Annotated in this window: 197 protein-coding genes, 3 tRNA genes and 1 pseudogene (2 of these 201 running past the window's edge); 106 read left to right on the top strand and 95 right to left on the bottom strand. The window is 65.4% G+C overall.

From position 1 onward, the window contains the following. Both NDB2M1_RS20895 and NDB2M1_RS20890 read left to right on the top strand, forming a co-directional pair. Positions 1-2,027 carry the end of an NAD-glutamate dehydrogenase gene (locus tag NDB2M1_RS20895; protein WP_072384621.1) on the top strand. It extends 2,716 nt beyond the left edge of the window, so 2,027 of the gene's 4,743 nt are visible here — the last part of the coding sequence; the start codon falls outside the window, past its left edge; its stop codon occupies positions 2,025-2,027. An 88-nt stretch (positions 2,028-2,115) separates the two neighbouring features. After that, complete coding sequence (locus tag NDB2M1_RS20890; RefSeq protein ID WP_072384620.1) at positions 2,116-3,354, top strand: NAD(P)/FAD-dependent oxidoreductase; 1,239 nt, start codon at positions 2,116-2,118, stop codon at positions 3,352-3,354. On the opposite strand, the gene queG is transcribed toward NDB2M1_RS20890, so the two are convergent. Further along, on the bottom strand, positions 3,338-4,405 hold the full coding sequence (queG, locus tag NDB2M1_RS20885) for a tRNA epoxyqueuosine(34) reductase QueG (protein WP_072384619.1): 1,068 nt from the start codon (positions 4,403-4,405) through the stop codon (positions 3,338-3,340). The genes NDB2M1_RS20890 and queG overlap by 17 nt on opposite strands. A 46-nt stretch (positions 4,406-4,451) precedes the next feature. On the opposite strand from queG, the gene NDB2M1_RS20880 reads away from it, so the two are divergent. The 5 genes from NDB2M1_RS20880 to NDB2M1_RS20860 all read left to right on the top strand — a co-directional run bounded on the left by NDB2M1_RS20880 (position 4,452) and on the right by NDB2M1_RS20860 (position 9,839). After that, complete coding sequence (locus NDB2M1_RS20880; protein WP_072384618.1) at positions 4,452-5,474, top strand: ABC transporter ATP-binding protein; 1,023 nt, start codon at positions 4,452-4,454, stop codon at positions 5,472-5,474. Next, positions 5,474-6,712 carry an ABC transporter permease gene (locus tag NDB2M1_RS20875; protein WP_072384617.1) on the top strand — a complete coding sequence of 413 codons (1,239 nt, stop codon included), beginning with the start codon at positions 5,474-5,476 and terminating at the stop codon, positions 6,710-6,712. The genes NDB2M1_RS20880 and NDB2M1_RS20875 overlap by 1 nt, the downstream gene beginning before the upstream one ends. 91 nt (positions 6,713-6,803) lie before the next feature. Beyond that, entirely contained in the window at positions 6,804-8,138 is a 1,335-nt protein-coding gene (locus NDB2M1_RS20870) for a cytochrome P450 (RefSeq protein WP_072384616.1), read from the top strand. A gap of 190 nt (positions 8,139-8,328) precedes the next feature. After that, positions 8,329-8,817, top strand: a complete 489-nt coding sequence (msrB, locus tag NDB2M1_RS20865; RefSeq protein ID WP_083555008.1) for a peptide-methionine (R)-S-oxide reductase MsrB — start codon at positions 8,329-8,331, stop codon at positions 8,815-8,817. A 44-nt stretch (positions 8,818-8,861) separates the two neighbouring features. Further along, entirely contained in the window at positions 8,862-9,839 is a 978-nt protein-coding gene (locus NDB2M1_RS20860) for an esterase-like activity of phytase family protein (RefSeq protein ID WP_072384615.1), read from the top strand. Positions 9,840-9,887: 48 nt separating this feature from the next. Here NDB2M1_RS20860 and rpmB read toward each other — a convergent pair whose 3' ends face one another. Beyond that, positions 9,888-10,172, bottom strand: coding sequence for a 50S ribosomal protein L28 (gene rpmB, locus NDB2M1_RS20855; protein ID WP_054121497.1), 285 nt, complete (start codon positions 10,170-10,172; stop codon positions 9,888-9,890). Between the two features lie 124 nt (positions 10,173-10,296). Here rpmB and tadA point away from each other — a divergent pair, with 124 nt between their 5' ends. Then, positions 10,297-10,752: a tRNA adenosine(34) deaminase TadA gene (tadA, locus tag NDB2M1_RS20850; RefSeq protein WP_072384614.1), complete on the top strand. Its 456-nt coding sequence runs from the start codon at positions 10,297-10,299 to the stop codon at positions 10,750-10,752. Between the two features lie 4 nt (positions 10,753-10,756). Here tadA and NDB2M1_RS20845 read toward each other — a convergent pair whose 3' ends face one another. The 6 genes from NDB2M1_RS20845 to NDB2M1_RS20820 form a co-directional block, all read right to left on the bottom strand. Next, entirely contained in the window at positions 10,757-11,143 is a 387-nt protein-coding gene (locus tag NDB2M1_RS20845) for a VOC family protein (protein ID WP_072384613.1), read from the bottom strand. A gap of 41 nt (positions 11,144-11,184) precedes the next feature. Further along, complete coding sequence (locus NDB2M1_RS20840; RefSeq protein WP_072384612.1) at positions 11,185-11,868, bottom strand: ribonuclease T2; 684 nt, start codon at positions 11,866-11,868, stop codon at positions 11,185-11,187. After that, positions 11,868-12,296, bottom strand: a complete 429-nt coding sequence (locus NDB2M1_RS20835) for a hypothetical protein (RefSeq protein WP_143146860.1) — start codon at positions 12,294-12,296, stop codon at positions 11,868-11,870. Before NDB2M1_RS20835 ends, NDB2M1_RS20840 begins: the two co-directional genes overlap by 1 nt. Positions 12,297-12,362: 66 nt before the next feature. Beyond that, positions 12,363-13,226 (bottom strand): carboxylating nicotinate-nucleotide diphosphorylase, encoded by an 864-nt coding sequence (gene nadC, locus NDB2M1_RS20830; protein ID WP_054121439.1) that lies wholly within the window; start codon positions 13,224-13,226, stop codon positions 12,363-12,365. A 39-nt stretch (positions 13,227-13,265) separates the two neighbouring features. Further along, positions 13,266-14,063: a LytR/AlgR family response regulator transcription factor gene (locus NDB2M1_RS20825; protein WP_072384610.1), complete on the bottom strand. Its 798-nt coding sequence runs from the start codon at positions 14,061-14,063 to the stop codon at positions 13,266-13,268. Positions 14,064-14,066: 3 nt separating this feature from the next. Continuing rightward, positions 14,067-15,227, bottom strand: coding sequence for a sensor histidine kinase (locus NDB2M1_RS20820; RefSeq protein WP_072384723.1), 1,161 nt, complete (start codon positions 15,225-15,227; stop codon positions 14,067-14,069). A 95-nt stretch (positions 15,228-15,322) separates the two neighbouring features. On the opposite strand from NDB2M1_RS20820, the gene NDB2M1_RS20815 reads away from it, so the two are divergent. Beyond that, the gene (locus NDB2M1_RS20815; protein WP_054121441.1) at positions 15,323-15,946 is read left to right on the top strand and encodes an HD domain-containing protein; all 624 of its coding nucleotides are present in this window, start codon (positions 15,323-15,325) and stop codon (positions 15,944-15,946) included. Here the strand turns inward: NDB2M1_RS20815 and NDB2M1_RS20810 are convergent. From NDB2M1_RS20810 to NDB2M1_RS20770, 9 genes are all read right to left on the bottom strand, one after another. Then, entirely contained in the window at positions 15,943-16,851 is a 909-nt protein-coding gene (locus tag NDB2M1_RS20810; RefSeq protein WP_072384609.1) for a PDZ domain-containing protein, read from the bottom strand. The two genes, NDB2M1_RS20815 and NDB2M1_RS20810, sit on opposite strands and share 4 nt — an antisense overlap. Next, positions 16,851-17,639, bottom strand: coding sequence for a DsbA family protein (locus tag NDB2M1_RS20805; protein ID WP_072384608.1), 789 nt, complete (start codon positions 17,637-17,639; stop codon positions 16,851-16,853). Before NDB2M1_RS20805 ends, NDB2M1_RS20810 begins: the two co-directional genes overlap by 1 nt. Before the next feature lie 32 nt (positions 17,640-17,671). Beyond that, complete coding sequence (locus tag NDB2M1_RS20800) at positions 17,672-19,018, bottom strand: M48 family metalloprotease (protein ID WP_231624949.1); 1,347 nt, start codon at positions 19,016-19,018, stop codon at positions 17,672-17,674. A gap of 36 nt (positions 19,019-19,054) precedes the next feature. Beyond that, on the bottom strand, positions 19,055-20,032 hold the full coding sequence (locus NDB2M1_RS20795; protein ID WP_072384607.1) for an alpha/beta hydrolase: 978 nt from the start codon (positions 20,030-20,032) through the stop codon (positions 19,055-19,057). A 43-nt stretch (positions 20,033-20,075) separates the two neighbouring features. Then, positions 20,076-21,467 carry a PAS domain-containing protein gene (locus tag NDB2M1_RS20790; RefSeq protein WP_143146858.1) on the bottom strand — a complete coding sequence of 464 codons (1,392 nt, stop codon included), beginning with the start codon at positions 21,465-21,467 and terminating at the stop codon, positions 20,076-20,078. 104 nt (positions 21,468-21,571) lie between these two features. After that, positions 21,572-22,456: an HpcH/HpaI aldolase/citrate lyase family protein gene (locus NDB2M1_RS20785; protein ID WP_253185980.1), complete on the bottom strand. Its 885-nt coding sequence runs from the start codon at positions 22,454-22,456 to the stop codon at positions 21,572-21,574. Between the two features lie 67 nt (positions 22,457-22,523). Further along, positions 22,524-23,000 carry a DUF2141 domain-containing protein gene (locus NDB2M1_RS20780; protein WP_231624942.1) on the bottom strand — a complete coding sequence of 159 codons (477 nt, stop codon included), beginning with the start codon at positions 22,998-23,000 and terminating at the stop codon, positions 22,524-22,526. Next, the gene (locus NDB2M1_RS20775) at positions 22,997-23,707 is read right to left on the bottom strand and encodes a sterol desaturase family protein (protein WP_072384606.1); all 711 of its coding nucleotides are present in this window, start codon (positions 23,705-23,707) and stop codon (positions 22,997-22,999) included. The genes NDB2M1_RS20780 and NDB2M1_RS20775 overlap by 4 nt, the downstream gene beginning before the upstream one ends. A 118-nt stretch (positions 23,708-23,825) precedes the next feature. Next, positions 23,826-25,346 (bottom strand): DEAD/DEAH box helicase, encoded by a 1,521-nt coding sequence (locus NDB2M1_RS20770; protein ID WP_072384719.1) that lies wholly within the window; start codon positions 25,344-25,346, stop codon positions 23,826-23,828. A gap of 286 nt (positions 25,347-25,632) precedes the next feature. Here NDB2M1_RS20770 and NDB2M1_RS20765 point away from each other — a divergent pair, with 286 nt between their 5' ends. Beyond that, positions 25,633-26,958, top strand: a complete 1,326-nt coding sequence (locus tag NDB2M1_RS20765; RefSeq protein ID WP_054121503.1) for a M20/M25/M40 family metallo-hydrolase — start codon at positions 25,633-25,635, stop codon at positions 26,956-26,958. After that, complete coding sequence (locus NDB2M1_RS20760) at positions 26,955-27,143, top strand: DUF1289 domain-containing protein (protein ID WP_072384605.1); 189 nt, start codon at positions 26,955-26,957, stop codon at positions 27,141-27,143. Before NDB2M1_RS20765 ends, NDB2M1_RS20760 begins: the two co-directional genes overlap by 4 nt. Here the strand turns inward: NDB2M1_RS20760 and NDB2M1_RS20755 are convergent. Beyond that, on the bottom strand, positions 27,116-28,501 hold the full coding sequence (locus NDB2M1_RS20755) for an alginate export family protein (protein ID WP_253185978.1): 1,386 nt from the start codon (positions 28,499-28,501) through the stop codon (positions 27,116-27,118). The two genes, NDB2M1_RS20760 and NDB2M1_RS20755, sit on opposite strands and share 28 nt — an antisense overlap. A 391-nt stretch (positions 28,502-28,892) precedes the next feature. Here NDB2M1_RS20755 and NDB2M1_RS20750 point away from each other — a divergent pair, with 391 nt between their 5' ends. Next, entirely contained in the window at positions 28,893-29,465 is a 573-nt protein-coding gene (locus NDB2M1_RS20750) for a TMEM165/GDT1 family protein (protein WP_072384718.1), read from the top strand. Here the strand turns inward: NDB2M1_RS20750 and NDB2M1_RS20745 are convergent. Further along, the gene (locus NDB2M1_RS20745) at positions 29,462-29,956 is read right to left on the bottom strand and encodes an MmcB family DNA repair protein (RefSeq protein ID WP_072384603.1); all 495 of its coding nucleotides are present in this window, start codon (positions 29,954-29,956) and stop codon (positions 29,462-29,464) included. The two genes, NDB2M1_RS20750 and NDB2M1_RS20745, sit on opposite strands and share 4 nt — an antisense overlap. Positions 29,957-30,004: 48 nt before the next feature. Further along, positions 30,005-30,385: a hypothetical protein gene (locus tag NDB2M1_RS20740; protein WP_253185977.1), complete on the bottom strand. Its 381-nt coding sequence runs from the start codon at positions 30,383-30,385 to the stop codon at positions 30,005-30,007. A 92-nt stretch (positions 30,386-30,477) separates the two neighbouring features. On the opposite strand from NDB2M1_RS20740, the gene NDB2M1_RS20735 reads away from it, so the two are divergent. Further along, positions 30,478-30,554, top strand: a tRNA-Arg gene (locus NDB2M1_RS20735). Positions 30,555-30,581: 27 nt separating this feature from the next. Here the strand turns inward: NDB2M1_RS20735 and NDB2M1_RS20730 are convergent. From NDB2M1_RS20730 to NDB2M1_RS20705, 6 genes are all read right to left on the bottom strand, one after another. Next, positions 30,582-31,142, bottom strand: coding sequence for a VOC family protein (locus tag NDB2M1_RS20730; protein ID WP_072384602.1), 561 nt, complete (start codon positions 31,140-31,142; stop codon positions 30,582-30,584). Positions 31,143-31,248: 106 nt separating this feature from the next. Next, the gene (locus NDB2M1_RS20725; protein ID WP_072384601.1) at positions 31,249-32,736 is read right to left on the bottom strand and encodes a phosphomannomutase; all 1,488 of its coding nucleotides are present in this window, start codon (positions 32,734-32,736) and stop codon (positions 31,249-31,251) included. Positions 32,737-32,882: 146 nt separating this feature from the next. Further along, complete coding sequence (locus NDB2M1_RS20720; protein WP_253185975.1) at positions 32,883-33,359, bottom strand: GNAT family N-acetyltransferase; 477 nt, start codon at positions 33,357-33,359, stop codon at positions 32,883-32,885. A gap of 61 nt (positions 33,360-33,420) precedes the next feature. Beyond that, positions 33,421-35,145 (bottom strand): gamma-glutamyltransferase, encoded by a 1,725-nt coding sequence (gene ggt, locus NDB2M1_RS20715; protein WP_072384599.1) that lies wholly within the window; start codon positions 35,143-35,145, stop codon positions 33,421-33,423. Between the two features lie 107 nt (positions 35,146-35,252). Next, a complete protein-coding gene (locus NDB2M1_RS20710; protein ID WP_072384598.1) occupies positions 35,253-37,880 on the bottom strand; it encodes a TonB-dependent receptor plug domain-containing protein in 2,628 nt (875 codons plus the stop codon). A gap of 240 nt (positions 37,881-38,120) precedes the next feature. Then, a complete protein-coding gene (locus NDB2M1_RS20705; RefSeq protein WP_072384597.1) occupies positions 38,121-39,527 on the bottom strand; it encodes an HlyD family type I secretion periplasmic adaptor subunit in 1,407 nt (468 codons plus the stop codon). A 232-nt stretch (positions 39,528-39,759) separates the two neighbouring features. Here NDB2M1_RS20705 and NDB2M1_RS20700 point away from each other — a divergent pair, with 232 nt between their 5' ends. The 8 genes from NDB2M1_RS20700 (at position 39,760) to NDB2M1_RS20550 (ending at position 68,060) form a co-directional block, all read left to right on the top strand. Beyond that, the gene (locus NDB2M1_RS20700) at positions 39,760-41,922 is read left to right on the top strand and encodes an ATP-binding cassette domain-containing protein (RefSeq protein WP_171955463.1); all 2,163 of its coding nucleotides are present in this window, start codon (positions 39,760-39,762) and stop codon (positions 41,920-41,922) included. A gap of 92 nt (positions 41,923-42,014) precedes the next feature. Beyond that, positions 42,015-42,743, top strand: coding sequence for a hypothetical protein (locus NDB2M1_RS20695; protein ID WP_072384595.1), 729 nt, complete (start codon positions 42,015-42,017; stop codon positions 42,741-42,743). Positions 42,744-42,781: 38 nt separating this feature from the next. Beyond that, a complete protein-coding gene (locus NDB2M1_RS20690; RefSeq protein WP_143146856.1) occupies positions 42,782-44,422 on the top strand; it encodes a hypothetical protein in 1,641 nt (546 codons plus the stop codon). Further along, the gene (locus NDB2M1_RS20685) at positions 44,422-44,781 is read left to right on the top strand and encodes a PilZ domain-containing protein (RefSeq protein ID WP_072384593.1); all 360 of its coding nucleotides are present in this window, start codon (positions 44,422-44,424) and stop codon (positions 44,779-44,781) included. Before NDB2M1_RS20690 ends, NDB2M1_RS20685 begins: the two co-directional genes overlap by 1 nt. Before the next feature lie 49 nt (positions 44,782-44,830). Then, positions 44,831-46,741 (top strand): TolC family outer membrane protein, encoded by a 1,911-nt coding sequence (locus tag NDB2M1_RS20680; protein ID WP_083555006.1) that lies wholly within the window; start codon positions 44,831-44,833, stop codon positions 46,739-46,741. A 95-nt stretch (positions 46,742-46,836) separates the two neighbouring features. After that, the gene (locus tag NDB2M1_RS22950) at positions 46,837-66,765 is read left to right on the top strand and encodes a hypothetical protein (RefSeq protein ID WP_083555005.1); all 19,929 of its coding nucleotides are present in this window, start codon (positions 46,837-46,839) and stop codon (positions 66,763-66,765) included. A gap of 111 nt (positions 66,766-66,876) precedes the next feature. Further along, entirely contained in the window at positions 66,877-67,482 is a 606-nt protein-coding gene (locus NDB2M1_RS20555) for a pyridoxamine 5'-phosphate oxidase family protein (protein WP_072384591.1), read from the top strand. A gap of 293 nt (positions 67,483-67,775) precedes the next feature. After that, a complete protein-coding gene (locus NDB2M1_RS20550) occupies positions 67,776-68,060 on the top strand; it encodes a hypothetical protein (protein WP_072384590.1) in 285 nt (94 codons plus the stop codon). On the opposite strand, the gene NDB2M1_RS20545 is transcribed toward NDB2M1_RS20550, so the two are convergent. From NDB2M1_RS20545 to NDB2M1_RS20525, 5 genes are all read right to left on the bottom strand, one after another. After that, on the bottom strand, positions 68,057-70,330 hold the full coding sequence (locus tag NDB2M1_RS20545; RefSeq protein ID WP_072384589.1) for a molybdopterin-dependent oxidoreductase: 2,274 nt from the start codon (positions 70,328-70,330) through the stop codon (positions 68,057-68,059). The genes NDB2M1_RS20550 and NDB2M1_RS20545 overlap by 4 nt on opposite strands. After that, complete coding sequence (locus NDB2M1_RS20540; protein ID WP_054121464.1) at positions 70,327-70,920, bottom strand: TetR/AcrR family transcriptional regulator; 594 nt, start codon at positions 70,918-70,920, stop codon at positions 70,327-70,329. The genes NDB2M1_RS20545 and NDB2M1_RS20540 overlap by 4 nt, the downstream gene beginning before the upstream one ends. Positions 70,921-71,029: 109 nt before the next feature. Continuing rightward, the gene (locus NDB2M1_RS20535) at positions 71,030-71,371 is read right to left on the bottom strand and encodes a DUF779 domain-containing protein (protein WP_072384588.1); all 342 of its coding nucleotides are present in this window, start codon (positions 71,369-71,371) and stop codon (positions 71,030-71,032) included. A gap of 4 nt (positions 71,372-71,375) precedes the next feature. Next, a complete protein-coding gene (gene adh / locus NDB2M1_RS20530) occupies positions 71,376-72,881 on the bottom strand; it encodes an aldehyde dehydrogenase (RefSeq protein WP_072384587.1) in 1,506 nt (501 codons plus the stop codon). Positions 72,882-73,248: 367 nt separating this feature from the next. Further along, positions 73,249-73,323 (bottom strand) — tRNA-Gly (locus NDB2M1_RS20525). Between the two features lie 192 nt (positions 73,324-73,515). Here NDB2M1_RS20525 and NDB2M1_RS20520 point away from each other — a divergent pair. Together NDB2M1_RS20520 and NDB2M1_RS20515 are read left to right on the top strand one after the other, a co-directional pair. Further along, on the top strand, positions 73,516-74,424 hold the full coding sequence (locus NDB2M1_RS20520; RefSeq protein WP_072384586.1) for a tetratricopeptide repeat protein: 909 nt from the start codon (positions 73,516-73,518) through the stop codon (positions 74,422-74,424). A gap of 4 nt (positions 74,425-74,428) precedes the next feature. Next, on the top strand, positions 74,429-75,055 hold the full coding sequence (locus tag NDB2M1_RS20515) for an LON peptidase substrate-binding domain-containing protein (RefSeq protein WP_171955462.1): 627 nt from the start codon (positions 74,429-74,431) through the stop codon (positions 75,053-75,055). 1 nt (position 75,056) lies between these two features. Here NDB2M1_RS20515 and NDB2M1_RS20510 read toward each other — a convergent pair whose 3' ends face one another. From NDB2M1_RS20510 to NDB2M1_RS20480, 7 genes are all read right to left on the bottom strand, one after another. Further along, entirely contained in the window at positions 75,057-75,677 is a 621-nt protein-coding gene (locus NDB2M1_RS20510; protein ID WP_072384585.1) for a MarC family protein, read from the bottom strand. Between the two features lie 4 nt (positions 75,678-75,681). Next, positions 75,682-76,434, bottom strand: a complete 753-nt coding sequence (locus NDB2M1_RS20505) for a hypothetical protein (RefSeq protein WP_072384584.1) — start codon at positions 76,432-76,434, stop codon at positions 75,682-75,684. A gap of 46 nt (positions 76,435-76,480) precedes the next feature. Beyond that, positions 76,481-77,374 carry a bifunctional methylenetetrahydrofolate dehydrogenase/methenyltetrahydrofolate cyclohydrolase FolD gene (folD, locus tag NDB2M1_RS20500; RefSeq protein WP_072384583.1) on the bottom strand — a complete coding sequence of 298 codons (894 nt, stop codon included), beginning with the start codon at positions 77,372-77,374 and terminating at the stop codon, positions 76,481-76,483. 24 nt (positions 77,375-77,398) lie between these two features. Next, entirely contained in the window at positions 77,399-77,698 is a 300-nt protein-coding gene (locus tag NDB2M1_RS20495) for a YggT family protein (RefSeq protein WP_054121471.1), read from the bottom strand. A 153-nt stretch (positions 77,699-77,851) separates the two neighbouring features. Next, the gene (locus tag NDB2M1_RS20490) at positions 77,852-78,325 is read right to left on the bottom strand and encodes a hypothetical protein (protein ID WP_072384582.1); all 474 of its coding nucleotides are present in this window, start codon (positions 78,323-78,325) and stop codon (positions 77,852-77,854) included. Between the two features lie 37 nt (positions 78,326-78,362). Beyond that, positions 78,363-79,301 (bottom strand): acetylglutamate kinase, encoded by a 939-nt coding sequence (gene argB / locus NDB2M1_RS20485; RefSeq protein ID WP_072384581.1) that lies wholly within the window; start codon positions 79,299-79,301, stop codon positions 78,363-78,365. Between the two features lie 44 nt (positions 79,302-79,345). Then, the gene (locus tag NDB2M1_RS20480) at positions 79,346-80,041 is read right to left on the bottom strand and encodes a queuosine precursor transporter (RefSeq protein ID WP_072384580.1); all 696 of its coding nucleotides are present in this window, start codon (positions 80,039-80,041) and stop codon (positions 79,346-79,348) included. Positions 80,042-80,128: 87 nt separating this feature from the next. Between NDB2M1_RS20480 and NDB2M1_RS20475 the strand changes: the two genes are divergently transcribed. Together NDB2M1_RS20475 and NDB2M1_RS20470 are read left to right on the top strand one after the other, a co-directional pair. Next, complete coding sequence (locus NDB2M1_RS20475) at positions 80,129-81,379, top strand: NupC/NupG family nucleoside CNT transporter (protein ID WP_072384579.1); 1,251 nt, start codon at positions 80,129-80,131, stop codon at positions 81,377-81,379. Continuing rightward, a complete protein-coding gene (locus NDB2M1_RS20470) occupies positions 81,376-82,020 on the top strand; it encodes an immunity protein Imm33 domain-containing protein (protein WP_072384578.1) in 645 nt (214 codons plus the stop codon). The genes NDB2M1_RS20475 and NDB2M1_RS20470 overlap by 4 nt, the downstream gene beginning before the upstream one ends. Here NDB2M1_RS20470 and NDB2M1_RS20465 read toward each other — a convergent pair. Together NDB2M1_RS20465 and mutS are read right to left on the bottom strand one after the other, a co-directional pair. After that, complete coding sequence (locus NDB2M1_RS20465) at positions 82,002-82,997, bottom strand: hypothetical protein (RefSeq protein ID WP_072384577.1); 996 nt, start codon at positions 82,995-82,997, stop codon at positions 82,002-82,004. The genes NDB2M1_RS20470 and NDB2M1_RS20465 overlap by 19 nt on opposite strands. Before the next feature lie 112 nt (positions 82,998-83,109). Then, positions 83,110-85,680, bottom strand: a complete 2,571-nt coding sequence (gene mutS, locus NDB2M1_RS20460) for a DNA mismatch repair protein MutS (protein ID WP_072384576.1) — start codon at positions 85,678-85,680, stop codon at positions 83,110-83,112. 221 nt (positions 85,681-85,901) lie between these two features. Between mutS and NDB2M1_RS20455 the strand changes: the two genes are divergently transcribed. From NDB2M1_RS20455 to NDB2M1_RS20440, 4 genes are all read left to right on the top strand, one after another. Continuing rightward, on the top strand, positions 85,902-87,539 hold the full coding sequence (locus tag NDB2M1_RS20455; protein ID WP_072384575.1) for a hypothetical protein: 1,638 nt from the start codon (positions 85,902-85,904) through the stop codon (positions 87,537-87,539). 93 nt (positions 87,540-87,632) lie between these two features. Beyond that, positions 87,633-89,894: an NADP-dependent malic enzyme gene (locus tag NDB2M1_RS20450; protein WP_072384574.1), complete on the top strand. Its 2,262-nt coding sequence runs from the start codon at positions 87,633-87,635 to the stop codon at positions 89,892-89,894. A 67-nt stretch (positions 89,895-89,961) separates the two neighbouring features. Further along, entirely contained in the window at positions 89,962-90,225 is a 264-nt protein-coding gene (locus tag NDB2M1_RS20445; protein WP_072384573.1) for a CopG family ribbon-helix-helix protein, read from the top strand. Positions 90,226-90,227: 2 nt separating this feature from the next. After that, a complete protein-coding gene (locus NDB2M1_RS20440; protein ID WP_072384572.1) occupies positions 90,228-90,527 on the top strand; it encodes a type II toxin-antitoxin system RelE/ParE family toxin in 300 nt (99 codons plus the stop codon). A 298-nt stretch (positions 90,528-90,825) separates the two neighbouring features. Here NDB2M1_RS20440 and thiS read toward each other — a convergent pair whose 3' ends face one another. Both thiS and NDB2M1_RS20430 read right to left on the bottom strand, forming a co-directional pair. Continuing rightward, entirely contained in the window at positions 90,826-91,806 is a 981-nt protein-coding gene (gene thiS, locus NDB2M1_RS20435; RefSeq protein ID WP_072384571.1) for a sulfur carrier protein ThiS, read from the bottom strand. Between the two features lie 39 nt (positions 91,807-91,845). Beyond that, complete coding sequence (locus NDB2M1_RS20430; protein WP_054121483.1) at positions 91,846-92,232, bottom strand: MerC domain-containing protein; 387 nt, start codon at positions 92,230-92,232, stop codon at positions 91,846-91,848. A gap of 133 nt (positions 92,233-92,365) precedes the next feature. Here NDB2M1_RS20430 and NDB2M1_RS20425 point away from each other — a divergent pair, with 133 nt between their 5' ends. From NDB2M1_RS20425 to rpsI, 3 genes are all read left to right on the top strand, one after another. Beyond that, positions 92,366-93,436 carry a COX15/CtaA family protein gene (locus NDB2M1_RS20425; RefSeq protein WP_253185973.1) on the top strand — a complete coding sequence of 357 codons (1,071 nt, stop codon included), beginning with the start codon at positions 92,366-92,368 and terminating at the stop codon, positions 93,434-93,436. A gap of 185 nt (positions 93,437-93,621) precedes the next feature. Then, positions 93,622-94,101: a 50S ribosomal protein L13 gene (rplM, locus tag NDB2M1_RS20420; protein ID WP_072384569.1), complete on the top strand. Its 480-nt coding sequence runs from the start codon at positions 93,622-93,624 to the stop codon at positions 94,099-94,101. 3 nt (positions 94,102-94,104) lie between these two features. Next, positions 94,105-94,638 carry a 30S ribosomal protein S9 gene (gene rpsI, locus NDB2M1_RS20415; RefSeq protein ID WP_072384568.1) on the top strand — a complete coding sequence of 178 codons (534 nt, stop codon included), beginning with the start codon at positions 94,105-94,107 and terminating at the stop codon, positions 94,636-94,638. Positions 94,639-94,924: 286 nt separating this feature from the next. Here rpsI and NDB2M1_RS20410 read toward each other — a convergent pair whose 3' ends face one another. Then, positions 94,925-95,260 carry a DUF1244 domain-containing protein gene (locus NDB2M1_RS20410; protein WP_054120771.1) on the bottom strand — a complete coding sequence of 112 codons (336 nt, stop codon included), beginning with the start codon at positions 95,258-95,260 and terminating at the stop codon, positions 94,925-94,927. Positions 95,261-95,323: 63 nt separating this feature from the next. Between NDB2M1_RS20410 and pyk the strand changes: the two genes are divergently transcribed. Further along, positions 95,324-96,784 carry a pyruvate kinase gene (gene pyk, locus NDB2M1_RS20405; RefSeq protein ID WP_072384567.1) on the top strand — a complete coding sequence of 487 codons (1,461 nt, stop codon included), beginning with the start codon at positions 95,324-95,326 and terminating at the stop codon, positions 96,782-96,784. A 7-nt stretch (positions 96,785-96,791) separates the two neighbouring features. Here the strand turns inward: pyk and NDB2M1_RS20400 are convergent, their stop codons facing one another. Continuing rightward, complete coding sequence (locus tag NDB2M1_RS20400; protein WP_072384566.1) at positions 96,792-97,472, bottom strand: YggS family pyridoxal phosphate-dependent enzyme; 681 nt, start codon at positions 97,470-97,472, stop codon at positions 96,792-96,794. Positions 97,473-97,494: 22 nt separating this feature from the next. On the opposite strand from NDB2M1_RS20400, the gene NDB2M1_RS20395 reads away from it, so the two are divergent. The 3 genes from NDB2M1_RS20395 to NDB2M1_RS20385 all read left to right on the top strand — a co-directional run bounded on the left by NDB2M1_RS20395 (position 97,495) and on the right by NDB2M1_RS20385 (position 101,119). Further along, positions 97,495-98,016: a thiamine phosphate synthase gene (locus NDB2M1_RS20395; protein WP_054120774.1), complete on the top strand. Its 522-nt coding sequence runs from the start codon at positions 97,495-97,497 to the stop codon at positions 98,014-98,016. A gap of 110 nt (positions 98,017-98,126) precedes the next feature. Beyond that, complete coding sequence (locus NDB2M1_RS20390) at positions 98,127-100,532, top strand: FtsK/SpoIIIE family DNA translocase (RefSeq protein WP_072384565.1); 2,406 nt, start codon at positions 98,127-98,129, stop codon at positions 100,530-100,532. Between the two features lie 152 nt (positions 100,533-100,684). Beyond that, complete coding sequence (locus NDB2M1_RS20385; RefSeq protein WP_143146855.1) at positions 100,685-101,119, top strand: hypothetical protein; 435 nt, start codon at positions 100,685-100,687, stop codon at positions 101,117-101,119. Here NDB2M1_RS20385 and NDB2M1_RS20380 read toward each other — a convergent pair. Continuing rightward, positions 101,079-101,543 (bottom strand): Lrp/AsnC family transcriptional regulator, encoded by a 465-nt coding sequence (locus NDB2M1_RS20380; RefSeq protein WP_072384563.1) that lies wholly within the window; start codon positions 101,541-101,543, stop codon positions 101,079-101,081. The two genes, NDB2M1_RS20385 and NDB2M1_RS20380, sit on opposite strands and share 41 nt — an antisense overlap. 135 nt (positions 101,544-101,678) lie before the next feature. Between NDB2M1_RS20380 and ald the strand changes: the two genes are divergently transcribed. Together ald and NDB2M1_RS20370 are read left to right on the top strand one after the other, a co-directional pair. Next, positions 101,679-102,794, top strand: a complete 1,116-nt coding sequence (gene ald, locus NDB2M1_RS20375) for an alanine dehydrogenase (RefSeq protein WP_072384562.1) — start codon at positions 101,679-101,681, stop codon at positions 102,792-102,794. Between the two features lie 53 nt (positions 102,795-102,847). Beyond that, positions 102,848-104,557, top strand: coding sequence for a sensor domain-containing diguanylate cyclase (locus NDB2M1_RS20370; RefSeq protein WP_072384561.1), 1,710 nt, complete (start codon positions 102,848-102,850; stop codon positions 104,555-104,557). Here the strand turns inward: NDB2M1_RS20370 and NDB2M1_RS20365 are convergent. Together NDB2M1_RS20365 and NDB2M1_RS20360 are read right to left on the bottom strand one after the other, a co-directional pair. Next, positions 104,554-104,940 (bottom strand): acyl-CoA thioesterase, encoded by a 387-nt coding sequence (locus NDB2M1_RS20365; RefSeq protein WP_072384560.1) that lies wholly within the window; start codon positions 104,938-104,940, stop codon positions 104,554-104,556. The genes NDB2M1_RS20370 and NDB2M1_RS20365 overlap by 4 nt on opposite strands. 2 nt (positions 104,941-104,942) lie before the next feature. Then, entirely contained in the window at positions 104,943-107,006 is a 2,064-nt protein-coding gene (locus tag NDB2M1_RS20360; RefSeq protein WP_072384559.1) for a S9 family peptidase, read from the bottom strand. A gap of 71 nt (positions 107,007-107,077) precedes the next feature. Between NDB2M1_RS20360 and NDB2M1_RS20355 the strand changes: the two genes are divergently transcribed. The 6 genes from NDB2M1_RS20355 to NDB2M1_RS20330 all read left to right on the top strand — a co-directional run bounded on the left by NDB2M1_RS20355 (position 107,078) and on the right by NDB2M1_RS20330 (position 112,665). Beyond that, the gene (locus tag NDB2M1_RS20355; protein ID WP_072384715.1) at positions 107,078-108,877 is read left to right on the top strand and encodes an aminopeptidase P family protein; all 1,800 of its coding nucleotides are present in this window, start codon (positions 107,078-107,080) and stop codon (positions 108,875-108,877) included. A gap of 56 nt (positions 108,878-108,933) precedes the next feature. Beyond that, entirely contained in the window at positions 108,934-109,308 is a 375-nt protein-coding gene (locus NDB2M1_RS20350; protein ID WP_072384558.1) for a VOC family protein, read from the top strand. A gap of 5 nt (positions 109,309-109,313) precedes the next feature. Next, positions 109,314-109,709: a cupin domain-containing protein gene (locus NDB2M1_RS20345; protein WP_072384557.1), complete on the top strand. Its 396-nt coding sequence runs from the start codon at positions 109,314-109,316 to the stop codon at positions 109,707-109,709. A 128-nt stretch (positions 109,710-109,837) separates the two neighbouring features. After that, positions 109,838-110,506 (top strand): EF-hand domain-containing protein, encoded by a 669-nt coding sequence (locus NDB2M1_RS20340; RefSeq protein WP_072384556.1) that lies wholly within the window; start codon positions 109,838-109,840, stop codon positions 110,504-110,506. Between the two features lie 10 nt (positions 110,507-110,516). Further along, entirely contained in the window at positions 110,517-111,251 is a 735-nt protein-coding gene (locus NDB2M1_RS20335; RefSeq protein ID WP_072384714.1) for a response regulator, read from the top strand. Further along, positions 111,244-112,665: a sensor histidine kinase gene (locus NDB2M1_RS20330; RefSeq protein ID WP_072384555.1), complete on the top strand. Its 1,422-nt coding sequence runs from the start codon at positions 111,244-111,246 to the stop codon at positions 112,663-112,665. The genes NDB2M1_RS20335 and NDB2M1_RS20330 overlap by 8 nt, the downstream gene beginning before the upstream one ends. On the opposite strand, the gene NDB2M1_RS20325 is transcribed toward NDB2M1_RS20330, so the two are convergent. Both NDB2M1_RS20325 and NDB2M1_RS20320 read right to left on the bottom strand, forming a co-directional pair. Continuing rightward, complete coding sequence (locus NDB2M1_RS20325) at positions 112,658-115,321, bottom strand: M1 family metallopeptidase (RefSeq protein ID WP_072384554.1); 2,664 nt, start codon at positions 115,319-115,321, stop codon at positions 112,658-112,660. The two genes, NDB2M1_RS20330 and NDB2M1_RS20325, sit on opposite strands and share 8 nt — an antisense overlap. A gap of 125 nt (positions 115,322-115,446) precedes the next feature. Further along, positions 115,447-117,021: a helicase HerA-like domain-containing protein gene (locus NDB2M1_RS20320; protein ID WP_072384553.1), complete on the bottom strand. Its 1,575-nt coding sequence runs from the start codon at positions 117,019-117,021 to the stop codon at positions 115,447-115,449. A 123-nt stretch (positions 117,022-117,144) separates the two neighbouring features. Here NDB2M1_RS20320 and pabB point away from each other — a divergent pair, with 123 nt between their 5' ends. From pabB to arfB, 4 genes are read left to right on the top strand one after another with little or no spacing between them, the layout of a single operon-like run. Further along, positions 117,145-118,950 (top strand): aminodeoxychorismate synthase component I, encoded by a 1,806-nt coding sequence (gene pabB / locus NDB2M1_RS20315; RefSeq protein ID WP_072384552.1) that lies wholly within the window; start codon positions 117,145-117,147, stop codon positions 118,948-118,950. After that, positions 118,947-120,122 (top strand): pyridoxal phosphate-dependent aminotransferase, encoded by a 1,176-nt coding sequence (locus tag NDB2M1_RS20310; protein ID WP_072384551.1) that lies wholly within the window; start codon positions 118,947-118,949, stop codon positions 120,120-120,122. The genes pabB and NDB2M1_RS20310 overlap by 4 nt, the downstream gene beginning before the upstream one ends. Further along, complete coding sequence (locus NDB2M1_RS20305) at positions 120,119-120,787, top strand: RluA family pseudouridine synthase (RefSeq protein ID WP_072384550.1); 669 nt, start codon at positions 120,119-120,121, stop codon at positions 120,785-120,787. The genes NDB2M1_RS20310 and NDB2M1_RS20305 overlap by 4 nt, the downstream gene beginning before the upstream one ends. Next, on the top strand, positions 120,766-121,182 hold the full coding sequence (gene arfB / locus NDB2M1_RS20300; protein ID WP_072384549.1) for an alternative ribosome rescue aminoacyl-tRNA hydrolase ArfB: 417 nt from the start codon (positions 120,766-120,768) through the stop codon (positions 121,180-121,182). Before NDB2M1_RS20305 ends, arfB begins: the two co-directional genes overlap by 22 nt. On the opposite strand, the gene NDB2M1_RS20295 is transcribed toward arfB, so the two are convergent. Next, the gene (locus NDB2M1_RS20295) at positions 121,179-121,445 is read right to left on the bottom strand and encodes a hypothetical protein (protein WP_072384548.1); all 267 of its coding nucleotides are present in this window, start codon (positions 121,443-121,445) and stop codon (positions 121,179-121,181) included. The genes arfB and NDB2M1_RS20295 overlap by 4 nt on opposite strands. Continuing rightward, positions 121,445-121,759 carry a hypothetical protein gene (locus tag NDB2M1_RS20290; RefSeq protein ID WP_143146853.1) on the bottom strand — a complete coding sequence of 105 codons (315 nt, stop codon included), beginning with the start codon at positions 121,757-121,759 and terminating at the stop codon, positions 121,445-121,447. Before NDB2M1_RS20290 ends, NDB2M1_RS20295 begins: the two co-directional genes overlap by 1 nt. A gap of 193 nt (positions 121,760-121,952) precedes the next feature. On the opposite strand from NDB2M1_RS20290, the gene NDB2M1_RS20285 reads away from it, so the two are divergent. From NDB2M1_RS20285 to recQ, 8 genes are all read left to right on the top strand, one after another. Then, positions 121,953-122,948 (top strand): ArsR/SmtB family transcription factor, encoded by a 996-nt coding sequence (locus NDB2M1_RS20285; RefSeq protein ID WP_072384547.1) that lies wholly within the window; start codon positions 121,953-121,955, stop codon positions 122,946-122,948. Then, complete coding sequence (metF, locus tag NDB2M1_RS20280) at positions 122,945-123,886, top strand: methylenetetrahydrofolate reductase [NAD(P)H] (protein WP_072384546.1); 942 nt, start codon at positions 122,945-122,947, stop codon at positions 123,884-123,886. Before NDB2M1_RS20285 ends, metF begins: the two co-directional genes overlap by 4 nt. Continuing rightward, a complete protein-coding gene (locus NDB2M1_RS20275; protein WP_072384545.1) occupies positions 123,883-124,941 on the top strand; it encodes a homocysteine S-methyltransferase family protein in 1,059 nt (352 codons plus the stop codon). Before metF ends, NDB2M1_RS20275 begins: the two co-directional genes overlap by 4 nt. A 115-nt stretch (positions 124,942-125,056) precedes the next feature. Then, complete coding sequence (gene metH / locus NDB2M1_RS20270) at positions 125,057-127,687, top strand: methionine synthase (RefSeq protein ID WP_072384544.1); 2,631 nt, start codon at positions 125,057-125,059, stop codon at positions 127,685-127,687. Positions 127,688-127,788: 101 nt separating this feature from the next. Continuing rightward, a complete protein-coding gene (locus NDB2M1_RS20265) occupies positions 127,789-128,985 on the top strand; it encodes a cation:proton antiporter (protein ID WP_072384543.1) in 1,197 nt (398 codons plus the stop codon). Next, complete coding sequence (locus tag NDB2M1_RS20260; RefSeq protein WP_253185972.1) at positions 128,982-130,190, top strand: serine hydrolase domain-containing protein; 1,209 nt, start codon at positions 128,982-128,984, stop codon at positions 130,188-130,190. Before NDB2M1_RS20265 ends, NDB2M1_RS20260 begins: the two co-directional genes overlap by 4 nt. Before the next feature lie 25 nt (positions 130,191-130,215). Further along, positions 130,216-130,674, top strand: a complete 459-nt coding sequence (locus NDB2M1_RS20255; RefSeq protein ID WP_072384542.1) for a DUF3592 domain-containing protein — start codon at positions 130,216-130,218, stop codon at positions 130,672-130,674. 75 nt (positions 130,675-130,749) lie between these two features. Next, positions 130,750-132,543: a DNA helicase RecQ gene (gene recQ / locus NDB2M1_RS20250; RefSeq protein WP_072384541.1), complete on the top strand. Its 1,794-nt coding sequence runs from the start codon at positions 130,750-130,752 to the stop codon at positions 132,541-132,543. 6 nt (positions 132,544-132,549) lie between these two features. Here the strand turns inward: recQ and NDB2M1_RS20245 are convergent, their stop codons facing one another. Beyond that, positions 132,550-133,281, bottom strand: a complete 732-nt coding sequence (locus NDB2M1_RS20245) for an SDR family NAD(P)-dependent oxidoreductase (protein WP_171955461.1) — start codon at positions 133,279-133,281, stop codon at positions 132,550-132,552. A gap of 146 nt (positions 133,282-133,427) precedes the next feature. Between NDB2M1_RS20245 and NDB2M1_RS20240 the strand changes: the two genes are divergently transcribed. From NDB2M1_RS20240 to NDB2M1_RS20230, 3 genes are read left to right on the top strand one after another with little or no spacing between them, the layout of a single operon-like run. Beyond that, a complete protein-coding gene (locus NDB2M1_RS20240) occupies positions 133,428-134,633 on the top strand; it encodes a toxic anion resistance protein (RefSeq protein ID WP_072384540.1) in 1,206 nt (401 codons plus the stop codon). Between the two features lie 7 nt (positions 134,634-134,640). Further along, on the top strand, positions 134,641-135,411 hold the full coding sequence (locus NDB2M1_RS20235; RefSeq protein ID WP_072384539.1) for a hypothetical protein: 771 nt from the start codon (positions 134,641-134,643) through the stop codon (positions 135,409-135,411). Beyond that, positions 135,411-135,716 (top strand): polyhydroxyalkanoic acid system family protein, encoded by a 306-nt coding sequence (locus tag NDB2M1_RS20230; protein ID WP_054120804.1) that lies wholly within the window; start codon positions 135,411-135,413, stop codon positions 135,714-135,716. Before NDB2M1_RS20235 ends, NDB2M1_RS20230 begins: the two co-directional genes overlap by 1 nt. A 146-nt stretch (positions 135,717-135,862) precedes the next feature. On the opposite strand, the gene NDB2M1_RS20225 is transcribed toward NDB2M1_RS20230, so the two are convergent. Further along, positions 135,863-137,620 (bottom strand): fatty acyl-AMP ligase, encoded by a 1,758-nt coding sequence (locus NDB2M1_RS20225; RefSeq protein ID WP_054120805.1) that lies wholly within the window; start codon positions 137,618-137,620, stop codon positions 135,863-135,865. A 117-nt stretch (positions 137,621-137,737) separates the two neighbouring features. On the opposite strand from NDB2M1_RS20225, the gene NDB2M1_RS20220 reads away from it, so the two are divergent. Together NDB2M1_RS20220 and NDB2M1_RS20215 are read left to right on the top strand one after the other, a co-directional pair. After that, positions 137,738-138,334: a regulatory protein RecX gene (locus NDB2M1_RS20220; protein ID WP_072384538.1), complete on the top strand. Its 597-nt coding sequence runs from the start codon at positions 137,738-137,740 to the stop codon at positions 138,332-138,334. Then, the gene (locus NDB2M1_RS20215) at positions 138,285-138,827 is read left to right on the top strand and encodes a DUF192 domain-containing protein (RefSeq protein WP_231624885.1); all 543 of its coding nucleotides are present in this window, start codon (positions 138,285-138,287) and stop codon (positions 138,825-138,827) included. Before NDB2M1_RS20220 ends, NDB2M1_RS20215 begins: the two co-directional genes overlap by 50 nt. A gap of 1 nt (position 138,828) precedes the next feature. Here the strand turns inward: NDB2M1_RS20215 and NDB2M1_RS20210 are convergent, their stop codons facing one another. Beyond that, positions 138,829-139,884, bottom strand: a complete 1,056-nt coding sequence (locus NDB2M1_RS20210) for a medium chain dehydrogenase/reductase family protein (RefSeq protein ID WP_083555004.1) — start codon at positions 139,882-139,884, stop codon at positions 138,829-138,831. Between the two features lie 124 nt (positions 139,885-140,008). Here NDB2M1_RS20210 and NDB2M1_RS20205 point away from each other — a divergent pair, with 124 nt between their 5' ends. Then, positions 140,009-140,422, top strand: coding sequence for an NADH:ubiquinone oxidoreductase subunit NDUFA12 (locus NDB2M1_RS20205; RefSeq protein WP_054120808.1), 414 nt, complete (start codon positions 140,009-140,011; stop codon positions 140,420-140,422). After that, a pseudogene (locus tag NDB2M1_RS20200) lies at positions 140,422-140,832 on the top strand (DUF2155 domain-containing protein); the annotation flags it as partial. The gene NDB2M1_RS20205 and the pseudogene NDB2M1_RS20200, both read left to right, overlap by 1 nt. 35 nt (positions 140,833-140,867) lie before the next feature. Here the strand turns inward: NDB2M1_RS20200 and aat are convergent. Next, positions 140,868-141,647: a leucyl/phenylalanyl-tRNA--protein transferase gene (aat, locus tag NDB2M1_RS20195; protein ID WP_072384535.1), complete on the bottom strand. Its 780-nt coding sequence runs from the start codon at positions 141,645-141,647 to the stop codon at positions 140,868-140,870. A 64-nt stretch (positions 141,648-141,711) separates the two neighbouring features. Between aat and NDB2M1_RS20190 the strand changes: the two genes are divergently transcribed. From NDB2M1_RS20190 to nusG, 4 genes are all read left to right on the top strand, one after another. Next, a tRNA-Trp gene (locus NDB2M1_RS20190) sits at positions 141,712-141,787 on the top strand. A 105-nt stretch (positions 141,788-141,892) separates the two neighbouring features. Then, positions 141,893-142,939 carry an NAD(P)-dependent alcohol dehydrogenase gene (locus NDB2M1_RS20185; protein ID WP_072384711.1) on the top strand — a complete coding sequence of 349 codons (1,047 nt, stop codon included), beginning with the start codon at positions 141,893-141,895 and terminating at the stop codon, positions 142,937-142,939. Positions 142,940-143,167: 228 nt separating this feature from the next. After that, positions 143,168-143,362 (top strand): preprotein translocase subunit SecE, encoded by a 195-nt coding sequence (secE, locus tag NDB2M1_RS20180; protein WP_054122555.1) that lies wholly within the window; start codon positions 143,168-143,170, stop codon positions 143,360-143,362. A 28-nt stretch (positions 143,363-143,390) separates the two neighbouring features. Further along, positions 143,391-143,927 (top strand): transcription termination/antitermination protein NusG, encoded by a 537-nt coding sequence (gene nusG, locus NDB2M1_RS20175; RefSeq protein ID WP_054122556.1) that lies wholly within the window; start codon positions 143,391-143,393, stop codon positions 143,925-143,927. Here nusG and NDB2M1_RS20170 read toward each other — a convergent pair. Beyond that, positions 143,920-144,252, bottom strand: coding sequence for a hypothetical protein (locus tag NDB2M1_RS20170; protein WP_072384534.1), 333 nt, complete (start codon positions 144,250-144,252; stop codon positions 143,920-143,922). The two genes, nusG and NDB2M1_RS20170, sit on opposite strands and share 8 nt — an antisense overlap. A 12-nt stretch (positions 144,253-144,264) precedes the next feature. Then, positions 144,265-144,420: a hypothetical protein gene (locus NDB2M1_RS22945; protein ID WP_216234071.1), complete on the bottom strand. Its 156-nt coding sequence runs from the start codon at positions 144,418-144,420 to the stop codon at positions 144,265-144,267. 588 nt (positions 144,421-145,008) lie between these two features. Here NDB2M1_RS22945 and NDB2M1_RS21855 point away from each other — a divergent pair. Next, on the top strand, positions 145,009-145,947 hold the full coding sequence (locus NDB2M1_RS21855; RefSeq protein WP_143146851.1) for a winged helix-turn-helix domain-containing protein: 939 nt from the start codon (positions 145,009-145,011) through the stop codon (positions 145,945-145,947). An 84-nt stretch (positions 145,948-146,031) separates the two neighbouring features. On the opposite strand, the gene NDB2M1_RS20160 is transcribed toward NDB2M1_RS21855, so the two are convergent. Continuing rightward, positions 146,032-148,800: a DUF3857 domain-containing protein gene (locus NDB2M1_RS20160; RefSeq protein ID WP_171955460.1), complete on the bottom strand. Its 2,769-nt coding sequence runs from the start codon at positions 148,798-148,800 to the stop codon at positions 146,032-146,034. Between the two features lie 286 nt (positions 148,801-149,086). Between NDB2M1_RS20160 and rplK the strand changes: the two genes are divergently transcribed. Together rplK and rplA are read left to right on the top strand one after the other, a co-directional pair. After that, positions 149,087-149,515, top strand: a complete 429-nt coding sequence (gene rplK / locus NDB2M1_RS20155; protein ID WP_054122559.1) for a 50S ribosomal protein L11 — start codon at positions 149,087-149,089, stop codon at positions 149,513-149,515. Positions 149,516-149,519: 4 nt separating this feature from the next. Continuing rightward, positions 149,520-150,218, top strand: a complete 699-nt coding sequence (gene rplA, locus NDB2M1_RS20150) for a 50S ribosomal protein L1 (protein WP_054122560.1) — start codon at positions 149,520-149,522, stop codon at positions 150,216-150,218. Positions 150,219-150,285: 67 nt separating this feature from the next. Here the strand turns inward: rplA and NDB2M1_RS20145 are convergent, their stop codons facing one another. The 4 genes from NDB2M1_RS20145 to NDB2M1_RS20130 form a co-directional block, all read right to left on the bottom strand. After that, the gene (locus NDB2M1_RS20145) at positions 150,286-151,239 is read right to left on the bottom strand and encodes an NAD-dependent epimerase/dehydratase family protein (protein ID WP_072384531.1); all 954 of its coding nucleotides are present in this window, start codon (positions 151,237-151,239) and stop codon (positions 150,286-150,288) included. Further along, positions 151,239-151,712, bottom strand: a complete 474-nt coding sequence (locus NDB2M1_RS20140; protein ID WP_253185971.1) for a hypothetical protein — start codon at positions 151,710-151,712, stop codon at positions 151,239-151,241. The genes NDB2M1_RS20145 and NDB2M1_RS20140 overlap by 1 nt, the downstream gene beginning before the upstream one ends. 185 nt (positions 151,713-151,897) lie before the next feature. After that, on the bottom strand, positions 151,898-152,659 hold the full coding sequence (locus tag NDB2M1_RS20135; protein ID WP_072384529.1) for a competence/damage-inducible protein A: 762 nt from the start codon (positions 152,657-152,659) through the stop codon (positions 151,898-151,900). A 90-nt stretch (positions 152,660-152,749) separates the two neighbouring features. Beyond that, a complete protein-coding gene (locus NDB2M1_RS20130; protein WP_072384528.1) occupies positions 152,750-154,228 on the bottom strand; it encodes a DUF2306 domain-containing protein in 1,479 nt (492 codons plus the stop codon). Between the two features lie 197 nt (positions 154,229-154,425). On the opposite strand from NDB2M1_RS20130, the gene NDB2M1_RS20125 reads away from it, so the two are divergent. Continuing rightward, positions 154,426-154,965 carry a MarR family winged helix-turn-helix transcriptional regulator gene (locus NDB2M1_RS20125; protein ID WP_072384710.1) on the top strand — a complete coding sequence of 180 codons (540 nt, stop codon included), beginning with the start codon at positions 154,426-154,428 and terminating at the stop codon, positions 154,963-154,965. 298 nt (positions 154,966-155,263) lie between these two features. Here the strand turns inward: NDB2M1_RS20125 and NDB2M1_RS20120 are convergent, their stop codons facing one another. Then, entirely contained in the window at positions 155,264-156,790 is a 1,527-nt protein-coding gene (locus NDB2M1_RS20120) for a flavin-containing monooxygenase (protein WP_072384527.1), read from the bottom strand. Between the two features lie 122 nt (positions 156,791-156,912). Here NDB2M1_RS20120 and NDB2M1_RS20115 point away from each other — a divergent pair, with 122 nt between their 5' ends. Beyond that, positions 156,913-157,896, top strand: a complete 984-nt coding sequence (locus NDB2M1_RS20115; RefSeq protein ID WP_072384526.1) for a magnesium and cobalt transport protein CorA — start codon at positions 156,913-156,915, stop codon at positions 157,894-157,896. Here the strand turns inward: NDB2M1_RS20115 and ung are convergent. After that, the gene (gene ung / locus NDB2M1_RS20110) at positions 157,893-158,582 is read right to left on the bottom strand and encodes a uracil-DNA glycosylase (protein WP_072384525.1); all 690 of its coding nucleotides are present in this window, start codon (positions 158,580-158,582) and stop codon (positions 157,893-157,895) included. The genes NDB2M1_RS20115 and ung overlap by 4 nt on opposite strands. 101 nt (positions 158,583-158,683) lie before the next feature. Here ung and NDB2M1_RS20105 point away from each other — a divergent pair, with 101 nt between their 5' ends. The 15 genes from NDB2M1_RS20105 (at position 158,684) to NDB2M1_RS22255 (ending at position 173,613) form a co-directional block, all read left to right on the top strand. After that, positions 158,684-160,000 (top strand): UDP-glucose dehydrogenase family protein, encoded by a 1,317-nt coding sequence (locus tag NDB2M1_RS20105; RefSeq protein WP_072384524.1) that lies wholly within the window; start codon positions 158,684-158,686, stop codon positions 159,998-160,000. Between the two features lie 62 nt (positions 160,001-160,062). After that, a complete protein-coding gene (locus tag NDB2M1_RS20100) occupies positions 160,063-160,680 on the top strand; it encodes a ribonuclease D (RefSeq protein WP_072384523.1) in 618 nt (205 codons plus the stop codon). Between the two features lie 36 nt (positions 160,681-160,716). Next, positions 160,717-161,361, top strand: a complete 645-nt coding sequence (locus NDB2M1_RS20095) for an LPS export ABC transporter periplasmic protein LptC (protein ID WP_072384522.1) — start codon at positions 160,717-160,719, stop codon at positions 161,359-161,361. A 10-nt stretch (positions 161,362-161,371) separates the two neighbouring features. Further along, positions 161,372-161,959, top strand: a complete 588-nt coding sequence (locus NDB2M1_RS20090; protein ID WP_072384521.1) for an LptA/OstA family protein — start codon at positions 161,372-161,374, stop codon at positions 161,957-161,959. A gap of 454 nt (positions 161,960-162,413) precedes the next feature. Then, complete coding sequence (locus tag NDB2M1_RS20085) at positions 162,414-163,457, top strand: Gfo/Idh/MocA family protein (RefSeq protein ID WP_072384520.1); 1,044 nt, start codon at positions 162,414-162,416, stop codon at positions 163,455-163,457. 47 nt (positions 163,458-163,504) lie between these two features. Next, complete coding sequence (locus NDB2M1_RS20080) at positions 163,505-164,077, top strand: SIS domain-containing protein (protein ID WP_072384519.1); 573 nt, start codon at positions 163,505-163,507, stop codon at positions 164,075-164,077. A gap of 9 nt (positions 164,078-164,086) precedes the next feature. Next, complete coding sequence (locus NDB2M1_RS20075) at positions 164,087-164,902, top strand: hypothetical protein (RefSeq protein ID WP_072384518.1); 816 nt, start codon at positions 164,087-164,089, stop codon at positions 164,900-164,902. Then, positions 164,899-165,687 (top strand): inositol monophosphatase family protein, encoded by a 789-nt coding sequence (locus NDB2M1_RS20070; RefSeq protein ID WP_171955459.1) that lies wholly within the window; start codon positions 164,899-164,901, stop codon positions 165,685-165,687. Before NDB2M1_RS20075 ends, NDB2M1_RS20070 begins: the two co-directional genes overlap by 4 nt. 6 nt (positions 165,688-165,693) lie before the next feature. Next, positions 165,694-166,362 (top strand): acylneuraminate cytidylyltransferase family protein, encoded by a 669-nt coding sequence (locus NDB2M1_RS20065; protein ID WP_072384516.1) that lies wholly within the window; start codon positions 165,694-165,696, stop codon positions 166,360-166,362. 10 nt (positions 166,363-166,372) lie between these two features. Further along, the gene (locus tag NDB2M1_RS20060; RefSeq protein WP_072384515.1) at positions 166,373-167,308 is read left to right on the top strand and encodes a phosphoglycerate dehydrogenase; all 936 of its coding nucleotides are present in this window, start codon (positions 166,373-166,375) and stop codon (positions 167,306-167,308) included. A 1-nt stretch (position 167,309) separates the two neighbouring features. Continuing rightward, positions 167,310-168,302 carry an alginate O-acetyltransferase AlgX-related protein gene (locus NDB2M1_RS22755; RefSeq protein WP_171955458.1) on the top strand — a complete coding sequence of 331 codons (993 nt, stop codon included), beginning with the start codon at positions 167,310-167,312 and terminating at the stop codon, positions 168,300-168,302. 70 nt (positions 168,303-168,372) lie between these two features. Continuing rightward, the gene (locus NDB2M1_RS20050; RefSeq protein WP_072384513.1) at positions 168,373-169,842 is read left to right on the top strand and encodes an oligosaccharide flippase family protein; all 1,470 of its coding nucleotides are present in this window, start codon (positions 168,373-168,375) and stop codon (positions 169,840-169,842) included. A gap of 37 nt (positions 169,843-169,879) precedes the next feature. Further along, positions 169,880-170,740, top strand: a complete 861-nt coding sequence (locus tag NDB2M1_RS20045; RefSeq protein WP_072384512.1) for a hypothetical protein — start codon at positions 169,880-169,882, stop codon at positions 170,738-170,740. Between the two features lie 31 nt (positions 170,741-170,771). Next, positions 170,772-172,160, top strand: a complete 1,389-nt coding sequence (locus NDB2M1_RS20040) for a hypothetical protein (protein ID WP_143146849.1) — start codon at positions 170,772-170,774, stop codon at positions 172,158-172,160. 160 nt (positions 172,161-172,320) lie between these two features. After that, complete coding sequence (locus NDB2M1_RS22255) at positions 172,321-173,613, top strand: hypothetical protein (RefSeq protein WP_143146848.1); 1,293 nt, start codon at positions 172,321-172,323, stop codon at positions 173,611-173,613. 53 nt (positions 173,614-173,666) lie between these two features. On the opposite strand, the gene NDB2M1_RS20030 is transcribed toward NDB2M1_RS22255, so the two are convergent. Then, complete coding sequence (locus NDB2M1_RS20030; RefSeq protein WP_072384509.1) at positions 173,667-174,443, bottom strand: WecB/TagA/CpsF family glycosyltransferase; 777 nt, start codon at positions 174,441-174,443, stop codon at positions 173,667-173,669. A 290-nt stretch (positions 174,444-174,733) separates the two neighbouring features. Between NDB2M1_RS20030 and gmd the strand changes: the two genes are divergently transcribed. Together gmd and NDB2M1_RS20020 are read left to right on the top strand one after the other, a co-directional pair. Further along, positions 174,734-175,807: a GDP-mannose 4,6-dehydratase gene (gmd, locus tag NDB2M1_RS20025; RefSeq protein WP_143146847.1), complete on the top strand. Its 1,074-nt coding sequence runs from the start codon at positions 174,734-174,736 to the stop codon at positions 175,805-175,807. A gap of 33 nt (positions 175,808-175,840) precedes the next feature. Next, a complete protein-coding gene (locus NDB2M1_RS20020; RefSeq protein ID WP_072384508.1) occupies positions 175,841-176,797 on the top strand; it encodes a GDP-L-fucose synthase in 957 nt (318 codons plus the stop codon). A 185-nt stretch (positions 176,798-176,982) separates the two neighbouring features. Here the strand turns inward: NDB2M1_RS20020 and NDB2M1_RS20015 are convergent, their stop codons facing one another. The 12 genes from NDB2M1_RS20015 to NDB2M1_RS19960 form a co-directional block, all read right to left on the bottom strand. Beyond that, a complete protein-coding gene (locus NDB2M1_RS20015; RefSeq protein ID WP_143146846.1) occupies positions 176,983-179,337 on the bottom strand; it encodes a hypothetical protein in 2,355 nt (784 codons plus the stop codon). Positions 179,338-179,421: 84 nt separating this feature from the next. After that, positions 179,422-179,733 (bottom strand): hypothetical protein, encoded by a 312-nt coding sequence (locus NDB2M1_RS20010; RefSeq protein WP_072384506.1) that lies wholly within the window; start codon positions 179,731-179,733, stop codon positions 179,422-179,424. 472 nt (positions 179,734-180,205) lie between these two features. After that, complete coding sequence (locus NDB2M1_RS20005) at positions 180,206-181,027, bottom strand: hypothetical protein (protein WP_171955457.1); 822 nt, start codon at positions 181,025-181,027, stop codon at positions 180,206-180,208. A 369-nt stretch (positions 181,028-181,396) separates the two neighbouring features. Further along, entirely contained in the window at positions 181,397-183,637 is a 2,241-nt protein-coding gene (locus NDB2M1_RS20000; RefSeq protein WP_253185969.1) for a GumC family protein, read from the bottom strand. A 13-nt stretch (positions 183,638-183,650) separates the two neighbouring features. After that, positions 183,651-184,346 carry a polysaccharide biosynthesis/export family protein gene (locus NDB2M1_RS19995; protein ID WP_253185968.1) on the bottom strand — a complete coding sequence of 232 codons (696 nt, stop codon included), beginning with the start codon at positions 184,344-184,346 and terminating at the stop codon, positions 183,651-183,653. A 103-nt stretch (positions 184,347-184,449) separates the two neighbouring features. Continuing rightward, complete coding sequence (locus NDB2M1_RS19990; RefSeq protein ID WP_171955456.1) at positions 184,450-185,769, bottom strand: O-antigen ligase family protein; 1,320 nt, start codon at positions 185,767-185,769, stop codon at positions 184,450-184,452. A gap of 319 nt (positions 185,770-186,088) precedes the next feature. Next, positions 186,089-186,355, bottom strand: a complete 267-nt coding sequence (locus tag NDB2M1_RS19985; RefSeq protein WP_072384503.1) for a hypothetical protein — start codon at positions 186,353-186,355, stop codon at positions 186,089-186,091. Between the two features lie 198 nt (positions 186,356-186,553). Next, positions 186,554-187,987, bottom strand: a complete 1,434-nt coding sequence (locus NDB2M1_RS23240; RefSeq protein ID WP_253185967.1) for a sugar transferase — start codon at positions 187,985-187,987, stop codon at positions 186,554-186,556. A gap of 196 nt (positions 187,988-188,183) precedes the next feature. Further along, complete coding sequence (gene holA / locus NDB2M1_RS19975) at positions 188,184-189,221, bottom strand: DNA polymerase III subunit delta (protein ID WP_072384501.1); 1,038 nt, start codon at positions 189,219-189,221, stop codon at positions 188,184-188,186. An 8-nt stretch (positions 189,222-189,229) separates the two neighbouring features. Then, positions 189,230-189,658 (bottom strand): LPS assembly lipoprotein LptE, encoded by a 429-nt coding sequence (gene lptE / locus NDB2M1_RS19970; protein WP_083554996.1) that lies wholly within the window; start codon positions 189,656-189,658, stop codon positions 189,230-189,232. A gap of 58 nt (positions 189,659-189,716) precedes the next feature. Next, positions 189,717-192,254, bottom strand: a complete 2,538-nt coding sequence (leuS, locus tag NDB2M1_RS19965) for a leucine--tRNA ligase (RefSeq protein ID WP_072384499.1) — start codon at positions 192,252-192,254, stop codon at positions 189,717-189,719. Between the two features lie 65 nt (positions 192,255-192,319). Next, positions 192,320-192,733, bottom strand: coding sequence for a DUF3576 domain-containing protein (locus NDB2M1_RS19960; RefSeq protein WP_072384706.1), 414 nt, complete (start codon positions 192,731-192,733; stop codon positions 192,320-192,322). 425 nt (positions 192,734-193,158) lie between these two features. Here NDB2M1_RS19960 and NDB2M1_RS19955 point away from each other — a divergent pair, with 425 nt between their 5' ends. Both NDB2M1_RS19955 and phbB read left to right on the top strand, forming a co-directional pair. Beyond that, a complete protein-coding gene (locus NDB2M1_RS19955; RefSeq protein ID WP_072384498.1) occupies positions 193,159-193,971 on the top strand; it encodes a hypothetical protein in 813 nt (270 codons plus the stop codon). Between the two features lie 112 nt (positions 193,972-194,083). After that, on the top strand, positions 194,084-194,806 hold the full coding sequence (gene phbB, locus NDB2M1_RS19950) for an acetoacetyl-CoA reductase (protein WP_072384705.1): 723 nt from the start codon (positions 194,084-194,086) through the stop codon (positions 194,804-194,806). 46 nt (positions 194,807-194,852) lie between these two features. Here phbB and NDB2M1_RS19945 read toward each other — a convergent pair whose 3' ends face one another. Next, a complete protein-coding gene (locus NDB2M1_RS19945) occupies positions 194,853-195,638 on the bottom strand; it encodes a helix-turn-helix domain-containing protein (protein ID WP_072384497.1) in 786 nt (261 codons plus the stop codon). Between the two features lie 61 nt (positions 195,639-195,699). Here NDB2M1_RS19945 and NDB2M1_RS19940 point away from each other — a divergent pair, with 61 nt between their 5' ends. Together NDB2M1_RS19940 and NDB2M1_RS19935 are read left to right on the top strand one after the other, a co-directional pair. Then, positions 195,700-195,957, top strand: coding sequence for a ribbon-helix-helix domain-containing protein (locus tag NDB2M1_RS19940; RefSeq protein WP_072384496.1), 258 nt, complete (start codon positions 195,700-195,702; stop codon positions 195,955-195,957). Positions 195,958-196,040: 83 nt separating this feature from the next. Continuing rightward, a complete protein-coding gene (locus NDB2M1_RS19935; RefSeq protein WP_072384495.1) occupies positions 196,041-196,316 on the top strand; it encodes a hypothetical protein in 276 nt (91 codons plus the stop codon). Positions 196,317-196,324: 8 nt separating this feature from the next. On the opposite strand, the gene chrA is transcribed toward NDB2M1_RS19935, so the two are convergent. Beyond that, positions 196,325-197,632: a chromate efflux transporter gene (gene chrA / locus NDB2M1_RS19930; RefSeq protein ID WP_072384494.1), complete on the bottom strand. Its 1,308-nt coding sequence runs from the start codon at positions 197,630-197,632 to the stop codon at positions 196,325-196,327. Beyond that, complete coding sequence (gene murA / locus NDB2M1_RS19925; protein WP_072384493.1) at positions 197,632-198,915, bottom strand: UDP-N-acetylglucosamine 1-carboxyvinyltransferase; 1,284 nt, start codon at positions 198,913-198,915, stop codon at positions 197,632-197,634. Before murA ends, chrA begins: the two co-directional genes overlap by 1 nt. 126 nt (positions 198,916-199,041) lie before the next feature. On the opposite strand from murA, the gene galU reads away from it, so the two are divergent. Then, entirely contained in the window at positions 199,042-199,941 is a 900-nt protein-coding gene (gene galU, locus NDB2M1_RS19920; protein ID WP_072384492.1) for a UTP--glucose-1-phosphate uridylyltransferase GalU, read from the top strand. A 9-nt stretch (positions 199,942-199,950) separates the two neighbouring features. Here the strand turns inward: galU and NDB2M1_RS19915 are convergent, their stop codons facing one another. From NDB2M1_RS19915 to NDB2M1_RS19890, 6 genes are all read right to left on the bottom strand, one after another. Next, positions 199,951-201,252 (bottom strand): cytochrome P450, encoded by a 1,302-nt coding sequence (locus NDB2M1_RS19915; RefSeq protein ID WP_072384491.1) that lies wholly within the window; start codon positions 201,250-201,252, stop codon positions 199,951-199,953. 23 nt (positions 201,253-201,275) lie between these two features. Further along, positions 201,276-202,814: an acyl-CoA synthetase gene (locus NDB2M1_RS19910; RefSeq protein ID WP_072384490.1), complete on the bottom strand. Its 1,539-nt coding sequence runs from the start codon at positions 202,812-202,814 to the stop codon at positions 201,276-201,278. A gap of 185 nt (positions 202,815-202,999) precedes the next feature. Continuing rightward, the gene (locus NDB2M1_RS19905; RefSeq protein WP_083555027.1) at positions 203,000-203,647 is read right to left on the bottom strand and encodes a M23 family metallopeptidase; all 648 of its coding nucleotides are present in this window, start codon (positions 203,645-203,647) and stop codon (positions 203,000-203,002) included. A 264-nt stretch (positions 203,648-203,911) separates the two neighbouring features. Beyond that, positions 203,912-204,667 carry a ferritin-like domain-containing protein gene (locus NDB2M1_RS19900; protein ID WP_231625121.1) on the bottom strand — a complete coding sequence of 252 codons (756 nt, stop codon included), beginning with the start codon at positions 204,665-204,667 and terminating at the stop codon, positions 203,912-203,914. Positions 204,668-204,713: 46 nt separating this feature from the next. Beyond that, complete coding sequence (locus tag NDB2M1_RS19895) at positions 204,714-205,187, bottom strand: peroxiredoxin (protein ID WP_054123644.1); 474 nt, start codon at positions 205,185-205,187, stop codon at positions 204,714-204,716. Then, positions 205,184-207,913, bottom strand: a complete 2,730-nt coding sequence (locus NDB2M1_RS19890) for a bifunctional [glutamine synthetase] adenylyltransferase/[glutamine synthetase]-adenylyl-L-tyrosine phosphorylase (protein WP_072384487.1) — start codon at positions 207,911-207,913, stop codon at positions 205,184-205,186. Before NDB2M1_RS19890 ends, NDB2M1_RS19895 begins: the two co-directional genes overlap by 4 nt. 128 nt (positions 207,914-208,041) lie before the next feature. Between NDB2M1_RS19890 and NDB2M1_RS19885 the strand changes: the two genes are divergently transcribed. The 5 genes from NDB2M1_RS19885 to NDB2M1_RS19865 are packed head-to-tail and all read left to right on the top strand — an operon-like array spanning position 208,042 to position 214,671. After that, positions 208,042-209,718 carry a M28 family metallopeptidase gene (locus tag NDB2M1_RS19885; RefSeq protein ID WP_072384486.1) on the top strand — a complete coding sequence of 559 codons (1,677 nt, stop codon included), beginning with the start codon at positions 208,042-208,044 and terminating at the stop codon, positions 209,716-209,718. 4 nt (positions 209,719-209,722) lie between these two features. Beyond that, positions 209,723-210,709 (top strand): agmatine deiminase family protein, encoded by a 987-nt coding sequence (locus tag NDB2M1_RS19880; RefSeq protein ID WP_072384485.1) that lies wholly within the window; start codon positions 209,723-209,725, stop codon positions 210,707-210,709. Between the two features lie 39 nt (positions 210,710-210,748). Then, positions 210,749-211,870 (top strand): non-hydrolyzing UDP-N-acetylglucosamine 2-epimerase, encoded by a 1,122-nt coding sequence (gene wecB / locus NDB2M1_RS19875; RefSeq protein WP_072384484.1) that lies wholly within the window; start codon positions 210,749-210,751, stop codon positions 211,868-211,870. After that, positions 211,860-213,179: a UDP-N-acetyl-D-mannosamine dehydrogenase gene (gene wecC / locus NDB2M1_RS19870; RefSeq protein ID WP_072384483.1), complete on the top strand. Its 1,320-nt coding sequence runs from the start codon at positions 211,860-211,862 to the stop codon at positions 213,177-213,179. The genes wecB and wecC overlap by 11 nt, the downstream gene beginning before the upstream one ends. A 40-nt stretch (positions 213,180-213,219) precedes the next feature. Further along, positions 213,220-214,671 carry a hypothetical protein gene (locus NDB2M1_RS19865; RefSeq protein ID WP_143146845.1) on the top strand — a complete coding sequence of 484 codons (1,452 nt, stop codon included), beginning with the start codon at positions 213,220-213,222 and terminating at the stop codon, positions 214,669-214,671. On the opposite strand, the gene NDB2M1_RS19860 is transcribed toward NDB2M1_RS19865, so the two are convergent. The 3 genes from NDB2M1_RS19860 to NDB2M1_RS19850 are packed head-to-tail and all read right to left on the bottom strand — an operon-like array spanning position 214,612 to position 216,487. Next, positions 214,612-215,592 carry a sterol desaturase family protein gene (locus tag NDB2M1_RS19860; protein ID WP_083555026.1) on the bottom strand — a complete coding sequence of 327 codons (981 nt, stop codon included), beginning with the start codon at positions 215,590-215,592 and terminating at the stop codon, positions 214,612-214,614. The genes NDB2M1_RS19865 and NDB2M1_RS19860 overlap by 60 nt on opposite strands. A gap of 5 nt (positions 215,593-215,597) precedes the next feature. Further along, positions 215,598-216,056: a hypothetical protein gene (locus NDB2M1_RS19855; RefSeq protein WP_072384481.1), complete on the bottom strand. Its 459-nt coding sequence runs from the start codon at positions 216,054-216,056 to the stop codon at positions 215,598-215,600. After that, positions 216,053-216,487, bottom strand: a complete 435-nt coding sequence (locus tag NDB2M1_RS19850; protein WP_054123651.1) for a protein tyrosine phosphatase family protein — start codon at positions 216,485-216,487, stop codon at positions 216,053-216,055. Before NDB2M1_RS19850 ends, NDB2M1_RS19855 begins: the two co-directional genes overlap by 4 nt. A 313-nt stretch (positions 216,488-216,800) precedes the next feature. Here NDB2M1_RS19850 and NDB2M1_RS23370 point away from each other — a divergent pair, with 313 nt between their 5' ends. The 7 genes from NDB2M1_RS23370 (at position 216,801) to NDB2M1_RS19815 (ending at position 223,599) form a co-directional block, all read left to right on the top strand. Continuing rightward, the gene (locus tag NDB2M1_RS23370) at positions 216,801-217,580 is read left to right on the top strand and encodes a cold-shock protein (protein WP_054123652.1); all 780 of its coding nucleotides are present in this window, start codon (positions 216,801-216,803) and stop codon (positions 217,578-217,580) included. Between the two features lie 142 nt (positions 217,581-217,722). After that, positions 217,723-218,916, top strand: a complete 1,194-nt coding sequence (locus NDB2M1_RS19840) for an aspartate aminotransferase family protein (protein WP_072384480.1) — start codon at positions 217,723-217,725, stop codon at positions 218,914-218,916. Next, a complete protein-coding gene (gene argF, locus NDB2M1_RS19835) occupies positions 218,913-219,839 on the top strand; it encodes an ornithine carbamoyltransferase (RefSeq protein WP_054123654.1) in 927 nt (308 codons plus the stop codon). The genes NDB2M1_RS19840 and argF overlap by 4 nt, the downstream gene beginning before the upstream one ends. A 2-nt stretch (positions 219,840-219,841) precedes the next feature. After that, positions 219,842-220,750 (top strand): Hsp33 family molecular chaperone HslO, encoded by a 909-nt coding sequence (locus NDB2M1_RS19830; protein WP_054123655.1) that lies wholly within the window; start codon positions 219,842-219,844, stop codon positions 220,748-220,750. A 51-nt stretch (positions 220,751-220,801) separates the two neighbouring features. Further along, the gene (locus tag NDB2M1_RS23225) at positions 220,802-221,314 is read left to right on the top strand and encodes a DUF3617 domain-containing protein (protein WP_253185965.1); all 513 of its coding nucleotides are present in this window, start codon (positions 220,802-220,804) and stop codon (positions 221,312-221,314) included. A gap of 49 nt (positions 221,315-221,363) precedes the next feature. Beyond that, on the top strand, positions 221,364-222,068 hold the full coding sequence (gene queC, locus NDB2M1_RS19820; protein ID WP_072384479.1) for a 7-cyano-7-deazaguanine synthase QueC: 705 nt from the start codon (positions 221,364-221,366) through the stop codon (positions 222,066-222,068). After that, positions 222,058-223,599, top strand: coding sequence for an MFS transporter (locus tag NDB2M1_RS19815; protein WP_072384702.1), 1,542 nt, complete (start codon positions 222,058-222,060; stop codon positions 223,597-223,599). The genes queC and NDB2M1_RS19815 overlap by 11 nt, the downstream gene beginning before the upstream one ends. Before the next feature lie 137 nt (positions 223,600-223,736). Here the strand turns inward: NDB2M1_RS19815 and NDB2M1_RS19810 are convergent, their stop codons facing one another. From NDB2M1_RS19810 to NDB2M1_RS19785, 6 genes are all read right to left on the bottom strand, one after another. Continuing rightward, on the bottom strand, positions 223,737-224,843 hold the full coding sequence (locus tag NDB2M1_RS19810) for an OmpA family protein (RefSeq protein ID WP_072384478.1): 1,107 nt from the start codon (positions 224,841-224,843) through the stop codon (positions 223,737-223,739). Between the two features lie 198 nt (positions 224,844-225,041). Further along, positions 225,042-225,497 carry a DUF2793 domain-containing protein gene (locus NDB2M1_RS19805; protein WP_253185964.1) on the bottom strand — a complete coding sequence of 152 codons (456 nt, stop codon included), beginning with the start codon at positions 225,495-225,497 and terminating at the stop codon, positions 225,042-225,044. Between the two features lie 20 nt (positions 225,498-225,517). After that, entirely contained in the window at positions 225,518-227,734 is a 2,217-nt protein-coding gene (locus NDB2M1_RS19800; RefSeq protein WP_072384477.1) for a GTA baseplate fiber-binding domain-containing protein, read from the bottom strand. Positions 227,735-227,739: 5 nt separating this feature from the next. Beyond that, positions 227,740-228,123, bottom strand: a complete 384-nt coding sequence (locus NDB2M1_RS19795) for a peptidoglycan endopeptidase (RefSeq protein WP_253185963.1) — start codon at positions 228,121-228,123, stop codon at positions 227,740-227,742. 23 nt (positions 228,124-228,146) lie between these two features. Then, positions 228,147-228,977: a DUF2163 domain-containing protein gene (locus NDB2M1_RS19790; RefSeq protein WP_072384475.1), complete on the bottom strand. Its 831-nt coding sequence runs from the start codon at positions 228,975-228,977 to the stop codon at positions 228,147-228,149. Position 228,978: 1 nt separating this feature from the next. Then, positions 228,979-230,686 carry the 3' portion of a DUF2460 domain-containing protein gene (locus NDB2M1_RS19785; RefSeq protein WP_072384474.1) on the bottom strand. 647 nt of this gene lie beyond the right edge of the window, so only the last 1,708 of its 2,355 coding nucleotides appear in the window; the start codon falls outside the window, past its right edge — the gene reads right to left on this strand; the stop codon is at positions 228,979-228,981.

Here is a 230,686-nt window from a genome sequence, read left to right as displayed (position 1 = left end):
GCGGCGGCTCCAAGGGCTATGACCACAAGGCCATGGGCATCACCGCCAAGGGCGCCTGGCTTTCGGTGCAGCGGCATTTCCGCGAGCTCGGCGTTGATGTGCAGACGCAGCCGATCACCGTGGCGGGCTGTGGCGACATGTCGGGCGACGTGTTCGGCAATGGCATGCTGCTGTCGAAGGCGCTCAAGGTCGTCGCGGCCTTCGATCACCGGCATGTTTTCCTTGATCCCACGCCCGATCCGGCGGCGAGCTGGGCAGAACGCGCGCGACTTTTCGCACTGCCGCGGTCGAGCTGGGATGACTACGACAAGGCGCTGATCTCGCCGGGCGGCGGCGTGTTCCCCCGCTCGATGAAGCAGATCCAGCTGACGGACGAAGTGCGCACGCTGCTGGGCGTCGAGGACGCCGAGCTTGAGCCCGAAGCGCTGATCACCGCGATTCTCAAGGCGCCGGTCGACCTGCTCTGGTTCGGCGGCATCGGGACCTATGTGAAGGCCTCGAGCGAAAACAACGTCGCCGTGGGCGATCCCGCCAACGATGCCCTGCGCATCAATGGGGAGGACGTGCGCGCGCGGGTGATCGGGGAAGGCGCCAATCTCGGCACCACGCAGGCCGGCCGCATCGAGTATTCGCTGGTTGGCGCCCCAGGACGAAATGGCGGCCGCGGCGGGCGGATCAACACCGACTTCATCGACAACTCGGCGGGCGTCGATTGTTCGGACAACGAAGTCAACATCAAGATCGCGCTCGCTTCGGCCAAGCGTGCCGGGCGGCTCGACGAGGATGGCCGCGTCGCGCTGCTGACCGCGATGACCGACGATGTTGCGGCGCTCGTGCTGGAAGACAACCGCCTGCAGGCCCTCGCGCTGTCCATTGCCGAACGCGGTGGGGCTGGTGCGGCGCCAGCCTATGCGCGGCTGGTCGATGTGCTCGAGGAGAATGGCGACCTTGATCGCAAGACCGAGGGGCTCGCCAGCAGCGAGGATATGCTGCGCCGTGCAGCAGCGGGCCACGGCTTTACCCGGCCCGAACTCGCGGTGCTGCTCTCCAGCGCCAAGCTGGTGCTGCAGCGTGCACTGGAGGAAAGCCCGGTGGTCGATGATCCGGTGCTGGAGGCCGATCTTTTCGCCGCCTTCCCGCCGCAGATGCGCGAGACCTTTGCCGAGGATATCCGCACCCACCGCCTGCGCCGCGAACTGATCGCGACCAAGCTGGCCAACCGGATCGTCAACGATCTCGGGCCGGTGCATCCCTTCGAGCTGGTGGAGGAGGAAGGCGTCAGTCTCGCGCAAGTGGCGGCGGCCTTCGTTGCGGCGGCGCGGCTGCTCGATCTCAGGGGTATCTGGACCCTGCTCGACGGGCCGGATGGTGACTTGATGCCGGAACAGGTGCGGCTCTCGCTCTATGCCCGCGTTGCCGAAGTGTTGCGCGGCCACATCGCCGATGTTCTGCGCGCCGGGCGCGGGACGTTCGAGCCGGGCAAGCTGATCGCCGAACTGTCGCCGGGTGTCTCGCAGCTTTCGGCCGCAACCGGCGAACTGCTGCAGGGCGAGGCCAAGGTGCAGGCGCGGCGCATGCTTGCCGAACTGACCGATGCGGGCGTCCCCACTCATGTGGCAGAGCGCATCGCACACCTCGTCGACATGGACGGGGCCATCGGGCTGGCGCACCTTGCGGCGGTGCGCGGGATCGATCCTTCTGCGCTGACGACGGCGTTCGCCACACTGGGCACGGCGCTCGGACTCGACTGGGCGCAGCAGGCGGCCAGCCGCATGAGCCCCTCCGATCCATGGGAGCGGCTGCTGGTGGCCGGCCTCGCGCGCGATTTCCAGCAGATGCGGCTCGATTTCCTCGCCCGTGCCGCCGGGCAGGATCCGGCGGCTGCAGTCGCGCAGTGGCTGGAGGCGCAGGCCGCTCCGGTGCGCAATTTCCGCGCGTTGACGGGCCGGGCGCAGGGTGCTGGCGGGGTTGCTCCCGCCATGCTGGCGCAGCTGGCAAGCCAGGCGAGGACCTTGCTGGCTCGCTAGGAGGCTTTGCCGCGCCGGACATAATCACCGGCATAGTTGACGCGCCGCGACTTTTCGCCAAATCCGCGCTCACACAAGGAGAGTGGATATGAGCGGGACGGACCTTTCGGCGGATGTGGTGATTGTCGGCGCGGGCCATGGCGGCGCGCAGGCGGCGATCGCGCTGCGGCAGAACGGGTTTGCCGGCACGGTCATGGTGGTGGGGCGCGAGCCGGAGCTGCCATACGAGCGCCCGCCGCTCTCGAAGGAATACCTTGCGCGCGACAAGACGTTCGACCGCATCATGATCCGTCCGGAAGCGTTCTGGGCGGACAAGGCGGTGACGATGCTGCTCGGCACCGAAGTCACCGCGATCGATGCGGCGGCGCATGTCGCAACCCTGAGCGATGGACGCACTCTCCAGTATGGCCACCTGATCTGGGCAGCGGGCGGCGACCCGCGCAAGTTGACCTGCGCGGGAGCCGATCTGGTGGGTGTCCACGCGGTCCGCACGCGGGAGGATGTCGACCGGCTGATGGGCGAGCTCGATGCCGGGGCGAAGCGCGCCGTGGTGATCGGCGGCGGCTATATCGGGCTGGAAGCAGCGGCGGTGCTGACCAAGCTCGATTGCCACGTGACCCTGCTCGAGGCCCTGCCGCGCGTGCTGGCGCGCGTTGCGGGCGAGGCGCTTTCCGCGTTCTACGAGGCCGACCACCGCGCGCATGGCGTGGACCTGCGCACCGGCGTCGCGGTCGATTGTCTGGTGGGTGAGGGTGGCAAGGTGACCGGCGTGAAGCTCGCCGATGGCACGGTGCTCCCGGCTGATCTCGTGATCGTCGGCATCGGCATCATCCCTTGCGTCGAACCGCTGCGCGCGGCGGGCGCCGAAGGAGCGAACGGTGTGATGGTCGATGGCCAGTGCCGCACGTCGCTGCCTGATGTCTTCGCGATCGGCGATTGCGCCGCGCATGCCAACGCCTTTGCTGATGGTGCGGTCATCCGGCTGGAGTCGGTTCAGAACGCCAACGACATGGCAACCGTCGCCGCCAAGACGATCTGCGGGGTGGAGGCCGCTTACCACGCCGTACCGTGGTTCTGGTCGAACCAGTATGATCTCAAGCTCCAGACGGTCGGCCTTTCGACCGGTCACGATGCGGTCGTCACGCGCGGTGATCCGGCTACGCGCAGCTTCTCGGTGATCTATCTGAAAGCGGGCAAGGTCGTGGCGCTCGACTGCGTCAACATGGTCAAGGACTATGTGCAGGGCCGCAAGCTGGTGGAGACCGGCGCGGTGATCGCACCCGAGAAGCTGGCCGACGCGGGCACCCCGCTCAAGGAACTGGCATAGCCCCTGCGAGGCGGTCCAAGGCCCAGCTCGCGGCATCGGCCACGGCTGGATCCGGATCGGTGAGCAGGCGCTGCACCGGGGCCATCAATTTGGGATCGCTGCCGTTGCCCGCAGCATAGAGGCAGTTGCGCACAAACCGGTCGCGCCCGATGCGCTTGATGGGCGAACCTGCGAACAACGCACGGAAGGCCGCGTCGTCCAGCGTGAGCAGTTCGGCAAGGCGCGGTGCGGCGAGTTCGGCGCGGGGAAGGAACGCTTTGTTCGTCGCAGCCGTGCCAGCAAAACTGTTCCACGGGCAGACCGCCAGGCAATCGTCGCAGCCATAGATCCGGTTGCCCAGCGCGGCGCGAAACTCGTGCGGGATCTGCCCCTTGTGCTCGATGGTGAGGTAGGAAATGCAGCGCCGCGCATCGAGGCGATAGGGCGCCGGGAAGGCCCCGGTCGGGCAGGCCGTCTGGCAAGCTGTGCAGCTGCCGCAGCGGTCCGCATGTGGCGCGTCGGGATCCAGCGGGAGCGTGGTGTAGATCGCGCCGAGGAACAGCCATGAGCCATGGCTGCGGCTGACGAGATTGGTGTGCTTGCCCTGCCAGCCGATCCCCGCCGCTTCGCCCAGCGGCTTTTCCATAACCGGGGCGGTATCGACGAAGACTTTGACTTCGCTGCCGGGCACTTCGCTCACGATCCACCTCGCGAGGGCCTTCAGCGCGCGCTTCACCACATCGTGATAGTCGGCGCCTTGCGCATAGACCGAAATGCGCGCGCGGTCTTTTGCAGCCGCCAGCGCGAGCGGATCAGCGGCGGGGGCATAGCTCATCCCCAGCGCGATCACGCTCTGCGCTGCGGGCCAGAGCGATTGCGGACCCTTGCGGTGATCGAAGCGGGTCTCCATCCACTCCATAGAGCCGTGGTTCCCCTCCGCCAGCCACTGCTCCAGCCGTTCGGCGCGCAGCGGATTGTCAGCGGCGGGGGCGATCCCGCAGGCGGCGAAACCCAGCTTGGAGGCTTCGTCCTTGATGCGCGAGACGAGAGTGGTTTCCGCGCCGTTAACCAAACTTGCTGCCCCCCTCGTTCATGCCTTACGGTTAACGGCAGATCGCATGAAGATCGAACCCTTTGCCTCCTTTACCGGGACGCCCGTGCTGGACAACGCTCCATCTGCCGATCTGGCAATCGAGGCGCGCGGCCTCGTGAAGCGCTTCGACGGCTTTACCGCCGTCGATGGCGTCGACATTTCCGTGCCGCGCGGCGCGATCTACGGCATTCTCGGGCCCAACGGCGCGGGCAAGACGACGACCTTGCGCATGCTGCTCGGCATCATCGATCCCGATTCGGGCTATCGCCGCGTGCTGGGCCACGAACGCCCGACCGAAGTCGCGCGCCGCATCGGCTATCTGCCCGAAGAGCGCGGGCTCTATCCGGCGATGAAGGCGGTCGAGGCCATCGCTTTCCTCGCCGCACTGCGCGGGGTCCCGCTCAAGGAAGGGCGCCGCCGCGGGCAGGAACTGCTCGAGCAGCACGGCCTCGGCTATGCGGCGGACCGGCAGATCCGCCAGCTTTCCAAGGGCATGGCGCAGCAGGTCCAGTTGCTCGGCACCTTGGTGCACAATCCCGATCTCGTGGTGTTCGACGAGCCGTTTTCCGGCCTCGACGCGCTCAACCAGGGCAAGCTTGAGCGGATGATCCGCAGCCTGGCCGAACGCGGGACGACAGTGATTTTCTCCACCCACGTCATCGCCCATGCCGAGCGCTTGTGCGACCAGATCGCCATCATCGCCGGCGGCAAGGTGCCGTTCGCGGGTCCAGTCGACGCGGCGCGCGATCGCCTGCGCCCGCAAGTCCGCCTCGAAACCCGCGCGCAGGACGGGCCGTGGCGGGCCGCCATCCCCGCCGATGCGCGCCACGAAGGCCGCTTCTGGTTCTTCACCCTGCCCGAAAGTGGGGTCGAGCCGCTGCTGCGCGCGCTGATCGAAGGCGATGCCGGCATTCTCTCGCTCTCGATCGAGCGCCCCGGCCTTCATGATGCGTTCGTTTCGATTGCGGGCGAAGCTGCGGCCCGCGCGCTGGAGGAATCGGCACAGGAAGAGGCCGAGAAAGCCAATCAGAAGAAGGGCCGCCGCTGATGCTTCGCAATCATTTTGCCGCCGCGTGGGTGATCATGCGCCGCGATTTCAGCGCGGTGATCTTCTCCAAGACCTTCATCTTCTTCCTCATCGGCCCGCTGTTTCCGGTGTTCATCGGCGCGATGGCGGCGGCGGTCGGCTCGCAGGTTTCGCGTGACATCGACAATCCGGTGATCGGCATCGCCATGCCCGCGCATCAGGGGGACGCGATGGTTGCGGCGCGCGGCAGCCTTGCGCCGAAGATGTCGGGCTTTGTGCCGGAATACACTGTGCTGGCGCGGCTGGAGCCGGGCGAGGCGTTTGACGCCCGCACTGTGCTTGCCAGCAAGGGCGTGAAGGGTGCCCCGCAACTCGCCGCCGTGGTGACGGGCACGCTCGACAAGCCGGTGCTGACCGGCAGCTCGGAACGGGTCGACCAATGGCGCGGACAGATCGCGCTGATTGCGGCAGAGGCCGGTGCGCCGGGGCCGCGGACGTTCCCTGAAGTGAAGGAAGACAAGATCGCGACGACTGCCGCCAAGCAGCATGTCGATCTCGCGGTGACGGCGCAGGCCGGGCAGGTGCTGCTGTTCCTGCTGACGATGCTGCTGGCGGGCATGGTGCTCTCCAACCTCGTCGAGGAAAAGGCCAACAAGATCATCGAAGTGCTGGCCGCTTCGATCCCGATGGATGCGCTGTTCCTCGGCAAGCTCTTCGCCATGCTCGCGGTCAGCCTTGTCGGCATCGCGGTGTGGGGCTCGGTCTATGGCATGCTGATGCTGGCGGGCATGAAGTCGATCCCGCTGCTGGCGACACCGGCTGTCGGCTGGCCGCTGTTCTGCGTGCTCGGCTTCCTCTATTTCGCGATGGCCTACCTGCTGCTCGGATCGCTGTTCCTTTCGATCGGCGGCATGGCGACCACGGTGCGCGAAGTGCAGACGCTTTCCATGCCGGTCACGATGATGCAGCTCATGGTGTTCTTCTTTGCGAGCTATGCGCTGGCGCGGCCGGGCACGTGGATCGAGGTTGCGAGCCTTGTCTTCCCGGTCAGCTCGCCCTTCGCGATGCTGGCGCAGGCGGCGCAATCGCCGGTGCTCTGGCCGCATGTTATCGCGCTGGTCTGGCAGGCGGTGTGGGTCGGCGTGATCATCCGCGTGGGTGCACAGCTGTTCCGCCGGACAGTCATGAAGTCGGGCCCGGCGCGCGGGCGCAAGAGCCGGGTGGGGGGCTGGTTGCGGAGATCAACCAAGGCTGCCTAAAGCTTATTGACAGCCATGTAGGTTGCAAGGATAGTATCCACCGAGTGACAAGGGCGGCCGCCCGGAGCTGCCCGCACCCGGAAGGATTGCCATGGCCACCCAGCTCGCCCCCGAAGCGCCGTTCACCTATCGCACCTCACCAACCGCCAACGAAGCGTTCGAGGAATGGCTGGCCGCCAATCCGCAGGCGCGGCCGCACCACACCCACAAGTGGGACGTCAGCCGTTCGGACATCTACGTCGAGGACCGCTGGGGCCCGATCTTCGCTGAAATGCGGCGCGAGGCGCCGATCAACAAGGTGACCGGCACGCCTTACGGCGACTATTGGAACATCGTGACCCACAAGGCGATCCAGCACGTCGAATCGCTGCCTGAGCTGTTCTCCTCTTCGTGGGAGCATGGCGGCATCACGATCGGTGATCCGCCGGAGGATATTGACCCGGCCAAGCTTGCCGAGCGCCAGCTGCCGATGTTCATTGCGATGGACCGCCCCGAACACACCGGCCAGCGGCGCACCGTCGCACCTGCCTTCACCCCTGCCGAGATCGCGCGGATGGAAGCGGAAATCCGCCACCGCACCGGCGAAGTGCTCGACAGCCTGCCGTGGGGCGAGAAATTCGACTGGGTCGACAAGGTTTCGATCGAGCTGACCACCGGCATGCTCGCGATCCTGTTCGGCTTCCCGTGGCAGGACCGCCGCCTCCTGACCTTCTGGTCGGACTGGGCGGGCGATGTCGAGTTGACGCTGGCGCAGGACCTTGCCGATACGCGCTTCGGCCTTCTCCAGGAAATGGCGCACTATTTCAGCCGCCTGTGGATGGAGCGGATGGGCAAGGCGCCGAGCCCGGACCTCATCTCGATGATGATCCACTCGCCCGCTATGTCGAAGATGAGCCCGCAGGAGTTCATGGGCAATCTCGTGCTGCTGATCGTCGGCGGCAACGACACCACGCGCAACACGATGTCGGGCATCGTGCATGCGCTCGACCAGTTTCCGGATCAGCGCGCGCTGCTGGAAGGCGATCCCTCGCTCATTCCGAACGCGGTGCAGGAATGCCTGCGCTTCGTGACGCCGCTGGCGCACATGCGCCGCACGTGCACGGCGGACAACGAGCTGTTCGGCCAGCAGATCAAGGCCGGCGACAAGGTCGTGATGTGGTACCTTTCGGCCAACCGCGACGAGACGGTGTTCGAGAACCCGGACAAGCTGATTGTCGACCGCCCCAATGCGCGCCGCCATCTCGCGTTCGGCCACGGCATCCACCGCTGCGTCGGTGCGCGTCTGGCCGAACTGCAACTGCGCGTGCTGCTGGAGGAAATGCACGAGCGCAAGATGCGCGCGCGTGTGGCGGGCGAGGTGAAGCGCGTGCGCGCCAACTTCGTCCATGGTTTCCGCAAGATGGAAGTCGTCCTCGAAAAACGCTGAACGGCTCCTATCGGATCGGGTCAGATTCCGTTCAGGTAGCGAGGCTTAGGAGAGGGGCGTCCCGCCGGTGGGTTACCCCGCCCCCCTCCCCGGCCCACGGCGGGACTCCTTCTCACCTGAATGGCCCACTTGATCTGCTGCCTGTCGCATCGGATGTAACGCCTTGAGCCATCCCGCCGAACCGGACGCCATGAAACCTTCGCGTCGCAATTTCCTCGCTTTCCTCACCGCCACTGCCGCCATGACAGCGGCGGCCTGCGGTGCGCCCGCTGCGGCCACCCGCAAGGGCACCTTCCCGCTGCACCACACCGAAGCGGAATGGCGCAAGCTCCTCACCCCCGCGCAGTACTACATCCTGCGCGAGGAGGGGACCGAGCGGCCGTTCACTTCCGCGCTGCTCAAGGAGCACCGCAAGGGTACCTTCGTGTGTGCGGCGGACGGCACTGCAGTGTTCGCCTCCTCGACCAAGTTCGACAGCGGCACCGGCTGGCCCAGCTTCTGGACACCGATCAAGGGCGGCATCGGCACATCGACCGACACCTCGTTCGGCATGACCCGCACCGAAGTGCATTGCTCGCGCTGCGGTGGTCACCTTGGTCACGTGTTCGATGATGGCCCGCCGCCGACCGGCAAGCGCTACTGCATCAATGGCGATGCGCTGAAGTTCGTGCCCGCCTGATAGAGCCTGTTCACGCGCCGCCTGCTGTGGCAAGCGCGCCGGCAATGCGCGCGCTTAAATTGGTCCTGCTGATCCTCGCGCTCGTGCCAGTGACCTGGCTGTCCGCGCTGAATCCCCCTCGCCCGCGTGATCCGGCGATCCAACTCGTGGATCTGATGCCCTCGCTGCAGGGTTCATTGCCGCAGATGGGTGCGCTGCGGCTTGCCGGCGCATGGCAAATCGTCGGGCAGCACCGCAGGCTCGGCACATTGTCCGGCCTTGCCCAGACGAGCAGCGGGTTCGTCGCCGTGGGAGACCGCGGCAACGTTCTATGGTTCACCCGGCCTGACCGGCCCGGACCCTGGCTTGCCCGATTCGACCGGCTGATCCGCCTCGATTGGCGCAAGCACCGCTTTCCGACCGATGCCGAGGCTGTTGCGGTCGACCCTGCCAGCGGTGATCTGACCGTCGCGTATGAAGATCTGCCGGGGCTTGAGGTCTATAGCCACGATCTGGTGCGGCGCCGGTCTATCCCCCTGCCGGTACTGGCCGAATGGCCGGACAACCAGGGGCCGGAGGCGATGGCGAGGTTGGCCGACGGGCGCACGCTGATCGTGGGCGAGACCTATTCCGGCTGGCTTGACCGCACGCGCCATCCCGGCCTGATCTTTCGCGCCGCGCCGCAGCCTTACGAAGAGCCTGCGCGGTTCGAACTGGTCATGCCGCCGGGTTACCGGCCCTGCGAGCTCGCACAGATGCCGGACGGGCGGCTGCTGGTGCTTGGACGGCATTTCGGGTTGACCGGCTTTCGCTCGGTGATCGCCGCATTCACGCCGCAACAATTGCGGCCGGGCGCGAAAGTTACCCCGCACGTGATCGCGCGGATCGATGATCCACGAATCCGCGACAACTATGAAGGCATGACCGTGACGCGCGAGGCCGATGGCAGCCATGTGGTCTGGCTGGTCTCGGACAGCAACGAAATGGTCTGGGCGCAGCGAACACTTCTGCTCAAGCTGCGAATCGGGCCGGAAGCCCGCTAGGCTCCGGCCCGTTCAGCGCAGGCAGCAGCGTGCCGCCCGGCAAGTCGATCAGGCAGCGACAGCCTTGACCAGCTCGCGCTTCACCTTGAGCGCGCGCGGGCTGAGCTTGGCGTCAGCCGCCTTGAGCAGCCAGTTGTCGAGACCGCCGTTGTGCTCCACCGAGCGCAGGCCATGGGTCGAGACGCGGAACTTGAAGCTGCGATCAAGCTTTTCCGACATGAGCGTGACGTTCTGCAGGTTGGGCAGGAACAGACGCTTGGTCTTGTTGTTGGCGTGGCTCACGTTGTGGCCGACCTGGCGGCCCTTACCGGTCAGTTCGCAGATACGCGACATGGCTGAAAACTCGCTTGAATTTGAACGATCATGGATCGGGAAGGGCGCGCTCTTGCCGATCCGGGGCGCAAAGTCAAGGATTCGCACGTTGCATGCGAGGCCCCAGCCGCGCTAGCCCCATGGCATGACCCGTTGGCCTCTTCCCGAACCCATGCGTAGGGCGCTGGAAACCGCGGCACGCGCTGCCGAGGCGGGTGAAGTGCCCATCGGGGCGGTGATCGTCAAGGACGGCGTGGTGATCGCCGCCGCCCACAATTCGCCGCGCGAGGATCATGATCCCACCGCCCACGCCGAAGTCATGGCGATTCGTGCGGCAGCCTCTGCGCTGGGGCATGAGCGGCTGACTGGTTGCGACTTGTGGGTCACTCTGGAGCCCTGCGCCATGTGTGCGGGTGCGATCGTCCACGCGCGGCTGGCGCGGGTCTACTACGCCGCGAGCGATCCCAAGGGAGGGGCAGTGGAGCATGGCGCGAAGGTGTTCGACGCGCCCGGCTGCCTGCACCGCCCCGAAGTCTATTCCGGCATTGGCGAGAGCGAGGCGGCAGAACTGCTGCGCGATTTTTTCAAGGCGCGGCGCTGAAGGCTCAATCGACCGGCGGGGTGCCCGGCGGATACCACGAGACTTCGACGCGCAGGCCATCGGGATCGGGCAGGAAAACGGCCACGGTGCCGCCCGGAAAGCGCTGCAGCCGCGCGACATGGCCTGCCGCCTCCATCTGCGCCGCCAAGGCTTCGACCATATCCACCGAGGGTGCAGTGAAGCCGAAGTGGTTGAGGCCCGCGCCATAGCGCTCATAGTCGCGAGTTTCGGGATGCGCCGCGCCGAACTGGATGTGGAGGCCGCCGTCGTTCGCCCAGATACTCGGCTTCTTCTGCACAAAGCCGAGTTTGGGCAGCAACAAGCCATAGAACGCAGCGCTGACCTCGGGATCGCGCGAGAGGATCGTAAGGTGATCGAGCCTTAGCGACATAGGAACCTCCTCACACTGATTCGGATATGCCGGTACTTCGGTTACCGGCCGCGCCAGATCTTGATCGGCGTGCTGTCGTCAGCACCGCGCTCTGTGCAGACAGCGGGCTTGAAGTCCTTCCCGTAGCAGATGTGGACTTCGTCCAGCCAGCCGCGCGGATTGGCCTTCACGCGGATCGCGCTGGCGGGAATGGCGCGGAAAGCAGTGCGCAGATCGCCCGCGGTGAGGCCCGGGCGGTGCGAGAGGCGGACCATGTCGGGGAAGCGCACGCTGCGCAGCAGGTCGGCGCTCGACCTGAAGTAACTGTCCGGCGTGGCCGTCATGCAAGCGCCATGCTTGGCCCACTCATGCGCGATGAGATCGGGCGAAGGTGTCATGCAGAGGTTGCGGCGTACCGTCTCGGCGGAGAGCGGGGTGGCGGGGCACCACTGCGGCCAGTTGCCCGGCGAAGACTCCGGCCAGAGTCCGTGAAGAATGAACCCGAAATGCCCCAGCTTGCCGCCGCACTGGAATGCAGCGCGGGGATCGCGCGCGCGGGTGCGGCAATACTCGGGCGACCAGCTGAGCGCGAGCGTATAGCCCGCGACAGGCAGGACGCGGCGCGGGCCATCAGGCGCGGGCAGGGCAGGAGCGGAGACTTGCGGCGGAATGCTGCATTGCGGAACCTCAGCCAGCGCCGATGCCGGGAGTGCAAGCCCCAGCGCTGCGAGCGCCAACTTGCGCATCAGTTGAACGCAGTCAGGTCGACTATCCCGTGCTGCCCCCGGCTCTTCAGCCATTCGGCAGCATCGCGGCGGAACAGGTACGCAATGGCGATGAGCTGCAGGACGAAGACCAGCGACACGATCAGAGAGTAGCCAAGGTTGGACTGCCCCTGCGCAATCAGCAGCGGTACGGTGCCGATCACGCCGAGCACGGTGATGACCACCAGCACCCACTTCGTGATATTGCTCGCGCGGCGGGCGATCAGGTACCAGAAGAGAAACGTCATGCCATAGCTCATAGCCAGAACGATCAGCATTCCGGCAGTGCCCAATGCCTCGCTGCGGTCTGGCCCGACCAGCCCGGCGAAATTGAGCATCTGAAGCACCACCGTGATTGCGGTTGCACCCAGATAGAATTGTTCGAAGCGGATGATCGATGGCGGCCTCAAAGCGGTGTCCCCCTTTTGCATCGGCGAGACTACCATGTGGCGGCCAGCGGGCAACCGGATCAGCGTTCAGATCGGCGTGAAGTCGAGCCCGATATCGGCAGCAGGCGCGCTCTGCGTCAGGCGGCCGACCGAGACGTAGTCCACGCCCGAGGCGGCGATTGCGCCGATGGTTTCCAGTCGAACACCGCCTGAGGCCTCGCAGGGCGCCCGGCCTGCAACCAGCGCGACGGCCTCGCGCAGCGTGTCCGGCCCCATGTTGTCGAGCAGCAGGCGGGTGGCGCCGGCCTGCAGCGCGGGTTCGATCTGGTCGATGTGGTCGACCTCGCAGATCACCTCGCGCACCCCGGCGGCCAGCGCACGGCGCACGGCTTCGGCCACACCCCCTGCGACAAGGACGTGGTTGTCCTTGATCATCGCCGCGTCCCACAGACCCATGCGGTGGTTCACCCCGCCGCCGGTGCGTACGGCGTACTTTTCCAGATGGCGCAGTCCGGGGATGGTCTTGCGGGTATCGAGCAGCTTTGCGCTGGTCTCGCCCATTGCATCGACATACTGGCGCGTGAGCGTGGCGACGCCCGAAAGGTGCTGCACGGTGTTGAGCGCGCTGCGTTCCGCTGTGAGCATCGCGCGGGCCGATCCGGTGAGGCGCATCAGTGCCGATCCGGGCTCAACGCGCGCGCCTTCTGCAACCAGCACTTCGATTTCCATCGTCGGATCGAGCGCACGGAAGAACGCGGCGGCAATCGGCAGCCCACAGACGGTGATCGCGTCGCGGCTATCCATCACCCCGGCAAAGCGCGCGTCCGCCGGGATCACGCTTTCGCTCGTCACGTCATGCCCGCCGCCGGGGAGGCCCTGCCCGAGATCCTCGGCAAGCGTGGCAGCAACAAAGGCCTCGAGATCGAAGCCGGGGATGGAGAAGTCGGTCATGGCAGCGGGACTAGCCATGGCCGGTCCCGCTGCCAACCATCAATGCACGAAGCGTGCTACCACATCGCGGTAGGAGCGGGAGACTTTCACTTCCGAGCCGCTGTCGAGCACGAGGAAGCATTCGCCATTGGTGTGCGGCTTGACCTGTCGTACGCGGTCGAGGTTGACGATCTTCGAGCGGTGGACGCGCTGGAACACGCGCGGATCGAGGCGGCGTTCGAGGTCCTTCATCGTTTCGCGCAGGATCAAAGAATTGTCGCCGGTGTAGATGCACATGTAGTCGCCCGCCGCCTCGATCCGCTCGATGGTGTCGACATCGACGCGGAAGATCTGGCCGCGATCCTTGATGTTGATGAGCTTCTCGAACCGCCCGACGGCGGGCTCGCTATCCTCCGGAATGCCTTCCATCGCATCGGGCGCGACCTCGGCGAGCACGGTTTTCAGCTTCTCGGCCTCTTCCAGCCCGCGCTTTTCGGCAAGACGGGTGCGCGCGCGGTCAAGCGCGTCGGCGAGGCGGGCGGGCTCGACGGGCTTGAGGAGATAGTCGACCGCATTGGCCTCGAAGGCGCGGATCGCATGCTCGGAATAGGCGGTAACGAAGACGAACAGCGGCGGATCGATCTCGATCACCCCGCTGACCACGCTGAACCCGTCAAACCCCGGCATCTGGATATCGCAGAACACGAGATCGGGCTTCTCGGTCTTGATCTTGCGGATCGCCTCGCGCCCGTTGGAGCAGGTGTCGATCACCTCGACATCGGGGAAGGCCTCGAGCCTTAGCTGAAGGCCCTGAATGGCGAGCTTCTCATCATCGACGAGGATCGTGCGAATGGTCATGCGCTACCTTTGCTGAGAGGCGAGTTGCGGGGCAGCCTGTCGACTGGAGGGCGCTTCCTCGCGCGCTTCGAAGGGTAGCTCGATCACCACCATGAAGCCTCCACCCGGCCGCTCGCCGATTTCGAACCGCTGGTTCTCGCCATAGGCCTGCGCGAGCCGGTCCCGGATATTGGCGAGGCCGACGCGCGTGGAGTCCGAGGGAGAACTGGTCACGCCGAACAATGTCGAAGGGTCGGTGCCCGGTTGCAACCCCGGGCCGGTGTCGGACACGGTGACCCGCAGCACCGGGCCGACGAGTTGCGCCGCTATGGTGATCGTTGCCCCTTCCTCGAGCGGGCTGACGGCGTACTTGATCGCGTTTTCCACCAAAGGCTGCAGCAGCAGCGACGGCATCAGCGCTGGCGATGCCTCCTCGTCGATGCGGAATTCGGTAGCGAGCCGCTCCTCGAAGCGCATCCGCTCGATGTCGAGGTAGAGCTTTAGCGTCTCCACTTCCTGCGCCACGGTGACGCGCCCGGTGGGTTCGTTGATCAGCGTATAGCGCAGGAACGAGGAGAGGCGGCTGAGCATCGCATTGGCAGGTTCGGTCTGCTTGAGCAGCACCAGTGTGGAGATCGAGTTCAGCGTGTTGAACAGGAAGTGCGGATTGAGCTGGTAGCGCAGCATGGCGAGCTGCGCCGATGTCGCTTGCGCTTCGAGCCGCATGAGCTGGTCGTTCTGTTCTTCGACCTGCACATAGAAATTGATCGCGTAGTAAAGTGCCGACCACGCGCCGAGCAGCGTGAGATCGAGGTAGAACACGCCGAGAAACAGCTGCGCGAAGCCGGAATTGCCTTCGGTCCGGTAGAGGCTGATCACCCATGAATCGATGAAGGCATAGAGGCCGACGGCGATGGCGAGGACGACGGCGGTGATCCCCCAGGTGATCAGCGGGGTGCGGTTGATCAGCGCGCGGTAGATCACCGAGAGGATGAGGCTGATCGAGAAGCCGGTGATCGTGGCGATCAGCACGATGATCAGGAATGACCAGGGCTGCCCGTTGGCGATGCTGGAGAGCGCGCGCAGCAGCATCGCGCCGCCCCAGCCGAGCATCTGCAGACGCCAGAAGGCGCGGTTCTTGTTGCCGAAGAACGGCGTGGGGCGCAGCGGCAGCTTCATTGCCATGGGGGCTGTGTACCCCACAGTTTCGCGCAGCGCCACAGGCGGGCTTTTCGAGGTGGTGCAAAGGGGATAGTCTGCCCGGCAAAAGGGAGAGAACCATGGATCATCACGGCGATTCCGCAGAGCGCGCGCAGTTCCATTCGATGGAGGAAGGCACGCAGGAAGACTGGGCGATCATCGCGCGCGACTATGTCGGCTTTGCTGCCGGCCTGCCGGACCGCGTGCTTGCGCACCTGAAGCTGCTCGACGGCGATTTCGGGGGCTTCCCGATCGACCGCCTGACCCACAGCCTGCAGACCGCCACCCGCGCGCACCGCGATGGCCGCCCAGAGAGCTATGTCGTGATGGCGCTGCTCCATGACATCGGCGACACGCTCGGCTCCTATAACCATCCCGAAGTCGCCGCCGCGATCCTCCAGCCGTTCGTGAGCGAGGAAGAGCTGTGGATCTGCCGCAACCACGGCGCGTTCCAGGGGTATTACTACTTCCACTACCTCGGCATCGACCGCAATGTGCGCGAGAAGCATCGCGGCAATCCGTACTTCGATGCCTGCGCGGAATTCTGCGCGAAGTATGATCAGGCCGCGTTCGACCCGGACTACGACACGCTGCCGCTGGAATTCTTCGAGCCGATGGTGCGCCGCGTGATGGCCCGGCCGCGCAACGAAACGGCGATCACCGCGATGGAAACGACCGCCGCGAAGACCGAGGTTCCGGCCTAAGGCTCGCGCCGGAAGCGGAGCGCCCAGTTCGTATCGGGCTGGGCGCGCATCACTGCGATTTCGGCGGCCATTTCCTTCATGCGGGTGCTCGCCTTGCCGTGGCTGGCGCCGGGGATCACCAGCAGGCCGCGCGGCTGGATCAGGCGGATCATGCGCAGAGCTGCTTCTGGCGGATAACCGGCATTGGCCATGATCCACACCGAAAGCCGGTCCGCCTCGCGCTCGGTGCGGCGGACGGCATTGGTGCTGCGCTTGCCCGGGCCGAGCAGCGTCTCGTGATCGAGCGCAGCGTGGGCCAGTTCGTGTGCGAGCACCGCCGCGATCATTGCCTCGTCGCCGCCCAGCTGATCGAGCGCCTCGCGGCCGATACGGACCTGGCTGCGCGTGGCGCCGGCATTGTTCTTCCCGTCGTCGAGGATGAAGCGCACCGCGCAAGAGGGTGCGGCCATGACGGTCACAACCCGTCCGCCGCCAAGCATCAGCGAGACCTTGCCAGCGCGCGCCGCAGCCTGTTCAAGCCGTGTTTGCAGCGCCCAGACGCGGTCCCAGCTGCCCTTGCGCGGTGCGGGTCCGACTGGCACGCCATCGACGGCGGTCACCACTGCGTTTACTGCGAGGCCCGCCGCTTCCGCCGGACTGCCTGCCGCAACGGCCGCGACCGCGATATCGCCGGAGAGGCCGTAAGCAGCGCGCGCCAATTCAGGATCGGCGAATGTCTGGGCGTCGCCGAGCAGCAGGCCAATCCCCGGTGCGGCCCGCGCGCAGAAACCCGCATTGGCGTGGCTCAGTCGCCAGCCGATCGTCTGGACCTGCGCATCGTCCTGCTGGAGATCGTCGACCGGCTGCGCGGACGCCGGGGTCCCCAGTGCCAGTGCGGCCACAGCAAACGCCAGCCGCGCCAACATCAGCCTTTGCGGGCTGCGTTGACCGCCGCCTGCAGCGCTTCTCGCCCGACCGCCCCGCTGAGCAGCTTGCCGCCCACGCTCCACGCCGGAGTGCCGTTGATGCCGAGCTGGCGCGCGAAGCCGATATTGCGCTCCAGTTCCTGCTTCACGCTGGGCTGCTGGGTGAAGGCCGTGGCGGAAGCAGCATCGACCCCCGCTGCATTCGCGGCGGCAGCGATGCTGGTGCTGTTTGGTCGTTCGCCAGAGAACATGGCCTTGTGGAAGGCGGCGTACTTGCCCTGTGCGGCGGCGGCGAGGCCCATGCGGGCGGCGGGCTCGCTCTCGGGCCCGATGATCGGAAGCTCGCGGATCACCACGCGCAGGTCCGGATTGTCCTTCACCAGCGCTTCGACATCGGCGACGCTGCTGCGGCAATAAGTACAGGAAAAGTCGGTGAATTCTACCAGCGTTACCTTGCCTCGCGGGTTGCCCAGAATGGCGCCGGGGAAGGGCGTCTCAAGGGCGCCGCGCAAGGGGGCCAGCCGCGCTTCGGTCTCGCGCGCCTGCAGCTTGTCCATCGCTTCCGGCAGGATTTCGGGATGTTCGAGGATGTAGCTGCGCACCAGTGCCTCGATCGCGCCGCGTTTGCGCGCGTCAATTCCCGCTTCGGCGAGCTGGCCGTCGAGCTTGGCGTCAGCGGCGGCGGCTTGCTGTTCCTCGCTGGCACGGCCATGCATGGCCCACCAGCCCCCGGCAGCACCGGCTGCGCCGACCACCAGCGCCAGAGCAAGAAACGGACTGAAACGCATGCCTTGAACTCCTGACGGGCCGCCTGCTGCGCCTACCGCGACTTGCGCGTCCGCTCAATCATCGCGCGCGCCGACATTGCGATGTCTTGCGCACGCAGCCAATCGGGCGAGCCCTTTGGCAGCGCGGCTTCGGCCGCCTCGGCGCTGCGCAGCGCTTCAGGCAGCTGCAACTGGCCGAGCTGCTGTTCCGCACTGGCGAGCCGTGCGCGCGGAATATCACCCTGCGCTTCGTAGACGACGCCGAGTTGATACCACGCGAAGGGATTGTCGCGGTCGCGCCCCACGGCGGTCTTCAGCACGCGCTCGGCCTCGGGAAAATTTGCCTTGTTCTCGGTCGCCAGCAGCGCATGGCCGAGCGTGGTGGCGATGAGCGGGGCGTTGCGGGTGAGTTCGGTCGCGCGGCGTAGCGGGGCGATGGCATCGGCCGGCTTGCCCGATTCGAGCAGGACCTGCCCCTTGAGTTCAAGCGCATAGGGATCGTTCGGATCGAGCTTGAGCAGCGCGTCGGTCTCGGCCAGCGCTTTGTCCATGAGCGCTTCCTTGTGGTAGGCATAGGCGCGCGCGAGGTGTGCGGGCGCGTCCTGCATCCAATCGGGATAGGCGGCAAGCGTGGCGGAAGGCTCGGCGAGATAGCCGACAAGCTTGGCCTTCACCCGCAGGAACCGCGCCTGCAGCGCCGCATCGCCCGGCTTGTTCCACGACGGGTCCTGCGAGAACGAATCCTGCAGCGTGGTGAGGCGATCCGCGGTCAGCGGGTGGGTGGAATAGAACTCGGCGTCCGCATTGCGCTTGAAGCCATAGCGGAACTCGAGGTTCTGCAGCTTCTTGAAGAAGTCGATCGAGCCCTTGCCCGAGATGCCCGCCTTCGACAGGAAGCCGACGCTGGCGGCATCCGCCGAGGATTCCTGCGCGCGGCTGAAGGCGAGGTACTTGCCGAGCGCGGCCTGCTGCCCGGCCATCAGAATGCCGATACCCGCATCGCCCGAACCCGCCGCTGCCGCTGCGGCGCCCAGCAGCAGGCTGAGCAGCGTGATCCCGGTGGCGGGCTTGCCGCCCTCGTCACCGCGGATCACGTGTCCGCCGGTGATATGGCCCAGTTCGTGCGCGAACACGCCCTGGACTTCCTGCGCGTTGTCCGCCGCGCTGATCAGGCCGGAGTGGATGTAAACCGCCTGCCCGCCCGCCACGAAGGCGTTGATCGAAGGGTCGTTGAGCAGCACCAGATCGATCGCGCGCGGGTTGAACCCGGCGGCTGCGACGATCGGCGCGGCCATGTCCTGAAAGAAGGCTTCAGTCTCCGCATCGCGCAAGACCGATTGCGCTGAGGCTGGCGTGGGCGCGAGGAACAGCGCGATGCCGGCTGCGACGGCTTGTCCGATGCGGCGAGGTAAGGATCGGGTCACGGTGGCCGGAGCTTATCTGCCGCTCGCCTGAACCGCCGGTGAAGCGGTCACCTTGGCGAGGAACGGCAGCACGGCATCGAAGGCCCGCGAATCGCGCGAGAAGGGCCGTGCGAACATCATGATGAGGCCTTCATGCGTCACGCCGTCCAGCAGCACGGCGCGGGTCGGCGCTCCAGCGCGGGTCATCGTGCGGGCAAGCTCGACTGAATTGCGCGGTCGCACGCGGGTATCGGCGATGCCGTGGACGAGCAGCAGCGGCGGCCCACCGGCGCGGGCGTGGACCACCGGCTGGGTCTCCTCGGGATTCGGCGCCTTGCCGAAGCTCAGCCGGGTCGCCTCGCTCTCGAACGGGTAGAAATCATAGGGGCCTGCCAGACCGACCACCCCGCGCAAGGCGTTGGCGGAAAGGCCCTGCGCCGCCAGCCAGCGCTGGTCGAGCCCGAGCATGACGGCGTTGTAGGCGCCGGCGGAATGGCCCATCAGCACCACGCGCTGCGGATCGCCGCCGAGCTTTCCGGCATGATCGGCCACCCACCGCAGCGCCGCAGCGCCGTCCTCCAGCATCCCCGGATACTGCGCCTTGGGATAGAGCCGGTAGCCCGCCAGCACCACGGCATAGCCCTGCGGCGCGAGCGCCCGGGCGATGAAGCGGTAGTCATGCGGATCGCCCGAACGCCAGCCGCCGCCGTGGATGAACACCACGATGGGCAGTGGCCACATCGCGGTCTCGGCATCGGCGGGGGGAAACATCTCCAGCTTCTGCGCCGGATCGCTGCCATAGCGCACGGCTGCCACTTCGCGGATCGCGCCGTCGCCGCCGTGCAGCAACCGGTCGGCGCCATCGAGCATGGCCACCGCCTCGGTCGCAAGTGCCTGCTGATAGAGGAAAAAACCGCCCACGCCGAGCAGCGCCAGCACAGCCAGGGTCCATGTCAGCCAGCGGCGGCGCGGTTTGCGGGTCGTGCCGTGAAGGATCGAAGCGTCAGCCATGGTGCATGGCTAGACGGTTTTGCAGTGGCGGGGAAGCGGCCCTTCAGCCCAGCAGACGGCGCGCCGCACGTTCCAGCATCGGCTGGTCGTCGGCGATCTCGCCCAGCAGCACGGCGGGGCCGCTGGCGAGGCGGCGCACCATGACGAGTGCAAATTCCGCGCCTTCCGGCTCCAGCGCATAGAGCGGCTTGTGATCGAGCGCGCGCAACCCCTCGATCAACGGCGCGCGCGGCTTCGGCGCGGTCTTGCCGGTCTCCTCGCGGCGCAGCTTGCGTTCCAGCGCGACGACGCCCTTCAGCCCGCCGGGGGCCGATGCGAGGTAGGCCCCGAGTTCGCCAATGCCCAGCGCCAGGCGCTGCGCGTGGGTCAACGCGGTGGTGTATTCGGCAATGCGCGTCTTGTCGTAGTCCGCGCCGAACACCAGCTTGACGAGCGGTGTCAACGGCGCGCGGGCCTGCATGGTCAGGCCGGCGTCCGAAAGCATCTCGGCATAGTCCTCGGGCGCATCCTCGGCAGCAAGCGCGAAATCCCAAGCCCGGCCAATGGCAGCATAGAGCGCGCCGCGGGTGCGGTCCTCGCTGGCATGGGCGATGTGCGCCAGGTCGCGAGCGGAAGCGAGCCAGTCGGCAAGGCAGGCAGGGACAGGGTCTTCGAGCCCGTAAGCATCTCCGGGCAGAGCGGCCTCTTCCGGGATGATCTCGGCCCCGATTTCGGCAAGATCGAGCGGGTGGCTGTCTGCATCGGGGCCATCCGCCCAGCCGCCCAGCGGTACGGCGGACGCACGGCGCGGGGCCAGCGTCGCGCTGCTCGGGCGCTGGTCGAGCGCCTGGTCGACTTCGAGCAGCAGGGCATCGGTGGTCTGCTGGTCGGCCAGTTCCTTCCAGTTGATGACCCCGTAGAGGTAGTCGATCGTCTCGTTGTCGGTCGAGAACGGCAGCAGGATGCCGCGGTAGAGGATCGTCTTGCCGCGCTGGTTGACGAATTCGGCCTCGAATCCGATCGGTGCCTGATTGGCGATGATCTGCAGGTAGTGGTCGGTGATGCGCGAGAGCAGCGAGCGGCCGGGAATGTCGCTCAGGCGGCGAAGCGGGCTGCCGGCTTCGCATTCATCGGCGAGCACCTGACCAAGGAACGGGATGGCCGGGTCCTCGATGCCATTGTCGAAGTGCAGCAGCACCGAATGGTCGGCAAAATCGGGCATCTGCCCGTCAAGCAGCGTCTGCACCGGCGGAAACTGGCCCTGATCGAGCAGGCTCGCCCAGAAATTGTAGGCGCGCACCTGCATGCGGCGCTCGTCCTGCCCGATGGGCGGCGGCGGCGGCGCGACAGCACCCCGCTCGTCGATTGATTCCTCGTAACCGGTATAGTCGGCGGCATAGTCGAGGGGCTCCTGCCCCTCCCGACCTTCCGTGGAAATGCCGCGATACGTATCCATGAACCAGTCCCCGTGGTCGTGCGATGGGACCGGTCATGGCGCAACATGGTAAAGATGTGTTTAAGTTGCGCCGCGTCTCTGCGCGCAATCGTTCGATAAGGGAGTCAGCGTGCGGCGATGGCCGCCGCCTTGGCCAGCAGCTTCACCGCCATGTCGCGGTGGAGCAGCTCTGCCATCTTGCCGCCGACCTTGAGCGCGCCCTTGCCCGCGTTCGCCGGGTCGGCAAACGCCGCCACGATGGCTCGTGCCTCGGCGACTTCCGTCTCGCCCGGCGCGAAGACGCGATTGGCGGTTTCGACTTGCGAGGGATGGATCAGCGTCTTGCCATCGAACCCCAGTTCGCGCGCCTGCGTACATTCCGCTTCGAGCCGCGCAGGATCGTCGATCGCGTTGCAGACACCGTCGAGCAGGACGAGGCCATATGCCCGCGCCGCCATCAGCGCCTGCACCATCACCGGCACGAATCCGGTGCGGCCCGGCATTTGCGCCATGCCCGTTTCCTTGGCGAGATCGTTGAGCCCCAGCACGAAGCCCGCCAGTCGCGAAATCCGCGCCGACTGCGCAATCCGCTCCAGCGCAAGCACGGCCTGCGGCGTCTCGATCATCACCCATAGCTGCACGGCAGGATCATAGCCTGCGCCGTCCATCGCGACCGACAGCGCGACGACGTCGGCGGCATCATCCACCTTCGGCGCCAGCACGGCGTGGAGCGGTGTCTGGGCGAGCGCCGCCAGATCGGCCTTGCCCCAAGGCGAACCCAGCGGATTGATCCGCGCGATCATCTGCCGGTGTCCGAAGCCGCCTGCGGTCAGTTCCTCGACCAGCGCGGCGCGGGCCTCGTCCTTCATCTCGGGCGCGACAGCATCTTCGAGATCGAGCGCGACGGCATCGCACGGCAGCGCGCGTGCCTTGTCGACAGCGCGGCGGTTGCTCGCCGGCATGTAGAGCAGCGAGCGCAGCGGCTGCGCTCCGGTCAGGGCATCAGGCACACACTTCTCCGACAAAGCATGAGGCTTTCAGCCCATTCCCGATGCCGCGCCGCCGCGCAAGCAAATGTTACAGGATATAGCGAACCTTGATTGCGGTCTTCAGCTGCGCCGGACCGACCTGGAACGACGCCGCGCCGAATCGGGGTGGGCCGAATTGCAGCGGCGCATCGCGCGAGAAGCCGAAACCTTCGCGCGGGAGCATCATCATCTTGTCCATCCGGCCATTGCCATTCTCGTCATGGAACAGCGCAATGGCATAGCGGCCCTGCGGCACGTCCCGGAACTCTACGGTCTCTCCGTTCGCCGCCGGTACGGTGAGGTGCCGCGCGTGCGGGTCCTTCTGGCAATCGGGGAAGGTTTTGGGATTGGCGGTCATGCAGGCCATGATCTGCCCGCGATTCGAACGCAGCCCGTCGATCTCGACGAGGATCGAGCTTGCTTCGGACGCATTCGCTGCGCCCAGAATCTGCGGCAACGGCATAGCCGCCATCGCAGCCGGTGCAGCGATCACCGCCACGCCAAGCGGAAGTCCCTTGCGCATCATGGCGCGGACAGACCCTTGTCGGTCCCGCAGACGTGATCCCAGAACCGGAAATAAAGGCCGTAATTGCATCGATAGAGCTCGTGATGACGATGGTGATGACTCGCTGTTATCACCCATTGCCCTACAGTTGAGTGAACAAGTGCCTTGGGAAACATTTCCCAACCCATATGATTTGTGACTCCCATCACGGTCATCACCATCAATACGAGCCCCAGCACGCCGGCGTGGATCGGCACCAAGAAGACCAGCGCGGGAATGAACAGGCCGACAATCGCGGCCTCCACGGGATGGAAATTCATCGCTGCCCAAGCTGTAGGCGGGCGGCTGGCATGGTGGATCGCATGCACCGCGCGGAACACGCGGGGGCGGTGCATCAGCCGGTGCGTCCAGTAGAACCACGTATCGTGGAGCGCGAGGTAGACCAACAGCGAGAGCGGCAACCACCACAGCGGCCAGGCGTTCACATCGGTGTAGACCCGCGTCCAGCCATGGTGCTGCCAGCCCCAGGCGATGATGCCCGCCGGCACACCATAGATCGCGGCGGAAGCGAGGCTCCAGGCGATCTCGCTGCGCATCTGGCGGTCAAGGCCATCGTAATGGCCGGGGCGCACCAGCTTGGTCAGCCAAGCGAAGAGCCCGCTTACCGCGAGATAGCGCGCGGCGACGATCACCGTCATGATCGCTGCGGTCAGCCACAGCTCGCTCATGCGGGGATCGCTCCGGTAGCGTGGGGAGAGGAAGTCAGGAACACGGCGCTCTCTATGCCAAGGCGGTGCGCCAGTGGACAGACGGCCGTTGGGTCAGTCCACAGGCGCCGCACGCCGGTCAGACGACGCGGCGGACCTTGGTGCGGTGCTGGCCCATGCCCCCGTTGCCGCCGGGACCGCGTCCCGGTCCCTGCGGACGAAACGGCTTCTTCTGGCCTTCGCGCCGCTCGCCCTGCGGTGCTTCGGTGCGCTCGGCGCGGACGGGATTGCCGACCGGGCCGCGATCATTGTTCGCGCGAGCAGGATTGGCGTCGCGCGGGCGGCCATCACGGCCCTGCGCGCGGCCACCCGGCGAACGGTCGTCGCGACGACGCTCCCCACGCGGCGCACCGCGATCGCCGAAGCGCCCGCGCTGATCGCGCTCGTCGCGCCGTGCGTGGCGCTCGGCTTCGTCGGGCTTGCGGCTGACGGCGGGAAGCTTCGCGGCTTCGGCCTGGAAGCCCTCGGGCAGCGGCAGCGGGGTGAGCTTCACCTGCGTGAGCTTCTCGATATCGCGCAGGTAGGGCTTCTCGTCCGGCGCGCAGAAGCTGATCGCCTCGCCATCCGCGCCCGCACGCGCGGTGCGGCCGATGCGGTGGACGTACTGCTCCGCCACGTTGGGCAGCTCGAAGTTGAACACGTGGCTCACCCCGCTCACGTCGATCCCGCGCGCGGCGATGTCGGTGGCGACGAGGATCGGGCACGAGCCCTGCCGGAACGCATCCAGCGCGGCGGTGCGTTGCGCCTGGCTCTTGTTGCCATGGATCGCGCGGGCGCTGATCGAGGCAGCGGAGAGGTGACGCACCACGCGGTCCGCGCCGTGCTTGGTGCGGGTGAACACCAGCGCGCGGTCGAGCGTCTTGTCCGCCAGCAGCGCGCGGATGCGCAGCGTGAGGAGCGCCTGCTTTTCGGCCTGGTTGACGAAGGTGACATACTGCTCGACACGCTCGGCGGTCGTCGCCTGCGGGGTCACTTCGACGCGTACTGGGTTGTTGATGAATTGCTTGCCGAGATCGGCAATCGCCTTGGGCATCGTCGCCGAGAAGAACAGGCTCTGGCGCTGCTTGGGCAAGAGGTTGGCCACGCGCTTGAGCGCATGGATGAAGCCGAGGTCCATCATCTGGTCGGCTTCGTCGAGCACGAAGATCTCGACCCGGCCCAGCGTGAGCGCGCGCTGGTCGATCAGGTCGAGCAGGCGGCCCGGCGTGGCGACGAGGATGTCGCAGCCCGGCACGAGGCGGCGGGCCTGCTTGCCCACCGGCACGCCGCCGAACACGCAATCGACCGTCAGGCGCAGGTTCTTGGCATAGGCGGCGATGTTCTCGGCGATCTGCGCGGCGAGTTCACGCGTCGGCGAAAGCACCAGCATGCGGCACGAGGCGGGCTTGCGCGGCTGCGGATTGGCGGCGAGGCGGTGGAGCGAAGGCAGCGCGAAGGCTGCGGTCTTGCCTGTGCCGGTCTGCGCGATGCCAAGAAGGTCGCGCCCCTCAAGCAGCGCGGGGATGGACTGGCGCTGGATCGGCGTCGGGTCGGTGTAGCCCTTGCTGGCAAGCGCGTGGAGGATCGGCTCGGCAAGGCCGAGATCGCTGAAATAAGACATGGGAATCCAATCGTTGAATGGCGCGCGCGGCTTCATGCGGCGCGCAGGCAAAGGGTCGTCCATGCGACCCATGCGTGAAGGGGAAGCCAAGCGAAGCAGCTGTTCGACCGGGGCGGGTTCACGCCCTGAACGGCGCAACCTCACGCTAGCCCGGGCCTGCGGCGGAACGTCCGCTCGCCAGTCCTGCTGAAAGTGCGCCTATATGCAATTGCGCGTGAAAGCAAGGAAATTACGCGAAGTGCCAGCGGGCTTCCCAAGCAAGGGGCTGTGGTTCTATCACCTCCCGATGCAAAACCGCCTCGCCTCTGCGTTCCTCGCCGCCTCGCTTCTGCTTCCTGCCAGCGCACTTGCCGCGCCCGCGCTCACCACGCCGGAAAAGCGCATGGTCGCGGCGGTCGAAGCGAACGAACCTCGCGATCTCGCCTTGCTCGAAAAGCTGGTGAACCAGAACTCTGGCTCGCGCAATCTCGCCGGGGTCAAGGCTGTGGCAGACATGCTGCGTCCCGAATTCGAGGCGCTGGGCTTCACGGTGAAGTGGCTGCCGATGGAGCAGACGGGCCGCGCGGGGCACCTTGTCGCCACGCATAGCGGTAAGCCGGGCACAAAACGCCTTCTGCTGATCGGTCACCTCGATACGGTGTTCGAAGCGGATTCGCCGTTCCAGAAGTTCACCCGCAATGGCGCATTTGCCACCGGCCCCGGTGTTGCCGACGACAAGGGCGGCGTGGTCGCCATGCTCGCCGCATTGCGGGCAATGGCAGCGGCCGGCACGCTCAGGAACGCCAACGTGGTTGCGTACCTGACGGGCGACGAGGAAGACGCCGGCGACCCGCAGTCCGCCGCCCGCGCCGACCTTATCGCCGAAGGCAAGAAGGCAGACATCGCGCTCGATTTCGAGGGCCTCGCCCGCGATGTGGGGCCGGACGGCAAGCTGATCGACATGGGCTCGATCGCCCGCCGCTCGGCATATAGCTGGACGATCGAGGTCACCGCGAAGTCCGGCCATTCGAGCGGCGTGTTCGGCGCCGATGGCGATGGCGCGATCTACGCCTTGTCGCGCATGCTGGCGGCGATCCGCGCCGAAGTGCCCGAACCCAATCTGACGCTCAACGTTGGCATGATCGCGGGCGGGGCCGAAGCCGCGCTGGCCGCCGACCAGGCGCACGCCAGCGCGACCGGCAAGACCAACATCATCCCGGCCAAGGCCATCGCGCGCGGCGACTTGCGCACGCTTTCGCCCGAACAGAACACCCGCGCGCAGGAAAAGATGGCGGCCATCGTCGCGCGCGCTTTCCCCGGTGCTACGGCCAGGATCACGTTCGAGGACGGTTACCCGCCGATGGCGCCGACCGATGCCAACCGCGCGCTGCTGGCCCGGCTCAACGACGTGAACGCCGCGCTCGGCCTGCCCGCGATGCCGCCGCTCGATCCGCTCAAGCGCGGCGCGGGCGATATCAGCTTCGTCGCCGCCGATGTGCCCGGCCTCGTCGGCCTGGGCCCGGCCAGCAGGGGCGACCACACGCCCAACGAGACGGTGGACCTCTCCAGCCTCAATCTGCAGGCCAAGCGCGCCGCACTGCTGATGAGCCGTCTGGCCGCCGAGAAGCGATGAGCGGCGAGCCGGTCAGCCCCTGCACTGGCACTTGTACGCTCGATCCGCTTCCCCGCCTGTGCCGCGGGTGCGCGCGCACGATCGAGGAGATCATGGCCTGGCCCACCGCCAAAGCAGCCGAGAAGCACGCGATCCTTGCTCGCCTCGCCGAGCGTGGTCAAAGCGTCAGTGTCAGGTCGAAGTAGCCGTAGATACTGTCGCCGCTGGTCGGCGCATTGGGCGCATTGCGCAGGAAGCCCTGCTTGAACAGCACCGCGCCGCCGGTCTCTGCCTGCAGCACCTCGGGCACCAGCCAGTGCCGCAGCCGCGCTTCGGCCTGATGTCCGGCAAAGCGTCCCGATGCGCCCCTCGCATCGCGCACGCCTGTGGTCGCAAAGCTGTCACGCGGGTTCTCCAGCCACATCGCGCGGTACGAGACCATCACATCGGTGCGCTTGTCCGGCACCGCTTCCAGTCGCACACCCGGTGAGATGATGTTGGTCCGCTGCAAGGCGCCATAAAGCGCGGTCGGCCCGAAATCGAAGCGGCGGGCGCCGTAGAGCGTGTCGAAGCGCCCGTAGTGCCCGGCCCTGCCGCCATCCCCGCTCGCCGTATCGAACAGCGCCGCCACACGCGGCTTCCATCCGCCTTTCAGGGTGTAGCCGGCCTCGGCGTGGAGGAACCAGGCGGAGACATCGAGGTCGGTCACATCGGCCGCGCCTGCGCTGCGCCGCGCCGTGCCGAACTGCCAGGCGCCCTCGACGTCGTGGTCCCATTTGCCCGTCGCCGGCCGCGCGAAGGCCCGCGCGCCCAAAGTCCACAACCGGCGGTTGCGCGTCGGCCGGTTGTCGCCGTCCTGCTCGGCCAGCCGGTAGCCATAGGTCTCCAGCACGCCGCCGAGCACATGCGGCAGAGTGGCATGCACGCCGAAGAACTGCACCCGCGTTGTCTCGAGATCGAACTTGACCGCGTTGTCCCTGAGGCTCGGTAAATCGTCGGGCCTGCGGATCTGCGGCATTGTCCAGAACGCCTGCAGCCGCGTGCCGCCGTGCGTTGTCCATTCGAGGTCAGCGCCGGTGAAGCCGTTGGTGGTCTGGCGAAACCGGTTGCGGGCAACCAGACGGCGCGAGCCGATGTCCATGGTCTGGCGGCCTAAAGTCAGCAGGCCTTTCCCGCCCTTTGCGCCCTTGCGCCAATCCCCCAACTCGATCTTCGCAAAGGCCTGCACGAGCTCTACGGTGTTGACGTCCGATGTCGTAATGCTGGAATTCGGCCCCTCGCCATAGGCGCGCGCATCCCAAAGTTCGCCGCCGAAGCGAACCGGGCCAGCATCGTATTCCACCGCCACCGTTGTGCGGAGCGAGAACATCGCGTCCGCTGAGGCAGGGCTCGGGCGGAACTGCCCGTCGATCCCCTCGACCCGCGCGCGGACAGTAGCGCTGATCGCAAGATCGTCCGGCGCGCCCAAGGCCTCCGCAAGCGGCCCCTGTTTCGCCATCGCGGGCGTGGAGAATGCCAGCCCGGCGCAGGCCGCGCTCAGGGCAAGGGTCGCTCTTCTGGTCAAAGTCGTTTCCACCGTTCAGGGCGCACCGCCTCCCGCAGCCGGGTCGGATCATTGGTGCTATGCATTGTTGAATACAGCAATTACGCGGGCGGTCCAGTGATGACGCGCGTGAAGCGCCTTGCAGAGTGGTCCGTTGCGGACTAGTGCCCGCGCCGTCACTTGGGGAGTAGCCGCTGCGCGTCCTTGCGCAGTCCCCTGCCGGACTTCTCTGGCGCGTCAACATGCTTGGCCGAGAGGCCATGGCGCAGGCGGCAGCGAAGGACCTTCGAGGTTGCAGCTGCCGGGCGAGACCAATGGCACCTGTTCTCCCCGTCCGGTCGGGCGGGGGAGTACGGTGCCGTTGTCTCGAATGCTCGCCCGGCCTTGGAACCTGCCCATGCTCGAAGCCCAGATTGCCGCCACGCTCACCTCCACCGCGATAGTCGCCCTCGCAGAAATCGGCGACAAGACGCAGCTTCTCGCCATCGTGCTCGCCGCGCGGTTCAAGCGGCCCGCGCCGATCGTCCTCGGCATTCTCGTGGCCACGCTTGCCAACCATTTCCTTGCCGCGCTGGTCGGATCGCTGGCAGCGGGCTGGTTCGACGGACCTGCCTTCCGCTATGCCGTCGCTATCGGCTTCATCGCCATGGCCGCTTGGACCCTGGTACCCGACAAGTTCGACGACGACGAAGCGCCTGCGGTCTCGCGCGGCGGCGCATTCCTGACGACCCTGATCGCCTTCTTCCTCGTCGAGATGGGCGACAAGACGCAGGTCGCCACCATCGCGCTCGGAGCCCGTTTCCATGATGCCGTCGCGGTCACCATGGGCACCACTCTCGGTATGATGCTGGCCAATGTGCCCGCGGTGTTGCTCGGCGGAGAGATCGTCAAACGCGTGCCGCTCGGCGTAGTGCGCCTGATTGCGGCACTTTTCTTTGCGGTGCTCGGTATAGTCCTGCTGCTGGCGACGGCCGGCTGGCTCTAGGCCTCGTCGCCCCACCCGGCGCACTGGGGATCGCCAGCCACCACCAGGCGCCGCAGCGCCGCACGGGCAAGCCGCTCGGTCTCTGCCTTGCGGCGCGAAGGGGCGAGCGGCAGGCTGGGGGCGGGGCGCAGGATCTCCGCGTCATAGCCATCGGCCACGATCAGACCGCAGAGATCCGGCCTGAAAGCTGGCGTTTCAAGGCAGGCGCGGTCAAGGTGCGGGGCAAGGCCCCAGTAGAACCGGTCGCAATATTCCAGATAGTCCGGCCACTTCGCATCGCCGAGCAGATCGTTCCGCGCGACCTTGATCTCCACGATCACGATCCGGCCCTTGCCGTCGATCCCCATCAGATCGGCCCGGCGGCCTGAACGGAGCGGCATTTCCGGCAGGCACCAGATGCCGTTGCGCGCGAACAACCGCCCGATCCCGCGCGCGACGGCGAGCGCTTCGCGTTCAGCGGTGGCGGCGGCAGGGATGGCCGAATCGAGCATGGCCGCAGTTTAAGAACAAAAATGGAACAATGAAAGCGCGCTTTGGCGCTAGCGTTCGATTCCCAGCGGCGGGATCAGCGCCAGCAGCCCCGCGCGTGCCGTATGAAACTCCTGCCAGAGCGCCAGAGCTGCCGCACCTGCCGGCGCTCCGCTGCCATGCAATGCCAGCAAGGCAGCAAGGCCCGGCTCGAGAATCGCGGCGAGATCGTCCACGCCCTGCTCGGCAAGCCGCATCCGCCACCCCCCCGTATCGCGCATGATCGCAGGGAAGTTCCGCACCTCCGGCGAGCGATATTCGGGCGCAATTCCGGCGAGCTCGCCGATGGCCGCCGCAGCCTCGTGCACCGCCGTCCATTTCACCGCCATCTGGCTCGCCGCCGGACGAGCGCCCGTGCGATTCGCATCATGAGAGGGGGGACGGCTGGCCATGCGCGGGGGAATAACCCCGCGGCGCCTACCAAATCCCTAAACGACAAACCTCTGGCAAGCAGCGCGCGGCGCTGCTAGGCGGTGCATCCCACGCACCCGTAGCTCAGCTGGATAGAGCGCTGCCCTCCGAAGGCAGAGGTCACAGGTTCGAATCCTGTCGGGTGCGCCAGAGGCCCCCCACACACCACCCACATTTTCACTTCGGCAGCAGCGGTGCGCGGCTATAGGTCTTGATCGCACCGCTTTCGATCGTGGCAGGCGTGTTCGCGTCGCGGGCTTCGTGGGCGCGTTTCCATACGCCGAACAGGCCCATGATGTGAGGCGGATCGCCGTGGATCTCGGTGAAGCCGTCGTTGAGCGAGCGCGTGTCGAAATAGGCGGCGTTCACCTGATCGGCATAGAGCTCGGTCGCCAGCGGATAGCCCATGTCGAGCCAGCGTTGGCGTTCGGCGGCAAAGTCGGAGACGAGGTAGGCTATGTGGTGGAAGCCTTCCTCGCCGGCCTTGTACATGTCGCGATAGATCGATGGCTGGTCATCGTGCTGCTCGATGAACTGGATCATCATGTCGCCGAGATAGCCGAAGGCATAGGAGACATCGGCCTCGACCGCGGTGCCGCGATAGGTGAATTCCTCGCAGCGGTGGTGGCGGGCCATAAAGAAGGGCCCGGCGCCGAAGGCCTTCGCCCACTTCTCCGCTGCAGCGTCGATGCTCTCCACATAATAGGCCTGCTGGAACAGCGGATAGGAGCGGGTCATGCGGGTCTCTCCTTCTGGTCGCAAGCCACGACGCCGGGCAGCGCGCGAAGAACTTGCCGACCGATCGGGCCCAAGTCACTTAGCGTTTGTCGTAAGGGAGCTGTTACTATGCCAAACCGAGCGCCGCCTTTACGCTGCCCAGCGCATCGCGGTTGAGTGCCACTGCGCGGTCCTCGCTGTCCGCTTCGGTATAGCAGCGCAGTTCGGGCGCATTCCCCGATCCGCGCAAGTGAACGATCTCGCCGCTGCTGAACGTGGCACGCACCCCGTCGGTATCGTCGATTACCCTCGCTTCGCCTGTAAAGGCTCCGAACAGCTTCGTCTGCAGCACCAGCTGTTCCCCGCGCGAACCGGCCTTCAGCATCGCGAACAGCTGCTCGCCGAGCGTCGGCGGGAATTCCTTGAGCCGGTCGCTGAAGGTGAAGCGCTGCGGCAGGCTGGCCAGCTGCTGCGAAACGCTTCCCCCCGGCGCAGTCAGCACGAGCAGGATCGGCAGCACGGCATCGCGCGTCTCCAGCGCGGTCGTCGTCGTGCCGCCCGCTCCGGGGATGTCCGAACCGAGCAGGAAACCGCCGTTCGCCTCGTAGCCGCACACCACGTCAGAGGGCGCGGCATGCTCCTCGCGCATGGCTGCGATCACATAGGGTGAGCCGATGCGCGTACGGCGGCAGCGCGGGAACAGACCGGAAAGCTCCAGCGCGGTGTTGCTGCTGACCGGGGTGACGACCGCCGTCGCCCCGACCCGGGCCGCCGAGAGAATGCCGAGCACGTCGCCGCGCATCCAGACCCCGTTCTCGTCGGCGAGCAGCGGGCGATCCGAATCGCCATCGGTGGAAATGATCGCGTCGTACGTCGCCGCGCTTGCCCAGTCACGCGCGAGCACCACATCCTCGTCGCGGATGGCTTCGGTATCGACCGGGATGAAGCTTTCCGAGCGCCCGAGCAGCTCGATCTCTGCGCCCAGTTCGCGGACGATCCGTGCCAGGATGTCGCGCCCGACGGCGGAGTGCTGGTAGACCCCGATGCGCTTTCCGCCGAGCGAGCCGGCGCCAAAATGATCGATGTAGCGCTGGACGTAGGCGGTCTCGACATCGGTAACCGATGGCAGGACTTCCGCCTCGCTCAGCATGCCGTCCGCCGTGAAGGCGCCATCCGGCAGGGGGACCAGCTGGGATGACATGCCGGCCTCGTCGGACTTCAGCACTTCACCCGTCGGCCGGTAGAACTTGATGCCGTTGCGGTCGGAGGGGATGTGGCTGCCGGTCACCATCAGGCAGGGGATGCCTTGCGCGAAGCTGTAGAGCGCCAGCGCCGGCGTCGGCACATAGCCGCAGAATATCGGCACGCCGCCTTCGTCGCGCACCGCCCGTGCGCAGGCCGCGAGAATGCGCGGTGTGCTGGGGCGCAGGTCTCCGGCCAGCGCCACGCGCCCGCCGGGCTGAAACTCGCCAAGCGTGGCAAGGTAGGAAAGAAATCCGCGTGTATAGCCGTAGCAGACGCGGTCGGTCATCGCGACCACGGTGCCGCGCGCACCGCTTGTCCCGAAAGCGACACCGCTTTCGACCATGAGATCCTTCACCGTCATCTGCGCCATGGAGATTGTCCCGATCCGCGTGCCTGCACCGGATCGGCGCTATCGGCTGCGCGCTGCTCTTCGCCCGCCGCGCGGCAAGGTTCAAGACCGAAGTCGCGCGGTCTGTCGCAGCCCTGCGCCGCGACATCGTCCCCGAGCGGGATGCGCTACAGCGGCTTGGCCATGCGAATGATCGGCACTGTCACACCCTCGCGGGAGGTGGCTTCGACCGCTTCGATCTCTGCATAGCCGCATGCCGCATAGAGCGGCCGCCCGGCCAGCGTCGCCATCAGTTCGACCTTGCTGAAGCCTGCGGTGCGTGCGGCATCCTCGCACAGCGCCATGATGAGCTTGCCGATGCCGCGCCGGGCATGTGCGGGATCGACGTACATCGCGCGGATCTTGGCGGCGTCGTTTGCCGGATCGAGCGGCAGTGGCTCGCGCGCAACGATGGAGTCGTCCCCGCCGAACAGCGTTGCGCGCCAGCCCCACCCGCCGCAGCCGACAAGTTCGCCCTGATCCAGGATCATGAAGTAGGTACCGTCCTTCACCAGCTGGGTATCGAGCCCCATGATCTGGTGGCTGGCGGTGACTTGCTCGGGCGTGAGGAAGCCGCGTTGCAGCTCCTCGATTGCCCGCGTCATCAGCGCGCGGAGGCGAGGAAGGTCCTCCTCCGTTGCAAGCGCGTGGGTGAACGCCATCCGGTCAATACCCGGCAACGCTGCCCACCGGCAGGCGCGGATCGATCGCGCCGTAGAGCCGGTCGCGGCCGACCGGAGGTTGGCCCAGCGCGGGAGAGCCGACGAGGATTGCGGCGATCTGGTTCCAGTAGCGCATCTGCTCCAGCTTGTGCCCCTTTGCGTCAAGGGCAGCACGCGTCTCGGCACTGAGGGCATTGGGTTCCCAAAAGATCACGTCGGGCAGCCACTGCGCGTGAATGCGCGAGGCATCGGTAGCCTCGGTCACCGTCATCCCATGGTCGATCACGTTGAGCATGACCTGCAGCACGCCGGTCGGGATATGGCTGCCCCCGGGGGTGCCGACGACCATGACGAGCTTGCCGTCCTTGGTGACGATCGTCGGCGTCATCGACGAGAGGGGCCGTTTGCCTGGCGCGATGGCATTGTTGGTGCCCTCGACAAGGCCATACATGTTGGGCTCGCCGGGCTTCGCAGAGAAATCATCCATCTCGTCGTTGAGCAGGATGCCGGTGCCGTCTGCCGTCACCCGCGCGCCGAACCAGTCGTTGAGCGTATAGGTAAGGGAGACCGCGTTGCCTGCCGCGTCGACGATCGAGAAATGCGTGGTGCTTGCGCCTTCATGCCCCACACCTGGCACGCCGAGCGATACGGACGGGGTTGCCTTGTCCGCACTGATGCCGCTGCGCAGGCTGGCTGCGTAATCGGGCGAGATCAGCTTGGCGACATCGGCCTTCACGAAGCCCGGATCGCCAAGGCTGACGTTGCGATCGTGGAACGCGCGGCGCAGTGCTTCGGTCAGGTAGTGGATGTTCTGCGCCGAATGCCAGCCCAGTTCGCCCATCGGATAGGCGGAAAGGATGTTCAGCGTCTCGCACACCACGACGCCGCCCGAGCTTGGCGGCGGGGCGGAGATCACGTGATAGCCGCGGTAGTCGCATTCGAGCGGGGCACGTTCCACCGCGCGATAGGCGGCGAAATCGGCCTTAGTGAGGATGCCGCCATGCGCCTTGCTCGAAGCGGCGATCTTCTCGGCGATCTCGCCCTTGTAGAACGCGTCGGCGCCCTTGTCGGCGATCAGCTGAAGCATGCGGCCGAGATCGGCCTGCACGAAGCGGTGGCCCTTTTCCCAAGGTTTGCCGGCATCGAGGAAAATCGCCGCGCTCGCCGGGTCCTTGGCGAAATCCTCGGCGCCTTCGGCGAGGAACGTCGCATCGCCCTGATCCATCACGAAGCCGTCGCGGGCGAGGCTGATCGCTGAGGCCATGAGTCGGGCGCGCGGCAGAGTGCCGAACTTTTCGCGTGCGAGTTCCAGCCCGGCGACCGTGCCGGGGACTGCGACGGCCTTGTGGCCGCGCGTCGACAGCAGCGGGATCACCCTGCCCGCCTTGTCCTGATACATCGTCGCCGTCGCAGCGGCCGGCGCGGTTTCGCGGAAGTCGATGAACGTGGTGCGCCCGTCGGCAAAACGCACCGTCATGAAACCGCCCCCGCCGATGTTGCCTGCCTCGGGGAAGGTCACTGCCAATGCATAAGCGACCGCGATGGCCGCATCGACTGCATTGCCGCCGTCCTTGAGCACCTCGACTCCGGCATCGCTTGCGAGCCGGTGCGCGGAGACGACCATGCCGTGCTCGGCTCCCAGCGGCACTTGCGAGGCGGCCTGCAGGCTTGTCGCGGAAACAAGCGAAAGCGCCGCAAAGGCGGCGATGGCGGTGTTGCGAAGGGTCATGGGCTGGTCGTCCTCTCGGACGCACCTCTGCCCTCGCGAAGGTCAAAAGAAAAGGGCGGGGAAGCCGAAACTTCCCCGCCCGATCTGTTTGGCCAGACTGGCCGAACTCAGTACTTGACGCGGATGCGGGCGTACCAGAAGCCGCCGTTGAAGCCGAAAGGTCCGCCGTTACGGGCATAGACCTGACCGTCAGCCGCACCGCCGGTGATCGGGTAGATCGTGAGCGAGCGGTTATCCAGCTTGTCCGGGAAGGTGTTGAACAGGTTGTTCGCACCCACGCTCAGCGCCAGGTCCTTCGACATGTTGTAGGTCACGTCGAGGTCCGCGGTTGCCTTGGAACCGAAGGTCTGGCCGAAGCCATAGTCCGTCGCGTTGATCCACGAGCCGAAGTAGCTGCCGCGAACCGTGATCGCGATCTTCTCGCGCGAGTAGCCGACCGTCAGACGGGCGACATCGTGCGGGGCGAGATTGCGGATGTTGCCGATCTGCGCAGCGCTGATCACGTTGGCGTTGGCCCGCAGCACCTTGTTGTTGTTGTGGTTGTAGGCCAGCGACACGTTGATGTCGCCGTCAAGCGCCTTGGTGTTGTAGGTCGCGACAACGTCGACGCCCTGCGTGCGGGTGGTGAGACCATTGGTGAAGTAGCTCACCTGACCGCCGACGCCCACCGCCGCGAGAACGGGGAACTGGGCGATGTCAGCCGCGGTGATCGAGCCATCCGGATGCGCCGCGTCGACGGTCGGGAACGGCTGCGAGATGAAGATGCGGTCGCGCACCTTGATGTTGTAGTAGTCGACCGTCAGCGTCAGGTGCGAATTGGGCTGCGCGGTGAAGCCGACGCCGAAGTTGGTCGACTTTTCCGGAGTCAGCGGACGAGCACCGAAGATCTGCGAGATCGCGCTGCCGACCGGGAAGGTGCCGGTCTGGATCGAGACGCCCTGATTGAAGTTCGTCGTCAGCGTCGAGTTGTTCTGCTGACCCGGCGACGGCGCGTGGAAGCCCGTGCCGACCGTGCCGCGGATCGCGAAGCCCGGGATGAATTCATAGCGCGTGTTGATCTTGCCGACGGTGGCCGAACCGAAGGTGTTGTAGTGCTCGTAACGGCCGGCAATGCCAACGGTCCAGTTCGAGGTGATGTCGGTTTCAGCACCGAGGTAGAGAGCGATGTTGCGCTGGCTCCACGAACCGGCCTGCTGCGGGCTCACGCCGCCGTAGCCCGAAGCGCCGCCCTGGGCGTAGGCTTGGAAGTCCGACGCGGTGAGCTGGTAGGTTTCCTTGCGGTACTCAAAGCCACCCGAAATCACGATCGGCTTCGCGAAACCGACTTCGAGCGGATAGGTCACGTCGAGGTTGACGTTGGTTTCCTTCTGCGCCTGACGGCCGAAGTCGAAGCTCGTCTGCGTCGCGACGTTGTACGGCGCGGTCGCAAAGCCCGGGGTCGGGGTGAACGCGGTGTTCAGCGAGTTGTACATCGACAGATCGAGCGTGTTGCGGCTGCTCGATGCAGACAGGTCGTAGTCAAGCTTGCCGAAGTTGCCCTTGAAGCCGACAGTGCCCCACAGTTCCTGCACGATACCCACGAACACCGGGGTGAAGCCCGCCGGGTAGAGATTGCGGAAATAGGGATCCTGCGTGGTCGCGCAGCCCAGCGCGTCCGGACCCGGGGTCGGGTTGTAGTTCAGGAACGAGCGGCCGCACAGCACCTGATCGCCAGCTGCCGGATTGTAGTTGGCGGGCGACTTGAGCACCGAGCCGGTCCTGTCGAGCACGGCAGCGGTCGAGGCGCGGTAGTTGAAGCTCTGCTCGGCCTTGCTGCGGGCAGCGTTGCCTACCACGTAGAACTTCGCGCTGTCGGACAGTTCCAATGCGGAGTTGAACAGGATCTTCCAGCCGCGCGTGGGCGAGTTGCCCCAGATCTGCGCAGGCAGCGGGTAGTACGGCAGCTGGCCGACATCGCCGGGGTTCTGTGCGGCGAACGCGAGCGCAGTCGGACGGGTCTTGCCGCGGCTGGTGCGGCCGTCGTCGTTGTACTCACCCGAAATGTTGATCCACGCCCGGTCGGAGAGCTTGATGCCCGCGTTTGCCGCGATCTGGTAGCTCTTGCCGTCTCCGTTCTGGTAGAACTGGCCGTAACGGCCCTGAACTTCGAGACCTTCCTTGTTGTCGCGGATGACGTAGTTCATCACGCCGGCGATCGCGTCCGAACCGTACTGGGCGGTCGCGCCGTCACGCAGGACCTGGAGGTTCTTGAGGGCAATCGCGGGGATCGAGCTGATGTCGGCGCCCTGCGCACCGTAGCTGAGGCCGGTATCACCACCCGAGTAGACCTGCACCAGCGCCGAACGGTTGAGGCGCTTGCCGTTGATCATGACGAGGGTTTCGTCGGCCGAGAGGCCGCGCAGCGAGGGCGAGCGGACGAACGTCGAGGCGTCCGAGATCGAGTTCGACTGGACCGAGAACGAGGGGACGAGGTTGCGGATGACATCGACAAGGTTTGCCGATGCCTGGGTCGCGATATCCTTGGTTCCGATGATGTCGATCGGCGAGGCCGAGCTGGTGACGGTGCGGTCGGTACGGCGGGTACCGATGACCACGATGCTCTCCGCAGGCGCGGCGTCATCGGCCGGCGCAGCGGTTTCCTGCGCGAACGCGGCCTGAGGAGCGGCCACGCCGCCAAAGGCTGCGGCAGACGCCAGAAGTGCGCCGCGCAGCGCGAGGTTGGAAAGATTTCGCACGGATTGAATACCCCCTGATATGAGCAGCCAGGCATGAAGAGCCCCCCGGTCTGCCTCCGGTTGATGGCGCTGTGGATATTCTTTCGATTGAAAGTGTAAACAGATTTGGAGTGCAAAGCTGATGCCGCAGACGCGAAATCAGACACAGTGTGACATTTTTGCTATTGTCAGTGCGGCCCGGCCACAGACGTTTTTGCTAGGGTTTTAACGCCTTAGTCGTGATCAGGACGAGAGATCCGGCTACTCGCGCAGGGCCTCCTGCGAAATGCGGATCAGCGGGCCGAGTACGTAGTTCAGGATCGTCTGGCGGCCCGAACGGATCGCCACCTCGCCGGTCATGCCCGGGATCACCGGCATGCCTGCACCGAAGGTGGCGCGACCTGCGTCAAGCCGCACGCGGTAGTAAAGCCCGCCGCGCGGGTCTTGGATCGCATCGGGCGAAACATCGACGACCTTGGCCTCCAGCGAGCCGTAGACGGTGGAATCATAGGCCGAGATCTTGATCCGTGCGGGCAGGCCCGGCCAGATGTTGCTGCGGTCCTTAGGGGCGATGCGCGCCTCGATGATGACTTGGCTGGCGGCAGGGACAATCTCTGCCACCGGCTCCCCGCCGCGGATCACGCCGCCCGCGGTGCGGACATTGAGCCGGTTGATCACGCCGTCGACCGGTGCGCGGATTTCTTCGCGCGCGACGCGGTCCTGCACGGCGCCGAACTGCTCGTCGGCCTTGGCAAGTTCGAGCCGGAGCTGCGCTGCCTGCGCGCGGATCTGCTCCATGTCGCTCGCCCAGATTTCCCCTCGCCGTGCTGCAGATTCACCCAGCCCGGCGGAGGATTGCGGGATCTGGTTGGCGACATCGGCGATGCGCGTGCGCAGCGACAGGAGCGCCGCGCGCTTGTCGAGCACATCGCGCTCGGAGACAGCGTCTTCGGCATAGGCGCGTTCAAGCTTGGAGAGTTGCTCCATCGCCAGCCGCTCCTCATTGCGCAGATTGGCTAGGCGGGCCTGCAGCGAGCCGACTTCGGCCGATTTCGCCCGCGCCTGCTCGTTGATCACGCCGACCTGACTCATCCGCTGCGCCCGGCGCGAGGCAAACAGGCCGGCTTCGCTCGCCGCGATCTCGGGCGCCTGCGCGGCGAGTTCGAGCGGGGGCGTGAAGCTGCCCGCACCCGATATCTCCGCATCGAGCCGCGCCAGCATGATCCGCTTGGCGACAAGATCGGTTCGCGCGCTTTCGATGGCGGCGCCGGTCGAGGCATTGCTGATACGCATCAGCACTTGTCCGCGCCGGACCCGCTGGCCTTCGGAGACAAGGATTTCCTTCACAATCCCGCCTTCGAGGTGCTGGACCAGCTGGTTCTGGGTGGAAGGCAGCACACGTCCGGCGCCGCGCGTCACCTTGTCCACGGTGAACAGCGCCATCCACAGCACGACCAAGCCGAACGTGATCGCGAGGGCCTTGAGCAGTCGCGACGAACCACCGAGCCCAATGCGCGCGCTCCATGGCATAGCTGCGCCGATGGGCTGGCTGGCCAGTGCAAGCCTGCCGCCGAGAACTGCCTCGGCTTCTCCGGCGCGCAGATCGTCGAACAGGCTCGCGCCGCCGAGCGAGGTGATCAGCGACTGGCGAAGGCGCGCAAAGCGCATGGCAGAACCTCGGTCAAAGGAAGAGTGTTGCCCGGGATTTACCAATCATTATGCTTGTTTCACCTTGCCTTTGGCCTACGCGCAGTTCCGTAGGTCCGGCTTCAGACGGCGTTTTCCATAAACTGGCACTCCCGGCTCGAAAGCAGGGTAACCGCCAATGATCGAACCATCCTCCGCGTCGCCTGATGCCCGCCGTTCAGGCCGCTTTGGCCGTCTCTTCCGCAGCAGGCCGGTGCCAACGCAGACAGGCGGAGAAGCTCAGCCCACGATCACGCCCTTGCCGATGCTCGCTGCGCTCGAAGCGCTTGCCGCCGCGCGGGGGATCCAACACGACCCCGCCGCGCTAAGCGCCGCACTGCCGATGGCGCAGGAAACACTCGCCGCCAAGCTCGCGCCGTTCGCTCTGGCGCGGATCGGGCTGGAAGCGCATTGGCACCCCATCGGCCAGCGCGCGCCCGAACCGGTAGCCCTGCCGCTTGTCGTGCCCCTGGCGAGCGGCGGTGCGGTTCTGATCACCAAGTGCGCCGCAGATCAGGTTGTCGTGCTGGATGCTGCGGGCGAGCAGTCCGTGCCCTTCGCTGCCCTGCGCCCTCTGCTTGCGGGCGAAGCACTGCACAGCGGCCCGGTCGACCCGGTGAACGGCGCCAGCGACGCCCATGAACGCGACCTCATCCGCCGCAACCCGAAGATGTGGCTGCTCGGTGCCTATCTCGCCGAGCGCCGACCGCTCGGTCAGATGCTGCTGGCCAGCGCCTTGCTCAATCTCTGCGCCCTCGCAATCCCGCTCTACATGCGCGCGATCTACGACCGCGTGGTGCCCAATCTCGCGATCGAAAGCCTCTGGGCGCTGTCCATCGGCGTTGTCCTTGTCCTTGTGTTCGAGCTGCTGCTCAAGAAGCTCAAGGCACGCTTCGTGGAGGCTGTAGCCACCCGTGTCGGACAGGCAGTCCAGCATCGTGCCGTCGTCGCGGCGCTGCGCGCCCGTGCGCCGACGGCGGGCATGAGCTTCGGTGCGATGCTCACCGGCCTGCGCGATCTGGAGCAACTCTCGCTGCTCGTGCCCAACGCCATCGCCACCTTGTGCGTCGATCTGCCGTTTGTCGTCCTGCTGTTTACGCTGATCGCAGCCATCGGCGGGTTCACCGTGATTGGGCCTGTGATCGGTGCGCTCGGCCTCATCCTGTTCGGCATGGTCAGCAACTATGCGCTGAAACTCGCCAGCCGCCGCGCCTCGAAGCTCTTGCAGGCGCGCAGCGACCTGACGGCCGAACTCACCAGCGGCTGGACTACGATCAAGGCCAATCATGCCGAGGGCCTGTTCGAGGGACGCTGGGATGTCATTTCCGACCACCTCGCCATCGGCAGCAAGCAAGTGCGGCACTGGTCCGAACTGCCAGCCTCCGCTGCCGGTCTGCTGGTGCAGCTGGTCACCGTGATGGTCGTCGTGATCGGGGTGCTGCAGATCAAGGCGGGGCTGATGACGACCGGCGCGCTGATCGCGGTCGTGTTGCTGACAGGCCGTGCGATGGTTCCGGTCGCCGCGACCGTGAGCATGTTCGCACGCGCTTATCAGAGCCTCGCGCAGTTTCAGGCGCTTGCCGGGTTGCTCCAGACCGAGCCGGAGCGCGATGTCTCCGATCCCGCCGTCAGCCTTGCCCCGGTCCGCGGCGCGCTGGCTGTCGCAGGCCTTGGGCATACCTTCAAGGGCAGCGGTGCGCCGAGCCTGTCGGGTCTTTCGTTCCAGATCAGCGAGGGCGAGCGTGTCGCGCTGATCGGCAAGTCCGGCTCGGGCAAGTCGACCCTGCTGCAATTGCTCGCCGGGCTGATCCCCGCCGTGGAAGGGCTGATCACGCTCGATGGCCACGCGCTTGATCGCTTCGCGATTCCCCAGCTGCGCCGGAACGTGATCTACAGCGCGCAAGACGCGATGATCTTCGAAGGCACCGTGTGGCACAACATCCTGCTTGGCATGGCCGAGCCGGACGCCGCCTTAGTCGAACGCGCGATCCGCTGCTCGGGCCTCGACGGCTTCATTGCCCGCACGGCGGAAGGCTACATGCGTCAGGTCGGCCCGCGCGGTTCGGCGCTCTCGGGCGGCCAGCGGCAGTCGCTGCTGCTTGCCCGTGCGCTGGTGCGCGATCCCAAGGTGCTGCTGCTCGATGAACCGACCGCCTCGCTCGACGTCGCCAGCGAACAGGCGGTCATTGCCGGCCTCGCCGAGGCGACGCGCGGCAAGACGCTGATCGTCGCGACCCACCGGCTTGCCCTGCTCGAAATCGTGGACCGGGTGATCTGGCTCGAAAATGGCCGCGTCGTGGCGGATCGCCCGACGGCTGAAGTACTGGCCCAACTCACAGGCCAGAATGGTAAACGGGCCCCTAGGGAAGCGGCCTGATCGGCCCGGCCCGGACCCCTTAAACACGATGGCTTATGGCCGGTTAAGCATGGCGCCAAGCGGTATCGCAGCGCGCCCGACAGGAGCATGACGTGGCAGGGGCATCCGCCGACGGCGAAGTCAATCACTGGCCGGCTTTCGTGGACGTGCTCACCACCGTGATCATGGTGGTGACCTTCCTGCTCGTGATCATGAGCGCGGCGGTCATGCAGCTTTCGCAGCGCGTGATCGCCAATTTCAAGCAGCAGATGGCCCAGCAGGAAGCGCAGCAGCACAGGGCGGGCAAGAAGGGCACGCCGGTGGCCTGCGCCCCTGGCGCAGTTCCGGTCGTCTCTCCGGTCAACGCCGATGCGGGCACGTCGGTCGCCGAACTCGGCGCCGTGCTGCGTTCTCCCACCGCCATCGACGGGGCGGAGCGCCTCTCGATCCGCACCCGCGAAACGCCCGATACGCTGAAGCTGCAGGTCAAGGCGCAGGAGCAGCCTGACGATGTCAAGGGCATCGAAGTCAAGACCGCCGATACCCTGCTCCAGATCGCCTTCGCACCCAATGCCGCGACTTATGACGAGGCAAATTCGGCGCGTGTCATCAGCTTCCTCAAGGGCAAGGCGCGCCCCGGCACCAAGTACGAGATCTGGTCCTTCGCGCCGCAGACCCGCTCGGTGTCCGAAGCGCAGCGCATCGCGTTCTACCGCGCAGCGATGACGCGCAACCTGCTCCTGCGCGCCGGGCTCGCGCCGACCGACCTCACCACCCAGATCCGCGTCACCGACGCGGCATCGCCCGATGGGCACATGGTGCGCGTAGTGATCAAGCCATGACCGCCGCCAGCAGCCGTCCCTCCTCCGGACCCTCCGCCATGGAAAAGAAGCTCCGCGCCGAACTGATCAAGATGACCGTCATCATGGCGGTCCTGATCGGGCTCGGCATCTATGCCCACGAATTCGTGATCGACGGCATCAAGGCCAAGATGGCGCTCAACCTGTCGATCTTCGCGATCTTCGCCGTGGCGGCGGGGATTGCCTTCCGCAACGTGCTCTCGCTGCGCAACGAGGTTGTCGCGCTCCATGCGCTGCAGGTCGATTACGGCGAACGTGCCAAGCGCCCGCGCGATCCTTATGCAAAGCCCGCCATCGTGTTCCGCGAACCGGAATTGCTGGGCCAGGGTTACCGCCTGATCGCCGAGGAACTGGGCAAGCAGGACCATCTCGAGATCGGTGCAGACACTGTCCAGACGCTGCTCCACGATGTCGACCAGCGCATCAATGACCGCAAGTCGACCATCCTCTACTTCTCCGGCCTGATGGTCTTCCTCGGCCTGCTCGGCGCGTTCATGGGCCTGATGAAGACGGTCCATTCGGTGTCCGACCTGATCGGTGCGATGGACCTTTCGGGTTCCGCCGGAGCGGACAGCTTCGGCAAGATGATCGAGGGCATGAAGGCGCCGCTCAACGGCATGTCGGTTGGCTTCTCGTCCTCGCTGTTCGGCCTCATGACCTCGATGGTGCTCGGCGCGCTCGAGCGCTGCATGACGAGCGCAATGAAGACGCTGCGCAATGAGTTCGAACACTGGCTGTCGAACCTCGCGCAGCTTGAATCCGGGCAAGGCGAGGCCGCATACAGCCCCTCGCGCGATTTCGGCTCGGTCCGCCGCGCGATCGAAGCAGGCGCGGCGGAGCTTGCCGAATTGCGCGCCGCGATCATCGGTCTTGCCCGCGACGCTGAGTCGGCCAGGCAGGAAATCACCGGGCTCACCGGTGCGGTCGGCACCCTCGGGGATGTCGTCGCGGGGCTCGCCGATCCGCGCCAGATGCTGCGGCCGGTGGCTGATGCGGTCGCCGAACTGGCGCACAACCAGTCCGACATGCTCGCCCAACTGCGCGCGCTGCATGAGGGTGCCGCAGCGGACCGCGCCCATATCCGCGCCACGCTTGCCGCACTTGGCGCGCTGGCGGAGCGCTCAGCAGTGCTCGATGGCGACGAGATCCACCGTCAGCTCGACAGCCTGATCACGCTGGCGGGTGAAGCGCAGCATCTGCCGCGCCTGTCTGCTGCGCCGCGCGAGGTTGCGCAGCCTTCGGTGCTGGGCCGGATCGCTGCATGGTTCGGCCTCACGCCGCGCAGCGCAGCGCGACGCCACCTGACGGAGGCAAGGCGCCTGCGATACGAAATGCAGGGCAGTCTCGCCGCCAACCGCCGCGCCATGCGTGACGTGGCGAGCCGGATCGACCGGCGGCTGGAGCGCCTTGCGGTCGCCTCTGCGCACCACCGCGATGCGATCACCCGCCTCGACATGCGCAGCGCAGAGCATCGCGCCGCCTTCGAGACGTTTGTCGCGGCGATGACCGCCGAACCTGCCGCCGATACCATCCAGCTCGGCGATGCCCGCACCGAAATGGAGCGCCTCCGCCGACGCCTCGGCATGCGCTTCGAGGAACCCGTGGCGCAGCCGCCAGCGGACGATGAAGCCACGCCCAACCCTCAGCGCGGAGCCCTCTGATGCCGCTGCATTTCCACCCGTTCGGCCGCCGCCCCGTCTTCTCGCGCGCCGACGAGCGCCACGAGTGCCGGATCGACGGTGAAATTGTGCTGACCGAAAAGATGGTCAGCTACGAAGGCCGCCTGATCAACCTCTCGCGCGGCGGCGCAATGTTTCGCCCGCGCCTGGCCTACCTGATGAACCGCCGCGGCGATGCGGTGCAGGTGCAGATCGCGGGGCTTGCGCTCGTCGGCGAGATCGTTGCGACCACCCCGCTCGGCTTCGGCATCCGCTTCGAACGGCCCCTCGCGGACAGCGAGCTGGACCATCTGCTCGCCCACACCGCAGCGGCAGCCGCAACCGCAGCCGACGCCGCCTGACGCGCGGACAAGGGCTATCCCCTAGGGTCTGCTTGCGCCGCAATTAACCATGTTGGCTGCACACCGGGGCGGGATCGAAAAGATCAAGAAGGAAGCCCAGGTGCCGCATTCCCTTGCCCGACTGCCGCTCACGGCGTTCGCCACTGGCGCGGTGCTGGCTGGGTTCGCGGCGCGCGCTGCAGAGCCTGCTCCTTCCCCGGCCGCTGCAGTGCCCCCGCCACTGTTGGCCTATGTTCTCGACGGCCTCGAGGGTCCTGATCTCGTTACCGTGTCAGGAGCAGGTCTTGGTCATGGCATCGTTACAGCGCCGCCTCCTTCGCCGCCCCCCACCCCGCCAATGCTGCCGGCTGTGATCCGGCTGGCCTCGGCCGAACCCCTGTTTCCGGCACCCTTCGCACCGGCGATCCTTGCCGATGTCGTGCCCCCGCTCCCGCAGGCCGAACTCGCCGCTTTACCCGCGCCGGTCCCGCTGCAAGGGCCGATGCCCGACGGCTCCACCCTGAACGCGCGCCTGACGGCCGAAAGCGAGCTTCCTCCGCTCGATCCGGCACAGCCTGCCGTGGCCGAGGCGCCGCCAAGCCGGCGCGTGGTGCTCTCGAAGCTCGACGGCCCAGGCCCGCTCCCGGCCCCGCCCCCCCCCGCCGATCCCGAGCCGGAGGAACCCGACCCGGCCCCGGACCCGCCGTCGCCCGGTACGGAAGGCACCGAATCCCTCACCGACGCGATCATCGCCTCGCTCAAAGGGAATCCGGAAATCCAGATATCGCTCGCCCAGCAGGACGACGCCCGCTTTGCCGTAAACGAGGCGCGCGCGGGCTACCTGCCGCGCATCGACGTAACGGGTGCGTGGGGCCGCGAATTCGCGCGCAACATTCCGCAAGCTGCCACCCAGCGCTTCCGCAGCGAGGCGACCGTCTCGCTCAACCAGAACTTGTGGGACTTCGGCGTCACCATCAACGACATAAAGCGCGCCCGTGCCAGCTACCGCTCCGCGCAATGGGGCACGCGCGAGCGGATCGAGGCGATCTCCTATGATATCGCCAATGCCTATCTCGGTGTGCTGCTGCAGCAGAACCTCGTCGCGCTGGCCGAGGGCGAGATCGCTTCAGTGAAGAAGATCCTGCGCATCGTCACCGTGCAGAAGGACCTCGGCCTCACCACCGCTGCCGATGTCGAACGCGCGCAGACGCGGCTCGACAACGTGCGCTCGCAGCTGCTCGACCGGCAAAGCGCCCTCGAACAGGCGCGCAATGCCTACAAGCGCCTGACCGATCACATGCCGCTGCGCGCTGCCGAAGTGCCCGCTGCCGGCTCTGCGCTCCCTGAAAGCGCCGATGTCGCGGTCGATCTGATCGACACGCGCAGTCCCCGCCTTGCGCAGGCCGTTGAAGACCGCCGCTCGCTCGACAAGCAGTACGACAGCCAGGCCGATACCGCGTTGCCGCGTCTCGGCCTCACCATCGCCAGCGACTACCGGCAGGATGTGCTCGGCGCGACCGGGCGCGCCATCGATGCGCGCGCGATGGTGACGTTCTCCTACCGGCTCTACAACGGCGGCGCCGCTACGGCGACCAAGCACCGCATCGCCGCGCGCCTGCGCCAGGCCGATTATGAGCTCGATCGCCGCCGCCGCGAGGTCGAGCAGGATATCCGCGTCGATTACGCCAGCCTTGGCGCCGCGCGCGAGAAGATCGCCACGATCGAGGCGGAAATCGCCTCCGCCCAGAAAGTGGCCGATCTCTACAAGCAGCAGTTCCGCGGCGGGCGGCGCACGGTGTTCGATCTGCTCGATGCCGAACAGCTGCTGTTCGCCGCCAAGGCCAAGCAGACGGCCAATCAGATCGCGCTGCGCGCCGCCGAGTACCGCGTGCTGCAGAAGCTTGGCGGGTTGTTCGATCTCGTCAGCGGCGGCCAGCCGCTCCCGGATCTCGTCCAGCCCGCGCCCGGCAGCGAGGACTGATGCCCCGCGCAGCCTACGTGAAACCCCGGAGGCTCCTCCGGTCCAAGCTCTAAGTCTGCGGGCGCTAGAACCCGCCACCCACCCATCGAGGTCCTATGGTCAAGATCGTTCGCGCCAAATCGGGTTCCGTCGGCAAGCTTAAGGGCGGCAAAGGCTCTCCCCACCTTGCGCCCGAAGCCGATGGCGCGCAGGCGGCGGTTGCCAAGCAGGACTACGGCGCGGCCAAGGTCGTGCAGCTCGATGCCGACGACAAGGCGCGGCTGGGCATCAAGTACGCGCCGTTCAAGGTCGAAATCGCGGACGTCGATGTGGTGCTCGTCTTTGCCGACGGATCGCGCATCATCATCCCCGGCATGGCGCTCGCCGCCTTCTCCGGACGCAAACCGATCATTGTCTTCGCCGACAAGGAATTTTCGGCGGACCAGACCGTTGGCATGGTCGGCGAGATCAACCCGCAGAACCCCGATCTCGAACTCCACCTCAGCAGCGCGGATTCGAGCAAGCCGACCGAGGCCAAGCAGCCCGCCGGCGCGGTCCAGCCCGAGGACTCCGCGCAGGCGCAGGCCGAAGCCGCCGCCAAGCAGGAAAAGCAGCACAAGTCCGACCTGACCGGCAAGGCGCTGACCGAGAAGATCAGCGATTCCCTGCCGCAAACCGCGAGTTCGCCGGGCGTCATATCTCCCCGCTCCGCGACGCCTGCGCCCGATGATGCGCTGGGCCCGGCCGGCATCGGCAAGCTCGTCCCCAAGCTCACGTTCGAGTTGTTCAACTCGGAGGGTGTCACCCGCAGCACCGAGAACGGCGAGACGGTGATCAAGGGCAACACCGGCGGCCCCGGTTCATCCCAGGATGCCTCGTTCGCTGCCCAGTCCGCGCCCGAAAGCGTGGAGGGCACCTCGGGCGACGACGTGATCTACGCCGATGATCCTGCGCGAGCGCCGCAGGGCAATTCCATGCGCGTGCTCCACGTTGTCGCCGAAGTGCCCGCCAAGGGTCTCGAACTGCTGCAGGTGCTGATCCCATCGCTCCCGGCGGGTTATGGGATCGTCAACGGCACGCTGACCGACAAGGGCTGGCTCGTCACCATCGATCAGGGCAAGATCGAGAAGCTGACCACGACCACCGACGCCACCGGCAAGACTGTACCCGTCCCCGCCAGCCAATCGCACTTCGCGTTCGATCTGGAAGTGACCTACAAGCTGCCGTCCACCGCCGCGACCGCCGCCGAGAACGGTTTCAAGGACGAGTTCTATTTCCCGGTGCTGCTCGGCCTCTCCGCAGACGGCAAGACGTCCACGTATTCGGTCTCGGTCTCGACCCACTTCGGCATCAAGGACGTGCTCGATCAGGCCGGGATGACGGTGAAGGACCCGGTCACCGGCGAGCCGATCTACGTGCTCTTCGCCAACCCGCCCGGCACCAACATCGCGGCCGGCTCGGGCGACGATCGCATCCATGCCGGTGCGGGCGCCGACAAGATCGACGGCGGCAACGGCTTCGACGTGGTCAGTTATCGCCTTTCCGGCGAAAGCGTCGATGCAAGCCTCGCCACCGGCACAGGCAAGGGCGGTGCAGCGGAAGGCGACACCTACGCCAATGTCGAAGGTCTTGTCGGCTCGGATTTCAATGACCGCCTGACCGGCGATGCCAATGACAACACGCTGATCGGCGGCAAGGGCGCCGACGTACTCGATGGCGGGGCAGGCTTCGATACGGTGGACTACAGCGGTGCATTCGCGGGTGCGCCTGCGGGCGCCAAGGGCATCGAAGTGTTCCTCGACGGCACCCCCTCGCGCGGGGGGGAGGCCGAGGGCGATACGCTGTTCAACATCGAACACGTGATCGCGACGGACCGCAACGACACGATCCACGGCAGCGCGGCGAGCGAGTGGATCGAAGGCGGTGCGGGCGACGACCTGTTCACCGGCAGCGCCGGGGCCGACCGCTTCGACGGCGGAACTGGCATCGACACGCTCGACTACAGCGGCTCGGCCAGCGGCGTCGACGCGCGGCTCGACGGGACTGCAGGCAAAGGTGGCGATTCGGAGGGCGATACGGCCTTCGGTAACGAAAACCTGATCGGCTCGGCCTTCGACGATGCGCTAACCGGCGATGGCGGGGACAATACGATTACGGGCGGTGCGGGGGCTGACCGGATCGACGGCGCAGGCGGGATCGATACGGTCGATTTCAGCGCCAGTGCGGTCGGCGTCGAAGTCTATCTCGATGGCCGGATCAGCCGCGGCGGCGATGCCGAAGGCGACACTTACGCCAATATCGAGGTGCTCAAGGGCAGCGCCTTTGACGACAAACTCGTCGGCGGCCGAGGCGATGAAACGCTCTCCGGCGGTGTGGGCGATGACGTGCTGGAAGGCGGCTTCGGCGCCGACGTGCTCAATGGCGGCGCCGGTTTCGATATCGCGAGCTACGCGGGCTCCAGCGCCGGCGTGCGTGTCTCGCTCGACGGTTCGCTGCGCGATGGCGGCGACGCCGTAGGTGACCGCTTTGTCAGCATCGAAGGGCTCGAAGGCTCAGGCTTCGGCGATACCCTTGTCGGCTCGGCGGGTGACGATGTGCTGCGCGGCCTTGCCGGGGACGATGTGCTCATCGGCCTGGGCGGGGCCGATGCCATCGACGGCGGCGAAGGTTTCGACACCGTCGACTACAGCGCCTCGCGCGCGGGCGTGACGGTGCGGCTGGATGGCACGCTCTCCGAAGGCGGCGATGCCGACGGCGACCGGCTGACCAATGTCGAGAAAGTGGTCGGCTCGGCGCGCGACGACGTGCTGATCGGCGGCAATGCGGACGACACGCTTGTCGGCGGCGATGGCAACGACCGGCTTTCGGGCGGAGGCGGAGCGGATACTCTGCTTGGCGGCGCGGGCTTTGATACGGCTGACTATTCAAGCTCAAGTGCGGGCGTTTCAGTCGCGCTTGACGGTGCTCCGGGCACTGGCGGCGATGCGGCAGGTGACATCCTGCGCGGGATCGAGGCGCTTTCCGGCTCGGCTTTCGCCGACCGCCTCGGCGGCGATGCAGGAGACAATACGCTATCGGGCAATGGCGGCGATGACACGCTTCTCGGTGATCTCGGCGCGGATACGCTGACCGGGGGCGACGGCTTCGACACGGCCGACTATTCCGCTGCGGGCGGCGCCGTCGCCGTACGGCTCGATGGCAATGCCTCCTCCGGTGATATCGCCGAGGGCGACCGGCTTTCCGGCGTAGAACGCGTGATCGGCGGCGCTTATGCCGATACCCTGATCGGCGACAGCGGCGACAACACCCTGGATGGCGGCGCAGGTGATGATGTGCTGCGCGGCGGACTCGGTGCCGATACGCTGATCGGCGGCAGCGGCACGGACACAGCCGACTATAGTGACTCCACCTCAGCCGTTCAGGTCAGTCTGGCCGCGAACACCGGCAGCGGGGGAAGTGCGGCGGGCGACACCTTCAGCAGCATCGAGAACCTGACTGGCTCTGCCTACGCCGATCGTCTGATCGGCGATGCCGGGGCCAACCGCCTCTCTGGCGGCGCTGGCGACGACGTGCTCGCGGGTGGCGGCGGGGCGGACCTGCTCCAGGGCGGCGAAGGGTTCGATACCGCGGACTACAGCGCATCGGAAGCAGCGGTTACTGTCGCGCTTGACGGTTCGGCTGGCAGCGGCGGCGATGCCGAGGGCGATAAGCTCGAAGGCATCGAGGCGCTCACCGGCTCGTCGTTTACGGACCGCCTGTCCGGCAACGACAGTGCGAACACGCTCAGCGGCGGCGCGGGTGACGATGTCCTCGCAGGCCTCGGTGGCGCCGACCGGCTGATCGGCGGCGACGGGTTTGACACGGCCGACTACAGCGCCAGCGCGACGGGTGTGGTCGTGGGTAACGACGGCTCGGTCGGGCTCGGCGGCGATGCGCAGGGCGATACGCTGACCGGGATCGAGCGGATCGTCGGCTCCGGTTTCGATGATCGCCTTAACGGGGGCGCCGGGGCCGATACGCTCGATGGCGGTGCGGGGAACGACCGGCTCGATGGCGGCGCGGGTGCGGACATGCTGATCGGCGGGCTCGGCAGCGATATCATCGATTATGGGCGCTCCCAAACCGGGGTAAACGCCGGGCTCGATGGCGGCGCCAACACCGGCGGCGATGCCGAGGGCGACCTCTACAGCGGCATCGAAGGCATTTCCGGCTCCGCGTTCGCCGACGTGCTGCGCGGCTCGACCGATGCCGACATGCTGCTCGGCCAGGGCGGCAACGACATTCTTTACGGCAGCGCCGGGGCCGATGTTCTTGATGGCGGCGCCGGTGTGGACGTGGTCGACTACAGCGCCAGCACTGTGGGCGTGCGCGTCGATCTCGCGCTCGGCAGCGCCAGTGGCGGCGATGCCGATGGTGACACGCTGACCGGAATCGAAGGTGTGATCGGCACAGCCTTTGCCGATACGCTCGACGGTTCAGCCGGCAATGACACGCTGATCGGCGGCGCGGGCGACGACGTGATCGAAGGGCGCGGCGGCGCCGATATCTTAGATGGCGGCGCAGGCTTCGATACCGCGAGCTATGAGGACAGCCGCAGCGGAATTTCGCTCCGGCTCGATGGCTCGGCGGGCGAGGGCGGCGATGCCGAGGGCGATTCGGTCACGGGCTTCGAGCGCATTCTCGGCTCTGCCTATGATGACGCAATCACCGGTGTCGGTGCGGCAGAAACGCTCGAGGGCGGCGGCGGCGACGATCGCCTGTCCGGCGCGGGCGGCGATGACACACTGCGCGGCGATGCGGGCGACGACATCCTGAACGGCGGCGCCGGGGCGGACGTGCTCGATGGCGGCAGTGGCTTCGATACGGCCGACTACGGCGACTCTTCCACCGCCGTCACCGTCGATCTCGGCGCCGGCACCGGCGCGGGCAGAGATGCAGAAGGTGACCGCTTGTCCGGCATCGAAAGCGTGCTGGGGTCCGCCTTCGACGACCAACTCACCGGCAGCGCCCGGGCTGACCGCCTCGTCGGCGGCGATGGCAACGACGGGCTGGTCGGCGCGGCGGGCGATGACACGCTGCTCGGCGGCATGGGCGACGATGTGATCGACGGCGGCACGGGCGCCGACGTCATCGATGGCGGGGCCGGCTATGACCGGGCCGACTACAGCCTCTCCGGCTCCGGCGTCAGCGTCTATCTCGATGGCACGACCGGCTTCGGCGGCACCGCCACCGGCGATACGCTGACGGGAATCGAGGAAGTGACCGGCAGCGGCTTCGACGACCGGCTGGTCGGAGCGGGCGCGGACGAAACCTTGCGCGGCGGCGGCGGCGATGATGAGCTCGCCGGGCGCGGTGGGGCCGACGTGCTGGACGGCGGCGCTGGGCTCGATACCGCCGATTACAGCACCTCGGCCTCCGGCGTGACGGTCGATCTGGCTGCAGGTACCGGCAGCGGCGGCGATGCGCAGGGCGATACGCTGATCTCCATCGAGCGACTGGTCGGCTCTTCCGGCGCTGACCGCCTCTACGGTGCGGCGAGCGACGACACGATGGAAGGCGGCGCCGGGGACGATCTGCTCGCAGGCCGCGACGGGGCTGACGTCCTCCTCGGCGGCGCGGGCAATGATATCCTCGACGGCGGTGCGGGCGCGGACGTGCTCGATGGCGGCGCCGGGTTCGACACGGTCGACTACTCGGGCTCGAGCGAAGCCGTCGTTGCCGGGCTTGGCGGCAGCATCGGCATTGGTGGCGACGCAGCGGGCGACACACTCGCCGGGATTGAACGCCTTGTCGGTTCCGCCTTCGACGACCGCCTGCTCGGCAGCCTCAACGATGACACGCTCGAAGGCGGCGCGGGCAATGACACCCTGATCGGCGGCGAAGGCAACGATACCCTGCGCGGCGGCGCGGGGGACGACGTTCTCGACGGCGGCGCCGGTGCGGACCGCATCGAAGGCGGCGACGGCATCGATACCGTCGACTACGGCACGTCTGCCCAAGCCGTTACCGTGCGGCTTGACGGTTCGGTCAGCGCGGGTGGCAGCGCCGAGGGCGACCAGCTCATCGGGATCGAGAACCTGACCGGTTCGGCCTACGACGACACGCTCGTCGGTGCGGATGCCGCTGAAACGATTTCCGGCGGCGCGGGTGACGATACGATCATCGGCGGCGCGGGCGATGACCGACTGCTCGGCGGCAGCGGCGACGACGTGATCACCGGCGGGTTCGGCGCGGACGTGATCGACGGCGGCTCCGGGTTGAACACCGCGAGCTATGCCGGTGCGGCGTCGGGCGTCACCATCGATCTCTCCGGCGCGCTCGGCACCGGGGGCGAGGCTGCCGGGGATTCGCTGAGCAATATCCAGCGCCTGATCGGCTCGGCCTATGCCGACAGTCTCGGCGGCGGCGCGGGCAGCGAGACGATCCTCGCTGGTGCGGGCGATGACATTCTGCGCGGCAGTGCCGGGGCCGATGTGCTCGACGGCGGCTCCGGCACCGACGTGGCTGACTACAGCGCGAGCGACGGTGCGGTCACCGTCACGCTCGACGGCTCCATCGGCGTCGGCGGCGATGCCGCGGGCGACCAGCTCGTGAGCATCGAAGGCGTGATCGGCTCCTCGCTCGACGACCGCCTGACCGGCAGCAGCGCCGTCAACCTGCTCGACGGCGGGGCGGGCAACGACGTCCTTGTCGGTGGCGGCGGTGATGACGTGCTGCGCGGCGGGGCTGGCAATGACCGGCTCGATGGTGGCGCCGGGGCTGACCTCCTCGACGGCGGCGACGGCTCGGATACCGTCGACTACTCGGATTCGACCTCGGGCGTTTCGGTCTCGGTCGATGGCTCGGTCTCCACCGGCGGTTCGGCGGAAGGCGACCGCCTGCTCAATATCGAGAACCTGATCGGCTCGGCCTACGACGATATCCTGCGCGGCACGGCGGCGGACGACATCCTGACCGGCGGCGCAGGCGATGACGTGCTCTCCGGGCGCGGCAGCGCAGACCAGCTCTTCGGCGGGGCCGGTTTCGACACGGCGGACTACAGCGATGCTGTCTCCGGTGTCGCCGTCTCGCTCTCTACCGGACGCGGCACGGCGGGCGATGCGGCGGGCGACCGGCTTGACAGCATCGAGCGACTTGTCGGTTCGACTTTCGCCGACCAGCTGACCGGCTCGTCGCAGGCCGATACGCTCGAAGGCGGCGCGGGCAACGACGTCCTCGTCGGCCTTGGCGGGGATGACGTGATCCTCGGCGGCGCGGGCGATGACGTGATCGACGGGGGCGCCGGTGCGGATGTTATCGATGGCGGCGCCGGGCACGATACGGTCGACTATTCGGCCTCGCTCGCCGGGGTCATCGTCACTCTCGCCGGGGGCGCCAGCGCCAGCGGACTTGCCGAAGGCGACGTGCTCACCAGCATCGAGGAAGTGATCGGTTCGGCCGAGGCGGACGTGTTTTCAGGCGCCGGTGCCGACGAAACCCTGCGCGGCGAAGGCGGCGACGACATCTTGCGCGGCGGCGGCGGTGCGGACGTACTCGACGGCGGCGCGGGCTTCGATACGGCAGACTATTCGCGCGCATCAGCAGGTATCACGCTCAGCCTTGTGACCGGCGGAACCGGCGGGGAGGCCACAGGCGACAGCTTCGTCTCCATCGAGATCGTCGAAGGCAGCGAGTTCGACGACAGCATTGCGGGCACTGCCGCAGACGACGTGCTGCGCGGGCGCGGCGGCAACGACCTGCTCGACGGCGGCGCTGGAGCCGACGTGCTCGACGGCGGCGCCGGCAACGATGTGCTGCGCGGCGGCGCCGGTGCGGACATGCTGCTCGGCGGCGCGGGTTCGGACACCGCCGATTACTCGACCTCCTCCGCGGGCATCGCGATCAACCTGGACGGCTCGCTATCCGCAGGCGGCGATGCCCAGGGCGATATACTGTCCTCTATCGAGAACGCCGTCGGTTCGGCCTTCGACGACATGATCGTCGGCACCTCGCAGGGCGAGCGGCTCGAAGGTGGGGCAGGCAACGATTTGCTTGGGGGCGGAGGTGGCAGCGATACGCTGCTAGGCGGCATGGGCGACGACATCCTGACCGGCGGCGTCGGGGCAGACCTGCTCGACGGAGGGGACGGCTTCGACACCGCGAGCTATGCCGACTCCGCTGCCGGGGTGACCGTGCGCCTCGATGGCGGCCCGGCAAGCGGCGGCGATGCCGAGGGCGACGTGCTCACCGGCATCGAAGGCGTGATCGGCTCGGCGCAGAATGACACGATCATCGGTGGTGCTGCGGACGACCGGCTCGACGGCGGCGCGGGCGACGACGTGCTGATGGGCGGGGCGGGCGACGATACCCTGCTCGGCGGCAGCGGTGATGACCTGCTCGTCGGCGGGCTCGGCGCGGACATCCTTGACGGCGGAAGCGGCCTCAACACCGCGAGCTATGCGGATGCGGCTGCGGGCGTCGCGGTCGACCTCTCCGGCGCGGCGGGCACAGGCGGCGAGGCGACCGGTGACCAGCTTGTCGGCATTTCGCGCCTGATCGGCTCAGCCTTTGGCGACAGGCTCGGTGGCGGCGCAGGTTCTGAAACGATCCTCGGCGGCGCGGGCGACGATACCCTGCTCGGCAGCGCCGGGAACGACGTGCTCGACGGCGGCAGCGGCTTCGATACGGTAAGCTACGCCGCGTCCGGCGCGGCAGTCACCGCCTATCTCGACGGGCGCGGCGGCAGCGGCGGCGATGCGGCGGGCGATGTGCTCATCGATATCGAAGGCCTCATCGGCTCGGCCTTCGACGACCAGCTCACCGGAAGCGACAACGCCGATCGCATCGAAGGCGGTGCGGGCAACGACACGATATACGGCGGCGGCGGCAACGACACTTTGCTGGGCGGTGCCGGCAACGACGTGATCGTCGGCGGTGACGGCGCCGATGCGATCGATGGCGGCCTTGGCATCGATACCGCCAGCTATGCCGGTTCCACCAGCGGCGTCACCATCGCGCTCGACGGCAGCGGAGGCGCGGACGGTGCGGCGGGCGATACGCTCATCGGCATCGAAGTGCTGATCGGCTCTGTCTACGACGACCGCTTGGGAGGCGGCGCGGGCAGCGAAACCATCCGCGCGGGCGATGGTGACGATACGCTCGTCGGCAGCCTCGGCGCGGACACGCTGATTGGCGGCGATGGAATCGACACGGCTGACTATTCAGGCTCGACAAGCGCGGTGAATGCCGGGCTCGACGGGCGTATCGGCACTGGAGGCTTTGCCGAGGGTGACACGCTTTCGAGTATCGAACGCCTCGTCGGCTCGGCCTTCGGCGACAGGCTTGCGGGTGGCATCGGCAGCGAGACACTCGACGGCGGCGCGGGGGATGACACGCTCACCGGGTCGATCGGCGCGGATGTGCTGATCGGCGGTGCCGATTTCGACACGGCGGACTATTCGGCATCCGGCAGCGGCGTGACCATCGCCACGGATGGCAGTCTGGGCAGCAGCGGCGATGCGGCAGGCGATACGCTCGGCGGCATTGAGCGCGTGGTCGGCTCGGCCTTTGCCGATACGCTCGGCGGCAGCGCGGGCGCCGATACCCTCGAAGGCGGCGCGGGCGATGACGTGATCTCCGGCGGTGCGGGAGACGACACGCTGCTGGGCGGATCCGGTGACGACGCGATCACCGGCGGCGAGGGCGCGGATGTGATCGACGGCGGCACGGGGTTCGACAGGCTGAGCTACGCGGCGTCGGCAGCGGCGATCCAGCTCAACCTCGCTACCGGCCTTGGCTCCGGCGGCGATGCGGCGGGCGATCGGGTCAGCGGCATCGAGCAGGTCGAAGGTTCGGACTTCAACGACACCATCACCGGCAGCGCGGCGGACGAAGTCCTGCTGGGCGGTGCGGGGAGCGACACTCTGTCCGGCGGCGCGGGGAACGATACCCTGTCCGGCGGCAGCGGCGACGACGTACTCGCGGGCGGTGCGGGCGCCGATGTGCTCGATGGCGGGACCGGCTTCGACACTGCCGACTACAGCGCCAGCGCCGCGGCGGTGCAGATCACGCTCGATGGTTCGACCGCCACCGGTGGCGATGCCGAAGGCGACAGCCTCATCGGTGTCGAGCGCGTGATCGGCTCGGCCTACGCCGATACGATCATCGGCGGTTCGGCGGCGGAAACGCTGGAAGGCAGCGCCGGGAACGACACGCTTTCAGGCGGCGGCGGCGGGGATACCCTGCTCGGCGGCGCGGGAGACGACGTGCTGCGCGGCGGCGCGGGGGCGGACGTGGTCGATGGCGGCACCGGCTTCGACACGGCGGACTACAGCACGTCCGACGCGGCGGTGCAGATCGTGCTCGACGGTTCTGCAGCCACCGGCGGCGATGCCCAGGGCGATGTGCTCACCGGGATTGAGCGGGTCAATGGCTCGGCCTTCGACGATACGCTGACCGGCAGCGGGGGCGCGGAAACGCTGTCCGGCGGCGCGGGGGATGACGTTCTGCGCGGCCTTGCGGGCAACGATACGCTGCTGGGCGGTTCAGGTGACGATACGCTGGACGGCGGCGCCGGGGCGGACATCATCGATGGCGGCAGCGGGTTCGATACTGTGACCTATGCGGCCTCGTCCGCCGGCGTCACCGCCTCGCTCGGCGGCAGCGTCGGCAGCGGCGGCGATGCTGCGGGCGATACGATCACCAATGTCGAGGTGCTGCGCGGCTCTGCCTTTGCCGATACGCTGATCGGCCGGGTCGGCGCGGATACGCTCTATGGTGATGCGGGCGACGACACGCTTGTCGGCACGGCGGGTTCAGACACGCTCGATGGCGGTGACGGCTTCGATACGGCGGACTATTCCGCATCGGCCGCCGGGGTCACCGTCAATCTCGATGGCACAGTGTCCGGCGGCGGTGATGCGGCCGGCGACACGCTGACTTCGATCGAGCGCGTGATCGGCTCGGCCCAAGCCGATACGCTGCGCGGTGCGGATGGCAACGACACGCTGGAAGGCGGAGCGGGCAACGATACGCTGATCGGCGGCGCGGGCGCGGATAGGCTACTCGGCCAGTCGGGCGATGATACGCTCGTCGGCGACCTCGGCGCGGACGTGCTCGATGGCGGCCTCGGCCTCGACACGGTCGACTACTCAGCGTCTGCGAGCGGCGTGAACGCCGGGCTCGACGGCGGCGCAAACTCCGGCGGCGATGCGGCGGGCGATGTGATCGCCAACGCCGAAGTGCTGATCGGCAGCGCGTTCGGTGACACGCTGCGCGGCGGCACAGGCGCGGATACGTTGCTCGGCGGGGGCGGGGACGACGTGCTCAAGGGGGGGGCCGGAACCGATGTGCTCGATGGCGGCACGGGCTTCGACATGGCCGATTATTCGGCAAGCAGCGCGGGGGTTACTGTCAACCTAGCAACCGGGACCGGCACCGGCGGCGATGCGCAGGGCGATGTGCTCACGGGCATCGAAATGGTCATCGGTTCCGCACTGGCTGACCGCCTGACTGGTTCGACCGGCGCCGACGTGCTCCTTGGCGGCGGCGGCAACGATGTGCTGATCGGCGGGCTCGGCGAGGATATGCTGGGCGGCGGTGCAGGCGACGACACTCTGATCGGCGGTGCGGGCAACGACTCGCTCGATGGCGGCGCGGGCGTCGACACCGCGGACTATTCTGGCTCGATCCAGGCGGTGCGCGTTGCACTTGACGGCAGCACAGGTTCGGGCGGCGATGCCGAAGGCGATGTGCTGACGGGCATCGAGATCGTGATCGGCTCGGCGCTCGGCGATACGCTGATCGGCGCCAGTGCTGATGAAACACTCCAGGGCGGCGCCGGTGACGACACGCTGATCGGCGGCGCAGGTGCGGATACGCTCGTCGGTGGCGACGGGTTCGATACCGCCGATTATTCCGCTGCGGGCGCGGCGATTGCGGTTACGCTCGATGGCAGCGCCGGGACTGCAGGCGATGCGACCGGCGACCGGCTCACGACCATCGAACGGCTGATCGGCTCGGCCTACGACGATACGCTCGGCGGTTCGGTAGGCGATGATGCCATTCTCGGCGGCGCCGGAGCGGATACCATCAGCGGCGGCGCGGGCAACGATGTGCTGCAGGGCGGGACGGGTGACGATACCCTGATCGGCGGCGCCGGCGCGGACGTGCTCGACGGGGGTGCAGGCTTTGATACCGCCAGCTACGCTGCCTCGGCCAGCGCCGTCACCGTCACGCTCGGCGGTGCTGCGGGAAGTCGGGGCGATGCAGCGGGCGATATGCTCACCAGCATCGAGCAGCTGATCGGCTCAGCCTTCGACGACCGCCTTACCGGCTCGGCAGCCAACGAGACCTTCCGTGCCGGAGCCGGGAACGACGTGGTGACCGGCGGCGACGGCGACGACCAGCTCTTTGGCGAGGCGGGCGATGATACGCTGATCGGCGGCGCAGGCGCGGATCTGCTCGATGGCGGGGCAGGCATCGATACCGTGTCCTATGCGACCTCGCTCAGCGCGGTGACCATCAATCTCGATGGCACGGTCTCGGTCGGCGGTGATGCCGATGGCGATGTCATCCTCAACGTCGAGCGTGTGATCGGGTCGGGCTTCAACGACGTGTTCAATGGTTCCACCGGCGCCGACCAGATCGACGGCGGCGCGGGCGACGACCTGTTCAATGCCAGCGCCGGGGCGGATGTGCTCACCGGCGGCGCCGGGTTCGACACCGTGGACTACAGCGCCGGCACGGTTGCTGTCACCGTGCGCATGGACGGCACCGCCTCCTCCGGCGGCCTCGCCGAGGGCGATGTGCTTTCCGGCATCGAACAGGTCATCGGCACGGCTTACGGCGATACGATCATCGGATCATCTGCCGCCGATACGATCCTGGGGCAGGACGGGAATGACACGCTGTCCGGCGGCGCAGGGGCGGACACGCTCGTCGGCGGCAACGGCGACGACACCCTTATCGGCGGCGCCGGAGCGGACGTGCTCGATGGCGGCGCAGGGTTCGACACGGCGGACTATTCGGGCGCGGCTTCTGTCGTCGCGGTGCGCATGGACGGGGTCTCCGGCACGCTCGGCGATGGCCTCGGCGATGTTCTCACCGGGATCGAGCGCCTCGTCGGTTCGGCCTATGCCGACAGCCTGCTCGGCTCGGCTGGAGCGGACGTGATCGAAGGCGGTGCTGGTGACGATCAGGTCCAGGGCGTGGCGGGCGACGACACGCTGTCCGGCGGCAGCGGCAACGATGTGATCGAAGGCGGCCTCGGCGCGGACCGCATCGACGGCGGCGCCGGGATCGACATTGCCGATTATTCGAACTCGGCCTCCAGCGTGACCATCGCCACCGACGGCAGCACCGGCAGCGGCGGCGATGCGGCAGGCGACGTGCTCACCGGCATCGAGACGATCCGCGGTTCGGCCTATGCCGACATACTCGGCGGCAGCGCGGGCGCGGATACGCTGCTTGGCCAGTCGGGCGACGACGTGCTGGCAGGCCTTGGCGGCGCGGACGTGCTTTCCGGCGGCGAGGGCTTCGACACCGCCGACTATTCGGCCTCGGCCAGCGCCGTCACCGTCGATCTCGCGGCAGGGACCGGCAGCGCGGGCGATGCAGCGGGCGACACGCTCACCAGCATCGAGCGCGTCGTGGGCTCGGCCTTCGCAGATCGCCTCACCGGCTCGGCCAATGCCGACGTTCTTGAAGGCGGTGCGGGCAACGACCGGCTCGATGGCGGGGCAGGTGCCGACACGCTGCTCGGCGGCGCGGGCGACGATACCCTGATCGGCGGCACCGGCAGCGACGTTCTCGACGGCGGCACCGGCTTCGATACCGCCGACTATACCGCCAGTACGCAGGGCGTAACGGTCTACAACAATGGCATCGATCCCGGCTCGGGCGGCGCGGCCACCGGCGACGTGCTGATCGGCATCGAACGCGTGCTGGGCTCGGCCTTCGCCGATACCCTGGTGGGTGGCAGCGCTGCCGAAACGCTGATCGGCAATGATGGCAACGACGTGATCGAAGGCGGTGCCGGGGCTGACGTGATCGACGGCGGCACGGGCTTCGACACCGCCTCCTACGAGCACGCGACGGCGGCGGTCACCGTCAGCCTTGCAGCGGGCGGCGGCAATGGCAGCGGCAGCGCAGGCGAAGCGGCGGGCGACGTGCTGACCGGGATCGAGCGCCTGCTCGGCTCGGACTACAACGACACCCTGATCGGCGGCGCGGCGGCCGATACGCTCGAAGGCGGGGCAGGCGATGACCTGCTGGTGGCTGGTGCGGGCATCGACACGATGATCGGCGGCGCCGGCAACGACACCGCCGACTATTCCGCAGCCGGAGCGGGGATCACCATTGCGCTCGATGGCAGCGCGGGCATTGGCGACATCGCCGCGGGCGACCGGCTTACCGGCATCGAAGGCGTGATCGGCTCGGCCTTTGCAGACACGATCACCGGCGCTTTCTCCAACGACACCCTCAGCGGCGGCGGCGGCAACGACGTGCTTTCGGGCGGCAGCGGCGCGGATACCCTCCTCGGCGGCGCGGGCGAAGATCTCCTCTCCGGCGACAGCGGCGCCGACGTGCTGGATGGCGGCACCGGCACCGATACCGTGACTTACGCAGGGTCGGTCGGCGGCGTCACAGTCGATCTCGCGGCGGGAACGGCCACCGGCGGCGATGCGGCGGGCGATACGTTCGTGTCGATCGAGCGCTTCACCGGGTCGCGCGGCAGCGACACCTTCGTTGGCGGCAGCGGCGATGACTGGTTCGACGGCTTCGACGGCAACGACACCCTCTCCGGCGGTGCTGGCAACGACACCCTGCTCGGCGGCATCGGCGACGATACGATCGCGGGCGGCGCCGGGGCCGATTCCATCGACGGCGGCGCGGGCTATGACAGCGCCGACTATTCGGCCTCCGCCGCCGGGGTCACCATCCGCACCGGGGGCACCTCCAGTGGCGGTGACGCGCAGGGCGATACGCTCGCCAATATCGAGCGTGTGGTCGGCTCGGCTTTCGCCGACCGCTTCGAGGGGCGCAATGCGGACGAGGAATTCGTCGGCGGCGCGGGCGATGACGTGTTCATCGCGTCGGGCGGCGCGGACATCTACCGGGGCGATGCCGGCAACGACGTGGTCGACTATTCCACCTCCGCCAGCAGCGGCATGGTGATCTACATGGATGGCGGCTTCGGCACGACCGGCGATGCGGCGGGTGACCGGTTGTTCGATATCGAGACCGTGATCGGCTCCGCGCAGAACGACACGATCTACGCCGCAGCCACCGGTTCGACCATCCTTGCGGGGGGCGGCAGCGATACCCTCTACGGCGCCGACGGCGCGGATGTGCTCGATGGCGGCGCGGGAGACGACGTGATCGTGACCGGCCTCGGCGCAGACATCGTCACCGGCGGATCGGGCATCGACACCGTCGACTACCGCAACTCGAACGCGGCGGTCACCGTCACCAACAACGGTTCGGCCGGCTCCGGCGGCTGGGCGGCGGGCGACGTGCTCTCCGGGATCGAGGTGATCTACGGCTCGACCAACTACGGCGATACACTCCGCGGCGGGATCACGTCTTCCACCGCGCTTTATGGCTGGGGCGGCAACGATACCTTCGTATCGTTTGGCCAGGCCGACAGCATCGACGGAGGCACCGGCACCGACACGGTCGACTACTCGGCCAGCCTCGCTGGCGTTACCGTCCGCCTTGACGGCACCGCCTCCAGCGGCGGCGACGCCGAGGGCGATGCGATCATCGGCGTCGAACGCGTGATCGGCTCCGCGCTGGCGGATACGCTGATCGGCGCGGGCTTCAACGAGACCTTGCTCGGCGGCGACGGTGACGACACCCTGATCGGCGGCGCCGGGGCGGACGTGCTCGATGGCGGCGCTGGTTTCGACACGGCGGACTATTCCACCGCAGGCGGCGTCATCGTACGCATGGACGGCACCCCCGGCAGCGCGGGCGAGGCCAATGGCGACGTGCTGATCAATGTCGAACGCGTGATCGGCTCGGGACTTTCCGATGTGATCTACGGTTCGGCCAATGCCGATACGATCTTCGGCGGCGCGGGCGATGATGTGCTCGCGCCCGGGCTCGGTGCGGATACGCTCGATGGCGGCGCGGGAACGGATACGGTCGACTATACGAGCTCCGCCAGCGCGCTCACCGTCAACCTCACCAATGCCGCGCTCTCCACCGGCCTCGCGCAGGGCGATACCTTCACCAACATCGAAGTGTGGTCGCTCTCCGCCTTCAATGACACCTTCATCGGCTCAGCCGCCGCCGAGACCGTTTACGGCAACGACGGCAACGACACGATCGATGGCGGCGCGGGGAACGACACGCTCTATGGCGGCAACGGCAACGACATCCTGATCGGCGGCGCGGGTGCGGATACCATCGACGGCGGCACGGGCACCGATACGGTCGACTATTCCGCTTCGGGCGCCGGCATCTCGATCAATCTCGGTACGGGAACCAACAACACCGGCGGCGATGCGGAAGGCGATTTCTTCGTTCCCGGCACTGTCGAAAATGCGCTTGGCTCTGCTTTCGACGATACGATCACCGGCAGTTCCGGCACGAACAACCTGCGCGGCGGCGGGGGCAACGACGTGATCCTCGGCGGCGCCGGGGCCGACGCGATGGACGGCGGCGCCGGGATCGACACGGTCAGCTATCTCGGCGCGAATGTGGGCGTCACCGTCAATCTCCTCACCGGCGCGGCGAGCGGCGGCGATGCGGCGGGCGATACCCTGACCGGCTTCGAGAACATCCAGGGCGGCAATGGCGCCGATACCCTCACCGGCGATGCCAATGCCAACACCATCTTGGGCAGCTTCGGCAATGACGTGATCCAGGGCGGTGCCGGTGCGGACACGCTCTATGGCGAGGACGGCGACGATACCATCGACGGCGGCGCCGGTGCCGACGTGCTCAGCGGCGGGGCGGGGGCCAACACGCTGAGCTATGCCTCCGCCGCATCTGCTGTCGCGGCCAGCCTCGCCACTGGCACCGGCACGCTGGGTGATGCGCAGGGCGATACGTTTTCAGGCTTCGTCAACCTCACCGGCTCTGGCTTCAACGACACCCTCGTCGGCAGCCTCGGCGGCAACACCATCCGCGGCGGCGCCGGGGATGATTTGATCGACGGTGGAGCCGGCAGTGACACCTTGTTCGGCGATACGGGCAACGACACCTTCCTCGGCGGCAACGGCTTCGACTACATGGACGGTGGCTCCGGCACTGATACGGTCGATTACTCTGCCGCCGGGAGCTCGGTCAGTGCCGATCTCAACGGCGGCAGCGGCACGGCAGGCGATGCGCTGGGCGACAGCTACGTCAGCATCGAGAACCTTACCGGCTCGGCATTCAACGACACGCTGCAAGGCAGCAGCGGCAACAACGTGCTTTCCGGCGGTGACGGCAACGACTTCCTCATCGGCCTCGGCGGCAACGACACGATCCTCGGCGGCAATGGTGATGATCGCATTTCCGGCGGCGCGGGGGCTGATGCGCTCGATGGCGGCGCGGGCACTAACCTGCTGTTCTTCGGTACCGACCCATCTCAGCCGCAGAGCGTCTCGGTCACCACCGGTGTCACCGTGAACCTAGATGGTGTGACGCTCGGGACGGGCGGCGATGCGGCGGGCGATACCTACCGGAACTTCCAGATCATCTACCTCACCAACCAGGCCGACCGGGTGACCGGCACCACCGCGGCGGAATGGTTCCGCGGTCTCGGCGGGGCAGACACGATCAACGGCGGGGGCGGCATCGATACGGTCAGCTACTACGGCTCGGGCGCGGTGACAGTCGGGCTCGATGGCGCCACCGGCAGCGGCAACGAAGCGCAGGGCGACGTGCTATCCAACGTCGAGATCCTGCAGGGCACCCAGTTTGACGACACTCTGTGGGGCGATGCGGGTGACAATACGCTCTATGGCATGGAAGGCAACGATACGCTGCGCGGCGATGGTGGAAGTGACGTGCTCGATGGCGGCAGCGGCTCGGACACCGTCAGCTATGCGAACTCCACATCGGGCGTCACCGCCAGCCTGCTCGCGGGCAGCGGCAGCGCAGGCGACGCCGCGGGCGATACTTATGTCAGCATCGAAAACCTCACCGGCTCGGGCAGTGCCGATACGCTGATCGGCGATGCCAATGCCAACGTGCTCAGCGGCGGTGCGGGCAACGATTTCCTGCGCGGCGGGGCCGGGGCCGATACGTTGAACGGTAGCAACGGCTTCGATACGGCAGATTATTCGGATTCCACCGCGGCCGTCTCGGTCTATCTCGACGGCACGGCGGCAAATGGCGGATTTGCCCAGGGCGACGTGCTGACTTCGGTCGAGGGCCTGATCGGTTCGGCTTTCAGCGATACGTTGGTCGGCTCGAATTCGAATGAGACCATCAGCGGCGGCGATGGCGACGATACGATCAGCGGCTTTGTCGGCGACGATACGTTGAACGGGGGCAACGGCAACGACTTCATCGACGGCGGCACCGGGGCTGATACGGTTGATGGCGGGGCGGGCACCGATACCTTCACCTATGCCAATTCGACCGGCGGGGTAACAGCCTATCTCGACGGCACTGTCGGTTTAGGCAATGAGGCGACCGGTGACCGCCTGACTGGCATCGAAATCCTCATCGGCTCAGCCTTCGACGATACGCTCTCGGGCACCTCCGGCGCCGATACGCTGCGCGGCGGCAATGGCAACGACGTGCTGATCGGCGGTGCCGGTGCGGATGTGCTCGACGGCGGCGCAGGGACCGACAGCGTCTCCTTCGCCAATTCCGCCAGTACGATCACCGCCAGCTTCGCGACCGGCAGCCTTGTCGTCACGGCCTCCGACGCGGTGGGCGATAGCTACATCTCCATCGAAGGCGTCGTAGGTTCCGCTTTCAACGATACCCTGCGCGGTGGTGCGGGTATCGAACTGCTCGACGGCGGCCTGGGTGACGACACGCTCTACGGCAGCGCCGGGGCAGACACGATCATCGGCGGCGGCGGGTTCGATACGATTGACTATTCGGCCTCAACCGCATCGGTCACAGCCCGGCTGGACGGCACCGCCTCGAGCGGCGGCGATGCGGCGGGCGACTTGCTCAGCGGTATCGAGCAGGTCATCGGCACCAGCCTTGCCGATACTTTCCTCGGCACCGGCGCGGACGAAACTTTCCGCGGTGGCGGTGGTGACGACTCGATGACGGGCGGGGCGGGCAATGACTCGCTTTATGGCGAGGCGGGGAACGACATCCTGAGCGGCGGGCTCGGCAGCGATGTGCTCGATGGCGGCGCGGGCACGGACACCGTCACCTACGCCAATTCGACACTGGGCGTCGCGGCCAACCTTGCCGACAGCTCGTTCAACACCAACGAGGCGGCGGGCGACACCTACAATTCGATCGAGAATCTGATCGGCTCGGCGTTCAACGACCGCCTGACAGGTGACGGCGGCGCCAATGTCCTTGACGGCGGTGCGGGCAACGATCGCCTCACAGGCGGCGCGGGGGCGGACAGCCTCATCGGCGGGGCGGGCGCCGATATCGCCGACTATTCGCAGTCGGGCAGCGCGGTCGCCCTGTCGCTTGGCGGTGGCGGGGCAGGGACCGGCACCGGCAGCGCGGGCGATGCGGCGGGCGATACCCTCTCCGGCATCGAGAGCGTGATCGGCTCCAGCTTTGCCGACGGCTTTACGCTCACTCTCGGCGCGGGCTTCAGCATCGATGGCGGCGCGGGCAGCGATACCGTTTCGTTGGCCGCGAACTCGGGTACGGTCTCCGCAGCCCAGCTGGCCGGCGTGCTCAGCAGGGTCGAAACGATCGACTTCAACGCCAGCGGCACCAATGCCAGCCTGACAGTCGATGCCAGCTTCATCCAGAGCGTGGCGGGGGCGGGCAATGCCTCGCACCTCACGCTCGATTTCAACGCGGGCGATACGCTGCAGATCGCGGGCGGCGCGATCTACACGCAGAGCGGGAACGACTACACGTTCTACAGCGACAGCAGCCTGACGACGACGGTGGCGCAGCTTTCGGTGATCTGACGACAGACTGCCCCATCCGTTTGGCGCAAGGGTGCCTTGCGCGCCGGGTGGCTGGTCGTCCGGCGCGGGAGGGCTACAACGGGACCAACCACGCAGGAAGGGTTTCCGCCGATGTCCGAAGCTCCAGACCCCACCGATCACGCCTTCTCGCCCTCGGTCAAGGCCGCGCAGATCCGCAAGGGTTCGCGCCACCACTACGCCGGGATGATCATGGCCGATCGCGTCGATGCGCGCCTCGCCGCGTTCATCGCCGATGTGCGCAGCTTCTACCTTGGCAGTGCCAGCGCCGATGGCCAGCCCTATATCCAGCATCGTGGCGGGCCCAAGGGCTTCCTCAAGGTGCTCGATGACAAGCGCCTCGCCTTCGCCGATTTCCGCGGCAACCGGCAATACATCACCACCGGCAATGCGGCAGAGAACCGCAAGGCGTTCATCTTCCTGATGGACTACGCCAATCGCCGCCGCATCAAGATCTGGGGCGAGCTTGACGTGATCGAAGGCGATACCGAGCTCAACGCGGCGCTCGCCGCCTCCGATTATCGCGGTGTTCCCGAACAGGCGATGGTCTTCACGATCACTGCGTGGGACATCAATTGCCCGCAGCACATCCCGCAATTGCTGCCCGCAGAAGATGTCGCCGCAGCCCTTGCCGAGCGTGATGCGCGGATCGCCGCGCTTGAAGCACAGCTCGCCGCCCATTCAAAAAATGAAACATAGCGTTGCAGTTTATCCCCCTACCAAAGCTAGGTTTGAGTACCTACATAGGTTGGGCAGTCGCCGGTTCCCCCCTCCCTTCCCGGCGGCCCCTAGCGCTCTGGCGGCACATCCCTGGCCGCGCAGAGCCCCAGCACCCGGGCGGGAGCCATCCCCCCCGCAATCCCGTCCGGGTGCCACCCTTTTTGCTTTCAGACTGCTCGGTAACGAAACGCGCTTCGGCTACGAACACACCTTGGAGCACGCTGTGTTCCACCCCCAGCCCGATCGTGCCGGGCTATCGAAGGCCTGATGCCATGAACAACTTGCCCCGTCCCGCGCGCGCCAAAGCTGTCGCCCAGCCGCTCACCCTGCATGTCTGCTTCCAGAGCCTGCAGTCGCGGCCCGAACGGTTCCAGGCGTTTCTGCGCACGTGGTTTGCAGGCTGGGCCATCCTCCTCAGCTGGAGCGTCTACGCCTTCCTCGTCGCGCCGAGCGGCATTGCCTTCTCCGCGCAGGCCGCGTTCTTCGCTGTGCTGTTCCCGTGGATCCTGCTGCCCTTCGCAGCTGCGCTCGGTCGCAAGCGCTGCAACAAGCGCTAAGCAACCTTCTCCAGCCGCGCAGGCACGTATTTGTGCCAGGGCGTCCCCACCACCGGATCGCGCCAGCGGTAGTCGGTCAGTTCGTTGAGCGCAGCGCCCTGTCGCCGCACCGATCCATCCGCCTGCCGCACGTCCAGCCCCAGCCCGTTGGGCAGCGAGACATGGCCCGGTCGGCAGCCCTCGTGGATCTCCACCGCCGCCCGCGCACGCCCGCGCCGCGTCACCACGTCGACCGCATCGCCTTCGCCAAGCCCGAATTGCGCGGCATCGCCCGGATGGATGCGCAGCGTGCTGTTGAGCGTACCCTTGCGCAGCCAGGTGGCGTCGCGGATGCTGGTATTGCTCGTCTCGGTGCGCCGCTCTCCTGCGGAAAGGATCAGCGGATAGTCGGGATCGACTGGCGGGCCCGCCGGATCGAGCGCCATCAGCAGCTCGAGCATTTCCGGGATATGCAGATTGATGCGCTGCCCCGGCTGGCGCACCAGGTCCCACCCGCCATGCTCGATGCGCGAGAACACCGTGCCTGAGGGCGAATTGAGGATAGCCTCGAACAGCCGGTTGCCCGCCAGCGGCCCGGCAAAGCCTGCCGCCGCCGCCTGCTCCGGGAAGTTGCGCACGAAGATCTGCGCCACGCCCCACAAGGCCGCCGCATTGGTCATGCCCTCGGGCAAGGCATCGGCCAGCGCGCGGTAAAGCAGCACCGGCGCTACTGCCATGATCGCCGGCTGTGCTGCAGCCATCTGCGCAAAGGCCATGGCAAACCCGTCAAGGTTCCCTGCCGCCGCCTTCAAGGGCTCCACCATCTCGGCGCTCAGCACGCCCAGCGCCTCGCACAGCCGGGTGTGGATGGCGCCTTCCTCCAGCGTCCCTTCACGCGGGGCAAACAGCGGGTGGCGCAACTGGAAGGCGTTCTCGGCAGGCTCGAAGTTGAAGAAGCTCGCCTCGGCCTTCTCGAACTGGCTGCATGCCGGCAGCACATAATCGGCCTCGCTCGCCGTCTCGGTCATCGCCACGTCGATCACCACACTGAACTCCAGGGCGCGCAGCGCCTCGCGCATCCGCGCCGTATCGGCCAACGAATGCACCGGGTTCGCGCTTTCGATGAACATCGCGCGGAAGCGGTGCGGATGGTCGGTGAGGATTTCCTCGCTGATCGCGTTGCAGGGAATGAGGCCCATGATCACCGGAAACCCGGTGACGGGCGAACGCTTCCAGTTGCGCTCCCCGCTCGGCCGCGCCGCGCTGCCAGCGCTCGCGCTGCCGCCTCCGCCCAGCGGACGGAACGGTACAAAGGCATAGCTCGTCCCCTTGCGGCCAAAGCTGCCGGTCAGGCCGATGATCAGGCGGTGGAGATAGGAGCCGAGCGTCGAATGAACGCCCATCTGCATGCCGAGGTCCTCCATCGAGGCCATCGAGGAGGCCGCCGCCATGCGCCGCGCCGCCGCGCGCAGCAGGTCTTCGTCCACCTGGCAAACCTGCGCGAACTGGCTCACCGGCACGCGCTTCAGCACTTCAAGGACCGGCTCGGCATTGCTGACGTGCGCGTCCATCCACGCCGTGTTGGCGATCCCTTCCTGCACCAGCACCGCCGCCAGCGCACCAAGGCACCAGGCATCTGTGCCGGGCCGGATGGCCAGGTGATAGTCCGCCATTGCCGCCGTCTCGCTGCGGCGCGGATCGATCACGATCATCGACCGGGCCGGATCGGCGGCAATTTCGCGCAGCACCACGCGGGCACGCGGGAAGCCGTTCGATTGCCAAGGGTTCTTGCCGATCAGCAGCGCCACTTCGGCATGCTCGAAATCGTGGTGCATGCCGCAACCGAACATGCGCGCCTGTACCCAGGCCTCGCCGGTCTTCTCCTGCGCCAACGCGTTCGAACGATAGCGTACGCCGAGCGCCGCCAAGGTCGCTTGCGCATAGACGCCGGGCAAGTGGTTCCCCTGTCCGCCGCCGCCATAGTAGAGAATGCTCTCGCCGCCATGGGCATCGCGCACCGCCGCCAGCCGCACGGCGACTTCGCTGATGGCAGTATCCCAATCGACCGCCTCATAGGTGCCGTCCGCCCGCCGCCGCATCGGGGAGGAGAGCCGGTCGCGCCCCTGCTGGTAGGCTTCCATTCGCTGCGCTTTCTCGCAGACATAGCCCTTGGTCACCGGGTGCGCCTTGTCAGGCCGCACGCGCACGATGCGCTCACCCTCGGTCTGCACCTCGATCCCGCAATTCATCGAACAGATCATGCAGGCGGTCGGCTGCCACGTCTCGGTCATGCCTCGTCTCCCCGGCGTTCTTCGTAAGCATTGGCCAGCACGGCGCTGGCATCGCGGCACGCCATCAGCACGGCGTCCGACAGCGTCTTGTCCGGAATGGCCCGCGCCAGCGCGAGCCCGCCCATCATCAGCGCGAGCAGCGCGATATCCTCGCCCGGCGGCGTCGGCCCCAGCGCCTCCTGCCGATCCACCAGCGCGCCCGCGACGGCCCCCGCATAGGCCTCGCGAAAGGCCTCTCCGCCGCGCGGCACTTCGCTTACCAGCGCGGCCAGCGGGCAGCCGGTTTCAGGATGATCGCGGTGCGAGCGCGAGAGATAGCGTGCCGCCATCTGCGCCCGCCGCCCGGCGCGCGGCAGGTCCGCCGGGACTTTGCCGGCCAGCCCGCCCAGGCTCTCCATCGCCCGCTCCAGCGCCGCGATATCGAGCGCTTCCTTGCTCTCGAAATGCACATAGAAGCCGCCATGCGTAAGCCCGGCATCGCGCATGAGGCGGTGGACGGCATTGCCGCCCATCCCCTCGCGCCGCAGCCGCTCCGCCGCCAGATCGAGGATCTTCTCGCGCGTCGCCGCCTTCTGCTCGGCACGGTTCATTCGGCCTCTCCTTCGGGGCCGAAATTTTCACATGACAGATATCATGTCAACCGCGCAAAAAAGAGGCGGCCCCTTGGATGGCCGCCGCATTTTCCGCCAGACCGATGGTTCAGACCGCGCAGGCTCCCGAGCGGATCAGGAAGCGCCGCTCGCGGCCGTTATCAAGGCTGAACATGCCCCCGCGTCCCGGCACGGCGTCGAGTAGCAGGTCCAACCCGTCGCCCGAACCGGCCCAGGCCTCGGCCTGCAGCGCGCCGATGTAGAACGGCGCATCGCCCACGATCCCCAGCAGCACATCTCCCGCGCCGACGCGAAACTCGCCCGCCGGGTAGCACATCGGCGAAGAGCCGTCGCAGCACCCGCCCGACTGGTGGAACAGCACCGGCCCATGCTCGGCGACGATCTCGCCGAGCAGGGCCAGCGCTTCGGGCGTGGCGGAAACCCCGGTCACGGCCTCAGAAGAAGCCCAGCGCCTTGGGGCTGTAGCTCACCAGCAGGTTCTTGGTCTGCTGGTAGTGGTCCAGCATCAACTTGTGGTTCTCACGCCCGATGCCCGATTGCTTGTAGCCGCCGAACGCCGCGTGCGCGGGATAGGCGTGGTAGCAATTGGTCCACACGCGCCCGGCCTGCACCGCGCGGCCGGTGCGATAGGCCTGCGTGCCATTGCGCGTCCACACGCCCGCGCCAAGGCCATAGAGCGTGTCGTTGGCGATGGCGTGTGCATCCTCGGCGTCCTTGAAGGTCGTCACCGCCACCACGGGGCCGAAGATTTCCTCCTGGAACACGCGCATCTTGTTGTGGCCTTCAAGGATGGTCGGTTTGATGTAATAGCCGCCCGCCATGTCGCCCGGCATCATGTTCCGCTCGCCACCCGTCAGCACCCTGGCGCCTTCGCCCCGCGCGATCTCGAAGTAGGAGAGGATCTTCTCCAGCTGCTCCGACGAAGCCTGCGCCCCGATCATCGTCGCAGCATCGAGCGGGCTGCCCTGCACGATCTTTTCGACGCGGGCGACGGCGCGCTCCATGAACTTGTCGTAGATCGATTCCTGGATCAGTGCGCGGCTGGGGCAGGTGCAAACCTCGCCCTGATTGAGCGCGAACATCGCAAAGCCTTCGAGCGCCTTGTCGAAGAAGTCGTCATCGGCATCCATCACGTCGGCAAAGAAGATGTTGGGCGATTTGCCGCCCAGCTCCAGCGTCACCGGGATCAGGTTCTCGCTGGCATACTGCATGATGAGGCGGCCCGTCGTCGTCTCGCCGGTGAAGGCGATCTTGGCGATGCGGCGGCTCTGCGCGAGCGGCTTGCCCGCCTCCAGCCCGAAGCCGTTGACGACGTTGAGCACGCCCGGCGGCAGCAGATCGCCGATGATCTCAAGCAGCACGTGGATCGAAGCCGGGGTCTGCTCGGCAGGCTTGAGCACCACGCAGTTGCCCGCCGCGAGCGCCGGGGCGAGCTTCCACACCGCCATCAGCAGCGGGAAGTTCCACGGGATGATCTGCCCGACGACGCCGAGCGGTTCGTGGAAGTGGTAGGCGATCGTGTCGTGGTCGATCTCGGAAATGCCGCCTTCCTGCGCGCGGATGCAGCCCGCGAAATAGCGGAAGTGGTCGATGGCCAGCGGCATGTCCGCCGCCATGGTCTCGCGGATCGGCTTGCCGTTGTCCCATGTCTCCGCCGTCGCCAGCAGGGCGAGGTTCGCTTCCATGCGGTCGGCGATCCGGTTGAGGATCAGTGCGCGCTCGGCCGGGCTGGTCCGCCCCCACGCGTCCTTGGCGGCATGCGCCGCATCGAGCGCGGCTTCCACATCTGCGGCGGAAGAGCGCGCCAGCGAAGTGATCACCTTGCCGGTGATCGGCGAGGGATTGTCGAACCGCCGCCCGTCCGCGGCATCGACCCAGCGGCCCCCGATGAAGTTGCCGTAATAGTCCTTGTAGGGGTGCGCAGGCAGCGTGCCGGTCATGCTCGTTCCTCTCGTTGGTCCCGCCGGGTCTGGCGCCCGGGCGTGGAATGCGGGTTGGCCGCAAGGGCCTGTCCACCGGCGAAACCTATCGCTGGCAGGCGCGAAAACAAGGGTTTCGATGCAGGCTGCCGCCAGACCGGCGCACAATCCCCTGTCCTACAATGCGCGCCCTGCGGTAAACCGGCGCGATGCTCCTTGATGCCCGTCAAATCGCGAAAAAGCGCCGCCGCGGAAGCCCTCGCGGGCCCCTCCCGAGTTTTCGCTCAGGACTGTGTCAACCGTGTCAACCTGACTCGGATTGGAGACACGAATCACAAACGCCAGCCCCTCGGGCCGACGCACACGTTCGAGATGTGGAGGAGGAAACTGGAGCGGGCGAAGGGATTCGAACCCTCGACCCCAACCTTGGCAAGGTTGTGCTCTACCCCTGAGCTACGCCCGCTCGTGCGTTTCGGATCGGCTGCCGGAAGGCCCCCGACCGGGGTGAAGCGCGCCCTTAGCTTCCCTCCGTTGCCTGCGCAACAGCAAAAATGCGTCTCGGTGGCATCCCGGCCCTGCTTGCCCGCAAATGCCCTTGCCGAATGCCCCTCGCTTCCCACATGGGGGATAGACCATTCAGTGCGGAGACCATCCAGTGGCAAGCCTCGGCCTCAATCTCGAAGAACAGAAAGCGGTGGACCGCTTCCGCAAGGCCGTGGTCGAACCTTCGATGACCAAGCTCGTCGTGCTCGATTTCTGGGCGGAATGGTGCGGGCCCTGCAAGGCGCTCACCCCGGTGCTCGAAAAGGTCTGCGGCGAATATGCCGACAAGGGCGTCGTCCTCGCCAAGATCAACGTCGATGAGGAACAGTTCATCGCCGCGCAGTTCCAGGTGCGCTCGATCCCCACAGTCTACGCCATGTTCCAGGGCCAGCCGGTGGCGGACCTCACGCCCGCGCGCAGCGAATCGCAGCTGCGCCAGATGCTCGACCAGATGCTCGCGCGCCTGCCCATCCGCGGCGGGGAGGAACCCGCGCAGGATATCGCTCCGCTCCTTGCCATGGGTGAGGAAGTGCTTTCAGGCGGTGACGGGGAGCGTGCCGTCGGCATCTTTTCGCAGATCGCCGAAATCGCGCCCGACAACGCCGCCGCCCACTCCGGCCTGATTCGCGCGCTGCTGCTGGCAGGCGACAAGGCTGCGGCCGAGGACGTCCTCGCCTCGCTCGATCCCAAGCTGGCGGAAGACCAGGCGCTGGCACAGGCCCGCTCGGCCCTCGCGCTCGCTGCCGATGCGCCGGAGCCCAGCGAACTCGATGGCCTGCGCGCCGCCGTCGCCGCCAATCCGGGCGACATGGACGCGGAACTCGCGCTCGCCAACGGCCTCTACGCCGCCGGTGATCGCGACGGGGCCGCCACTCTTCTACTTGGCATGGTCGCCCGCGACCGTGCGTGGAACGAAGGCGCCGCCCGCACGCGACTGCTCCAGATCTTCGAAGCCATCGGTCTCGAGGATCCGTGGGTCGCCGCCACCCGGCGCAAGCTCTCCACCGTGCTGTTCGGCTAGGCGCATGGGTCAGGACACCAAGACCTTGCGCCTGTCGATCTTCCCGCTGACCGGCGCGCTGCTGTTCCCCGGGTTGCAATTGCCGCTGCACATCTTCGAGCCGCGCTACCGGGCGATGATTTCCGATTCGCTGGTGCGCGATCGGCGCATTGCGATGATCCAGCCGCAGGGCCAGTACGAAGGCGCGCCGCTGTTCCAGATCGGCTGCGTCGGCAAGATCGGCGAAGTCGAAGCGATGGAGGACGGGCGCTACAACGTGATCCTCGAAGGTATTTCCCGCTTCCGGCTGCTGCGCGAACTCGATGTCACGACGCCGTTCCGCCAGGTCGAGGGTGAGCTGATCGAAGACGACGCGGGCGCCAGCCTCAGCGCTGTCGAGCGCGCCTCGTTCGAGCGCGAGGCGCGCCGCTTTGCCGAAGCGCAGGGCTATTCGGTCGATTGGGATTCGGTCGGCCGGCTCGACGATGTCTCGCTGATCAACGGCGTCTCGCAGATCGCGCCGTTCGATGCCGCTGCCAAGCAGGCCCTGCTCGAAGCAGACAACCTGACCGCGCGCTGCGAGCTGCTGGTTCAGCTGATGCAGTTCTTCGGTCGGCGCGATTCCGACGATGGCCGGGTGACGCTGCAGTAACTCAGAACTGCGCTTTCAGCCCGTCGATCACGAACTGCGCCGCCAGCGCGGCCAGCAGCACGCCGAGCAACCGCGTGATCACCGCTTCCACCTGCGAACCCAGCGCGCGGATGATCGGCCGCGCGGCGACGAGGGCGATGAAGCTCAGCGTCATCACCGCGCCCAGCGCGCCGAGGATCACCAGCGTTTCCTGAAGGCCCTTTGCGCGCGCCGTGAGCAGCATGACCGAGGCGATCGAGCCCGGACCCGCCAGCATCGGCATGGCCATCGGGAAGACCGAGACGTCCTCCACATGCGGCTGCTGGCTGCGTACTTTCTCCGCGCGCTCCTCGCGCCGTTCGGTGCGCTTCTCGAACACCATGTCGATGGCGATCATGAACAGCATGATCCCGCCGGCAATGCGGAAGCTGTCGAGCTCGATGTGCAGCGCGCCAAGCAGGTCCTCGCCGAACAGGGCGAACACGATCAGGATGCCGCTGGCGATCAGGCATGCCCGCAAGGCCATGATGAAGGCCTGCCGGGGCGTGGCGTTGGCGGTGAGGCCAGCATAGATAGGTGCGCAGCCGGGCGGGTCGATCACCACGAACAGCGTCGTGAAGGCGGAGAGGAACAGCGCCAGCATCGTCCTATCCCCCGTTCTTCGCGACTTCGGTGCGCTTCAGCACCTCGTTCATCTTGCCGTCCTGCCACATCCACACCGTCCACTCGCGTGTCCCGCCGGGGAGCACCGTCGAGCGCCAGGCAATCGTGCCATCGATCGAGCGGCCATCCTTGCTGTCAGCGCCTGCGGGTGCGTTCAGCGCCGGGATCGGGCCGGGCAGCGGGCGCAGCGGTGGCGGGGTCCCCTTGGGCAGCTTGGGCGGGGGCGGCGGATCATCCGCCAGCGGATCGCGGCGCGGGCGCGGCACGCAGTCCGCCACCTTGCCGGTGATGAAGTCGGCGCCTGCCAGCGGTGCGGCAAGGTCCCCGCCCTGATCGAGCACCCACTTGTAGTCGCCCTTCTTCTTCTGGCGCTCCCAAACGGTGGTGAACCAGCCATATCCCGCTCCGGCCTGATAGCCGCCGAAGGTCACGCCCGCGCTGCCGTCGCAGCTCATCCACACCGAACTGGGCTGCCATTGCACCGCCTGTGGCGGATTGGCGCGGCCCTTGAGCCACGCCTTGGCGGGCGTCCGCTGCGGCACGAACATTTCCGCCTCGTCGGTCGCGGTCTCGGCAAAGGCCGTCCACTGCCCCTTCTCGCGCGCCAACCGCGCAAAGGCGCTTTCCGCCGCGATCAGCGCGCTGGGATTGCCGATGGGGGTTATCGCCGGACGGATGTCCTGCGCGGCCACAGGCAGGGCGCTAGCCAACAGGACGAGGGGGAACAGGCGCTTCATGCCGCCCTGCCTAGAGCAGGCGGGCGGCAATAGAAAGGCAGGCGCCTCAGATCGCGTCCGCCGCCAGTTCCAGCCCGGCATTGCGATAGGCTGCCACAAGCGCATTGCGCAGCAGCACGGCGATGGTCATCGGGCCGACTCCGCCGGGCACCGGTGTCACCGCAGCGGCAACTTCCATGGCGCCGGCATAATCCACGTCGCCCACAAGCCGCGTCTTGCCTTCCTCGGCCGCCGGCACGCGGTTGATGCCGACATCGATCACGGTTGCGCCCGGCTTGACCCAGTCCGCCTTGACCATTTCCGGACGGCCGACCGCCGCGACCACGATATCGGCGCGGCGCACGACGTCGGGCAGGTCCTTGGTGCGGCTGTGCGCGATGGTCACGGTGCAGCTTTCGGCCAGCAGCAGTTGCGCCATCGGCTTGCCGACGATGTTGGAGCGCCCGATCACGACGGCATCGAGGCCCGAAAGCGAGCCCAGCCGGTCTCTCAGCAGCATCAGACAGCCCAGCGGCGTGCAGGGTACGAAGCCAGGCTGGCCCACCGCGAGGCGGCCAGCGCTGATCACGTGGAAGCCGTCGACGTCCTTGTCGGGATTGATCGCGGAAATCACCTTCTGCTCGTCCATGTGCTTCGGCAGCGGCAACTGGACGAGAATGCCATCGACGGCGGGATCGACATTCAGCTGCTCGACCAGCGCAAGGAGATCGGCCTCCGGCGTCTCGGCCGGCAGCTTGTGCTCGAAGCTCGCCATGCCGGCTTCCACGGTCTGCTTGCCCTTGGAGCGGACGTAGACCTGGCTCGCCGGGTCCTCGCCCACCAGCACCACCGCAAGGCCTGCCTTGCGCCCGGCCTTGGCTTCGAACGCGGCGGCAAGTTCACCCACCTTGCCACGCAGGTTCGCGGCAAAGGCTTTTCCATCGATGATCGCGGCAGTCATTGGGGTACTCTCTTGAGGGGTGCTTCAGATCTGCAGCGCCAATTGACCGATGAAGCCCACCAGCTCGGCCAGCAGGCTGAGGCCAAAGATCACTACCATGGGTGAAAAGTCGATCCCGCCGGTATTGGGCATAACCCGCCGGATCGGATCGAGAATCGGGTCCAGAATTGCGCTGAGCGCAGTGTTGAGCGCGGAGACGAACTTGTTGCGCATACTGACGACATTGAATGCGACCAGCAGGAACAGGATGAATTGAACGATGACGACTGCTCGAACGATGCCAATGAGCAGGAGTATGGCATTGATCAGTTGGTAGAACAGCATCACGCATTCCCTATGTCAGCAAGGAGCCACGCTCCTAGCCGACCCTCTCCCCGCCCCACAAGGGCTCCCTCGCCGAACGGCCGACGGCGCTGGACAAACTTGTATGTGTTGCATACAAATTTGTCCAGCAGTTCTTCGGGAAAACAAGCAATCTCAGGGCACGAGTGAGGTGCTCTCGATGTGCCAGCGCAATTGCTCCGGAGTGGCGCCTTCGATGTCGTTGACCCGCCGCATCACGACTTCGCCGGTGATTACACGCTTGCCGTCGGTGATCGTCACCGGCGCGGTGTAGTAGGTCGAACCGGCCGCGCCCTTGCTCTGCCCCTTGCCGGGCGTCACCTTGGGATAGTGCAGGCCGGACCAGCGTGCTGCGAACTCGGTCTCGGAAAGAGCGCTGCGTGCCCCCTGATCGCCCCAGAACGCGCGCACGGTCGTCCAGTCGCGCGCCTCGATCGCATCGCCCCAGGCGCGCAGGACCATGTCCGGATCCCGCGAGCTTGGCGGACGGGCGGGCGCAGGTTGCGGCGGCACCGGCGAGACGGTCGCTTCCGGCGGAGACGCCGGTGCCTGATCGTGGCAGGCACCAAGGGCCAGCAGGTAGGCGGCGGACAGAATGCGGAGGTTCATCAGACCCAAACGCCTTGCCGAGCCGCCGGTTCCCGCGTCACGCGCGGATCAGCGTGCCCGCGCCGCGTGCGGTGAAGATCTCGATCAGCATGGCATGCGGCACGCGCCCATCGAGTACGACCGCCGCCTCACACCCGGCTTCGACCGCGTGGACGCAGGTCTCGAGCTTGGGGATCATGCCCCCGCTGATCGTGCCGTCCTCGGCAAGGCGGGTGATGTCTGCTGGCGTCAGGTCGGTCAGCAGGCGGCGCTCCTTGTCGAGCACGCCCGGCACGTCGGTCAGCAGGAACAGCCGCGCCGCGCCGAGCGCCGCTGCGATGGCGCCTGCCATGGTGTCGGCGTTTATATTGTAGGTCTCGCCGTCCTCGCCCACGCCGATCGGGGCGATCACCGGGATCATGTTGGCAGCGGTGATGGTGTCGATCACCGTTGTGTCGATCCGCGCCGGCTCGCCGACGAAGCCGAGGTCGACGACGATCTGCTCGCCGCTGTCCTTGTCGTTGATCGCCTTGGGTGCCTTCTTGGCTTCCACCTTGCGGGCGATGACCATGCCGCCATCCTTGCCGGAAATGCCGATGGCCTTGCCGCCCGCGCGGGCGATCCAGCTGACGAGTTCCTTGTTGATCGCGCCCGCCAGGACCATCTCGGCGACTTCGGCGGTCTGCTTGTCGGTGACGCGCAGGCCATCGACGAACTGCGATTCGATGCCGAGTGCCTTGAGCATCCGCCCGATCTGCGGGCCGCCCCCATGGACGACGACCGGATTGATGCCGATCGCCTTCAGCAGCACGATGTCCTCGGCAAAGTCCTGCGCAAGGTCAGGATCGCCCATCGCGTGGCCGCCATACTTCACCACAAACGTCTTGCCCGCGTATCGCTGCAGATATGGCAGCGCCTCGGTCAGCGTTTCGGCCTTGGCGAGCATCGCCTTGTGGTGGGCGGCGTCGTCTGCGGTGGGTTCGTGCGTGGTAGCCATGACGGCCTGCGCTTTGGACCAAGCGGCGCGGCGGCGCAATATTTCTAGCGCTGGCCGTCCAGCTTGCGGCCCAGCTGCACGAAGACCCAGATCAGCGGCGGCACTATGATCGTGGACAGCAGCAGCTTGGAAGCGATCTGCCCGGCCATGATTTCCCCGATCGGCAGCGGCACGCCGGCGGCGTCCTTCACCCCGGCGAACGAGATGGTGATGAAGATCAGCGTGTCGACCATCTGGCTCAGCAGGCTGGCGATCCAGGCGCGCAGCATAAGCAGTCGGCCGCGTCCGCCCGCAAGGCGCGAGAACACATAGACATTGAGCGTCTGCGAGGTGCCGTAGGAAATGAGCCCCGCAAACTGCATCCGCGCGCCCTGGCCGAGCAGGCGGGCATAGGCATCCTGATCGCCCCAGAACGGCGCAGGCGGCACCACGTTGATCACAAAGGTCAGGAGCAGCATCGAACAGATCAGCGGCACGAAACCGAAGCGCACCAGCCGATTGGCGACATCCTGCCCGAACAGTTCCGCCACCGCGCTCGCCATCACGACCAGCAGCAGGAAGGCAAAGATGCCGCTCTCGACCGCTAGATCGCCAACGAGCGGCCAATGTCCAAGCGCGGCGATCTTGGTGCCGAGCACGCCGGCCAGGACCACAAGCCCGCCATAGAGCAGCGAAAAGGCGAACAACGAGGTGGGAATGCCCGAATTGGGAGCGGTTGCGGCGTGCGGCTTGTCTTGCATCCACAACGGTTAGCGGGATTTTGACCCTGCGCCAAATCCCGTTTAAGCCATGCCGGACTTGGTCTTCAGGGGAGCGGCAGGCCCGCGATGCGCGTTTTGATGAGCCTCGCCGGCATGGCGCTGATTCTGCTGATTGCTGTCCTGCTTTCCTCCAACCGGCGGGCGATCAAGCTGCGGGTGGTGGGTCCCGCCTTTGCGCTGCAGGCGGGGTTTGCCGCGCTCGTGCTCTACTTTCCGCCAGGCAATGCCGCTTTGCAGGGCGCGGCGGCGGGGGTCGAGGGGCTGCTCGGATATGCCAAGGCGGGCGTCGCCTTCCTGTTTGGTCCGCTTGCCGATCCGGCCATCGGCGGCCGCAGCTTTGCCATCGCCGCGCTGCCGACCATCGTGTTCTTCGCGGCGCTGATCTCGATCCTCTACTACCTCGGCATCATGCAACTCGTGATCCGCTGGATCGGCGGCGGGCTCGAAGCGATCACCGGCATCAGCCGCGTCGAGGCGCTCTGTGCGGCGAGCAACATCTTCGTCGGCCAGAGCGAATCGCCGCTCGTCATTCGCCCCTATCTCGCCAGCCTCAACCCCTCGCAGATCTTCACCGTGATGAGCGTGGGCATGGCCGGCGTCGCGGGCACGATCCTCGCCGCTTATGCCGCGATGGGCATCCGGGTGGACTACCTCGTCGCCGCCGCGTTCATGTCGGCGCCGGGCGGGGTGCTGATGGCCAAGCTGATCATGCCCGACGTCCCCCCGATGCCCGAAGCGCCCGCCGATGCGGACCTGCCCAACCCCCACATCGCCGTCTCCGCGCCGGACGAGGAACGCCCCGCCAACCTGATCATGGCCGCCAGCCAGGGCGCGCAGACCGGTGTGCGGCTTGCGGTGGCGGTCGGCGCGATGGTGCTCGCTTTCGTGGCGCTGGTCGCCATGGCGAACGGCATGCTCAGCGCGATCGGCGCGCACATCGGCTATCCGGGCCTTTCGTTCGAGCAGATCCTCGGCGCGATCTTTGCCCCCGTATTCCTCCTCCTCGGCGCACCCAACTGGGCGGAGGCGGCGCACGCGGGAGGCCTGTTCGGTACCAAGATCGTGCTCAACGAGTTCGTCGCGTTTATCGATCTTGGTGCGGCGAAAGACCTTTCCGCCCACACGGTCGCCATTGTCACCTTCGCGCTGTGCGGCTTTGCCAACTTCAGCTCGATTGCGATCCAGATGGCCGTTTCCGGCAGCCTAGCTCCGAACCAGCGCCCGGTGATCGCCAAACTGGGGCTGAAGGCACTGGCGGCGGGTGCGCTCTCCAACTTGATGAGCGCGGCGCTGGCGGGGTTGTTTCTCAGCGTATGACGCAGCACTGTCCGTTCCATCTGCGCGATGGCGATGAAGCGGCAGCCGAATCGCCCTATACCTTCTTCATTCCCACCCGCGAGGCGCGCGTTGCGGTTGCTCCCGGCGATCTGGTCAAGCTCGGCTTCGAGTACGAATGGCAGACCGAAGCCTATGGCGGCGAGCGCATGTGGGTGAAGGTAACTGGCAAGACCGGGCTTCAGTTCACCGGCGCGCTGGACAACGAACCCTATGAGAAGGGCCTTGAGTGCGGCATGCCGGTTGCCTTCGGCATCGAACATATCATCGATATCGTCTGGGCGGATACCGCCTCGTGTCCGCCGCCTGCGGCGCATAAGGAATATTGGGAACGCTGCCTTGTCGATGCCTGCGTGGTGAATGACGGCGTGCCGGTCGAATACATCTACCGCGAGGAACCGGATATGGGCGAGGAGGGCGATGCCTGGCCGGACAGCGGCTGGCGCATTCGCGGGCGTTTCGACGATACACAGGCCGGGCCGATCGAAGACCGCAAGCTCAAATATCTTGCCCTTGGCGCGGTGCTCAACCGGGATGACAGCTTCGTGGAGTTGCTGCACGAGCCAATTGGATCGGCATTCCGGCGTGATTTCGCGACAGGCCGCTACGAACCCTGCGATTGAGGTTTCGCCGGGCCGAGACGCAGCCACGCTTCACGCGCCAGCACCGGGAGCCCCAGCAGCACGAAGGGCGCAGCCATAAAGCCCCAGTAGCCGTTGTCGGGCCGCCCGAATATTGTCAGCGCCGCTAGGAAACCCGCGCTGCCGATGGCGGCGGTGCGCTCCATCTCGCGGCCCCAGCGCAGCATCGCGGCAAGCGACGCTGCCACCAGCGCCAGCACCAGCGGACCGGGCAGGCCAGTGAGCACGAGATTGCGGCGCAGCGCGTCGATCACCAGCGGAAGGCCGCCGAAGCGTACCCAGCCGGGGGAGGTGAGGTCGCCGGGCTGGACCTGTGCGGCCACGAATTGCGCGTGCACCAGCCAGAGACCGGCGGCCAGCGCGATGGCTGCTGCTGCCATTCCGGCGCGTTTCCAGTCGCGCTGCCATAGGCCGTGGAGAACGATGGCTGCCACCCACGCCAATGATGTCTCGCGCACCAGCACCGCCAGCAACGCGAGCCCGATCATCAACCATGGCCGCCGATAGGCCGCCAGCGAGAGCATGATCAGCAGCACGCTCCACTGTTCGTGCAGATAGACGTTGTCCGGAAAGAATGCGCCGAACAGTCCTGCCACGGCCAAGGCCACCACACTGAGTGCTTCGACAGGCGGGCGGTCGGACAGGCTTTGTCGCAGCGCGATGAGCGCACCGAACAGGAGGGCGATCAAGGCTGCGGTGCGCGTTCCGGTGTTCGGAAACAGCGCAAGCCACCAGGTCATCGTCGGCGGACGCACGGCGAGCGCAGGCTGCACCGGGTAGGAGCGCTCGCGCTGCGCAGCCATTGTTGCGGGATAGAAGTTCTCGCCTGCCCGGACGCGCTCGACTACGGTGCGATAGAGTTCCTGATCGAGCTGGACGGGTTTAGCAGGGGCCCCTGCAGCGAGCGGCGCAGCAAGGCAGGCGAGCAAGGCCAGAAGCAGGGCGCGCCAGCTGGTCATGCGTCCCAAACTTCCCTTCCGTTCGTGTCGAGCGAAGTCGAGACACCAAACACAGCGCTTGGTGTCTCGACTTCGCTCGACACGAACGGATGTTGTGAGGATTGCATCAAGATTAGAGCTCGCGCTTCAGATCATAGAGGAGATCGAGCGCCGCGCGGGGGCTCAGCGAATCGATGTCGATCGAGGAGAGCTTCTCGCGCAGTGCATCGACTTTCTCCTCAGCCGCTTCGATCGCGGCCGCGAACAGCGGCAGGTCATCGAGCCCCGCCGCCAGCCCACCCGTCGCGGCGCGGCCCTTCTCCAGCCGGTCGAGCACCGACTTGGCGCGCTTGACCACCGGTGCGGGAACGCCCGCCAGCCGCGCCACGGCCAAGCCATAGCTCTTGTCCGCCGGCCCCTCCGCCAGTTCGTGCAGCAACACCAGATCGCCCTTCCATTCCCGCGCCCGCACATGGTGGAGCGAGAGTGCGTCGCAGGTCTCCGCCAGCCGTGCGAGCTCGTGGTAATGCGTGGCGAACAGGCAGCGCGAGCGATTCACTTCGTGTACGGCCTCGGCCACCGCCCAAGCGAGAGCGAGTCCATCGTAGGTCGAGGTGCCGCGCCCCACTTCGTCGAGGATGACGAAACTGCGCTCTCCCGCCTGCGCAAGGATGGCAGCGGTCTCGACCATCTCGACCATGAAGGTGGAGCGCCCACGCGCCAGATTGTCCGCTGCGCCGACGCGGCTGAACAGGCGGTCGACGATGCCGATCTCGGCGGCCTCGGCGGGCACGAACCCGCCCGCCTGCGCCAGGATCACGATCAGCGCATTTTGCCGCAGGAAGGTGGACTTGCCGCCCATGTTGGGGCCGCCGATCAGCCATAGCCGGTCGCGCGCGGTCAGCTGGCAGTCGTTGGCAACAAACCGCTCGCCGCGCGCCGCGAGCGCGGCCTCGACCACCGGATGCCGCCCGCCGTGAATGGTGAGCATAGTATCCTCGGAGAGGTGCGGCAGGCACCAGGCCCCTTCCGCCGCGCGCTCAGCCTGCCCGGCTGCCACGTCGATCCGGGCGAGCGCCGCCGCCGTTGTCGCAATCGCTTCGCGCGCCGCAATCGCGCGGGCGGTCAGGTCCTCGAAATGCGCTTCCTCCGCCGCGAGGGCGTGTCCGCCCGCTTCGGCGATACGGCTCGCTTCCTCGTGCAGCGCCAGCGCATTGAAGCGCACCGCGCCCGCCATGGTTTGGCGATGCGTGAACCCGCTGTCGGGCTGCATCAACCGATCGGCATGGCGCGCGGGGACTTCGATGAAGTATCCCAGTACCCCGTTATGCCGGATCTTTAGCGAGGGCGTTCCCGTCTCGTCGCGGTAGCGTGCCTCCAGCGCCGCAATCGCTCGGCGGGAATTGCCTGCCGCATCGCGCAAGGCGTCGAGTGCAGCATCATAGCCTGCTGCAATGAACCCGCCGTTGGTGCGCTCGGTCGGCGGCGCTGGGACAAGCGCGCGGCTGAACAGGTCGATCAGCGCGCCGTGACCGCCTAAAGCAGGAAGCAGCGCATTGGCCAGCGCCGGACGGTCGCTCCGCGCTGCAAGCAAGGCCTGCAGGCGCTGCGCTTCGCCAAGTCCATCGCGCAGCTGGCCAAGATCGCGCGGGCTTCCCCGCCCTGCCACGATGCGCCCCAGAGCACGGCCGACATCCGGCGCCGCTCGCAACACACTGCGCAGATCGCCGCGCAGCAGCGGATCATCGTGCAGCCAGCTCACCAGCTCCAGCCGCGCGCGAATCGCGGCGAGATCGGTGAGCGGTGCCGCCAGGTCCTCCGCCAGCAGCCGCGCGCCCGCGCTGGTGACGCAGCGGTCGATGGCCTCGATCAGGCTGCCCTTGCGCCCGCCACCGCTGGCCGAGAGGATTTCAAGGCTGGCCCGCGTCGCCTCGTCCATCGCCATGAAGGCGCGCGCCTCGCGCACCACCGGCGGCAGCAGCAGCGGCAGGCTGCCGCGCCCGACATGCTCGAGATAGTCGATCAGCCCCGCCGCCGCCGCCAGCATCGCCCGGCTGAACGTGCCGAACCCGTCGAGTGTCGCGACGCCATGCAGCGCCATCAACCGGTCCGCCCCGCGCTGCGAATCGAACGCGCGGGCAGGGCGCTCGGCTGCCTCGGGCAGATCGAAGCCGCATTCCTCGGCCATTACGAGCTCGGTTGCGCCAAGCCGGGCAAGCGCGGCGGGCAGCAGCTCGGGCGGGCATTCCTCAAGCTCCATCCGCCCGGTCGAGATATCGCAGGCGGCGATCCCCGCCACATCCCGCACCTTGCACACCGCCGCCAGCACATTGGCCCGGCGCGGTTCGAGCAGGGCGTCTTCGGTGAGCGTTCCTGCCGTTACGAAGCGGACGATGTCTCGCGCGACCAGTGCCTTGGAACCCGCACGTTTGCGCGCTTCCTCGGGCGTTTCGGTCTGCTCGGCAATGGCGACGCGGCATCCGGCGCGGATCAGGCGGGCAAGATAGCTCTCGGCCGAATGGACGGGCACGCCGCACATCGGGATCGGCGCGCCGCCATGTTCGCCCCGGCTGGTGAGCGCGATATCGAGCACGCTGGCGGCGATCTTGGCGTCCTCGAAAAACAGTTCGAAGAAATCGCCCATGCGGTAGAACAGCAGGCAGCCTTCAGCCTGTGCCTTCAGCGCCAGATATTGCGCCATCATCGGAGTTGGGGCATGGGAGTTCACAGCGGTTGTGGCTAGACGAGCGCCGCGGGTTTCTCAAACGATCGACACCGGATATCGACACTTCAAGTCGTAAATGGTCCGGGCATAGGCTGGGCGGATGCTGCGAAGGGTCTTGGGGGGCGGGTGCCTTCAGGGGTCTTGGAGATGGTCAGAGGGGCCATCCCGGCTGACGCCGATGCGAAAGTGAACTGGGGTTGATGCAAGTCCGCGAGAAGACCTTTGCGATGAGCCTGCGCGGCCTGTGGGAACGCACGCTCGCGCTGCCATGGCTCAGCCTGCCGGGCATCACCGTCATCGTGCTGCTGGTCTGCCTGCCCTTCGCGCTGGTCGAAGTGCCGCCGCTGATCGACGTGCCCGGCCACATGGGCGCTGCCGCGATCGAGGCCGCGCGCCCGGGCAATCCGCTGCTCAAGTACTTCTCGTGGAAGTGGGTCTTCACGCTCAATATCGGCGGCGACGTGCTGGCAAAGCTCATCGGCGCGCAGTTCGGCATCCTCGCGGCCGGATGGTGGAGCACGGTGCTGGCGACCGGCCTCTTCGCCGGCGGCTGCCTCGCCACGATCCGCGTGCTCAATCCCAAGGGTGGCCACGGCGCGCCATGGGCCTTGATGTTCGTGTTCAGCTTTCCGCTGTTGACGGGCTTCCTCAACTATATCCTCGCCACCGGCCTGTCTCTTATGGCCTTCGCTGCTGCCGTCTGGCTCGAAGACAAGCCCAAGCAGCGCGCGGCCTTGCTGGTTGTCGCACAGCCGGTCGCCATGCTCTGCCATGCCATCGGCGGCCTGCTGCTGGGCCTGCTGGTCGGCGCCAATGCCCTGGGGCGGGAGATCGACCGCCTGCCCGCCGGCTGGTGGCGCCCATCCGAATGGCGGCGCCTGCGCGATGAGCAGGACTGGCGCGCGATTGCCAAGCGGCTGTTCATCCTGTGCTGGCCGCTTGTGGCCACCGTGGTGACGATAATACTCTGGAAGTTCCTGTCGCCCGATCCTGCGCGCAGCATGAACCGCTGGCGGTGGGACCAGAAGGCCTGGTACTTCGTGCTCACGCTGCGCGATCAGTCGCTGCTGCTTGATGGCGCGACGACCATCGCCTGCTTCGCACTGATCCTGTTCGGCTGGTTGCTCGGCGCGCGGTGGAAGTGGCAGCTGGGCCTGCCGGGCTTGCTGGTGTTCCTGCTGTTCGTCGCCATCCCGAGCGACATCAACGGCAGCAACTTCGTCGATGTGCGCCTGCTGCCGGTCGCCTGCATGCTCCTCCTCGGCCTGCAGGACTGGAGCGCTGTCTCCATCGACCGCGCGCGCAAGATCGCGGTGATCGGCGCGCTGCTGCTCGGCACGCGCTTGGTGGTCACCGCCGCCAGCTTTGCCGACTATGCCGACGACTATCGCAAGCAGCTTTCCGCTCTTCATCACGTCGAGCCAGGCAGCCGTGTGCTCGCTTTCGTCGAGCATTCCTGCCTCGAAGAATCATGGCGCAACACGCGGCGTGATCATCTTGCCAGCCTTGCCAGCCTCTACCGGCAAGCCTGGGTGAACGACAATTGGGCTGTGCCGGGCCTTCACATGGTGATCCCGCGTTTCCGTCCAGGCCGCAATTTCACCGCTGACCCGTCCGAATTCGTGTGGTCGCGCGCCTGCCGGGGAGGCCGCCTGCGCAGTGTCGATACAGCACTCAAGTATGCGCCGATCGAGCGCGTCGATTACGTCTGGCTGATCGATACCGGCATGCCGCGCCATCCGGATTCGCGGCTCCAGCTCGTCTGGCAGGAAGGCCGCAGTCTGCTTTTCGCGGTCCGGCCCTTGGGTTTTCCGAACTGGCGCTCTAAGGACCTGTAACCAGTCCGTGCCCGCGGCGCGTACCCGCGGCAAGGGCTTTGCCATAAGGCTCCTGCGGGGCCACTAACGCCGCGCGCGCCAAGGGGGAATTTGATGACCGACGAGAGCAACGTCCGCTTCACCGAACGTGAGGCGCTGTTCTATCACAACACAATTCGCCCTGGTAAGATCGAGATCATCGCCTCCAAGCCGATGGCAACGCAGCGCGATCTGAGCCTCGCCTATTCGCCCGGCGTCGCCGTCCCGGTCCGCGCCATCGCGGAAAACCCTGCCACCGCCTATGACTACACCGCCAAGGGCAACCTCGTCGCGGTCATCTCCAACGGCACCGCCATCCTCGGCCTCGGCAATCTCGGCGCGCTGGCCTCGAAGCCGGTGATGGAAGGCAAGGCGGTGCTGTTCAAGCGGTTTGCCGACGTCGATTCGATCGACATCGAACTCGCCACCGAAGACCCGCAGGCGTTCATCGATGCGGTCGCGCTGATGGAGCCGAGCTTCGGCGGCATCAATCTCGAGGACATCAAGGCGCCCGAGTGCTTCATCATCGAGCAGGCGCTGAAGGAGCGCCTCAAGATCCCGGTGATGCATGATGACCAGCACGGCACCGCGATCATTTCCGCCGCCGGCCTGCTCAACGCCTGCTTCCTCACCGGCCGCAATCTGGCCGACGTCAAGGTTGTCGTGAACGGCGCGGGCGCTGCGGCGATTGCCTGCACCGAGCTGATCAAGGCGATGGGCGTGCGGCACACAAATGTCACGATGTGCGACAGCAAGGGCGTGATCTACGTCGGCCGTGCCGGTGTCGACCAATTCAAGTCCGCCCACGCCATCGATACCCCGCACCGCACGCTGGAAGAAGCGATGGAAGGCGCCGACATCTTCCTCGGTCTTTCCGTGCAAGGCGCGGTCACGCAAGAGATGGTCAAGAAGATGGCGCCGCAGCCGATCATCTTCGCGATGGCCAATCCCGATCCCGAGATCACCCCGCCCGAGGCCCGCGCGGCGCGGCCTGATTGCATCGTCGCCACCGGCCGTTCGGACTATCCGAACCAGGTCAACAACGTGCTCGGCTTCCCCTTCATCTTCCGCGGTGCGCTGGATGTGCAGGCCACCACGATCAACGAGGAAATGAAGATTGCTGCCGCGCGGGCCATCGCCGAACTGGCCCGCGAGTCGGTGCCCGAGGAAGTGGCCGCCGCCTATGGCCAGAAGCATACGTTCGGGCTCGATTACATCATCCCCGCGCCGTTCGATCCGCGCCTGATGGAAGTCGTCTCTTCGGCCGTCGCCAAGGCGGCGATGGATTCGGGGGTGGCGCAGAAGCCGATCGAGGATTTCAACGCCTATCGCACCCAGCTCAAGGCCCGGCTCAATCCCACCACCGGCGCGCTCACCAGCGTCTACGAGCAGGTCAAGGAGAACCCCCGGCGCGTCGTCTTTGCCGAGGCGGAGAACGAAGTCGTGCTGCGTGCAGCGATCCAGTACCGCGATTTCGGCTATGGCACCCCGGTTCTGGTCGGCCGCACGCAGGCTGTCCACAACCTGCTGACCGAACTCGGCGTCGGCGATCCGGACAGCTTCGAGATCCACAACTCGGCGGTCTCCCCGCTCGTGCCGGAAATGGTGACCTACCTGTACGAGCGGCTGCAGCGGCGCGGCTTCATGGAGCGCGACGTACGGCGCATGGTCAACCAGGACCGCAACGTGTTTGCCTCGCTGCTCGTCGCGCTCGGCCATGGCGATGCGATGATTTCGGGCATGACCCGCACCTTCGCGCAGACCATCAAGGAAGTGCGCCAGGTCCTCGATCCCAAGCCCGGCAGCCTGCCCTTCGGCATCCACATGATGATCGCGAAGAACTACACCGTGTTCCTCGCCGATACGACCGTGAACGAGCGCCCGAACGCGGCGGAACTCGCCCATATCGCGACCGAAACCGCCGCCGTCGCCCGCCGCATGGGGCACGAACCGCGCGTCGCGTTCCTGTCCTACTCGACCTTCGGCAACCCGAGCGGGCGCTGGCTTGACGATATCCGCGGTGCGGTGGCGATCCTCGACGAGCAGAAGCCCAATTTCGAATATGAAGGCGAAATGGCACCTGACGCCGCGCTCAATCCCAAGGTCATGGCGAGCTATCCGTTCAGCCGCCTTTCGGGTCCGGCCAATGTGCTGATCATGCCCGGCCTGCAATCGGCCAACATCTCCGCCAAGCTGCTGCGCGAACTTGCTGGCAACGCGGTGATCGGCCCGATGCTGATCGGCATGGAAAAGCCCGTCCAGATCGCGGCAATGACCTCGATCGCGCCGGATATCCTGACGCTGGCGGTGCTGGCGGCGGCGGGGATTGCGGGATGATTGCAGGTCTGGATTGAAGACGTCGCACGTTGTGTTACATTGTGCGCGCCATGCAGGAGCGCACGCCATGAATGCCAGCACGACAATGACGATCCGGGTGACCCCTGATCTCAAGGAAAAGCTGGGTCGGCTGGCGCGAAGCACCCGCCGGTCCAGCTCGTTCGTCGTGGTGGAGGCTGTCGAAGCCTATGTGAACCGCGAACTGCGGATCATCGAGGGCATCCAGCAAGGACTGGCTGATATGCATGCGGGCCGCGTCATACCGCACGATGAAGCAATGGCGGAAGCCCGCCAGATCATTGCCGCAGCGCAGCAGGCAAAGACGGACTAACGGTGCGGCGCGTCGTTTGGGCAAACAGCGCCAAGGACGACTTTCTGGCAATTGTGCGCCACATCGCCGCCGATGATCCCGGCGCTGCCGAACGCGTGCTTGCAGCGATTCAGCAAACCGGAAACGCCCTCGCCGATTTTGCTACAGGCCATCCGGGCCGGGTTGCGGGGACTTACGAGAAGTCCGTCGCCCGGTTGCCCTATGTGATTGCCTATGCACTGGGGGCCGACGAAACGGACCTGACCATCCTTCGCGTGATCCACACCTCGCGGAATTGGGTAGCTGACCACTGGCCGGAATGAGATCACACCTTGCCGGGGTTCTCCCAAGCTCGCGCGGTTCGGATCTGGGCGCCATGGAAGGTCAGCGAAGGGGGCGGATGGCCTCAACTGGCGCGGCTGGACTTGGTGGGAAGCGGACAATTCCACCAGCACACTGCCCGTCGGCCCGTGCTTGACACGGGCCTTGGCTTTTCCTTTCAGGCCGGGCGTTAAAAGAACAGCCAAACCCCGTGTCAAGCACGGGGTGACGGTGGGTTTTTGGTGGCGATGGTAAGCCGTGATGTCCGCAACTGGGCGATTCCGGACGGAAGGAACTGGATCAAATCAGCCCCGCCAGCGGACTGCTCGGATCGGCATACTTCCGCGTCCCCATCCGCCCCGCCAAATAGGCGTCGCGCCCCGCCTCGACCGCTGCCCGCATCGCGCGGGCCATGCGGATCGGGTCTTTCGCTTCGGCGATGGCGGTGTTCATCAGCACGCCGTCGCAGCCCAGTTCCAGTGCGACCGCGGCGTCGCTCGCGGTGCCCACGCCCGCATCGACCAGCACTGGCACTTTCGCGCCTTCCACGATCAGGCGGATCGTCACGCGGTTCTGGATGCCAAGGCCTGAGCCAATCGGCGCGCCCAGCGGCATAACCGCGACCGCGCCCGCATCTTCCAGCTGTTTCGCCGCGATGGGATCGTCCACGCAGTAGACCATCGGCAGGAAGCCTTCCTTGGCCAGCACTTCGGTCGCGCGGATCGTCTCGACCATGTTGGGATAGAGCGTGCGCGCCTCGCCCAGCACTTCAAGCTTCACCAGATCCCAGCCGCCCGCCTCGCGCGCCAGCCGTAGCGTGCGGATCGCGTCCTCGGCGGTGAAGCAGCCGGCAGTGTTGGGGAGGTAGGTGATCTTCTTGGGGTCGATGTAGTCCGTCAGCATCGGCGCCTTGGGGTCGCTGACGTTGACCCGGCGCACCGCGACTGTGACGATCTCCGCGCCCGAGGCTTCGACCGCCGCCGCGTTCTGCGCGAAGTCCTTGTATTTGCCGGTCCCGACGATCAGGCGCGAACGGAAGGTCCGGCCTGCCACCGACCAGGTATCGTCTTCCTGCCCGCCGCCGACGAAATGCACGATCTCCAGCACGTCGCCCTCCGCAATGGCGACAGCCGCTAGCGTCGAGCGCGGGACGATCTCGCCATTGCGCTCCACGGCCACCTTGGCGGGATCGAGCTCGAGGCTGCGGACGAGATCGGCAATCGAACCGGGCGCGGCGCGGCGCGGTTCGCCATTGAGAGTGAGGGAAAGTTCGGTCGACATGCGCCGGGCTTTAGCGCCGCTTACGCCCCATGCAAGCGGTCAGCAGCCGCTCCGACGCAGGTTGACAATATGGGCAGAGGCCACAAGCACCACGCCGCAGATCGTGAGCAGCGCTTCGCCGGTGCCGTGGTCGCTGACGATGGCGGCGGCCATCAGCGCGAGGCCGGTGGTGCCGAGCGCCAGCGGCAGGCGGTGCCCATGCTTCAACGCACCCGCGCCGATGGTGACCATGCCGACAAGGAACGCCGCAACCAGCCCGAACCGGTGAATCGCCGGATTGAGCAGCACGCCGCCGCCGAGGCCCAGCACGCCGATCAGGAACAGCCCCGCGACGCAGTGCACCATGCACAGCCCGCTGATCAGCACGCCCAGCCGGTCAAACCGGCCGCGCACGATATCGGCGGAGGAGTCGGGGCTTTCGTTCATGACGGCGGCTATATGTAATAGTATCACATAACGCAATGCTCATCCGGCGCTCTGGCGATTCCCTTATTCCTACGGGCGATCCTGCCCCCATTGGCGCTTGCGTTTCAGCGCCTTGGCGCGCAGAGGCGCGGCCATGGATGCAGTAGCCATGGCCCCGGCCCGTAACCGCACCGCCGCTCCCGCCCCCCTCGCGCTTGCGCGCTGGCTCCTCGTCGTCGCGCTGATGATCATCGCCATCGTGGTTGTCGGCGGGATCACGCGGCTCACCGAATCGGGCGTCTCGATCACCGAATGGAAGCCCGTCTCGGGCGCGCTTCCGCCGCTGACCGAGGCGGACTGGCAGGCCGAGTTCGCCAAGTACCAGCAGACGCCGCAGTATGTGCTGGTCAACGGCCCGGCTGGTATGACCCTCGCCACCTACAAGTTCATCTTCTTCTGGGAATGGGTGCACCGCCTGCTGGCCCGCGCCATCGGCATGGCCTTCGCGCTGCCGCTCCTGTGGTTCTGGCTGCGTGGGGCAATCCCGAACGGCTACAAGCCGCGCTTGCTCGCGCTGCTGGCCTTGGGCGCGCTGCAAGGGGCGGTCGGCTGGTGGATGGTGAAGTCCGGCATCGTTCACGACGTAAAAGTAAGCCACTTTCGCCTCGCCGCGCATCTGCTGGTGGCGCTCACCACGCTGGCGGGCGTGGTCTGGACCATGCTCGATCTGCACGCGCTGGCCCGCGGTGAACCCCGCGCGAAGCTCACCGGCTTTGCCGCGCTCGCGCTCGGCATGCTCCTGATCCAGTTGTTCTACGGCGCATTGCTTGCGGGCATGCGGGCAGGGACCGTCGCGGGGGGCGGCTGGCTCGACTGGAATGTCTGGCCGCTGATGCAGGGCGCCTTCTTCCCGGCCGGGATCGAGTGGTCGCTGGGCGCGGCCCATGCCTTCTTCTCCGATCCCTATCTCGTCCACTTCATCCACCGTTGGTGGGCCTGGGCTGTGGTCGCCGTCCTCGTCGTCATGGGCCGCAAGCTCCGCCACTCCGGCGCGCGCCCGGCATCGGTCGCGATCCACAGCGCTTTCGGCACGCAGATCGTGCTCGGCATCGCCACGGTGATGAGTGGCGTGACGATCTGGATTGCCGTGCTCCACCAGCTTACCGGCGCGCTCCTCGTGGCCTGCACAGCATGGGGCGCGCACCGGCTCGGCCAGCAGGGTTGATGTTGATCCGCCCACGTTTCAGCCTCACTGAAACGTCAAACAGGATGGCGGTATTATTTTACCTCTCTCGAAACCCGCCGTTTGCTTGACTCTTTGGCCCACTTGCAACAAAGGCGCGCTTCCTCGCCGTGGGGCGCACTTCGGTGCCTGCATGGCATACCACATTTCCAGGATGGGTTTCAGCCATGAAGGCGCTCACGAAAGTCACCCGGTCGATCAAGCCGGCCGAGGTGGAAAAGAAGTGGCATCTCATTGATGCCGATGGCCTCGTTGTCGGCCGTCTCGCGGTGGTTATCGCGAATCACCTGCGCGGCAAGCACAAGCCGAGCTACACCCCGCACGTCGATTGCGGCGATCATGTCGTCGTCATCAACGCCGACAAGGTGAAGCTGACGGGCAACAAGCTCAAGGACAAGATCTACTACAAGCACACCGGTTATGCCGGCGGCATCAAGGAAGTCACCGCGGACAAGGTCCTCGGTGGTCGCTTCCCCGAGCGTGTGCTGGAGAAGGCCGTCGAGCGCATGATCCCGCGCGGCCCGCTCGGCCGTGCGCAGATGCGCGCGCTGCATCTCTATGCCGGCGCTGAACATCCCCATGCCGGGACCCAGCCCCAGCCGCTCGACGTCGCGTCGATGAACCGCAAGAACAAGGTGGGTGCGTAAGCCATGTCCGACACCGATACCGTCTCCAGCCTCGCGGATCTCAAGGATCTGACCTCGGCTGCCGCCGCCGCTGCTCCTGCCGCGACGACCGAAGCGCCCCGCGCTCCCTCGGCTCCCGCCGCGCCGCTGCGCGAGCGTGAAGTCGACGCGCAGGGTCGTTCCTACGCGACCGGCCGCCGCAAGGATGCCGTCGCCCGCGTGTGGATCAAGCCCGGCTCGGGCAAGATCACCGTCAACGGCCGCGATCAGGAAGTCTATTTCGCGCGCCCGACGCTGCGCCTCGTCATCAACCAGCCGTTCGAAGTCGCTGACCGCTCGGGTCAGTACGACGTCGTCGCCACTGTCAAGGGCGGCGGTCTCTCGGGTCAGGCCGGTGCGGTCAAGCACGGCATCTCGCAGGCGCTTTCGAAGTTCGAGCCCGCGCTGCGCGGCGCCGTCAAGGCCGCCGGGTTCCTCACTCGCGACCCGCGCGTTGTCGAACGCAAGAAGTACGGCAAGGCCAAGGCCCGCAAGAGCTTCCAGTTCTCGAAGCGCTAAGAGTTTCGGGCATCCGGAAACAGAAAAGGGCGCCGGGCCATCCCGGCGCCCTTTTTCTTTGGCGATTGTGTAGTTTACAAACCCGCGCCAGCAGAAATGCCGTAGATGGCACCAACGACCAGCGCGGCATTGAAGATGGTAACTGGCCAAAATGCTGCCGGGTTCGCCGAACGAGAGAACTGCGCACCTCGCCATGTGACTACGCTGGTCCGAGCCGATCTTATGAGGCGCGCTGTCCCCACCGCAGCCGCCAAGACGAAAAATGCGTCAATCAGGACGACGGAAATCACTCCGGCTTCACCGGCGCGTTGCGCTTCATGCTCTCGGCCATGCGCGCAAGCTGCTCGGCGGTCGCTTCCGTCTGGTAGCGCGTCTTCCATTCGTCGGCAGGCAGGCCGTGGATCACTTCGCGTGCACCAGCCTTGTCCAGTCCCGCGCCGGCATCGTTGATCCAATCCGCGAGGCAGTTGCGGCAGAAGCCCGCAAGGCCCATAAGATCGATGTTCTGCGCGTCATGACGGTGGCGCAAGTGCCTGACAAGGCGGCGGAACGCGGCTGCGGCCACGGCGTCCGGCAGTGCATCCAGAGCATCGGGCGATGAGGTTTCTGCATTCGTATCCATTGGGTTCGTCCTTGGGTTTTCAAGGTAGTTAGGCCATAGGGCCAGCGCATTCAATTCGAGGTGATGGACGTGGCAAAACTGGATCCCCGTGGCCGCAAGGTGAAGATCCTTGCCACCGTCGGACCTGCCAGCCGGTCTCCGGAAATGCTCGAGAAGCTCTTCCGCGCCGGTGCCGATGCCTTCCGGGTCAACATGAGCCACGGCGAACACGCCGTCCATGCCGAGACGATCGCCGCGATTCGCGCGCTGGAGCGCAAGGTCAACCGCCCGATCACGATCCTTTGCGATCTGCAGGGCCCCAAGCTGCGCGTCGGCAAATTTAAGGATGGCCGCGCGGTGATCCGCCATTCAGGCCACTTCACGCTCGATCGCAATCCGGAGCCGGGTGACGAGACGCGCGTCCAGCTGCCGCATCCCGAGCTGTTCGGGATCCTGAAGCCGGGCCAGCGCCTGCTGATCGATGATGGCAAGTTGCGCCTGCGGGTGATCCGCGCGGACGACAACGAAATCCTCTGCTCGGCTGAAGTTGGCGGCGTTATCTCGGACCGCAAGGGCGTCAACGTGCCCGATGCGGTGATCCCGGTCCCGGCCATGACCGACAAGGACCGCCGCGACCTCGCCTTCGCGGTCACCCACGGTGCGGACTGGATCGCGCTTTCGTTCGTCCAGCGCCCCGAGGACGTTGCCGAAGCCCGCCGCCTGATGGGCGGTTATGGCGCGCTGATGGCCAAGATCGAGAAGCCCGCTGCCATCTCGCGGCTCGACGAAATTCTCGAACTCGCGGACGGCCTGATGGTCGCGCGCGGCGATCTCGGTGTCGAGTTGAACCCCGAGCAGGTTCCGCCGCTGCAGAAGCGCATCGTCGAGAAGGCGCGGCGCGAGGGCAAGCCGGTCGTGGTCGCGACGCAAATGCTCGAATCGATGATCGAGAGCCCGACGCCGACCCGCGCCGAAGTCTCCGACGTCGCCAACGCCGTCTATGACGGTGCCGATGCGGTCATGCTTTCCGCCGAGACCGCTGCGGGCGCCTGGCCGGAAGAGGCCGTCACGATCATGGACCGCATCGCCAGCGAGGTCGAGAACGATCCCGGCTATGCCGCGCGCGTCCATTTTATCGAGACCCGCCCCGATCCGACTACTGCCGATGCGCTGGCCGAGGCTTGCGCGAGTATCGCCAAGGCGCTCCCGATCGCGGGCATCATCGTGTTCACCGGCTCTGGCTCGACTGCCCGCCGCGTTGCGCGCGAACGGCCGGGCGTGCCGATGCTGGTGCTCACGCCCTCGACGATGACCGCGCGCAAGCTCGGCCTCCTCTGGGGCGCGCATGCCGTTGCCACCAAGGATATCGGCAGCTTCGAGGAAATGATCGCCAAGGGCAAGCGCATGGCGCTGCGCCACGCGTTCGGCACCGCGGGCTCGCGCCTGATCACGCTGGCGGGTGTCCCCTTCGGCACACCGGGTTCGACCAACCTGCTCCACATGGTGACGCTGAGCGGCGACGAACTCGCCAAACACGGCGGCTGACTTTCCCTCAGCCGCGCGCGCCGAACAGCGCCGAGCCGACGCGCACATGCGTCGCGCCCAGCATCACCGCGGTCTCGAAATCATCGCTCATACCCATCGAGCGTGAGGGCAGGCCGTGATCGTCCGCCAGCTTGGCCATCAGCGCGAAGAACGGCGCGGCCTCGATCCCGGCGGGCGGCACGCACATCAGGCCGATGACCGGCAGTTCCGCCGCGCGCGCCTCGGTGAGCAGTGCCGGCAGGTCCGCCACCGCGCAGCCACCCTTCTGATCTTCATCGCCGATGTTCACTTGCACGAATAGCGGCACCCGGCGGCCCGCCTTGTCCATTGCGCGGGCGAGTGCTGTCAGCAGCGAGGGCCGGTCGAGCGAATGGATACAGTCGAAGCGCCGCACCGCGTCCTCGGCCTTGTTCGATTGCAGCTGGCCGACGAGGTGCAGTCGAATATCGGGATATGCGTCCTGCAGCGCTGGCCATTTCGCGTCCGCTTCCTGAACGCGGTTCTCGCCGAACACGCGCTGGCCATCATGGATCAGCGACAGGATAGCCTCCGCCGGATGCGTCTTCGAGACGGCGACCAGCGTGATGTCCTCGGCCTTGCGGCGGGCAATGGCGGCGGTGCCGGCGATGCGCTCGCGCACGGCGGCGAGCGGGCTCAGGGTGGCCAACGCGGCCTCTGGATCGGTCATGGAGCGGTGCTATAGGCCGGGCATGCGCCGGTGTCATCCTGTCCCTCGGACCCTCCTCCTCACCGACGCGCGCAACGATCACTGCCTCGAATCCGCGATTTCCCGCCTGCCGAACGGCAGTGCGCTGGTGTTCCGACACTACCATCTGCCGCCAGTCCAGCGCCGCGTTCGCTTCGAGACTCTTCGCCGCCTCTGCAAACGACGGGGTCTGCTGATCATCATCGCCGGCGAGGCACGCGGTTGGCGAGCGGATGGCCGCTATGGCGCGCCGCAAAGCCTCGGCCGCACCACGGGCCTGCGCCTCGCCACCGCGCACTCGCTGGCGGAGATCGGCGCCGCCGTCCGCTGCCGGGCGGATGCCATCCTGCTCTCGCCTGTCTTCCCGACCCGTTCGCACCCCGGTGCGCCGGTCCTCGGCTCTGTCCGCTTCCTCCGCCTCGCGCGCCGCTCGCCGCTGCCCGTGATTGCGCTCGGCGGCATGACGAAGCGCCGCGCCGCACGTCTGCCGGTCTGGGGATGGGCGGCGATCGACGGCCTTGCGTAGAACCCGCAGAAACCCGCGACTCGCCGGGATTCCTTGGGTTTTGTGCTCCATGCGTTCTTGACGCCATCCCCCATCGGGGGGCATGATGGCGGAAGAAAGGGACAGGTACCATGGCATCTCGCGCACTCGTTTCGCCCACTGGAGGGCGTGCCGCAAAGGGCGCGGATTGGCGCGCGATCCTGAAGCGCAGCTTTCGCCGCAGCGCCGAGCTGATCGGCGCCGCACTGCTCTTTGCCGCGATGATCGCGCTCGGCCTCGCGCTCGCGACCTATACCCAGACCGATCCTTCGGGCAGCACCGCATCGGGCAGCCCGGTCGAAAACTGGATGGGCCTGCCCGGAGCCTGGGCCGCCGAACGCGTGCTGCTGTTCTTCGGTCTCCCCGGCGTGCTGCTCCTGCCACTGCTCTATGTCTTCGCGCGGCGGCTGTGGGACGCCGCCGGCGATCTGATCGACATCGACGAGGAGGACGAAGGCTTCGCGCCGCTGCCCGCGTGGTGGCGCCTCGCCCTGCTGCTCGCGCTCGCCATGGTGCTTGTCGGCACCGCGCTTGCGCTGGTGTTCACCGGCCCGGGCGGGACGCTTCCCGCTGGAGCGGGCGGCCTTGGCGGACTGCTCGGCGCGGCGCTTGTACGCGGTCTTGCGCATCTGGCCCCGCCTGCCGAACCGTGGATTGTGGGCATCGCGGCCTTTGTCTCTGCGATTGGCGGTCTCATCGTCACCGCAAAGGTCTTCGTGTTCGATTGGCACCGCCTGCCGCGCATCCCGGCCTTCCTGCGCCGCGGCGATCTCCCGGTGGCCGAAGCCGCCGCCGGTGTCGCCGCGCTGCTGCCAAAGCGCCCGTCCAAGCCCCGCAGCGAGCCAGCAGAAGAGGTGGCGGTTACGGCTGCCGATGCGACTTCCAAGCCGCGCCGCCCTACCGAGATCACCGACCCCTCGCGGCCGCCCGCACCCGCGCAGGTCTCCGGCAAGGCGCGGCAGGGCGATCTGTTCGACCAGTCGCAGTTCGCGCTCCCCGGCCTCGATATCCTCGAGCCGCTGCCGGTCGCCTCGGGGCCGAAGATCGACAAGCTCGCGCTCGAACGCAACGCGCGCCTGCTCGAGAACGTGCTCGACGATTTCAACGTGAAGGGCGAGATTACCGCGGTGCGCACCGGACCGGTCGTCACGATGTACGAGCTTGAGCCCGCCCCAGGCATCAAGGCCAGCCGCGTGATCGGGCTTTCGGATGATATCGCCCGCAACATGAGCGCGATCTCGGCCCGCGTCTCCTCGATCCCCGGCCGCACCGTCATGGGCATCGAATTGCCCAACGCGGTACGCGACATGGTCTCGTTCCGCGAGCTCGTCTCCTGCGACAGGTTCGTCAACTCGAAGGGCATGCTGCCGATCATCCTCGGCAAGGACATCGCCGGCGAACCCATCGTGGCAGACCTTGCCACCATGCCGCACTTGCTGGTTGCGGGCACCACCGGCTCGGGCAAGTCGGTCGGGCTCAACTGTATCCTGCTCTCGCTGCTCTACCGGCTCACCCCGCAGCAGTGCCGCCTGATCCTCGTCGATCCCAAGGTGCTCGAGCTCAAGTCCTACGATGATATCCCGCACCTCCTCTCACCCGTGGTGACCGAGCCGGCCAAGGCTGTGCGCGCCTTGAAATGGGCGGTCGAGGAGATGGAGCGGCGCTACCGCATGATGTCCTCGGTCGGCGTGCGCAACATTTCCGGCTTCAACGAGAAGGTCCGCGCCGCCGCCAGCAAGGGCAAGCCGCTCGGCCGCCGCATCCAGGTCGGCTTCGATCCCGATACCGGCGAGGAACTGTTCGAGGAACAGCAGCTCGATTACCAGGTGCTGCCGCAGATCGTGGTGATCGTCGACGAACTCGCCGACCTGATGGTCACCGTCGGCAAGGAAATCGAAGTCCTCATCCAGCGCCTCTCGCAGAAGAGCCGCGCGGCGGGCATCCACCTCATCATGGCCACACAGCGCCCCTCGGTCGATGTCATCACCGGGGTGATCAAGGCCAACCTGCCCACCCGCATCAGCTTCGCGGTCACCAGCCGCATCGACAGCCGCACGATCCTTGGTGAACAGGGCGCCGAACAGCTGCTCGGCAAGGGCGACATGCTGTACAAGCCCAGCACCGGTGCCATCGCCCGCGTCCACGGGCCGTTCGTCAGCGACGAGGAAGTCGAGCGCGTCGCCGATCATTGGCGCGGGCAGGGCAGCCCGGACTACGTCGATTCGGTCACTGAAGAGCCGGAGGACGGCGGCTTCGGTTTCGACGACCTCGATGCGACCGCCTCGGACAATCCGGAAGAGCGCAAGTACCGCCAGGTCTGCCAGCTCGTGTTCGAAAGCCAGAAGGCTTCTGCCAGCTGGGTCCAGCGCCAGATGGGGGTGGGCTACAACACCGCCTCCAAGTGGATCGAACGCATGGAAGCGGACGGTTTTGTCGGCCCTGCCAACCATGTCGGCCGCCGCGACATTTACCGCGACAAGGACGGCAATCCGCTGTGATCGGGAGGCGGCGGCCCCTCATCGCTTAACAATCCACGCCCGCCGCCGTTCTCCCTTGATGACCGGCGGCGGCCCCTCCTGCCTTGTTGTCGCTGCTACCGGTTTCCCGGCCCAACCCGGGATGGCGTTTGGCAAGCGAGAAAGGTCCAGGCGTGCCCTATGTAGCCCTGTCCCAGTGCTGGTTCACGCGGCAGCATCAGCCGACCGCTTGGCGCGCACGCGAGGACGATGGGGGCATCTACAGCATCTGCCGCCACTGCGGCCGCCGCATCGTCACCTGGGGCCGTCACCGCTGGGGCATTGCCGACGGCCTTGATGTCTCGCATCTTGCCGAGACGGTAACAGGGCGCTTCCTCACGGTGCTCGACAGCGCGGACGAGTTCGTCGTGCGGCGCTTTCCTGTCGATCACCTGTCGAATGAGGACGCGGTCGCGGCGTTCAAGCTCGAACTGCGCGAGCGCTATGGCATGGATGAGCCTGGCAGCGACATCGTGCTGCTTGACAGCGCCGATCAGAGGCCGCAGCGACCGCGCAAGCCGCCGCCGATCACCGCCCGCCCGGCACAGGGTAGCCCGCGAACCGCTTGATCTGGCGCAGCGAGAAGCTCGATCGCATCGACGAGACGCCAGGAAGCCGCGCGAGGCAATCGCGGTGGATGCGGTCGTACTGGTCAAGATCTGCTGCCGCCACGCGGAGCAGGTAGTCCGCGCCGCCGGACATCAGGTGGCACTCGAGGATGTCGTCGAAATCCCCCACCGCGCGCTCGAAGCGGTCCATCGCCTCGCGGCTCTGGCTGGTCAGCGTGATCTCGACAAAGACGAGCGCGGCAAGCCCGATCCGGCGAGGGTCCACGCGCGCGGCGTAGCCGCTGATCACCCCTGCTTCCTCGAGCGCCCGCACGCGCCGGTGGCACGCCGAAGGCGAGAGTGCGACCGCCTCGGCGAGCGTCGCAATGGGCCGCGCCGAGTCGTGCTGCAGTGCATCAATCAACGCGGCGTCGATACGATCCATGCAAGAATTTCCTGCAAACTGGCCATATAATAGGATGTATCACCAAAATCAGTACGGCGATACCATCAATCAGGTGAAACAAGGCGCGCGGCCGGGTGTATCCTTTCGCCAACCCAGAGCGAAAAGGATCCTGCTATGCGTGTCGGTACCGTCCGGGAAATCAAGAACCACGAATACCGCGTCGGCCTGACGCCCGAGAGCGCGCGCGAACTCGCTGCGCATGGCCACGCAGTCTGGGTCGAGACCGGCGCCGGGCTCGGCATCGGCGCGGCGGACCGCGACTACGAAGCCGCCGGTGCGGTGATCAAGCCCGATGCCGCCACGATCTTCGCGGAATGCGAAATGGTCGTGAAGGTCAAGGAACCGCAGGCCGTCGAACGCGCACAGTTGCGCGAAGGCCAGATCCTCTTCACCTACCTCCACCTCGCACCCGATCCTGAGCAGACCGCCGATCTCGTGAAGTCCGGCGTCACCGCGATTGCCTATGAAACCGTCACCGGCCCCGGCAACCAGCTCCCCCTGCTCAAACCGATGAGCCAGGTCGCGGGCCGCATGGCGATCCAGGCCGGTGCGACGGCGCTGGAGAAGGCCCACGGCGGGCGCGGTGTGCTGCTCGGAGGTGTGCCTGGCGTGCTCCCCGCCAAGGTCGCAGTGATCGGCGGCGGTGTCGTCGGTTTCAACGCGGCGCAGATGGCGGCCGGCCTCGGCGCCGATGTCACCATTCTCGACCGCGATCCCGAAGTGCTCGAACGCCTCGGCACCCACTTCGAAAGCCGCGCCAAGACGCGCTTCTCGAACCGCGCCAACCTTGCCGATTGCGTCGCCGAGGCGGACCTCGTCATCGGCGCGGTGCTGATCCCCGGCGCCGCCGCCCCCAAGCTTGTCACGCGCGAAATGCTCGCCACGATGAAACCCGGCGCGGTCCTTGTCGACGTCGCGATCGACCAGGGCGGCTGCTTCGAGACCAGCCGCGCGACGACCCATGCCGAACCGACTTTCGTGGTCGACGGCATCGTCCACTACTGCGTCGCCAACATGCCCGGTGGCGTGGCGCGCACCAGCACTTATGCGCTCAACAACGTTACCCTGCCCCATGCCCTCAAGATCGCCGATCTTGGCTGGAGGGCCGCGCTTGCCGCCAACCCGCATCTCGCGGCCGGGCTCAACGTCCATGCCGGTGAAGTGACCTATGAAGCGGTCGCGCGCGAACTGGGCTATGCTTACCGACCGGTGAGCGAACTGCTCGCCTGACCACAGGTGCCGAGTTAACGTTGCTCTAAGCTCATTTTGCTAGGATCCAGCCCATGGACTGGATCTGGCGCAGGATTGTGCTGTTCGGGCTGGTGGCGCTGCTATCCGGCCTGTTTGGCATGCCCGCTGCCGCTGCTCCTATTGCCGCAAGTCAGACCTGCCACGCCTCGGCGGACGCTACGGAAACCTATGCGAACTTGCGCCACGCTCCGGACCGCTGGGTCTGCGAGGATTCCGGCTACGATATCGGGCCGCCAAACCTCTATGTGCGCTTTCGCCTGACCGATCCGGCACAGCCGCGTGCGCAGAGTTTCGTCACCCACGCCTCACCCTTCAGCACCATCACGATCTGGGTGGTCGACGAGCGCGGCACTGTCCGCTTCGCGCGCTACAAGCCGACTTCGGTGCATCACCTCATCGCGGGTCCGCTGATGGCCATGCCGCTCCCGCAGACCCCCTCGCGCCCGCGTCTCGTCGCGGTGAAGATCGTGCAGCCGTGGAACAAGATCATCGCCAGCGAGGCCCGGCTCGACAGCGCGCCCGAAGGCTCCGGCTGGGACATGAGCGTGGTTGTCGCGATGGCGGCGATCTGCGGCATGCTGGTCGTCCCGCTGCTGCTCAATTTCGGCTTCTATCTCGTTTTGCGCCGACAGTTCGTACTCTGGCACGTCGTGATGGTGGGCCTCATGCTGGTGACGACAGTCGTTGGCACTGGCTTTGTCCACATCGGGGTTGATCCGCTGGCAGGAACCGAGGTTGCAATCAACAGCATCTGTTACTGTGCGATTGCCGCCGCGGGCCTGCTGTTCCTCGTCACCTTCCTCGAAAACGATGCCTTGTCCGTGCCCGTGCGCCGGCTGCTGATCGGCTGTGCGCCGCTGGTGTTCTGCGGCGGTGTGTTCACGGCCGCCAAGATTGAGGCCCTGCGCCCGTGGAGCGCGCTCGGGACCTATTTCAGCGTGTCGCTTGCCATCGTCCTGATCGTGATCGGCCTCGTCGACGCCTGGCGACGCGGCAGCAAGCTCGTCAGCTTCCTCATCCTCGGCTGGAGCCCGACGCTGATCGTCGGCGTCTATCGCATCGGCTGCTACGTGTTGCCCCATGCCCGGCCGACTGAATCCGTCGTCATCTTCCAGCTGACGATTGCCGCCGAAGTTCTCATCAACTCGCTTGGCATCGTGATTCGCTTCCTCGAACTGCGTCGCGAGCGCGACATTGCCCATGCGCGGGCGCTCGAACTCGAAGGCGTCGCCGGCCGCGATGCGCTCACCGGGCTGTGGAACCGCCATTCGATCGAGCGCCGGTTCAACGACCTGTTCCACCTCGGCTACCGCACCATGGCGGTCATCGATCTCGATCTCTTCAAGCGCATCAACGACCGGCATGGGCATGCTGTCGGGGATTCGGTCCTGAAGGTCGTCGCGACCGTCCTCGGCGAAGACGGCGATGCCTGCGCGATCCGCATGGGCGGCGAGGAATTCCTGCTCCTCCTGCGCGGTCCCGGCGCCGCCGAACGCGCCGAACGCTGCCGCCGCGCTCTCAGCACGCGCATCGCAGCCGCCGTCCCCGGCCTTGGCCACGTGGTCACGGCCAGCATGGGGCTGGTCGAGCACGACCTTTCCGGCAACCTCGATGTCGAATTCGCGGTGCTCTACAGCCACTGCGACCGCCTGCTCTACGAAGCCAAGCGCCTCGGCCGCAACCGCACGATGCGTGAACGGCTGACCGGCTTTACCCCGGATGCACAGGTGCGAACCGCCTAGCCGGTAAACAGCGCCGCCATGTCTGCGGGAACGCGCTGGATGCGCATGCTGGCCTTGTCGATCAGCACCCACTGCGTCCGCGCGCTGACAATGACCTTGCCCGCTGAGTTGCGAAAATCCACCCACCGGTCGAACCGCGCGCCGCGTGGGGCATCGGGCACGAACGTCTCCGCCGTCACGCTCTCACCCAGCGCGACATTGCCGCGATAGTCGATCTCGTGCCGCGTCACGACCCAGACGTAGGCGTCCTGCCACTCGGCCGGGGCCAGTGCTTCCCAGTGCGAGGTGGCCACTGCCTCCATCCACTGCACCCACACCGCGTTGTTCACATGGCCCAGCACGTCGATGTGCTCAGGCCCGGCGGTGAAGGTCTTGGCGTGCATGCTCAAGCCGCAACGACCAGTTGCGCGAGGATGAAGGCAAACTCTTCCGCCGTCTCGCGCAGCCCCTCGAACCGGCCCGACTTGCCCCCGTGCCCCGCGCCCATGTTGGTCTTGAGCAGCAGTTCGTTGCTGTCGGTCTTCAGCTCGCGCAGCTTGGCGACCCACTTCGCGGGCTCCCAATAGGTAACGCGGGGATCGTTGAGGCCTGCCGTCACGAGCATCGGCGGATAGGCCTGTGCCGAGACCTGATCGTAGGGCGAATAGGAGCGGATGAGGTCGAACGCCGCCTTGTCCTCGATCGGATTGCCCCACTCAGGCCACTCGCCGGGCGTCAGCGGCAGCTCCTCGTCGAGCATCGTGCTCAGCACATCGACAAACGGCACATGCGCCGCCACCGCGCCCCACAGCTCCGGATCGGAATTGATCACTGCGCCCATCAGTTCACCGCCTGCCGATCCGCCTGCAATCGCGATCTTGCCCGCAGCCGTGAAGCCTTCCGCAATCAGCCCCTTCGCCACGTCCACGAAGTCGTTGAACGTATTCGTCCGCTGCTGCAGCTTGCCCGCCTTGTACCAGCGCCGCCCCAGATCATCGCCGCCCCGGATATGCGCGATGGCATAGGCGAACCCGCGATCCACCAGGCTCAGCCGCGTGGTCGAAAAGCCCGGCCCGATGGCGATCCCGTAGGCGCCATAGCCATAGAGATAGAGCGGCCCACCTGCCTCCCGGCCCTTGCGCCAAACCACCGAGACCGGCACCGCCGTTCCATCACGCGCCGTGATCTCCAGCCGGGCCGTCTCGTAAAGCGAGGCATCATAGCCGCTCGGTATCTCCTGCGTCTTCAGCAGCTCGAGCCGCCCTTCGACCACGTGATAGTCATAGACTGAAGCCGGGCTGGTCATGGACTCGTAGCTGACCCGCAGCTTGTCCATCGCCCATTCCGGATTGTCGCCGAGCGACGCCTCATAGCTCGCTTCCGCAAACGCGATCGGCTCCACCCGAGCCGGATCGTCGTAGTAGCGCACCTCGATGCGGTCGAGCCCGCGCACCCGCCCCTCGACCACATAGAAATCGCGGAACAGGTCGAACCCGGTGAGGTAGAAGTCGTCCGTCCCCTCGATCAGTGTTGTCCATTCGCCGGGGCTCGTCAGTGGTGCCGTCGCCAGCCGGAAATTCTCGTGGGTGTCGTTGGTGTGGACGAACAGCGTGTCGCCACGCACATCCACATCATATTCCACCCCCGTCTGGCGCGCCCGCACCAGCAGCGGTGGCGCCAGAGGATCAGAAGCTGGAACCAGCCGCACTTCGCTCGTCTCGTGGTCGCCGGTCGCAATCACCAGCCACTCGTCATTGGCCGAAAGCCCGGCGGAAACGCGAAAGCCCTCGTCGTCTTCGTGATAGAGCTCGACATCGCTCTCCACCGGCGTTCCCAGCCAGTGCAGCCTCGCATTGTCCGTGCGCCACTGTGCATTGGCGAGGCTGTAGACGAGCGCCTTGTCCCCCGCCGCCCAGACGAGTGCGGAGAGTGTCCCCGGGATCACATCGGGCAGTTCCTCGCCTGTCTCGATCACCTTGATCCGCGCGGTGAACCGCTCCGATCCGTTGTCGTCCACGGCCCAGGCCAGCAGCCGCCCGTCACTGGAAACCGAGAGCGCCCCCAGCCGGAAGTATGCCTTGCCCTCGGCCAGCGCGACTTCGTCGAGGATCAGCTCATCCGGCCCGCCAGCGACGGGCCGCCGCCACCACTTCTTGTACTCGGCGCCTTCCTCGTATTCGATCCAGTACAGCCAATCGCCGTCCTTCTGCGGCACCGACTTGTCGGCTTCCTTGATCCGCCCGCGCATTTCGGCGAGCAGCGTCTCGACTGTGGGCTGTAGCGGCTTCATCCGCGCTTCGAACCACGCGTTCTCCGCCTCCAGATGCGCCAGCACGTCGGCGTCCTTCACCTCCGGATAGCCGGGATCGCGCAGCCAGTTGTACGGATCCTCGATCGTCACGCCGTGGTGCGTGAACGTGTGGGGCTTCTTGGCCGCAACCGGCGGTGCAGTGGGGGTGGTCTCCGTCATTCCCCGCATCTATGGTGCTATCCATGAGCCTGCAAGGCAGGCAGCACCGCTTCAGGACAAGACCCATGCTGATGAACACCCACGAAGCCCGTCTCGATGCCCTGCGCAAGGAGCTCGTGCGGCAGGAGCTTGACGGCTTTGTCATCCCGATTTCCGACGAGCATATGAGCGAGTACGTGGGCGCCTATGCCCAGCGCCTCGGCTGGCTGACTGGTTTCGGCGGCTCGGCCGGCACGGCGGTCGTGCTCAAGGACAAAGCCGCGATCTTCGTCGACGGGCGCTACACGCTTCAGGTCCGCGAACAGGTCGACGGGCGGCTCTACGATTACCAGTCGGTCCCGCAAACGTCCGTCGCCGCATGGCTCGGCGAGCACGCCCCCGAAGGCAGCTGCATCGGCTATGACGCTTGGCTCCACGGCAAGGGCTGGGCCGATGGCGTCGCCGCCGCGCTGAAGCGCCGCCACGCCAGCCTTGTTGCCGTCGCGCAGAACCCCATCGACGCAATCTGGCAGGATCGCCCCGCACCGTCCGCCGCTCCGGCGCTCGTGCACCCAGACGAATTTGCAGGTGCCTCCGCCCATGAAAAGCGCGCCGAAGTCGCCGCATGGCTCACCGCGCGCGGGCTCGACGCTGCGGTCATTTCCGCGCTCGACTCCGTGGCATGGCTGCTCAACATGCGTGGGTCCGATGTCGACTGCACGCCCGTTACGCTCTCGTTCGTGCTCGCCCATGCCGACGGCACCGCAGACCTCTTCATCGCTCCCGAGAAGGTCACGCCCGAACTCGCCCAGCACCTCGGCAATGCCGTGCGCGTGGCTGACCGCGCTGCCTTCACCCCCGCGCTCGCCGCGCTGGCGGGCAAGAAAGTCGCGGTCGATCCCGAACGCGCGGTTGCGGCGATCTATGAGCAGCTCAAGGCAGCGGGCGCCGAGGCCGTCTCGCTCACCGATCCCACCGTGCTGCCCAAGGCCTGCAAGAACCCGGTCGAGCAGGCTGGCCACCGTGCCGCGCAGGCCCGCGATGGCGCGGCGATCACGCGCTTCCTCCACTGGCTCTCGAATGCCGCGCCGCAGGGCACCGAAACCGAACTCTCCGCCGCCGCCGCCCTGCGCGCCGAGCGCGAGAAGACCGGCCTGCTGCGCGATCTCTCGTTCGACACGATCTCCGCCGCTGGCCCCAATGGTGCCAGCCCGCATTACAAGGTGGACGAACACACCAACCGCGCGATCGAACCCAACAGCGTCTATCTCGTGGACTCGGGCGGCCAGTATCTCGACGGCACGACCGACATCACCCGCACTGTCTGGATCGGCCCCGACGCACCCCCGGCGGAAGTGAAAGACCGCTTCACCCGCGTGCTCAAGGGCCACATCGCGCTTGATCTCGCTGTGTTCCCGGAAGGCACCGTCGGCAGTCAGCTCGACAGCTTCGCGCGCCAGTTCCTGTGGTCCGCCGGGCTCGACTACGCACATGGTACCGGCCACGGCGTCGGCAGCTTCCTTGCGGTCCACGAAGGCCCGCAGCGGATCGCCAAGGCGGCGGGCGGGCAGGCCGGCACCGGCCAGCCGCTCCTCCCGGGCATGATCCTCTCGAACGAGCCGGGCTACTACAAGGCCGGCGAGTACGGCATCCGCATCGAGAACCTCGTGCTCGTCGAGGAACGCCAGATTCCGGGTGCCGAGGGCACGTTCATGGGCTTCGAGACGCTCACCTTCGCTCCCATCGACCGCACGCTGGTCGAACCCGCGCTGCTCCTGCCGCACGAGCGCGACTGGTGGAACGCCTATCACGCCAAGGTTCAGGCTCTGCTCGCCCCGCAGCTGTCCGGCGCCGACCTCGCCTGGCTGGAGGCTGCCTGCGCCCCGTTGTAAGTATATCCGTTCCTGATATGTTCTGATTATCGCGACTCGATGAAGAGGAGGATTGGATGATCGGTTACGTGACTCTGGGAACCAATGATCTCGCGCGCGGCGCGAAGTTCTATGATGCGATCGCTGCCGAAATGGGCACGGGCCGCATGTACGAATGGGAAGCCGCGATTGCGTGGGGCGAGCCGGGCGGCGGCGCCGGCATCGGGCTGATGAAGCCCTACAATGGCGAGCCTGCCACAGTCGGTAACGGCGTGATGGTCGCGCTCGAAGCCAAGGATCCGGCGCATGTCGACCGGCTTTATGCCGCGGCACTCGCCAATGGCGGCACCTGCGAAGGCCCTCCAGGACCGCGCGGCGAAGGCGGATTCTACGCGGCCTATTTCCGTGATCCCGATGGCAACAAATTGAACGCCTTCGTGATGGGAGCCTGACCGTCATGGCGCACCGCCTCGATACGAACCCGATCCACATCGGCCTCGGCGCGAAGGCGGTGCCCCAGCCTGCCTTCACCGGCATGGAGTGGTACGGCGGCTATATCGCCCGGCATGGTGCTGACGGGGCGGAAGGCCGCCTCGTCAGCCAGCACAGCTTCACCGAAAGCTGGGACAGCTGGGAAATGCACCCCGCGGGCGATGAAGTCGTCCTTCTGCTTACCGGCGAGGCGGTGCTCCATCAGGAGCTTGCGGACGGCACCACGGCCGAAGTGCGTCTCGCCGCGGGCGAATACGCGGTAAACCCGCCCGGCGCATGGCATACGATGGATCTGATGTCGGCCGAAGCAACCGCGCTCTTCATCACCTCCGGCATCGGCACAGAGCATCGCCCGCGCTGAAACGTCCGCGACAAAGTGCGACAAAGAACCGTATCGGCGGGATAATGCTGCGACAACCCGGTCCTAGAACGGACACAGCGGGAAGGGCGATCCTTCCCTGCGTCCCTTCAGGACAAGGACCGCGCATCATGAAGAAGACCACACTCGCCGCCACTGCGGCTGTTATCCTGACCGCTTCCACCGCGCTCTATGCCGCCTATCCTGCGCTCGCCGAACCGGGCCGCGATCCGATGGGCGATGCCACGATCACCTGGGCCGATGCCAAGGCCAAAGTCGATGCGATGTGGACAAGGCTGGACGTCAACAAGGATGGTGTGCTCAATCAGGCCGACCGCGAGGCCAAGATGGCCGAGATGTTCGACATGATCGATACCAACCACGACGGTTCGATCAGCAAGGCCGAATTCATGGAGCATCACAAGAAGATGATGGATGGTCCCGGCTGGAAGGACGGCAAGGGCCGTGATGGCGCCTCGGGCATGATGCCCCCGCCGCCTCCGGGTGCCGGAATGGGCATGATGATGGGTCCCGGCGCGCACTTGATGCGCGAAATGGCCGAGAAGGCCGATGCCAATCATGACGGCACAATCACCCGCGCCGAATTCGATGCCGCCGCCAAGGCTCGCTTCGATGCCGCCGATACCAATCACGATGGCAAGCTGACTGCTGCCGAGCGCCGCGCCGCATGGATGCAGATGCGCAAGGAGCACGGCGGCTGGCGCGGTTGGCGTGGCGGCCGCGGCATGCACGGCGACATGGGCGATATGCCGCCTCCACCACCGCCGCCGGGTGCCTGATATGGCCGCCATGCCTGACGCGACCCGAGTTCTGGTCGTCGATGACGAGGCCGCGCTGCGCGAACCCCTGTCGGACTATCTGGTCCGGCAGGGGTTCGCTGCTGCGCAGGCTGCCAGTGCTGCCGAGGCCCGCGCGCGGCTCGCCGCCGAAGCCTATGATATCGTCCTGCTCGATATCATGATGCCGGGGGAGGACGGCCTCTCACTCTGCCGCCACCTGATCGAGGCGCGCCAGCTGCCCGTCATCTTCCTCACCGCGCGCGGCGAGGCGACCGACCGTATCGTCGGGCTCGAGATCGGCGCTGACGACTATGTCGTGAAGCCGTTCGATCCGCGCGAACTCGTCGCCCGCATCCGATCGGTGCTGCGCCGCGCATCCCGCGTGCCCGATAGCAAGGCCGGCGCGGCGGAAGAATTCCACTACCTGTTCGACGGCTGGCGCCTCGATCCGCTGCGCCGCCGCCTCACCGACAGCGAAGGCGCGGTCGTCTCCATCTCCTCCGCCGAGTTCCGCCTGCTCGTCGCTTTCCTCGATCACCCGCGCCAGGTGCTCGATCGCGACCGCCTGCTCGATATGGTGCAGGGCCGCGAGGCACATCTGTTCGACCGTGCGGTCGACAACCAGATCAGCCGCCTGCGCCGCAAGGTCGAACGCGACAGCCGCAATCCCGAACTGATCCAGACGGTGTGGGGTGGCGGCTACATGCTTGCCGCCGAAGTGCGCAAGGTGCCCGCCGATGGCTGAGAGCCCAGCGCGTTTTCGCCTCTGGCCGCGCAGCCTTCAGGGCCAGATGCTGCTCGCCATCGCGCTTGCGCTGATGGTGGCGCAGGGGCTTTCCGCCGCGCTGATGTGGCGCATGCAGCACGAGCGGCACTTCGCCGGGATCGTCAACTACGCTGCGTTCAGCCTGCTCGGGCGCCATCCCCGCGCCCAGTTCGGTCCGCCGCCGCCGCCGATGGGTGAAGAACCGGAAATCGGCTTCCGCATGCCGCGCCCGCTGCGCGTGCAGGAGGAACTGCGCGCGCCGCAGATGGCCGGAGATCGCCGCCGTCCCGAGATCGAGGATGCACTGCGCCAGGTGCTCGAAGCGCAGGGCGTCGATGCCAAGCAGCTCTTTGTGGCCGAGCGCGATCCCGCGCGCGATCCGGTGATCACCGAATGGCTCGCCCGGCGCGGACCCCGCCTGCGGCCTCCCGGCCAGCCCCGTCCGCGCCTGATCGTCGCCGCCATCGGGCGGACCGACGGTAGCTGGCTCACCGCTCGCCTGCTCGCCCCGCGCACCGAACGCGCGATGCTGACGACGCTGATCCTGCAGACGCTTTTTATCTACCTCGTCCTCGTCGGCACGGTCGCGCTGATCCTGCGCCGCATCGCGCGCCCGCTGAAGGCGCTGACGGCGCAAGTCGAAGGCTTCGCCCGCTCGCGCACCGCCGCCGGCCAACTCGCGCCCGAAGGTCCCGACGACATCCGCCGGCTGATCGTGGCGCACAACGCGATGGAACGCCGCGTCGGCGCATTGCTTGACGAGAAGGACGTGATGCTCGGCGCCATCGGCCACGATCTCAAGACGCCGCTCGCAGCGCTGCGGGTGCGGATCGAGGCGGTCGAGGACGATACCGAGCGCAGCCGCATGGCCGCCACCATCGAGGATATAAACCGCTCGCTCGACGATATCCTGAGCCTCGCCCGCGTCGGCCGTCCTTCCGATCCGCTCGAGCAGACCGAACTCTCGGCGCTCGTTGCCGATGTCGTCGGCGAGTATGAGGACATGGGCGAAGACGTAACGCTCGGCGAGGCGGACCGCATGGTCATGCCGCTGCGCGCCACCTGGCTGCGGCGCGCCTTGCGCAATCTCGTCTCGAACGCGCTGCGCTACGGCATCCGCGCCCGCGTCACGCTGCGGCGCGAAGGGGGCGAGGCGGTGTTGACCGTGGAGGATGATGGCCCCGGCATCCCCGAGCACGAGATCGCCCGCATGCTGGACCCGTTCACCCGCCTCGAAGCCTCGCGCAATTCGGCCACCGGCGGCGCAGGTCTTGGCCTGACGCTCGCCCGCGCGATTGCCGACCAGCACGGCGGTGCGCTGATCCTCGCGAACCGGCGCGAAGGCGGCGAGACCAAAGGCCTCACCGCCACGCTGCGTCTGCCGCTTACTTGAGCTTCGCGATAGCCGCCGTCAGGTCGGCCCCGCGCAGCTCCTTGAGCTTGCCGCAGGCGCGCACGCGCTCGATCGTCCGCTCCAGCTCCAGTGCGCCCGACTTGCCGGCGAACTTCGCGCGCAGCCCGTCAAACTCGTCGGCCTGCGCCACCGAGCAGAAGTTGCCGAGGATCTGGGGCAGGCGCGCGCCGAAGAAGATGCCCGCACCGCCGTTCAGCAACTCGTCGAGGTGCGCTTTCATCCAGCCATAGCCATAGTCGCGCGTCTCGGGCGTATAGACCACATAGCGCACGAAATTGAGCTTCTCGGACTGGCGCAGGCGCTTGTCCTGAAACTCCTCGAGCACCCACTTCGCCGTTGTCGCATCGCCGCTCGAACCGATCGCGCCGAGCGCTGCCGGGCGGAACAGCGGGTCTTCCGATGCCAGCGCCTTGTCCATAAGTGCCTTGGCGCCGTCCAGCTTGTGCGAACCCAGCCAGGCATCGAACGCCGCGCCGAAGAGCGCCGGATCGAGCGCACCCGCATCGCCGCCGAGATAGGCATCGACCGCCGTGCTCAGCCTTGCCCGCAGCGCCTCGTCGCGCGCGGTCCCCGCAAGCAGTTCAACGAGCTGCACGCGGCGCTGCTGCTTCTCCGGATCATCGCCGGCATGTGCGCCCGCCTTCGGATCGAGCCCCAGCGCCTTCAACTGCGGGGCGTAAAGCCCATCGACGAAGGCGCGGAACTGCGGCTTAGCGCTTGCCGCGATCACGCCGCGATCGGCCATCGCCTGCAGCAGGCCGGTGGCATTGCCGCTCGCATAGCTGTCCGGATTGGCCGCCAGTGCCCGCGCGCCTGCAATCAGCTGGTCTGAGCTCAGCCGCCCGGCGTAGAAGCTGGCGTTCATGCTGTCTTCCACCGCCAGCGCCTCGCTGCCGGTCATGCTCGGCACCGCCGCGATCAGCGCATCCCACTCCTTGGCGGGCAGTTCGAAGCGGTAATAGCCGGTGCCGCCCGCATTGGGCATGATCGGCCCCATGCTCTTCAGCGTCACCGTCGTGGTCTTGTCGGTCATCAGCGTGCACTGGCGCACATCGCCCTGGCGCATGCACAGCGGGATACCCCACGTGGTGTCCGGGCCCTTCATGCCATAGCGCACGAAGCGGCTCTGGGTGACTTTCCAGCTCTGCGGTCCGGCACGTTCCAGCGTCACCAGCGGCACACCCTGCTGATCGGTGAAGCTCTGCATCGCCGGCAGGATACGCGGATCGCCCGCCGCATCGGCCATCGCCTTGAAGAACTCGGCGGTCGTCGCGTTGCCATACTTGTGCGCCGCCATGTAGCCGCGGACGCCGTCGCGGAACTTGGTGTCGCCCATGAATGCGGCGATCATCGCCACGACATGGCCGCCCTTGCCGTAGGTGATCGTGTCAAAGGCCGCATCGATCTGCGCGTTCTTCTCGATCGGCTGGTGAATCGGCCGTCCGGCAATCAGCGCATCGATGCCCATCGCGCTGAAGCCCTCGGCCAGTGCGCCCGCGCCGATGTTCAGGTCAGGCCGCCATTCGTTGCCGATGCGGAAGCCCATCCAGTTGGCGAAGCTCTCGTTGAGCCAGATGTCGTCCCACCACGCCGGGGTGACGAGATCGCCGAACCACTGGTGCGCCAGCTCGTGCGAAACAACCATTCCGAAGGTGCGCTTCTGCGCGGTCGAGGCCTTGTCATCCATGACGAGGATGCTGTCGGCATAGAGGTCCGCGCCGGCGTTCTCCATCGCGCCGGGGAGGATCGGCGTCGTGATCTGGTCGAGCTTCGGGTACGGGAAGCTCTGGCCGAAATAGGCTTCGAGGTGCTGCACCACGCCCTTGGTGCCTTCGAGTGCGAAATCGAGCTTGCCCGCATTCTGCTTGGTCGAAACGATGCGGATCGGCAGCGGCGTCTGGCGCTGCGGTGTCGGCGGTACGGCGCCTTCCACTGTCACGAACGGGCCGACCATCAGCGCCACGAGATAGCTCGGCAGCGGCAGCGTCTGGCCGAAGGTGTGGACGGTTGTGCCGTTCACGGTTTCGGTCTTCACTTCCGGCGCATTGCTTACCGCCGTGAGACCGGCGGGCGTGCGCAGCGTGACATTCCACGGCACCTTGAAGCCCGGCTCGTCGAACGAGGGGAAGCTCGCGCGCGCGTCGATCGATTCGTGCTGAGTCCACGAATACCAGTCGTCGCCCACCTTCACGCGGAACATGCCCGCCGGGCCTTCACCGAAAGGCGCGTCATAGTCGAACGCGAAGGTCGTCTTGCCCACTGGCAGCGGCGCATCGAACATAAGCAGTGCCACGCCGGTCGGATCGACCTGCCGGAACGTGCCGACCACCGGCTGGCCGCCGACCATCGCCGTCACCTTGCCGACTTTCAGGTCGCGCCCGTGCATCCACACATAGCGGCCGGCCTTCTTCACATCGACGTCGATCTCGACATGACCGGAGAAGCGCTCTTTGGTCGGATCGACGGTCAGATCGAGCCGGTAGGTCTGCGGGACAACCGCGCCGTCGAGCTTGCCGGCGGGCATCTGGCCCGCTTCCGCTGGGACTGGCGCTTCGGTCGCCGCCTGCTGGGCGAGAACGGGGGAAGCAAGGAAAGTGCCGGCGAGCAGTGTCGCGGCAAGCATCAGTGTACGCATGTCAGCCTTTCAGATCAGACCGGTAATCAGGCCCGGTCCATAATGCCGCCTGCCTGCCCTGATCCTGTTTCATCCGCAACCGCATTCGACGAACCGCTCGCCTGCGTCGTCGAATGACAGTCAGCCTACCGCAGCAAGCCGCCCAAGAGGCCGCGCGCAAACCGCCCGAACGCTGCACCGCCGATCTGCGTCGCGATCGTACCGACAATCGCGCTCGCTCCGGACTCTATCGGCGAGGCGCGCGACTTCTTGCCCGTGATCTGCGCCGCGATCACCGATCCCGCCGAAGCGGCGATGGCGCCAACCGCAGCCTTGCCCGCCTTGCCCCACATCGAAGGCGTCTGCCGTGCCGAGGCCTGCTGCGCGGCGGCTCCCTCGGCTTCCACCTGCTGTGCGGCGGCAGCGGCATCGGCAGCCTTCTGCGCGAGCACCTCGGAAGCAGACTCGCGGTTCACCGCCGTGTCGTACTTGCCCTCGAACGGGCTGATCGACTGGATCACCGCGCGTTCCTTCGCGTCCAGCGGCCCCAGCCGTGAACGCGGCGGCGCCACCAAAGTCCGCTGCACGATCCCCGGCGCACCATCGGCATCGAGCGTCGAAACCAGCGCCTCGCCCACCTTCAGTTCAGTGATCACGGTCTCGACATCGAGATCGGGATTGATGCGGAAGGTCTCTGCCGCTGCCCGAATCGCCTTCTGGTCGCGCGGCGTGAACGCCCGCAGGGCATGCTGAACCCGGTTGCCCAGCTGGCCCGCGATCTTCTCCGGAATGTCGATCGGGTTCTGCGAGACGAAATAAACGCCTACGCCCTTCGAACGGATCAGGCGGACGACTTGCTCCACCTTGTCGAACAGCGCTTCCGGTGCGTCGTCGAACAGCAGGTGCGCCTCGTCGAAGAAGAACACCAGCTTGGGCTTTTCGGGATCGCCCACTTCCGGCAGCGCCTCGAACAGCTCGCTCAAAAGCCACAGCAGGAATGTCGCGTAGAGCTTCGGGCTCTGCATCAGCTTCTCGGCGCTGAGCACGTTGACATAGCCGCGCGCCTGATCGTCGGTCTTGATGAAGTCGTTGATCTCGAACGCCGGTTCCCCGAAAAACCGGTCCGCGCCCTGGCTCTCGAATGCCAGCAACTGGCGCTGGATGGTGCCGACGCTGGCCTTGGAAACATTGCCGTACTTGGCCGCCAGCTCGCCGGCATTCTGCGCGCAGGCCATCAGCGTCGCCTGCAGGTCGGCGAGGTCCAGCAGCAGCAGCCCGTTGTCGTCGGCATAGCGGAAAGCGATGTTGAGCACGCCTTCCTGCGTCTCGTTGAGCCCCATCAGCCGCGCCAGCAGCAGCGGGCCCATTTCCGAAATCGTCGTGCGGATAGGATGCCCGGCTTCGCCGTAGAGGTCCCAGAACACCACCGGATTGTCGGCATAGGTGAACGGATCGATGCCGAGTTCTTTCGCGCGGCTCTCGATCTTGTCGGCATGCTTGAACGTCGGGCTGCCGGGCATGCCGATGCCGGAAAGGTCGCCCTTCACGTCGGCGAGGAACACCGGCACGCCGCGCGCGGAAAACTGCTCGGCCATGCCCTGAAGGGTCACGGTCTTGCCGGTCCCGGTCGCCCCCGCCACAAGTCCGTAGCGGTTGGCGCGGTCCAGCCGCAGCATCTGGCGTTCGCCGCCTGCACTCAGGCCAATGTAGATGTTGTCCATATGCAGTGTTCCACCCGTGCCGTGCTTCCAGCCATGTCCCGCCGTTCTTGTTCCCCGGAATGAAAGAGTAGGAAAGCGCTTTTTGCATCCGGGGCGGAGCGCCGCTAAAGCGCGGTTCCCATCATGACCGCCAATCCCTTCATCCTGCTCGACGACGCCCGCGAAGAAGGCGCTGGCCCGGCGCGGCTCTATACGGCCCCGGCGGAGATCGTCATCGCGCGCCGGCCGGATGAGGTGGAAGCCGCGCTCGCCCGCATTGGCGCAGCGCCGGGGCACTGGGCGGGCCTGATCGCCTACGAAGCCGGCCTCGCGCTCGAACCGCGCCTTGCCGCGCGCCTGCCCGCCCGTGCCGGCGCGACCGGGCCATTGGTCTGGTTCGCCCGCTTTGCCGAAATGCGCGAACTAACCGTTGCCGAGGCGCAAGATTGGCTTGATGCGATGGTGGAAGGCAAGGGCCGCCTCGGTCCGCTCGATCCGCAAGTCTCGCCCGGCGGCTACGGCACTGGCTTCGAGAGCCTCAAGTCGGCCATTTCCGCGGGCGACATCTATCAGGCGAACTACACCTTCGAGCTTGGCGGCTCATGGACCGGTGATCCGCTCGCCATCTACCGCGCGCTCCGGTCCGACGCCCGCTCCGGCTACGGGGCGGTGATCTGGGACGGCGCACACTGGCACCTCTCGGTCTCGCCCGAGCTGTTTTTCACGCTGGAGGATGGCCGCGCCGAGGTCCGTCCGATGAAGGGCACTGCCCCGCGCGGACGGACACTGGAGGAAGACGCGGCCAACAAGGCGGCGCTTTCAGCCAGCGTCAAGGATCTCGCCGAGAACCTGATGATCGTCGACTTGATGCGCAACGATCTCTCGCGCGTCGCCGAGCCCGGCAGTGTGCGCGTCGAAGCGCCTTTCGCGGTCGAGACCTACCCCACCGTCCACCAGATGGTGACCACCGTCCACGCCCGCCTGCAGCCCGGCGCCGACGCCCGCGATCTGGTACGCGCGATCTTCCCCTGCGGCTCGATCACCGGCGCGCCCAAGATCCGCGCGATGGAACTGATCGACGAGATCGAACGCGATGCGCGCGGCCTCTACTGCGGCGCCATCGGGCGGATCGACGTGTCCGAAAATCAGCAGGCTGGTGACGCCGCCTTCAATGTGGCAATCCGGACCGTACGGCTGCTTCCGGACTATCCGGGCGCGGGCCGGGGGCGCGCTACCATGGGGGTCGGTTCCGCAGTCGTTGCGGACTCTTTATCCCTTGCCGAATGGCGCGAATGCCTGGTGAAAGGGGATGTCTTGCGTCTGGAGGCCAGCAGCGCCGATCTGATCGAGACGATGGCGTTCGATCCGGCAGAGGGCATCGCGTTCCTCGAACTCCACCTCGAACGCATGAAGGCCAGCGCTGCCGAACTCGGCTTCGAATTCGATCGCCACGCGCTGCGCAACGCCATCCACGTCCTCTGTTTCGATCTCGATGCGCCATCCAAAGTGCGCCTCCTCGTCTCGAAAAGCGGTGCCCACGCGCTCGACGCGGCGCCGATGCCACCGGCCCTGCCGGACCCGGCGATCTGCGCCATCCTGCCACTGCCGGTGGCGGAAGGCGATTGGCGCCTGCGTCACAAGACCACCGACCGGCACTTCTACGAGGATGCCCTGCGCGCAGCCAAGGCCGCCGGAGCGCATGAAACCCTGCTCCTGCGCGATGATGGCCGCCTCACCGAAGGCAGCTTCACGAACATTTTCGTGCCTCGCGGCGATGTGCTGGTCACGCCGCCCGCCGCACTCGGCCTCCTCCCCGGCGTGCTGCGCCGCAGCCTGCTGGGTAGCGGCCGCGCGGTCGAAGGCGATGTGCGCCTGAACGATCTCGAATCCGGCTTCTTCATCGGCAATGCCCTGCGCGGCCTGATCCCCGCCAGGCTGCTCGGCGCATGAGCGAGCCGCATTCCAGCGAGGCTCTGGGGCGCATTTCCGCCTCGCGCACCACGGTGATGACCGACCGCGCCATCGCGCTGCGCGCCGAAGGCCGCGACATCATTTCGCTTTCGGTCGGCGAGCCGGACTTTCCCACCCCGCCACACGTGATCGAAGCCGCCAAGGCCGCGCTCGATGCGGGCGACACGCGCTACACCGCCGTCCCCGGCACGGCGGCGTTGAGGGAAGCGGCCGCGCTCCACTTCGTGCGCGATCTCGGCATCGAAGTGCCGCCTTCGCAGGTCATCGTCAGCGCGGGCGGCAAGCAGGCGATCTTCCTCGCGATCGCCGCCACCGCCGGCCTCGGTGATGAAGTCCTGATCCCGGCCCCGTGGTGGGTCAGCTACCCCGAGATCGTCCGCTTCGCCGGGGCCGAGCCCGTCGCACTGCCGACCACGCCCGAAACCGGCTACCGCATCAGCGCCGAACAGCTCGCCGCCGCGATCACCCCGCGCACCCGCTGGCTCCTGCTCAACAGCCCCGGCAATCCCACCGGCGCGGTCTACTCCGCCGATGACCTTGCCGCGCTCGGCGAAGTCCTGCGCCGTCACCCCCAGGTTCTTGTCCTCAGCGACGATATCTACGCGCCCTTGCGCTACACCGCAGGCGCGCATGCCACGCTCGCGGTCGTGTGCCCGGACCTTTCCGACCGTGTCCTCACCGTCTCCGGTGTCTCCAAGAGCCACGCGATGACCGGCTTCCGTATCGGCGTCTCAGCCGGGCCGCAGTGGCTGATCGGCGCGATGGCCAAGCTGCAGTCGCACGCTTCGGGCAATCCCTGCTCGATCAGCCAGGCCGCCGCCGTTGCTGCCTTCACCGGCCCGCAGGAGTTCCTGCTCGATTGGCGCGACCGTTTCCGCGTGCGCCGCGATGCCGCCGTCGCAGCCCTCAATGCGATCCCCGGCCTCTCCACTCCGGTTCCCGATGGCGCATTCTACTGCCTCATCGACGCGGCCCCGCTGATGGCCCGCTTCGGCGATGACGAGGCGCTCGCGCTCCATCTCCTCGACCATGGCATCGCGGTCGTCGCCGCATCGGCCTTCGGCGGCAAGGACGGCTTCCGCATCAGCTTCGCCGCAGATGACACCCGCCTTGCAGAAGCTTTCCGGCGCATCGCGGATGCGCTGGCATGATCACGCTCCCCATCCTGTTCGAAGACGGCGAGGCGCTCGTCATCGACAAGCCCGCCGGCCTCCCGATCGACCGACCGCGCGCCGGAGGCACCAGCCTCGAGAACTATCTCGATGCCCTGCGCCTCGGCTTCCAGCGCCTGCCGCTCGCGGTCCACCGGCTCGATCAGGATACCTCGGGCTGCCTGCTCCTCGCGCGCCACGCCAAGGCCCACAAGCGCTTCGCCGCTGCGTTCGAGGCGCGGCAGGTGGAAAAAGTCTACCTCGGGATCGTCGCCGGTCCGGTGGCAGACGATGAGGGCACTATCGCGCTCAATCTCTCAAAGATCAGCAGCGCCGAGAAAGGCTGGCGCATGATCCCGGCCCGCGCCGGCAAGCCCGCCGTCACCCACTGGCGCGTGGTCGAGCGCAAGGAGGGGCTGACCCTCGTCGAGTTCCGGCCCGAAACCGGCCGCACCCATCAGATCCGCGTCCATGCGCTCGCCGGCCTTGGTGCCGCACTGCTTGGCGATCCGATCTACGGCACGGGCGGAGGCGCGCGCCGTACCATGCTCCACGCCGCCGCGCTCACCGTCCCGCGCGAAGGCAAGCCGCCGATTGCCGCCACCGCGCCGCTTCCCGCCGATTTCGCCGCTCTCGGGTTCACATGTCCGCAGCAGACGCCCTGATCGAGCGCGCGCTCGGCCTTATCGAGGAGAGCTTCATCGCCTCCGCAGGCCCCGGCGGGCAGAACGTCAACAAGGTGGCGACTGCTGTCCAGCTCCGCCTTGATGTCTTCGCGCTGCGTCTCACGCCCGAAGTGTTCCATCGCCTCAAGGACCTCGCCGGCAGCAAAATGACCGCCAAGGGCGAGATCATCCTCACCGCGCGCACGTACCGCACGCAGGAACAGAACCGCGAGGACGCGAGGAGCCGCCTCGCCGAACTCTTGCGTGAAGCGGCGACATTGCCCGCCCGCCGCGCCAAGTCCCGCCTCAACCGCGTCGGCAAGACCGAACGATTGGCGGGCAAGAAGAACCGCAGCGCGATCAAGGCCGGGCGCGGCAAGGTGCGGCTGGACTAGGGCTTTTTGGCAGGCTCCGCCGCTGCCGCTTCCGCTTCCGACGCAGGGATCGTCGCCAGGTCGGCAGGAACCGTCGCATCCACCAGCGGCGGGGCAGGGCGCTTCTGCAGCATTTCCGCCGCTTCATCGAGCGCGCGGGCTTCGCCGACGGTCACGCCGCCGGGCCCCGGATCAGTGTCCTGCTGACAGCCGTCGAGGCAAAGGGCTGCGGGGAGCAGCGCCAGTGCGGTCAGAGCCGCGCGCAGGCTCCCCGAGCGCCTCATTACTGCGGCTTCTGCTGCGATTCTTCAGCGGCAGCAGCGGCAGCGGCCTTGGCTTCCTCGGCTGCCGAGACGGCGCTGTCAGCCGCGCTCTTTGCAGCATCCTCGGCGCTCAGCGCGGCCTGCGAGGCATCGGCGGCGGGAGCCGGAGCAGCTGCCGACGGCTCTGCCGAAGGCAGTTCGTCCGCGGGCATCTCGACGTTGTCAGCGGTTGCGCCCGAAGAAGCGTCGTCGGTCTTGCCGCAGGCGCTCAGCGCGAAGGCCGCCGCGCAGGCCAGCACGGTCGCGAGGCGCTTGATCTGGGTGGTCTTGGTCATGATAGTCCCTCAGGCTGATCTGTATGGTCCGTTCCGGCGGCATATCACCGCGGTGCCCGCGCGTTCTAGTGCGCCGTATTGGCCATGGCAAACCTCAAACGGACGACGTTAAGGGTTATCTGATCGTTCTATCATATAAGGATGTCCTTATATGTCTTGCATCATATAAAGAAGGCTTTATATCGCTATGCCAATGTCCGTGCTCGAAACCCTCCGCGCCTTGGCTGATCCGACCCGGCTGCGCATCATGCGGCTGCTGGCCAGCATGGAACTCGCCGTGGGCGAATTGGCGCAAGTGCTCGGGCAGAGCCAGCCACGTGTTTCCCGCCACATCAAGATCCTTTGCGATGCGGGTCTTGCCGAGCGTCGCCGCGAAGGCGGCTGGGTCTTCCTGCGCACCGCCGTCAGCGAAGCCGGTGCGCCCGACGCACTTGGCACCGCGCTCGCCCGCGTGCTCATCACCGCCGAGGCGGACGACTCAGCTTTCGGCGCGCAATGCGCCGAAGACCGCCAGCACCTCGGCGTGATCCGTTCCGCGCGCGAGGCCACGGCGGCAGATTACTTCGCCCGCCACGCTGCCGAATGGGACGAGCTGCGCAGCCTCCACATCGCCGATGGCCCGGTCGAAGCGGCGCTGGGCGAAATGCTCTCCGGCCAGATCGGCCGCTTGCTCGATGTCGGTACCGGCACGGGCCGCATCGCCGAACTCTTCGCAGACCGTGCGGCCCATCTCACTGGCCTCGACAAGAGCCCGGAAATGCTGCGCCTCGCCCGCACCCGGTTGCAGCACCTGCCGGCCGGCCACGTCACGCTGGTTCAGGGCGATTTCGCGCAGTTGCCGTTCCCCGATGCCAGAATCGATGGGGGCTTTGACACGGTGCTGTTCCACCAGGTCCTCCACTATGCGCTCGCCCCGCAGGCCGTGCTGGCCGAAGCGGCGCGTGTCACGGCGCAGGGTGGACGCATCGTCATCGTCGATTTCGCCCCGCACGAGCGCGAGGAACTGCGCACTGCGCATGCCCACGCCCGCCTCGGTTTCTCCGATGCCCAGATCGCCGCGCTGCTCACCGGTGCCGGGTTCGATCCCGCGGGCGACCGCGCACTTCCGGGCCACGAGCTCATCGTCAAGATCTGGACCGGCGTGCGCCGCGCCGCCGTCACCGAATTTCCAAGACTGGTAACCGCATGACCACTACCTTCGACCAACTGCGCGAAGCGCGCACCGCGCTCGATACCCCGCTCTTCGCCGGGCTTCCCGGTGATATCCGCGTCAGCTTCGAGTTCTTTCCCCCGCGTACCGATCCGCTGATGGAGCAGCTGTGGGACGTCGTCACCACGCTGGCCCCGCTGCGCCCAAGCTTCGTCTCGGTAACCTACGGCGCGGGCGGCTCGACGCGCGATCGCACGCACGGCACCGTCGCGCGGATCATCAAGGAAGCGCGCCTCCCCGCCGCCGCGCACCTCACGTGCGTCGAAGCCAGCAAGGCCGAGATCCAGGAAGTCGCAGAAAGCTACTGGGAAGCGGGCGTGCGCCACATCGTCGCGCTGCGCGGTGATATGGGCGCGCCCGGCGTGCCCTTCACCCCGCATCCCGATGGCTATGCCAATGCCGCAGACCTCGTCGCAGGCCTCAAGAAGATCGCTCCGTTCGAAATTTCGGTCGCGGCCTATCCCGAATGCCATCCGGATTCGCCCAGCGTCGAAGCCGATATCGACAACCTCAAGCGCAAGCTCGATGCCGGCGCCAACCGCGCCATCAGCCAGTTCTTCTTCGAGCCGGAGACCTTCTTCCGCTTCCGTGACAGGCTCGCCGCTGCCGGGATCACTGCCCCGGTGCTGCCGGGCATTCTGCCTGTTTCCAATGTCGCGCAGACGCGCAAGTTCGCTGCCGCTTGCGGCGCGCACATCCCGGCATGGATGGACGGTCTGTTCGAAGGGCTCGACCATCACCCGTCCTCGCGCCAGCTGGTCGCCGCAACGGTCTGCGCCGAGTTCTGCCGCCGTCTCTATGCGGGCGGCGTGCGCGATTTCCACTTCTACACCCTCAACCGGGCCGAGCTGTCCTACGCGATCTGCCACCTGCTCGGTCTGCGCCCCGAACGCGCCCCGCTGGAGCAAGCCGCATGACGATTACCCCATCTGCTGCCCGCGCCGCGCTACTCGCGCAGGCCAGGGAACGCATCCTCATCACCGACGGCGCGTTCGGCACAGAGATCCAGAACTGGAAGCTCACCGAGGCCGACTACGCCGGCAATCTCGGCCTTGCCCGCGATCAGAAGGGCAACAACGACATCCTTGCGCTGACGGCCCCCCACGTGCCCGAATCGATCCACCGCGCCTATTTCGCGGCCGGCGCGGATATCGCCGAAACCAACACCTTCTCCGCCAACCGGATCAGCCAGGCGGACTACGGCGCCGAACATCTCGTGCGCGACATCAACCTAGAAAGCGCGAAACTTGCTCGCCGCGTTGCGGATGAATTCCAGTCCGATGACGGCCGCCCGCGCTTCGTCGCTGGCGCCATCGGCCCTACGAACAAGACGCTCTCGCTCTCCCCCGATGTCAACGATCCCGGCTTCCGCGAGATCGACTGGGATTTCCTCGTCGACGTCTACCGCGAACAGGCCGAAGCCCTCGTCGAAGGCGGTGCGGATTTCATCCTCGTCGAGACCGTGTTCGATACGCTCAATGCCAAGGCCGCGATCATGGCCGTCCGCCAGCTCGAGCAGCAGCTTGGCCGCGAAGTGCCGATCATGCTCTCGATGACGCTGACGGACCTTTCGGGCCGCAACCTGTCCGGCCATACGGTCGAGGCGTTCTGGTACGCGGTGCGCCACGCGCGCCCTGTCACCATCGGCCTCAATTGCTCATTCGGCGCGCAGCAACTGCGCCCCCACGTCCGCGCACTGGCCCAGCTCGCCGATACGCTGATCATGGTCTACCCGAACGCGGGCCTACCCAACGAACTCGGCGCCTATGACGAACTGCCCGCGACCACTGCCGGGTTCGTTCACGAATGGGCGGAACACGGGCAAGTCAACATTCTCGGCGGATGCTGTGGTTCCACGCCCGAACACATCGCCGCGATCGCCCGCGCGGTGCAGGGCCTTCCGCCTCGCACGCTGCCCCAGCACCAGACCGCGACTGCCCTCGCCGGCCTCGAACCGTTCGTGATGGCATAACCAATCCCCCTCCCGCCTGCGGGAGGGGTTAGGGGTGGGCCAGTTCAGGCGCATCCCTCGCAAGCAGAAGAACCCACCCCCGACCCCTCCCGCAAGCGGGAGGGGGGAGTTTGAAATGACCACCGAAACCGCCACCCGCCCCACCGGTTCTTCCTTCGTCAACGTCGGCGAACGCACCAACGTCACCGGCTCCGCCGCGTTCAAGAAGCTGATCCTCGCGGGCGACTATACGAAGGCAGTCGAAGTCGCGCGCCAGCAGGTCGAAAACGGCGCGCAGATCATCGACGTCAACATGGACGAGGGGCTGCTCGATGCGGTCCACGCCATGACGACCTTCCTCAAGCTCATCGCTGCCGAACCCGATATCGCCCGGGTGCCGGTGATGATCGACAGCTCGAAATGGGAGGTGATCGAGGCCGGGCTCAAGTGCGTATCGGGCAAGCCCATCGTCAATTCGATCTCGATGAAGGAGGGCGAGGAAGCCTTCCTCACCTATGCCCGCAAGTGCATGGACTATGGCGCCGCCGTCGTCGTCATGGCCTTCGACGAGAAGGGCCAGGCCGATACCAAGGCGCGCAAGGTCGAGATCTGCGAGCGCGCCTACAAGCTCCTTCTGGGCATTGGCTTCCCGGCCGAAGACATCATCTTCGACCCCAACATTTTCGCCATCGCCACCGGCATCGAGGAGCATGATCGCTACGCGCTCGATTTCATCGAAGCCGCGCGCGAGATCCGCGCCCGCTGCCCCCATGTCCACATCTCGGGCGGCCTTTCCAACCTCTCGTTTTCGTTCCGCGGCAACGAGACCGTGCGCCGCGCGATGCATTCGGTGTTCCTCTACCACGCGATCCCGGCGGGCATGGACATGGCCATCGTCAACGCGGGCCAGCTCGACATCTACGACCAGATCGACCCCGTGCTGCGCGAGGCCTGCGAGGACGTGCTCCTCATGCGCCACCCTGAAGCAACGGAGCGGCTGATCACGCTGGCCGAAAGCTACAAGGGCAAGGATGCGGTTGCCGAGAAGGCCGCCGAGGAATGGCGCGGCTGGGACGTTGTCCGCCGCCTCGAACACGCGCTCGTCAAGGGCATCGACCTTTACGTGGTCGAGGATACCGAGGAAGCCCGCGCCGAAATCGCGGCGCGCGGGGGGCGGCCCATCGAAGTGATCGAAGGCCCGCTGATGCAGGGCATGAACACGGTCGGCGACCTGTTCGGCTCGGGCAAGATGTTCCTCCCGCAGGTGGTCAAATCCGCGCGCGTGATGAAGAAGGCCGTCGCCCACCTCATTCCCTTCATCGAGGCGGAGAAGGAGGAAGGTGCCAAGGCCAAGGGCCGCATCGTGATGGCCACGGTCAAGGGCGACGTCCACGATATCGGCAAGAACATCGTCGGCGTCGTGCTCCAGTGCAACGGCTATGAAGTGATCGACCTCGGCGTCATGGTCCCTTGGTCGAAAATCCTCGAGACCGCCAAGGCCGAGGACGCGGACATGATCGGCCTGTCCGGCCTTATCACCCCCTCGCTCGACGAGATGGTGACCGTGGCGGAGGAAATGCAGCGCGCCGGGTTCACCATCCCGCTGCTGATCGGCGGCGCGACGACCAGCAAGGTCCACACCGCGCTGCGCATCGATCCAGCCTACGAAGGCCCCGTCGTCCACGTGCTCGACGCCAGCCGCGCGGTCGGCGTCGCCAGCCAGCTGCTGTCCGACACCCAGCGCGATGGTTTTGTCGAGGCGACGGCGGGCGAGTACCAGCACGTGCGCGATCTGCGCGCGGGCAAGGAGGCCTCGGTCCTCTTGAGCCTCGCCGATGCCCGCGCCAATGCATACATTCCCGATCTCTCCGAAAAGGCCCCGCCGCCCGAACAGCCCGGCTTGCACGTCTTCCCCGAATGGGACCTCGCGGACCTCGCCGAATGCATCGACTGGACTCCGTTCTTCCGCGCCTGGGAACTCGCCGGCACCTATCCCGCTATTCTCGATGACGAGATCGTCGGCGAATCTGCCCGCAGCTTGTTTGCCGATGCGCGCAAGATGCTCGATCAGATCATCGCCGAAAAATGGTTCACCGCGAAAGGCGTCGCCGGCTTCTGGCCGTGCCACCGCGAGGAGGACGATGTCGTGCTCTATCTCCCCGAGGAAGAGCGCCACGTCCGCCTCCCCTTCCTGCGTCAGCAGATCCGCAAGAGCCGCGACCGCAAGAACATGTGCCTTGCCGATTTCATCGATCCGCAGGGCGATTGGCTCGGCGGCTTCGCGGTCGGCATCCACGGCATCGAACCGCATCTCGAACGCTTCAAGGCGGCGCATGACGATTACAACGACATCCTGCTGAAGGCGCTCGCCGACCGCTTCGCCGAAGCCTATGCCGAGCGCCTCCATCAGCATGTGCGCACCACGCTCTGGGCCTATGCGCCGGGCGAACAGCTCACCAACGAAGCGCTGATCAAGGAGCAGTACCGCGGCATCCGCCCCGCTCCGGGCTATCCCGCCTGCCCGGATCACACACTCAAGCCGATCCTGTTCGATCTCCTGAATGCGACGGAAAACACGGGGATCACGCTGACCGAATCGCAGGCCATGCTGCCCACCGCCGCCGTCTCCGGCTTCTACTTCGCGCACCCCGAAAGCGAGTATTTCGGCGTCGCCCGCATCGGCCGCGATCAGGTGGAAGACTACGCGGTCCGCCGCGGGTTCGATCTCGCGACAACGGAGCGCTGGCTGCGGCCCAACCTCGATTGAAGGGTTAACCGCCGCCATTATCCCCAGACACCGGAAGGCCGGGATGCAAGGGCAATAGCTCTTCCAATCCGGAGGCACTAGAATCCCGCGCCATGCCTACGATGAGCACTTCCGAAATCTTCCTGATCGCGCTGACGATCATCCTTGCCGTTCCCTATGCCTTCTGGCGCCTGCTGCGGACCGACCACTACGCCCCGCTTGTGGTCGTGCAGATCGTCGGCGGGATTATCCTTGGCCCCGGCGTGCTCGGCGCCATGTTCCCCGGCTACTACAGCTTCGTCTTCAACCCGCAGGTCATCGGTGCACTCAACGGTGTCGCGTGGTGGGCGGTGATGATGTTCGTCTTCGCGGCCGGGCTCGAACTCGATCTCGGCGATGCGCTCGAAAACTGGAGCGAAACCGCGATCACCGCCGGCTGCGCGCTCCTCTTTCCGCTCGTCCTCGGTGCGGCGGCGGCCGCCGTGCTGCTGCAGGAACCGGGCTGGATCGGACCAAAGGGCAACTACGGCCAGGCGGTCCTCGGTATCGGCATGGCCTGCGCCGTCACCGCGCTCCCCATTCTCGTCCTGCTGATGGAAAAGCTCGAGATTTTCCGCAGCGCGTTCGGCCAGCGCCTGCTGCGTTACGCCAGTCTCGACGACGTGCTGATCTGGGGCGTGCTCGCGCTCATCCTTCTGGATTGGGAGCGGGTCGGGCGGCAGGGCCTGTTCCTGGCCGGTTTTGCCGCCGCCGCATGGGCCGTGCGCCAGCTCGTTTCGCGCATCGAGGAGAACGACCGCTGGTATGTCAGCCTCGTCTGGCTATCCGCCTGCGGCTTCGCGGCGGACTGGTCCGGCCTCCACTTCATGGTCGGCGCCTTCCTCGCTGGCGCAGTTCTCGATGCCAAGTGGTACAGCCGCGAACGGCTCGACGGCTTCCGAAGCTTCCTGCTCCTCGCGGTCATGCCGGTGTTCTTCCTCTCCACCGGCCTGCGCACGAATTGGGGCGTCGGCGGTGCGGCGGTGTTCGGGGCGGCGGCACTGTTCCTTGCGGCTGCCGTCATTGGCAAGCTGGTCGGCGTCCACGTTGCGGGCCGCCTGCTCGGCTGGGCCAAGGGCGAGGCTGCGGTGATCGGCTGGATGCTCCAGACCAAGGCATTGATCATGATCATCTTCGTCAACGTCCTGCTCGACAAGCAGATCATCACCGCCGAAACTTTCACCGCGATGCTGCTGATGGCCGTCGCCAGCACAATGCTGACCGTGCCCAACGTTCGCCCGCGGCTGGCCGAACTTGGCCTCGGGGCCGGGCAGGGGTGAGGGGCTGGCACAGCCTTTTCGCGGCACTGCTGCTGCTGCTGCCGGTCGCGGCGGTGCCAGCACAGGCGCAGCGGCTTTATTCCGTCACCGTCGCGGTCGCGTTCGATCGACAGGCCTTGCGTCCGGTGCTGGTCGAAGGCACCGCGGACCAGACCTCCGGCCGTCCCGTCTCGGTCGATGATCCCGTCCGCATCGCCTCGATTTCCAAGCTCGTCACCACGCTCGGCGTGCTGCGGCTGGTCGATGCCGGCGTGCTCGATCTTGATCGCGATGTCTCGGACTATCTCCACTGGCCGCTGCGCCACCCGCAGTTCCCGGATCGTCCGATCACCTTGCGCCTGCTCCTCTCGCACCGCTCGGGCCTCACCGACGGTGCGGACTACATCATCCCGCTGGGCGAAACGATCCGCCAGCGCCTTGCCGATCCGCGCGCCTGGGATCCGCAGCACGGACCCAGTGGCTATGGGGGTGATGATTGGTTCCACTATACCAACCTCAACTTCCCCGTTGTCGCCTCGGTGATGGAAGCCGCCACGGGCGAGCGCTTTGACCGCCTGATGCAGGACCTCGTGATGAAGCCGCTCGGGCTTTCGGCCTGCTACAACTGGTCCGGCTGCAACGGCGCCGCAGCGGCAAGCGCAGTGGTGCTCTACCGTCCGGATGGCAGCGTCGCGCGCGATGATCTCAAGGGCGCGCTGCCGGCTTGTCCCGTCGTCGTGAACGCCGGGCAACCCTGCAACCTTGATGCCTACACCCCGGGTTGGAACGGCGCGCTGTTCTCGCCGCAGGGCGGCCTGCGGATATCGATGAACGATCTCGCCCGCATCGGTCGGATGCTAGCGCGTGGGGGACGAGGGTTTCTCTCGCCCGCGAGCTACGCCGCGCTCGTCACCCCGCGGTGGCGCTTCAACGGCCGCAACGGCGTGGGGGAGTATGGCGAGCCCGACGGTTTCTTCTGCGCCTACGGTCTTGGTCTCCAACTGATCGGCAACCACATGCAAGGCTGCCATGATGATCCCTTCGGCGACGGCGTTGCTCGCATCGGCCACCCCGGCGAAGCCTATGCCCTGCGCTCCGGCCTCTGGCTCGATCCGAAGACGGGACGTGGCATCGCCTTCTTCACCACCGCTGTCCCTGACGAAGGCGGCAAGGGCAAAAGCGCTTTCTCCGCTGCCGAAGAGGATGTCCTGCAAAGAGCCCGTTAAGCGCTGGGTGCTATAGGCTGCCGCAATGGCTGCCATGCTGCTTCTCGTTGCCCTCGCGGCCTATCTTGCGCTGGTCTACTGCCTGTTTCGCGCTCTGCAGCTGTTCGGCAGCTGGCGACCTGCCACCGCCCTGGTCTGGCGCAGCGACTACACCGATGCCCAGCAGAGCGACGATTTCTGGTCGTTCGGCTCCACGTTCGGCACTTTGCGCGGCTTCAACTGGCGCGATGGCCAGCATGCCCGCCTGATCGAGGACGAGATCCGCTTCACCACCCGAAGCGGCCACGAACAGCGCGCCCTCGTGCAACGCCGCGTCCGGCGGGGATGGACGCCCTCCTCCAGCTATATCGTCTGGTACGATCCCGCCGCCCCGACCAAGGTGACCGCGCAGGGGCCCGGGTTCTGGCTGCTGCACGCGCTGCTGCTGCTGGTCCTGATCGGGCTGCTGATCCAGATGTGGAACCGCCTCGGGGTCACTCTCTGAAACTGTCCACCGCTTATGCGGAATCGGCCCCATCTGCACTTTTCCTGAGGGGCTGCCCTCTGCCATAGCGGCGGCGTGTACGCCCTCTCTGTCTCCTCCTCTGCGGATGCTCTTGCCGCCCTCTCGCGCGTGTTCGGTTTCGCGAGCTTCCGCGGGGTGCAGGAGCAAGTGGTCAGTCGTGTGCTGGCGGGGCAATCGACGCTGGCGGTCATGCCCACAGGCGCGGGCAAGTCGCTCACCTATCAGCTCCCCGCCGCCATGCTGCCGGGCACCTGCGTCGTGGTCTCGCCGCTCATCGCACTGATGCACGATCAGCTGCGCGCCGCCAATGCCAACGGCCTCGCCGCCGCCGCGCTCACCAGTGTCGATATGGACCGCGAGCAGACCATCGAGCGCTTCCGCCAAGGCCAGCTCGATCTGCTCTACGTTGCTCCTGAACGCGCCAGCCAGCCGCATTTCCGCGAATTGCTGACCCGTGCCCCCCTCGCGCTTTTTGCCATCGACGAAGCGCACTGCGTCTCCGAATGGGGCCACGATTTCCGCCCCGACTACCGCCTGCTGCGCCCGCTGCTCGACAGTTTCCCGGATGTACCCCGCCTCGCGCTCACGGCCACGGCAGACCGGCACACCCGCGCCGATATCCTCGCGCAGCTCGGCATCCCGGACGAAGGCCTCGTCATCGCCGGGTTCGACCGGCCCAACATCCGCTACCGCATCGCCCCGCGCGACAATGCGCTGCGCCAGCTGAAAGCCTTGCTCGCCGAACAGCGCGGCCCCGGCATTGTCTATGCGCCGACGCGGAATGGTGTCGAGAAGCTGGCCGCGCAACTGGCTGAAGGGGGGCGCCGCGTGCTGGCCTACCACGCGGGCCTCCCTGCAGACGTCCGCGCCGCCAACCAGGCCGCCTTCGTCGCCAGCGAAGACATGGTGATGGTCGCCACGGTCGCCTTCGGCATGGGGATCGACAAGCCTGATGTGCGCTTCGTCGCCCATGCCGGCCTGCCCAAGTCGATCGAAGGCTACTACCAGGAAACCGGCCGCGCTGGCCGCGACGGGGACGATGCCGTTGCGCTCATGCTCTGGGGGGCTGACGATTTCGCCCGCGCCCGGATGCGCATTTCAGAAGTGGAAGAGCACCGCCAGCCGAGCGAACGCGCCCGGCTCGATGCGCTGGCAAACCTTGTCGAAACGCCGACCTGCCGCCGCGCCGTCCTCCTGCGCCACTTCGGCGAGCATCCGCCCGAGACTTGCGGCAATTGCGACAACTGCCTCCACGCACCGGGGGTGACAGATGCGACGCAGCTCGCCCGCAAGCTCCTTTCCGCCGTCTACCGCACCGGGCAGATGTTCGGCCTCGGCTACCTCGAAAAGGTCCTCACCGGCGCGGCGGATGAACGCGTCACGGACCGGGGCCACGATCAGCTCTCGGTCTTCGGCATTGTCCCCGGTGAGGAAGCGCCCCTCTTGCGCCCCGTCGCCCGCGCACTGCAGGCCCGCGGCACGCTCGTCACCAACGAGCACGGCGGCTTCATGCTCGGCGGCGATGCCCGCGCGCTCTTGAAGGGCGAAGGCCGCCTCGATCTCGTTGTAGCGCCCAAGGCCGAACGCACATCGCGTCGCCGCCGGGGCGGGGAGGTCGAGGTCAATCCCGTCGGCGATCCGCTCTTCGAGGCCCTGCGCGCGCTCCGCCGCGAGATCGCGCAGGAAGCCGGTGTGCCGCCCTACGTCATCTTCCACGATTCCGTCCTGCGCGACATGGCCACGCGGCGGCCTGCCACGCTGCAGGAGTTGGGCCAGATCGGCGGCGTTGGCGCGCGCAAGCTGGAAGCCTATGGGGATCGGTTCCTGCAGGAAATCCGAGGGTACTGAGCCGGTTCAGAACGGCACCCGCACCCCATCCCATGCAAACAGCCCCCCGCCGTCCGCCGGCGTAAGCCCGTCCAGCACCCCCAGCAGCGCTCCCGCCGAAAACGCCGGCGTAAACAGCTTGCCCTCAGCCACCCCGCGCTGGAACGGGGCCGAAAGCGCGGTGTCCACCGTCCCCGGATGCAAGGTCACCGCCACGGCCTGCGGGTGCGTCCGCGCCAGTTCGAGCGCGAGGTTCTTCACCAGCATGTTGAGCGCCGCCTTGCTCATCCGGTAGGCATGCCAGCCCCCCAGCCGGTTGTCCGAAATCGAACCCACCCGCGCCGAAATCACCGCAAACACCGCGCGCCCGTCACGCCGCAGCAGCGGCAACGCATGCTTGGCGATGAGTGCCGGGCCGATGGTGTTGACGGCGAAGAGTTCAGCCATCCCGTCGCCGCTCAACGCACGGTACGACTTCTCCGGGCCAGTCCCGTCCATCCGCGTCAACCGGCCCGTCGCGATCAGCACCAGATCGAGCGGTCCGCCGATCCCGGCGCAGGCCGCCGCTATGCTGGCCTCGTCCGTGAGATCGAAGGCAAAGGGCCGCAGCTTTTCTCCAATCGGCGCCTGCCCCCCACGTGATCCGGCATGCACTTCGCCCACATCGCCGCGCGCTGCCAGTCCTTCAGCGAGGGCCCGGCCAATGCCGCCGGAGGCTCCAAAGACAGCGCAACGCAAGGGCGGGGAGGGTGCATTCATCGTCCCGGCTTGGCCTTCCCCGCCGCTCGTGTCGAGCAGGCCCAAAAGGCATGCGCTGTATTATCCCGCCAATACAGCTTGCGAAGCGGCACCGGGCACGCCACATTGCGTCTACAATCGCCCACCCGGGAATGAGACGTCACGCCATGGCCAGCCAATCGACCGACACAGTTTCGCCGATCACTCTCACCCCGCCGGATCCCGTGCCCGTGGTCGCGCCCACGCAGGCCGCCGGGCTGGTGCCGGTCACGGACGACACCAAGTCCAAGCTCGAAGCCCGCGCCGAAGCCTTTGTGGCGGACCTTGTCGCGCAGGATGCGGCGAGCCCCGAATTCGGCAAGCGCGTCGATCAGCTCTCCAACATGGGCCGCAAGGAAATCGCGGCGGCGGCGGGCATGTCGAACCGCTTCCTTGACCGGCCGGTCCGCGCGATGGACAAGGATTCGGGTGTCGGCGCCGATCTCGCCGCGCTGCGCCGCACGGTGGAAGAGCTTGATCCGGGCCGGCAAGGCAATCTTTCCGCGCCCCGCAAGATCCTCGGCATCATCCCCTTCGGCAACAAACTGAAGAATTACTTCGACAGCTACACATCCTCGCAAGGCCACATCAAGGCGATCCTCGACCGCCTCGCCTCGGGCAAGGACGAGCTCCTGATGGACAACGCCGCGATCGACGTCGAGCGCGGCAAGTTGTGGGAGGCCATGGGCAATCTCGAGCAGATGATCCACATCTCCAAGGTGCTCGACCAGAAGCTGGAAGACGCGGCAAACGATCTTGACCATACCGATCCAGCCAAGGCCAAGCCGATCCGCGAATCCGCGCTGTTCTACACCCGCCAGCGCACGCAGGACCTGCTGACGCAGATGGCGGTCACCGTGCAGGGCTACCTCGCGCTCGATCTGGTCAAGAAGAACAATGTCGAGCTGGTGAAGGGCGTCGACCGTGCCGGGACGACGACGGTCGCCGCGCTGCGCACCGCCGTCACCGTCGCGCAGGCGATGACCAACCAGCGCCTCGTCCTCTCGCAGATCACCGCGCTCAACACGACGACCGCGAACATCATCGATTCTACCGGCAAGCTGCTGCGCGAGCAGACCGGCAAGATCCACGAAATGGCCGCGTCGAGCACGATCCCGCTCGAAACCCTCCAGCGCGCCTTCCAGAACATCTATGAGACGATGGACACCATCGACACCTTCAAGCTCAAGGCATTGGATGCAATGAAGCAGACGGTCGACACGCTCTCGGGCGAAGTCGAGAAGTCCAAGGGTTATATCGCCCGCGCGGAAGGCGCATCGCAGGCCAAGCTGGAAGGCGGCGCCACGTCACCGCTGCTGAGCCTCGAAGGCTGACCTTCCCATGGCGGAGACCGCGAGCGACAGCAGCCGCATCCTCGCCGAAGCGCGCGCCAGCCTGCAGCGCCAGCAGGCGGGCGGGCGGCGCGTGGGCGGCAAGTCCATCGGTCGGCGATCGGCCGAACTGAAGCGCCTGCACATGCTGCGCAAGGCCGCGCGCATGGCCTTTGCGGTGATGGGTATCCTGTTCGCCGCGCTCGTCACCGGCCTCGTGATCGATGGCATCGGCTTCACCGGTATTGTCGTCACCTTCCTTGCCATCGTTGCCGCGCTCACCTTGCTCGGCACTTTCCCGCGCATGAAAGTGCCCGAACTCGGCATGCTCAACCGGGGCGACGTCCGCTCGATGGTCGCCCGGACCGAGCTCTGGCTCGAAGCCCAGCGGCCAGCACTCCCGGCTCCTGCGGTGAACCTCATCGACCAGATCGGCGTCCAGCTCGATGGCCTCGGCGTCCAGCTGGAAGGCGTCGATCCCGCCGAACCCGCCGTGGCCGAAGTGCGCAAGCTGGTGGGCGAACACTTGCCAGGGATGGTCGAAAGCTATCGCCGCATCCCCGCAAACTTGCGCCGCGAACAACGTGACGGGCGGACGGCCGATCAGCAGCTCGCCGACGGCCTCGGCAAGATCAGCGCGGAAATCGATGCCGTCACGCGCCAGCTTGCGGCAGGTGATCTCGATGCCCTCGCAGTGCGCGGACGGTTCCTCGATTACAAGTACGGCGACGGGTTGGAGCAAGCCGCACCCCAACTGACAGCACCCAAAACGGAAAGCTGATGCGCGTCTCGATCCCCCACACCCTCGGCAAGGACGAACTGCGCCGCCGCATAACCGCGCGGCTGGGGCAGGCGGAAGACAAGGCCAAGGGCATGCTTGGCAGCCTCGCCACCGTCGAAACCAGCTGGGCCGACGAAGACACGCTGGCTCTTGTCGTCAGCGCAATGGGCTACACGATCCCCTGCAGCGCGACGGTCACCGAAGCCTCGCTCGATTTCGAAGTCGAGATCCCCGCCGGTGCAGGCTTCGCTCGGCGGATGATCGAAAGCGCCGTGCGCGAGAAGGGCGAGAAACTGGTCGGCTAAGGGACTGCAATCAAGCAGGCCCAAATACGAGACCGCTCACCCCGAGCTTGTCGAAGAGTGCTGGCGCAACCGCTGGACACGATGCTTCGACAAGCTCAGCATGAGCGGGTGTTGGGCAAAGTCCGAAGCTGGATTCGCCCGCCGCCTCACGCCGCCAGGCTGTAAGGCTCTATCTCGCCGCTCAGATACTGCTTTTTCGCCTTCGCGCGGCTGAGTTTGCCCGAGCTGGTGCGCGGCAGCGTGCGCGGCGGCACGAGTTCGATCACGCAATTCATGCCGGTGATCGCGCGAACCTTGTCGCGGATCGCCTCGCGCAGCTTTACGCGCTCTTCGGGATCGGAAACGCGGCAGTGGACGAGCACAGCCGGGGTTTCCTCGCCGCTTTCCGTCTCCACCGAGAACGCGGCAATATCGCCCTGGTGGAAGCCGGGCAGCTGCTCCACCGCCCACTCGATATCCTGCGGCCAGTGGTTCTTGCCGTTGATGATGATCATGTCCTTCGCCCGGCCGACGATGAACAGGTAGCCCTCCTCGTTGAGGTAGCCCATGTCGCCGGTATCGAGCCAGCCGCCCACCAGGCAGGCCTCGGTCGCTTCCGGATCCCGGAAGTAGGAGTGCATCACTGAAGTGCCGCGGCACCACACCTTGCCGATATGGTGGTGGGCGAGCGCCTCGCCATGCTCGCCGCGCACCTGAACTTCCATGCCGCGCACGGGCACGCCGCAGTTGACGATCGCGCGGTAGCGGGCCGGGCGCGAAAGATCGCGCGGCGTGCCGGAAAGGCGCTCTTCCTCGACGAGTTCGACGCGGATGCCTTCGCCCGGCGGCATCAGCGTGACAGCAAGGGTCGCCTCGGCAAGCCCATAGCTCGGCAGGAACGCGCTCGCCTTGAAGCCCGCGTCGGCGAAGGCGTTGACGAAGCTCTGCATCACATCTGGCCGGATCATGTCCGCGCCGTTGCCCGCCACGCGCCAGCGCGACAGGTCGAAGCGCTCGGCCACGTTGCTCTGGCTCGAGATGCGGCGGGCACAGATGTCGTAGCCGAAGGTCGGCGAATAGGAGAGCGTGGTGCCCTTGTTGCGGCTGATGAGGTCGAGCCACGCCAGCGGACGCCGCGCGAAATCCTCGGTCTTGAGGTAGTCGGCCGAGACCTGGTTGGCGATCAGCGAGAGGAAGCAGCCGACAAGGCCCATGTCGTGGTACCACGGCAGCCAGCTCACCGCGCGGTCGCCGGGCTGGAACGACATGCCGTTGGAATGGCCGGCAAGGTTCGCCAGCAGCGCGCGGTGGGTTACGGCGACGCCGTGCGGGAAGCGGGTCGAGCCGCTTGAATACTGGAGATAGGAAATCGCGTCCGGATCGGGCGTCGGCAGCGGCGCGTCCGACGGTTCGGCAGCGGCGGCGAACTCCAGCCAGGTCAAGCCCTTGCAGCCGCAGCGCTCAGCCGCCGCCGCGCAAATCGCAGCAATCTCGTCGGGGTAGACGAGCATGGCCGGGTCCGAGCTGGTGATCTGCACGACCAGCTGGTCGATATAGTTCTCCTTGCCGCCGAAGCTGGTCGGCAACGGCAGCGGCACCGGCCAGGCGCCGGCATACATCGCGCCGCAGAACAGCGCGGCGAAATCGGGGCCGGTCTCGGCGATCAGGGCAATGCGGTCGCCCGGCTGCACACCCATCGCGATCAGCCGGCGCGCGGCGACCAGCGCATCGGCGCGCAGTTCGGCATAGGGATAGACGCGGGCCAGCGTGCCGCGCGCGTCGTGGAAATTCAGCCCGCAGGCGCCTTCCGCAGCGAAGTCGAGCGCATCGCAGAAGGTGCTGAAATCGGCGAACCGACGCGGACGCCCATCATCGTTGGGCGTAGGAACCAGAGCGGCCTTGGTGGCGGCTTCCAGGACAGTCATGCGTTACCCCGTTTATTGGTCTGGTTGCTTGCGAAATGGGGCCAAAACGGCCTGTTCCGTACCCGCAGCAACTTGCGGGATGTTCCCATTTAGCCGGGACTGTGGCACGAATGTGGCATGTCGTTAACGAGTTCTGGACGCGCGTCGGGCCGAGCCGGCGGGACGCGGCAGAAAAGCCTTCCGCCTCCGCTGGATAGCCCCGCACTCGATGCGCTGGCGCTGACCTATGTAGCCCGGTTTGCGACAAGTTCAGGGCGCCTTTCGACGTACCTCAAGCGCAAGTTGCGCGAGCGCGGCTGGGCGGAGGAGGTCCCGCCGGATGTCGCTGCCGTTGTCGCACGCATGACGGAGCGGCGCTATGTCGACGATGCTGCCTATGCCGCTGCCAAGGGCGAGGGGCTCAGGCGGCGCGGCTATGGCGCGCGGCGGATCGAGACCGCGCTGGACCATGACGGGATCGCCGCACCCTTGCGCGCCGCCGCACGCGGGAGCGAGACCGAGCGCCGCCATGCCGTCATGGCCTTCGCCCGGCGCAAGCGGTTCTGGCCCTATTCAGCTGAACCCTGCCTTGATCCTGCCGTGCGCCGCAAACACCTCGCGGCCTACCTTCGCGCGGGGCATGGGCTTGACCATGTGCGCCGGGTAATGGATGCGCGGGACCTTGATGACCTCGAAGAATGGGCTGACGAACATGCCGAAGACGATCTGGAATAGGGCCGCCAGCCTTGCGCTGCTGATCGCCGCAGTCGGCTGCTCGCCGCTTGCTGCCGGATCGACGAATGCGCAGGGGACGGCGACCACCGCCGCCACCGTGCAGTCCGCCGTTCATCCGGTCTCGGGGCTCAAGGTCATTCCGCTGACCGTGACCACCGCCAGCGGCCCGCACGTGTTCAAGGTGGAAGTCGCCGCCAGCCCCGCAGAGCAGGAACGCGGGCTGATGTTCCGTACCGCGATGGGCGCGGACGAGGGCATGATCTTTCCGATGGACCCGCCCCGTCCCGCCGCCTTCTGGATGAAGAACACGGTGATCCCGCTCGACATCATCTTCGTCGGCGCGGACCACAAGGTGCTCAACATTGCCGCGAATGCCGTGCCCTATGACCTTGAGCCGCTCCCTGCGTTCGGCAATGCGGCAGGTGTTCTGGAGCTCAATGGCGGGCGCGCGGCGCAGATCGGCCTGAAGCCGGGTGATTCGGTCACCTGGTAAGTCAGGCGCTCTGCCAGGGTAGCAGAACGACTTTCCCGCCCAGCCCGCCTTTGTCGATCCGCCGGTGCACATCGGCGGCGGCGACGAGCGGCAGGCGGTCCGCGACGACTGGCTTGATGCGCCCTTCCTTGAGGCAATTCAGCAGCTTGGCCATGTCGTCGGCGAACTGTGCAGGATGCGCCTTGCGCCGGTCGGTAATCGAATACCACACCGCGCGCCGCCCGCCGAACAGCGGACTGAGCGCCGACCACAGCTTGAGGCGCAGCAGACCCAGCCCCGCCGCGATCAGGCTCTCACCGCCCGTCGCCATGGTCTGCGAGCCATAGCCGACCAGCACGCCGCCCTTGGCCAGCGCGGCGAACGAGCGCTTGAAATGCGCGCCGCCGATCGCATCGAACGCCGCGTCCACCCCGCGCCCGCCGGTGGCCTGCAGCACGGCAGCGGTGAAATCGCCCGCGCGATAGTCGATGGCCTGCGCGCCATAGCTCTCGACCACGCCCATGTTCGCTGCTGAACAGGTGCCGATCGCGCTGAGGCCCATCGCCCGCGCCAGATCGAGCAGTGCCGTGCCGACCGATCCCGACGCCCCGATCACCAGGATCGTCGCGCCAGCTTCGATTGCGGCGGCGCGCGACAGCATCTGGTATGCGGTCATGTAGGCCAGTGGCAGGCATACCGCTTCGGCGGGATCGATGCCCTCGGGTACCGGCACCAGCGAACTCGCAGGCCGCAGTGCATACTGCGTGTAGCCGCCCACCACGCTCATGTCCGCGACCATCGTCCCGACCGCCGGACCCGTCACGCCCTCGCCCAATGCATCGACCACGCCGACCAGATCATACCCGGGCGTGAACGGCAGCGGCCCCTTGAAATCGGGATAGCGGCCCATGCGGATGAAGGTGTCGGTAAAGCCGGTTCCCGCCGCCAGCACTTTCACGCGGACCTCACCGGGTCCGGGCACCAGCAGCGTGTCCTCGGTGACCAGCTGGAGGACTTCCGGCCCGCCGAAACGGGCAATCTCGATGTGCTCCCACGCCACGCTATCATCCTGTTGCAACGGGCTTTCCCGCGCAAACTATGAAGACAAGGCCACAATGCAATCCCTTATGCGGTCCCATCGTGCCAGAACGATGCATCGCGTGCTTGCATGGCCCCCCTGTGAGACGCTAAGCGCGCTTTCCATGAGCATCCTCGGCAAGATCTTCACCTGGTGGGACGGCGCCACCTTCGGCACCATGCTCGACAGCGCGCGTAATGGCGTGAAGGTCGGTCAGGATGCGCAGGGCAACACCTATTACCGCGCGCGCAAGCCCTATCCGAAGGGCCACCCTTTCGCCGGGCGCGAACGCCGCTGGGTGATCTACAACGGCCCGAATGACGCGAGCCGCGTGCCTGCCGAATGGCACGGCTGGCTTCATGGCAATTTCGACGGCACGCCCGAAAGCAACCTGCCCCCGGCGCGCATCTGGGAAGTGGACTTCACTCCCAACACCACCGGCACATCTGCCGCCTATCGCCCGCAAGGCGCGCTCGAGCGTGGCGGCAAGCGGGCACGCGCCACCGGCGACTACGAAGCCTGGTCGCCCGAAGGCTGATGCGCCGTCTCACGCCGCTGCTGCTGACGCCAGCCCTGCTGGCCCTGTCGGCTTGCGGCGGCAACAAGAACGCCGAAGCCCCGCCGCCAAGCGAGGCGACGCAAGGTGCGGGCCCGGCCGCGAATGCTTCGGGCGAGGTGGAAAACGAGTTCGGCACCCCGGTAAAGGACCGCGTTGCCACGCTCGGCTTCCTCAACAAGCGCAACAACATCACCCAGATCGTCCAGCTGAAGACCGGCGAATCGCGCCGCATCGGCAATGCAATCATCAAGCTAGCCACGTGCGAGCGCACCGCGCCGTGGGAAGACCCGCCGGAAACCGGAGCCTTCGTCCAGCTTTTCGTCGAGGAACGCGCGACGACGCGCGACAAGCTCGCCTGGCACAAGGTGTTCTCGGGCTGGCTGTTCAAGAACTCGCCCGCGCTCAACGTGGTCGAGCACCCCGTCTACGACGTGTGGGTCAAGGACTGCGCGATGAAGTTCCCCGGCGAGGAAGACAGCCCCGCCGCCGCCGCATCGACGAGCAGCGCGGCAAAGCCTGCCGGCAAGCCGCCGGCGCCCGCAGCAAAAGCCCCCGCTGCGCCCGACGACGCCCCGGCCGACGATTCACCCCCGGCCTGAGCGCCCGAGGCGGCCTCCAGCAGATCGAGATAGTGCGCCTGCGGGATCTCGACCGCACCCAGCGAGGCTAGATGCGGCGTGGTGAACTGGCAATCGAGCAACTCCGCCCCCGCACGCCGCAGCGCTGCCACCAGCCACGCCAACGCGACCTTCGAGGCATCGCTCACCCGGCTGAACATGCTCTCCCCGCAGAACACCCTGTCGAAACCTACGCCATAAAGCCCCCCGACAAGCACTTCGGTGCCGCCGGGGCCCGCCTGCCAGGTCTCGATCGAATGGGCATGACCGTGCCGATGCAATTCGCGGTAGCTCTCGGCGATGCGCAGGCTGATCCAGCTGTCCTCCGCATCCGCGCGCGGCGCGGCACACGCATCGATCACCGCGTCGAAGGCTTCGTTGCAGGTCACCCGGAACCGCCCGCGGCGCAAGGTGCGCGCGAGGCTGTGCGAAAGGTGGAACCCGCCAAGCGGCAGAATCGCCCGCATCCGCGGCTCGACCCAATAGACTTCGGGATCGTCGCGGCTGTCCGACATCGGGAAAATGCCGGCGCGATAGGCCTGCAGCAGCAACTCCGGCGGAATGATCGAGGTGTCGTGACGGGACATCTTTGAAGGATTGTTCTTTGGTTGCGCTCCCCGCGTCAACCCACTAAGGGCACTCCTCCGGCACAGGAGTGTAGCTCAGTTGGTAGAGCATCGGTCTCCAAAACCGAGGGCCGGGGGTTCGAGTCCCTCCACTCCTGCCACGTCGTTCCGACAAGGCATTGCCGCTTCCCACAAGTGAGAGTTTGTTCCCCGCCGCGGCGGCTGCCATGGTGCGCGCAACGCGTCCCCCTTCCGAAAGCCATCCCATGACCGTCAAAGCCTATGCCGCCGAGGCCGCCGACCAGCCGCTCGGTCCCCATGCCATCGAGCGCCGCGAGGCCGGACCGGACGACGTGGTGATCGAAATCGCTTTCTGCGGCGTGTGCCATTCGGATCTGCACACCGTGCGCGGGGAATGGGGCGGCACGCTCTATCCGTGCGTCCCGGGCCACGAGATCGTCGGCACGGTCAGCGCCGTCGGCAGCGCGGTCACGCGATTCGCACCCGGTGACACGGTCGGCGTCGGCTGCATTGTCGACAGCTGCCGCACCTGTTCGGCCTGCGGGGAAGGACTCGAGCAGTTCTGTGCGAACGGCATGACCGGCACTTACAATTCGCCCACCCCCGATGCGCCCGGCCACACCCTTGGCGGCTATTCCGAGCGGATCGTGGTTGACCAAGCCTATGTTCTCGCCATCCGCCACCCGAAGGAGCAGCTCGCCGCGGTCGCCCCGCTGCTCTGCGCCGGGATCACCACATGGTCGCCGCTGCGCCACTGGCAGGCGGGGCCGGGCAAGCGCGTCGGCGTCGTCGGCATCGGCGGCCTTGGCCACATGGCGGTGAAACTCGCCCGTGCGCTCGGCGCCGAAGTCACGGCCTTCACCACCAATCCGGCCAAGCGCGACACGATCCTCGCCCTCGGCGCGCACCATGTCGTGGTCTCCACCGACAAGGCCGAGATGAAGGCCGCGCGCGAGACGCTCGATCTCATCATCAACACCGTCTCGCACAGCCATGATCTCGATCCCTACCTCCTCACGCTGACGCGCGACGGCACGATGGTCATGGTCGGCGGCCCGGAAAAGCCGCACCCGATGCCCACGCTGTTCCACTTCCTGATGCGCCGCCGCAGCCTCGCCGGCTCACTCATCGGCGGCATCGCGGAAACGCAGGAAATGCTCGATTTCTGTGCCGAGCACGGCGTCGTCTCGGATATCGAACTGATCCGCATGGAAGAGATCGAGGGCGCCTACCAGCGCATGCTGAGGAGCGACGTGCGCTACCGCTTCGTGATCGACAACAGCACGCTTTAGTTTGCTGCGCTCACGCGCAGGGCTGGTGCCGCCCGGTACGCGCTCTTCCGCGCGTACCGCAAACGACTCCTCCCGCTCTTGCCAAGGGCGGGGTGAAGCCTTAAATGCCGTGCTTCTTCCGACATCGGAAACCTCGCCTGCCCCTCCCGGACCTGTCCGGGGCGGCGATGAGGCCTAGCCGGAAGCCGTGAGTGCGCCCCCCGGCGCAAGCGAGAGCAGGAATACGTGATGGCAAAGCTGAGCCCCGGTGAATTCATCAACCAGGTCCGCGCCGAAGCGCGCAAGGTGATCTGGCCGACCCGCGCCGAGACGACCTCGACCGCGATCTTCGTCGGCATCATGATGCTCATCCTCGCGGTGTTCTTCCTCGGCATCGATTCGATCTTCAGCCTGATCGTGCGCTCGCTCCTGTCGCTCGCCTGATCACACGCACAAAATTCAAGGACGACCCATGGCCCGCTGGTACATCATTCACGCCTATTCCGGTTTCGAGAACAAGGTGAAGGAAGCCATCCTCGCCGAAGCCGAACGCATCGGCCTCTCGCAGCTGGTCGAAGCGGTCGAAGTGCCGACCGAGACCGTCACCGAAGTGAAGCGCGGCAAGAAGGTCCAGGTCGAGCGCAAGTTCATGCCGGGCTACGTGCTCGCCAAGCTTTCGATGAACGACGACATCTACCACCTCGTCAAGAACACCCCCAAGGTTACCGGGTTCCTCGGCAACAACAACAAGCCGCAGCCGATTTCCGACAAGGAAGCCGCCCGCTACTTCGGCGCGCGCGAAGCCGCCGCGGCCGAGCCGCGCAAGCAGGTGCTGGTCGATTACGAGATCGGCGATTCGGTCAAGGTCAACGCCGGCCCGTTCGCCTCGTTCAACGGCACCGTGGAAGAGCTCGATTTCGAGAAGCAGCGCGTCAAGGTCGCCGTCTCGATCTTCGGCCGCGCCACGCCGGTCGAACTGAGCTTCGAGGAAGTCGAACTGGTCAAGTAAGCAGCGGGGGCTCTGGCCCTCGTTCTGCGCGCCCCGGCTTCGGCCCGCGCTTCTGCGGCGCGAGCGGACGACCGAGCCGTACCTCCATATCCGCCAGCCACGCGGGCGAGCCCACCGGCCGCTCCACGCTTTCTGCCTTGCGCAATGCGGCATAGGTCAGCGCTTCTTCCATGATGACTGGGCCATAGCTTCCCTGCAAGAGGTGGCTGGTTGTCCGGCGGCGCGGATCGATGAAGCCGGTTTGGCGCCGGTGCAGATTGCCAAAGGTGCGGCACAACCCTTCCTTATCCGACGACACCAGCACGACGTGGATATGGTTCGGCATCAGGCAATAGGACTACACCTGCGCCTTCGCACGAGCTGCCGCTTCGGCAAGCAGATCGAGATAGAGCGCATAGTCGCCCTCCTCGAAGAATGTGCGCTGCTGCCCGCTGCCGCGTTGGGTCACGTAGTGCGGAATGCCCGGGATCACGACACGGGAGAGTCTTGCCATGGACGTACCGAGAATTTCGGGATTTAGCACAGTGTCACGTTAGCCCATGAAAGTTTCACGGAAATAGTGCGATAGCAACTGACCATAGTTACAAAGTGTTTCTGTCTGCGGTAAGAAACGTTGGCTGACATATTTTGCCTCTCGTTCCAGTATGATCGGAGTTTATTGCCAGAATGGCAATAAGGCCTTGAGAGTCCATTGACAGGGGGGCGCCATCACGCGAGCAGCGCGACGCGACCCTGATGGCTTCGCCCTCTTGTGATGAAGCCATGCGGCACTTGCGTCCGGTCTCCAGCGTGGACCGGACGCCTTTTTTCTAAGCGATTGCTTTATTCGGCTTGTGCGCGATTCGCCCAAGCAACTTACGTTTCGGCACCCTAATCCGCACGGAAAGGATGAGGCATGGGAGAAGCTGATGAATTAGAGCGACAGTCATAAAGATGTAATGTTCATATTAGAACGCCCATTTTTAGAATTAAAATGGCGCTTATTTGGAGATAAGTAAAAAAGCTTATCGCCTTGCGCGGTATTAACTTAAGCGGCTTGGTCAAATTTTATTTCGATATGATATCGTTTCTGTAGACTTGCTTGAGCAAGCTTGGCTCCGCAAACTTCGGGAAGCAGACCGTGGATTCGACGAAATACGACAACGCTGACGCTTCTGTTTCTGGGTCAACGGACAGCACCGCAGATTTGAAAGGAGAGCGAATATTTTTCAAGACTAGCTCGAATAATGATGGAATGTATCCGCAATTAGATTCGGCTTATAACGATCTAATTTCAAATGATCTACGTGATACCATGACAAAATTGGGCGCAGATGTCAATCATAAAATCCTGAACGATTATGAAGAAAATATAAATATTATTAAAATAAGGTACTTATCAACCAGCGACGCATCAAGGATTGATAGAGATGAGTGGATTTCAGGCGTGTTTCAATACGTCGAGAAGCACTCGTTGAACTACTTCGAAACATACTCGGTCTCCAGCTCAAGTGGGCACTTTGATGTGCTGATTATTGGAGCGGACGATACATCGCGCGCATGTCGTTTTCTTAAAGAGAATTATTACTTGGTTAGAAATAGGCCAAAAATTCTTCTCGAGAATCGATCCGATCCAAAGCGCCGCGCTAAGGCTTTGCGCAGCGGCTTTGACGATGTCTTTGAATATGCCCGGACGAGCAAGCCAGAGGCGATCTGCCGCTTAATGGCTATCTATCGCCGTGCCAAGCTGTCTCAGGAGCAAAGAAGTCGGCATAGGAAATACGATGAACGTATAGCAGAAACATTGATAGAAGATGAAATTTTAACTGATGCAGAGTATCGTGTGCTAAAAGAATTAATTCATAATAATAAGAAAATATTAAGCTATGAAAGACTTCAAGTTATTGCAAGTAGAAACGTTGAGCCAATCTCATTGGCTAATCTCAAGGTAATTATTTCAAGGCTGCGTAAGAAAATAAAGCGCGAATTTCTTATAAAATCCGAAACTGGCTATGGTTACGTAATAAAATCTCTAATTTGATTGCATGAGAATTGGAATTACGGTGACACTTTACTAAACCCCCAATCACCACCCCCGTCGGCCACCCAACTCCCGCCGCACCCCTCACGGCTTGATCCCGTAGTGCGCGTAAAAGTGCCCCACATCCGGGAACACCGTCTTCGCCGCCTTCAGCAGCGCCGCCGCCTTGGCCTTGTCGCCCATGCGGTCCGCCACGATGGACGCCATGAACAGCGAGGCGGTCTGCTCCGGTTCCGCCGCCAGCGCTGCTTCGTAATCGGCCATGGCTTCCTTTAGGCGCCCGGCGCGGAAGTGGACCAGCGCGCGGCTGTCCATGTACATCGCCGGGTCCGCTTCCAGCTCGATCGCCTTGTTGCAATCCGTCAGCGCGGTATCGAGCGCGGTGTTGCGCAGGGCGAGGTACCAGCACCGCGCGTTGCGCAGCTTGGCGGAGGAGCCGCGCTTCTCCAGCGCTTCGTCGAGCATGCCCAGCGCCTCGTCATGCTTGTCGGCCTGCTCCAGCCGGTCGACCTTCTCGAGGAAGTTCGAAAGCCCGTCGTCGGTGGTGATGTCGAGGTCGGTTGGCACCAGGTCCAGCCCCTCGTCCACCTTGCCCGCCTCGATCAGCTCGTACGCCAGCGTGCTGCGCGCGTCCGCATTGCCCTGCTCAAGGTCGTAGGCCGCCTGCGCGTCCGCCAGTGAACCCGCGCGGTTGCCCAGCTTGCTGCGCAGGGCCGAGCGCTTGAGGTAGCGGTCCGCCGAAGCGTCCACCGCAATCGCGCGGGTGTAGTCGGCTTCTGCCGCCGCCCAGTTGAACAGGGTCCTCTCGAGCCACGCGCGGTCGGTCAGACGCGTCGCGTCGTCGGGCTTGTCGGCAATGCGCGCATCGAAAATCGCGCGCACTTTGGCGAGCGCGGGGCTGCCCTTGCGGCGCGCCACGTCGTCCCACCACTTGGGATAGGAGGCATCGAGCGAGAGCCGCGCGGTGCGGTCCATCGCGTCGGAAATCGCCTTGGCCGTGCTGCTCGCCTTGTCCGGCGCAATCTCGGCCCCGCTCTCGCGCGAGACGATATCCTGCGTCAGCTCGCCACCGGCCAGCGCAACGTTCCGCTGCCAGCTGGCGGCCGGTAGATCGAGGCTGCCCGGGTCGCTGCCGGTCAGCGACACGCCTTTGCCCGCATCCGGCAGGCGCCAGCTGGTGTGCAGCTTGGCATGCCACGGATCGGGGATCAGCGCCGGGATCGCCCGCCACGCCGCCCGGTCGCGCGGCGCGTCGTAGGTGACCTTGAGGCCCGGCGGCACCGCCAGCGCATAATGCCCGTCGCGGTACTTCCAGTCGGGATAGGCGATCCCGTCGAAATCGAGCGTCCACACCGCGTTTTCCGCATCCCACGTCGAGCGCGCCTTGCCGACGAAGGTATCGCCGACCCAGTTGCTCGCCGCCTTCTCGGCAAAGCTGGTCAGCTTCTCGTCGTAGTTCGGGCCGGGATCGACCTTGTAGGCCGCGCCATAGGTCCCGTTGTAGCGCAAGGTCAGGTGATAAGGCGTCGCAAGGTGCGGCCCCGCGGTCATGTCGTAGGCGAGGTCCGCGTCGATGTCGGGCCGGGCATGCGCGCGCAGCGGCAGCGCGAAGAGCGCGGGCTTGCTGCCTTCGATCGTCCCGCCCATCGGCAGCACCCAGCCATAGCGCGGCACGTCGCGGATATCGGCAAGGCGCGAACCCAGCATCGTCCCGTCGAGCCAGAAGTCCTCCTCGCCCACACGCGCGTGGACAAAGACATGGTCGAACGCGAGCGCGGCGGGCACCATGTCGGGCACCGCATCGCCGCGCTTGCTGTTTGCCATCACCGGCTCGGCCTTGATCCCCAGCCGGTCGAGCACCGCCAGCAGCAGCATGGTCTTGGCCTTGCAGTCGCCATAGCGCTTCGCCCAGGTGTCTGCCGGGGCCTGCGGCACATAGTTGCCGTTGCCCATCGCGATCAGCTCATAGCGCACTTCGTCCTGCACCAGCCGCAGCGCATCGGCCATGCGGCGCACCGGATCGGGCGAGCGCGCGGCAATCGCATCGACCCGCTTGGCAAGGTCCGACCCCGGCGCGATCTTGTCCTTCACCGCATAGAGCGGCGCCATGACCTTGGCGACCGAGGCCCAGTCCGGAAAGCTGGTGAACTGCAGCAGCGGCAGCGGGGTGAACCGGCTCGGCGCGTTCTTGGCCGCATCGGGCAGCTTGGCGATCGGCAGTGGCACCACGATTTCGGTCCAAGTCGCATCGAGCGGCTTGGCCACCGGCGTCAGCCCTGGCGCGAGCGACTTCACCGTCAGCGGGTTCGACGTCTTCCACACGAGCCGCGCGCGCCCGAAGCCGACCTTGAGCGGCGCCGGCAGCAACACCAGCGCGTCCTGCACATGCCCCGCCAGCGCGGTGTCGCGCTCCGAAAGGCTGAATACCATCCGCAGCGTATCGCCCACGCGCAGGTCCTCGATGTGCTTGACCGCCATCAACTGGCCGTCGACCATCAGCCGCTCCAGCCCCGCCTCGCGCCGGATCACCGTGATCCCCTCGCCCTTGCCGAGCGCATCGATCACCTGATCCCCGCGGATGATCTCCAGCTTGTGCAGCGTGAGGTCGCCGTGGTCCGGCTGCCAGCCGAGCGTGAGCGTCCCCATCTGCTGCAGCGCTTCCGGGCTCGAGGCCTGCCGCATCGTGTCGATATAGACGGTGGTGGTGTCGCCATCGACCTGCACTTGCTCGTCGAAGCGTACGGCGCTGTCCGCCTTGAGCACGGGCGGTGCCTGATTGACCCACGCGGGTACCGGCGCGACGAGGACTTTGTCTCCGGCGTGCGCCGCAGTGCTGGCGAGCGTCGAAATCACGGCTGCGCCGAATAGCTTCTTGTGCAAGTGAGGCCCCGGATGGTGGGTTGGATGGCCAAGGGATAACCGAACACTGCCAAAGCGCAACGACTGGTCGCACCGATCTGGGTGTCGCAGCCCGTTGGCCGCTGCTCCCCATTGCCAAGCCGCCTCGTCCCCGCTATGCGCGCCGACTTCCGGCGAGGCTCGTCCTCGCCTGATTCCGTGCGGGAGGATGCCCAAAGCATCTGTCTGACCGCTCACTCTGCGGTAGCTTCGGCTCCAACAGGACGAAAGGAGGCCCATCGTGGCCAAGAAAATTGATGGTTACATCAAGCTGCAGGTTGCAGCTGGTGAAGCGAAGCCCTCGCCGCCGATCGGGCCCGCGCTCGGTCAGCGCGGTGTCAACATCATGGGTTTCTGCAAGGAATTCAACGCCGCCACCCAGGAGATCGAAAAGGGCACCCCGCTGCCCACGATCATCACGGTCTATTCGGACAAGTCGTTCACCTTCGTGACGAAGACGCCGCCGGCCACCTTCCTCATCAAGAAGGTGCTGGGCCTCAAGTCCGGCTCGAAGGAGCCCGGCAAGGTCTCGGCGGGCAAGATCACCCGCGCGCAGCTCGCCGAAGTCGCCGCGATGAAGATGAAGGATCTGAACGCGAACGACGAAGACGCCGCGATCAAGATCATCGAAGGCTCGGCGCGCGCCATGGGCCTGCAGGTGGAGGGCTGATCCGATGAAGACGACCAAGAACAAGAAGGCCCTCGCCGAGAAGCTGGGCGACAACCAGAAGCTCTACGGTGTCGATGAGGCGATCCAGCTCCTGAAGGACCTCAAGCGCACCAAGTTCGACGAGACCATCGAAGTCGCGCTGAACCTCGGCGTCGATCCGCGCCACGCCGACCAGATGGTCCGCGGCATGGTCACGCTGCCCTCGGGCACCGGCAAGGACGTCAAGGTCGCCGTGTTCGCGCGCGGCGACAAGGCCGAAGCCGCGCTCGCCGCCGGTGCTGACAAGGTCGGTGCGGAAGACCTGCTCGAGGACATGCAGAACGGCAACCTCGACTATGGCCGCGTGATCGCGACGCCCGACATGATGGGCATCGTCGGCCGTCTCGGCAAGGTGCTGGGCCCCAAGGGCCTGATGCCGAACCCGAAGCTCGGCACCGTCACTCCCAACGTCGCGGATGCGGTCAAGGCGGCGAAGGCCGGCCAGATCGAGTTCCGCGTCGAAAAGGCCGGCATCATCCACGGCGGCATCGGCAAGATGAGCTTCTCGAACGAGGCGCTGCGCGCCAACTTCGACGCCTTCGTCGATGCGATCGTCAAGGCGAAGCCTGCCGGCGCCAAGGGCAAGTACGTCCGCAAGGTCGGCCTGTCCTCGTCGATGGGCCCGGGCCTCAAGGTCGATGTGGCGCAGGTCCACGGCGGCTGATCAGCCCTGCGACAAACGCACAGCAAATGGCCGGGAAGGGCAACCTTCCCGGCCTTTTTCGTATGGGCTAGCGTCCTTTCACCAGCGGCGATGTGTATTCCGGATCATGCGCAAACGGCAGCTGCGCGCCAGCCCGCAGCGCTGCCAGCATCGCTGCAAAGTCGGTCCGCGCCCGCCAGCCCAGCTCCCGCTCGGCTAATCCTGCATCGTAGACCCGCCCGAGGCTCTTCGGCAGTTCCCAGCCGCGTGCGGCGAACAGCGCTTCGGCATCGGGAAAGCGTGCCCGGATCAGCCCCGCCGCATCGGCCTTGAGCGCTGCCGCATCCGCGCGCGCAAACGGCGTCGGCGCACTTGCGATGTACAGCCCGAAACCCAGCTCGGGCGCCTTCGCCAGCGCAAGGACATGCCCCCCCGCCGCATCCTCGACCGTCAGCCGCCGATGCAGCAGCTCGATCGCCTTGAGGTTCTCGCCGGAGGGCTTCCGGTGCGTATCATCATCCTCCGGAAAGAACCGCGAAGTCCGCAGCACCACGCAAGGCAGGCCACGCTCGCTGGCATAGAGCCGACACAGCCCCTCCGCCGCCAGCTTGGTCACGCCATAGATGTTGCGCGGCGCCAGCGGCCCGGTCTGCTCGTCGAGCCAAACCGCTTCCGCCGCATCCTCTCGGCGGATCGCCTCGCTGATCATCAGCGAAGTTGTCGAGGTCATCACGAAGCGGTCATGCCCCGCCGCCTTCGCCGCCTCGAGCAGGTTGAGCGTGCCCGTCACATTCACATCGACAAAGGCCTGCGCCGGATAGCGCGCGATATCGGGCTTGTGGAGCGCCGCCGTGTGGATCACCGCATCGATGCCCAGCCCGATCGCGCGATCCACCACCTGCCGATCCGCCACGCTCCCCAGCACATGCGTCTCCGGCCCCGGCGCCAGATCGAGCCCGGTCACCGTATGCCCTGCCGCCCGAAGTGCGGGGGCAAGAAACCTGCCCAGCCATCCCGAAGAGCCGGTCAAAAGCACGCGCATCAGTGAGACCCCTTCGCCAGATTGCCTCGCGTATAGCATTCCGCCACAAAGCTGATCCCGCGCCCATCGGACAGCCGCAGCACGGCCTTGTGCGAAAGCACTGTCCCCGCCGGACACTCCGCCGCGCGGCCCCGCAGGCTTTCAAGCCGCTCGCGGTGAAATCCCAAGGGGCGCACCACCGTGCCGAAGGGCGTGCGCGTCGTCTCCAGCGCGGTGTTCATCGCCGGTGTCAGCCGCGCCGGGACGTACCAGTTCTTCGCATCGGACAGCACAGTATCGCCGCAGCGGAGCCGCACATGGCGATAGGCGAGCGGCTCTTGCACTCCCACGCCCAGCGCGGCGCGGATAGCGGGCGAGGCTTCCTCCCGTTCGCTGCGGTCACTCTCCGCCACGATGGTTGCAGGCGTGGCGATCCCCCGCGCTGAGCACCATTGCTGCAAGCCCGCCGTGGCGCTGTCGTTCGCGGCCAGCACGCTTTCAAAGCGGGAAAGTGTCGGTGTGCAGGCGGCCAGCGCCAACGCCGGAACCAGCAACCCGACAACCCAACCCCCCGTTCGTGTCGAGCCCCTCGTCAAGCTCGGGGTAAACTTCGGGGCATAGCCCCGAAGTCGAGACACCAGGCGCGACGAACGGGAAGAGTGATGATTGCGCAGTGCGCTCAAATCCCCCCCGGCACCGCCTCGCGGCCCAGCGCGGTCAGGCCCTCGACTAGCACGGACGAAACCGCATCCAGCACCGCCTGATTGGTCGAGCGGATCACGAAGTTCGCGCCCACCCGCCCTTCGCGGAAGAACGGATAGCTGCCGATCTGGCATCCGTCATGGTTCTTCTCGGTCTCGCGCAGCAGGTCCGCCACTTCGCTTTCGGCCACCCAGCAGCCAACCGTGGTCGAAAGCAGCGGTGCGCCGCCTTCCAGCGTCCCCGTCAGCCCGTCGAGCATCTGCGCGGTGATTCCGGGCACGCCCGCCATCAGGAACACGTTGCCGACCTGAATTCCCGGCGCGCCCGAAAGCCGGTTGGGAATGAGGTCTGCGCCTTCGGGCACCCGCGCCATGCGCAGCCGCGCCGGATTGATCCCCCCGCGGGTTGCGTAATAGCGCGTCAGCATAGCTTCGGCTTCGGGATGGATCACCACCGGGACGCCCAGCGCCTCGGCCACCGCATCGACCGTGATGTCATCATGCGTCGGCCCGATCCCGCCCGTGGTGAACAGGTAATCGTTGCGCGCCCTGAGCGCGTTCACCGCCTCGATGATCGCCGCCATGTCGTCCGGCACGACGCGCACTTCCCTGAGGCGGATGCCCTGCACCCCCAGCCACGTCGCCACTTGCGCGATGTTCTTGTCGTGCGTGCGGCCGGAAAGGATCTCATCGCCCACGACGATCAGCGCGGCGGTCCAGATGCGGGAGGTGTCGGTCATGCCCGCAGCGATAGCGCAAACCGGAATGGGCGCAATGGGCCTTTCGCGCAGGGTGAAGACTTGGCCGGACCATGCCGTCCGGACCGCGCCTTACGAGATCAGGCGTGAACGGGTTTCCCGGCTGGACATCATCCGGACAAAGCCTGTGAAGGTCGGCGTCAGGATCGCGGCACCCGCTGCCAGCACATAGCCGTGGCCGCGCGCGACATAGTATGCGGGGATGACATCGAGCGCCTGCCACAGCACATGGCCCCAGAGCAGCAAGGCCGGCGCAAAGGCGAAGCTGACGGCAAACACCATGGCCTCGCGCCACAAGCGCTCGTTGCCGCGCAGCTGGAAGTGGAGGGCGAGCAAGGCAAAGCCGGCCAGCGACAGACCCGAGACGCTGTAGAAGCCGCCGCCGGCGGTCACCGCCATGCTCGGCTCCCCCAGCTGCCAGCCCCAGACAAGCTGCTGAAGACCTGCCGCAATCGCGCTGGCGTAGAAGAGCTGCCGCGCACGGCGCGAGTGCTCGTTGCGGATCATCAGCCACACGCCGGAAAGGATCGCGGCGCATAGGATCAGGCCGAATGCGGCCGTTTGCAGCGGCTTGCCCGCGTAAAGCATGGCATCGGCAGCCAGCGTGCTCGCAGGGGCGATCGCCCTTGCCGCGCTCCAGCCGCCCAGACCAGGCTGGCTCATGTACATCGCCAGCGATGTTGCCGCCGCCGCCCCGGCTGCCAGAGCGACAAGCACCTTGAACGCGATCGGCTGCGGCGCAAGCACTACCGGTTCACGGCGAACCGGGCACGATGCGCGGTTCCAGGCAAACACGGCATAGCCGATCAGCAGGCACTGCCAGAAGGTCAGGATATTGACGAGATTGTTGACCTCGCCCTGTGTCAGGTGCGGATAGACCATGCCGAGCACCGCCCAGTCCAGCCGCTGGATCGGGGCATTCAGGAAGGCCATGAAGGTATAGATCTGAAAGCCCAGATGCAGCGCAATGTTGCGCCTTTTCAGGAAGATGATTGCCAGTGTCTGGGCAAGCACCGTGCTCGCCGCGAGGAACCAGAGCTGGATGTGGAAGGCAAAGCCCTGATAAGTGTTTGCGATGCCGGTGTGGACCAAGTGGTACATCGCCGCGAAGGCCATCGTGTAACAGCTCAGGATATAGACCCCGCCAATCGCGCGGTGGGCCTTGCGGTGCCTTTTGCGAAGGCCGGGGGTGAACTGGAATATGCCCAGAATGAGCAAGAGGCCGCCCAGCACCATATGAACGCTCAGCACCGATTTCTGCACCGGAGTCATCGTGCTGTAGTACCGGACCGGATCGGTGTTGCCGTTGCTGCCGAAGCCGAACCGGGTGCCCGTCACCATCGCTGTCAGATTGTTCCACAGCGGGTAGGCTCGCATCGCGTCTCCGGCGACATCACGATAAGGCGCACCCCGATTGCCTGCCGCTTCGACCTTGTCCAGCAGGCGTGCTTCCGCCGGATCGGCGTTGATCGGCAGTTGCCGATATCCCGCGTCCCAGACCAGCAAGCTGTAGAACGCCAGCATCACGCAGAACGGAAGCCACAGCAGCAAGACTTTCGGTTTCGGGACCAATATGTGCCGCGGAAATTTCAGCGCCTGCGTGGCCATTATCTCTCTCCCGATACGTGATCGCGGCGGGAGTCGCTTGCTTCCGCTGGTCGGTACATAGAAGATCGATGTTGCACACGCAACATCGATCTTCTTGGAGGTTGCTTGGCGCATGTCCGGAATCCGGCTAGCGGTGGATGATGAGCGATCCCAAGCCAGCCCCGCTCGATCGCGGGATGTTTCTTGTCGAGGTGGAAGACTGGCGCACGGGAGAAACCTTCCAGACGCTGAGCATCTCGCGCACGCCGGCGATGCTGCTGTCGTTCGCAGCAAACAGGTTTACCGAAGCGGCTTCGGACTACTTTGCCGAGCGGCTTGGTCTCGGCACAGTGGACTGGCGCATGCTGCTCCTGCTGGCACGTCTGCCCGGGATCACCGCCGCACAGGCATCGAAGACGATCGGTGTCGACAAGGGGACCGTAAGCCGCTCCGCCAGCCGCCTGACGCGCCGCAACCTGATCACCGCAGGCGAACTGCATGCCAATGGCCGCAGCCGCAGTCTCTATCTCACTTCGGCTGGCCGCGAGATGCACGACCGGATTCTCGAGATTGCGGTGAACCAGCACCTCGAACTGCTGCGGGGCTTTACGCCCGAAGAGGCAAGGCTGATGGCGGACCTGCTGCGCCGCTTCACCCGAAATCTTGAAACCGTGCTCGAACAGGGTCGCCCACCGCGCTGACCACCCGCCCCACAAACATCTTTCCTACAGGCCCCCACCGGGTGCATGATCCGGCCAGCTCTTTGAACCGTGGTTTCCTTCCCAGGCTGCACTAGGCCCGCCCTCCCGACGCCAGCATAGCCGGGCGGCAGGCGCGGCGCGACCGCACCGGGGATAACAGACGCACCTGTCAGTCATTCCCGCGGCGTGTTGGATGCTTTCAGGCTGATTATGTCGTAAAATCAGTAAAATAGGGCATGTTGGCCGAGGTTGGCACTTTTCTCTCTGGACTGTGTCAACCGTGTCAACCTCCCGGCGCTCACTCCGCCGGTTCGACCACCTCGCCTGCCGCTTCAGCCAATGCGCCGGTTGCTTTGCCGAAGTGCATGATCCCGTCGTCGAGCGGGTTCTCCTTCATGTACTTGCGGTCCCAGACATAGTCCTGGTTGAGCCGCCACGGCATGTCCTTCGCGTTCTTCGGCTGGATCGCCAGCCCACGCTGGATGTAGCCCGAGGAGAGGTCGAGCGGAGTGTCCGGCGTCAGCGTGCTCTCGTCGGTCAGCACCGGTGTCGCGCTGTCCGCGCCCACTTTCTTCATGTGGTTGAGCAGGCGGCAGACGTAGTCCGCGTCGATGTCGGCGCGCAGCGTCCACGAGGCATTGAGGTAGCCGAAGACTTGCGCGAGGTTGGGCAGGTTCGAATACATGCAGCCCTTGTAGTACCAGCGCTCGTTCATCCGCACCGGCTCGCCATCCATGCCGAGCGCGATCTTGCCCGCCATGGCCAGCGCGAGGCCGGTGGCGGTGACGATCACGTCGCAGTCGAGCCGCTTGCCCGATTTGAGCCGGATGCCCTGCGCGTCGATCCGCTCGATATGGTCGGTGACGATGTCCGCCTTGCCCGCCTTCATCGCGCTGAACAGGTCGCCATCGGGCACGAGGCACAGGCGCTGCTCCCACGGATTGTAAGGCGGCGTGAACGTGGCGGCGTCGTACTTCGGGCCGAGCGCTTCCTTGAGCTTCCTCGTCAGAAAGTCTTTCACCTTCTGCGGCTCGTTGCGGGCGCGCTTGAACACGATGCTCTGCATCGTCACGTTCTTGAAGCGCGTGATCTTGTAGGCGAGCTTTTCCGGCAGGACCTTGCGCAGCATGTTGGCGATAGCATCGCGCGCGGGGCGGATCGCGTACCAGGTCGGGGTGCGCTGGAGCATCGTGACGTGCGCGGCCTTCTGCGCCATCGCCGGAACGATGGTGACCGCCGTCGCGCCCGAGCCGACAACGACCACGCGCTTGCCGGTGTAGTCGAAGTCTTCCGGCCAGAACTGCGGGTGGATGATCTTCCCCGCAAAGTCCTCGCGGCCGGGGATCGCGGGGTCATAGGGCGTGTCGTAGTCGTAATAGCCCGAGCCGAGATAGAGGAACCGCGCGGTGGTCCGGCTGCGCTGGCCGTCTGCCGCCTCGGTGGTGATCACCCACCAGGCGTTGGCGCTTTCCCAGTTGGCCGAGACGACTTTGGTCTCGAAGCGGATGTGCTGGCGGATCGCCCGCTCGTCGACGATGCGGTTGAGATACTCGAGGATCGCGGGGCCGTCGGCAATCGACTTCTCGTGCTTCCACGGCTCGAAGATGAAGCCCAGCGTGTGCATGTCGCTGTCGGAGCGGACGCCGGGGTAGCGGAACAAGTCCCAGGTGCCGCCAAGCTGGGGGCGGCGCTCGAACAGGGCGTAGCTGCGGTCGGGGCAGATCATCTGCATGTGCGCGGCCATGCCGATGCCGGACAGGCCTGCGCCGATGATCGCGACGTCGATGTCCGGCTGCCCGCTGCGGCGCGTGCCCTCGAAACCCATGGTGTTCTCCCAAGCTATTGACATGCATGATAGCAGCAGGAGGAACGATTGCCAGTCTGTTTCACTGGATGATTAAACGCAGATGATTGCACTTTCCGGGGCGCCGCGACAGAAGGAACGCCATGCCGATCATCGCCGCGCGCCGCTATACCGAGGGGAAGCCCGATCCGGCCGATCTGGCGCTGACGGGCGATCCGGCACCCGAGGCAACTCTGCCGCGCGGGTGCTTCGACTGGATCGGCCTCTGCGATCCCACCGATCAGGAAATGGCGCGGGTCGCGCGCCAGTTCGGGCTCCATCCGCTGGCGGTCGAGGATGCGCTCAATCCGCGCCAGCTGCCCAAGGTCGATCTCTATGGCCAGCAGCTCTTCGTCGTGGCGCGCACCGCGATGATGGATCCGGGCGGCAATACGATCACCTACGGGCAGACCTCGATGTTCCTCGGCGCCCAGTTCATCGTGACGGTGCGGATAGGTTCGGCCCGCGCGCATGCCGATCTGCGCCGGGCACTCGAAGCGGATACCGAGCATCTTGCAGAGGGCGCGGACTACGTGCTCCACGCCGTGCTCGATTTCATCGTCGACGGATATCTTCCGATTGCCGATCAGTTCGAGGAAGTGGCGCACGCGATCGAGGAAGCGGCGATCGACCAGTTCCCCGATCCCGCCACGATCCGCCGCATCTTCCGCCTTCGCCGCGAGCTTCGGCGGTTCGAGCGGATCATCGGGCCGATGGAGGAACTGACCGAACGCCTTGCCGAGGCGGACCTCCCGGTGATCGATCCTTCCGCACGAATCTGGTTCCGCGACGTGCTCGATCACGTCCGCAGGGCAATGGCGCGGATGCAGAGCCTCAAGGAAACGCTGGCGGTGACGGTCGAGACGGCAGGCCTGCTCGAACAGCATCGGCAGGGCGTCATCACCCGCCAGCTCGCGGCCTGGGCTGCGATCCTTGCGGTCCCGACGGCGATTGCCGGCATCTACGGGATGAACTTCGACAACATCCCCGAACTGCACTGGCGCTGGGGCTATGCAATGGTTTGGGGGCTGATCATCGTGATCTGCGGCGGACTGCTCTGGCGGTTCCGCCGGATCGGCTGGCTTTAGGCCGGCAAGCGCCAGTCGACCGGGGCGGTGCCCTGTTCTTGCAGAAACGCGTTGGCCTTGCTGAAGTGCCGGCATCCAAAGAAGCCACGGTGCGCCGAGAGCGGGCTCGGGTGCGGGGCTTCCAGAATCAGCTGCGGGCCAGTGCTTGCTTCGCGGATCAGCGGCGCCTTGCTGCGCGCATGGCTGCCCCAAAGGAGGTACGCGCATGGCGCGCCGCGCTCGGCCACGGCGCGGATCGCGGCATCGGTAAACAGCTCCCAGCCTTTGCCTTGGTGCGAGCCGGCTTGGCCCGCCTCGACGGTGAGCACGGTGTTCAGCAGCAGCACGCCGCCTTGCGCCCAGCTTTCGAGGTGGCCGTGCATTGGGCGTAGCAGACCAAGATCGGTTTCCTGTTCCTTGAAGATATTGAGCAAGCTAGGCGGCACCGGCACACCCGGGCGCACCGAAAAGGCAAGCCCATGCGCCTGGCCGGGCCCGTGGTAGGGATCCTGCCCGAGAATGACCACGCGCACGTCAGGCAGCGGTGTCAGCGCGAGTGCGGCGAGCCGCGTGCCGGCGGGCGGATAGATGGTCTTGCCCGCTGCCTCCTCGGCCTTGAGAAAGCCGCCGAGGGTGCGCAGCGGGCGGCTGGCAAGGACGGGTTCGAGCGACGGGCGCCAGGTTTCCGGGATGGAGCTGCTTGTCATAAAGCCGCAGCGTTAGCGTTCCAGCGGCCCATCGGGAATACCGTTTGCATGGGCACCGGGCGGATTGCTAACGGGCGGAGCCCAGTTTCGAGGATACGCGCATGAAGATCGCAATGGTGGGTTCAGGCTATGTCGGGCTCGTCTCGGGTGCCTGCTTTGCCGATTTCGGTCACGATGTCGTTTGCATCGACAAGGATGCGAGCAAGATCGAGCGGCTTCGTGCCGGAATCATGCCAATCTACGAGCCCGGTCTTGCCGAACTTGTCGCCACCAACGTGCGCGGCGGGCGTCTCACGTTCTCGACCGATCTTCCGGCCTCGATCAAGGATGCCCAGGCGATTTTCATTGCAGTCGGGACGCCTTCGCGGCGCGGCGACGGCCACGCGGACCTGTCATATGTCTATGCTGTGGCGCAGGAGATTGCCGACAACCTGATCAATCCGGCAGTGATCGTCACCAAATCGACCGTCCCGGTCGGCACGGGCGATGAAGTCGAGCGGATCATCCGCGAGCGCGCGCCAGACGCACAGTTTGCCGTCGTTTCCAATCCCGAATTCCTGCGTGAGGGCGCCGCGATCGGCGATTTCAAGCGGCCCGACCGTATCGTCGTCGGCGCCGAGGGCGAATGGGAACGCGGCGTGATGTCCGAGGTCTATCGCCCGCTTTTCCTCAACAAGGCGCCGCTGCTGTTCACTGGCCGCCGCAGTTCCGAGCTGATCAAGTACGCCGCCAACGCGTTTCTTGCGACCAAGATCACCTTCATCAACGAGATGGCGGACCTGTGCGAAAAGGTCGGGGCGGACGTGCAGGACGTTTCGCGCGGCATCGGACTTGATAACCGCATCGGTTCGAAGTTTCTCCACGCCGGGCCGGGCTATGGCGGCAGCTGCTTCCCCAAGGACACGTTGGCGCTGCTCAAGACGGCGGAGGATTTTGCCAGCCCGGTACGCATCGTCGAGGCGGTGGTGCGGGTTAACGACAGCCGCAAACGGGCGATGGGCCGCAAGGTCATCGAGGCAATGGCAGACGCCGGAGTCGGGGAACCGCGCGGGCGGAAGATTGCGCTGCTGGGCCTCACCTTCAAGCCGAATACCGATGACATGCGCGATGCGCCCTCGATCGCGATCGTGCAGGCGCTGCTCGATGTTGGCGCGGAGATCGTGGCGTACGATCCGGAAGGCATGGAAGCCGCTGCACCATTGATCCCGCAAGTCACCATGGTCGGAAACGCCTACGAAGCGGTCACCGGTGCTGATGCTGTGGTGCTCGTGACCGAATGGGACGCCTTCCGAGGCATCGATCTCGATCGTGTCGGGCAACTCGTGCGCAGCAAAGTGCTCGTCGATTTGCGCAATGTCTACAATCCCGACGAGGTGCGCGCGGCCGGATGGCACTATAGCAGCGTTGGACGGACATAAGTCCGCCGTCGGAGCCGATTCCCCCGCTTGCCGCCACTGCGACGAAAGCCTAAGCGCAACGGATGGCTGTTTATCTTCACGAAGAGGACCTGCCCGCAGGCGTGCTCGCCCCGGGTCCGGTTGCTGTTGATACCGAAACGATGGGGCTGGTCACCGCGCGTGACCGGCTCTGCCTGCTGCAGATTTCCGATGGTCAGGGTGACGAGCATCTCGTCCGCTTCGCGGCGGGGAGCGATTATGCTGCGCCGAACCTGCGCGCGGTGCTCGCCGATCCGGGGCGCCTGAAGCTCTACCACTTCGCGCGCTTCGATCTGGCGGCAATTCAATACTATCTCAAGGTCATGGCTGCGCCGGTGTTCTGCACCAAGATCGCGTCCAAGCTGGTGCGCACCTACACGGATCGGCATGGGCTCAAGGAACTCGTGCGCGAACTGTTGGGCAAGGAGATCTCCAAGCAGCAGCAATCAAGCGACTGGGGCGCGCCGACGCTGAGCGACGCGCAGCAGGATTACGCTGCCTCGGACGTGCGCTATCTCCACGCCATGCACGGCATCTTTGTGGAGCGGCTGGCGCGGGAGGGGCGCACCGAAGTGGCGCAGGCCTGCTTCGAGTTCCTGCCGACCCGGTCGCTGCTCGACATTGGGGGCTGGGCCGACCGGGATATCTTCAGCCACGAATGAGGGCATGCCCGTGATCTGCACCGGAGAACACGCACGATGACGCAGAAGGCGGACACTCTGCGCGGTCGTCGCCAGCAATTCGCGGCGCCTGGAGGTCTACACGATCGCATGGTGCGTCTGGTCGCGGTCGGCATGCCGTCGCTGATTGGCGCGCTTCTCGCGGTGCTCGTGATTGCACCGTTTTCTCCGCGTGGAGACATCAGCTTCCTGCTCGACCGCAACAAGGTGGCGATGGTCAATGACCGGCTGCGGGTGGTAAGCGCCTTGTATCGCGGGCAAGACGACGCCGGGCGGAACTTTTCCGTAACCGCCGGCAGCGCAGTGCAGCATTCGGAAAAGCGCGACGAGGTCGAGATGCGCGACATAACCGCGCGGGTGCTGCTGAACGATGGACCGGCGAGCCTCACGACCGGGGCCGGGATCTATGATTTCGCCAAGCAGAAGATCGCGGTGCCGACTCCGGTGAATTTCGAGACCTCGGACGGCTATCGCATGGTGACCGACGGTGCGAACATCGACATCGGCAAGCGCATGCTGGTGAGCCGGGGCCGGGCGGAGGGGCGCATTCCCGCTGGCACTTTCTCCGCCGACAGGATAGACGCTGATCTCGAAGCGCGGACGATCACGCTCGAGGGCCACGCCCGCCTGACGATGGAACCTGGCAAGCTGAAGATGCCCTGATGGCGATGGAATGACCAAGCTGATCGAAGCCTTGAAGGAAGCGCGGCCGCTGCGATCGTTCGCGATCGGTTTTGCTGCAAGCGCCGCGCTGGTAGCCGGAGCGCAGCATCTTGGCGCGCAGGCGATTGCGGCGCACAACAGCAAGGCGCCGGTCAATTATGCTGCGGACCGGATCGAGCTGCAGGACAAGCAGAACCGTGTCGTGCTCTCCGGAAATGTCGATATCACCCAGGCCGATCTCACCCTGCGCGCGGCACGTACGACAGTTGCCTATACCGATGCCGGTTCGCTGCAGATCCAGCGGATCGACGCGACCGGGGGCGTGATCGTGACTCGCGGCAACGAACGCGCCAGCGGCGATGTCGCGGTCTATGATTTCGACCGCAAGATCATCACGATGGTCGGCAATGTAGCTCTGCGCCGCGGGACCGATACCCTCAATGGCGGGCGTCTGGTGATCGATCTCAACACGGGCATCTCGAACATCGACGGTCGTTCATCCGGCGGTGCAGTGTCTCCCTCCGGGACAGCCGGCGAGCCGGGGGCAACGCGTAGCGGGGGCCGGGTCAGCGGCAGCTTTTCGGTTCCGAAAAACTAACCCCGAGCGATGCTTGGAGCGCAGTTCGCAAGGCTCGGCGACGCCACTCCCGGCGTGAGAGAAATACGTACATTGCCTAAGTACGCTTGGTTCTATTTTGCTTGCCATTGTGCAATGCAATATGCCACAAGACATATATCGGATAGGTTCCGTGCTGCAGACTCCACCGTGTCGGTGGGCAGTGGTCTGGGTGGAGATCGTTACTATGGCCTTCAGTCGGAGTCGGCACATTTCCGCCCGGTCTCGCAGCCGGGGTGACGAGCGCCACCGATAGACGAGGCAGGGGGCAGAGATCCGTATTTCGTCATGATTCTGCAAAATTTTTCGGCACATACCGCGCAGCGCCAATGTGGCCGCTCTTCAACGAGGCAATTGGAACTGCAGCGCGGATCGATACACCCATGTGGCGCTTGCGCGTGATGCGCGGCGGTCGGATTCTTCGGAGTAGTTTCGCATGATCAAGGTTGGAATCATCGGGTACGGCAAGATGGGCCGGCTGCGGCATGACCGGATCGAGGCATCCGGGCGCGGTGTCGTTGTGGCCGTGCACGATCCCTTTGCCCAGCCGACCGATCTGCCCGACAGCATCCGGCTCTATGACGACTGGGAAGAGCTTGTTGCCGATCCGGAAATCGAGATCATCTTCATCGCGACTGCCAACGTCTACAACAAGCCGGTCACCATCGCCGCAATGCGGGCAGGAAAGGCCGTGTTCTGCGAAAAGCCGCCGGCACTGACCGGTCAGGACGTTCGGGATATCCGCGAAGTCGAGCGCCAGACCAAGGCCAAGCTGATGTACGGCTTCAACCACCGCCATCATGGTGCGGTGAAGCACATGCGAGGGCTGGTCGACAGCGGGCAGTACGGGCGGATCTTGTGGATGCGCGGGCGCTACGGGAAATCGGTCGATGCCGACTTCCTGAAGGGCTGGCGTGCGGACAAGGGCCTCTCGGGCGGCGGAATTCTGATCGACCAGGGCATCCACATGCTCGACCTGTTCCTCCACCTCGGCGGCGGGTTCGACGAAGTGCAGGCGATGGTCTCCAGCGTCTACTGGCATCAGCCCGGCATCGAAGACAATGTCTTCGCGCAGATGCGCAACAAGAAGACCGGCCTCGTTGCCTCGCTCCATTCGACGATGACCCAGTGGCGCCACCTGTTCAGTCTCGAAGTGTTCATGGAGCGGGGCTACATGGTCCTCAACGGGCTCAAGACGTCGAGCAACTCCTATGGGCAGGAGCAGCTTGTCGTCGCGACCAACCGCTCGAAAGCTCCGGCTGCGCACTGGGAAGACGAGGAACGCTTCACCTACGAGATCGATACCTCGTGGGACGAAGAAATGCGGATCTTCTTCGATGCCGTGGAGAAGGGCCTGCCGATCACTGCGGGCAGCTCTGCCCATGCGCTCGAAGTGATGGAGCTGATCGACCGCATCTACGAGAACGAGCGCCTCGATTCCGAGCTGCTCTACACCGACCTCAACGCCAAGCTGGCCTGAATCGCGGCCCTGCCGCGCGGCGCCGATTACCGGAAGGAGTGACCACCATGAGCAAAGAGTTCCTTGACGCCTATTTCGAGGACTATCGGCGGCTTGCCTTCCCGGCTGAAGTCTATCCGCTGATCGAGCAATACCGCGATCTCGCAGCGCGCGTGCGCGACGCCGGCGGCAAGCAGATGTTCGCGGGCAACGGTGCGAGCGCCTCGGCCGCCGAGCACGGCGCGGTCGACTTCACCAAGCAGGGCAAGGTTCGTTCGATGACCTTCCATGATCCGAACTTGATCACCTGCTTCGCCAACGACTTCGGCTACGACCACTGGATGGCCAAGGCGATCGAACATCACTGCAAGCCCGAAGATGCGGTCGTGCTGATTTCGGTTTCGGGCACCTCGCCCTCGGTCGTCAACGCCGCACGCTTTGCGCGCGATGCTGGCCTGCCGGTGGTGAGCTTCACCGGCCGTGATCCCAACAACCCGCTCAAGCAGCTTTCGGACCTCGCGTTCCACGTGCCGAGCGATGCCTACAACCTCGTCGAATGCGTGCATTGCATTTGGATCACGGCGACGATCGACCTGATGATCGGCAGCCCGGTCTACGAAACGCGTGCCTACGAACTCTGATCCAGGGGAATGACCGAAAGCAGCGAGCGCGTGACGCCTGGGGATCTCCTCGCGCTGCGGGCCGGGCGCGCGCGCCGCGTACTTGCGCCTGCCGACCTGCCGGCTGACCCGGCTGCCGCCTACGCGCTGGCAGCCGAGACGGTCGGGCAGGCAGGCAAGCCTGTTGCCGCCTGGAAGCTCGGCGCGACGACCGCCGGTACGCGCACGACCTTCGTGACCGAGACGATCTATTTCGGCGCCCTGCATGGTGAAGAAGTCTGGGTCGCGGGGCAGAGCCCGGCCCACATGCCCCCGCCGGTGTTCCGGGCCGAAGCGGAAATAGCCTTCCGCCTTGCGCTCGACATAGCTGCCGCCGATGCGGTCGATGTCGCAGCAAGCGCACCATCTGCGGCGCTGTTCGATGCGTGGACCCCCGCGCTGGAGGCGCCGTACTCCTGCATCGTCAATATCCCGGAAGCCGGACTGACCGCGCTTCTTTCGGACCGCTGTGCCGCAGGCGCGCTGTTTCTCGGTCCGCCGCGCGACAATATTCGCGACAGCGCCATCGACAGCGAGATCGCGATCCTGATCGATGGAGTGGTGGCCGCAGCGGCAACCGCGCCGAAGGCGCTGCTGATGAGTCCGATCGAAGCCGCGCGCGGGTTCATCATCGAGGCGGGGCGCCAGGGTGTTTCGCTAGCACGCGGGCAGTGGATCTCGACCGGCGGGATTACACCATGCATCGACTTGCCGAGCGACGGAACGCCGATCGGCCTGTCCTTCGCGGGGGAGGCGGTATTCACGCTGGATCTGGTCCCGACGCCAGAGGCAGGCGGCCAGGCATGAGCCCGAGCCCGAGCCCGAGCCTTGCCCGTCTGACCGCACTTGTCGCGGAAGCCGCCGGCATGGCAGCGGGTGCACGACCGCAGGCGATCGAACAGAAGAGCCTGCATGATTTCGTGACCGACATGGATCGGCGGCTCGAAGATCACTTGCGCGGCGTGCTCGAACCGATGTTCGGCGTCCCCGTTCTGGGTGAGGAAAGCATCGCCGAGGATGAGACCCTGCCCGCGCGGGCGGTGGTGGTCGATCCGCTCGATGGAACCAGCAACTGGATTGCCGGCCTGCCCTTCGCAGCCGTGTCGGTCGCCTATGTCGAAAACGGCAAAAGCCTGCTCGGAGCCGTCGTCGCCATCGGTTCAGGCACCGTCTATGCTGCCGAAGCCGGGCAAGGCGCATGGCGCGACGGGCAGCGGCTTGCGCTGGCAGGCACTGCGCCGCAATCGTTGATGGCACTCTCCACCGGTCTCCTCGATGTGCTCGATGGCAGCGATGGTTTCCGGGCGGTCCGCCGTTTCGGCAAGCTGCGCAATTTCGGATCGCAGGCCTTGCAGCTTTGCGCTGTGGCGCAAGGCGCGCTCGCGCTGAATGCCTCGATCGAGGCGCGTCTGTGGGATGATGCGGCGGGCCGACTGATCGCTGCGGAGGCAGGCGCTGTCTATCGCGCGTGGGTTGATCCCGCCGATGCTGCACGTCCCGCCGCCAAGCAGCGCTGCCTCGCCGTGCATCCTGCCATAGCGGACGAGGCCGCCGCGATCCTCACACCTTTCCTTCGATCCAGCCGGAGTTGACCGCCGATGGGCAAGACTATCGCCATGATCCCAGCCCGCATGGGCTCGCAGCGCCTCGCCAAGAAGAACCTGCGCGAATTGCAGGGCGTGCCGCTCATCGTACGGGCGATCCGCAAGTGCCACGAGGCCGGCTGCTTCGATGAAATCTGGGTCAACTCGGAAAACGCCGAGTTCGGGCCGATCGCCGAGGCCGAGAATGCCCGGTTCCACCAGCGTCCTGAAGAGCTCGGCAACAACAACGCCACGTCGGAAGACTTCGTGACCGAGTTCTTCAACGTCCACGACTGCGAGCGCCTTGTGCAGGTACACTCGATCGCCCCGCTGCTCACCGCGGCCGAAGTTCGCGATTTCGTCGTCGCGTGGCAGGGCAGCACGCACGACGTGATGCTCTCGTGCATCGAGGATCAGATCGAAGTCGCGTTCAAGGGTGTCCCGGTCAACTTCACGTTTGCCGAGAAGACCAACAGCCAGGACCTGACCCCGGTGCAGCGCATCACCTGGTCGATCACCGGCTGGACCCGCGAGACCTTCCTTGCTGCCAAAGCCGCAGGCCAGACCGCTACCTATGCCGGTTCGGTGGGCTTCTTCGCGGTCAGCGCCATCTCGGGCCACGTGATCAAGACGCAGACCGATCTCGACGTGGCCGAGGCGCTGCTCGCCGCGGCACAAGGGTAAGGCCGAGCCGATGACCAAGCGCATTCTCGTCTCCAACATCATGATGCTGAACGAGCGCCCCCGTTTCGAGGCGGAAATCCGCGCGCGCGGCTGGGAACCGGTGTTTCCCGAGGTCGACCAGTTCCTCAGCGAGGAAGCCTGCCTCGGCTTCGCTGGCCAGTTCGATGGCTGGCTCGCCGGTGATGACCGCATCACCCGGGCCGTGCTCGAAGCGCACCTGCCGCGGCTCAAGGGCATCGCCAAGTGGGGCACCGGGCTCGACAGCATCGATCTTGCCGCCGCCGCCGAACTCGGCATCCCGGTCAAGAACAGTCCGGCGGCCTTCTCCGAAGCCGTCGCCGAAGTGGCGATCGGCTACATGCTGATGCTAACCCGCTCGCTGCTGGCGATCGACCAGGGTGTCCGCGCCGGCGGATGGCCCAAGCCGCGCGGGCTGGGCCTGTTCGGCCGTACGCTCGGCCTGATCGGCTATGGCGCGATCGGCCAGGGCATCGCCCGCCGCGCGCGGGGCTGCGGGATGACGATCATTGCACACGATCCGCCGCTTGCGGCTGCGCGGCCCGACATGGAGGGCGTCACTTTCATGGACGTCGACGCATTGATGGCCGAGGCCGACGTCATCGCACTCGCCTGCAACCTGACCGCCGAGAACCGTCACATCGTCAACGCCGCGCGGCTGGCGCGGATGAAACCCGAAGCCATCGTGGTCAACGTCGGCCGCGGCCCGCTGGTCGATGAACCCGCGCTGATCGCTGCCCTTCAGGCCGGGCAGATCGCCGGCGCCGGGCTCGACGTGTTCGAGGAGGAGCCGCTGCCGATGACCAGCCCGCTGCGCAGCCTGCCGAACGTGGTGCTGGGCAGCCACAACGCCAACAACCTGCATTCGGCGGTCGAGCATGTGCATGCCAACACGCTGGCGAATCTCGACGGAATTCTGGCCGATTAAGATGCGAGCGGCAGTCGTCTCGGGGCTGGCTGCGATGGTGTGGCCGAACAGGCAGCGGCGGGTTAACTTTACCAATCCGCTTAATGGTAGGCGCTGGCTAAGCCTGCTCGCCTCCGATCCGCGTCATGGCATCCGTTTTCACCCGAATCTTTCGCTTGACCGGCGCGAGCTCGGTTTCAGCTTCCGCTCCAACGCGCTTGGTCTGCGTGGACCCGCTGCGCCGGATGCGCCGCAAGTCCTGCTGGGAACTTCTTTCGCAATGGGCTTGTCGGTGGACAATGGCGAGAACTGGTACGAGCAGATACTTGAGTCCGGCCAGTGGTTCAACGCGGCGATGCCAGTTGGACCGCTCAACCAGATCCGCTTGCTGGAGGATGTCTACACCGGCAGCGGCGATGCGTTGCTGTATCTCTATCATCCCAATCTCTGGAAAACGGCGCAAGGCTACCTCGCGGCAGACCGCGAAGGGCGCGATATCTTCAGCATCATGCGTTGGAAGGCAGACCACGCCAGCACGTTGAAGCTCATCCCGCGCTGGCTTGCCAAGGAAGGGGCCAAAGCCACCTCTGGCCTCTCCCATTACGCCCGGATCGATGGCGAACCGTGGTTCTTCAACGCAGCCTACTGCCATCTCGAGTTGGACCAGAACAAGGCGCTGTTCGACACGGTCGCAGGACACCTCGACCAGCTCTTCACCCGCTTCAAAAAGGTTGTTGTGCTGCGGGTGCCGATCAAGGAGGAACTCGCGGCCGACTGCGGGTTCTCGCCGAGGCTGACGCTGCTGGCGCAAGGTTACGACCGCTTCTGGGATGCCTTCCGGGTTCGGCTGGCACCCCATGTCGAGGCCCATGCGCTCCCCTGCAGTGCGTTCGGATTCTCCGACTTCCTTCCCTACGACACGCATTGGAGCGCGCGCGGCAACGCGACATTCTGCCGCCTTGCGGCCCCGCTCCTGCGCGGTGCCGGGCTCACAGGAATCATTGAGCGTGACTGACCGGAGCGGACCCGCCCTTGGCGTTGCGAAAGGTCTTGATTCGTCCGAGGCAAAGGGCCTTGTGCGGAATATGAGCTGGTCAACGCTCGGCACGGCCGCACGCATCCTGATCGCCGGCGGCGCGCTCGCGCTTGTGAGCCGCCAGGTTACAGCTACCGAGATGGGGCTTTACGGGATCGGCTGGGCCGGCGCCTCGCTCGGTTATACCATCAGTTTGAACGGCGCAGCGCAGTCGATCATTGCGGTGCCGAACATGGAGCGCGGCCATCTGGGAGCTGCACAGTTCCTGTCACTGCTGATCGGTCTGATTACCGCTGCTGTCCTGATCGTTGTCTCCCCGTTTGCGACCGCGTTCTATCACTCGGCCGACATGGGCCATGCGGTGGTGATCGGTGCGCTGTTCGTGCCATTGATGTGTCTCGGTGCCGTCGATGTGGCACAGGCCCAGAAGAGCCTGCAGTTCTCCAAGCTCGCGCTGGTGCAGACGGCGGCTGTCGTGCTCGCCGGGATAACGTCGCTGCTCCTTGCCTATGCAGGCCAGGGCCTGCTTGCGCTGTTCGCGCTGCAGGGATTGATCGGCTTCTATGTGTTTCTCGTCGCGCGCTTCGTCGGCCTGCCTATGGGCCTGCACCGTTTCGGCATGCGACATCTGGCAGACATCCTTTCCGTCGGTGTGCACCTTTCGCTGGGAAGCCTCACCGGGGCGCTTTGGCTCAACATGCCGCAGCTCCTGATCGGCAGGGTGGCATCAGTCGAGGTTGTGGGCCTATACGTTTTCTGCTCGCGGATCGTGCAACTGGTCTTCACGCAGCTTTCGGGCATGATCAACAACGTCATTTACCCCACGTTCGCACAGTTGCGGGACAATCCGGCACAAGTGGGCGCCAGCTTCCTGCAGACAGTGCGCTTTACGTACTTTTGCCTCAATGCGCCATTGTTGATGCTGGCCGCTGCACCGAAGTCGTTTCTGGTCGTCTATGGCGGCGGCAAATGGGCAGCGGGAAGCACGGTACTGCTCTACCTCGCATTTTCACAGATGATTTTGGCACTTGGCGCGAATGTGTTTCCCACGTTTGCTGCGATGGGACGGCCAAGCGTCGCCTGGCGCTGGAACTTGTTCATCAGTGTCTTCCAGGGCCTCGGCATCGTCGTTGCTGCGCCATATGGTATTGCCGCCGTCGTCCAGTCGCTAGCGATCACGGCCTTGGTAATGCCCTTGGCAGTTTGGTGGCTTTCGAAAGTGGCGCTGTTTCGTATGCGCGATTATGCGCGAAATATGGCGCCTATCGTGCTGGCGGTGGCGCCTGCCATCTTGGTCGGTCAAATGGTCGAAGGCGCATTGCATTTGCCCCCACTGGTTGTTCTAGCCGGTGCGGCAGGTGCTGCCATCTCGCTATATGCAGGCCTTACACTGCTTATGGATGCAAGCCTCAGGCAGCACCTGTTGGGCCTTGTCGGCAAACATCAGCTGCGCAACAGATCATTTGGTCGAGTACGTGACCAAGGTCAGAATGAGTCAGGAGATCGGCCGTCTCGCTAGGGCGGGAATGCCGCATGATCAACACGGAGATCCCTCGATGAATCTCGAGCAAATGCGATTGATGGCCGGTTTCTATCTCAAGGCCTTACCGATGATGAAGATTCTGGGGCCGGTGAATGGGCGGATCAATCCGGTCTACAATCGCGATCGCGAGCAGCGCTGGGCAGAACTGCGCGCTGCAGTGGCCGGGTACGACAACTGGCTGGTGGTCGGCAACGGTCCATCCCTCCGGCTGGAGGATCTTGAGGCTCTCGGGAATATTCCGGCTATCGCTTCAAACAAGATCAACCTGCTCTTCCCCCGCACCAGTTGGCGTCCCCGGCTCTATACGATCGGAGATTCGCTGCTCATGCACAAACTTCCGGCAGAGCATTACGAAGATTTCGATCAGGTTCTCCTGCCCGATGCCTTTCACTTCATGTGCCGCGGATCGAGAAAGCTGACCTGGCGCTACTTGCTCGATCCTGAGGGCGAGCGCAAATACGTTTCGGGTAACGAAGACCTCGACCCCATGAATGGATTCTTCACGGGCTATACGATCACTGTGCCCAACATAGAGCTGGCCATCTGGGCCGGTGCAAAGCGGGTCTACGTGATCGGGATCGATCATTCCTATCGCGGCGAAAACCTCGTGGCGACAGGCAAGCGATCCACCCACTCGGGCGCGGCCGATCATTTCGACCCAAACTACCGCAAGCCGGGTGAAGTAGTAAACACGGCCCCAATCGATGGTATGGAGCGCGGGTATCAGTACGTCCGGGATCTGGCTGACAAGCGCGGCGTCCAGATCATCAACATCTCCCGAAAGTCGGCTCTCACCACATTCGAGCGCGGCACGGTGGAGGAAGCTGTGAGCGCGACGATGGGGCACAGCGCGAGCGAACCGGTATCGCCTTGAACATCACCCCTCGAAACACGCAGGACGCCTGATGACGAACAGCAAGCCGACGGTTATGATGAAGGCGATGAGCGCATCGAAAGCAGCCTCACAAGCTGGTCGGGGCCAACGGTACCGGCCTGTCGGCCAAGTGGGATCCGCGCGGCGCCAGGCCTCACGTAGCGCAGATCCGCTGACGCTGTTTGTCGTCGCAATCATGTCGCTTCTGACGGTTTCGACCCCGGCGGTGGAAGTATTCGGCGTTCCACGTATTACAGTGCTTTCAGTTCCGTTTACACTCTACATGCTGATGAGGATCGGTTGGCGCGTTGACAAACAACTGCTATTGTTTTTGTTGGCATATATTCTGGCTTTCCTACCGGCAACGATGTTTGCACTGATACGAGGAAACATAAAAATCACGTCTTTTCTGCAAGGAGGTCTCGGCCTGATTACAATGGTTGCAGCTGGAACATATTTTCTTCGGTGGCTCGAATATGCACCGCTTCAGGTAAAGAAGCGATATTTCATCAGGCTTGCCCAGATATTTCTCGCAATTATCGTAGTCGAGCAAATTTTTTACGCCCAGTTTTTCAATATAAGGCAGTATTTTTATCCCTCGAATGTATCTTGGGCGAATATTTCGCTTGACCGCGAACTGACACTCTACGGCGGCCGACCGATGAGCATGTTCTCAGAGCCGTCGCACTTCGCACGATACATCGGTCTGATGATGGCTGCATTCATCGCCGCTACACAAGGTGGGGTGGCTTCGCTGTGGTCTGGTGCGGCCTTCATGATCGCCACCAGGTCGGTTTCTTATTTCTTTGCGTTGCCGGCGATGGCGTTGCAGGCTGCTCGTACCCTGAGGGCCGACAGCACCGGATCGAAAGGGCGCAAGCGTGCGCCCATAGGCTTTAGGCTGGTGGGGATTGGTGTTCTGCTGGCTCTGGTGGCGGCTGCAGTTTCCTACACCCAGTCGGATCGCATCGCCAATGCTTTGGACAGCAGGGGGGCTGTCAGTGGCGATGGCAGCCTCAATGAACGACTATTGATTCCAATCGGATATCTCTATGATGGCGACCAGTCGGTTCTGGTTGGACTTGGGCCGACGCCACAAGATGATATGCAGAGATACGTGGTCTATAAGACGCGTTTGCTTTATAATTGGCAAAGTCTTTCGGCGGATTTTTATTCGGCCGTTTCTGCGTCGATATTCATTATTGTCGGAATGGGATATTTGGGCCTAACTGTCTTTGCGGCGATATTGTATTTTTTAATGGGTGTGCGTGGAGTGCAGTTATTTGGAGCATTTTTGTTTTCAAATCTACTAAGCTCCGGATACAATTCTACGACATCGCTTCTGCCTAGTGGATTACTGTTGGCTATCATTTTGTATCAAAAACGCATAAACTTGAATAGAGATAATATAGCAAGATAATAATTTGGCAATTTATATATTTAAATAATTTCTCCGATAGAATCTTGTATAAATAAATGTTTTCAAACGAGTTTATTATATAAATTTAAAAATTTATCTCACTGCATAGAGACTTGAGTTGGTTTTTTAATTCCAGCCATTTAACTGAGGTGGAGCATTCGTGACTGTCAACCATGGATTGTACTGCTCCAGACGACAAGCCCTGCGACTGGCGATCACAGCGATGACTTCGTCGGCGTTGCTGAGTCGTTCGTCATTTGCCAGCCAAGGTTTGTACGGTCGACCAAAGCCCTCTGATGTGATCTTGTCAGCCCGAGTGCCAAGCGCAGAAGGGCTGTTTCTCGCAAAGCTGGCAGGTGCCACCCGATGCGACTGGACATATGTTGATGGTGGCACGTTCTTTTTCGATCTGCGTCAATCCGGCATTCCCGGGGCTGGTGGCGCTATAAACATGATTCCCCAGGATTCTCCGACTGTTGCTACATATCGCACAGGACGTACTAACGATCGCAATGGGAGGTTGTTGGAGGCGCCTTGGCAGCGCGGAAAGGGTCTCTACTGGGGTTGCGTCAATAATCCCGACTTCCTCCGGCTACAGCTTGAGCGGGCCAGGAATGCGCTTGCGGCCGGTGCAGAGTGGATCCAGCATGACGACGCAGCGGGGCAGATACAGGCCGTTTCCTTCGGAGCATGCTGGTGCAATTTCTGCCGCAGGAAAGCATCGGTGCGAGGTTTTGACCTTAAACGGGCCATGTTGCAGTTTCAGACCGAAAGCACCATCGATTACGTGAAGGCCTTGCGGGCGGGTGTGAATGCGGCGGCCGGTCGTGTGGTGGTCATGTCCTGCAATAACTTCAACATGTCGTTGAGCCCGCCGACATCGCTGTTCGACTATGGCATGTGCGAGATCGGATCGGACGAAGCCGACCTTGATCGCCTCCAGCAGAAGTTCCGCCAATTCGAGCGCGATGGCTGGATGCAGGTGGTCACTTTGCGTTCGCGCGACATAAGGTTGAACCGAGCAACCATTGCCGCGGTGCACGCACTGGGGGGGGCAATGATCTTCCCCTACAATGTCTATATGACCGATGGACCGCGATACTCTGCGGATCCCGAATTGGTGGTGCCGCTTTATCGCTTTGTCCGTTTGATCGGTCCTCTGCTTGATGCATCCCGGTTCACGGATTTGAAGGCCGTTGATCTCTTTTCAACCGAATCTCTCACATCGCTTGACAATGCGGGGGTAAAGACTGTCGTGCGCCGTGCGGGTACCCGTACGCTTGTTCATTTTATTCCCGGATACCCGACCAGCAAGTCTCGGCCTTTGACCGTCCGGCTCGCTACCCCTGCGAGGGCGGTTCTTCAGTCTGCCGAGCGCACCGAACCAAGCGTTTCACAAACCGGCAGCTTTCTCGTGGCACCGTGGGATTGGAGCGTCGTAACCTTGGCCTGAAGGCAGAGCGATTGTCTTGCAGTAACGGAACGGTGCGGACGTCTTGAACGTGGTTAGCGTACTGGAACGCGCCGCATGATGCGCCGAAGTTCCGCAAGAGCCGCGCGGATCACGAAAGAGGGCGCAAGAACAAGATAACGTCGCCGTAAGCGCTGAGGCTCCTGCGCAAACCGGTGAGCCCATTCAAGACCGTTGTTGCGCATCCATTTCGGAGCTCGTGCGACTGCGCCGGTGTGGAAATCGAAGGCGGCGCCGACCCCAATCAGCGTTTGTGGTAAGTCTTTGTAATGACGCCACATCCAGATGTCCTGCTTGGGTGACGAAAGTCCAACCCAAACCACGTCCGCGCCACTTGTGCGGATCGTCCGGCAGATCATCGCCTCCTCTTCAGCGGAGATATTCCCGAATGGTGGACAGTACGTTCCGACAATCTGCACACCCGGATAGCGCGCTCGGAACACATCCGCGAGCTTGTCGGCAACCCCCGGTTTTCCGCCATAAAGGAAATGTCGCACACCGCTTTCGGGCGACCTGCGCATGACCTCATCGATCAGATCAGGGCCACACGTCCGCCGCACCGGCAAGCCCCGCAGTTTGCCGATCAATGCGATGGGTGTGCCATCAGGGGTAATCATCGCCGCATCGGCATGTAGATCCTTGAGAGCAGGATCGTCTGCAATGGCCATCAGGCTGGCCACGTCGCGAATGCAGACGAATCGACCGTCGTGATCCTTGGCCCAGCTCTCGATGCGCTCGACAGCGATCTGCGGGGTTACAACAGAGACGGGGACCCCTAGCACTTCGTAACTCGCGAGGACGTCGGTCGTCATGTATCTCGGATCCCAAGTTCAGACGTTTCGGCCATCAAGATCGGCCTGCACCACTTAGCGCCGCGACGCGCGCTCCGAAGCAGCCAGTCGTCTCAATGCTGCACCGCATCCGGAACTCCCTGTTGGACGTGATTGCCCCTGCGGTCAAGCTGGCCGCCAGCGCAATAGTAAGATTCTCATTCAATCACACGGATTTCCTAGGAAATAATTTCGCAAGAGATGACTTTGAATCTTGGTCCAATCTGGCTATTGAGTTCGCACATGCACACAGCATCAGGAGTGGAGCGATCATGAACGAGCGTGTTGAAAAAGTCGCTCTTATCACAGGGGTGACCGGACAGGACGGCGCCTATCTGGTGCGATTTTTGCTGGAAAAGGGCTACGTCGTTCATGGCGTAAAGCGGCGGTCTTCGTCCTTCAATACGGGGCGGATCGAGGACATCTATGAAGATCCCCACGTTGAGCACCAGCGGTTCCATCTGCATTATGGCGATCTAACCGACTCCACCAACCTTATCCGTATCGTGCAGGAAGTGCAGCCGGATGAAATCTATAACCTTGCCGCACAGAGCCATGTCCAGGTTTCATTCGAGACGCCTGAGTATACAGCGAATGCCGACGCGGTAGGTACCTTGCGCCTCCTCGAGGCAATTCGAATTCTCGGCCTCGAAGGCAAGACCCGATTCTACCAGGCGTCGACATCAGAGCTATACGGACTGGTACAAGAAGTTCCGCAGCGTGAGACGACGCCGTTTTATCCCCGCTCGCCATACGGTGTGGCCAAGCTTTACGGCTACTGGATCGTCGTCAATTACCGCGAAGCTTACGGCATGCATGCCTCCAACGGCATTCTCTTTAACCATGAAAGCCCGCTGCGCGGCGAAACCTTCGTAACTCGCAAGATTACCCGGGCTGCTGCTGCCATCGCTTTGGGGAGGCAGGACAAGCTGTACCTCGGTAATCTCGATGCAAAGCGTGATTGGGGCCATGCGCGCGAGTATGTTCGCGGCATGTGGATGATGCTGCAGCAGGACCAGCCAGATGATTATGTTCTTGCGACGGGTGAGACAACTGAAGTCCGGGAGTTCGTCCGCTGGGCATTCGAGGATGCAGGCATACCTGTGACATTCTCTGGCTCAGGCGTTGAAGAGAAGGCATTTTGCCAGAAAACTGGGAAATGCGTTGTCGAAGTTGATCCCCGCTACTTCCGCCCGACCGAAGTAGATCTCCTGATCGGCGATCCCACGAAGGCACGCGAGAAGCTCGGGTGGTCGCACGAAACAACGGCACGGGAATTGGCGCGGGAAATGGTGCTGAGCGATCTGGAAACCATGCGTGACGGGCCGGTCTTGAAGGGCACCTGACGTACTGCATCCTGCCATCCAAAGGACCTATAAATGAACTCGCCGCAATTCGATCTTACTGGCAAACGGGTATATGTTGCGGGTCACAAGGGCATGGTCGGCTCTGCGATTGTCCGCCGACTAGGGGCTGAGAACTGTGAGATACTGACGGCCGACAGGTCTGTTGATCTGCGCGAGCAGAAGGCTGTGCGGGATTGGTTCGCTTGTAACGCACCGGATGTTGTGGTCATCGCTGCTGCGAAGGTCGGTGGCATCCTGGCGAACGACAGCTTCCCGGCTGAATTCCTTTACGACAATCTGATGATTGAAGCTAACTTGATCGAGGCCTCGCGCCAATATGGTGCGCAGAAAGTCCTCTTTCTCGGCTCTTCATGCATCTATCCAAAATTCGCCCCTCAGCCAATCCCCGAGGATGCGCTGCTCACCGGTCCGCTCGAGCCAACAAACGAATGGTATGCAATAGCTAAGATTGCAGGCATAAAGCTCAGCCAAGCCTATCGGCGGCAGTACAACTGCGATTTCATTTCGGCAATGCCAACAAATCTCTATGGCCCAGGAGACAACTACGATCTGGCTTCAAGCCATGTAATGCCGGCGCTACTCCGCAAGGCGCATGAAGCAAAAGCTGCCAACGCAGACTCTATCGAGATCTGGGGAACCGGAACGCCGCGACGCGAGTTCCTTCATGTGGATGACTTGGCGGATGGCTGCGTGTTCCTTCTCAAGAGCTACTCCGATATGGAGCACGTCAACATTGGCTCGGGCACGGATATTTCTATCGCCGAACTAGCCAAACTGGTTTGTCAGATCGTTGGTTTCGATGGTGCGCTTCGCTTCGATACGTCCCGGCCCGACGGGACTCTTCGGAAACTGATGAGTGGGGACCGGATCCGGTCAATGGGCTGGACGCCTCGCATTGAGCTAGCGGAGGGCATTGCAGATGCCTATCGCGCGTTCTTGGACCACTATGTGGCCACACCCAAGGTCTAACTCAAAGCGATCCAGCTTGCCGAGATCAGATCACGCATTGCAGCGCCGATGAAGAGGAGCACGATGGCCGTCGGCAGCACCGCTGGGTGGTTCCAGACATCAGGCCCGGACTAGCTGTCGCCTGAGCTGATCGAGCGCTTGCTCGGTGCGCTTGGCGACAGCTGGCCCAACAGAGCTAACTCCGGTCAAAGCCCGTAATCATCGCCCAGGGCGAACACGTTGACGGTCGGTTTCAATTGTACGGCAATGGCCGAATCGGTTGTGGGCGCACCCGCCGTTCCTACCGCCGCCGCGCTGTCCACATAGACCGCGATCTGCGTCGCGCTCGGCACGTCCACGATCTTGAGCGTGCTGTTCAGCGCCGCCGTCACCGAACCGCTGATCGTCACCACATCGCCCGCATTGAAGCCGTGCGGCGCGCCGAAGTTGATGAAGCCCAGGTTGGTGTTGCCCGATCCGCCATCGCGTCCGGTCAGGTAGCTGCTGGAGCCGGTGACGGCTGCCGGTGCGGCCTCGGCGGCGTTGCATTTGAAGTAGATGCGCGAACCCGCCGCGCGCAGCTTGGTCGCCTCGCCTGCGGCCAGCGCGGGCTCGATGATCGTTCCCGTCTTGCTCGTCAGCCCCGAAAGCGCCGTGTTGTTGACCGACGAGACGAGCGTGGTTGCAGCCGCATCATCGAACACGCCCGCCGTCGCGGTCGTCGGCGTCCTGGACGGCCACATGTAGGCCAGCTTGCCTACCTTGTACTGCCCCTTGTTGCTGGGGAACATGGATTGCACCGCCGTGATGGTGAGGTCCGCGTCGAGCAGGTAGGCCACCGTGTTCTCGGGCATGAGGTTCTTCGGAATGACCGGCGACCAGTTGATCGAGGACGTGAGCTGGCCGGTCGGATAGAACCCGCCATCGCGGAAAAGCTGCCAGCTCTCGAACCGCACCCTGATCTGGTTGTTCGATGCCTCGCGCACGATGAAGCCAACGCCGGGGGAGACGAAGTTCTTATTGGTATCAAGGCATCCCACCCGCCACGTACCCTTGTTCGCGCCAAGCCGGGTCGCGCCGGCGGCGGCCGTCGGGCAGAAGATGCCCGCCGAGTTCCCGGCAAGGTCTTCGGAAAGAAACGCGCAATACGTCACCTGCACGGTATCGACCGAGAGGTTCCGCGTCGGCCCGCCGATCAGGCCGGTGGCGTTCGACTTCATGCGGTTCGCCTCGAAGTGGATGAAGCCGAGATCGACGCTGTCGGCATTCACGTACCAGCCATGCGACGAAAAATTGAAGTGCTCGATATTCGTCATCACGTGCTTGTCGCCGTTGCGGTTCTCTTCCCAGATGGCAGAGACCGCCTGCGGCACCTGCTGCCACTGGCTCGGCGCAGGCTGGAAATTGATATAGCGATTGAGGAACACGTCGTTGGTGCCTGTGCCGGTGCAGACCCACCCGAACTGCGACGGGTTTTCGATAAAGACATAGGACCAGGTATTGGAAAACCGCACCGGGCTCGCGCCGGTCGCGCCGGCGCCGGAAAGCGCCGAAGGGCTGACCGCCACGCGGTTGCCGATAGAGACATTCTGCCCTGCCGGGATCGGATCGCGCAGTGTCAGCACGTCCGTTGCCACGCCGGTAATCCGCGTCGTGTGATAGGTGCCGCTGTCCAGATAGATCTGGACATACATGCCCGTCACCCACGGATAGCCGCCGTTGGCGATGGTCTGCGCATGGGCCACCTTCACAGTGTTCGATCCCGCTCCCGCCACCAGCGCCGCCGTGCTGTTGATCGCCTTTGGAAAGAACACGCCGATGGCCGCCTGGTTGACATGCAGATGCGGCACGTTGGCCATGTAGAACCCGTTGCCGGGTCCGGCGGGATTGGTCGCGCACAGCAGCCCGATGGCGCTGCGGTTGGTGTTGGGCTGCTGGACCATGAACGAGAGCTTGGGGAACCGCCACGTGCCCCGCGCGCCATAGAACGCCATCACCGGGATATTGTCGGTGCGCTGGACAATCTCGGCCCCGGCTTCCGCGAAGATGCCATACTTGGCCGAGGCCGTCACATCGCCGTTGAGGAAAATCGTCTTGGTCGTCCCGAACACGGCGGGCGGCATAACGCGCCAGCACAGTTCCGCCGCCCATGCGTTCAGCGCGTCGCCGTCGTCCGTGCCCGGAGAGGCTGTCGAAACATAGTCTCCTTTTGCGCCGTAGTGAAACGGGGTCAGCCGTTGCCACTGGGGAAACTTCAGGAATCTTGCGTCCGCCGCATTGAAGATCGGATCCAAGTCATGGGCGCGGAAGCCCTTGGTGAAATTCAGTGCGAACCCGTTCGCTGAGAGCGTGGCGCCACCCATGAACTCGATGGGCACGTTGAATGTGGTCACCGTCCCGTCCGCAACCCAGGCAATGCCGTTCACGATGACGCGCGACTTGCCCGTCGCGACCGCTCGGGCATGCGCTGCTTCAACGCTGCCATGCGGCGTGGCGAACACGGCGTCGCGGTATCCGCCGCCAAGGTCCCATACGCTTCCGCCAAAGGGCAACGCAACCATACTGCTGCCCCTGCCAGGCAGATTCGAGGCAAGATCGGCAGCTTTGGCGGCGGTTTGCCGCGCAAACGCATCTACGCTCATCGTTCAGCTCCCGGCTCGGATCATGACGGTCGCGCCGGCACCCTGCCGTGCTTTGAGATAGCAACTGCCCGGCAGGCGATAGCGGCCCGGGGCGGTGATCGCGGTGAGCGAGAGGCCGCTGCGGTCCCACGCGTTGCAGTCGTTGAAGGTGATGCCGTCGAAGCTGTCTTGAAAGACGTAGGCAGTTGAAGGTGTTCCGATGATCTGGATTTCGACGTCGGGATAGAGCCGGCCATTGAATATCGCAGTCGGCGTCCACGCTGCAGGCATGAGCATCGGTTGAGTGGTGACTTCCGCAAAGGTATCGTCACCCATATCGACAAGTCGCTTTTGCAAGCTTCCCACGGTGGTGAAGGTTATGTCTGGCATAGGTTGCTCCGAGCAAATGGGGGCGCATCGGGGCGGCACTTCCGGTTGTACCGGGCACTTCCGGCACAAAGGAGAATCACCATCCTTACCGGGTATGTTCCAAATGAATTCCAACAATGCAAGGCAAATAACCAAATAGGTTATTCGCTGCGAGTTGACCTTCCCGATTGGCGTGCCGGAGCAATGGGGATTGAGCGTCGGGAGCGCGTGGTGGGTTGCAAATGACCTGCACTCCGGCAGGAGCAGATATCAAGTTCCTGCAGGGAGAAATGGCGCCGCGCAGCCTAATCTGGACTTCGCATCCGCATAACGCGAATGTGCGGCACGAGCGGGACTGCTGCATGTCGGATCGATCCGGGACTTGAACAACAGGTCGAGCCGCACCGGCTGCCCCATGCACCGCCTGCCAGCCAAGGCGTCAACGAACTAGCAAGAGGCTCACGTCGTCGAGACGGACAGGTGCGCGGGGCGCCAACCAGAAGGTCAGGAACCGGACCTCACATTGGTCATTGACCACAAACTCCTGCCGCCAAACGCCAGGCTGCCGGTCAATTGCTTGGCCCGCCAGTGCCTTGCCGAGATCGGCATCGCAGGCCAACGAGACCTGAAGCGCGCGCGCCTGCGACGGGTCTGTACCCGGCGTTCTCCACCGCAGTTGATAACGGCCCGGCTTCAAAACCACGGTCTGCTGTACGATCGGAAGGCTTGCCGAACCGGTCACTTCCAGCGCGAGGCTGCGATGGCCGGCGTCACCAACGATCGTGATCTCGGCATCGCCGCGATTGGATAGTTTCCAATCGAACGCCGTGGCTTCCCGCAATGTGTCAAGATGATCGAAGCCGCCGTCATAGATCAATGCGCCGGAGGTCTCGCAGTTCAGCTGCCACACCGCCTGGGCTTCCGGGATCATGTCGAGCTTGATCAGCCGCTGTGTAATCAGTTCGGAAGTAGGGCAGTCCCACACGCCTTTGCCGGTGCGCCGCATCAGGTCAGTACGTTGCAAAACCTGGTCCGCCGGGAGATCGCTAACCGTCGTGACTATGGTGCGCCCCCAAGCGGGTGACAACTTCAACCGGTCGGACAGCGCATTGCGACCGGCTTCAGTAGCAGCAACCGCCGCAAGCAGGCGATCGCGGTTCTCATCTGTGGGGGCTTGCCGCAGCAACGCATCGAGACGCTCCGCCGCGACCTTGTAATTCTCGTCCTGCAGCGCCTGATCAAGCCAGTAGATCTGGGTCATGCCATCGCGCCAGCCCAGCTGACCCGAGACCCTGAAGGCCTCATGTGCTTCAGCAGTATGTTGGGAATAGAGCTCCGCCCGCCCGAGGATCGAGATGGCTTGCGCGGAAATCGGATCGGACGCCACAGCCCGGCGCGCATATCCGATGGCCTGTTCCGGGCCTTGACGAACGAACGCTAGTATCGCGTGCGAACGGGCCGCGCCGGTATCATATGGCCACCCGACAAAGCTTGGCGAATTGGGAAAGTCGCGGCTCTGCCGGTCCGTGCCGCTGAGAATGGCGGTTACTGCAAGAGCTAGCAGGCCCATGACAACGCCAGCCCTACGGACGTGGCCGGCGAGACTCATGGCACGCTGCTCTGGCATGGATCAGTTCGCCGAGGAGTTACTGTACTGGTAGTAGCTGTAGCCGTAGTACTCCGAATACCTGTTCCCCGAATCTGACGGGTCGAATTTGGTGAGCACACCGCCGAGGATCGTCGTGCGCATGCTGCGCAGGCGGCGAAGCGATGCCTTGAGTGAGCCGCGGCGGCTGCGATCCGACTGGATGACGATAACTACGCCATCGACCAGAGCCGCCATAAGCGGCGAGTCCGCAAGGCCGAGCACCGGCGGGCTGTCGAGCAGGACGAGGTCAAACCGGGCGCAGAGTTCCTCAAGCAACTGGGTCATGCTGCTCAAGCTCAGCAACTCGGTTGGGCTCGGCGGGATGGGGCCGGAGGTGATAACCTTGAGGTGTTCGAGATCCGTATCGCGCAGAGCCTCGTCGACCGTGCTCTGGTGCGTCAGAATGCTCGACACGCCTCGGCTGTTCTCGCCGTTGAGCATCACAATGGCCCGGTGCAATGCGGGACGGCGCATGTCGAGGTCGAGTAGCACAACACTGCGCCCGAGGCGCGCGATGCCCCTCGCAATTGCGATGCTTGTCGTCGACTTGCCTTCCGATGGCTGCGAGCTGGTGACCAACATGGTCTTGGGCAAGCCCGACGCGGTTGAGTAGAGCAGCGCGCTTCGCAGCGAGTTGTACCCTTCGCTGATGGGCGACTTGGGATCCTCCATTGCCGCCTCGACGTCGATGTCCTGGGCGAGCGGGATGACGCCGAGTAGCGGCATTTGCAGCTTGCCCTCGACATCTTCGGGTACCTTGACCGAGTCGTCGAGCTGCGTTCGCAGGTAGATGAACGCAGCGGCCGAACCAAAACCGATCACTAGAGCCAGCAACAGGTTGCGCAGAAGATTCGGAGAGCTCGGCCGGATCGGTGCAATCGCAGGATCAATGATGGCGATGTTACTGGCGCTGATACCGGCGGCCGCATTGAGTTCCTTGTAACGCTGCAGCAGCCCCTCATAGACTGTGCGGTTGGTGTCGGCTTCGCGCTGGAGCAGGCGATATTGGACAAGCTGATCCTGCTCGGCGAGCGACGATCCCTTCAATTGGGCAACCTGCTGCGTGAGGCTGGATTCCGCTTCGCGCGCCGCATCGTACTGCTGCTTGACCGAAGCCTTGATGCTGCGGGCAACCGACTGGATCTGCGCGTCGATAACGCCCACCTGAGCTTTCAGTTGCTGGACGAGGGGGTAATCCTCGAGATGGTTGGCGCGCTGCTTTTCGAGTTCGGCCATCTGCTGAGCGCGCTGGGCGAGCAACTGCGAAATGGCCGGGTTGGCAAGAACATCCGGCGAGCTGAGAAGGTTGCCGCTCGAGATCAGCTTCCATCGCCCCTCGGCGGCAATCCTTGCTGCCTGTGCCTGATTGGCGGCGGAGTTGATCTGAAGCAGACTGGCCGTGGTCACCGAGTTGCCGACCCGGCCTGATTGTCCCACACCGCCAGACTCGGAGTCGCGGTCGCGAATAAGGCCTTCTTCTCGCGCATATGCGTTGAGCTCGCGCTCAGATCGTTCGAGCTTGGCGCGCGCCTCTGACAGCTGGCCGGAGATGAATTCGCGCGCATAGGCCGAACTGTCGAACCGGCGCTGAAGATTGGTCTGGATAAACTCGGCCGCAAATGCATTCGCGATCTGGGCCGCGAGTTCGGGCTGGGTGCTGTTGAAGCTGACCGTCGCAAGACGAGTGTTACGCGGGAGATCGACGTCGCGTGCATCCTCGATCGTGCGGATCGTAAGATCTTCGAGTTCGGCACGCGTAAGGTCGCCGGTGGGCTGGCGGACCCCCATGGCATCGTAGAACTTTGCGTTGCCAACCAGTCGCAGTTTCTGGGCAACTCTCTCGGCCAAAGCTCGGCTCTTCAGGATGTCGACCTGCGTCTGCAAGAAGCGCTCGGTGTCATTTGCAGCGACCACCGGGTCCTGCATCGTGTCGTCCTGCTTGCCGAAAATCTGGGCCGATTGGTCATTGATCTGCAGCGTCGTCGCCGCCGTGTAGCGCGGCGTCTGCAGCATCGTGGCGATGATGGCTAGCGCGAAGGTGACCGACACGATCACGGTGATGAGAATAAGATTTGCCCGGACGATTGCGATGATCTCGCGAATATCGAATGCTGGTTCGCCATCCACATAGGGGTGCGGATCGCCATAGTTGCCGTTGGTCGCGACCTGCTCGGTAGCAAGGTTGTGATCGGCCTGGTCGGAGATTGAGGTGATCTGCTGCACGATACCGCCGGAGTTAAAAACGGGTGAAGACGTTGAAGATCGGCGCGGCCTGTAGGAAGTCGCGGTAGATCGATTTCGCCTGCGAAAAGCCTACGACGACCACATCGCCGCCGAGAATTTGAGGGTCGGGATCCCGACCGGCACGAATGCGGCTGAGGTCGAACCGCGCTGCCATGCGGGTGTTGTTCACAGTCCGAAAAATTACGACCTCATCCAGCTTCGCGATACGCGTCGGGCTCTGGGCCAGAGCGATTGCGCCAAGTAGGGTGGTCTGGTTATCGACGGGATAGGTCCCGGCCTTGAGCACCTGGCCTTCAATCGTCACGGTTTGACCGGGCTGCTCGATGACGTTGAGGGTCACTTGCGGATCGCGCAAGTAGCGGGCCCCCAATTTGGTTGCGATCAACGTTGATGCCTGAGCTGGGGTCAAAGTTGCGACATGCACCGGACCGGCCAGCGGGACTTGGATGAAGCCTGCATCATCCACCGGAAGTTTCTCGAAGGTCAGGTCCGGCTCGCCGAACACCATGAGCGAGACGACGTCGCCTGGTGCGATCAGGTATTCGGATGGAGCAACTGCTTTGTCGATCGGAGGCATGATCGCATAGGCAGCGTCCTTTGCGGGAAGCGCGCCATAAAGCCCCGAGGAGCACGCCGAGAGACTTGTTGCGCTGACCAGCAGCAGGGAAATGGCCGCGGATTTCTTCACAACTACTTAAGCCCCTTGGCGAGAAAGAGATTGATACATTCGAAACGGTGCCAGCATATCTGACCCGGTGCAACATCGGATGAAAGCACGCAAATCCTATGCATCATTGATGACTACGCTGCGGCGCGGCAGGGTTGAGCAGCATTGCTACCGCAACTGCGGCAATAGCCGCAAGCGACATGCTGCGCATGGGATAATCGACAATGGCATGGAGCGCCTCGATCAGAAGGAAGCCGATAGAAAACTGCACCTGCGCGCGCCTTGATGCCGAGGCATCAGGCTTGCTGACCGAGATGATCGCTCTGGCCGCAAGGTAGAGGACAAAAAGCAGGATCAAGCCAAGCACGATGATACCGGGCAAGCCCGCCTCGAGCATCCACTCAAGCCAATCATTGTGCGCCCGCACAGGTCGGGTGGCATCGACGACCTCAAGCCGCTCAGCCGCCTCGAGCATCGGTACGATTGTCCCTATACCACTTCCATATGGCCAGACCTGGCCGATCGCATACCAGGTGTCAGCCCACAGGTCCCAGCGCGCTTCATGCGCCAAAGAAAAGCGCCCGATGACCTTCTGGACCGATTGGAGCTGCAAGAGAAGTCCGCCACTGATGATCATCAGGCCGACCGCACCGGCAAGGCCATAGACCACAGCCGCTCGCTTGCGCAGCATCGGCCAAAGCATGAAGCCAACGAATAACAATGAAATCGCCGACAGGGTAATGCCAGTCCGGGACCCGGTCATGAAGAGTCCGACGAGAAAGGCGGAGATCGCCATAATCATTCCCGTCCACGTCAGGACATGATGCCTGCCATCGCCTAGCCGCGACGTTGCGATCACTCCGGTCGCCAGAATCGCAGCGAGCAGGATGTCTGCCTGCGCATTTCGGTTTGCCTGAAAACCTACCAGAAAACCTTGGCTGAATTGACTGTAAAGCGACCACTCGAAACCCGCGGTCCTCGAAAGCTGCAAGACGCCTAGCATCACGGAAAGAGCTGCTACGCCAACGACGACCATGCAAAGCCAGTTGCGCCCCCTGAGTGAGAGGCGGCTCACCTGCAGGAGCAGCAGCGCGGGGCAAATCATGGCCAGCAGCGATGCGAAGGTCCGCGCCGGCGACATCGTCAGCGGCATCCACGATTTGTCCGCCTGGATGAGCGCTATCGACTGGATCTCGACCGAACGCCCCGGCAGCGCTTGCCAGATTGAAGGTGGAAGCGGAACGAGTTGGAGAACCGGGATCAGCAGGATCAGCCCAGCCAGGATGAAGGCTGGAGCCTGAACAGGGCCAAGACCACGCTGCCAACCGGAACTGGCGATGAGCGGGATCATGATGAGAGCGGTCAGAACCTGGAGGATCATTTCGGTTAGTGGATTGACCGTCCCGCCACCGCCGAGGACCATTGCCAGCCCGACAAGTGCCATGCAGAGCACAGTGCCGGGGAGCGGCCTTGTCGTTACTACGGGCAGCTTGTCTGTGTTCCTCCCAGACGAAGAGCGGCCTTTGCTGCGGCTGGCCTGAGCAGAGCTCTTGATTGCCCGCGCGCTTGACGACATGTCAGTGCCTCCCTCGCAGACGATCTAGGTGCGGTACCCCTGAAGGGCAACCCTCAACGCCCGTCACCGCAGCCCCATTTCTGAACATCCGGTTTTGGACTGACAATACTCTGCCTCCGGCCCCTAAGCGAAGGGCCCGCAAAACGAGATTGCGAGCCCTTCAAAACCATCAATCTTGCGGGCTCGATCAGCCCGGGCTGTCCGACTTCGTCGCCTCGTAGATCGCGAAACCACCGACACCGGCAGCGAGAAGTCCGAGACCAATATCGGTACCGGAAACTTCACGCGATTCACGCGACACGGGCGCGGTTGTGCGGAGGGCCTTGATCTTCTTAACCGAAACCACTCCGGGAGTGGCGGCAGACGCACGAACCGGTTCAGCGTTTGCGGCAGTCCCAGCAAGGATTACGCCGAAGGCGACGCTACCCGCCAATGCGATCTTCAACATGCTCATTGTCCCACACTCCATTAACTTTATGGAAGATTGCTTAGTGCTCTTTCGTGATTCGTTCAACCCGAATCTTGGTTTCAACGCAAATAATTGCTGCGTATGCGAACGGCGAAAAATGCTGCAAATTGAAGCGTATCGCACCCCGCATCGCCGCAAATGCGTGTCTCAAATCGCTTCGTCCCACAGCTCAAACGGTTTGCCTCAGAACGCACGATCGTGAACCAATACGGTGAGCGTTGCAAAGATGATCCGGACGTCCCGGATTGCCGTCCAGCCATCGAGGTACTCGAGATCTGCCTGAAGGCGACTGCTGAGATCGGCCTCCGAATCAGTAGCGCCGCGCAGCCCGCGAATCTGCGCCAGGCCAGTCAGGCCGGGCTTCAGCGAATGACGGAGCAAATACCGGGGATCGACTTCCCAAAACCGCTTCTGACCTGCCAACGAGCCGATCGCATGCGGGCGCGGCCCAACAATGCTCATGTCTCCGCGCAGCACATTGAGCAGCTGCGGTAGCTCATCGATGCTGGTCTTGCGGATGAAGCGGCCGATCCGGGTGATCCGATCATCGTCCTTGCTCGCCGAGCGCGCGCCAGCGGCGTCCAGCTTCTCGACCCGCATCGAACGGAATTTGTAGATCCAGAACAGTCGATTGTTGCGGCCTTGCCGCTGCTGCATGAAGAAGACCGGCCCGCGATCTTCAAGCCAGATCATCAAGGCAACCACGAGCAGCAGCGGCGCAAGCGCCACCGTGGCGCTGCCCGCGATGGCAAGATCCATGGCCCGCTTCACGGCTCTCGATCGAAGACCGAGCGGCCCGACCGACACGATGAGCGAGCCAAAGCCATGGCCACGCCCGGCGCCGAGGACGCCAAGTTCCTGCACTTCCGGATCAACGATCTCGCCGGAGATGTTGGAGCCCTTGAATACGAGAGCCCAATCCTTCCGGCGCTCCGGAGGACATGTCACGATGACGCGGTCCATGTTGGTCATGAACATGCCAAGTCGGTCGAGCATGTGCGGATCGTTGCGGTCAGGGCGAAGCCGGTGTTCGCGGGAGTCGATGTGCCAAGCATGCGGTACGCGAACCGGAGCGCCGCCGTCATCAATAACGAGCACGTTCTTGGCGGTAGGGCCGCAACTGGACTGGATCAGACGCTGCGTGGCAGCGCGGGCCCAAGCCATCGCGCCTGCAATCACCACGAGGCTGGCCAACGTTGATACGCGCGAGAACTGCTCGCTCGACTTTGTGAAGAATGCCACGAAAATCATCAGCGTGAGCGCAAGCGCCATCGCTGTCATCGAGCGGGACTGGCTGTACCTAAGCGATGTCAGGGACTGGATCGAATAGGTCCGCGTCATCAGCGCCGCGCCCCAATAGAGCGGCAGATAAAGGTAGATCTGCTGCAAAGTCTGCGAATCGTAGGCGTGGCCGAAATAGAGCAAGCTGACCAGCATCGATGCGCCAACGATGGCAATACCGTCGGCGAGCATCAGTAAAAGGTATGCCTGAAGACGCCGCTTCTCGAGCGAAGGAGCCAGCGGAAGCTTGAGTTGCCGCTTCTTCCCTGAAGATTGGTCGCCTCCTGCCCAGGCAGGCGACGCGACAGTATCTCTGTCTCGCTGCAACGTCGTCATCGCAAAAGCACCCTTTTGAACCGCTTGAGATCAGCGTTCCGGTTGTGCGACCCGGACGACAAGAATTCTTATAAGCAGATTCCTCGATATCGGTAGGAATGCTGCGGTGCAATACCTACAATGTTCTGAGCCAAAAACAAGCGAGTCGATGTGATCGATCGCACAGCCGGTCCGATGACAGCGGCAACTCGTCGAACTATCCGCGTGATGCCGCGCGGGTGATCTCGGCAAGTCCTTGGGATAGAATGATTTCACCGTTTCGGTTATCCGCGAGCAGCTGGCGGTGCAGTGTCATCAAGCGGTCGATAAGACGCGCGAGCTTCCGGCCACGCCAGCGCCGTAATTGCTGCGAAAGATCCGGCTTGTCCCGAAAAAAGACACGGCGCGCGGCCATTTCGTGCTCAAGAAAGGCATTGATGTCGCCACGACCGCGCATGCGGCCCGAGAGTTGCGCAAGTTGTGCTGCGCGACGCTCGAAGGCCAGCAACAGCCCGACAGGACTGAGCTCAAGCTCCTGAAATCGCGCCAGTTCCGGTGTCAATCGAGTGGTATCTCCTGTCAGCACAGTGTTGACCAGCGGCATGAAACCGTCGTCCTCGCTCACCGCGGCAATCGCGTCGAGCGCGGCGGCATCGGCTCGCCGCGGGGACTCGGGGCTCGCGTCGAGATAAAGCACCAGCTTCTCGATCTCGCTGCGCGCCATTCGCGTATCTAGCGCGGCGCCGCGAGCGATTCGTTCTGCCAGTTCATCACTGAGGTGCAATCCTGCCGGGTCCGCCATCTCGCGCACGGCCAGCGTGACCGACCGCAGATCCGGCGGATGGAACATCGTCACAAGCGCATCAGGACGGTCAGCCAGCAGCTTGGCAATACGGGACTTGTCGGTTGCCGAACTGGCCAGAATGAACACCGGCCAGCCCTTGACCGGACTGGCAAGCAACGTCTCGACGGCGTCGTAGACCTCGTCACCCGAGCAGCGCACATGGATCTGGCGTTTGTCACCGAACAGTGAGACGGACCGCGCTTCGTCGGCCAGCCGCACCGGATCGCGGCGCAAATCGGCACCTGCCAGCTCGATCCGCTCGAACTGCCCCTGCTGCACGCCGACAAAACCTGACAGCCGCGCGGCTGCATCGGCGGCGCCTGCCTCGTCCGGCCCGCAGAAATAGAATACCGCCGCATCAGCGGCGGCACGTGCCATTTGGCCAGCGAAATTCTTCTGCGTCGCCTTCACGGCCGCGCTCAGCTTGCCTTGCGAAGTTTCGTGGCGACCCGGGTCACGATCTGGTCGGCAACCTCATGGCTGAGGTTCTCCAGCGCGGTCTGTTCGGCGGCGATAACCGCATATTCGCTGGATACGATGTCGATGCCCGCATCGGCCCCTGCTGTTGCGTCCAGCACGATCTCGCCACTGCCGAGATCGACGAGCTGGTAGCGTGCCCGCAAGGACCTCCTCTCACGGGTAACGGAATCGTTGGCCAGCAGGCCGAGGCCCTGCAACTGCTCGTCAAGCCGAACGTCGAGTCGATAGCGGGGCGAACTCTGCGCGCCTGCACCCAGCCGATCAACGAGCGCGGCGCGAACGAGCCAGCCAGCTTTGCCCTCGATCGACGTCACGTCGACGCCGGCCAGCGCCCGCGCGACTGTCCCGCTGCCGCCGCCTGCGTACATCGGCTGCAGACCGCATCCGGCCAGCAGCGGCAATGGCGCAAGGGCGGCGAGGAGGATCTTACGCGACAAGGTTCACCAGTCGGTCGGGCACCACGATCACCTTCTTCACCTCCGCCCCGTCCAGCGCACGCTGCACCTTGTCGGAGGCGAGAGCAAGTCGCTCCAGTTCTTCGCGTGCGGTGCCCTTGGCAACGGTAAGCGTATCGCGCAGCTTGCCCTTGACCTGAACCGCGACGGTAACCTCGTCATCGACGAGCAGGGCGGGATCGACTTCAGGCCAGGCCGCGTCGGCGACAAGACCTGCGGCGAAGGCGGAGTAAGCCTCTTCCGCCAGGTGCGGCATCATCGGTGCCACCAACAGCAGCAGGGTGCGGATTGCCGCCGTCCGGTCAACGGATGGTGCGGCCTTTTCCGTCGCGCCGGTCAGTTCGTAAATGCGCGCGACGGCCTTGTTGAAGCCCAGCGCCTCGATGTCCTGCGCTACCGCGTGGACGGTCTGGTGCGTCTTGCGGCGCAGCGCGATGTCCTCTCCTGTTGCGGAAGCGTCTGCTGCGCCAAACAGGCGCCACAAACGCTGCACAAAACGCCAGCAGCCCTCGATCCCGGCCTCAGACCACGGCAGGTCGCGCTCGGGCGGACTGTCAGACAGCATGAACCAGCGGATCGCATCGGCGCCGTAACGCGCGACGATCTCGTCGGGATCGACCACGTTCTTCTTGGACTTCGACATCTTGATGACGCGGCCGATCTCGACCGGCGCGCCATCTGCCTTCAGCATGGCGCCATCCGCCGTGCGCTCGACTTCTCCGGGCGAAAAGAACACCGGCTGCCCGTTCTCGGGATTGCGGCGTTCGTAGGTCTCGTGCGTCACCATGCCCTGCGTGAACAGGCTCGCAAAAGGTTCCTGCACTTCGAGCTTGCCGATCCGGGCGAGCGCGCGGGTCCAGAAGCGGGCATAGAGCAAGTGCAGGATCGCGTGCTCGATCCCGCCGATATACTGCTCGACCGGCAGCCACTGCTTGATCACCTCCGGGTCGAACGGCGCGTCACCCGGCTGACTGGCGAAGCGCAGGAAGTACCACGAGGAATCGACGAACGTATCGAGCGTGTCGGTTTCGCGCCGCGCAGCATGGCCACACTGCGGGCAGCCGACGTGCTTCCACGTCGGGTGACGGTCGAGCGGATTGCCGGGCACGTCGAAGGTCACGTCTTCTGGCAGCACCACCGGCAGCTGCTTCTTGGGCACCGGCACCACGCCGCACACTTCGCAGTGGATGAACGGGATCGGCGTGCCCCAATAGCGCTGGCGCGAGACGCCCCAGTCACGCAGCCGCCACACGGTCTTGCCTTCGCCCCAGCCCTCGGCCTGCGCGCGCTCGATGACGGCAGACTTCGCCGCCGCGACGGCCATGCCATCGAGGAAGTCGGAGTTGACGAGCACCCCGTCGCCTGCTTCCGCCTCGCCCGCGAACGCCTTGTCCGCATCTGCGGGATCGGCCGCGACAACGCGAAGGATGGGAAGGCTGTATTTGGTCGCGAAATCGAAGTCGCGCTGGTCGTGGCCGGGCACGGCCATGATCGCGCCGGTGCCGTATTCCATCAGCACGAAGTTCGCGATGTAGACCGGCAGATACTTGCCCGTCAGCGGATGACGCGCGCCGATGCCGGTATCGAAGCCCAGCTTCTCTGCCGTTTCCAACTCAGCGGCCGTGGTGCCGCCCTTCTTGCACAGCGCGATGAAGTTCGCCGCTTCGCAGTTCGAGGCCGCGACGCCCTGTGCAATCGGATGATCGGGCGCGACCGCCACGAAGCTGGCGCCGAAGATCGTGTCGGGACGGGTGGTGTAGACCTCGACGCTGTCGCCGTTCGAAAGGTCGAAGCGGAACTGCAAGCCTTGCGACTTGCCGATCCAGTTCTCCTGCATCGTACGCACCTTCTCGGGCCACTTGTCGAGCCCGGATAGGCCTTCGAGCAGCTCGTCCGCGAACTCGGTGATCTTGAGGAACCACTGGTTCAGCTTGCGCTTCTCGACCAGCGCGCCCGAGCGCCAGCCGCGCCCGTCGATTACCTGCTCGTTGGCGAGCACGGTCATGTCGACCGGGTCCCAGTTGACGGTCGATTCCTTGCGGGTGATCAGGCCCGCGGCGTAGAGATCGAGGAACAGCGCCTGCTCATGGCCATAATATTCGGGCTCGCAGGTCGCCAGCTCGCGGCTCCAGTCGAGCGCAAAGCCGAGGCGCTTCAGCTGAGCCTTCATGTTGGCGATGTTGGTGCGGGTCCAGCCGCCGGGATGGACGCCCTTTTCCATGGCCGCGTTCTCGGCGGGCATCCCGAACGCGTCCCAGCCCATCGGGTGGAGCACTTCGAACCCGCGCATCCGCTTGTAGCGCGCCAGCACGTCGCCCATCGTGTAGTTGCGCACGTGGCCGATGTGGATGCGCCCCGAGGGATAGGGGAACATCTCGAGCACGTAGCTGCGCGGCTTGGGCGAGCTATCGTCAGCCCGGAAGGTCTGGCGCTCGTCCCACGTTTGCTGCCAGCGCAGATCGGCGGTGGCAGGGTCGAAGCGGACGGGTTCTGATCGGTCGGCAGTCATGCCGCCCCCTCTAGGGAGCGTCGCGAGGCCGTGCAACCGTCAGGCGAGGGCGAGCCCTTCGGAAATCACCCCTTGACCAGCGTTTGGCGGCGCAGATCGCGAGCCTTGGTAAGGATGATGTCTTCGAGCTTTTGCACCGTGGCGGCCTGGACCGGTGCATCGACCCAGTTGCCCGACTGACTGACCTGGCGACTGGCGGCGATGCGCAGTGCATCGGCGCGCAGATCCTGATCGAGGATCGATACGGTGAGCTTCATCCGCTCGTTCGGATTGCGCGGATTGGCGTACCAGTCAGTCACGACCACGCCGCCGTTGCTGTCCGTCTGCACCAGCGGCATGAACGAAAGCGTCTCCAGCGTGGCGCGCCAGAGGTAGGCGTTGACGCCGATTGTGGTGACTTTGCTGGCGGCGAGATCAAGCTTGGGGCGCGCCTTGCCCCCGCATCCTGCGACCAGCCCGGTGGCGGCGATGACGAGCATGCCGGTTGCGATACCGCGGGCAAACGTAAAGGAACGGCGGGGGCTTGTGGTCACGTGCTTACTGTCCTTGCTGGCGGGTGCCTGCGCGGCCATGCCGAGCCTCCTGCCCTATGATTTTCGCGCAGATCAAGCGCTTTGCGGTTGGCGCTCTATCACCCCGGCGCCGCGCGCCGCAAGGGCTATGCAACCTATGGCGGGCAGTAGCTTGTGGCAATATGATCGGGATGGGGCAAGATGCGCCCGAAACGGTGGCGTGTGGGCAAGGTGCAACAGGTTGACCAAGACCGGCAGCCAAACGATCAGAAAATCGTTGTCCTACTGGAAATTATCCTTCGCGCACCGTATGTCATGCCCCTAGAGCCTAGCTCCGGAGTCGCCGGAGCAGCAAATCGCGTGGCTCCGCAACGGGAAAGCTTGGGCTGGCCATGAATGGCAAGACGATCAAGGTAGCCAAATCGTACGGAGTTTTCCGTGCGCGCGTGCTGCCGCTCGTCGGTTGCGCTCTGCTCGGCATGGGGGCAGCGCCTGCGCTCGGCAGCGCACTTACCGGTGGCTTTGTGTCCTCGCCGGTCAGTCTTTCGGCGCGAGGCGGGATCGGATCGTTTACGCCGGCTTCGGTTGATCCCAAGCTTGTTTCCGAAATCACTGCGCAAATTCAGGGCCGAACCCCCGGTCATGGCCGACTGTTCCGCTTCACACCGGCGGGGATCGAGAATCGCCCCGACCGTGCAGTGACCGTTGCCGTCCGGGTCAATGAAGTCGGTGCGCAAGGTTTCGTCGTACGGTCTGCTCTGCCCGCCGGGGTGAGCGCGCCCGGCGCCGCGCCGGTCCGCATTGCACCGATGGTCTACAACCTTGGCCTCGCGCGCGGCTATCAGAGCTTTGCGGCCACGTCGGCAACGCGTGAGGTCGCGCGTCTCGATATCCAGCGGCTGGAAATGCCGGATTTGCGGACGTTCGGCCACAAGGACAGTTTCTCGGCCGCCCCAGCCGGCACTCCTTCGCGCCTTGCGCCGCGGATCGAACTGGATACGCGTGACCGCGTGGGCCATGCGCCGCGGACGTTCGAAGGCCAGAGCGATTATCAAGTCGATCTCGGCGGCAGCTACCGCCTGACCCGCAATCTCGATGTGACGGCTGGGGTACGCTATTCGCCCGAGCGTGATCGTCTCCGCCCGCTGACCGATGGCAAAAAGGACAGCCAGGCGGTTTACGTCGGAACCAAGTTCCGGTTCTAACCATTTTAGATGCGAACCTCTGCGGCGCAGTCGTATGACTGCGGCCTAAGCGCTTGTCCGCCAGCAGCCTTGCGACTACCCTCTCTGACATCGACCGGAGAGGGAGAGAATGATGACGCGCGTTGCAGTGGTTACCGGGGGCACCCGGGGTATCGGTGAAGCCATTTCCCTCGCACTTCAGGCCCAAGGGCGGACAGTTGTTGCCAATTATGCAGGCAATGAGGAAAAGGCGCGCGCATTTACCGAAAGAACCGGAATCGCAGCCTACCGTTTCGATGTCGGCGATCACGAAGCCACCTTGGAAATGTGCGCGAAGATCGCTGCTGAAGTCGGCCCGATCGATATCGTGGTCAACAATGCCGGTATCACCCGCGACGGCGTGCTGCACAAGATGAGCTTCGACGACTGGAACGAGGTGATGCGTATCAACCTCGGGGGATGCTTCAACATGGCCAAGGCGACCTTCCCCGGCATGCGCGAGCGGGGCTGGGGCCGCATCGTCAATATTGGCTCGATCAACGGGCAGGCAGGGCAGTATGGCCAGGTCAATTACGCCGCTGCCAAGTCCGGCATTCATGGCTTCACCAAGGCGCTCGCGCAGGAAGGTGCCAAGTATGGCGTGACGGTGAATGCCATCGCGCCGGGCTATATCGATACTGACATGGTCGCGGCGGTTCCCCCGCCGGTGCTTGAAAAGATCGTGGCCAAGATCCCGGTCGGCCGACTCGGGCAGGCCGACGAGATCGCGCGCGGCGTCGCCTTCCTGACCTCCGAGGACGGTGCCTTCGTTACCGGCTCGACGATGAGCATCAACGGCGGCCAGCACATGTACTGACGGATTGCGGCCCCGCCTCGCAAGGGTGCGGGGCCGCATCGGCCCTTCACTCGACGGTGATTGCGGCCAGCTTCCAGCCGCCTGCTTCCGAAGCAAGCTGCAACGTTTCGACGACGCTGCCCTGCTTGCTGTAACGCGCCTTGAATCTGATCACCCAGTAGCCGTTGGGCGGAGCGGCCGTGAAATCGACTGTCGCCAGTTCGCGCGAGAGCGGCTCGCCCAGCCGATTCCGCACCGATCGTGAGGCTTGTGCCCACCATTCGACCGTATTGAGCAGCTGGAACGACGTATGTGTCGCCTTCCAGCTGCCCGCCCAATCGTCCTGATCGAGCAAGGCGAGGAAGTGCCGTGCTGCCTCCGTCGCCGCGGCTTCGCTCGCCGATGTCGGAGCGACCGAGGCCGGGACGTTCACGGGTGTGGCTGACAGCCGGTTCCCTCCGAACGCAAGGGATGAGCCTGATTGGGCAAGCAGAGCAAGCAAGGCAAGGCTGATGGTCATGGCAAGTCCTCCGACGATCCACCCGGCGCGGCGCCACTCGCCGGCGCTTCGGGGCGACTCAGGCTCGGGATGCATCGGGGCGGGTCGGGCGGCATCCCCCATTGGCTTGTCCCCCAGCAATTCGGGGGCCTGACTCTCGATCCGGTGCAACAAGCGCGCTGCCTCCCGGCTGCTCGATACCGCCATCTTGCGCCGCGCATCCCGCAGCCGTTCGTGGATGGTGTGGACCGAAAGGCCAAGGTGGCGTGCGATGGACTTGGCATCATGCCCGCCGAGCAGCAGCCGCAGCGTTTCCTTCTCCTTCTCGGTGAGCGCTTCATAGCCTGCGGTCATCGTGAGGATTTACGAAGGCGCGCTCTTGCGGGCCACCCCCAATAATTCGTATCGGATCAGGATGACCGCGCCCTATCACCCCCCGGTCAAGCGATCAGTCGAAATCGCCGGGCACAAGACCTCCATCAGTCTCGAACCGCTGTTCTGGGACCTGCTGCGCGATGCTGCGATACAGGAAGGCGTGCCGATCAATGCCATCGTCGCGCGGATCGATGCTGAACGGATCGCTGCAGAAGTGCCGCCGGGCCTTGCCGGTGCCGTGCGGCTCTGGCTCGCGGCGCGTCTTGCCGCAGCGGGCGGGCGGACTGACGCACTCTGATAGGGGCGCTATCCCCGTTCATCGCGCATTCTGACACAGTTCACCGTATTGCACGGGTCACGTGTTATCTCAGGAGTACCTCGATGCGCCGTAGCCTCCTTGCCGCCGCCATGCTGGCCACTCTCGCCACCTCGGTGGTTCCCGAAACTGCCGACGCACGCCGCAAGACCACGCAGACCTACCGCAAATGCCGCCATTCCAGCGGCACCGCAGGTCTAATTGCAGGCGGTGCGGGTGGTGCGCTGGTGGGCAAGGCGGTGCTGGGCGGCCCGGTTGGGATTGTCGCGGGCGCCGTCGGGGGGGCATTCGCCGGTCGCGCAATCGACCGGACGCTTACCGCGAAGAAGCGCTGCCGCTGATCTGTCGGTCAGCCGAGCGGGACGATCGAGAGCGCGAACCCAGTGGCGGCGCAGACCGCCATCGTCTGAAGAATTCCTCGCTTCAGGCCAAACACCAGCACCGCTGCCAGAACGGCGATGAGGGCTGCGCGCCAGTCAAGGCTGGCGAGGTCCGGCAAGCCGAACTCGGAAACGTTACGAAACAGCACGTGCAGGGCAAACCAGAGCGCAAGGTTGGCGATAACGCCGACCACCGCTGCGGTAATCGCCGCGAGCGCGCCTTGGAGATTCCCTGCGCGCTCCAGCCGTTCCATCCACGGCGCGCAGGCGAAAATCCACAGGAAGCAGGGGGCAAACGTCACCCAGGTGGTGAGGCCGGCTCCCAGCAGGCCCGCCGCCAGCGGTGACAAGATCCCCGGATGGCGCCACGCAGCAAGGAAGCCGACGAACTGGGTGACCATGATCAGCGGGCCGGGCGTCGTTTCGGCCAGGCCCAGACCATCGGCCATCTCGCCGGGGGCGAGCCATCCGAACCCGCTGACGGCCGCCTGCGCCATATAGGCCAGCACGGCATAGGCCCCGCCGAAAGTCACCACGGCGAGCCGAGAGAAGAACAGGCCGATCTGCCAGAGGACATGGTGCGGGCCCAGCAGCAGGTACACCAGTCCCAGCGGCAGCGCCCAGACAAGAAGCCACAGGATTATCGTGCGGGCCGTGAGGGCAATGAGTTGCTGTGGCGTCGCGAGAGGGGTTGAGTCAGCAGCGATGTGGTGCTTTCCGAGCCATTCCGGCGCCCATTGCACCGTCGCCGCGCCGATCAACCCGGCGGTCAGGATCACCAGAGGGAACGGTGTACGCAGTACGGTGAGCGAAAGCGCGGCGAGAATGGCCAGCAACAACTTGAAGCGGGTTCCCAGCGCACGCTTGGCAACCCGCAGCAGCGCCTGGAGTACAACCGCCAGCACCGCCGCCTTGATCCCCAGAAACAGCGACGCGAACCAGTGGAGGCCGGCGGCAGCAACATAGAGCAGCGAAAGCGCCAGCATCACAGCGGCACCGGGAAGCACAAACAGCAGTCCCGCGATCAGGCCGCCGCGCACACCGTGCAGCCGCCAGCCGATCCACGTCGCCAATTGCTGTGCTTCCGGCCCAGGCAGGAGGTGACAGAGATTCAGCGCGCGCAGAAAAGCGCCTTGTTCCACCCAGCGGCGCTCGTCGACCAATTCGCGCTGCATCAGGGCGATCTGCCCTGCGGGTCCGCCGAAGCTGAGGCAGCCGATCCGCGCAAACACCCGGGTGAGTTCTGCCAGCGACGATGCGGGCGCCCGATCCGGCATCAGTCGCCGCCGACGCGCTCCACGTCCGCACCGATGAGCGCGAACTTTTCCTCAAGGCGCTCATAACCGCGATCGAGGTGATAAAGCCGGTGGACTTGCGATTCGCCCTCGGCGGCAAGTCCGGCGATCACGAGGCTCATCGACGCGCGCAGGTCGGTCGCCATCACCTCGGCGCCATGCAGCTTGCTGACGCCGTGGACGATTGCGGTGCGGCCCTTGGTCTCGATATGCGCGCCCATGCGGTTGAGCTCGGGCACGTGCATGTAGCGGTTTTCGAAAATCGTCTCGGTCAGCACGCTTGACCCGCTCGCAAGGCACAGCATCGCCATGAGCTGCGCCTGCATGTCGGTGGCGAGGCCAGGGTATGGAGCAGTCGAGAGTGTCACAGGGCGCAGCTGGCCGTCACTAGCCACGCGCAGGCCACCGTGGACCTGTTCGACCAGCACGTGGGCATCGCGAAGGGCCTGGATGGTAGCCGCCATATCTTCCGCGCGTGCACCGGCGAGGGTGATGTCGCCCCCGGTGATCGCGGCGGCGCAGGCATAGCTGCCCGCTTCGATCCGGTCCGGCATGACCATGTAGGTGGCGCCATGGAGGCGCGAGACGCCGTGGATGGTAAGATCGGACGTGCCGATCCCTTCGATCTGCGCGCCCATCGCGACGAGAAGGTTGCACAAGTCGACGATCTCGGGCTCGCGCGCGGCATTGTGCAACGTGCTGGTGCCACGCGCGAGGACGGCGGCCATCAGCGCGTTCTCGGTCGCGCCGACCGAGACGATCGGGAAGCTGTAGTCACCGCCCGGCAGGCCGCCATCGGGGGCGATGGCGCGGACATAGCCCGCCGCCAGCTCGATCTGCGCGCCAAAGGCCTCAAGTGCCTTGAGGTGGAGGTCGATAGGGCGGTTGCCGATCGCGCAGCCACCCGGCAGGGAAACCGTGGCTTCTCCGGCACGGGCCAGAAGCGGGCCCAGGACGAGGATCGAGGCGCGCATCTTGCGGACGAGATCATAAGGCGCGACGGTCGAAGTGAGGCGTGTGGCTTGAAGCGTCATCACGCGGCCGAAGTCCTCCGGGCGTGCACCGGCTATCGAGGTCGAAACGCCGAACTGGTTGAGCAGGTGCTGGAAGCCGTCGATATCGGCGAGGCGCGGCAGATTGCGCAGCGTCACCGGTTCTTCGGTGAGCAGCGCGCAAGGCAGCAGGGTAAGTGCTGCATTCTTTGCGCCCGAGACTGGAACCGTACCGGAAAGGCGATTGCCGCCGCGAATGATGATCTTGTCCATCGCGGTCGTTTAGCCTGTTTGCCAATTGGCGCAACAGGATCGAAATGATGGCACATTAGCGCATCATTATGCCAGAGTGTGCGAAGGGCCATGATCGGCCATCAAAGGTAGGGGATCAAAGTCGACATGTCCGGAAGCAATGCATCGCAGCCCGTCCGCAAGCCCGTCCGCAAGGCGGTGTTCCCGGTGGCGGGTATGGGTACGCGGTTTCTTCCGGCGACCAAAGCCATCCCCAAGGAAATGCTGCCGATTATCGACCGACCACTTATTCAGTACGCCGTCGACGAGGCGCGGGAAGCCGGGATCGAACAACTGATCTTCGTGACCGGGCGCGGCAAGACGGCCATCGTCGAGCATTTCGATACCGCTTTCGAGCTGGAGCGGACGATGAGCGACCGCGACAAGGACCTCTCGATTCTCGATGCCACCCGCATCCTGCCGGGCAATCTGGTGACAGTGCGCCAGCAAGTACCGATGGGACTAGGTCACGCGATCTGGTGTGCGCGTGCGATCGTGGGCGACGAACCGTTCGCGATCTTCCTTCCGGACGAGCTCATGATCGGCAAGCCGGGCTGCATGAAGGAAATGGTCGAGGCCTACAACGAAGTCGGCGGCAACCTGATCAGCGTGCTCGAAGTGCCGCAAGAAGAAGTTTCCAGCTACGGCGTGATCGCTCCGGGCGCGCGGATTTCCGACAAGCTGACTGAAGTGACCGGCCTCGTTGAAAAGCCCAAGCGGGAGGAAGCGCCTTCCAACCTGATTATCTCTGGCCGCTATATCCTGCAGCCGGAAGTGATGCGCACGCTGGAAGGTCAGGAAAGGGGCGCGGGCGGCGAGATCCAGCTGACCGATGCGATGGCCCGCATGATTGGCAGCCAGCCGTTCCACGCGGTGACCTTCACCGGGCGCCGGTTCGACTGCGGCAGCAAGGCCGGTTTCGTCGAGGCGACGCTGTCGCTGGCGCTTGAGCGGCCGGACATGGCGGACGACGTGCGCGAAATCATGCGGCGACTGCTGGCGCAGTAACGGCTTGGCTCAGGCCGCCGTCCACCGCAGTGGCAGGCGCTTGAGGCCACCGACGAACGTGGACTTGGCGCGAGCGGGTTCGCCAGCGAGTTCCACGCTCTCGAGCCGGTCGAGCAGAACCTCGAACAGGATGCGCATTTCAAGCCGCGCCAGATGGAGGCCGAGGCACTGGTGCGCACCTGCCCCGAAGGCGAGGTGACGATTGCCTTCGCGCGCTGCATCGAACCGGCGCGGATCGGAGAACTGCGACGGATCGTGGTTGGCCGCGACATAGTTGAGCATCAGCCAGTCGTCCTTGGCGATTTTCTGGCCGCCCAGTTCGGTATCCGCCGAGGCCGTGCGCATGAAGTGCTGCACCGGCGTCGTCCAGCGGATCGCTTCCTCGACGATACCGCCCAAGAGGCTGCGATCGGCCTTGACGCGGGCAAATTGCTCCGGATCGCGGGCGAGGGCGAGCATGGCGCCTGCGGTCGATGCGCTGGTCGTGTCATGCCCTGCGCTGGCCGTGATGATGTAGTACCCGGCGGTGACAACGTCATCGAGCGGCTGGCCATCGATGGTGCCGTTAGCGATGACGGTGGCGACGTCGTCGGTCGGGTTCTTGCGGCGTTCGGCGGCGAGCGCAGCGAAATAGGCCTCGAAGTCCTTGACTGCGCCGGCGACGATCTGGGTGATCATTTCAGGCGGCAAGTCCTTGATGCCGGACTGGTTGAGCTCTTCGTCCTGCCCGCCGAACATCTGCTGGGTGAGCACCAGCATGCGCTGCTCATCCGCCTCGGGCACGCCGAGAATCTGCATGACGACATGGAGCGGATAGGGGGAGGAGACGAGCTTGGTGAAATCGCCCTCGCCGCCGGCTTCAAGCAGGCGATTGACGGTGTTCTCGGCGATCTTGCGGGTGCGGTCCTCGATGGTGCGCAGGTTCTTGGGCATGAACCAGTCCTGCGTCAGACGGCGCAGCTTGGGATGGAGCGGCGCATCAAGCTGGACGAGTGATTGCACCAGATGTGGGCTGCCGCCGGTGATCGCGCGGGCCAGCGCATCGGTGCTGCGCAGGGCGAACACGGACGACTTGGGGTGGTTGAGGAAGGTCGTGTTGTCCTTGCTCGCGGCCATCACTTCGTCGAATCCGCTGACCAGCCAGAACGGCTCGTGCAGATCCGCGGACGAGACGACGCGGGCCACTTGCAGCCCCTCTTCGCGCAATGTGTCAAACTGATCGAGCAGCGGGTCCCACGCGGCATAGGCGGCTGGATCGATCACGGCGCGGCCGATCTCTTCGGGGACGATGCGGTCGGCAGTGGTGGCCATGGGTTATGTCCTGGAAAAAAGGGTCAAGCGGCGGCTGCGGCCGCGGCCTTGTATTCGTCGCGGAGCAGACGCTTGAACAGCTTGCCGGTGGGTTCGCGGGGCAGATCGGCGCGGAAATCGATCTGGCGCGGGAGCTTCACGCGGCTGAGCTGGGGGGCGAGCCAGGCGGTCAATTCTTCGGCGAGGGCGGGGCCGGCTTCCTCGAAGTCGTGCGGCTGGACGACGGCGACCACACGCTCGCCCATGTCCGGATCAGGCGCTCCTATCACGGCAACGTCGGCCACTTTTGGATGGGTTATGAGCAGGTTTTCGATCTCCTGCGGGTAAATGTTCACCCCGCCCGAAATGATCATGAAGCTCTTGCGGTCGGTGAGGAACAGGTAGCCGTCCTCGTCCTCCCAGCCCACGTCGCCGAGGCTGGTCCAGCCGTGCTTGTTGGTGGCATCGCGCGTCTTGTCAGGATCGTTGTGGTAGGCGAAGGGATTGCCGCCTTCGAAGAAGACCTGCCCTTCGGTGCCGCGCGGCACTTCATCGCCGTTCTCGTCGCAGATGCGGATTGTGCCGAGGAGGGCACGGCCAACCGAGCCGGGGCGCTGCAGCCATTCCGGGCTGGAGATGAAGGTGAAGCCATTGCCTTCGGTGCCGGCATAGTACTCGTTGAGCACCGGGCCCCACCATTCAATCATCGCCTGCTTGACCGGAACCGGGCAGGGAGCAGCGGCGTGGATCGCGCCGCGCAGCGAGGAAAGATCGTAGCGCGCACGAACCTCTTCAGGCAGCTTGAGCATACGCACGAAGTGCGTTGGCACCCACTGACTGTCGGTCACCTTGTAGCGCTCGATGGCCTCCAACGCCTTTTCGGCGTCGAACTTTTCCATGCAGACCACGGTGCCGCCGAAGCGGTGGACGGTCATCGACCAGCGCAGCGGAGCAGCATGGTAGAGCGGGGCGGGGGAGAGGTAGACCGCATCGGGACGAATGCCGAAGGGGCCGCCCGCCAACATGATGAGCGAATTGGCGGCGCCGATGGCGGGGTCTTCCGGCAGGGGTACGCGCACGCCTTTGGGCTTGCCGGTGGTGCCTGAGGAATAGAGCATGTCGCAGCCCGCGCGTTCGTCTGCAATCGGCTCGATCGGCATGGCTTCGAGCGCGGCGGCGAGATCTTGGTCGCCAGTGCCGCCGAGGCGCAGTTGCGGCACTTCGGGCGCTGCTTCGGCGACGGCATCCAGCAGATGTGTGAGCGTGCCACTGCCGACGAGCAGCTTGGCGCCGCTGTCACGCGCGATGTAGGCGACTTCGGGCGGGGCGAGGCGCGACGAGATGGCGACATAGACGATGCCGGCCCGCTGCGCGCCCCAGCACAGCGAGAAGAAGAACGGGTGGTTTTCGAAGCATAGCGCAATGGTGTCGCCGATCCCGATCCCGCGCGAGCGGAGCAGCTGGGCGAAGCGGTTGCTCTGCGCTTCGAGCTCTCCGTAGGTCACGACCTCGCCGCTGCCGGACATGATCACGGCAGGCTTTTCTGGGTTGGTCTTGGCGTGGATACTCGGGTGGTAGTGCATGCGCATCCTCTCAGGATCGGCGGCGCTGTCCGGCCGTCTTTCGCGAGAGTTTAACCGCACGATTAAGTCATGCAACGGGATTCGTCAGCCGACGCGATTTCCCCTGGCGTAGCGCACAAAAGAAGAAGGCGGCGCTTTCCGCCGCCTTCATCCCATCCTCTCCAAGATGAGCTGGTTCGCGGCGCTCAGCGCGCCAGCGGAGCCGGGACGTCGCTCTGCGCCAGAACGGTCTCGGTCGAGACGCCCGGGGCGACGGTCTGCATGTAGGGCATGGGGTTCACGGCTTCGCCGCCGATGCGCACTTCGTAGTGCAGGTGCGAGCCGGTCGAGCGGCCGGTCGAGCCGACGTAGCCGATCACGTCGCCCTTGCGAACGCGCTGGCCTTCGGCAACCGCGATACGCGACATGTGGCCGTAGCGGGTTTCCATGCCGCCGCCGTGCTCCAGCTCGACGAACAGGCCGTAACCACCAAACCAGTCCGCCTTTTCCACGATGCCATCCGCCGAAGCGTGGATCGGGGTGCCGGTGGTGGCGGGAAGATCGATGCCCTTGTGCGCGCGCATGCCGCCAAGGACGGGGTGGACGCGCATGCCGAAGCCGCTGCTCATGGCGCGGTTCGTTGAAATGGGAACGAGCGAGGGGATCGAGACGCTGTTGTTGCGCTGGGCAGGAGCGATGGCGGCGCCGACTTGCGAACCGCCTTCAAGGGCCTTCCAGCTGGCGAACAGCTTGTGGAATTCATCATCAGCGGGGGCGGCAGTGGTGCCGTTGCGGGCGGCCTCGGCGGCGCGGAGCGGGGCGGCAATATCGGCTGATGCGGCGCTGTTCGCCATGGCAGGAGCCGAGAAGAAACAGGCGGCAGCACCAATCGAGCCAATCACCAGTTTCAAAATCTTGTTGTTAACCATTACGACCCGCTAACCCTTAATCGCCTTGGTCCTGCAGCGTCATTTGCGCTGCTGAGACCGAAACCGATCCACCTGGAGCTTCCCAACGGCCCGCCGGATCATTCCGGTCTGCCTGAAAAGTTCCCTGAGACTGTGCGGAAAACCCCTCCCGCTGCCTCGCCGGAAACGGGTTAGGGGGAAGTGTCTTAATCAGACAACCCCTGTCATCAATTCGTACGACAAACCGGCAGCACGACGCGCCGAGTCGTTGAACGGTGGCTTAACAGCCCCGCGGAAATGCCGCGCCACAAGGGTTTTCCAGAGGTCGGGCGGCGATTCACCGCGTTCGTCGCACAATTTCAGGAAGTGCGTTGTGCCGTAGCGCACATGCCGAATCTCATCGCCCAGGATGCGTTCGAGGATACGTGCGGAGCGCAGATCCCCGGCGGCGGTAAACCGCTCGATCGTCACGGGGGTAACGTCAAGGCCGCGCGCTTCGAGCACCATCGGCACCACAGCGAGGCGCGCAGCGGGATCATGTGCCGTTTCGCGCGCCGCGTCCCACAGCCCGTCGTGTGCCGGAAGCGCACCATAATCCGATCCCAGCGTGCGTAACCTGCGGGCGAGCAATGAAAAATGCATCGCTTCGTCCGCCGCAACGTCGAGCCAGTCGGTAACGAACTCTGGCCCGCGCTGTTCACCAAAACGCCCGGCCGCATCCAGCGCGAGGTCTATCGCGACGAACTCGATATGCGCGAGGGCATGAAGCAGCGCGAGCCGTCCGCGCTCCGACCCGCCGCGCCCACGCTTGGGCATGGCGTTGGGCGGTAGCAATTCGGGCCGTGCGGGGCGCGCGGGCTCATCGGGCATCGCGACATCGAACATGAATGCCAGACGCCCCGCTGCCCAGTCACGCCGGACGGCGCGCGCTGCCATGGCCTTGGCCGCAGGATCCGCGGTGAGCATGGCTCCGCGGATCGCAGCGGCAACGGATGCTTGGGTCATCGCCGGATTAGAGCGCTCTGGCAGCGGCGAGGACTTCCTCGGCGTGGCCCTTGACCTTCACTTTCGACCAGACCTGCGCGATCTTGCCATCGGTACCGACGAGATAAGTCGTGCGCTCCATGCCCATGTAGGTGCGGCCATACATCGACTTTTCGGTCCAGATGCCGAGCGCGTCGGACAGTCCGCCTTCTTCGGCATCAGTCGCAAGCGGCGCAGCGAGGCCGTGCTTCTCGATGAACTTGAGGTGCTTCTTGGGCGGGTCCTTGCTCACGCCGAGCAGCGCCGTGCCGGCCGCCCCGAACTCCGCCGCGAGGCTCGAGAAGTCCTTGTTCTCGGTCGTGCAGCCGGGTGTATCGTCCTTGGGATAGAAGAACAGCACCAGCTTGCGACCACGAAAATCGGACGGCTTCACCGTGCCGCCTTCGGGCGTGGTCATGGCAATGTCAGGCAGCGGGCTGCCCGCGCCGATGGTATCGCTCATTCAACAATCTCCAGTTCTTCGCCAAATATCGTGTGCCAGCAGGCCGCGATGGCGTGGCGGGCTGCCAGCACGGCCGCCAGCAGTTCCGGCCAATCGGTCAGGCCGCATGCCCGTGCGACGATAGCGCGGCTGGCTTCGGGCGGATAGCGTCCGTCGGGGGCAACGAGGCGCACGGCAATCAGCAGCCGCGCAAGCAGATCGTGTGCGAGGCGCAGGGGGCAGGGCAGCAGCTTGGCCGCCGTGAGGCTGTCTACTGCACGCCCGAGATCGGGATCGAATCCGGACCGCTCGCGCAGCTGCAGGTAGTGGACGAGGAATTCGAGATCGACGAGCCCGCCGCGCGCGAGCTTAACGTCGAGCGGGCCGGCGGGCGGTTTGTGCTGCGCCATCTCGGTGCGCATCGCGAGCACGTCGGCCCTTAGTTTGTCCGGATCGCGCGGACGATGAAGTACGTCTGCGATGATCGCCGAGAGCGCGGCGCAGTCTTCCGGCGAACCGAACAAGGGCCGCGCGCGGCACAGCGCCATGTGCTCCCAGGTCCATGCGTCCTCGCGCTGATACCGCGCAAAACTTTCGAGGCTTACGGCGATGGGGCCCTGGGCACCGCTGGGGCGGAGGCGGACATCGACTTCATAGAGAGCGCCGGCGGCAGTCGGGGCCGAAAGTGCTGCGATCACGCGCTGGGTGAGGCGGTTGAAATAAAGCGTGCTGCCGAGCGGGCGGGTCCCGTCGGATTCGCCGGTGTGATCGCCGCTGAACAGGAACACGATGTCGAGATCGGAGGCATGGGTCAGCGCCGCGCCGCCTAGCCTGCCAAGCCCGAGGATGACGAGTTCGCTACCGGCGATCTTGCCATGCGCGCGGACAAATTCTGCGGTCGCCGCTTCGGAGAGGACCAAGATAGCCGCTTCAGCAAGGCGCGAGAGCGCGGCGGCAACGTCGAGCGGATCGCGCCAGGTCTCGCCGAGCTGGCTCTCGATCAGCTGGACGCCGAGGGCGAAGCGCCACTCGCCGACCTTGCGGCGCACCGCATCGAGCAGGCACTGGTAATCGTCGCCCGCCTCGCAGCGGCGGAATTCGGCGACGAGGCTTTCGACGCTGCCGGGCAAATCGAAAGCGCTGCGATCGATCAGGGTGTCAAGCAGGTCAGAGCGGCGGGCGAGTTCGTCCGCCAATGTGGGCGCATGGGCAAGCACGCGCATGACGACGCCGAGGAGCGCGGGGCGTGCTTCGAGCAATTGGAAGATGTTGATCGCGCTGGGGAGGCCAGCGAGCAGGCCTTCCCACCTGAGGAGGGCGCGCTCCGGATCAGGCGCGGCGGCGAGGGCGCCGAGCAGCGTATCGCGCAGGCGGGCGAAAGCGGCGCGGGCTTCGGCGCTGCGCAGGGCGCGGTACTGGCCGTTTTCCCAGCTCTCGATGCGGGTTGCGAGCGCGCCGGGTTCGCTGAAGCCTAGGGCTTTCAGTTCCTGCTCGAGCGGCCGCGTGGTGACGGGCACCGCCCCGGTCGGGGCGTAGGTGGCGATCAGGTTGTCGAAGCGGGTGCCTACGGTTTCTGAGATCTGCGCGAGTTCTTCGACCAGCGCGGTGCCGGAGGGCAGGCCATCCAGCCGCGCGACGGCTTCGAGCATCGCGGGATCGGTCGGCAGGCTGTGCGTCTGCTGGTCGGCGATCATCTGCAGGCGGTGTTCGAGCGTGCGCAGGCGGTCGTAGCTCTCGCCCAGCAGCGCGGCGTCTTCGGTGGCGACGATGCCCGCTTCGGCCAGCGCATCAAGCGCGGCGCGGGTGCCGCGCAGGCGCAACGCGGGGTTGCGGCCGCCGTGGATGAGTTGATGGGTCTGGGCGAAGAATTCGACCTCGCGGATTCCGCCGCGGCCGCGCTTGAGGTCGTAACCGGGGCCGACCGCCTGCCCAACGGCGTAGTGGTCGCGGATGCGCGTGGTGAGGCGGCCGATCTCGGCGATCGCGCCGAAATCGAGGCTGCGGCGCCAGACGAAGGGGCGGATGGCATCAAGGAAGGCTTGCCCGGCTGCGATATCTCCCGAGGCGGGGCGGGCGCGGATGAAGGCGGCGCGTTCCCAGGCAAGGGCACTCGATTCGTAGTGCGTTATCGCGGCGACGAAGGGGAGAGCTAGGGGGGTGACTTCGGCGGCCGGGCGGAGGCGCAGGTCAACGCGGAAGACATAGCCGTCGCCGGTGACCGCGCCGAGCAGTTCGACGACGGTGCGCGCGATGCGCTGGGCGGCCTCGGCCGGATCGTCGCGCTCGCGGCGGGGGAGGAGGTCGGGATCGTAGAGCAGGATCGGGTCGATGTCGGACGAGTAGTTGAGCTCGCCCGCGCCGTGCTTGCCGAGCGCGATGGCGGAGAAGCCCTGCGGCTCGGCATCGGGCAGGCGGCGGCCCATGGCGGCGATGATGGCGGCGTCGAGCGCGTGGTCGGCAAAGGTGGAGAGTTCGGCCATGACGCGCGCGAGGGGGAGCGCGCCCGCGAGATCGCCGATGGCAAGCGCGACGGCGAGGGCGAGGCGCTGGCGGCGCAGGGCAATGCCGGTGTCGGCCTCGTTTGCGCCAGCCTGGTGGGCCGCAGTGAGGGCATCCTCGATCCGCCCGGCCTGCAGCAAGGCCTCGAGTTCGGGCAAGCGATCGAGCCCGCGGGCAAGGAACGGCGCTTCGGCGCGGGCGCGGTGGAGGGCGTGCGCCCAGTCCGCTGTGTGGCTGGTGCCGGTCATCCGGGTGCGATGCACGGTCGGCGCCACGCGATCAAGCGCGCGCGTGCGGCTTGCCAGCGGGCGGGGGCTCTGCCACCTCTGCGCGCCATGCCGGAAAGGGCGATGTGATTGGTATGAGGGATACGAGGATGAAGATCGGCAAATCGTTTGGTCGCAAGGCTTTGGTCCTGCTCTGCGGGGCTGCGCTGGCAATGCCGCTGGCCGCAAGCGGTGCGGCCCCGGCGGTCCCGGCGGTTGACGAAGCGTTGATGCGTGAGACGATCCGCACGCTCTCGTCCGACGAATTCGAGGGGCGGGGCCCGGGGACGGCGGCCGAGCCCAAGACGCTCGAGGCGATCATCGCGCGGTTCAAGGCAGCGGGGCTTCAGCCGGGGAACAAGGGGCAGTGGCTGCAGGATGTGCCCACGGCGACGATCAAGGCGATCAACAAGAGCCCGCTGACTGTGACCGGCGGTGCGCAGGTGCTGACGTTCCAGCCTTCGAGCGATTTCGTGGCTGGCAGCTATCGCATCACGCCGCAAACGCAAGTGAAGGACAGCGAGCTGGTCTTCGTCGGTTATGGCATCAATGCGCCGGAGCTGGGCTGGAACGACTATGCCGGGATCGACATGAAGGGGAAGACGGCGGTCATCCTCGTCAACGATCCGGACTACGCGATGGAAGGCGAGAACGGCCTCTTCCGCGGGCGCCGCATGACCTACTACGGGCGCTGGACCTACAAGTTCGAGGAGGCCGCGCGGCAGGGCGCGACGGGGGCGCTGATCATCCACGATACGTTCCCGGCGGCTTATGGCTGGCAGGTGGTCGAATCGAGCTGGTCGGGCGCGCAGCACTTCGTGCAGACCGCCAATGACGGCGCGGACCAGACCGTGGCGAACGGCTGGATCCAGAAGCCGGTGGCCGAGGCGATCCTCAAGGCGGCGGGCAAGGACCTTGCTGCGCTGACGGCGGCGGCGCAGCAGAAGGGCTTCATGCCGGTGCCACTTGGCCTGAAGGCCAACCTCTCGTTCGACAACACGATCGAGAAGGCCAACTCGCACAACGTTGTCGGCCTGCTGCCGGGCAAGACGCGTCCCGCTGAGTACGTTCTCTATAGCGCGCATTGGGACCATCTTGGCCGCTGCAAGCCCGATGCGACGGGCGATGACATCTGCAACGGCGCGGTCGACAATGCGACCGGCGTCGCCGCGTTGGCAGCGCTGGCGAAGATGAACGCGGCGGCGGGCCGGGCGGCGCGCAGCCAGGTTTTCCTTGCGGTCACGCTGGAAGAATCGGGCCTGCTCGGCTCCGAATACTACGCGCAGAACCCTGTCTTCCCGCTGGCGAAGACGGTCGGCGGGGTGAACATGGATGCGCTGGCGGTAGGCGGTCCCGCCAAGGACATTACCGTGACCGGCGGCGACAAGTCCGAGCTGACGGCGATCCTGCGCAAGGTGGAAGGCGAGATGGGTCTGCGCGAATCTCCCGAAGAGCATCCCGAGCGCGGCCATTACTACCGCTCGGACCACTTCAGCCTCGCCAAGCGCGGCGTGCCGATGTTCGACGTCGGGCGCGGGGTCGATCTCGTCAACGGCGGCACCGCAGCCGGGCAGGCGGCTTCGGACGATTACGTCAACGTGCGCTACCACCAGCCGAGCGACGATTATCAGGAAAGCTGGGACATCTCCGGCATGGTGCAGGACGTGAAGCTGTTCTACCGCCTGGGCCGCGAGCTTGCCGACAGCAATGTCTGGCCCAACTGGCACCCCAACGACGAATTCCGCGCGGTTCGCGACAAGAGCCTCGCCGCAGCAAAGGGCAAGTGATCCCATGACCGACACTGCGCTGCGGATGCCGCCGGAATGGCATCCGCAGGACTGGCTCTGGATCGGATTTCCGCATCTGGCGGAGGAATGGTCCGGCGTGATCGAGGCCGCACAAGTGCAGATCGCGGCGTTCGCCAGCGCTGTGGCCGACAGCGGTCAGCGAGTCCGCCTGATCGTACGCGATGCGGCGAACGAAGCGCGGGCGCGGAGTCTAGTTTCTAGCGCGGTGAGGCTGGAGCGCCGGGTCTATGGCGACGTCTGGCTGCGCGATACCGGGCCGCTGGTTGTTTGCGGCGAGAGTGAGCGGCGCGCGCGGCTGTTCGGCTTCAATGGCTGGGGCGGCAAGTATCTGATGCCGGGGGATGAAGCGATCGGGGCTGATCTGGCCGCCAGTGCCGGGCTTGCCGCCGACCGCTGTGACTGGATTCTCGAAGGCGGTGCGCTTGATGGCGATGGCACCGGGCTAGTCGCGACGACGGCGCAGTGCCTGCTCAATCCGAATCGCAATCCCGCGCTTTCGCAAGGCGATCTTGAGGCCCGCCTTGCGCGTGATCTTGGCTACGACCGGGTGCTGTGGCTGGGGGATGGCCTGATCAACGACCATACCGACGGGCATGTCGACAACCTCGCCCGCTTCGTGGCGCCGAACCGACTGGCCTTGCCGCGTGCGACGGGGCCGAATGATCCCAATGCCGCGATCTATGCGGATGCGGCGGCGCGGGCGCGCGATTTCGGGGTCGAGGTTGTGGAAGTCCCTTCGCCGGGGCTGGTCGAGTGGAGCGGCATGGTCCAGCCGGCGAGCTACATGAACTTTGTGATTGCGAACAATGCGGTGATCGTGCCGGTGTTTGGTACGCAACATGACGATGATGGCGTCGCCGCGATTGCCGAACTGTTTCCGGGGCGCGCGGTGATCGGGCTGATGGCCGATGCGGTGCTGGCCGGCGGCGGCGGCTTTCACTGCTCCAGCCAGCAGATGCCTTCCGCCTGATTATGCGCCCCTTAACCCGGCGGTGTTAGGGGGCTTGGCATGACACAGACGATTCTCGTGGTCTTCGGCACCCGGCCGGAAGCGATCAAGATGTTTCCGGTGGTGCATGCGCTCGCCTCCGATCCGCGCTTTCGCGTGGTGACCTGCGTTTCGGCGCAGCACCGGGGCATGCTCGATCAGGTCCTGGCGATTGCCGGGATCGTGCCGGACCATGATCTCGATCTGATGAAGCCCGACCAGACACTCGATGGGCTGACCGCCGCGCTGCTTACAGGGCTCGGCGGCGTGATGGATGCCCAGAAGCCGGACTGGGTGGTGGTTCAGGGCGATACCGCGACGGCGATGGCGGGGGCTTTGGCGGCCTACTATCGCAAGATTCCGGTGGCCCATGTCGAAGCTGGGCTGCGCAGCCACAATATCTATCACCCTTGGCCGGAAGAGGTGAACCGCAAGATCATCGGCACCATTGCCGCGCTACACTTCGCGCCGACCGAGACTTCGGCCGCTGCGCTGCGGGCGGAGAATGTGGCGGCCGATGCTATCCACGTGACCGGCAACACGGTGATCGACGCCTTGCAGTGGGTGTCCGCGAAGATCGAGGCCGAACCGGCGCTGGCCAATGGCCTTGCCGATCTCGAAGCGCGTTTTGCGGGCAAGCGGATCATCGGCGTTACCAGCCACCGACGGGAGAACTTCGGCGGCGGCCTTGAAGCCATTGCCGAGGCAATCCGGCAGATTGCCGCCCGGCCCGATGTCGCGCTGATCTTCCCGGTCCATCCCAATCCGAATGTCCGCAAGGTGGTGGAAGGTGCGCTTGGCGACCTTCCCAATGTCGCGCTGATCGAGCCGCTCGACTACCCGCATTTCGCCCGCCTGCTGGGCCTTGCCGAGATCATGCTGACCGACAGCGGCGGGGTGCAGGAAGAAGCGCCAGCGCTGGGCAAGCCGGTGCTGGTGATGCGCGAGACGACCGAGCGGCCCGAGGGCGTCGAGGCTGGCACCGCCAAGCTCGTGGGCACCGAAACCACCCGGATAGTTTCCGAAATCTTTACCCTGCTCGACGATAAGGCTGCCTATTCGGCCATGGCGCGCGCGCACAATCCCTTCGGGGACGGGCACGCCGCGCGGCGTATCGTGGAGCTCTTGGGGAATGTCCGCTAAAATCGGCAACGGTGATGTGAAGCCGCAGGTCTGCGTTGTCGGGCTCGGCTATATCGGACTTCCCACGGCCGCGATCATTGCCCGCTCCGGCTGCCCAGTGCTCGGCCTTGATGTGACGCAGAGCGTGGTCGACACGATCAACCGCGGCGAGATCCATATCGAGGAAGTCGATCTCGATGGCCTCGTGCAGGGTGTCGTACAGCGCGGCTTGCTGCGCGCCTCGACCCAGATCGAGCCCGCCGACGTCTTCGTCATTGCAGTGCCGACCCCGTTCGCCAAGGACGGCCATCACACGCCGGACGTCTCCTACGTGCAGGCTGCCGCCAGCGAAGTCGCCGGCGTGCTCAAGGCTGGCGACGTGGTGATCCTCGAATCGACCAGTCCCGTCGGCACGACCGAGATGATGCGCGATCTGATGGCGGGCCTGCGTCCTGACCTCAAGTTCCCCGGCCTGACGCGCGAGACGCCCGATGTCTCGATCGCCTATTGCCCCGAGCGGGTGCTGCCGGGCCGCATTCTCGAAGAGCTGACCAACAACGACCGCTCGATCGGCGGCATCACGCCGCGTTGTGCTCGCAAAGCACTGGCGTTCTACAAGCGCTTCGTGCGCGGGACCTGCGTCACTACGGATGCGCGCTCGGCCGAGATGACCAAGCTGGTCGAAAACGCCTATCGCGATGTGAACATTGCCTTCGCCAACGAGCTTTCGATCGTGGCAGACCGCATGGGCCTCGACGTGTGGGAAGTGATCCGCCTCGCCAACCGCCATCCGCGCGTGAACATTCTGCAGCCGGGCCCCGGCGTCGGCGGGCACTGCATTGCGGTCGATCCGTGGTTCATCGTCGCGAGCGCACCCGAACACACCCCGTTGATTCGCGCCGCACGCGGCGTGAACGACCAGAAGATGCACCATGTGATCGAGCGTGCCACGCAGCTGATCGACGCGCATCCCGAAGCGCGCATTGCCTGCCTCGGCCTCGCCTTCAAGGCGAACATCGATGACTTCCGCGAAAGTCCGGCGCGTTTTGTCGCGGCGCGGATCGCGCGCAAGTATGGCAAGCGCGTCAGCGTCGTGGAGCCCTATGCGCAGGCGCTGCCGGTCGAGTTCACCGATACCGGGGCGGGCCTGATCGATCTCGATGACGCGCTTGAGACCTGCGATCTGCTTGTTGTGCTGGTCGATCATGATGTGTTCAAGGTTGTCCCGCTCGCCGAGCGCAGCGGCAAGGTCGTCTATGACACGCGCGGCATCTGGCCCGATCAGCCCGATGCGGACACGGCCGGCACCGCACTGCGCCTCGCGAGCTGATGCGATGCGGGCGGGCCTGCCCGTTGCTGGAAGGATCGCCATGAGAGTTCCATTGTGGCTCGCAGCCGGAGCGGCGCTGCTCGGCACGATCGGCTGCAGCGGGCTCGGCAGCGAATCAAATGCGCAGACCGCGCCGCATAAGGCAGCCGTGCCGCCGCTGCAGCCGGTGGTCCCGACGGAATTGCCGCCGCCGCATACGCCAGCCGAATACGCCGCGCACGATGCGAGCTATCCCTTCTACATGCCGATGCGCGGGCTGCGCCGTCCGGCGAACCGCTTCTTCGTGAAGTGCGATGCTTCGCAGGCCGCGGGCCGCGAAGTCTATCAGGGCAACGATGTCGCCGCGCTCTATGGCCGGGCCGAAGGCGGCATGGAGTTCGTCTACGAGGCGCGTGACCGTGCCGGGCGCCCCTGTGTCTATCCTTTTGCGCCGAACCTGCCAGATATCACCGGTAACCTTGATGGCACGCAGTACATGTTCCGCTCGTCGATACCGGGGGAGCGGGTGACATTCCGGACGGGCGACCAATGGGCTGTCCTGCGGATGCGTGCGCTCGACATGGGCCGGGCCCGCATCCACTTCGAACTGCGCGATATCGAGCTTGATTTTCCGGGCGCGGTCCAGCCGATGGGGGCGCTGCATCTCGAGACCTATGGCGGTGCGCCGCCGGGGCTGTTTACGGCAGTGCTGCGGCGCGCGAGGATCTTCGGGGGCAAGAATGCGATCTTCGCACCCGGCGGCGAGACCATGATCTATGCCGAAGACAGCGAGATCATGGGCAATGTCGGCGGCAACGCCGATCAGGAGCATTCGACCTACATCAACGGCACGCTCGTCTCGCATTTCCGCAATGTGCGCTGGCAGGGGCAGCAGGGCTGGCGTGACATTGCGAGCGGGCATCAGCTGAAGGACAAGGCCTATCTGCGCATCTACGAGAACGTTACCGTCTCGAACGCGCCCGGGCTTGGTTCGCCCTCCGCGATGCCGCTGATCGATGCGAGTTCATTCGGCTTCACCTGGTCGAACAACCTCAGGATCGAGCGGGTGCAGCCCTATCAGCCCCCGCGCGAGGCGCTGGTCGATCTGCGCAGCGAGATTCTCTACGGCAATCCGCAGCACTATCCTTGGCCGGTGATCGCGACATCCGATTGGCGCATGCCTGCAGTGCCTCTCTCGGCGCTCGACAAGGTGTACCTCTCGGTCTTCTTCAACACCGATGTGCGCAGCTTCCGCAACGAACCCTATGTCTTTGCGCTGCGCCCGTGGGGGCGTGGCTTCGAGCCGGGGACGGCGACCATCGCGGGTGAGGGGCTTACGCTGAAGAGCGAGCAGCGCACGGTTTCGCTGGCGTTCGGCACGCGCGGGACGTTCGGCAAAGTCTATTCAGCAGACGGCTGGACCTATGCGAACCCCCAGCTCGCGGACGACATGCTATGGGTGGCTGACCGCGATGCCTTCATCCGCCATGCGCTGGGGCTCATCGGGCGCTAGGTATCCGTTGCGCTCCATCCAGCGGGCGCGGATCGTGTCGCTGCTGTCGCGGCTGCCATCGTGGCTCCAACCGGGTTCGCGCACCAGATAGGCCAGCTTGTAGCGCCATGGGGCGACGGCGAAGTCCTTCAGCATGCCCTTCCATTCGTGGAACACGCTGTGGAGCAGGTTGAATGTGCCGAGCTGGCGGATCACGCCATAACGCGCCGGTTCCTCGTCGAGTTCAGGCTGGAAGGTGCCGAACAGGCGGTCCCAGAACATGAACACACCCGCATAGTTGCGGTCGAGGTAGAGCGGATTGGTCGCGTGGTGGACGCGGTGGTGCGAAGGGGTGTTGAAGATCCATTCGAACCAGGCGGGCATGCGGCGGACAGCTTCGGTGTGGATCCAGAACTGACCGACCGTGTTGGCCGCGCCCGCTGTGAGCAGCATCTCCGGCGGCACGCCGATGAAGGCGGGCCAGATGCGGAACACGAATGACAGCGCCAGCGGGCCGGTCCAGGTCTGCCGCAATGCGGTGCTCAGGTTGTAGTGCTGGCTGGTGTGGTGGTTGACGTGCGCCGCCCAGAACCAGCGGACGCGGTGTCCGGTGCGGTGGGCCCAGTAGTAGTTGAAATCATCGAACACGAGCACCGCCATCCACGACCACCAAGCGTAGGGCACCGTTGCAACCCGGTGGGCGTAAAGCCATGTTGCGGCAGCATAGATCGCGCCCGCAACGAGGGCTCCGGCGATCGTGCTGCCAAGGCCCATGAGCAGCGACGTCAGCATATCGCGCGCTTCATACGCATCGGGCGCATGGCGGCGTGCCCAGGCGATTTCGATCAGGATCAGCGCGACAAAAGCCGGGACCGCATAGGCGATCGCGTCGATCGGATGAGTGATCGGGGTGGCGAGCGCCGCAAGCATCGGTGCGATCATCTCGTTCATGCGCGGGCTCCCAGCCGGCGGAGGCTGGCTGCCCAGACTTGCGCCCGCTCGCCCAGATCGAGCGTGATGCTGCCGAAGTGAGGATCTTCTGTCGACAGCGTCAGGAACCCGCGATCCAGACGGGCACCGGCATGCGAGGACAGCACGCGGGCGGCGAATCGCGCCCCATGCCGCCGGATGAGCATGACTTCGCCCGCGCTGTTGCGCAAAAGGGCGCCGATGCGGGCGCGATCAAGTGCGACTTCGATCGGATCAAAGCCGCAGCGCGCCTCTTCCGCGAGCGCCCGCGCTGCCGCCTCGTCGGCGATCCGCACGTCACTGCCCATGCCCAGCGCACGGACCAGCGCGAAGACAAGCAGAACTGCGATGAGCGAGCCGAGCGACTGCAGGGCAATGCCTGCACCGGGAATCGCAAGGAGAGCGCTGATCGACACGGCCGAGAATGCCTGCCTCACCGCGCCTGCGCGGCGAGGAAATCGATCTGCGGCATGATCGGGCTGACGTCGTACCCGGCACCAGCAGCATGGGACGCGATAACTTCCGGCGCCATGCCCGACCGCGCCTGGGCGAGCGCCCAAAGCAACGTGGACCGCGTGCCCGAGCGGCAATAGGCCAGAACCGGCTTGTCACCGGCTTCCGCCAGCGCGGCCTGCATTGCCTCGACCTGCGGCATCGAGAATCCGGCATGCGTCACCGGGATCGCGACATAGGCGATGCCGGCCGCCTTGGCGGCAGCTTCGATCTCGGCACCCGGCGTCTGGTCTGGCGACTCGTCTTCCGGCCGGTTGTTGATGATCATGCCGATTCCAAGCGCCTGCGCTTCGGCGACGTCTGCCAGTTCGATTTGGGGGCTGGCGAAAGTCTTGTCATCGATCTTGCGGAACATGGCAGCCGTCTCTCTCCAATGCCTAAGCGCTCTCGGCGTCTTGCGCCGCGCCGACGCTTGGGGTCCGCTTTGCCGAAAGCCTCTGTCAAGGGCAAGTGTCACCAGAACATGGTAGAAAGGCCACACTCTTTGGTCGCCACGTTGTGCCCGGCAACGAATCCGTTCGCACTGGAGCCTTTTGTTGGCTATAGTCTTAACTGCAGAGGATCAGGCGAGCAGAGTCTCGCGCGTTTCCCTTGTTGTGCCGTCGGCAGCCGCGTCCGGCTTGCGGCACCCAGGAAAGCAGGGGCGGAACGAAGGTTTATTGGTTTTTATGGGTTTTGACAGAGGGCGGCGGGGTCGCGGACGCGACAAGCGCGATGGTTTCGGTGACGAGGGCGGCTTCGACCCCTACGGCGGCGGTGGTTTCGGCGGCGGCGGTTTTGATCGCGGCGGTTTCGGCGGCGGTGGTCGCGGTGGCTTTGGCGGCGGTGACCGTGGCGGTTTCGGCGGCGGTGATCGCGGCGGTTTCGGCGGCGGTGATCGCGGCGGTTTCGGCGGCGGTCCGCGCGGCGGCGGTGGTGGCGGCGGCGGCTTCGGCGGCCCGCGCGGCGGCGGCATGCCGGCCCAGGTCGTCGGCACCGGCAAGGGCGTCGTCAAGTTCTTCAATGGCCAGAAGGGCTTCGGCTTCATCCAGCGCGAAGATGGCGGCGAAGACGTGTTCGTCCACATCAGCGCGGTTGAGCGTGCGGGCCTCGAAGGCCTCGCCGAAGGCCAGCAGCTTGAATTCAACCTCGTCGATCGCGGCGGCAAGATCTCGGCAGCCGATCTGCAGGTCGTCGGTGATGTGATCGCCGTTGCGGCCAAGCCGGCCGCTCCCCAGCGTCAGCTGACCGGCGAAAAGGCGACCGGCACGGTCAAGTTCTTCAACGCCATGAAGGGCTTCGGCTTCATCACCCGTGATGATGGCCAGCCGGATGCCTTCGTGCACATCAGCGCTGTCGAGCGTTCGGGCATGCGCGAGCTGAACGAGGGCGACAAGCTCGAGTTCGATCTCGAAGTCGATCGGCGGGGGAAGTACTCGGCAGTCAATCTGGTGCCCCGACAAGACTGATAGCGGCGTGTGGTCCTTCGGCCAGTCGGCTGAAGACCTGTGCCACCGACATCTACAGATGGCGGCCCTCCCGGGTCGCCATTTGTCGTTTACGACAACACTCCCGGCCAAACGGGAGCCGAAGCAGGAAGGAACCCAGCCCATGTCGATCACTCCGTTGATGCCCGTCTATCCCCGGTGCGGCGTGCGTCCGGTGCGCGGAGAGCACTGCCATCTGATCAGCGAAGACGGCACGCGCTATCTCGATTTCGCCAGCGGCATTGCGGTCAACCTGCTCGGCCACAGCAATGAGCATCTGATCGGCGCAATCCAGAAGCAGGCGGCGACGCTGATGCACGTGTCCAATCTCTACGGTAGCCCGCAGGGCGAGCATTTGGCGCAACGGCTGGTCGATCTGACTTTCGCCGACACGGTGTTCTTTACCAATTCGGGCGCCGAGGCGGTCGAGTGTGCCATCAAGACGGCGCGCGCCTATCACCAGCACGCCGGCAATACCGAGCGCTATGAGTTGATCACGTTCAAGAACGCGTTCCATGGCCGTACCCTGGCCACGATCAGCGCCTCCAACCAGGAGAAGATGCACAAGGGCTTCATGCCGCTGCTCGAAGGCTTCCGCTATGTCGACTTCGACGATCTCGAGGGCGCCAAGGCGGCGATCGGGCCCCACACTGCGGGCTTCCTTGTCGAGCCGATCCAGGGCGAGGGCGGCATCCGCGATGCGTCGCCGGAATTCCTGCAGGGCCTGCGCGCACTGGCCGATGAGCACGATCTGATGCTGATCTTCGACGAGGTGCAGTGCGGCGTCGCGCGCACCGGTGATCTGTATGCCTATGAGCAGTACGGCGTGACGCCGGACATCATGGCGAGCGCCAAGGGCATCGGCGGCGGCTTCCCGCTGGGCGCCTGCCTTGCAACCGAAAAGGCTGCACGCGGCATGGTGATCGGCACGCACGGCAGCACTTACGGCGGCAATCCGCTCGCTATGGCCGCCGCCGAAGCCGTGCTCGACGTCGTGGCCGAACCAGCCTTCCTCGAGGAGGTCAAGGCCAAGGGCGAACGCCTGCGTGGCCGGCTCGAGCAGTTCATCGGCAACTACCCGGACATGTTCGAACTCGTCCGCGGTCGTGGCCTGATGCTCGGCGTCAAGATGAAGATCGAGCCGCGTCCGTTCGTCGCCCATATGCGGGACAACCACCAGTTGCTGACGGTGGCTGCCGGCGACATGACTTTCCGCGTCTTGCCGCCGCTCGTCATCGACGACAGCCACATCGAGGAATTCATGGAGAAGCTCTCGGCCGCCACCGCGAGTTACGCGGCAGAAGCTGTGCCGGCATGACCCGGCACTTCCTCAGCCTGAGCGATGTCGGCGGGGATGCCCTCGCCGCAATCCTCGGCGATGCAATGGATCGCAAGGCGGCGCGGCGCGGGCTGCCCAAGGGCCAGCCTGATGCCGATGCACCGTTGAAAGGCCGGGTCCTCGCCATGGTGTTCGAGAAGAACTCCACGCGCACGCGAGTCTCGTTCGACATCGGCATTCGCCAGCTTGGTGGCAGCGGCATCGTGCTTGATGCCGGCACGACCCAGCTCGGGCGGGGGGAAACCATAGCCGATACGGCCCGCGTACTAAGCCGCATGGCGGACGCCATCATGCTGCGCACCGATGATCACGCGAAGCTTGAGGAACTGGCCCACTATGCCAGCGTGCCGGTGATCAATGGGTTGACTGACCTGTCGCACCCTTGCCAGATCGTCGCCGATCTGCAGACCCTGCTCGAACACGGCAAGGCGCTGCCTGGCCTCGAAGTGGCTTGGCTGGGCGATGGCAACAACGTGCTCAATTCGTTTGTCGAGGCGGCGGGGCTGATGAAGTTCAACGTCCGCATCGGCGTACCGGAAGGCTACGACAGCGATCCCGCCTTCATTGCCGCTGCCCGTGCCGGGGGTGCTCGCATCGATACGTACCGCAATGCTGCCGATGCCGTTCGCGGGGCCGACGTGGTGGTGACCGATACGTGGATATCAATGGGCCAGGCCCATGCCGAAGCCAAGCTAGCCGCCATGACGCCATTTCAGGTCAATTCAGCGCTCATGGCGGAGGCAAAACCCGATGCTGTCCTGCTGCACTGCCTGCCCGCCCACCGGGGGGAGGAAGTGACCGACGAGGTGCTCGACGGGCCGCAATCCGTGGTGTGGGACGAGGCGGAGAACCGCATCCACGCCCAGAAGTCGATCCTGCGTTGGGCCTTCGGGCAGATCTGAGCATGTCGGACAGTAGCGCATCCGCGGGAACGACCGGGTTCGACCGGGTCCTGACCTTCACCGTGCCGGATCGCGACGCACGCGGGCGCGTGGTGCGGCTTGGCCCGATGCTTGATGATGTGATCGCGGCGCACGCCTATCCTGCGCCAATTCGTCACCTTTTGGCCGAGGCGCTGGTACTCGCCGCCTTGCTCGGCTCGCTGCTCAAGGATGAGCAGAGCCAACTGACCATGCAGGCGCAGACGCAGGACGGGGTGATCGATCTGCTGGTTTGCGACTACCGCGCCGGCGAACTGCGCGGCTATGCCCGGTTCGACCGGGCGCGGCTCGATGACCTCGGCCCGAGCCCGACGCTCCACGCCCTGTTCGGCGACGGTTACCTCGCGATCACATTCGATCTCGCGGCGACCGATCAGCGCTATCAGGGCATCGTGCCGCTGGAGGGTGAAACGCTGGCGGCGGCCTGCGAAAGTTACTTCTTCCAGTCGGAACAGATTCCGACGCTGATCCGGGTCGGTATCCGCAGTGATGCCAATGGCTGTGTCGCTGGCGGTCTGCTGATCCAGCACTTGCCCGAAGGCGAGGAGGGACGCGAGCGGCTTCACGTCCAGCTCGATCACCCGGAATGGGAGCACATGCGCATCATGGGCGGTGCGGTTTCGCCTGCCGAGCTCGTTGACCCCGGTCTCGACCTTGAGACCGTCCTCTGGCGCCTGTTTCACGAGGAGAACGAAGTCCGGGTGGAGCGAGGCACGCGCCTCGTCAAAGGCTGCCGCTGCAGCGGTGACTATTACCGCTCGGTTCTGGGGCGGTTCGGAGCGGCAGAGCGCGAGGAAATGCGGAACGAGGACGGCCTGATTCTCGTCGACTGCGCGTTTTGCTCGAAGGTTTTCGAGATCGATCTCGACTGATCCATCCGATTCGGTTTGTCGCTGCCAAAGAACACTTTAACGCAGCGCAAATTGGCCTATATTGAATTTCGGCGAACCGGCATGGTGCCGGATCACTTTGGGGTACGCGCCTGCATGATGGACCGCCTGCTGCGCCTCGTTACCCATGTTGCGCTGCGCCCGGTTGTTTGGGCGTTGGGCGCCGCCGCATTTGCGCTGCTGGCCTTTGCGGGACCGACACTTGCTGCGCAGCGGCCGTCGCTTGCCATGCTGGATCTGCTGCAGCCTGGTCAATGGGAAGTGCGCGATCGCGATCTGGCGGGAGGTCGGAGCCGGATCTGCATCGAGAGCGGTCGCCGTCTGATCCAGATTCGCCACATGCGCGAGGCGTGCCGCAGCTTCACCGTGCAGGATACGGCTGATACGGTAACCGTGCACTACACCTGCCCGGGCAACGGTTACGGCCAAACGTCGGTTCGCTTCGAGAGTGCGCAACTGGTTCAGCTGGAAACGCAGGGTATTGCGCAAGGGCTGCCCTTCAATGTCCGCGCCGAGGTGCGACGCGTTGGCGCTTGTACCTCCTGATTTCGCACTGAGGATTGCCACGCGCGGTGCATGGCTTTAGCTCTGCGGCATGGTAGCTGAAGCCGTTTCCCAACAAGCCCCTCTTGCTGTTGTTCTGCTTTCGGGCGGGCTTGATTCCATGGTCTGTGCGGCACTTGCACGTGAGCAGGGCTTTCGGGTTCTGGCGCTGACGATCGACTACAACCAGCGTCATCGCGTCGAGATCGAAGCTGCGCGAGGGATCGCAAAGGCGCTGGGGGTCGAGCGTCAGGTGATCCTCCCGCTCGATCTGCGTCAGTTCGGCGGATCAGCCCTGACGGCGGACATCGCCGTGCCCAAGGACGGCGTGGGCGATGATATTCCAGTTACTTACGTCCCGGCCCGCAATCTCGTGTTTCTGTCGCTTGCCCTGGCATGGGCCGAAGCGGCGGGTGCATCGGATCTCTTCATCGGGGTCAATGCGCTCGACTACTCCGGCTATCCCGATTGTCGGCCGGAATTCATCGGCGGCTTTGAAAATCTCGCCCGGGTTGCCACCAAACTTGGCGACCAGGGCGGCACCGTGCGGGTTCACGCTCCGCTCCAACACCTCAGAAAAAGCGAAATCGCGCAAGAAGCGGCCCGTCTCGGGCTCGATCCTGCGGCCAGCTGGTCTTGCTACGACCCGCTGCCCGACGGCCGAGCCTGCGGCGTGTGCGACAGCTGCCGTTTGCGGCGCGCGGGATTCGATGCAGCCGGGATAGAGGATGGCACCAAGTATGGAGATGACGGATAAGCCGAAGCAATGGTTCGGTGTTGACCGCTACAGCTGGTACGCGCTGCTCGTCCTGGTCATAGTCTACATCGTCAATTTCGTTGATCGTCAGCTGCTGACGATCCTCGCCGTGGATATCAAGCACGATCTCGGCATCTCGGATGCCCAATTCGGCTTCCTCTACGGCACGGCGTTCGGCGTTTTTTACGCCCTTTTCGGTATTCCACTTGGCAAGCTGGCAGACCGTGCGATGCGCACGCGCGTGCTGGCGGCAGGGCTCGCGCTGTGGTCGGTGATGACGGCGCTCTCAGGCCTCTCGCGCAGCTTTCTCCAGCTCGGCGCGGCGCGGATCGGTGTCGGGGTAGGCGAGGCAACGGCCGGGCCCTGCTCGTACTCCCTGCTGGGGGATTACTTCCCGGCGCATCGCCGCGCGACTGCAGTGGCGATCTTCTCTTCGGGTATCTACCTCGGCGGCGGCTTCTCGCTCTACATTGGTACTGCAATTGCAGGCGGCTGGAACAACGCCTTCCCGCTTGCCGAGCGACCGTTTGGACTGGCCGGATGGCAAGCGGCCTTCCTTGCCGTCGGCCTGCCCGGCCTTGCGCTTGCGTTTTGGGTGCGCAGCCTCAGGGAGCCGATCCGTGGTCGCTTCGAGGCACTGCCGCTGGATGGCACTTCTCGCCCCGCGCCTCAGGCTGCGACGCTGGCGGCGTTCGTGCGAGATCTGGCCGCAATAGTCCCGCCATTCACGCTTTTGGCTGCGGCCCGGCGCGGCGCGTCGGCCCTGCTCGGCAATCTCGCCATCGCTGCTGGTCTTGCCATGCTCGGTACGGTGCTTTCGTACCTGATCGGTGATCCTGCGCAGTGGATTGCTCTCGGTATCGGAACATACGCCATTGCGTCATGGGCCATCGCTTTGCGCCACGACGATCCCGAAGCCTTCCGCGTGATTTGGGCTTCGAAGTCCGTGGTCGGGCTAAACCTCGGCTACGGTCTTATGTGCGTGATTACGTACGCCAACTCGGCGTTCGGGCCTTCTCTGGTGATCCGCGAGTTCGGCGCGTCGGCCGGCGCTGTGGCGCTGATTGTCGGGGGATCGGCCGCTATGGGCGGCGCGCTGGGCGTCATCGCTGGCGGGGCAATGGGAGATCGGCTGGCTGGCGACCGATTCCATTCGCGGCGTATCCTTGTGGTGATCGCAGCATTGCTCACATCGCTGGTTCCGAACTGCATCATGCTGGCGACTCATTCACTAACCGTCGTCTACATCTGCGTGTTCCCAATGTGGTTCCTCGCCAGCTGTGCGCTTGGCGGAGCTGCCGGAACGATCGTCAATATTGTGCCGGCTACGACCCGCGCTACGGCAACGGCGGCCTTCTTCCTCTTTGCGACAATGGTCGGCCTCGCGCTAGGGCCCTATGCCGCCGGCAAGATCTCGGGCGCGTTCGGGGCAAACTTGCGCATCGGGCTGGCGGGCATCCTCGTGGTTGTGCCGTTCGCTTTGGTTGCGCTCGAGGTCTGCCGCCGCGATCTCATAAGTCGCGAGCGCTGAATACGCAAACGGGGTGCCGCGCTCGCGTGGCTGCCGCTTTGATGACCTAAATTCCCAAAGCTCGCCTCGGCCGCTTCAGCCAAAAAAAGGGGGCCGGATTGCTCCGGCCCCCCAATCTTTTCCGGCTGCTGCCGAGCTTACATGCCCGAGCCCGGACCGTATGTGATTTCCACGCGGCGGTTCTGGAGTTCCTTGACGCCGTCGGCGGTCGGAACGCGCGGGTTGGCTTCACCGAATGCCTGGCTGGTGATCGAACCATCGGGAATGCCGTGGGCGGTCAGGTAGCCACGGACCGCATCGTTGCGGCGCTGCGACAGGCCGAGGTTGTACTTCGGCATACCCGAACGGTCGGTGTAACCGGCGAGCATGATCGGAACGCTGGCGCAGTTGCCGTAGGCCGTAACTGCGTTGTCCAGGATGGTTGCCGCCTCAGGCGTGATGTTCGACTTATCCCAGTCGAAGAACACGATGTACGGACCCTTGTTGCAGACCGGAGCAGGCGGCGGGGGCGGCGGGGGCGGCGGGGGCGGCGGGGGCGGCGGCGGGGGCGGAGCCGGCGGTTCCGGCATCGGCGCCGGCTTGTCGCCGCCGAAGTTGTAAGCCAGCGTGCCCAGGATCGAGTGCGAGCGCCACTGGCTGTTGATGGCCGCACCGCTCAGTGCGCCATTGCCCACGAAGTTGAGCTTGTCGACGCTGAAATAGCGATACTTCAGACCCAGGTCCCAGTGGCTGGTGAGCGGGGTGCGCACGCCAGCGAGCGCCTGCCATGCGAAGCGAGTGTCGGAGTCGTTGGCACCGCCGAAGCCGGCCGTCGAGATGACATACTTGACGTTAGCAACGCCAACACCGCCACCGACAAAGGCCTGCAGGCCGTCATCGGGACCGAAGTCGAGCAGGCCGTTGACCATGTAGCTCAGGGCCTGCGAACGGCCCGTCAGCGTGCCGCTTGCACGGTCAGCAGTGGCACCGGTGCTGTCGGTGACGCGGTCAGCGCGAGCGCGGCGGTAGCCGATTTCGGACTCGAGGCGGAAGCCACCGAAGTCGTAACCAACGACACCGCCGATGTCGTAGCCGGTGTCGTTCTTGAGAGTGGCGGCGTTAGCGACACCAGCGATCGCAAGATCGGTCTTTTCGACGATCATCGCGCCAGCATCGACCTCGACGTACCAGGAATCCTTCTTGGCGAGCGCCGGCGTTGCGAGCGCCGTCGACGCCAGGGCCAAGCCCACGAGCAGTTTCCGCATTCTCATTTCCCCTTTATTCGAAGTCATGCCTCGGGTGCTCTCGCCATTAGCGGCTCTCGTTTTTGCTTGCAAGCAAACGTGAGTGCAGCCTGTTGCCAAAAGGCAACTAAAACCAGACATGTAAGCCACAAAACCCGCGCGGAGATGGCCTCGCAAATGGCGGCATCCCCCATGACCTGACCAAAAGGGGCAAGCGTGTCAGGCGAGCACCCCTGCAGCGCGTAGAGAAGTCAGCATGGCAGAGATTGCGGCCCGGGCCTGGTTGTCAATGACGCTGCCCCCCGTTGGCGCGGTCGGTGTGGCAGGCACGAGCCAACTGCCTCCCGCGTACACTCGGTATGCGGCGGAAGAGATGTCATAAGCGCGCATTCCCTCGCGCGGGGCAAGGAAGCGCCAGCCGCCTTCGCTCCACGCTGCGATGCGGTCGGTCTGCCCAGCGAACACGCCTGTCGCGGCGGTCCCGACCAGCCAGCACTGTCCATTCGCTGGTGCCGTTGGCGGGCTGGTAACCACTGCTTCGATCGCCGGGTGGAGCAGGGCGTCCAGCGCGACCATGGCCTCGTTTACGGTCAATTCCTTCTGGCTCTGCCCGGCGAACAGCAATGGCAGAGCGTGGCGCGGCGAGGTGGAGGAGAAACTCATGGGGTCAGTCACAGCGGTTTCCTTTGCTCGGGTCAGGCGGGAAAATCGATCCGCAGCGCAGTCGAAGCGGCATTCCGTCCGATCTGGCGGACCGCGAAGTAGTGCGGCGCACCGGTCGGCAAGCCGGCGATCTGGTCCGCCGTGATCGAGAGGGCAGAGGTCGTCGTTTGCCAGCGCAGCACCGGTGTGTCCGGATCACCGAGCGCGATCTCCCAGCGCTCCGTCTCTTCGTTCAATGCCGTGTCGACACCATCGCGCCACAGCCACGCGCCGCGCGCGCGCCGTGTCCACTTGAGTGTGATCGCGCCATCTATCTCGCGGGCAGCCTTGCCATGGACCGGCGAGAGCGGGCGGAGTGTCGCGCTGGGGTCGCTGATCGGCACACTGACAGCCGCCGTGTCGCCAAGGCCAACAGCAACGATGCGCGTCGTTGCCGGATCCCCGATCAGCGAGGGGTCGAGTTGCACGAGATTGTCCTCGATAAGGACAAACGGCTCGCTGGCGAGATGGGTGCCGATGGCCCATTCGGTGCCGCCGCGCCCGCGTAGCAAGTTGCTCAATCGCCACACTCCGTCACCGAGCGGTGCGGCACTTGCGAACTGCACGATTTCGTTGCCAACGCGGGCACGGTTCGCGCCTTGGAGCAACTGCGCGAGGCTCGCCTCGTTCAGGGTCTGATCCGGCGCGGCAAGGGCAATATCCAGCGTCGATGTGCGATCCAGCAGGAGCGGCGAAGCGGAGGCCAAGGTTCCAAGCGTGTGGCCCATTCGTGCCCGGGTTCGGCCGGTCGAGCCGATCGAGACGAGCGCGCCACCATCTCCGCCGAGATCGGCCAGCAGGGAGGCGCCGGTCCAACCGGCGCTGGCGCCTGACGCCGCAGCAAACACCGCAGGGCTGGTTCCGCTGCCGGTCCCGTCCCACGGCAAGGCGAAGGCTTCCAGTACAGTCCGTGTGCGGGCAAGATCGATCGCAGCATTGAAACGCCCGGCATCGGCTGCACCCGCCGGACGGGCAGTGTTCGTGCCCTTTGACGGGCACGCGGTGAGCGACAGCAGAACGCCATCCTGCTGCCATTCCCACTGTGCGACGCGCCACAGCCCAGAGGCGATCGGAGCCTCTACGAAGGCCCCGGGGACAATCGCCGGGTCGATCTCCGTCACGCGGTAGCTGATGGTGTCGGCAGGTCGGGCCGCGCGACGACCTGCGCTGCTGGCAAGTGCTTGCGCTTCGGCTGCACTGAGCGCTGCGGGCAGTTCGATCACTTGCAGGTCGCCCTGCTCACTCCGGCCGATCCCGCGCTGCAACCCCGGCTGGTAGTCCCTCGCCGTATCGTAGTACCGGACGCCGCATTGCCGCACGCGCGGCAAGGGTTCCCGCTTGCGCGACCAGCCGCTCGCCTTGGCTTCGGACGACTGGCCATCCTTGTTCGCTGCCGCTGGCGCCGGCAGCAGCCTCGGCGTCACCAACCCGGTCGGTTCCGCCGCATGAAGCGAAAGGGTGCCCCCCGTTACCGCACAAGCGATGGGCACGGCTTCGGCAATCACCGCGAGCGCATCCCCAGCCGACCCCTGATCGATGCTGAACCCTGCGAGGCTGGTCTCGAGATTGCTGACCGCTGCTTCCGGCAGGATCGCCCGCGCCACGGCGCCGATCGACGTGCTGCCCGCGTCGCCGAGAATCTCGAACGTCAGCGAGGGGATGCGGTTGCCATAATCCGCCAGTTCGAGGTCTTCGAACACGACATAGGCAAGGCCGCGATAGGCGGGACAGCGCGCGCTCCCTTCGGCCTGGGCCATCAGCAAGTCCGCTGCCTGATCGCCATGCCCGAGATGGACCCGCAGCTTGCCGCCGACTTTGAGGTCGCCGTCGGCCCCGCGCAGAAGATTGCCATCGGCCCAGACCCGCCCGATCCCCGCAATCGGCCTGCTGCTCACCGCTACGGCGAACGAGGACGTGTAGGTATAGCTCGTCACCGAAGGCCGTCCCTTGCCGCCGCCCGCCGTATCCTTGTGTTCGACAAGTTCGGTTGCCCAGATCACGCTGCCTGCGGCCCGCATCTTCCCGAAATGCAGCGGCAATGCCGATCCGTAGCTCGATGTCTGGACCGTCAGGTCCTTCAGCCGCGGCCCTTCGACCTTGCGCCCGCCGATGATGGCCGTGTCGATCTGGCGACCGACCAGCGCCCCGATCGCGCCCCCCAGCGGGCCCCCGAAGATGGAGCCGAAAGCGGTCAGAAGCAGTGTAGCCATAAACCTCAGTTCCCGTTTTCATGCTTGGGACCCGGCACGCGCCAGCAACCAGTAACCGGCCAGGGCAAAGCGCCGGGCAGAAAGGTCACCCTTCCGATCCCCGCATGTGCATGGACGAAGCCGCCGGTCGCCGAGACGGCAAGATGCGCCTGAACCGGGTTGACCATCGCCAGCGCCACGTCGGCATCTGCCAGCGCAACCGGTTCGAAAAGATTGGCTTGTGCGAATGGCAGCAGGCCGATCACCGAAGCGGAGCGCAGGCGGTATCCTGTCGGCACGACGGGCTCGATCCCTGCACGGCGCATGGCTTCGGCCACCACCCCCACGCAGTCGAGGCCGGTCGCCGGATCTCGGCCGTGCAAGCGAAACCGCACGCCGACCAGACTCATCGCAGCCTCCGCTAGTACCTTGGTCATCGCGGCGGTGCCGGATAGCGGGTCAGCAGATCGTTTCCGGGCAGGAACGGCTCGCCCTGAAAATTGACCGCATTGCCAAAGCGGTTCGCGCACGTGTCGAGTGTGTGGTCGCAACCCTCGCGCAGTTCGACCCGCGTTCCGACGCTGATCTGCGCAGCTGTTGTCCGGTCAACGAGCAGTGAGGTCCCGTCGACAGCCTCGATTCGCCGGACGATCCCCGCCTCTGGGCCATCGATCCAGCGCAGGGTGCCAAACGCTAGCGAGGAGGCTGGCGGGCCTCCCGCCACACGCACTGAGCTGCCGTCTGCAGACATCGCTGCCAGGCTTGCCTGATGCGTGAACGCCGCGGCTGAAAGCGTGCAGCCCTCGCCGCAGAACTCGGCCCGGCAGGTAGGCGCAGTGCGCGGCACGATTTGCCGTGCCAACAAGTCTTTGACCGATCGCAGCTCGGCGGAAAACCCGGAGCCCTCATGACCAACTGTGCCGATCGTGCCCGCATAGAGCGTCATCCGTTCCAGCGTTTCCCAGTCGACCAGTCCCATCGCGATCGATCCACCGTCGAACCGGCCTGCGGCAAGGTCAGCCTCACGGATGGAATCGTGGCTCAGCGCGCCAGCCACTTCGGCGCTGTCGGCCTCGAAATCCGCGGTGCGCCGGATCGCTGATGGCACCATGCCCGGCGCGGTGCGGTGGAGCAGCCCGTCGAACATCAGATCGCGGTCGTGGCTGGTGAAACCCAGCGTCACGCCGTCGCGCCGTTCAAGCCGCCACCAGATCGCCACAGTCTCGAGCGGCTGACTGAACCAGATCCGCGTGCTCTCGGGCATGTCAGGCATCCTCGCGCAGTTCGATCAGCGGCACGCTCGGCGCCTCTCCGGCGGCAAACGCCGCGCCGGAGACATCAAGCCGGTCTTCGGCGAACCGCACCGGTACATCGAAGAGGAACCCGGCGCGGATTGCCTTTCCGGCGGCCGGGGCATCTGCAAAGACAATCTCGCCCAGCGCATCGAGCGACCAGTTGGTCACCGCCGCGCCGTCCACGCTTACCAGCACGCTTTCCTTGCGCGGCCGGGTAATCCTGCGCTGCTGCGCGTCGAGCCCCGAGCCATATGCCTTGACCAGTGGAAAGCGCGCCTGCGCGCCGTTGCCCGTTCCGATCAGCTGATCAAGCGCGGTTGGCACTCCGATCATCCCGTTGGAGCTGAAGTCGGACGGATCGCGCAGCCTGAACCCGCGCGCCTGGCCACGCCGCGCGCGGAAGAATGCGATCAGGTCGCCCAGCTCGGCCTCCGAACGTACGCCCGGCCCGACATCGAACCGCAGCCGTGCATCGGCCCACAGGCTGTTGCGCCGCTCGAAGCCCGACGCCGTGATCGTCACATTCGTCGAGAACTCGGGCGTGACCGTCGCGGATCGGCCAATCGCAATAGGGAAGAGCACATCGTCGAAGGGCTGCATGATGTCGTCCTCGCTGGCTGCTCCTGCGGCAGCGTCGGGTAAGCGGGTGAAACCGTCGCGAGCCACTTGCGGCAGCGCCCAGATGAAAGTCTCGGCCACGCCCAGCGCTTGCGCTTCGCTCGCCCCCGCGTCGATGAGCGGCCACTGTGCCTCGGCGTCCGCCTTGTTCAGCACGAAGCCTGATAGGTAGTGCTGCCGGGAGCGCGGATAGCCGAGCCGGGCTTCCGCTTCCGCGCGTCCCCGTGTCCGGCGCGCCTCGAACCCGGCCGTCAGCCAGTCATAGTCCTCAAGCTGCAGCACATCGAACGCGGGCGAGGCCCACCCGGTCGGCAGGTTGGCCCGCCGCGCCTCCGGTGTTGCAGGGTCCAGAACCGTCGGCAGAAAAGTCAGCAGCAGCGTCTCGCATGGTGCGCTTCCCGCCGCCGTGCGCACCGCCGCTGTCAGGCTCGCAGTCGAGGCCGCCAGCAGCGCACCCGCCGCATCGAGCAGCGATTTCTGCGCAGCATTCAGCGGCGCGCCAAGATCAGGAATGACCACCGGGTTCCCGCCCAATGCCGCCTTGGCCGAGTCATCATAAATGCAGATCTTGCGGTCTGCGGTCACCCACCACCAAGGCTCGCCAACCTGATAGCGGACAGGCAGGCCCGCCTCGGTCAGCAATCCGGCGAGCCGAACAGCCACCTTGCGCAACCAGCCCATAGCCGCCGAGTTGGCTGGCGAAAGCAGCGCCGAAGGCGTCGACCATCCGGTCCGCGCGGGCGTTCCGTCTGCCGTCCGCTGCTGCCAGGCTGCCGGACAATGCTGCGCCAGCAACTCATATGATTGCGACAGGATAACCGTGTATCCCATCGCCTTCGCAGCCGACAGAAAACCGCTGTGCCAGCGCTCTGCCGCAGCATTGAGCGCAGCTAGCGCCGGGTCGACCACGAAACCATTCGTACCATCCGGCGACAGCGGGAAGAAATGGCTCATCCCCACGTAATGATTGATGCTGCCGCGATAGCCGAGACTGCGAATGCTGCGCAGCAATCGAGCCGGCGTCTGGTTGTAAGCATCGTCATAGCCGGTCGCGATGCAA

This window comes from Novosphingobium sp. NDB2Meth1, from assembly GCF_900117425.1.
GTDB lineage: Bacteria > Pseudomonadota > Alphaproteobacteria > Sphingomonadales > Sphingomonadaceae > Novosphingobium.
Note: the sequence above shows the minus strand (reverse complement) of the source record. Positions and strands in the feature narration are given on the sequence as shown.

Bases quoted from the DNA above. Each gene is read 5' to 3' on its own strand.
- NDB2M1_RS20890 (WP_072384620.1), top strand. From the start codon at position 2,116: ATGAGCGGGACGGACCTTTCGGCGGATGTGGTGATTGTCGGCGCGGGC.
- NDB2M1_RS20880 (WP_072384618.1), top strand. From the start codon at position 4,452: ATGAAGATCGAACCCTTTGCCTCCTTTACCGGGACGCCCGTGCTGGAC.
- NDB2M1_RS20875 (WP_072384617.1), top strand. From the start codon at position 5,474: ATGCTTCGCAATCATTTTGCCGCCGCGTGGGTGATCATGCGCCGCGAT.
- NDB2M1_RS20870 (WP_072384616.1), top strand. From the start codon at position 6,804: ATGGCCACCCAGCTCGCCCCCGAAGCGCCGTTCACCTATCGCACCTCA.
- msrB (WP_083555008.1), top strand. From the start codon at position 8,329: ATGAAACCTTCGCGTCGCAATTTCCTCGCTTTCCTCACCGCCACTGCC.
- NDB2M1_RS20860 (WP_072384615.1), top strand. From the start codon at position 8,862: ATGCGCGCGCTTAAATTGGTCCTGCTGATCCTCGCGCTCGTGCCAGTG.
- rpmB (WP_054121497.1), bottom strand. From the start codon at position 10,172: ATGTCGCGTATCTGCGAACTGACCGGTAAGGGCCGCCAGGTCGGCCAC.
- tadA (WP_072384614.1), top strand. From the start codon at position 10,297: ATGACCCGTTGGCCTCTTCCCGAACCCATGCGTAGGGCGCTGGAAACC.
- NDB2M1_RS20845 (WP_072384613.1), bottom strand. From the start codon at position 11,143: ATGTCGCTAAGGCTCGATCACCTTACGATCCTCTCGCGCGATCCCGAG.
- NDB2M1_RS20840 (WP_072384612.1), bottom strand. From the start codon at position 11,868: ATGCGCAAGTTGGCGCTCGCAGCGCTGGGGCTTGCACTCCCGGCATCG.
- nadC (WP_054121439.1), bottom strand. From the start codon at position 13,226: ATGACCGACTTCTCCATCCCCGGCTTCGATCTCGAGGCCTTTGTTGCT.
- NDB2M1_RS20825 (WP_072384610.1), bottom strand. From the start codon at position 14,063: ATGACCATTCGCACGATCCTCGTCGATGATGAGAAGCTCGCCATTCAG.
- NDB2M1_RS20820 (WP_072384723.1), bottom strand. From the start codon at position 15,227: ATGGCAATGAAGCTGCCGCTGCGCCCCACGCCGTTCTTCGGCAACAAG.
- NDB2M1_RS20815 (WP_054121441.1), top strand. From the start codon at position 15,323: ATGGATCATCACGGCGATTCCGCAGAGCGCGCGCAGTTCCATTCGATG.
- NDB2M1_RS20810 (WP_072384609.1), bottom strand. From the start codon at position 16,851: ATGTTGGCGCGGCTGGCGTTTGCTGTGGCCGCACTGGCACTGGGGACC.
- NDB2M1_RS20805 (WP_072384608.1), bottom strand. From the start codon at position 17,639: ATGCGTTTCAGTCCGTTTCTTGCTCTGGCGCTGGTGGTCGGCGCAGCC.
- NDB2M1_RS20795 (WP_072384607.1), bottom strand. From the start codon at position 20,032: ATGGCTGACGCTTCGATCCTTCACGGCACGACCCGCAAACCGCGCCGC.
- NDB2M1_RS20790 (WP_143146858.1), bottom strand. From the start codon at position 21,467: ATGGATACGTATCGCGGCATTTCCACGGAAGGTCGGGAGGGGCAGGAG.
- NDB2M1_RS20780 (WP_231624942.1), bottom strand. From the start codon at position 23,000: ATGATGCGCAAGGGACTTCCGCTTGGCGTGGCGGTGATCGCTGCACCG.
- NDB2M1_RS20775 (WP_072384606.1), bottom strand. From the start codon at position 23,707: ATGAGCGAGCTGTGGCTGACCGCAGCGATCATGACGGTGATCGTCGCC.
- NDB2M1_RS20770 (WP_072384719.1), bottom strand. From the start codon at position 25,346: ATGTCTTATTTCAGCGATCTCGGCCTTGCCGAGCCGATCCTCCACGCG.
- NDB2M1_RS20765 (WP_054121503.1), top strand. From the start codon at position 25,633: ATGCAAAACCGCCTCGCCTCTGCGTTCCTCGCCGCCTCGCTTCTGCTT.
- NDB2M1_RS20760 (WP_072384605.1), top strand. From the start codon at position 26,955: ATGAGCGGCGAGCCGGTCAGCCCCTGCACTGGCACTTGTACGCTCGAT.
- NDB2M1_RS20745 (WP_072384603.1), bottom strand. From the start codon at position 29,956: ATGCTCGATTCGGCCATCCCTGCCGCCGCCACCGCTGAACGCGAAGCG.
- NDB2M1_RS20740 (WP_253185977.1), bottom strand. From the start codon at position 30,385: ATGGCCAGCCGTCCCCCCTCTCATGATGCGAATCGCACGGGCGCTCGT.
- NDB2M1_RS20730 (WP_072384602.1), bottom strand. From the start codon at position 31,142: ATGACCCGCTCCTATCCGCTGTTCCAGCAGGCCTATTATGTGGAGAGC.
- NDB2M1_RS20725 (WP_072384601.1), bottom strand. From the start codon at position 32,736: ATGGCGCAGATGACGGTGAAGGATCTCATGGTCGAAAGCGGTGTCGCT.
- NDB2M1_RS20720 (WP_253185975.1), bottom strand. From the start codon at position 33,359: ATGACGCGGGCAATCGAGGAGCTGCAACGCGGCTTCCTCACGCCCGAG.
- ggt (WP_072384599.1), bottom strand. From the start codon at position 35,145: ATGACCCTTCGCAACACCGCCATCGCCGCCTTTGCGGCGCTTTCGCTT.
- NDB2M1_RS20705 (WP_072384597.1), bottom strand. From the start codon at position 39,527: ATGCGCTTTGCGCGCCTTCGCCAGTCGCTGATCACCTCGCTCGGCGGC.
- NDB2M1_RS20690 (WP_143146856.1), top strand. From the start codon at position 42,782: ATGGAAAAGAAGCTCCGCGCCGAACTGATCAAGATGACCGTCATCATG.
- NDB2M1_RS20685 (WP_072384593.1), top strand. From the start codon at position 44,422: ATGCCGCTGCATTTCCACCCGTTCGGCCGCCGCCCCGTCTTCTCGCGC.
- NDB2M1_RS20680 (WP_083555006.1), top strand. From the start codon at position 44,831: ATGTTGGCTGCACACCGGGGCGGGATCGAAAAGATCAAGAAGGAAGCC.
- NDB2M1_RS22950 (WP_083555005.1), top strand. From the start codon at position 46,837: ATGGTCAAGATCGTTCGCGCCAAATCGGGTTCCGTCGGCAAGCTTAAG.
- NDB2M1_RS20555 (WP_072384591.1), top strand. From the start codon at position 66,877: ATGTCCGAAGCTCCAGACCCCACCGATCACGCCTTCTCGCCCTCGGTC.
- NDB2M1_RS20550 (WP_072384590.1), top strand. From the start codon at position 67,776: ATGAACAACTTGCCCCGTCCCGCGCGCGCCAAAGCTGTCGCCCAGCCG.
- NDB2M1_RS20545 (WP_072384589.1), bottom strand. From the start codon at position 70,330: ATGACCGAGACGTGGCAGCCGACCGCCTGCATGATCTGTTCGATGAAT.
- NDB2M1_RS20540 (WP_054121464.1), bottom strand. From the start codon at position 70,920: ATGAACCGTGCCGAGCAGAAGGCGGCGACGCGCGAGAAGATCCTCGAT.
- adh (WP_072384587.1), bottom strand. From the start codon at position 72,881: ATGACCGGCACGCTGCCTGCGCACCCCTACAAGGACTATTACGGCAAC.
- NDB2M1_RS20515 (WP_171955462.1), top strand. From the start codon at position 74,429: ATGGGTCAGGACACCAAGACCTTGCGCCTGTCGATCTTCCCGCTGACC.
- NDB2M1_RS20510 (WP_072384585.1), bottom strand. From the start codon at position 75,677: ATGCTGGCGCTGTTCCTCTCCGCCTTCACGACGCTGTTCGTGGTGATC.
- NDB2M1_RS20505 (WP_072384584.1), bottom strand. From the start codon at position 76,434: ATGAAGCGCCTGTTCCCCCTCGTCCTGTTGGCTAGCGCCCTGCCTGTG.
- folD (WP_072384583.1), bottom strand. From the start codon at position 77,374: ATGACTGCCGCGATCATCGATGGAAAAGCCTTTGCCGCGAACCTGCGT.
- NDB2M1_RS20495 (WP_054121471.1), bottom strand. From the start codon at position 77,698: ATGCTGTTCTACCAACTGATCAATGCCATACTCCTGCTCATTGGCATC.
- NDB2M1_RS20490 (WP_072384582.1), bottom strand. From the start codon at position 78,325: ATGAACCTCCGCATTCTGTCCGCCGCCTACCTGCTGGCCCTTGGTGCC.
- argB (WP_072384581.1), bottom strand. From the start codon at position 79,301: ATGGCTACCACGCACGAACCCACCGCAGACGACGCCGCCCACCACAAG.
- NDB2M1_RS20480 (WP_072384580.1), bottom strand. From the start codon at position 80,041: ATGCAAGACAAGCCGCACGCCGCAACCGCTCCCAATTCGGGCATTCCC.
- NDB2M1_RS20475 (WP_072384579.1), top strand. From the start codon at position 80,129: ATGCGCGTTTTGATGAGCCTCGCCGGCATGGCGCTGATTCTGCTGATT.
- NDB2M1_RS20470 (WP_072384578.1), top strand. From the start codon at position 81,376: ATGACGCAGCACTGTCCGTTCCATCTGCGCGATGGCGATGAAGCGGCA.
- NDB2M1_RS20465 (WP_072384577.1), bottom strand. From the start codon at position 82,997: ATGACCAGCTGGCGCGCCCTGCTTCTGGCCTTGCTCGCCTGCCTTGCT.
- mutS (WP_072384576.1), bottom strand. From the start codon at position 85,680: ATGATGGCGCAATATCTGGCGCTGAAGGCACAGGCTGAAGGCTGCCTG.
- NDB2M1_RS20455 (WP_072384575.1), top strand. From the start codon at position 85,902: ATGCAAGTCCGCGAGAAGACCTTTGCGATGAGCCTGCGCGGCCTGTGG.
- NDB2M1_RS20450 (WP_072384574.1), top strand. From the start codon at position 87,633: ATGACCGACGAGAGCAACGTCCGCTTCACCGAACGTGAGGCGCTGTTC.
- NDB2M1_RS20445 (WP_072384573.1), top strand. From the start codon at position 89,962: ATGAATGCCAGCACGACAATGACGATCCGGGTGACCCCTGATCTCAAG.
- thiS (WP_072384571.1), bottom strand. From the start codon at position 91,806: ATGTCGACCGAACTTTCCCTCACTCTCAATGGCGAACCGCGCCGCGCC.
- NDB2M1_RS20430 (WP_054121483.1), bottom strand. From the start codon at position 92,232: ATGAACGAAAGCCCCGACTCCTCCGCCGATATCGTGCGCGGCCGGTTT.
- NDB2M1_RS20425 (WP_253185973.1), top strand. From the start codon at position 92,366: ATGGATGCAGTAGCCATGGCCCCGGCCCGTAACCGCACCGCCGCTCCC.
- rplM (WP_072384569.1), top strand. From the start codon at position 93,622: ATGAAGGCGCTCACGAAAGTCACCCGGTCGATCAAGCCGGCCGAGGTG.
- rpsI (WP_072384568.1), top strand. From the start codon at position 94,105: ATGTCCGACACCGATACCGTCTCCAGCCTCGCGGATCTCAAGGATCTG.
- NDB2M1_RS20410 (WP_054120771.1), bottom strand. From the start codon at position 95,260: ATGGATACGAATGCAGAAACCTCATCGCCCGATGCTCTGGATGCACTG.
- pyk (WP_072384567.1), top strand. From the start codon at position 95,324: ATGGACGTGGCAAAACTGGATCCCCGTGGCCGCAAGGTGAAGATCCTT.
- NDB2M1_RS20400 (WP_072384566.1), bottom strand. From the start codon at position 97,472: ATGACCGATCCAGAGGCCGCGTTGGCCACCCTGAGCCCGCTCGCCGCC.
- NDB2M1_RS20395 (WP_054120774.1), top strand. From the start codon at position 97,495: ATGCGCCGGTGTCATCCTGTCCCTCGGACCCTCCTCCTCACCGACGCG.
- NDB2M1_RS20390 (WP_072384565.1), top strand. From the start codon at position 98,127: ATGGCATCTCGCGCACTCGTTTCGCCCACTGGAGGGCGTGCCGCAAAG.
- NDB2M1_RS20380 (WP_072384563.1), bottom strand. From the start codon at position 101,543: ATGGATCGTATCGACGCCGCGTTGATTGATGCACTGCAGCACGACTCG.
- ald (WP_072384562.1), top strand. From the start codon at position 101,679: ATGCGTGTCGGTACCGTCCGGGAAATCAAGAACCACGAATACCGCGTC.
- NDB2M1_RS20370 (WP_072384561.1), top strand. From the start codon at position 102,848: ATGGACTGGATCTGGCGCAGGATTGTGCTGTTCGGGCTGGTGGCGCTG.
- NDB2M1_RS20365 (WP_072384560.1), bottom strand. From the start codon at position 104,940: ATGCACGCCAAGACCTTCACCGCCGGGCCTGAGCACATCGACGTGCTG.
- NDB2M1_RS20360 (WP_072384559.1), bottom strand. From the start codon at position 107,006: ATGACGGAGACCACCCCCACTGCACCGCCGGTTGCGGCCAAGAAGCCC.
- NDB2M1_RS20355 (WP_072384715.1), top strand. From the start codon at position 107,078: ATGAACACCCACGAAGCCCGTCTCGATGCCCTGCGCAAGGAGCTCGTG.
- NDB2M1_RS20350 (WP_072384558.1), top strand. From the start codon at position 108,934: ATGATCGGTTACGTGACTCTGGGAACCAATGATCTCGCGCGCGGCGCG.
- NDB2M1_RS20345 (WP_072384557.1), top strand. From the start codon at position 109,314: ATGGCGCACCGCCTCGATACGAACCCGATCCACATCGGCCTCGGCGCG.
- NDB2M1_RS20340 (WP_072384556.1), top strand. From the start codon at position 109,838: ATGAAGAAGACCACACTCGCCGCCACTGCGGCTGTTATCCTGACCGCT.
- NDB2M1_RS20335 (WP_072384714.1), top strand. From the start codon at position 110,517: ATGCCTGACGCGACCCGAGTTCTGGTCGTCGATGACGAGGCCGCGCTG.
- NDB2M1_RS20330 (WP_072384555.1), top strand. From the start codon at position 111,244: ATGGCTGAGAGCCCAGCGCGTTTTCGCCTCTGGCCGCGCAGCCTTCAG.
- NDB2M1_RS20325 (WP_072384554.1), bottom strand. From the start codon at position 115,321: ATGCGTACACTGATGCTTGCCGCGACACTGCTCGCCGGCACTTTCCTT.
- NDB2M1_RS20320 (WP_072384553.1), bottom strand. From the start codon at position 117,021: ATGGACAACATCTACATTGGCCTGAGTGCAGGCGGCGAACGCCAGATG.
- pabB (WP_072384552.1), top strand. From the start codon at position 117,145: ATGACCGCCAATCCCTTCATCCTGCTCGACGACGCCCGCGAAGAAGGC.
- NDB2M1_RS20310 (WP_072384551.1), top strand. From the start codon at position 118,947: ATGAGCGAGCCGCATTCCAGCGAGGCTCTGGGGCGCATTTCCGCCTCG.
- NDB2M1_RS20305 (WP_072384550.1), top strand. From the start codon at position 120,119: ATGATCACGCTCCCCATCCTGTTCGAAGACGGCGAGGCGCTCGTCATC.
- arfB (WP_072384549.1), top strand. From the start codon at position 120,766: ATGTCCGCAGCAGACGCCCTGATCGAGCGCGCGCTCGGCCTTATCGAG.
- NDB2M1_RS20295 (WP_072384548.1), bottom strand. From the start codon at position 121,445: ATGAGGCGCTCGGGGAGCCTGCGCGCGGCTCTGACCGCACTGGCGCTG.
- NDB2M1_RS20290 (WP_143146853.1), bottom strand. From the start codon at position 121,759: ATGACCAAGACCACCCAGATCAAGCGCCTCGCGACCGTGCTGGCCTGC.
- NDB2M1_RS20285 (WP_072384547.1), top strand. From the start codon at position 121,953: ATGTCCGTGCTCGAAACCCTCCGCGCCTTGGCTGATCCGACCCGGCTG.
- metF (WP_072384546.1), top strand. From the start codon at position 122,945: ATGACCACTACCTTCGACCAACTGCGCGAAGCGCGCACCGCGCTCGAT.
- NDB2M1_RS20275 (WP_072384545.1), top strand. From the start codon at position 123,883: ATGACGATTACCCCATCTGCTGCCCGCGCCGCGCTACTCGCGCAGGCC.
- metH (WP_072384544.1), top strand. From the start codon at position 125,057: ATGACCACCGAAACCGCCACCCGCCCCACCGGTTCTTCCTTCGTCAAC.
- NDB2M1_RS20265 (WP_072384543.1), top strand. From the start codon at position 127,789: ATGAGCACTTCCGAAATCTTCCTGATCGCGCTGACGATCATCCTTGCC.
- NDB2M1_RS20255 (WP_072384542.1), top strand. From the start codon at position 130,216: ATGGCTGCCATGCTGCTTCTCGTTGCCCTCGCGGCCTATCTTGCGCTG.
- NDB2M1_RS20245 (WP_171955461.1), bottom strand. From the start codon at position 133,281: ATGAATGCACCCTCCCCGCCCTTGCGTTGCGCTGTCTTTGGAGCCTCC.
- NDB2M1_RS20240 (WP_072384540.1), top strand. From the start codon at position 133,428: ATGGCCAGCCAATCGACCGACACAGTTTCGCCGATCACTCTCACCCCG.
- NDB2M1_RS20235 (WP_072384539.1), top strand. From the start codon at position 134,641: ATGGCGGAGACCGCGAGCGACAGCAGCCGCATCCTCGCCGAAGCGCGC.
- NDB2M1_RS20230 (WP_054120804.1), top strand. From the start codon at position 135,411: ATGCGCGTCTCGATCCCCCACACCCTCGGCAAGGACGAACTGCGCCGC.
- NDB2M1_RS20225 (WP_054120805.1), bottom strand. From the start codon at position 137,620: ATGACTGTCCTGGAAGCCGCCACCAAGGCCGCTCTGGTTCCTACGCCC.
- NDB2M1_RS20220 (WP_072384538.1), top strand. From the start codon at position 137,738: ATGTCGTTAACGAGTTCTGGACGCGCGTCGGGCCGAGCCGGCGGGACG.
- NDB2M1_RS20215 (WP_231624885.1), top strand. From the start codon at position 138,285: ATGACCTCGAAGAATGGGCTGACGAACATGCCGAAGACGATCTGGAAT.
- NDB2M1_RS20205 (WP_054120808.1), top strand. From the start codon at position 140,009: ATGAGCATCCTCGGCAAGATCTTCACCTGGTGGGACGGCGCCACCTTC.
- aat (WP_072384535.1), bottom strand. From the start codon at position 141,647: ATGTCCCGTCACGACACCTCGATCATTCCGCCGGAGTTGCTGCTGCAG.
- NDB2M1_RS20185 (WP_072384711.1), top strand. From the start codon at position 141,893: ATGACCGTCAAAGCCTATGCCGCCGAGGCCGCCGACCAGCCGCTCGGT.
- secE (WP_054122555.1), top strand. From the start codon at position 143,168: ATGGCAAAGCTGAGCCCCGGTGAATTCATCAACCAGGTCCGCGCCGAA.
- nusG (WP_054122556.1), top strand. From the start codon at position 143,391: ATGGCCCGCTGGTACATCATTCACGCCTATTCCGGTTTCGAGAACAAG.
- NDB2M1_RS20170 (WP_072384534.1), bottom strand. From the start codon at position 144,252: ATGCCGAACCATATCCACGTCGTGCTGGTGTCGTCGGATAAGGAAGGG.
- NDB2M1_RS22945 (WP_216234071.1), bottom strand. From the start codon at position 144,420: ATGGCAAGACTCTCCCGTGTCGTGATCCCGGGCATTCCGCACTACGTG.
- rplA (WP_054122560.1), top strand. From the start codon at position 149,520: ATGAAGACGACCAAGAACAAGAAGGCCCTCGCCGAGAAGCTGGGCGAC.
- NDB2M1_RS20145 (WP_072384531.1), bottom strand. From the start codon at position 151,239: ATGCGCGTGCTTTTGACCGGCTCTTCGGGATGGCTGGGCAGGTTTCTT.
- NDB2M1_RS20135 (WP_072384529.1), bottom strand. From the start codon at position 152,659: ATGACCGACACCTCCCGCATCTGGACCGCCGCGCTGATCGTCGTGGGC.
- NDB2M1_RS20125 (WP_072384710.1), top strand. From the start codon at position 154,426: ATGAGCGATCCCAAGCCAGCCCCGCTCGATCGCGGGATGTTTCTTGTC.
- NDB2M1_RS20120 (WP_072384527.1), bottom strand. From the start codon at position 156,790: ATGGGTTTCGAGGGCACGCGCCGCAGCGGGCAGCCGGACATCGACGTC.
- NDB2M1_RS20115 (WP_072384526.1), top strand. From the start codon at position 156,913: ATGCCGATCATCGCCGCGCGCCGCTATACCGAGGGGAAGCCCGATCCG.
- ung (WP_072384525.1), bottom strand. From the start codon at position 158,582: ATGACAAGCAGCTCCATCCCGGAAACCTGGCGCCCGTCGCTCGAACCC.
- NDB2M1_RS20105 (WP_072384524.1), top strand. From the start codon at position 158,684: ATGAAGATCGCAATGGTGGGTTCAGGCTATGTCGGGCTCGTCTCGGGT.
- NDB2M1_RS20100 (WP_072384523.1), top strand. From the start codon at position 160,063: ATGGCTGTTTATCTTCACGAAGAGGACCTGCCCGCAGGCGTGCTCGCC.
- NDB2M1_RS20095 (WP_072384522.1), top strand. From the start codon at position 160,717: ATGACGCAGAAGGCGGACACTCTGCGCGGTCGTCGCCAGCAATTCGCG.
- NDB2M1_RS20090 (WP_072384521.1), top strand. From the start codon at position 161,372: ATGACCAAGCTGATCGAAGCCTTGAAGGAAGCGCGGCCGCTGCGATCG.
- NDB2M1_RS20085 (WP_072384520.1), top strand. From the start codon at position 162,414: ATGATCAAGGTTGGAATCATCGGGTACGGCAAGATGGGCCGGCTGCGG.
- NDB2M1_RS20080 (WP_072384519.1), top strand. From the start codon at position 163,505: ATGAGCAAAGAGTTCCTTGACGCCTATTTCGAGGACTATCGGCGGCTT.
- NDB2M1_RS20075 (WP_072384518.1), top strand. From the start codon at position 164,087: ATGACCGAAAGCAGCGAGCGCGTGACGCCTGGGGATCTCCTCGCGCTG.
- NDB2M1_RS20070 (WP_171955459.1), top strand. From the start codon at position 164,899: ATGAGCCCGAGCCCGAGCCCGAGCCTTGCCCGTCTGACCGCACTTGTC.
- NDB2M1_RS20065 (WP_072384516.1), top strand. From the start codon at position 165,694: ATGGGCAAGACTATCGCCATGATCCCAGCCCGCATGGGCTCGCAGCGC.
- NDB2M1_RS20060 (WP_072384515.1), top strand. From the start codon at position 166,373: ATGACCAAGCGCATTCTCGTCTCCAACATCATGATGCTGAACGAGCGC.
- NDB2M1_RS22755 (WP_171955458.1), top strand. From the start codon at position 167,310: ATGCGAGCGGCAGTCGTCTCGGGGCTGGCTGCGATGGTGTGGCCGAAC.
- NDB2M1_RS20050 (WP_072384513.1), top strand. From the start codon at position 168,373: ATGAGCTGGTCAACGCTCGGCACGGCCGCACGCATCCTGATCGCCGGC.
- NDB2M1_RS20045 (WP_072384512.1), top strand. From the start codon at position 169,880: ATGAATCTCGAGCAAATGCGATTGATGGCCGGTTTCTATCTCAAGGCC.
- NDB2M1_RS20040 (WP_143146849.1), top strand. From the start codon at position 170,772: ATGACGAACAGCAAGCCGACGGTTATGATGAAGGCGATGAGCGCATCG.
- NDB2M1_RS20030 (WP_072384509.1), bottom strand. From the start codon at position 174,443: ATGACGACCGACGTCCTCGCGAGTTACGAAGTGCTAGGGGTCCCCGTC.
- gmd (WP_143146847.1), top strand. From the start codon at position 174,734: ATGAACGAGCGTGTTGAAAAAGTCGCTCTTATCACAGGGGTGACCGGA.
- NDB2M1_RS20020 (WP_072384508.1), top strand. From the start codon at position 175,841: ATGAACTCGCCGCAATTCGATCTTACTGGCAAACGGGTATATGTTGCG.
- NDB2M1_RS20015 (WP_143146846.1), bottom strand. From the start codon at position 179,337: ATGGTTGCGTTGCCCTTTGGCGGAAGCGTATGGGACCTTGGCGGCGGA.
- NDB2M1_RS20010 (WP_072384506.1), bottom strand. From the start codon at position 179,733: ATGGGTGACGATACCTTTGCGGAAGTCACCACTCAACCGATGCTCATG.
- NDB2M1_RS20005 (WP_171955457.1), bottom strand. From the start codon at position 181,027: ATGACCCAGATCTACTGGCTTGATCAGGCGCTGCAGGACGAGAATTAC.
- NDB2M1_RS19990 (WP_171955456.1), bottom strand. From the start codon at position 185,769: ATGGCACTTGTCGGGCTGGCAATGGTCCTCGGCGGTGGCGGGACGGTC.
- NDB2M1_RS19985 (WP_072384503.1), bottom strand. From the start codon at position 186,355: ATGAGCATGTTGAAGATCGCATTGGCGGGTAGCGTCGCCTTCGGCGTA.
- NDB2M1_RS23240 (WP_253185967.1), bottom strand. From the start codon at position 187,987: ATGACGACGTTGCAGCGAGACAGAGATACTGTCGCGTCGCCTGCCTGG.
- lptE (WP_083554996.1), bottom strand. From the start codon at position 189,658: ATGTACGCAGGCGGCGGCAGCGGGACAGTCGCGCGGGCGCTGGCCGGC.
- leuS (WP_072384499.1), bottom strand. From the start codon at position 192,254: ATGACTGCCGACCGATCAGAACCCGTCCGCTTCGACCCTGCCACCGCC.
- NDB2M1_RS19960 (WP_072384706.1), bottom strand. From the start codon at position 192,733: ATGCTCGTCATCGCCGCCACCGGGCTGGTCGCAGGATGCGGGGGCAAG.
- NDB2M1_RS19955 (WP_072384498.1), top strand. From the start codon at position 193,159: ATGAATGGCAAGACGATCAAGGTAGCCAAATCGTACGGAGTTTTCCGT.
- phbB (WP_072384705.1), top strand. From the start codon at position 194,084: ATGACGCGCGTTGCAGTGGTTACCGGGGGCACCCGGGGTATCGGTGAA.
- NDB2M1_RS19945 (WP_072384497.1), bottom strand. From the start codon at position 195,638: ATGACCGCAGGCTATGAAGCGCTCACCGAGAAGGAGAAGGAAACGCTG.
- NDB2M1_RS19940 (WP_072384496.1), top strand. From the start codon at position 195,700: ATGACCGCGCCCTATCACCCCCCGGTCAAGCGATCAGTCGAAATCGCC.
- NDB2M1_RS19935 (WP_072384495.1), top strand. From the start codon at position 196,041: ATGCGCCGTAGCCTCCTTGCCGCCGCCATGCTGGCCACTCTCGCCACC.
- chrA (WP_072384494.1), bottom strand. From the start codon at position 197,632: ATGCCGGATCGGGCGCCCGCATCGTCGCTGGCAGAACTCACCCGGGTG.
- murA (WP_072384493.1), bottom strand. From the start codon at position 198,915: ATGGACAAGATCATCATTCGCGGCGGCAATCGCCTTTCCGGTACGGTT.
- galU (WP_072384492.1), top strand. From the start codon at position 199,042: ATGTCCGGAAGCAATGCATCGCAGCCCGTCCGCAAGCCCGTCCGCAAG.
- NDB2M1_RS19915 (WP_072384491.1), bottom strand. From the start codon at position 201,252: ATGGCCACCACTGCCGACCGCATCGTCCCCGAAGAGATCGGCCGCGCC.
- NDB2M1_RS19910 (WP_072384490.1), bottom strand. From the start codon at position 202,814: ATGCACTACCACCCGAGTATCCACGCCAAGACCAACCCAGAAAAGCCT.
- NDB2M1_RS19905 (WP_083555027.1), bottom strand. From the start codon at position 203,647: ATGGCGAACAGCGCCGCATCAGCCGATATTGCCGCCCCGCTCCGCGCC.
- NDB2M1_RS19900 (WP_231625121.1), bottom strand. From the start codon at position 204,667: ATGCTCACCGCGGATCCTGCGGCCAAGGCCATGGCAGCGCGCGCCGTC.
- NDB2M1_RS19895 (WP_054123644.1), bottom strand. From the start codon at position 205,187: ATGAGCGATACCATCGGCGCGGGCAGCCCGCTGCCTGACATTGCCATG.
- NDB2M1_RS19890 (WP_072384487.1), bottom strand. From the start codon at position 207,913: ATGACCGGCACCAGCCACACAGCGGACTGGGCGCACGCCCTCCACCGC.
- NDB2M1_RS19885 (WP_072384486.1), top strand. From the start codon at position 208,042: ATGAAGATCGGCAAATCGTTTGGTCGCAAGGCTTTGGTCCTGCTCTGC.
- NDB2M1_RS19880 (WP_072384485.1), top strand. From the start codon at position 209,723: ATGACCGACACTGCGCTGCGGATGCCGCCGGAATGGCATCCGCAGGAC.
- wecB (WP_072384484.1), top strand. From the start codon at position 210,749: ATGACACAGACGATTCTCGTGGTCTTCGGCACCCGGCCGGAAGCGATC.
- wecC (WP_072384483.1), top strand. From the start codon at position 211,860: ATGTCCGCTAAAATCGGCAACGGTGATGTGAAGCCGCAGGTCTGCGTT.
- NDB2M1_RS19865 (WP_143146845.1), top strand. From the start codon at position 213,220: ATGAGAGTTCCATTGTGGCTCGCAGCCGGAGCGGCGCTGCTCGGCACG.
- NDB2M1_RS19860 (WP_083555026.1), bottom strand. From the start codon at position 215,592: ATGATCGCACCGATGCTTGCGGCGCTCGCCACCCCGATCACTCATCCG.
- NDB2M1_RS19850 (WP_054123651.1), bottom strand. From the start codon at position 216,487: ATGTTCCGCAAGATCGATGACAAGACTTTCGCCAGCCCCCAAATCGAA.
- NDB2M1_RS23370 (WP_054123652.1), top strand. From the start codon at position 216,801: ATGGGTTTTGACAGAGGGCGGCGGGGTCGCGGACGCGACAAGCGCGAT.
- NDB2M1_RS19840 (WP_072384480.1), top strand. From the start codon at position 217,723: ATGTCGATCACTCCGTTGATGCCCGTCTATCCCCGGTGCGGCGTGCGT.
- argF (WP_054123654.1), top strand. From the start codon at position 218,913: ATGACCCGGCACTTCCTCAGCCTGAGCGATGTCGGCGGGGATGCCCTC.
- NDB2M1_RS19830 (WP_054123655.1), top strand. From the start codon at position 219,842: ATGTCGGACAGTAGCGCATCCGCGGGAACGACCGGGTTCGACCGGGTC.
- queC (WP_072384479.1), top strand. From the start codon at position 221,364: ATGGTAGCTGAAGCCGTTTCCCAACAAGCCCCTCTTGCTGTTGTTCTG.
- NDB2M1_RS19815 (WP_072384702.1), top strand. From the start codon at position 222,058: ATGACGGATAAGCCGAAGCAATGGTTCGGTGTTGACCGCTACAGCTGG.
- NDB2M1_RS19810 (WP_072384478.1), bottom strand. From the start codon at position 224,843: ATGCGGAAACTGCTCGTGGGCTTGGCCCTGGCGTCGACGGCGCTCGCA.
- NDB2M1_RS19800 (WP_072384477.1), bottom strand. From the start codon at position 227,734: ATGGCTACACTGCTTCTGACCGCTTTCGGCTCCATCTTCGGGGGCCCG.
- NDB2M1_RS19795 (WP_253185963.1), bottom strand. From the start codon at position 228,123: ATGAGTCTGGTCGGCGTGCGGTTTCGCTTGCACGGCCGAGATCCGGCG.
- NDB2M1_RS19790 (WP_072384475.1), bottom strand. From the start codon at position 228,977: ATGCCCGAGAGCACGCGGATCTGGTTCAGTCAGCCGCTCGAGACTGTG.